Genomic DNA, 230,686 nt, shown 5'->3' with positions numbered 1-230,686 from the left:
GGGGCAAGTGTTTACCAGCCTCGGAACAGATAGAGCTACTCTTAAGTTTATGGGGATAGCAACCTCTAATGGTAATAAAGAAGAGATAAAGTGGATTTATCAGCGCTCAATGTTCGTTAATATTTTAGTAGGCTGCTTGTTTTCAATTTTACTCTGGTTTTTTTCCCCTGCGATTGCTCAAGTACTATTCTCTTCAGTTGAGAGTGGTGTTGAAAGTTTGAAAGTAACGGCTATCATATCTCCGCTTTATAGCGTTATTTATTTATGTAATTTTCTTATGAAAGGTTGGGGAAGGGCAAATATTTCATGTTTTTTTGAGATAGGCTGTATTTCAATTATACTGAGTATTCTCGTAATGCTTGGTAGCCTATTTGATTATAAATTTAATGCTCTTGAGCTTGTTTTGGCGTTAGGGTATATCTTGTTTTTTTATTTACTATTGGCTGTATGGTATGTGTTGAAAATATACAAGGACTGCCGCTTCGTATCGCTAGAAAAAGTGAGCTTTTCAAGAGGCTTTTACAAAAGTCTCCCCGATTTTTTACTTGTAGGCATCATTTTTTACTATACACAGTGGGGAGCTGGAATCGTACTAGGCTTTTTTCACGATGAACGCGATGTTGCGATATTTAGCCTAGGGCTGAGGCTGGCAATGATTATTGGTTTCATTTTAACGGTCTACGATAGTATTCTTGGGCCAAGATTTGCCAGACTGCAGCATGAGAATGATCAAAAAAATCTAAGAGAGTTAGCTCAGAAAAGTGCTTTTCAAATGACGTGTGCCGCATTCATACCTGCGGCAGTATTTCTTGTGTGGCCAGAAGCCGTGCTGGGGCTATTTGGATCGGATTACAGCGGTGCAAGTAGCGTACTAAGGATCTTGGTGGTTGCTCAATTGATAAATGTTATGACCGGGTCTATCATATTACTGCTGCTAATGGCGGGTGAACAAAAATCCGCAAGGAATATTCTCATTTGGTCTGTAGTGATTGGCGGGCTAGCATCGCTGTTGCTCATTCCCATGTATAATGCTAATGGTGCTGCGCTGTCATTACTACTATGCTTGTTGATACAAAATGTGGTGGCATTGTATGTTGTCAATAAGAAATTCGGCTTTTTAGTCATCGACTGGAGAGAGGCTGTTAAGTTTAATAGTTAACATCTTTAGTTTCTAAAATACATGCGGTGAAGAATGATGGTTAAGTTAGAAAGGGAGTTTCAACAAGAGAAGGGGGTTGATTGTAGTTTTATCAATCCTTTTTCTTTGGGAGTGGTTGCTCAGGAGTTGAGTAGCGAAGAGTGCGCAAAGATAAAGTTTTACGCGGATGGAATCGCAATTGTTATTTATGCGCGTCTCTTCAAAAATAAAAAAATAACGCGCACTAGCTTTGATGATACGTCACTTGCTCCTGTTGTGTTCAATCATGCGTTGCAGCAGAACTCCACGGTAACATTAGTGGGTGGCACTGAAGATAATATCCAGAAAGCCAAAATGCTTTTAGAAATCAAGTATCCAGGTTTGCAGGTAGTGCTAGCTCGATCAGGTTATTTTAATAGCGACGATGAATATAAATTATTTCTTAAGCAATCAAATTCTACTGATATCCTAATTGTTGGTATGGGGGCTGGTAAGCAGGAACGGGTGCTTCTTGATATGAGGGAGAGTGGCTGGAAAGGTACTGGCTTTACGTGTGGCGGTTACTTAGATCAACTTGTAGAAGCGAAGGGGCTGGATTATTACCCGGAACTTGTGAATACGCTGCACTTAAGGTGGCTTTACAGAATATTTAAGGAGCCCCGTCGGTTATCAAAACGGTATTTTAAAGACTATCCATATTATTTAATTAAATTTGGTAACAAAATTCGGTGAGTTATGATTCCTAAAAAAATACATTTTTGTTGGTTTGGTGGGAATGAAATGACTTTCCTATACAAAGAGTGTCTGAAAAGCTGGCGAGTACATATGCCGGACTTTGAAGTGATTGAATGGAATGAGCAAAATATTGATACAAATAATACATATATTAAATACTGTATTGATAAGAAGCGATGGGCTTTCTTATCTGATTACGTACGCATGATTGTATTGCGAGACCATGGTGGTATCTATCTAGATGTCGATATGGAGGTGGTAAAGTCACTCGAGCCCCTGCTCGATAATCAATGCTTTTTGGGTTATGAAGACAAAGATAGGCTTAATACTGCTGTTGTAGGCGGTATTGCAGGGCATCATTTTTTTAATAATGCTATCGAATTGATAGAGCAGCGTCATAACGATAATAAACCCTTTCTAATAGCGCCAGAAGTAGCAAATACGTGTGTCAAGAAAAATGCAGAAGGAATTAACCAGCTGCCATGGCAGTATTTTTATCCGTATAACCCTTATGCTAAGTCGCACGATAGAAAACAGTTAATGTACTCTTATATAGAGGAGGAAACTTATCTAATTCATCATTGGGGGAAGGGGTGGGAGATGGGCTTCATCGAGAAATTAAAAAGAAGACTGTTGAAGTAATTGCTGTTGAATAACAAGTGTTGATAAATAATCGTCTATTGCGCTGGAACTGTAAATCGTGGCTAACCCAGGAAGGTTGAGATGAAAGCTTTCAATGTTATCCTAATTTTTTTAGGATGTTGGTTTTTTCTAAGCGGAGGTAATTTGGATGATAGAGTGCTAAGCTCTATCCAGCTATACTCGGCCATGTTAGTAATTCTGTTGTTTTTTGCAATATGTGTTTTCTTTAGTGGCATTAGCTTTCATATTGGAATGCTGCTTTTTCCTGCTTTTTTCTTATATATTTATTTAGTAAATCTCTTCTTTGGTGGCGGGGGCGGCAGTGTCGTAAAGGTGGTGGTTTTTACTCTTGTCGTAATGATGGCTTGTTTTATAGCTAATAAGCTTACTGTAATTGAATTTGTTGAAACACTAGTTATTGCGCTGTTCTTGTTGCTTATTGCTAATATCGTTGTTTCGTCATTTTTTCCAGGGATAGGCTTGGAGCTAGGTAAGTTTAGGGGTGATTGGAAAGGTATTTTTGATCAGAAAAATGCCTTGGGTCGGCTTTCCTCTTTGTTAATTGCGTCGTCAATACTGCTCATGCTATGCAGTAAAGATAAAAGCGTTCGAATCTATACTGGATTAGTGTTGATATCGGCTGTTATGGTGGCTATTAATGCTGGTTCTCGCACAGGCTTGGCAACAGGTGTGCTTGTGGCGCTGCTGTCGATTTTATTCTATCTCGTCTATTATGTTCTCAACGATAATTTTGTTCATAAAAAAGTTTTTGTAATGCTTCTCTTTTTAGAGATGCTGTTATGCTTTTATTTGGTTATTTCCAACATGGAGGTTGTCGATTTATATACCAATGAGGATGGTGTAAGTATTTTTGGAAATTTCTTTTCTCTAACTGGTCGCCTAACGATTTGGGATTTTGTAATAGAGCATGCCAAGGGCGTGCATTTCTGGTTTGGTTATGGGCTTGACAATTTCTGGACTTTTGAAAGATTTTCTTTGATTGGACCTATGGAAGGCATGGGCGATTTTTATCCTGAGGATAGCCATAACGGTTATATAGATGTATTGGTTCAGGGTGGGGGTATTGGTATTGCCCTATATTTGTCTATTTTCATTCTCCTGATAAAAAGTTTATTCGGCTCTAAGTTGAGCTTTGCAGAGTATGCCACTGCGTTTACGTTTATCATGCTTTTCTTGTTTTCGAACCTGACAGAGTCTTATACGACGAAATCCACTAATATTGTTAATTTCCTTTTCGTATACTCTGTTGCTGTTCTTCTTCTGCGTTCCGCGCCCTTGCATGCGAAAGGAGTAATTACGATCCAACCATTTGCCTATGCTAAAAAGTTATATATAAGCGGAGTAGCGCGAAAATGACTTTTAAGAAGAGTTACGTCAAAAAGGGGATCATTTTTTCAGAACGATATCCTCCCCAGATAATTTTCCCTATCCTGGATATACTTATCGTTATCCTATCAGGCTCAGTTGCTTACGTTTCAAGATTTGGCACCTTTGAACTGCACGAGCGATATGTATTAGCACTCGCCTGCATATCGTTGATGATTGTCGTGATCAATAGCTCGACCGGTAGCTATAAAAGATGGCGTGTATCGTCTACGTTTCACATTGTTAGCAAATTGTTAATGGTTTGGTTAGTGGTAGGTGTTATTTCCGCTTCTCTGATTTATTTTGCACATGCGGCTGACCGCTATTCAAGGTTGTGGGTAGGGCTCACGCTCGTTCTTTCTTTCTTATTGGCGGCTGGCGCGCGCTCGCTCGTGCAGTATGGGCTGCGTAGAATTCGCATTAGAGGTGGTGCCCGTCGTCCCATTTTTTTGATTGGCCCCGGCAGCAATGTACTTCATGTTGCTAAAGGAATGCGTTCGGCCTCTTGGGAGGGGCATTCCATCGCCGGCGTTGAGCGCTTACACGGTATACCGACTATGGCGCAGCTTGAAAAGATAGCTGAACGAATCAGTGCTTCTAGCGCTTCTGAAGTTTGGATCTGTGCACCTTTGGAAATGGGCGAGATGGTGCATAATATCTTTTATGTGTTAAGGAATCACACCGAGGAGATTCGCTTAATTCCTGACTTTAAAGATATGCGGCTGCTTAATCATCGTACCAGCGAAGTGGCTGGTCACTTGGCGATTGACTTGAGCGTTTCGCCCATTAACGGTGTGGCGCGAGTCGTCAAGCGTACGGAGGATATTCTTTTCGGTGCTGCGATTACGCTGATGATTTTACCTATCTGCTTACTTATTGTCTTGATGATAAAAGTTACCTCGCCAGGTCCCGTACTCTTTAAGCAGTATAGAACAGGCTCAAATGGTAATGTGTTTAAAGTCTATAAATTCAGGTCTATGAAAGTGCATCAAGAGGAGGGCGGGTCGGTTACTCAGGCTCGAAAGAGCGATGATCGTATAACGCCGATTGGTGCTTTTTTGCGAAGGACATCTCTAGATGAGCTTCCTCAGTTTTATAATGTTTTACAAGGTCGTATGTCTATTGTAGGCCCCCGGCCTCACGCGCTAGCGCACAATGAATATTATAAGGAGCTTGTTGAGTCCTATATGCGTAGACATAAAGTCAAACCTGGTATCACAGGCTGGGCGCAAGTAAATGGGTTGCGAGGTGAGACCGAGACCCTAGAAAAAATGCAGCGTCGAGTTGAATATGATCTGTGGTATATCGATAACTGGTCGCTATGGTTTGATGTAAGAATTATTTTTATGACTGTTTTCAAAGGCTTTAAGCATTCAAATGCTTACTGACGAGCGGGTTATATGATTTTATTAACAGGCGGTACCGGTTATATCGGTTCGCACATAGCAGTAGAGCTGCTTCAGGCTGGTCATGAAGTGGTGATTTTGGACGACCTGTCTAACAGCGACGAATCTGTGATTGGTCGCATTAAGAATATCACGCAGCGCGATGTCCTTTTCTATCATGGTGATATACGTGATGTTTCTCTGTTAGATTCTATATTTCAAAATCACCTTATTGAATCAGTGATTCATTGTGCAGGATTAAAAGCAGTTGGCGAGAGTGTTAAAAATCCTTTAGCTTACTATGACGTAAATGTTTACGGCAGTATTTGTTTATGTTCCGCTATGCAGAATGCAGGAGTTAAGCGGCTCTTATTTAGTTCTTCTGCGACTGTTTATGGTGTAGATGCTGAGCCGCCTTATATCGAAACAATGGCAAGGGGCGTTTCGAGTAGCCCCTATGGCACCTCCAAGGGCATGGTGGAACAGTTGCTGGAAGATCTTTACGCGAGTGACCCTCAGTGGTCGGTGGGTCTGTTGCGCTATTTCAATCCTATTGGGGCGCACCCTTCAGGCTATATCGGTGAGCTTCCCCAGGGTACTCCTAATAATTTAATGCCCTATATTAGCCAGGTCGCGGCGGGAACATTGCCGGAACTCTTAATCTATGGTGATGACTATGCCACTGATGATGGTACCTGTGTGCGTGACTATTTACATGTAGTCGATTTAGCCATAGGGCATAGAGTGGCTTTAAAGGTGCTAGATAGCCCAGGCATTCATTATTACAACCTCGGCGCGGGAAGCGGTATATCGGTTAAGCAAATGGTGGATGCCTTTGTAGCCTCAACAGGCGTTGAAGTCCCTCATCGCTACGCTCCTCGGCGAGAAGGCGATTTAGCAGCTTTTTGGGCTAGTGCCAGCAAAGCCGAGCGTGATTTAGGATGGCGACCCGTTAAAACGCTCGAGGATATGATGATCGATACGTGGCGTTGGCAGCAATTCTCTAATAAGGCATAGCAAGGCAGCTAAGTTTGGGCTGTGATTGCTTGTTGGTATGTACCGAAAGGAATTTTGATGAGAGACCATCCATGAGTGCCTCTACGATGAGTGTACAAGCGCGTTTTCCTGAGTTTTACACTAGCGTTGCCGTTTTCCTGTTCGGTGCGATCGCGCTGGTCATTCCTAGCGGTTATTCAGTGGGAGCAGTGTTGCTGCTGTTAGGCGGGCTTGGTCTGCTGTTTACCATGCGCGTTCCGCGTTTCTCAAAGGGAGATGCTTGGATAGTGGGCGCTGTTTTGGCCTATGCGCTCGTTGCGTTAGCAGAGGTTTGGTGGGATGGCCAGGGTAGTCGAGGGCTAGATAAGCCAAGTCGTTTTATTTTAGCGATACCTGCGCTTTGGTGGGTGCTGCGCTTCCCACCTAGGCGAGCTTTTCTATGGAGTGGTCTTGCTGTTGGTGCCATTGCCGCGGGTAGCTGGGCAGGATGGCAAAAGTTATTTGAAGGCGTGGATCGGGCCCAGGGATACACGTATGTAATTCAATTTGGCAACCTTAGCATGCTGCTTGGCGTCATGTGCTTAGCAGGACTTGGGTGGGCCACTGTGCAGCGACATCGCCACGTATGGGTGTGCTTTTTAATGCTAGGGGCGCTAGCAGGCATTCTTGGATCTTTGTTCTCAGGTAGCCGAGGCGGCTGGGTGGGTTTCCCTATTGTTTTATTAGTGCTTTACCGCGCCTATGGCAGAAATCTGTCCGTCAGGCTAAAAACGGCGGTGGTAGCGGCTGTTATTGTAGGCGCTATCGTTGTGTATGCCGTGCCGCAAATAGGTGTGCAAGGGCGTGTTCACGAAGCATTTAATGATGTCAGTCTTTATATTTCCGGTGAGAACCGCACTACATCAGTAGGCGCGCGTTTTGAAATGTGGCGTGGGGCGGCGCATCTTATCCAAGAAAAGCCGCTACTTGGTTGGGGATACAACGGCTACAAGAGCGAGATGCTAGCATTATCCGATCAAGGCTTCATATCACGTGAAATAGGTGAGTATGGCCATGCACACAATGAGTTCATTGATGCTTTTGCTAAGCGTGGCCTGCTAGGGCTGGCAGTCCTGATTGCGCTTTATTTAATCCCGTTAAGGCTGTTTTCAAAAGGGCTCACTGCGAATGATTTATCAGACCGAGCGTTAGCAACGGCGGGTGTATTATTGCCCGTAACATATATCGATTTTGGTTTGTCGCAGGTGTTTATGACCCATAATAGCGGCGTCATGATATATGCCTTTTTGTTGGCAGTTTTGTGGGGTATTCATTCAGGAAGGCTAAGGCGCTTACCAATGAAAGAGAACCATTCGTAAAGAAAGCGTTCCTATTCAGCAGGCCATAGACAGCCGATCATTGAAAAATGGTCGGTTTTTCTTTCTCTGAAGGGTTAGTGTTTTCATAATTTAAATGAGTGTCAGTACAACTGCTGTCAATGTGGAGGCGGTGGCAGTAATCCTCTACAATGGTAAGCTGGTGTGAATTTAGAGCACCACCCCATTCAGCCGCACAGATAGAGTAGGGCAAGGGAATATGCCCGTTTCAATCCCTGGGCGGTAGCGTGCCTTTCATCTGGAATCCATTATGCCAATATCCCAACGTTCATTTGTGTCGCCAGCGCGCATGCTGCTGACAGCACTGAGTGTGGTCGCTATAAGTGGCTGTGCTACAAGCTACCCTTCTGGTAGTAATCAGCAAGAAGCGCGTTACGTCCTGAATAATGATGCGGCGACGTTGTTAGAAAACGAAAGCCTCAATAATTTTCTCTCGCAAGCACCCGCCAGTGGGGTTCTTAACGTGGCGCGCAGCCCATGGGGTGATAACGTCGAAATTATTGCTGATGAATCTTACTTAGCTGCCAGCGGGCGTGAATGCCGTAAGCTTCGCGTAGTTGCAGCAGGAGGCAGTGCTAACAGCGCTCTTGTCTGTGCAACGCCCAACGGCTGGGTAAATCAACGCGTAGTGACGCAGACAGGCATGCAAACAGTTGAAGGGCGCTATTAATGTTCAAGCAAACCGCAGCAATCGTGTCTATTACTCTGTTAAGCGCGGTCATGGGCGGCGCAGCCTGGGCGCAGTCTCTTAGCCTGTCCGATACTATTTTACCGTCTGAGAGTAGTCAGCAAGGGGGGGCACAGCAGCAAGACGAAGTGAACGATACGCCTCGTGCAGATTGGCGCAGCGGTACTTATGGCCCTGTGACGTTGCCGCTGCAAGATACCGATACTTTGCCGCCATTTGGCGCTAATCTATTTACTGGCGGCTTTCGTGGCGCCATGGGCGATGGCCTTAACCCAGACTACCGCATTAAACCCGGCGACCAAGTCACCGTCCGTGCCTGGGGGGCGTTTGAGTTTGACCGCGTGCTACCGGTAGATGCTCAGGGCAATATCTTTATTCCTGGTTCTGGCCCGATAAATGTAGAAGGGCAAAGCAGCCAGGAAGTGGATAACAGCGTCCGCAGTGCTATTACCTCCGTCTATCCGGATAACGTAGAGGTCTATACAAATCTGCAAGGCGTGCAGCCAGTTGCGGTATACGTAACGGGCTATGTAGAAAATCCTGGCCGCTATGCAGGTACGCCCAACGACTCGTTGCTGTATTTCCTTGATCAGTCCGGGGGGATTGACCAAGACCTTGGTAGCTATCGCCAAGTGAGGGTGGTGCGTGATGACCGCACCGTTTCAACCGTTGACCTATATGACTTTCTGATCGATGGCATCATTGCCCGCCCGCAGTTCCAAGATGGCGACACCATTGTGGTAGAAGAGCGTGGCCCCGCGATTGCAGTAGGCGGTGACGTGCATCGTGCCCACCGTTATGAGTTGGTCGGCAATCAGCTAAGCGGTGCTGAGCTAATTAATTTGGCACGACTTAAAAGCGGCGTTTCCCACGTGCTACTCCGCGGCGACCGTGAAGACGGGCCCATTGCTCAGTACTTCCCCATTGACATGTTCTACGGCCAAATGATTCGTAGTGGCGATGAAGTTCTATTCAGCGCAGACCAACGTAGCGAGACTATCGTTGTGGAAGTGGAAGGCAGCTACTACGGCCCATCACGCTATGCACTGCCACGCAATGCGCGTTTAAGTGAGTTACTGGACGCTATAGCTGTGCCGGAAAACATGACCGCAGTAGAAAGTGTTTCTCTACAGCGTGAAAGTGTGCGCCAGCAGCAAGCCGAGGCCCTTGAAGACAGCTTACGGCGCTTAGAAACTACCTACTTGGGCGCAGAGTCGCGGACCGATGAAGAGGCGAAAATCCGCCTGCAAGAAGCCGAATTGATCGAGCGTTTTATCTCAAGGGCTCGCGACCTAGAGCCCAGCGGCCGACTGGTTGTAGCTAACAGTGACGGTATCTCTGATATACGCCTGCAGGATGGTGATGTCATTACCATTCCTGAAATAAGTGATTCCGTACTTATCAGTGGTGAAATCCTGGTGCCCCAAGCCGTTGTTTACCGTCCCGGCATGAGCGTGATCGATTACGTCCAAGGCGCTGGCGGCTTTACTGTGCGCGCTGATGAAGACCAAATTTTATTGGTCCGCCAGAACGGTGCAGTCGAGCATGCCAGCAATTCACCGCTACGGCCGGGTGATGAGATTTTGGTGATGCCTGCCGCACCCATACATAATCTGCAGCTAGCGGCTACGCTAACCCGAATACTTTTCCAAATCGCTGTGACAACTCGAGTCGCTTTAGATCTGTAAAAAAGGAAATAGTGAGGTGTGAGGGAGTCAATACCTCACACCTCACATCTCACTCCTCACTCCTTTACAAAGTAGCGCTATGGAAAATATAAGCAGTGAGCCACGGCGTGCCCGCACACCGTGGCAAGTAACCCGTAGTGTGTGGTATGCCATGTTCGTGCGTGAAGCCCTTTCCAGAACGATGGGTGACCGCATGGGATGGTTTTGGATGATTTTTGAGCCAGTCGCATTCGTCGGTATTATGATTGCTGTACGAAGTTTTATACGTGGTGACCGGCTTGTTGTTAATGCTGAGTTTATACCCTGGCTAATTGCTGGCCTGCTTGGGTTTGGGTTGGTACGTGAGGGCATGATGCGTGGTATGGGCGCGATAGATGGCAACAAATCATTATTTGCTTATCGTCAAGTACAGCCCATCGATCCAGTCCTGGTACGTGGCTTTCTTGAAGGGACGTTACGAAGTTTTGTATTCCTCATTTTTATTGGCGGTGGGCTAATGTTGGGGTTGGATATGTATCCCGATAATGCCATAAGAGTCTTGGCAGCTTGGTTATCACTTTGGAGTTTAGGTTTGGGTTTGGGGCTAGTCACTTCTGTTGCAGCAACTCTAGTGCCAGAAGTGGGTAAAGTAATTCGCATGCTCTCGTTGCCGCTGATGATGTTGTCTGGGGTTATTTTGCCACTCAATAGGCTTCCTCACTGGTTGTTGGAATACCTTATGCTAAATCCAATTCCTCATGGCTTGGAGACTCTGCGCCTTGGTTTTTTTGAGGGCTATCAAGTGGTTCACGGAACTAGCATGCTCTATTTCTGGCTGTTTACATTCACCCTTATTGCCCTGGGGCTGTTAATGCACCTGCGCTTTATTGATCGCTTAAAGGCCAAATAATCCATGCAACGTTCTATAGGTAGTTTTGTAAAAAAGTCGCCGCACTGGGCCGTGGCTGCTATCGCCATTATTTTAGTTTCGTTTTACTGGTTTGTATGGGCAGAGGAGCGTTATGTTTCGCGTGCCACGGTGGTGCTGGAAAGCCCGCAAGTGGCGGCCCCTGAAATTAGCCTGTCATCAATAATGGGAGGCGGCGCTGGTAATACTAAAGATCTCTTGTTGCTGCGTGAGCACTTATTGTCAGTGGATATGCTGCGCCTCCTAGACGAAGACCTAAACATCCGAGAGCACTACACCGAACACGGCGATATTTTCGCAAGGCTATATGATCGAGACGCGCCGATTGAAGACCTGCATAAATACTATCTACGCCGCGTAAATATAGAGCTCGATGAGTACGCCGGCGTTCTTAATATTTCTGTGCAGGGTTATACACCAGAGTTTGCCCATCAAATGACCACGCTGCTACTGCAAGCTGGCGAAGACCATATGAATGAAATGGGTCATCGTCTAGCCGAAGAGCAGGTCCACTTTTTAGAGCAGCAAATGGTGCGACTCGATGAGCGCTTTAAAGAAACCCGTGCCGCCTTGCTGGCGTATCAAAATGAGTTTGGTCTAGTATCGCCCACTGATACCGTGGCAAGTATTAATCAGGTGGTGTCAACTCTTGAAGCTGACTTGGCACGCTTCCAGGCGCAGCGTAACGCACTCGCCAGTTTCCAAAGCGAGCAATCACCTGAGTTGCGCCAAGTTGAGCGTAATATCACCGCGCTACGCGACCAAATTATTGAACAACGTGATCGTATAGCGCAGGCATCGGGTGGCTCGCTGAACAGTGTTTCTGCTGAATATGAAACGCTAGAGTTGCAAGCGCAGTTCGCTCAGGAAACCTACTCCAGCGCACTTGCTGCGCTGGAAAATACTCGCTTAGAGGCCGCTCGCCAGCTTAAGCAGGTAAGCGTACTGCAAAGCCCACTGCTGCCGGAATATCCCACAGAACCAAACCGGCTCTACAACAGCAGCGTCTTCGCCATCATTGCCATCTTCCTTGCCTTTATCTTCAGTATGCTGCTCATGATTATTAAAGATCACCGAGACTAAAAGGAGCGATCTTTCGTAGCCTCATGCTCGATATTCTTCATCATGGTGGCGCTATCGGTGTGACCGGTAGCTGCCACCAGTTAATACTGAATAACGAACACTCTCTCCTTGTTGATTGTGGTCTCTTTCAGGGAAAAGATGCCGCTAAAGATAGCTTCGAACAGCTAAAAATTGAATTCGATATCTCAACGGTTAAAGCCCTGATCATCACCCATGTGCATATTGATCATGTAGGGCGACTGCCCTATTTACTAGCGGCTGGTTTCACAGGTCCGATTATTTGCTCAGAGCCTTCTGCCACGCTATTGCCCCTTGTTATTGAAGATGCGCTAAAAATAGGCTTTACCCGCGATGCCAAGCTGATCAATCGCTTTCAGGAACAGTTAAGGCAGCAGGTTGTTAGCGTGCCCTATGGCAAGTGGCACAGTGTTGCCTCTGACAATGTAGGAATAACGCGCGTAAAACTGAAGCGGGCAGGGCACATTTTAGGCTCTTGTTACGCTGAAGTGGCTTATCAGGATGCCGTTACCGGTGAAAAAGAGCGCGTTGTATTCTCTGGTGATTTGGGTGCGCCTCATGCGCCATTGTTGCCTGCGCCACAATCGCCTTACGGTTGTGATCAGCTGGTGCTAGAAAGCACCTACGGTAACCGCACTCACCCTGATCGTCGCCAGCGCCAGGCGGTATTAAAGAATGCGATAGAAACCGCGCTCGTTAACGGCGGTACCGTGATGGTGCCAGCTTTCAGCATAGGCCGCACGCAAGAGCTTCTCTATGAGTTAGAAACCATTATTCATCATGCGCACTCATCGCGCTGGGCTTCACTAGAAATCATTGTGGACTCGCCGCTAGCTGCACGCTTTACCAAGGTATATCGTGAGCTAAAACCTTACTGGGATAAAGAAGCCCAACGCCGCCTGCGCAGTGGTCGTCACCCGCTTAACTTTGCGAACCTCTACACCGTTAATAGTCACGCTGAGCATGAGCAAACTGTCGAGTACTTAGCCAAAACAGGCCGGCCAGCAGTGGTGGTTGCTGCCAGTGGTATGTGTGCAGGTGGGCGCATTATGAATTACCTGAAAGCCATGCTAGGTGATGTACGCCACCAAGTGTTGTTTGTTGGATATCAAGGCACAGGTACTCCAGGGCGCGATATTCAGAAATACGGCCCGCAAGGCGGGTGGGTCGATATCGATGGGCAACGCATTGATATAAGAGCCGGCGTTGCCTCGGTCAGTGGTTATTCCGCCCATGCAGACCAAAAGAATCTGCTCAACTTCGTAAAGCGTATGCGCCGTTGGCCCCACACTATCCGCCTAGTACACGGTGAACAAACCGCCCGCGCAGCACTCAAAGAAGAGCTCGAAAGCCTCTATCAGCGAAAAGGCAGAAGTGTGACGGTGAGGTGTTAAGTGTTAGAAATGAAGGTCACTCCTAACAGGCGCAGCGTTCATCCCTTAGCCATCACTAAGAATGCAAATGATTGAAATTCGCAGTCTCTACAAGCGCTACCATAACCATCACGGTAGCGACTGGGTATTGAAAGATATCAATCTCACCATCCCACCCAAGGTGAGCGTTGGCCTGATAGGTGCAAACGGTGCAGGCAAGTCGACCTTGCTGCGCTTAATAGCAGGTATGGATAAGCCTGAAAGAGGTGAGGTGATTCGCCATACCAAAGTTTCTTGGCCAGTTGGGCTTTCAGGAGGCATGCAGCAAAACATGACTGCCAGGCAAAACGTAAAGTTTGTGGCCCGTGTTCATGGCAGCTCCAGTGAAGATGTAAAACGCGTTATCAAATACGTTGAAGACTTCGCTGAAATAGGCAAAGCCTTTGATGAGCCAGTAAGAACATTTTCATCGGGGATGCGCGCTCGTATCTCATTTGGACTATCGCTAGCGTTTGATTTTGATGTTTACATCTCAGATGAAGCCACTGCGGTGGGCGATAAAAACTTTAAAGCCAAAGCAAAAGCCGCCTTTCGAGAAAAGACCGGAAAAGCCAGTCTGATTATGGTCTCGCATAGCGAGGGAATACTTAGGGAGCTATGCCAGGCAGGCATCTTTATCAACAAAGGCGAAGCCACCTGGTTTGACAAAATCGACGATGCAATTGAAGCCTACCACCAAGCGTATGGCTTGGTGGAGTCTGCAAAACTTAACCAAACGCGACAAGACGTGCTCGCCTCTAGAAAAATCTACAGGGAAGCCAGGGCAATTTATAAAGAAGCCAGTGATAGCAACAGCGTGCCACCCAAAGAGCTAACTGAATTAAAACGCGATATGAATGCCAAGCTTAAAACATTACGTACCCACAAGGCCGCGCTTAAGGCTCTTCAAGAAGCCAACGACGATGAATAAATTATTTACAGGTGGCTATTAAACACTATGTTCTCAACACATAAAGACAGCATCGCGCAAGCCGACGACATCGCCTCCCTACACGCTTGGAAAGACTTCACACTCAGGTTCTGGGAAGAAAATGCGCCAATTCCCAAAGAAGAGCAAAGCCGCCAGCTGTTTCATAACGGGTTCTACAGCAGCCGAGCAGCCTTATACGATTTAACGGAAAATGATCTTAACGCCTACTTAAGCGATTACCAAATACATAGGCTTCAATCGATAAATCAAAAATATCAAACAGTTTTGTCAAATCGAATTTTATGTAGCCATGTAATGGCGAATTACTTTGAAGTTGAAAAGAACTACTGCCTTATCACAAGCAATGGGGCCCAGTGGTTAGCGGCGCCATGGTGGAAAGATGAAACGGCAGTTTTAGATACAGTACAAATACACTCTTTAAACCCAGGTAGCTACGCGCACTATAGAACCGTTAAATTAGGCAAGCATAGTAGCTCCCCAGAATTCCAAAAAACATTCATTAAACAGTTAACTAATGAAGCGCAAGAAACTGGCGAGACATTAATTATCTCCACGGCACCCATGCAGCATCGCTGGTTAACCGCGGTAAGCCCTCACGGCTATCATCTACTTCATGTACTACTGGTACGCGAACCGAGCGATGGTCTTCCCGAGATAGCTGCTGCCAGCTTGACGATAGGAAATAGTGCACATCACGCCAGCTCTCCGGCGAAAGTGGAAGATGGTGCGCTTAGTGCCAGCATTAACCCTCAAACAGGGCTTATAACGGCATGCCTGACACTTTTGCAACAAGGTAACGTAGAAAGCTGTTCACTGCATCCAGAGACAGGCCAGCCCCTTGTCGGTGAACACCTACCCCATTGGGAAGCGATTAAAGCAGCGCTACTGAAATTTTTTGATGAATCATCCTATTTGCACATTTGCAGTTTAAGCTTTGTAGTCACGGAGACAGGCTTGTCTTTTTTTGGAACCAACACGGATGTAATGGCGGCACACCAAATGCACCAACCACTACTTGAGCACCCCGGCATTGCTAATCACTTGAACAAGATGAGTGGCTAAATATGTCAATGCAATTTATGCCAACGCTATTCAAGACGCTTGAATGGCGCCTGAAAAGGCAGCTAGGCTACCAAGATGCCCTTGTTCGCTCAGAAATAGAGCAAAGCGGCTATTTTCATTCAGAATGGTATCTAGCTAATTACCCTGAGCTGCTTAACGAACCAAAAGCAGTCAAGGATCCGTTAGGCTACTTCTTAGCGGTTGGTATAGCGCAAATGCACAACCCAGGGCCTGGGTTTCATACCCAGTGGTACCTGGAAGAGTACGACGATGTGCGGGAAGCCTTAATTAACCCTCTGCTGCATTATTTACGCTTTGGCCGCCATGAAGACCGCCGATCGACTCCCTTTTTAGGGGGAGTACAAAGCACGCTGTACAATCAGGGCAGTGCTAAGCACCACCGTGTTATTTACAAAACACGCAGAAGCGCAGATCTAAGTCACATTGGCCGTATTAAAAGGCTGGATAACCAACATAGTGTCCAGGTATGGCGGGAATTTAGCCTTGCTTTTAGAGAGCAGCAAGGAAAGCTCACCCAGCAAGAGGCCGAATACCTACATAATCGTGGTTTTCTACCTAGTCGAAAAAGGCTCTATAAGTTGCCTGATACACGAGTGGATGCCTATATTAGCGATTTGCAGGTTAACCTCTTAGCCCAGACGAATGGCCCTATGCAGTCTGTGCTGGAAGACACAGAACTGCAGTGGCAGCTTTACAACCACCGCCTGCCTATGATGGCAAAACAAGAGCAACCCACTGGCGCAATACTTAAAGTCATTTTAATGCTAGACCCTGCAGGTGCCGGATTGGTACCGCTTTCAGTGGTAGCTACCAGAAAACCCACTGCCGCGACGATGGGCATGGCCTTAAGTATGGAGCTGTCGCCCAATAGTGGCCGCACCCGAAGTGTGGTTCGCTTTAACACAAGCGGTGTTGTTGTGGGCCCTAGCAAGCCTATTCCCTGGAAGCGGTATGACTATAAAGCGGCATGGCAGCAAGCGCATAAGAAAATTATTTTTCCTATTCAAAAAGAATCGCTTTACTCATTTGTGCAAGTAGATATCGATATCTCTACACCGCAGCCAAGGCTGATTCATTTAACTGCCACTCCTACGGTAGAAGACTTCCAAGTACATGGCCCGCTAATGCAAACCCAAACAGCCATCGATTTCATGCGGGAGTTTGGAATATGAACCCTAACACCACCTTCTGGGCCCCCAAGCATACGTCCAAGATCCTTTCAACTGATGAGGTAACGGTAGCTGCTAGCGACACCATGCTACCGAAAGACCACCACAAACGGTTGATGGAAAGTCTTAAGGAAACGGAACAGCTAGCGCTACTAAAACGCTTTACGCTCGACTTCCATGCCGACCCAGATCTGGAAAAACTAAGCCCGGAAGAAGCTCAGTTTTTTTATGAGCGTGGTTTTCTGCCTGAAAAAGCAAGGTTATATGGGCTTAACCGCGACAATGTCGATACTTACCTAAGCGATGTTCAGCGTTGGCTTACCCGCCTTGTTAATGGCCCTTATAGCGTTGTTTTTAACAACAAAATACTGTTTGACCAGGTATTTGGCCAATATTGCAATGTGCCACGTACGGTGGCGGTATGCCGGCAGGGCCGAGTGATTCCCCATACGGACCTATGGCAAGAGATAGAAGCCGGACGGGCAGGCCCGCTAATGTTGGTAGCCAAGCCTTTAGGTGGCGGCGGTGGTGGCAGCGTGTACTTCATACGTATCGATAAACGCCATGCCGTAGTGGAGACTAATGATGCCATTACTCCACGCTTCAATGTTAAAACGGAAGCGCTAGGCGAAGTATTCAGCCGCCAGCGGGTGCCCTTTATTATTAATGAATATGTACAACAAGGAGATTTTTCGAAGCGTCTTTATCCACTTACTGTTAATACCGTGCGTGCACTAGTGGTTCGTGATCCAACGAATGGTGAGCCATGTTTAGTACGTGCTGTATTAAGAGTAGGTAATAGTGAATCTTACCCCATTGATAACTTTTCATTGGGTGGGTTAAGTATAGAAGTTAATAAAGAAAGTGGGGAGTTAGGCCATGCGGTCGCGGCAGCAGGCCGGTTTACCGGCAAGCGATGGGCGACGCACCCTGATACTGGTGAAAAAATCACGGGTGCTTATATTCCTAATTGGCGAACACATAAAAATAAGCTACTGGCCTTGTTTAATAAGTTGCCGTACTTAAAGTACTGCGGCTTTGATCTAATACTTCAAGATGATGAATTTGTTGTGTTAGAAGGGAATAGTTATAGCCAAGTAAGACTTTTTCAGATGCATGAACCATTGTTCAGTGATTATCAAGTTGCTGAGCTATACGCTAAACATAATATCATTCAATAGGTGTGGTGTTGATTGATGTTATTAGCTTCTGATTAAGTATTAACTCCTATTTTATTAAAGGTGGTAGTATGAAAATTTGCAATACAGAAGTAGTTCTTTTAAAGAATACGCCTCTAAAACGTTCTGAGCGCGAAGTAACTGCAAAAGAAGAGCGAGCTAAAAAGCCTGGTGAACACTCAATTTTTATCAGAGTGACTGGAGAGTATGATGGGGCTCCTTTGATAGGTTTAGGCGAAGCGAGACCCACCAATGGCAGTGGAGAAGCATTGAAAAGCACCTTGCGCTATGCCCGCAAAATGGCAAAGCGCCTTATTGGTAAACAATTGGATTTGACATCGGAAATGCCCACTGAGCATGTCAATGATATTGTCCAAGAGATTATTAGCGAAATTTTTGGTATAGAGGGTAATGTAGAAAGCGAACGACGTCCAAGTCCTTCCGTCTGCTTTGCAACAGAGTGCGCTTTACTCGATTTAATGGCCAAAAACCGTAGCGTTAGTGTTGCGCAATTAGCCAGCTCTGATGCGCTAGCGAATGTTGAACGTAATGTTTTCAATGAGCCGCTTAAAAATCCTGAGCGCCTGCAGCGCGCGATCGCTAACGGCAAGCAAGTAAGTGGTTGGCTTCGCCTTGGTAAACGCACCAGTAGTCAAGAGGCCAGTGCACTGGTGAATTCACTGCTGTTTTCCATTTCGGATCGGCCTCATGACATCAAAGGTATCATTCTTAACGCAGGCCAGCGTTGGTCTCTAGAGGAGTGGAACAATTTCTGCGACGGAATAGTCCTCACTGGGTTAGCGGACAAACAAAAAATCAGAATTATCGTTGAAGACCCTTTCCATGAAAATTCGGATGCTTTTTACCAGCAAGCATTTGCCAAAATGGAAGGCACTCCAGTAGGTATTATGCTTTCTAAGCCAGTTTGGGGGCGTGAATCTATTAGCCGTTTGGCGGTCTACTTACCCTATGTGGACCTTAAAATAGTTCCACAAAAAGCCGGTGGCTACCATCAAGTGTTGGAAGCTGAAAAAGAGGCAGAGCGTTTAGGCTTTAAAGGCGGGGTCTATCTTGCAGGCGTTGCAGGTACTACCAATTTCAATAGTATTGCGATGGTATCGCTAGCCAGTACCATGCGTTTTAACCGCTATTTCTCGACCTCGTTCAAAAAAGAGGGCAAAACGCGGTTAGTGTATCCCTACGTTACGCTTGAAAATAACCAGCTACAGGTCCCAGAAGGTCCTGGCTTTGCAACTAATCTATGCCGCTCAGGGGTGCGTAAGCGTTCAATCGAGCTGTACGCGTTTAGCGCCGAAGGGCGCACCAATAAGCGCGAGGTACGTAAAGCACTGCTCGAAAGTACTTATGATGATCGGTTCATTGACCGGGAACTAGCCGAACAACAGCGTTACAGTTACTCTGACACAGCGCTAGAAGCCACCCTCAACTCGACTCGATAATGGTGTTGTAAATGTCGCCAGACCTCTTCTCTGTTACACGCATTGAGCTAATTGCCTATGACAAGCCATATAATGAGCCTGTTGCACATAATGTCCTGACAAATGGTGACACACAGGTCAACTTCTACCTTAAAGTGGCCGTTACTGGTGCGGGTGAGGAGCGCGTAGTGGCTATTGAAGGGGGGCTGGGGCAGCGTAACGGTAAACCGATGGCTGCCCGTTACTGGGATTACCTGGAAACAGTAGCGTCACGTTTAATGGGCAGCCAGTTAACGGCGGAAGTATTTCAGAGCGGTAGCTTGCCCAGCGCGGCAATCAAATGGGTGGAAGCTACCGATGGCCTGATTGATAACGCTGGAATCAGCGATAAGCGTCAGTGGGGCAAAATACAGTCTGCGGTTACTGGTACTTACAAGCTGTTAGAAAAGGTGTTTGAAGCGCTAGCACAACAAAAGGCAGCTGAAAAAGCTGCCTCCGATACTGCGCTGGTTGAGGCTCTGTTTCATAGGGCAGAAAATGTTCTATACCTGCCCGAGGCAGAGCCGCCAACATACACCTATCAGCCCACGATCAAAGGTACGCCTCAAACCCCTTCAGAGCCACTGCCACCTAATAGCTCTAACGACACCGTACTTATGCTTCCATTAGGAACGATGGATGCCAAAAGCCATTTGATGGAACGCGAGTGCGTACGCCAGGGATACAATATTCTGCGTACAGGAAAAGGTGTTTTTACGGCTGATAACAACGAGCAACGGTTCTATTTCAAACTAAGCCGTTCACCGTTGGTTAGCATTGATGCTATTTCGCTATGTACCCATAAAGAAGCCACCCGTGAATTTCTAGCACCGTTAGGCTTTCCGGTTCCTCGTGGGAGAATGTTTCCTCCCGGTGACTACGCAAATGCCACAAAATTTGCCAATCTGATTGGCTACCCTGTCGTTGTTAAGCCAGCAACAGGTGTACGTGGTATTGGCGTAGTGCCAAATATCACCAGCGACACCGAACTAAAAAGCGCTTTCCATGTGCTTGAAAGCAGTAAGCTAGGCCATGATGACTTTATCGTAGAAAAGCACATATTCGGTGAAGACTACCGCATTATGGTGATTGGTGGCACGGTGCGCGCCGCAACCCTCAGGGCGCCTGCCAATGTAACCGGCGATGGAAAGCATAATATTGCCGAATTGATACTCATCAAAAACCGTTATCGCCAAAACATTCCGCACCTGAAATCACGTCCCATTGTGTTCAGCGAGGCCACTCGTTATCAGTTGGACAAACAGGAGCTTACGCTGCATAGCGTACCAGCGGCGGGTAAGCAGGTCATACTTTCGGGCTCGTGTAACCTCTCCCAAGGGGGCGACAGCGTCAATATTCTTCATGAGATGCACCCGAGCATAATCAAGGTCGCGGAAGACGCTGTAAAAGCAGTGCCAGGGCTTGATTATTGCGGTATTGATTTCTTGATTGAAGACCACCGCAAACCCGTTGGCGAGACCGATATCGGTATCTGTGAACTGAATGCTCACGCGGCGATTGGCACGGCGTGTTACACCATGTTTGGTGAACCGGTAAATGTGCCAAGAGACGCGATTGAAGAAGTGCTGATCAAGAATAAGCTGCCGCTCATGCCATTGCCGGAAGATAACATTGCTGTAAAAGTAAGTATTCGCGGCAAAGTCACTGGTGTTGGTTACCGCAAGTGGCTTGCACGTCACGCACAGCGCAGCGGCCTAACCGGTTACGTGAAAAACGTAGGGCCAAGAGAGGTGGAAACAGTGCTGCAAGGATCGCTAGTCGGGATTACCGCGCTAACCACCGCGTGTATTCGTGGGCCATCCGAAGCGCTGCCAACCTCGGTTCGCACAACGCATCTCGATGTGACCCACCTCGATGAATTCACTCTTATTCCCTGAAGGCTAACCCGTGATGGATGCAAGTCTCGATAACTTCACAAATTTGCTTGAAAAGCTGCCCAGCATTACGAAAGAAGGGTTGTTAGTGCATGCATTGCGTATGCCCAACAGTGCGCAATCATTACTGCTTCCCCGTCAGTTGGCTTACTACTACCAGCAAATACCCACGCCAGAAGCCGGAGCGGAAAACGTTAAGCCCAGTGGTTATGTGTGTGGTGTTAGTGGCCGCAACCTGTTGCCCGAAGTTAACTTTTGCCAGGACATTCGCGCATGGCGTGCCAGGTTAGAGCGGGCAGGGATTAAAGTCGTTAAAGCCGCCTCGTTTTCGGGCCGCTCAATACGTGACCATATTCGTTACGCGCGAAAAGTTGGTTACCCCGTCGTGCTAAAGCCCGTTATACGCAATACGCTATTTGAAGAGTACATCAAAGACATTAAAAACGATGCCGAACTGGAGTTTCTGTTCAGGCAATCTCGTGAGCTGAAAAAGCAAAAAGCCAGTGATTTATCGGCATCACCCTATGCCATGACACGGCTTTCTGAAGACCATATCGACGAGCATGGCCGCAAATTCCTGCCGTTAAGTGTGCGCTATATGGTCGAAAAGCAGCAGGAAGGCCAGCAGTTACGGCTGATAGTGGCCTTTGGCAGTGTCGTGGCGGCACTTACCAAGCCAGTAGGCGCCAAGCAATGGCAGCAAAGCGCTGATATTCATGAAAGCTATAAAGCCGTTGGCCACAAAGTCGCAAAGGTACTTCAGGGAATGGACTTCCTGCGGGTTGACTTAATCGTCGACAACCCAGCAACGCCTGCAAGCGACGACAACCATGTGGTCATCGCACTTTCTGAACATCTTAAATGCTACAAACTCATCACTGATCATTTTGATACCACGCAAGCCATTTTAGAGCAGGTAGCAGAATGCAAAATGCCAGACTTATCAAAGGAAGCCACCATACAGGTAGAGCTTTCAGGGGTGAGTAACGGGCAACGGTTAAAGCAGGAACTAGCCGATGTTGCCAACGTGCTAGCGCTAACGTTAAAACTAGATGAGTTGGATGAAGTGATCGGGCGGGTTCACTTCGAGCTAAGTGGCCCCTCCTGGGCGCTAGCCAGCTTAACGTGGATTTATGCAAATGGGTTGGGCATAAACGAAGTGCCAACTAGTGTAAAAGTTTCATGATATTTTAATTAGGAATTACTATGTATAATATGATGACCAAAAAGATATTTGTTAGTGGTAAGGTTCAAGGTGTTGGTTTTAGAAAGTATTTAAAGAGTGAAGCTAGTAAGTTAAATGTATCTGGTTGGGTTAGGAACCTAGACGATGGTCGAGTGGAAGTTCTTGTTAGTGGCAATGAAGAGAGCCTAGCAAGTTTTTATATTGCAATTATGAAAGAAACAAGTGGGTTTAAAGTTGATTCTTTTGAGAAACATAAGTCGAATATTAAGGTGGCGGACGGCTTTAAGATTCGCAAGACGCGGGCTGTTGGTGAAGTCGGTGAGATTAAGAAATCATTGTTTCTAAAATATATTGACGAACTTTTTGAAAGCCCGCGTGCAGCAGGTTTACGTTTAGACTTGCCTAAAGTCGTGTCAGACATAATTGAAGAGAAAAGCCAACAGTTCTACAAGTACCGAATAACACGGGAAAACTTAGATAAAGAACGAGGCTACAATAGAAAACAGCTCAATACACTCGTTTCTTTAGCGCACCCCCGCCAGATTAGCCATATCATGCTTAGGCATATTGAAAGAAGGAAGCTTTCAGTTAAAAGAGCATTGTCGTTTCATACAATAATGATGCAAGAGTCTGAAGAGAGGCGTATAGGTTCACCAGTGCTGGGGTGGCAGCTTGATGAAAAAACCAAGGCCTATAATTTTGCTGATTCAATAGGCTTAAGACGGCCTGACTGTAATAATCAGACTTATACATTTGATGAGATTGAGAAGCCTACAAAGCCAATGGTTTTAAAGCCTGTTAAATCTACAGGCGCTAGAGGTGTAGCTTTTTTCTATTCAGATAATGATATTGTATTGCTAAGAGATAAAAAGAAATTTTCTTCTTGGGAAGACTTTTGTGGATATACTAAAAAGTATGTTTTGAAAAATGATGAAAATTTTCAAGGTATACGTGATAAATGGATGCTTGAGGAGTTGATTTTAGAAAGTAAAGAAAATAAAACTCCTGGGCGAGATCTCAAATTTTATACTTTCTATGGCAAAGTAGTTTTTGTTTTAGAGATAGTAAGGGGTGAAAAGGTCAGGCACTGTTTTTGGTCAAGAGATGGAGAACGCTTGGCTGACACTGGTAAATATATTGGCGATGATTGGGTTGGTGAAGGCATCGCGCTGAGTCAAATAGAAAGTGTAGAAGAAGTAAGTCTAAAAATACCCGTTCCATTTATGCGTATCGACATGCTCAAGAGTGAAGGTGAGATGGTTCTTGGAGAGTTTACGCCAAGGCCTGGGCAGTGGGATGAGTTTACAGAAGATTATGATCGTTGGCTGGGCGAAGAGCACACTAAGGCTCGTAGTAGAATTTTGCAAGATTTAATCCAAGGTAAAAAATTTACTGAATTTGCAGAACTAATGGAAGGCAATAAATAACATGGGTATTAAAACAATTGCTTTTGGTGGAGATACAAGTCTCGGCTATCGTTACTTTCAAAGCCCTAAATGGGAGAATGTGCTTGATAGAGTCAAAAATAACCCAACTTCCTTTTTTTGCGGGATTAAGCCTTCATTACAAAATATTGATCATTTGGTACTCAACCTTGAGACTGTTCTCTCAGAGACTGAGGGCGAGCCAGCCCTAGGTAAGCTCTATTGCGGTATCGATGATCCTGAAAATACACTAAAATGTCTTGATTTTGTTGGCGCCAAAACCGTCTCATTAGCAAACAATCATGCTATGGATTTTGGAGTTGAAAAGCTTTTAGAAACCATAGTTTATTTAAAGAGTGCAGGGATAGAGGTTGTTGGTGCTGGGACGAGTCGAAAAAATTCCTTAAAGCCTGCAGTCGTAAAAGTGAATGAGGGATCTGAAAGAAGTAGAAATGTTTACATTTTAGGAGCTTTGCGAGCATCTAGAAGGTATTCTGAATATGGGTTTTTTGCTAAAAATAATAAGCCTGGCCTGGCAAAATCAACGGCTTTTAGGGTTGACGAAGAAATAAAGTCAATAAAGTTAAAAGATCCAAAAGCATTTGTTGTTTTATATCCTCATTGGCAAGGGAAAGATTACGGTGAAGTTGGCGATATTATTAAGCGTTACTGCAGAGAAAGAATCGATGCAGGTGCTGATCTGATTATTGGCCATGGCACACATTCGCTTGGTAGTGCTGAGAAATATAACGGATGCTGGATTTTTCATTCAATAGGCAATTTTGTCTTTAACTCACAAGGCCAATTTTCAAAAACAGGAGCGCCTCCGTTAAGTGCTATCATTAAATTGGATTTTTCCGAAAATGGTATGAATTATCCGAGATTAAAACTGCTTCCTGTGTTGGTAGATAATAAGTTGACAGAGTTTAATACTCACGCTGTTAGCACAGATACTTTGAAAGAGATGTTTTTTGATACTTTAGGTTTGAGTGTTGATGATTTGGCTGAATGTAGCTTCGAACCTGATTGGTTTGTGCTTTTAAATAAGAACTAATAGGGCTTTATATGGCTTCCAGCAATGAGTTAGTAAGGGTCGCAGCCCAAAAAAGGGGGCTGTTTGTTAAAGATCTGCCAAAAGGCAAGATCTGTATGACCGATGTGAATGGTTTAAGTTATACGTTCAATAATGGTTATGTCAATACAATAAGAAAATCAACAAACTGTGTTCTTAGAAATAAAATGGCGACAAAAGTAATTTTAGGCGCTGAGAAAATACCTGTACCTACAGGCTTTATGTTGCCAGTGGCATCGAAAGCAGCTATTAAATGTTTCGTGCAGGATATGGGTTATCCCGTATGCATTAAGCCTGTTAGCGGCAAAGGAGGGAAGGGTGTTTTCCCTTCGTTAAATTCTGAAGTCAGTGTCGATAAAGCCCTTAATTTTCTTGAAAACAAAACAAAGTATATATTACTTGAGGAAAGCCTGACGGGTTTTGATGCGAGAGTAATTACTGTTGCTGGAAAAGTTGTTGCTGCTTCATTGAGACTGCCTGCCAATGTTTTAGGAGACGGTACTAATTCAATTGCGCAGCTAATAGAAGATAAGGTTAAGCTTCGCCTTGAGAATAAAATCCAACGTGCTAGATCACTTAAGATTGATCACGAAGTTATCCATAGCTTGGATATGCAGGGTTTAACGCCTGAATCAATTGTTGAAGCGGGGGGTTTTGTTAAGTTAAGGAATAATTCAAATTTATCTACTGGTGGTGAATCAGTTAATATAACAGATAAACTAAGTAAGAGTACGATAGAGGCGGTTGAAAAGGCAGTGTCAGTGTTTCCTGACTTAGTATTGTGCGGTGTCGATGTAATGTTTGAAAAAGACCCCAGGTATGAATCAAGTGATTTTAAAGTCATTGAGTTAAATAGAGCTCCTGGAATACGAGGGCATTACTATCCGAACGAGGGTGACAGTATTGATGTAGCATTACTACTGGTTGATAGTTTATTTGGAGTTAAATAAACATTAATGCTCTATTTTTATTGTCTTCTAAGGTTGCGTGCCTAAGTTTCTTAAATGATGCTTATTTTGATTCATTTGTTATTCCTTGTATATTAAGTTATCTAGCCTCTAAAAGGAGGGAGTATTGTGAGTGATGCTTTTTGGCCTAAAGGTTTTCGTGTAAGCCAGGTTAAGCCTGCTTTCGGTAACAAGCTTTGTAGCTACACAATAACTTTAGAGGCATGGAGAAGAGGGCTGAATGTAAAGATACTTGATTCAGGATTTGATAGGTTTGAAATATCAGATTCTAATAAAGTCGTTTCATTTAACAGGTCAAGAGCTTCTTTGAATTCGCCAGAGGCGGTTAAAAACGTTATTAATAAGCAAACGGCTAGAGGTTATTTTGAAAAAGCTGGTGTTGCAACTCCATTAGGTAGTAAGTTTTCAGTTAGCGAAGGCTTTTCTCCTATAGAAAAATATGCAAGTCAAATTGGTTATCCAGTGGTTCTTAAACCGGTAAGTGGTTCTCTTGGAAAGGGGGTCATAACAAATATTAAAAACGCTGATAGCCTTTTAGATGATTATAATTATTTGACGAAAGAGTTGAGAAAAAATAATATCGTATTAGAAAGACATGTTGAAGGCGAAGACTATCGAGTATTTGTAATTGGAAAAAAGGCATCGGCAGTTGTTAAAAGAGTTCCTGCTAATGTTGTTGGGGACGGTAAGAGAACTATTAAAGAACTGATAAATGCTAAAAATATTATTAGAAAAAAGAATCCTTTCTTATCCAAAGGACTTATAAAAGTTGACAGAGAAGTTCTTTGGTATATTAGCTATGCAGGCTTTTCTATTGATAGTATTTTGCGTGATGGGGAGTTTCTACAGCTTAGAGGAAAAGCAAATGCTTCTGCTGGTGGCGATGTTGTTGATGTTACCGATACAATATCTGATGATGTCAAAAAATTAGCTATCTCTGCTATCCATTCTATACCAGGTTTATTTCAGGGTGGCGTTGATGTTTTATATGATAGTGTATCAGGAAGTTGTAACGTCATAGAGATTAACTCAAGAGCTCAGATTGGAGTCAATATGTATCCTACTGATGGCTTTGGGGCGAATGTACCCAAGGATATCATTGATGAAATTTTCCCTGATTCTACTAGACCTAAAAATCAGTTTTATAACCGATTGATTTTTGACATGAAGTCCACTTTGCATTTGATTAAGAATGGTGTTGCTAAAGAAATTACTCTCACGCCACCTAGATACAGAAGAGGTGGCAAGATTAAAAGTGTGATGCTTACGTTTGAATTTGATGACGATGCTCTATTGAAAGGGATTATTTCTAAAGCTCAAGCTTTAGAGCTAAATGGGAAGGTTGAGACTGAAGGTAGTCATGCCTTGATTCTTGTTTCTTCTAGTGCAAGTCGAATTGGAAAATTTATTGCTGTGGTAAATAGTGCCTTACAAGTCGAAGTTTCTGAACGGAAATGGAAAGGCACTGTATGCCAAGGTTTTTTTGTAGATAATCGTTTTCGGAATTGAAATAATTGCTCTTCATCGAGCTTTTAATTGGCTGTAATATATATAGCTTTCAAGTTTTTTTCTAATCTCTAATATAAGTAGCTCACTTAGTAATATCTATTGTGATTATTCTTGCGGTAACTGCCATCACTGTTTGATGGTGGGCTTCAATGAATGAAATATTCAACTCACTTATTATTTTTTTGAAGGCAAAGTGCTTGGCTCAGATATTGATTTCAATCATGAGAACCATCTAGTTTGGAAATTAATAGTAAACATAGCTTTTGCAAAATGATTGCGGTGCCGATATAGATCAACTTCGAGTACTATTTTGTGAATAGCTTTTTTACATATTTTGAAGCCTTACTGAGAAAGTATGGAAGCACTTTATGATGGTTTCCCAGCAGACATTCAAGGAGTTTTCAATGATCAAAGATTTTAAGTTTGATGAAAGTCAAAAGTTTTATAAGCTGCTTGGTTATAAAGCACATGTTTTAAGAAGGGCGCTTCGTCAGAAAAATATTGTAATTGAGTTTTTTAAGGACGAGAAAGGGTCAAGTAGGAAATGGGTAGCGCAAGGAAAGAATAAAACGATTGCTTTTAACCAAACAATGCCAATAAAAACGTTGTCGGGTGCAAGGAGGTTAACAAATGATAAGGAAAATACCAAGCAAATTCTTAATAAATCAGGTATAAGAGTCCCTAAGGGTATAGTTATTGATGCAAGCGATTTTGATAAAGCGCTTGATTGGTTTAATACACTCGAGAATAAGAAAGTGGTTGCTAAGCCAATATCTGGTTCTCATGGCAATGGGATTGTATCTGCAATTAATTCAGCTCACAAGCTTAAGACTACGCTTCAAAACTCGATTTCTCAAAAGCTTGTTTTAGAAGAGCATATTGACGGATTTGACCACCGAATACTTGTGGTTGGTGGGAAAGTAATTGCAGCGATGAAACGATGGCCATCAAATGTAGTTGGTGATGGAAGGTTAACAGTTCATGAGCTTGTGCAGTTAAAAAATAAAACAAGAATAAAAAACCCCTTCGACGGGAGGTTTCCTGTTGTGATTAATGATGAGTCACTGCGACTCCTTTCTGAGCAAGGTATTGACTCTAATGGTATACCTAAAAAGGGGCAGCGAATATACTTAAGAACAGTATCTAATATAGGGTCTGGTGGTGAAGGAGAAGATGTTACAGATATGATTCACCCAGACTTTATAAAAGTAGCAGAAGACTGCTGGCGAGCTTTTGATGATGTCGAATGCTGTGGCGTTGATATGATGCTATCAGATATATCTCAGCCTGCTGATGCACAATCTCATGCAGTTATTGAAATTAACGTAAATTGCGATATACCAATACATCATTGGCCAGCAATAGGTAGGCCTATAGACGTAGCCTCCTATATAGCTGACCACTACTTTCCGGATGATGAGTTAGAGTTGAACCATGCAGCTAAAGTGGTGATCCAGTGTAAGTCTAAGGGTGTCGGTTATACAAAGTGGCTTGCAAGACAAGCTGTGCTTTTTGGACTGACAGGATATTGTAAGAACTTAAATGGGACTGTTGAGGTGTTAATAGAAGGTAGTAAGAACTCTATTGACTCTGTCCTAAGAATGTGTGCTGCTGGCCCGGGTAAGATAACGCCGGTGGATATTCATTACGAATTTGTGCCACACGAACGGAATGAATCTTTTAAAATATTATAATATTAAAAGGCCTGTTGTTTATGGGCTAATTAATTAGCTGGCCTTCTTAGAGCTGTGTGAATTACGGTTACACTTTTGGCCTCTTTACGTAATTTTATTTTGCAGCCAGAATACCTATCTTGGGTACAAACTTCTTATCCTGCCCGTAAAGGTAATCTTCCTGCGCCGCCTTTATTCCGTTCTCCGTTCTGAGGAGGATGCGCTGGTTGCTACCAGCGTGAAGAGTTACAGCCAGGGGTTAGCCGTTTTCCTGAGCTGGCGGGTAATCGTGTTTGATTGGCTGGCCAAATACAGGCGTTGGGGCTCATGGGCGGTTTTTCCTGAATTATCGCTTTGCGCAAGTGGCCCGCTGGCAACGCTTGAATGGCGGCTAGACCTAGCATGATCCTTAATAACCACCTGATGTCCTTTTATTGTTACTTTTATTAACGTTGTTATGAGATAAAATATTCTATCATGCCAATATTCGGCTAGAGTTATACCAATGATACGTTTTTCGGCGTTACTGATAGTGTCATTACTCCAGCTCACCCATGTACATCAGTCACTGTTTTTATTGATACTGATCCAGTGGGGTGGTGATGATAATGAAGGTATGATCTAGGCTTTTTCGGACTCGTTTTGCCAAGTGGCTAATCACAAGTCATCAATAGGCTAAATGTGCGCCTAAAGTGGTGTTTTATACTTACACCAGCCTAAGCGTCTCTTGGGAAATGTCCAAGAACACGAAAATAGTAGTAGTTGGCTTATCTAAACTTGGATATTTATATGCTGTCAAAATTTTTAAATTATTTAGTTGGTAAAGAAGCCACAGAAAAACACGTTCTTTGCAAGATCTCCAAAGCAGAGTGCTACAAAGCTATTGTTCCGTTAATAAAGCCATTTTCGACTTCTCGTTCTACAAGTACTAAGTCAACTAATTATATAATCCGGCTGGAATGTGATGGTTTTGTTGGTGTTGGCGAGGCTGCCGCTCGGGGGACTAAGCTTACAGGCGATCATAAAAAGTATATTTCTATCGTCATTAAAAAAATGGTTGATATTGTCAGTGGTAGTGTTATTGACTTTAGCGATAAGCATTCAGCATTAACATCAATCAAAGCTATCTACGCAGAGCTGGAGGGGTGTGCGGCGAAAAATGCAAACGAGGTTAATAAAAATAAACCATTTAGAGGGATTCTTTCAGGCTTTGATATTGCCTTGTTGGATTTGGCTGCTAAAAAACTTGATATCACTGTGTCGTCTCTATTGGGTGAAAAGAGAGAGCGTGTGTATGTATCTGCCTCCACACTTTCTGCCTCCAAAGGTGCTGCGGAGATCTTAAGTAGATTACATCGGCAAGCAACAAAGTTTGATGCATTCCGTTGCAAAGGTGCGGCAGATCATGCTGAAAACCTTGATAAGTTAAACCATATGCGAAGTGTTAATAAGGAGCTATCAAAAAATACATCTTACTGGTTGGATTTAAATGAAGCGCTTTCTCCTGAAAGCGCCGTCGAGTTTATACACTTGATTATTGACTGGATGAGCAAAGAGCATAATGAAAACCAGTTAATGATTATTGAGCAACCTATTCCTAAGGAATATGTGCAAGAGCTATGCTCGCTACAGCAGTTGTGTGATGACTTGCTGCTGCTGAAACATGGTAAAATCGTCATTATGGCAGATGAGTCATTATGGGATTTGGACGATTTTAAAGTGCTGATGAGTCATGGTGGCTGTAAAGCAATTAATATAAAGATACCTAAAGTTGGTGGTTTGATTAAAGCGTTGGAACTTGGTGAGTTTGTTGAAAAAAACTCTCCGGAAACGATGGTTTATATAGGTGGTATGATTGGCACCAGTGATATCATGGGTAGGGCTATTTATAACCTTTATAAAGCACTTCCAAGGGTTGATCTTTGCACCACATCACCGGCTGGAAATGTTGAAAAAAATCTTGCAGAAAATCCACTTCGCTATGTTTCAGCTTCAACAAATGAAATTCTTCTAGGGAGCGGCCCAGGCCTAGGGTCTGACTTAGATTATAAAGCTTTGGAGGAGTTTAAGGAGGATTTGATTTCAAAAGGTGGAGGTTTATCTTTTGAAATGCCATTGCCTTTTGATAAGTTGTTAAATATTTATAATAACCAAGAATTGCTTCCTCTTTCCCCTAAAGAGCTTGATAACCACTTGATTGAGCGTGAAGCATTGCTTCTTGCACTTAGTACTACTCGCTCTTCTTTAACCAGGTTTTCCGTTTTTTCGTCCAATAATACAGCGACATTCTCTTGGACCTTAGAGTTAAGCCTGCCTAAAGACACAAGGTTGGCGTGTAAAAAGAAAGCGGTTACCAAGGAGTTGTTTAAGTCGGCGGGTGCTCCTGTCGCAGAGGGCAGGTCGTATAGTATTAATGATAATAGAGCTGACATGGTTGCTTATGCAGAAAAGCTGGGCTGGCCTGTTGCGGTTAAACCGGGAGTGGGAACCGGTGGTGTTGGTGTCACTGCAAATATCTCCAATGCTGAAGAATTACTGTGGGCGATTGATCAAATCTCCAATAGTAAGTTGGCCAGCGAAAGGAATGATGGCACCTTAATACTAGAAAAGCACATTGCTGGTAAAGAGCTTCGGATTTTAGTCGCAGGTGGAAAAGCGGTGAGTGCAGTAGAAAGAATTCAGCCTCATGTCACTGGTGATGGTGAGCATAACATTTCGGTACTGGTTGATCATAAGAATTATTTAAGATCCAAAAACCCAAATCTTTCTAATAGCAAGCTAAAGAAAGGCTCCGCTGCTAAGTTTCAATTAGGTCGACAGGGAATGACGTTTGAATCAGTTCCTAACGCTGGTGAGGTCGTAACGCTTAGCCCTGTTTTCTCTATTAGCCAAGGGGCAGATAGTCGCTCAGTAATCGATACCACTCATAGTTCGGTACTAGCTGCAGCAGTTAAAGCTACCAGTGGTGTTGAGGGTTTACATGAGGCTGGTGTAGATTTAATTCTTGAGGACTACACTAAGCCAATTGAAGGACAGCAGGCATGTGTTTGTGAAGTTAATACAAGCCCTGCGATCTCATCTGCTCACTTTCCTATGTACGGGAAGTCTGTCAATGTAGCACGTGAATTTTTATGCTCCGTTTTGCATAGAAAGTGGGGAAAGGACTATTCTCATATTGATACAGCCATTGAAGGCGCTAGTTATACGGGTATTTTTATCGAGGTTGAAGGCGAGTTTGACAAGCGCCTGTATGATGATGTTCTTCAACAGATAGGCGCTGAAGGTGTGGAGTGTGACATTACACAATATCGATTTGTCACTGTCTTGTCTTGTAAAGGAAGCTTGCCTAAACTACTGGTTCTTCCTTCCTTGATTTCCGTGTTAGTCAGTAGTAGCAGTAATACTAGAAGGGTTGTTTCGTTTCTTTTTTAAGCAACGCTATTTTTTGTTCTGGCAGCCTGAGTGATCAAGCGTAGCAGTCGCATTGACGTACATTGCACTACATGTGTTAGTGCTACTGCTTGCTTTATAATAGCCTTTCTTTGCAATCGTATTTTTGTAGAGCCGAAGGTTTGAATGCCGCTTTTCTTCATTTGTATCGCCGTGTCGCCAACCATTTGCTGTGCCGGTGGTGATGTTGCTAACAGCAATCACCCCTGAATGGCTACTGTTTATGCATATGTTGCGCGATTAGGTGGCCTTCTTAGAGTTGTTTAAATGACCTCGTCACTTTTCCCTTCGTTTCATGATTTTCTTTTGCAGCCAGAGCAGCAGGCCTGGGTTCAAGCTTCTCATCCGGCTCGCAAAGGCACGCTACCCGTGCCACCGTCCTTTCGGGTAACGATGGATGCGCTGGTTCGTCGCTATCAGCGTGAAGAGCAGCAGCCAGGGGTTAGCAGCTTTTCAGAGCTGGCGGGGGACCGCGGGTGGGTAGCAGGCCAAATGCAAGCACTGGGTGTGCTGACGGCACAAATCCTTAAGGATGACTTTTCCTTACAGCATTTACGTGATGTGCTGGAAGGTATCGATGCGTGTGTGATTAAACCTAAAGAAGCCCATAGTTCCCGTGGGGTGCTCTCGCTCAAACGGGTAGATGAGGTAACGTTTGATTGTTTGCAGCTACGCTGCCGTTTACGTTTGGTAGATATTCTCGAACAGCTCTATCAGGAAATGCGAGAGCATCAGTTTCCTAACCATTGGCAGCTAGAAGAGCTACTTTTGCCTCCTTCAGGCCTGTTGCGCCCAGTGGATGATTTCAAATTTTATGCATTCCGTGGGCGCATAGGTTTAATTTTGCAGGTAGCTCGCCAGCCCGAGGGGCAGTATTATCGTTGGTATGATCGTGATTGGTATCCCGTTACAACGGGCAAATATGAAGAAGCAATCGATTCGGCGTTACTGCCCCCGCGCAACCCAGATGCATTGCTAAAAATGGCGGAGCGTGTTTCTGCCGCATTGCCTACTCCTTTCTGCCGGGTGGATTTATACGAAGCCCGCCAGGGGCCGGTATTGGGTGAGTTAACGCCGGTACCGGGTACTTACCACTCCTATGGCGAGCAGGCGGATCTTTATTTAGGAGCGATGTTTGAGCTAGATGCGAGTTTGGCTATCCCTTAAGCCGAAGCCAGGCCAGTTAAGCGCATTCGTAATGTGTGCTGTCGTCAGTTGCCGAAGATCATTTCCTTCAGCGTTTTTGTAATTATCCAACGTGTAGTTGAGCTTATTAGTGGCTATTATTTCTTTTTTAAAAGCGCTTTACCCGCTGGCCAATGCAAAAGAGCGCAGCGATATACGTTTGTTAGCCCAGCACGGCGAGTTCGTGCGGGGGTACTATCAGTCGCAAATGCCTGCTTGGCAGCGGTGGCTATGGGTAAGGCCTGAACTGCATTTTCTGCGTTTGGGGTGGCGTGCGGGGTTAACCCCTAGCCCTCGGTTTGACGCCCAGTGGTATACCTCTCGCTATGTGGATATAGGGCGGGCGAAAGTGAACCCGTTGTTGCACTTCCTGCGCTATGGCATTCACGAAGGGCGCTTGCCTGCTGCTGATAGGCATATTAGTGATTTCCCCTTGTTTCAAGGCCACGCTGTTTGGTTGCATCATCAGGCATGGCATGGCCACGCGGGTGTGGCGATTCCTAAATTACAAGCACTGGCAGCTCAAGGGCAGCCCGCGGCGCTGTGGTATTTGGCCGGTTGGTATTATGGTCAATCCCGTTATGAACAGGCGATTACCTATTTACAAACGCTGGCGGAAGGTGATGCTGGTCGGTACCGGCAGTGGGTCTTGCAGGCGTTGCTGAAATGTTATGTACGCTTAGGCAAGCAAGACGAACTAAATGCGCTACGTGACCAACAGCATTTTCCTGGCAATGGGCTGGATGAGGTAATGCTGCAATTGGCGTCGGTTAATTTGCCCTTAGAGCAGCGGTTAGCACCGCTCAATCAGTGGTTCGCTCGCCGCAAACTGGTGCCGTTGTTGCCGTTGGAGTCGAAAAGTGGCTTGGGGCGGTTAAAAACAAGCCGGGTGAGGTCCAAGGTGCGTCGACGTATGCCGTTGGTGTCGGTGGTGGTGCCTGCTTATAACGCAGGGAATACGATTACTGTGGCGTTGAAGTCGTTATTAGCACAAAGCTGGCCCAATCTTGAAATTATCGTCGTGGATGATGCCAGTACCGATGGCACGGCTAGGCGGGTAGAAAAGAGGGCGCGCTTAGAGCCTAAGCTTACGCTGATCCGGCATGAGAAAAACCAAGGGGCTTACAGCGCTAGAAATACCGGTGTTAAGGCGGCCAGAGGGGCATTTGTTACGGTGCATGACAGTGATGACTGGTCGCATCCGCAAAAGATTGAACGCCAGGTGTTGGCGCTGATGCAACGTGCCAGTGTGATGGCTACCCAGTCGTTTTGGGTGCGCGTAGATGAGCACTTACAGCCGCTGGGGCCATGGCATTTATGTGCTGATTGGCTAGAGCCAAACCCTGCTTCTGTGATGGTTCGCCGAGAGGTGTTTGACACCTTGGGGATGTGGGACGAGGTGGCGGTAGCGGCAGATAATGAATTTGTAGAGCGGCTTCAGAAGCATTATGGCGTTGATGCGCTATTTAAAGTGGCGACTGATGTGCCGTTGGCATTTTCACTGGTGCAAGCAGCGTCGTTAACCCAGCGAAAGGCGACCCATGTGCGTACTATCCACGGTGGTGTTCGTCATTTATATCACCAGGCGGCTTCGTGGTGGCGGGAACGGCAAGTGGTGGCGGTGATGTCTAATGAAGGTGCGCGACGGCTTTTCCCCACCCCACTTGGGAATCATCCATGGCCCTGTATGCAGTACGATATAGCTATTGTGGCCGATGTTTCTGCGCGTAACCCAGCACTACTGGAGTTGCTGAATACAATATTACGGTTGCGCCAAGGGGGGTACCGCGTTGTGGTTTGCCCCTGGAGCAGGCCAGATGATTTTAACACCCGTTGGCTGGCGGATGACATGTGGGAGCTATGCCACGAAGAAGGCATTGCCGTTGCCCATGGTGGCATCAAACTGCGCTGTGACGAAGTGCGTGTGCAAACCCTTGCACCTTCGGTTAGCTGGCCAGATAGCGTGCCGCAGCTAATGACGCGTGAAGGGGTGCGCGATCTAACCGGTAAGCCACTACCTGCTGCGCAAGCAGAATTATTAACTGCGTATCTAGCTGGTGGTGGTCGAGTAGTGTTATGACGGTGTGGCAGGCGATGAGAAGCCTGGGATGGGCACACCACAAGAAGGGGTGGCGGCAGCATGGCTGGCGCTACCCTTTTTTGTATTGGGCAGCAGCCGGGCTGTTTGACAAACAATGGTACTTGCAGCGTTACCAGGATGTGGCAGCAGCAGGGGGGAATGCCTTCGCCCATTACTTGCTATACGGCCTCGCTGAGGGCCGTGAACCCTCACCACGTATTAGTATCAGCGGTTATGGTTACCGGTATGCCCGCAATAAGGTGTGGCAGCCTTGCTATGCCATTATGCATTACTGGTGGTGGGGGCGCTGGCAAGGGTTAAGCCCCATCCCCTGTTTGTCAGGTAGTGGTACGCAAGTGGCTACCAAGGGACAGCCTTGCTTAGCCGTATTTTCCCATAGCGTAGGTCCGCGTTTGTATGGCGCGGAACGTAGCTTGTTAGATGTGCTGCGTTCTTTGGAAAAGCTCGGTGTTGCTACCGTAGTGGTGGTGCCCAACGCTAGTAATCCAGGCTACCTGGAGGCGCTGCGGTGCGTTAGCCGGGCGGTGTATGTCATGCCTTATGGCTGGTGGCGTGAGGGAGAAATAGATCACCCCGTTACGCTAGCATCCATCCAAGCACTACTTGAAGCCACCGGCCCCCATGCCGTGTATGTGAACACATTAACGCTGCAAGCGCCCTCGGTTGCCGCTAGGCGGCTGGGCTTGCCCGTGTTGACACATGTTCGTGAGCTACCAATGCATGACCCTGGCCTATGCCAAGCGATGAATAGCTCGGCTGAAGGCGTGGTAGCGCATGCTGTTAAGCATTCTGATGTGGTGATTGTGAACTCTCAATGTACGGCGGAGGCGTTTAAGCACCGGGGCGTGCCAGTAGCCGTTGTGCCAAATGTGGTGGATATGGATGTTTGGCGGGCAGTTCCTTCTTTACAGCCAGTTTCTTCTCTACAGCCAGTTTCTTCTTTACAACCCGCTCCTTCTTTACAGGCTGAGATACAGCAGCCACTTCGTGTTGGTTTGCTGGGAAGTTTGATTCTTAAAAAAGGCCTTGAGGACTTTGCGGCACTTGCGGATGCCTTGGCACATAGGGGCGTCGCGGTAGAGTGTTGCTTATACGGTGCGCCAACCCCTGATGTAGACGCACTGTTTGCTCAGCGTATTGAAATGGGAAATAAGGGGGCGGTGGTCCATAAGGGTTATGTGGAAGACCCTAGGGATGCGCTGGTAAACCTGGACGTTGTGGTGAACCTCTCTCGTTTTCAGGAGTCTTTTGGCCGTACTGTATTAGAGGCGATGGCCGCTGGAAGGCCAGTGGTGGCTTACCACTGGGGGGCATTACCCGAGCTTATTGAGCATGGTGAAACAGGTTTTTTAGCTCCTCTAGGTGATGTGGAGTGCGTAGCCCAGTGGATTGAAGTATTAGCGACGAACCGCCAACTGCTTGCGGCTATGGGGCGTGCTGGGCGCCAGCGCGCTAGTGATTTGTTTGATGTGAAGGCCCATCAGTTGGCGATGGCAGACGCGCTAAGTGACCTTTTTCCTGCCATGACGGTGGAAGCCGGGCCTAGTGGTGTTTAACCGGTTAACGGGTATGACGTGATTAGTGGCTAAACAGAAAGTTAACTAGCGGTATTTCGGTTAGTAGCGATTAGGAGTCAGGGATTATTTCAATGTCGAATACGCTGCCCCGATTAGGTGTTGCAGCAGTCATTAAAAATGAGATCGATACATTACAGGAGTGGATCGCTTTCCATTTGGCGGTAGGTGTCGAGCATTTTATCATTGCTGATTATGGCAGTAGCGATGGCTCATACGCTTATTTACATGAACTCTCACGCCTTGGGCTAGTAACACTAGTGAGGCTTAATGACGGGGAGCGCTCATCAGGTGAACCTTTAGACTACCGCGCTTTATTGGCGGCTTGCCCCCCCACGCTGGATATCGTCGCCTTCATTGATGCGGATGAGTTTTTACTGCCACTGGATGACGACAGCGCTTCGCAAGACAGCACTTCTCAAGGCAGCACTTCGCAAGACAGTTCTTCTCAAGACAGTTCTTCGCAAGAAAGCTCTATCGATACGCTACCGGAAAATGGGTTACGCACCTGGCTTGGCAAGATATTCAGTGACCCAGAGGTGAGCGCACTGGCGCTTAATTCTGCATGCTTTGGCTCTTCCGGGGAGCGCTTTCGTGGCGATGGCTTGGTGATCGAGCGTTTCACCCGGCGTTCTTACAGTAAATTTCGCTATAATCGTCTTTACAAAAGCGTGGTTAGGCCTTCGCGGGTTAGTCACTTTGATAACGAGCGCCATGCGGCGCTAAAAACGGGCCGCTACGTTAATAGCAAAGGTGCACCACTGCAATTGGCCAAGGAGCAGCTTGGCGTAAGTCGCCGGGTGTGTTGGCAGGGCGCTCGCATTAATCATTATGCGGTTAAGTCAGTGGAAGAGTTTGTGCTTGGGCAGGTATTGCATCGCACTGACAGTACGTTGACCAGTACGTTGACCAGTACGTTGACAGCCGCCCAAGGTGAGGCTTATTTCTCGCGTTTTGACCGAAATGGGCGTGAGTGTTATGTCGCTCAGGCATGGGCTGGCCGTGTACACCTGCAGTCACTTTCGTTACCTAGTAGCAGCGCATTTGCTATCCCTTTTAATGCGCCTCGGCAGTCGCGGTGGCGTAAAATACTGGCGTCGTCTTTATCCTGGTGGCAGCGCACACGTTATGTATTTATGCGTTCTCAAACGGCTCCTCTGGAACCGCCCATTACTGCCTGGAAGCGAACATGGCCCCAGCAGTCGCGGTTAATACTCACCCAGCGTGGTGTGTTGCTTCAGGCAAGTGTGAGTGTTGCAGGGGTATCGCTGGCGAAAGATAACGTGAGGCTTGCCTGTACCTGGCAAGAGGGCGTGACGTGTGTGTTTCCTAGCCATCGTGTGGATGAAGGTGGGGAACTGGGTGATACCGTTCATTTCCGTCTTGAGCTGCCGGTTCGTTCAGGAAAGGTAGGGCTGTCGGCCTTGCTGACGACTGAGGCAGGGGAACAGTGCGTTGCGCTTGAGACGTTAACCCTGATGCCTGATGCGTTAGCACAGGAGTCACCGGCAAGCGCACTGGTGGGCAAGCAGGGCTGGTTGTTTTTGGATCAAGATACCAATGCAAGCCTATACCAGCACCTGGGGTATATTTGTTTAGATCATAACGTGATCGCCACCTGGGTGGACTACGCCGAGCAATTGCTGGCGCTGACACATCAGGTGAATGCGAAAGTGTTGATGGTGGTGGCGCCTAGCAAAGAACAAGTGATGAGCGACTATCACCCTTACCCCAAGGGGGGCACTTCGCCGGTAGAGCAAGTGGTGGAAGCCCTCCCAGAAACGTTTTATTTATACCCAGAAAACTTGCTGAAAGCGATGGGAGACGATGCCTACCATGTAACGGATACCCATTGGACTCAGCAAGGTGCTATGCGAGCGACTTGTGAGGTGATCACCCAACTGGGCTTAGCGGCTAAAAACGTCGTGGAGAGCTGGTTTGCTGAGGATCAGTATAAAACGGTACGGGTCAGGGGAGACTTGGGCAGTAAATTAAGCCCTGTTCGTATGGCACCTACCCAGCGTTTGGCGTCATTTGATCATCGCATTTTGCTGCGTTATGACAACGGCCTGCCCAATTTCGGCAGAGTGATGGTGTGGGAAAATAGCGATGCCTTACTTGATCAGTGCTGCTTGGTGATGGGGGCGTCATCCAGTTATATGATGTTTCCGTTTTTAGTGAGAGTTTTTCAGCGTGTGGTCTTTGTACATAGCGCAGGCAACATCGATGTGGCGCTTGTTAACGCTGTCGCTGCACAGGTGGTGTTGGTGCAAACCAACGCACGTTTTATGGTGAGGGCCCCGCAGTTAACGTGGTCTTTACAAGATATCATTCTTGAAAAAATAGAAGGCATAAGCATGGATGATCGCACCTTAGCGCTTGCACGAAGCATTTCGGCTGATCACGCCGAATTAGCCAGCTGGGGGTTAGAAAAATGGAATGACTGCCTTCCTTCAGAATGGTTTAGCGCGTAATGATCACAGCCAATATGCAAGTGGTGCTCGGCACGCTGACATTTCAGCAAGCCCTAGCGCCTAAAGATAATGTTGTATGGGATGCCTATCACCATCGCTGGGAAGCGCTAGACGAGTCCATGGAGTTTACCGCTCAGGGCGGCGTCTATTTACCCGGCTGGTATATGATTGAGCTTATGGTAGACCGCTCGGTAACCTCGGTGGCCGCTAGCTTTCGTTTTGTGGCGGGTCGTAGGACCTTCAATATTGATATGCCTTTGCGGGTTGGCAAACTGAGTAAGCGCCTAGTGCATGTGCCTTGGGGAGTTAAGTCCTTTGCTTTCAGGCCAATGAATGCCAAGGGACATTTTTCATTGCCACACTTTCGCCTTGTGTGGGTCACTGCTTCGTTCGCCCGTGATCGTTTACTGCAGCGGTTGATTAACATTCATCAGGACTATCGCGATATCTCACAGCAAGAGGCTGCCAGAAAAGTTCGCCTGCGTGCGCGCGCGAGCGGTGAGTCATGGCGCCGAACAGCCATTCGAGAGTATGAGTCAACCTACATTAGCTTGTGCTCACGCCGTAATTATAGGCTTTGGGTGCGTGAGTTCGAAAGTAAACCAGATGGGGCTAAAATAAGAACGAAAATTCAAGCGCGGCAACTGGTAGGTGAATACCTTTTTTATATTCCTGTTGCAGGTATTCATGATGCTGATTCTCTTGTAAAAACGATAAAAAGCCTTCAGCTCCAATTGCTAGATAGCTGGAGAGCTGTGCTTTTACCCTCGGTAGGCTGCGCCGCGGATGTGCTCCCGTATCTTGAAAAAATGGTGGCGGAAGACCCACGCATTACGATATCAGATACAAAATCTGAGCCTCGAAAAATGACACTCTCTGCCTCCATGTGGGTGTCTGTTCTTAGCCCTGGCGATAAGCTATCAGCCCATGCGCTTTACATGTTGGCAGGTTATCCTGATGCAGAGTTGCTTTATAGCGATGAGGATCAGTTAGATGCTGAAGGCATGCGACATTCTCCGCTTTTTAAACCCCAATGGAACCCAGACTTGTTGCTTTCGCAGCCCTATATTGGATGTGCGATATGGGTACGTGGCGATAAATTCTCAGAGATAATGCCGGCCGGCGGCTTACCTTGCGCTACATCAATCGGCAGCTGGCAGGCTAAGCTGGCGCTTAACGTGTTAGCCAGTAATGTTAGAAAAATACAAAGTATTGGGCGCATTCTGCTTCATCGTGCAGTTTCGAGCCCGCTTTCGCTTGCTAATGATTATGCGGCTCTAGTGTCTCTCAGCCTCAATGAGATGGGCTGCTCTGCTCAGGTTGTCCCTGGGCGTGTGGTGAATTCAGCGCGGGTTATGTGGCCAGTCCCTTCGCCTCAGCCTCTCGTTAGTTTGTTAGTACCCACTCGTGATGGTGTTGAAATACTGAAGCCATGTGTGGATGCTATCTTGGAGAGAACCGCTTACCGGCATTTTGAATTATTGATTCTAGATAACCAGTCCAGCTGCGCTAAAACACTGGCTTATATGGAAGAAGTGGAACAACGTGATTCGCGGGTAAAAGTCATGCGCTGGAACCACGATTTTAATTATTCTGCAATTAATAATTTTGGTGCCCAGCATTCTAAAGGCGATATCATCGGTCTGATTAACAATGATGTTGAGCCTATCGATGGCGAATGGTTAACAGAAATGGTTAGCCAAGCATCCCGGCCGGAAGTGGGGTGTGTGGGTGCGAAGCTCTATTACCCAAATGGGACCATTCAGCATGGTGGGGTCATATTAGGGATAGGCGGAGTGGCGGGGCATGCGCACCGGTTTTTCCAACACAACGAAGAAGGCTATGCGGGTCGCCTACAGCTTGTTCAAAACCTAACGGCTGTAACGGCAGCATGCTTGCTACTGCGTCGTGAGGTGTTTGAGCAAGTAGGTGGCCTTAACGAACCTGATTTAGCGGTCGCTTACAACGACGTAGATTTGTGCTTAAAGGTGCATAAGCTGGGATTGCGCAATTTGTGGACACCCTTTGCTGAGCTTTACCACCATGAGTCCATTTCCCGTGGCGCTGATGATACGCCTAAAAAGCGTGCCCGTGCTTTGAAAGAAGCTCGCTATATGCGAGAGCAGTGGGGGCCGTTGCTCGATAAGGACCCTGCCTATAATCCTAATTTGACGTTGGCAAATGAGGATTTTTCGTTACGATGATTTTAGGGGGAAGGCGTAGAGAGCGGCCAGATACGCATTGGTTGGTGCTTAGCGATGGCGCGAGGCCAACTGAGGATATCTATTTTTATGAGTCGGCCGCGACTGCCATGCATCATCAGGGCGTGCGAACCGAACGTTTTCCTGTTTCTCGTGCTTTTGGCGCTGCGTGGCTGCATGGGCGTTCATTTATGCGCAACTATGCTGGGGCTAACCTGCTGCTGTGCCGTTCGCTTCCCCTTAGCTGGCTGCGCTGTTTAGAGCGTAACCGTAATGCATTTGGCTATATTGTCTATCTGGTTGATGATGACATTTCCGCTGCCGCTACTGACAACATGCTGCCCGGCAGCTACCGCAAACGCATGGCGCGTATTGCTAGCCTTCAGCCGCGCTTATTGGCGTTGGCCGATGAAGTGGTGGTCTGTAGCGACCAGCTCGCTCGTTACTTTACACCTCGCCATCCTAACGTTTCAGTACTCACACCACCGTTGCTGGCGCCGTTGCCAGGCCTCGAACATTTTGCGGGTTCTCCTTCTGCGCAATTGCCCTGGCAAATAGGCTTTCACGGTACGCGGGCGCATCTTCAAGATTTACTGCACATCATGCCAGCCTTGGAAGCACTCCAGCAGCAGCGTGATGATACCCAGCTTGAGGTGATGTTGGGTCAGCATATCCCGAAACGATTGGCAGCGCTGCCGCGGGTAAGGGCACCGGCGCCGTTGCCCTGGGAAGCGTTCAAACAGTACCAACGCCAGCACCGCTTTCATATTGGTTTGGCGCCGCTATTAGAAACGCCGTTCAACCAAGGAAAATCGTTTATTAAGTTTTTGGATATTGCCGCGATGGGTGGGGTGGGTCTTTACTCCAATCGCTATCCCTATACTGAGGTGGTACGCCATGGTGAAAACGGTCTATTGGTGGAAGACTCACTCACAGCATGGTGCGATAGCCTACAGCAGTTACTGGACAACCCAATAGCGACGGCTCGTATGGCTCAGCAGGCTGCAGTAGATGCTCAGCTCATCGGTGATCCGCTCAAAACAGAGGCATTCTGGATGAGCCGCAGCCGTTCAGTGGACGGCGCTTTCGAGTGATTTATGTCTTTTCTGGGCTAGTTTTTTAGGGGCTATCAGTATGAAAATTGCCGTTGCAGGAACCGGCTATGTAGGGCTTTCCAACGCGATGCTGTTAGCACAACACCACGAGGTGGTCGCAGTGGATATTGTGCCGGAGAAAGTCGAGTTGCTGAATAATCGTCTCTCGCCGGTTGAAGACGCTGAAATATCAGATTTTTTAAGTCGCAACGATCTGCACTTTACGGCTACGTTGGATGCTGAACAGGCCTACGCGGGTGCTCAGTTCGTGATTATCGCAACCCCCACGGACTACGACGCGGACACTCATTATTTTAATACTAAAAGCGTCGAAGCTGTTATTGAGCAAGTCATGCGTATTAACCCTGAGGCAGTGATGGTGATTAAATCCACCGTGCCGGTGGGATACACCAAGGATGCTTCGGAGCGTTTTAGTACCCAAAATCTTATTTTTTCGCCTGAGTTTTTGCGTGAAGGCAAGGCACTTTACGACAACCTTTACCCCTCGCGCATCATTGTCGGTGAGCGCTCTGAGCGGGGCGAGACTTTTGCTGGCCTTCTCAAGCAAGGGGCGCTGGCAGCAGAGGTTGAGGTGCTGCTGACTAATAGCACCGAGGCCGAGGCAATTAAGCTATTTGCGAACACGTATCTGGCAATGCGGGTGGCTTATTTCAATGAATTAGACACTTATGCGGAAACTCACGGCTTAGATGCCAAGCAGATTATTCAAGGTGTTGGTCTCGACCCGCGAATTGGTAAGCATTACAACAACCCAAGCTTTGGATATGGCGGTTATTGCTTGCCGAAGGATACTAAGCAGCTGCTCGCCAATTATGCGGATGTGCCGAGTAATATGGTACAAGCGATTGTGGATGCTAATCGCACGCGCAAAGATTTTATTGCTGAATCAGTGCTGCGCCGCAATCCGGCCGTGGTAGGCGTTTATCGGCTTATCATGAAAACAGGCTCGGATAATTTTCGTGCCAGCGCTATGCAGGGTGTTATGAAGCGTATTAAGGCAAAAGGTGTAGAGGTGGTTGTTTATGAACCGGTATTGCAAGACGACAAGTTCTTCGGCTCAACCGTGATGCGTGATTTAGCCGCCTTTAAAGACAAGTGTGACGTCATCTTGACTAACCGAATGGTGGCTGAGCTTAGTGACGTAGAAGCGAAAGTATATACCCGCGACCTGTTTGGCAGTGATTGAAAAACAGGCAGCGTTGAAATGGCAGCATTAATGATGGTATGGCCCCTTGTTCAGGGGCTTTAGTTATTATGGTTCTCGTTATTATAGACTTGACACTTGTGGTCATCGCTTGCGGGTCTTGTTGTTAAAAGGAGTTTACACATGGAAGCCATTTTAAAGGCGTTTTACGAACAACGGCCCGATGCTAGCGTGGCTAAAGAGCTAGTCTCGTTTGGCACATCCGGTCACCGTGGCCGCTCACTTGAGCGAACGTTTAATGCATCACATATTTATGCGATCACCCAAGCGGTCGTTGACTATCGACGTGAAGAGGGCTATCAAGGGCCGCTGTTTTTAGGCTTTGATACTCATGCGCTTTCCCGCCCGGCATGGGAGTGCGTGCTCCAGGTGCTGGCCGCTAACAAGGTGGCGGTCTTTGTGGAGAAAGCTCACGGCTACACCGCGACACCCTTAGTTAGCCACGCCATTTTGCAACATAATCGTCCTCAAGGTCAGATTGAGCCTAGTACCGCATTGGCCGATGGCTTGATCATTACCCCATCACATAATCCTCCTGAAGATGGTGGCATTAAGTACAATCCCTACCATGGCGGCCCCGCTGATACGGATGCGACGGGCTGGATAGAGCAACGCGCAAATGAATATCTGCTTCGCCAGTTAGACGATGTTCTCACCGTCTCTATCGAAGAGGCAATTGCCCACGCTCAAGAGTACGATTACACCGCGCATTATGTGGCTCAGCTTGGCACCGTGGTGGATATGAGCGCGATTCAGAAGGCGAACCTAACGCTGGGTGCTGACCCGATGGGCGGCACGGCGCTGCCGGTATGGCAGGCGGTCGCGGCGCATTACCAATTGAATCTTGAGGTGGTGAATACCACCATTGATCCTGATTTTGCGTTTATGCCGCCGGATCACGACGGTAAGATCCGTATGGATTGCTCAAGCCCCGCTGCCATGGCCAATCTATTAAAGGTTAAAGACCGCTTCGATATCGCCTTTGGTAATGATCCTGATGCGGATCGTCACGGCATTGTCGATGCTAGCGGACTGATGAACCCCAACCACTTTTTAGCCGTGTGTATTGATTATCTGATCATGCATCGCCCAGAGTGGGCAGCCACCTTGAAAATAGGTAAAACGCTGGTCTCATCTTCCATGATTGATCGCGTGGTGGCTTCCCATCAGCGCGAGCTTTATGAAGTGCCGGTAGGTTTTAAGTGGTTTGTGGAAGGCCTGCATGAAGGTTGGTTGGCCTTTGGTGGCGAAGAAAGTGCTGGTGCCAGCTTGCTGACTTGCGATGGAAGTGCATGGTCTACTGATAAAGACGGCATTGTGTTGTGTCTTTTAGCGGCTGAGATCATGGCGGTAACGGGCAAAACGCCTAGTGAGTATTACCGTGCGCTCACTGAGCGTTTTGGCGAGCCTTTCTACAAGCGTGTTGACACTACTTGCTCGCCTGAAGAGAAAGCTGCGTTTAAAAAGTTAAGCGCAAAGAGCGTGAACGCAAAAAATCTGGCAGGTGATGCTATTACTGCTGTGCTAAGTGCTGCACCGGGTAACGGCGCTTCTATTGGCGGTATTAAGGTCACGACTGAAAGCGGCTGGTTTGCCGCACGCCCCAGTGGCACTGAGTCACTTTACAAAGTTTATGCAGAAAGCTTTAAAGGCGAGCAGCACTTAGATGAGCTGATTGAGAGTGCCCTGGTGTTATTGTCGAGTGTGTTGAGATCCGTTGATGAGTAAAATGTTTTTAATTACCGGCGGCGCTGGATTTATTGGTTCTGCAGTTATACGCGAGCTTATTCAGAATACAAATCACCGTGTAGTGAACGTAGACAAACTCACTTATGCTGGTAATTTAGAATCGCTGGCGAACGTTGAGGCCAGTGGACATTATGCTTTTGTTCAGGCTGATATTTGCGATGCTAATATCATGCAGCAACTGTTTGAGCAGTATCAGCCTGATGTGGTGATGCACCTTGCCGCAGAGAGTCATGTCGATCGTTCTATTGATGGCCCGTCAGAATTTATTCAAACCAATGTGATTGGCACCGCTGTTCTACTGGAAGCTGCGCGGAGCTACTGGAACGGCTTGCAGCAACAAGATGCTGTCAAAGCTAACGCCTTCCGTTTTCATCATATCTCGACCGATGAAGTGTATGGTGATTTAGACGGTACCGATGACCTCTTCACGGAAGATACTTCCTACGCGCCGAGCTCGCCCTATTCGGCTAGTAAAGCCAGCTCCGATCATTTAGTACGTGCTTGGCAGCGCACTTACAGCCTGCCAACGTTAGTCACTAACTGCTCGAACAATTACGGCCCGTTTCATTTTCCAGAAAAGCTTATTCCTCTGATGATTCTTAACGCCTTAGCCGGTAAGCCAATGCCGATATACGGTGATGGGCAGCAGATTCGTGATTGGCTTTTTGTTGAAGACCATGCACGCGCGTTGATTAAAGTAGCTAACGAAGGTCAGGTAGGCGAAACCTATAACATTGGAGGTCACAACGAGAAAGCCAATCTTACCGTAGTGGAAACACTGTGTGACCTGCTGCAAGAGCTTGTGCCGCGCAAAAGCTCATACCGTGACTTGATCACGTTCGTCACTGACCGACCAGGCCATGATGTCCGATATGCCATTGATGCTAGTAAAGTTGAGCGTGAGCTAGGCTGGGTGCCAAATGAAACGTTCGAAACCGGCCTGCGCAAAACGGTGCAATGGTATTTAGCGAATGAGACTTGGTGGAAGCGCGTCCAAGATGGCAGCTATCAAGGTCAACGACTAGGCAGCCTTTAACACTTGTATGTGGCTACCTCATGCCCTGTAGGTAAATTAACTTAGCTGCTCTGCTAGTACATTCGTGGAGAAGATACATAGCGGCTTCCCAGGAAGCTTGCTTAGCAAGACGCCCTCACATTTAGCAATAAGGTTTCTATGGCTATCTTAATAACCGGCGGCAGCGGCCAGGTCGGCTTTGAACTTCAGCGTGAGTTCTCGCTCTTCGGTCCTATTCTGGCACCGACACGACATGAGCTTGATTTAACTAATGCCCATGCAGTGGATGCCTACTTAAATGAGCACAGACCCGAGCTAATTCTTAACGCTGCTGCTTACACAGCGGTCGATAAAGCCGAAAGTGAACCTGCGCTCGCCAAATGTCTTAATGCTAAGCTACCGAAACAGCTTGCTGGATATGCTGCTAAACACGATATCCCGTTAGTGCATTACTCAACCGACTACGTCTATCCAGGGGATGGTGTTATTCCTTGGCGGGAAGATAGTTCTACCGCACCGTTAAGCGTTTATGGCCAAACCAAGCTAGAAGGTGACCAAGCGGTTAGTCAAAGTGGTGCAAGCTGCTTGATTTTTCGCACTAGCTGGGTTTACGCTGCCCGCGGTAACAATTTTATGAAAACAATGCTGCGCCTGGGTTGCGAGCGCGAGGGCCTGACCATCGTCAATGATCAAGTCGGTGCACCGACTCCTGCGCGCCTTATTGCTCAGATAACGCGTCTTGCCTTAATTACTCACCACTCGCCACCCATTATTGGCATCCCAACCGGCATTTACCATCTGTCTCCGCAAGGCGAGACAAGCTGGCATGGATTTGCATGCGAAATTTTTGAGCATGCTCTTTTATTAGGTAAAAAGCTGGCTATTAAGTCTGAGCGCGTAGCGAGTATAGCCACGGCAGCTTATCCTACACCAGCACAGCGCCCGCTCAATTCACGCATGGCGCTTGGTAAACTCGAAGCTGCACTGGGCATCACCATGCCCACTTGGCAAAGCCAGCTATCGCTAACGCTTAAAGAGCTTTATGAGAAGTGAATAGTGAGCATCAGAAGCAACTTACTTCAACTTCATCAGTCCCGCTTTATCTTTCACACCTTAATACTGACGGATAATTAGCCCATGAACACCTCTCCCATTAATCATAACGCTGCATATAGGAAGGGCATTATTCTTGCGGGTGGCTCTGGTACACGGCTACATCCTATTACACGGGGTGTTTCCAAACAGCTGCTGCCAATTTATGACAAACCGATGATTTACTACCCGATATCGGTGCTGATGCTGGCTGGCATCAGAGAAATTCTGGTTATTTCCACGCCTGAAGACCTTCCTCAGTATAAAAATTTACTGGGTAGCGGTGAAGATTTTGGGTTGAGCATTGAGTACCTTGAGCAGCCTAGCCCCGATGGATTGGCCCAAGCATTTATTCTTGGTGAGGAATTTATCGGTGATAGCTCTGTTTGCTTAGTGCTTGGCGATAATATTTTTCACGGCCAGCACTTCTCTGATCAGTTAAGGCGTGCCAGTGGTCATGCGAAGGGAGCGACAGTATTTGGCTATTTGGTGAAAGATCCTGAACGCTTCGGGGTCGTTGAATTTGATGAGACGGGTAAAGCCATATCCATTGAAGAGAAGCCTCAAAAGCCAAAATCGACCTATGCTGTTACCGGGCTCTACTTTTACGATAATGACGTTGTGGAAATTGCCAAGGCTGTGAAGCCCTCCGAGCGCGGTGAACTAGAAATTACCAGTGTTAATAATGCCTATTTAAAGCAGGGCCGTCTTCGCGTAGAACGCTTAGGGCGTGGCTTTGCTTGGTTAGATACAGGCACTCATGACAGTCTTCTTGAGGCCAGCCAGTACGTTCAGACGATTGAGCATCGGCAAGGGCTTAAAATTGCATGCCTGGAAGAGATCGCTTGGCAGCAGGGCTGGATTGACGACGACCACCTAGGTTTGCTCGCAGCACCCCTTGCCAAAACCCAGTATGGTCAATATCTCCAGCGCCTTTTGAAAAGTAAAAAGCACACAGTGACGGGCGAGAAGTAAGTCAATGGCTACCATCCCTCGACACTCATAACTCACTATTCACCATTGACGGTTTAATAATGAAGTACGAGAAGCTCGCCATCTCTGATGTGGTTCTGCTCACGCCGCAAGTTTTCGGCGACGAGCGCGGTTTCTTTATGGAAACCTTTCGCCAAAGTGAATTTGAAACTAACTGTGGCAACTATCAGTTTGTGCAAGACAATCATAGTAAATCTGTGCAGGGTATATTACGGGGTTTGCACTACCAATATCAGAAGCCCCAGGGAAAATTGGTGCGCGTTATTAGTGGCGAAGTGTTTGATGTTGCAGTCGATATGCGCACAAACTCATCTACATTTGGCCAATGGGTAGGAGTGCTGCTAAGCGCAGAAAACAAACATATGCTGTGGGTTCCTCCTGGCTTTGCGCATGGCTTCTACGTCACCAGCAATGAAGCTGAGTTTCAGTACAAGTGTACGGATTATTACGCGCCGGGTGATGAGGTATCCGTGCATTGGCAAGATGCTGACTTAGCGATTAATTGGCCGCTAGCGGATGGTAAGCTGCCAACACTATCAGGTAAGGATGCTGACGGGCTGGCATTTTCTGACGCTCCTTGCTTTTCGCATGGTTGAATAGCGTGTTATCGCTGGGTAACCCAATAAATGGTATCAGCAAGGCATTCGACTAGTTCACGAATCAAGTAACTTGTAATTTAATCAAGGAGGCTATAAATGACGCAGGTGCGTAAAGCGATTATTCCCGTGGCAGGTTTTGGTACCCGTTTATTGCCGATCAGTAAGGCAATTCCCAAAGAGATGGTGCCGGTAGTCGACCGCCCCTTGATTCAGCATGTGGTGGAAGAGGCGCTGGCGGCGGGTATTAATGAGATTATCCTGGTAACGCGATCCGGAAAGTCCGCCATTGAAGATCACTTCGATGCGCATGCCGAGCTTGAAGACTCACTGGCTAGCAAAGGTAAAGATGCGTTGCTGGAAGTATTGGCAGCCATCGCGCCACCGCAGTTAAAAATCACCAGCGTGCGTCAGCCTAATGCAAAAGGCCTTGGGCATGCGGTGTTTTGCGCAGCTCATTTATTAAGCCAGAACGAGCCTTTCGCTGTGATTCTGCCCGATGTGCTGGTCAAGCCACAGGCGGGTGATGCTCGCTGTGATCTTGGTGACATGGTGATGCGTTGGGATGCGAACAGCGCCGCGCAAATCATGGTGGAAGCCGTGCCGGAGAATGAAGTGTATCGCTACGGCATTGTGGACTGTGGCGGCAGCGAACCGAATGCTGGTGAAAGCGCTGATATGCGTGGCGTGGTTGAAAAGCCTAAGCCAGAAGAAGCGCCTTCGCGCCTGTCTGTCATTGGGCGCTACGTGTTGCCTTTCCGTGTGATGGAGCTATTGAGTGACCAGTCACCCGGTGCCGGTAACGAGATCCAACTGACCGATGCGATTGACCGTTTAATGCAGGAGGGGCATTCAGTGCAGGCTTTCCGCATGACCGGCCGCACCTTTGATTGCGGTCACATTGAGGGCTGGTTGAAAGCGAATACTGTTCTCGCTCGAGAAGCAGGTTACGACGTATAGGCCTCTTGCCACACACATTGGCGCTGCCTTTTAGGCAGCGCCAAAGACTAACAGAAGATTATTGAAAGCCTTTAATTTCACTGCTCTTCGTTTAAAAAAGGTTTATTTGATTTATCCTGCGCACCAGCTTTGTGCAAAATATTATAGACTTTGGTCTTAATTTTGCGCATAAACACGTTATACCAAACCGGCATAGGGTATGCAGGAAGACGCGCCCGCAGTTAAATACGACAACGCTCTGGCCAGCCCACTGATTTTTGAAACTGCAAGGGTATGTCGCTCTATGCCTTACGTTCACGACACGCTTACTCGGCTTGCCAAAAGCAGCCCTGCCCAATCAGAATTTTATCAAGCCACAGAAGAAGTGCTTGAGTGCCTGCGGCCGCTGTTTGAACGCTCTCCGCACTATCTTGATCACAGTATTATCGAGCGAATAGTTGAGCCGGAACGCCAGGTGATGTTTCGCGTAAGCTGGTTAAACGATGCTGGTCAGGTCAAGGTTAATAAAGGCTACCGCGTCCAGTTCAACTCTGCGCTTGGGCCCTATAAAGGCGGCTTGCGCTTTCACCCTAGCGTTACTTCGGGCACCATCAAATTTTTGGGGTTTGAGCAAATCTTCAAGAACGCTCTGACGGGTTTGCCCATCGGTGGGGGAAAAGGGGGCTCCGATTTTGACCCCAAAGGTAAGTCCGATAATGAGATTATGCGGTTTTGTCAGTCTTTCATGTCGGAGCTGTATCGGCATATAGGTCCTAATAGCGATGTTCCTGCTGGTGATATCGGCGTGGGAACACGTGAGATAGGTTACCTTTTTGGCCAATACAAACGCCTGACAGGCCGTTATGAAGGCGTGCTAACGGGTAAAGGGCTTAGCTGGGGCGGCTCGCTTGGCCGCAAAGAAGCGACGGGCTATGGCGCCGTCTACTTTGCCCAGAATATGCTGGCGGCGCGAGATGAAACGCTAAGTGGCAAAACCTGCTTGGTGTCTGGGGCAGGCAATGTCGCTATCTATACCATCGAGAAACTCTACGAGCTAGGCGCCAAGCCAATCACGTGCAGCGACTCTCAGGGGACTATTCATGACCCCGACGGTATTGACCTTGATTTGCTGAAGGAGCTTAAAGAAGTTAAGCGGGTTTCTTTAGAAGCGTATGTCAATGAGCGGCCTGATGCGCACTATATTTCCGTGCGTGATTATCCTAAGGGTGGCCATGCTGTATGGCATCTGCAAGGTGATGTGGCTTTCCCTTCCGCCACGCAAAATGAGCTAACGGAAATCGATGCGCGGGTAATGCTAGCCAACGGCGTGCGCTGTGTGAGTGAAGGGGCCAACATGCCCTCTACTACAGAGGCGGTAGACCTCTTCTTGGAAGCAAAGATTGACTATGGCCCGGGTAAGGCGGCTAATGCCGGGGGTGTCGCGACGAGCCAGCTGGAAATGGCGCAGAATAGCAGCATGGAGCGTTGGCCGATGGAAAAAGTCGATCAAAAGCTCAAGCAAATCATGAGTGATATTTATCAGCAGTGCGCTACTACGGCGGAAGAGTTTGGTGAGCCGACCAATTTAGTCCTAGGGGCTAATATAGCCGGCTTCCGAAAAGTCGCTGATGCCATGATTGAGCAAGGCGTCACCTAATCGCCTTTCTCATGTGAATCGCCTATACTGGTGGCAGACAGTCCTTCCCTTCTGGGGGAGGGCTGTTTTTGTTGGTAGCTTTTCATACCGTTAATTCATCTTCAAAACAAATTAAGTTTTTGATTTTGTTGCTTTCTAAGGAGAGTAAGCATGGGGCAGCGTCCTCCTATTACCATTAACCGTCTTGATGCCGAGCGCCTTCAGCGCCTGATTGATAATGCATCTGACAAGGACTTGATGGTGGCGGAACTACTCGAAGAAGAGTTGTCTCGTGGGGAAGTTATCGATCCTCAAGAAATTCCTGACGATGTTGTCAGTATGAATAGCCAGGTGCGTTTTACCGATTTGTCTAGGGAGCGCAGCATGGTTCGCACCTTAGTGTACCCACACTTGCTGGACAGTGTGGCTGATGGAATTTCAGTGATGGCCCCCATCGGTGCAGCGTTGATTGGCCTCAAGGTCGGCAGTGTCATCGAGTGGCCATTACCTAATAACACCGAAGTGCGCCTGCGTATCGATGCTATCGTTTGGCAGCCAGAGCGCGAAAAGCAGTTTCATCGCTAGGCGACGCTAGGATTTCACCAAGTTATCCACAGGCAGTTCGATGTGCTGAGGGCGCTGCAAAACATTGAGTAAAACGATAGCGCGCTCTTCGCCTTTGCAGCGTGAAAAGATAGCTTCTAAGTCTTTAAATGGGCCGTCGGTAATGGTGACTTTCTCTCCGGCGCAGAAGTGGCTATGAATGCCTTCCTGGCGATGTGGCTGTGCACGTAACGTTTCGACCAGCGATGCGGGCACAGACACTGGCCTGTCGCCGAAAGTTAGCAACCGAAGGACACCACGGGTGGAGCGAATGGGTCGCCAGTTGCTGACTATCTGGTCTAAACAGATAAACAGGTAATAAGGAAACAGGGGCTCAACGACAGTGGTTAGCTTGCCTTGACGTTTGCGTTGGGCATTCAGTACCGGGTGGAACACCTCATAACCTTGGTTAGCGAGGTGCTCCGCAGCGCGAAATGACTCGCCTCCTTTACACTGAATAACATACCAGGAGGAGACTGGGTTTTTGGAGACCAGGTTTTCAGAGGCTATGTTTTCAGAGACTATGTTGTCAGAGCTTTCGTCGACGTCCATACGATCATCCTTAGCCTTAACGTGCTGATTTATTAAGGCAGCAGCTTGGCGAGTGCATCTAGCGTTTGATCAACCTGCGACCGAGTGTGATCACACGAAAGGAAAAAACGTAGCCGTGCGCTTTTTTCAGGAACCGCCGGGTGCAAAATCGGTTGTACGTTAATGTGCTCGGCTAGTAGCCCGTGGGAAAGCCGGGCGGCGGCGGCAGAGCTGCCAATAATCACCGGTACGACCGCCGCACCGATGCTTTTACCCGTATCCAGCCCGCGTGCTTTTGCCTGTTCAAGGAAGTAGCGCGAAATGCTGTGAAGTCGCTGTACGCGTTCCGGCTCCTGCTGAAGGAGCTCCAAGGCCATCAATGAAGGCGCTGCCACCTGGGCAGGCATCCCAACGCTGTAGAGAAAACCTGGCGCGAGGTAGCGAAGCATTTCGACCAGCGGTTTGCTGCCGGCAATATAGCCTCCGCAGCCTGCCATGGATTTACTCATGGTGCCCATCCAGATATCCACGTCCTGCGAGTCGATATCAAAGTATTCGCGTAACCCCAGGCCGGTGTCCCCCATCACGCCAAAAGAATGTGCTTCATCAACCATTAGCCATGCCTGGTAGCGCTGCTTAAGCTCGATAAAACGGGGTAGCTCAGGGACATCGCCATCCATGCTGTAAAGCCCTTCAATCACCACCAGAACACGTTCAAACTGATGCCGATGACGGGCTAGCAGAGCTTCCAGCGCTGCTGGGTCGTTATGGCTAAACGACATGCGTTTGGCGCCTGATAGCTGCGCACCGACTAACGAGCTGTTGTGAATATATTCATCGTGAAGTACCAGGTCTTTCGGGCCAAGCAGGTAGCCAAGCGTTGACACATTGGTCGCGTGGCCGCTAACAAAGGCAACGGCATCTTCAACGTCATACGCCTTAGCAATAGCCTGTTCCAATTCCTGATGAATGGGCCGCTCACCGGAAACCACGCGACTGGCAGAAACCGATGTGCCATAGCGTGCTACGGCATCACAGGCGGCCTGGTTAATCCGCGGATCGCCGGAGAAGCCAAGGTAGTTGTAGCTGGCAAAATTAATGCAGGTTTGTCCATTGATGACGCTGGTCGCTCCTGCGGTGCCTTCATGCACTTTAAAGAACGGATCGATCAGGCCCAACTGCTCTGCAGCTTGACGCATCATGGCAATTTGCTGATAGCCAGGCTGGGCATCAAAGCGTGTGAAACGCTCGGGCACCGAGCGCTGCTCGGCCCCTTCAGATGAAGGGGCATTGCTAGCACGCGACGTGGAACGTCTGCGTGCTTGTTCTAGAAGCTGTTGTTTCAGGTCAGAGCGCTTAGCGGTCATGATGTCTCGGTTGTCGATGATGATGTCGCGGGCACCGGCTCGGCGGCCAATTCTTCACTGCCGAAACCCTCCGTGCCGTGCTGTGCAGCCAGCGAAGCAATCGCATTCTGCGAGTCGTCGTCAACGTCGTCGTGCTGATGCATTTTTTGAATCAACACACCCGCCAATTTATCCAATGTCGATGCTTCACTGAGCACCATGACTGACACCTGGACGCCCAAACGGTTCTCAATGGCCGTCATTAGCTCAACACCCATCAGCGAGTCAAAGCCCATGTCGTAAACCGAGCGATGAATATCGAGCTTCTCTTCATCAATCAGCAAAATGCTGGCCAATTCGGTGCGCAGTAGCTCCGTTACCGTGCTGTGCAGCTCCTCAGGGGAAAGGTCGGCCAGCAGGGCACTGATGTCATCGTCTGCGTCCACGCTGCTATCGTCGTCGCTGGCGCGGGCAATTTCGTTAAAGCGAGGCGCGTCAGCTGTTGGCAGGAAGCGAGCAAGCGCACCCCACTCAAGCTCTAGCACGCCCAGGCTTGGCCCTGGCGTTAACAGCATTTGTTCGAGCACGTTAAGAGCGTCATCTGAATGCAGCGCCGAACCGCCTAGACGTTCTTGCAGCGCGTCCCGAGTGCGGGTGTTGCGGGCCAAAAAGCCGACATCGTCAATCGCGCCCCAGCGGACACAGGTTGCTGGCAATCCAGCCGCACGGCGGTTAGCGGCAAAGCCTTCTAGCCAGTGGTTAGCAGCCACGTAGTTGGCTTGGCCCGGGTTGCCGAACAGCGTAGTGGCAGAAGAATAGAGAATGAAGAAGTCCAGCGCCGCCTCGCGAGTTAGCGCATCTAAATGACGGGCGCCGTCGATTTTGGGTGCCAATACCTTCTGGATCCGTTCGGCATCTAAGTTGCGAATCAAGCCATCGTCAATCACCGTGGCGGCGTGAACAATGCCACGCAGAGGCGCGAGCTCGCTTTTCGCCCGCTCAAGTACCGCTGCCAGTGCGGAGCGGTCGGTAATGTCGCAGGCCAAGGCGAGTACCTTAATGCCTTGCTGCTCAAACGCCGCGATAGCTGCTTGAGCCTCTTCTGTGGCGGGGCCGCTGCGGCTAAGCAGAATCAGCTGCCGCGCGCCTTTTGCTACCAGCCACTGAGCCGTTTTTAAGCCAAAGCCACCGAGGCCGCCCGTCACTAAGTAGCTGGCCTGTTCAGGGAGCGCCATTGTCGCCGTGCCTAATAAGTCGTGCTTGGGCGGTGCAATGGGCTGTTCGTAAGTCACAACCACTTTGCCAATCTGACGCGCCTGCTGCATATAGCGGAAGGCATCGATCACCTGGCTGTGGCTGAACGAGGTAAACGGCAGAGGGCTCAGAGTGCCGTCATTGAACAGTGCCATCATTTCGCCAAACAGGCGCTGGGTGAGCGCAGGTTGTACCTTCATGAGCTGGTCCGAATCGATGCCGAAGTAGCTCAGGTTGTTGCGGAAAGGGCGCAGGCCAATGTGAGTATTTTCATAGAAGTCGCGCTTACCTAGTTCTAGAAAGCGACCAAACGGGCGCAGCGCGCGTAGGTTCTGATTGATTGCTTCCCCGGCTAGCGAGTTAAGCACTACGTCAACACCTTCGCCCTGGGTATCTTCGAGAATCTCTTCTGCGAAGGTGAGCGAGCGTGAATCGTAAAGCCGCTCGATGCCCATCAGGCGCAGAAAATCACGTTTTTCGTCAGAGCCGACCGTAGCGTAAATTTCCGCTCCCAGCCACTGAGCGATTTGTATAGCCGCGATGCCCACACCGCCTGCTGCGCCGTGAATCAGTACCTTTTCGCCTGGCTCTACCCGGGCCAAATGCTTGAGCGCGTAATAGACAGTGAAGAAAGTGGTGGGAATGGTGGCCGCGGCGGCAAAGCTAATGCCTTCCGGTAATGGCGCAACGGCATGCTGGCTAGCGATGACGCAGTCACTGAAACTGGCCGGGCCGAAGCCCACTACGGCTTGCCCCGGTGTCACGTGCGTCACGTTGCTGCCCACGGCTTCAACCACGCCCGAAAACTCAAGGCCTAGCGTTGGCCCGGCAAAGCCGTTTTCAATCGCTTCATCAGAAAGCAGGCCCAGGGTATACATGACATCGCGAAAGTTCAGCCCAGTGGCTTTAACGCGAATTTCCACTTCGTCAGCACTGGCTGCCGGCAGAGGGCGCGGGCGCCATGCTAGCTGGCGTAGCTGGCCGGGCATAGCAAAGCCCAGCGTCATCGCCTGGCGGGGCTGCTCGCTTGAGGTTGCCGTTTCAGGCTGCGGCGCAGGTAGCGTACGTAGCCGTGTGGCAAAGCGGTGGCCTTGGCTGTCGATCAGCGCTTCGTTTTCGCTATCGGGCTGGCTGAGTAGCTTCGCCCATGTATCAAGAGCCGGCACGCTAATGGCCGCCGGTATATCCAGCAGATAAACGCTGTGCCCTACGGCTTCATTGGCAAGCGAGCGGCCAAAGCCCCATAGCACAGCATCACCGGGCGCATCGTGATCATCTGGTGTGTGGCTAGCGCTTTGCCAAAGCGAGCTAAGGCCTCGGGTGACCAGCCATAGCGAGGCCGCGAGCGACTGCTGCTCTAATGCCAGCGTCCACTGCAAGGCGTGCTCGCAGCGTGCAGTTTGCTCGGCTGTGCTGCTAGCGCCTAGCCCACGTAAGTCGATCACATTAAGCGTTAGGTCACTATGATTCGCTAACATTGGTTCGGACAGCGCATCGGCCAATAGCGCAGCAGGCACTTTTTGGCTGATGCTGAGCAGGGCAGACGCGCCCAGTTGCTGTAGTGTTTCAACCAAGCTTGCAGCGACTGTTTTGCTAGCTGAATCAGCGACCACTAAGTGGCGACGTGAGAGTGCACTGGAAATTGTTTCAACTGATTTTTCGGGATAATGCGCATGCAGAAGATAAGCACCGCTGCCGCTTTCTTCTAGTGCCATAGGCGCAGAAACGACAAAGCCTTGATCGTTTAGCCAGCCGATCAACGTATCTTGTTCCAGCGCGGTTTGATCAATATCCGGTGTGGCCAGCAGATCATCAAGCCAGCGGCTGGGAACAATGCCAATAAGCATTAATTGAGCGCCAGGGGCGAGCTGCGTGGGTAGCGCTTCAATTAACTGGCGCGTGGCTGTGGGCTGAGTGACATTGACGCTGGCGAATGCCAGCTGTGCTTTTTCAGCGCAAGCGGGCTCAGTAAGCGAGGAAAAACCTTCTTGACTCAGGTGCTGTACGTCCATCAGCGGGAAGCGTTCTTGCAACTGCTCTGCCTGATGACGGGCGGTGTCGTGGGTGGTAATCACACGATAATGGCTGAGGTCGCTATTGGCCGCGTGCCTGCTGCGTTCCAGCAAACGCTCGCCCAGCGCGGGCGCACTAGGGCCGGCTTCCAGAAGCTGCAGACGCTGCCCGGCGGGTAGGGACGCTAACAGTGCATCTACCAGCTGCCCCAGCTCGCCCGCGATGGCTTGCCAACCGCTTTCACCCACTAGAACACGATTTAAGCGCGCTAAGTGGTCATGGCTAATGCCTAAAGAGTCTAAGTCGCTAGTGCCGCTGCGCAGTGCATTTTGATGTAGTCCTAAACGGCCTACGAGGTGAATCGGGGCAAAGTAGTCCGGGTAGTCTTGCACCAGCAGTTGCCAGATAACGTCTGGCGAATGCTGTGCTTGATCTGCTTCTTGCGACGTTTCTTGACCTGTTTCTTGAGCCAGGCTTTGCTGGGCAAACGCATCGCTCAGGCTATCAAGCAACGGCGCTACTTCATTGCCATAGCGCTGGCCGGTTCGTTCAGTGTAAATACTGACGATATTGGCCAGTTGCGCCAGTGCTTCGGCTGGTAATGTCAGCGGTTTGGCCTGAAGTGGCGCTGGCGTAAGCTCAATATCAAGATAGCTAAAGTGCTGATGATGGGCGCGGTTGAGGCGAATTGCTTTAAAGCGAGTTTTGCTCAGTACGGCAACAGCGTTCCCGGCCGCGTCATACAGCTCAAAATCAGCGGTAAACGAGTGCGGTGCACGCTTGCCCATCACCGCACGGGCTAATACGGGCGCGCCTGCCTGGGTATTTACCTGAATGCGCCCAACGCGTACCGGCACAAAGGCCAGCTGTGCGGCAAACTCGCTGTGCTGCGCGAGCAGCGGTATAAACATTTGAAAGGCGCTGTCCAGAATACCGGGGTGTACGTGCAGCGTGGTGAGCTGCGCTTGAACCGCCTCCGACAGGGCAATTTCGCCGATGACCGCATCGCCTTCAATCCATCCGCGTGAAATGGCTTGAAAAGAAGGGCCGTAGTGAAGGCCAATGCGCTCGGCCATTTGCAGATGATCGTTTAGCGTGTAGTCCGGCGCGCGACTGGGGAGCGCAGGTGCTTTGCGATTAAGCAGGAAGCCACGGCTCTCACGCATTGTGCGTGCCACGGCATTCAACTGCCATTCACTGCTGGTAGCTGGTTCGCGCGAGTGAATTTCTAGGCGACCGTCTTCGGGCAGATAGGCAAGGCGCATGGTGCGACCATGAGTGCCGTCTAGCAGCAGCGGGGCGCGAATTTCTAGCTCTTCTATATCCAGCAGCGGAGTATCTTTTAGCTGCAGCGCTGCCGCGAGCATGAGCTCGACAAACCCGGCGCCGGGGAAGACTGCCCCTTCGCCAACGACGTGGTCTGCAAGCCAGGGCTGGCGCTGGGTGTCGAGCTGGCTTTCCCACGTGTGTTCATGCTGAGACAGCGAGTAGCCCAGCAGTGGGTGCTGATAATAACGGCCGAGCAGGCCTTGGCTGTCGCTGGTGCTTTGCACCCAGTGATGCTCACGTTGCCAGGCATAGCGCGGTAACGGTACGCGCTTACCCTCAACGGGGAAAAAGTTGCTGTCTAGAGCAAGGCCGCTCAGCAGCAGCTGGCTTAAGCAGCGCTGTAATCCGTCAAGCCCTGACTTATGGCGCTCAATGGTGCCAAGAACGAGGCCCGGGCATTCTAACTGGCGCAGAGAGTCGTTGAGATAACGCCGCAAGATAGGATGTGCGCCGATCTCGATAAACACGTTATGGCCTTGCTGAATCAATGCGCTGGCAGCATCGTCAAACAGCACCGGTTCACGGATATTTTTCCACCAGTAGGTGGCATCTAGATCACGACCATCAATCAGTGTGCCGGTCACGGTGGAATAGTAGGGAATTTGCGTGGCCTGGGGGGCTATGTCGGCCAGTGCATGAATGACGCCAGCCTCAATGCTATCCATCGCCGGGCTATGGAAGGCGTAATCCAGTGGCAAACGCTTAGCGAAGATGCTCTTGTCGCTCAGGGCCGCTTCCAATGCGCCTAGCTGTGCGCTGTCGCCTGCCAACGTAATGCCTTTCGGGCTATTAATGCCGGCCAAGCAAACGTTATCGAATGCCGGCTTTGCCAGCCATTCAGCAATGTCGTCGGCGCTGATAGCGACGGCGGTCATGACGCCTTGGCCGCGAGTTTTACCTTGATAGTCGCTACGGAAGTAAATGACTTTGACCGCATCTTCCAGACTTAGCGCGCCGCTGGCCCAGGCGGCGGCAACTTCACCGACGCTATGGCCGAAAACCGCGGTGGGCGTAATGCCTTGATGGCGAAGCCACTCTGTGAGCGCTACCTGCAGCGCAAATAGGGCAGGTTGGGCTATCTCAGTCAGCGCAAAACGGTCTTGTTCAGCCGGGGCTTGGGCCTGCGGGTTTTCAGTATTGCGACCTTCAAGCTCGGCGCGTAAAGAGAAATCACCGTACTGCTGAAATAATGCATCAACACGGTCTATCGCCTCAGCGAAGACCTGTGAATCCTGTAGCAGGTCACGCCCCATGGTTTCCCACTGACAGCCGTTGCCGTCGTAAACAAAAACTGGCCCCGCCGCGTTGGATAAGCGCGTAAGTAGGGTGGTGCTTTTGGTTTCACCCGCTGCAAATTTACTCAGAGCGATAGCCGCTTCTTCTGACGTCTGAGCAAAAAACAGGGCGCCATGGCTATGCTGGTCGCGGCGGTTAAACAGGGTATGGGCGATATCGTACAGCGGCGTAGTGCCGTTTTCGCGCAAATAGCTGGCCAGCGCATCGGCGCTTTGTATGAGCGCGGCTTCGCTACGCGCGCTAAGGCGAATGGGTAGTCGTGCGCCGGGTGTTTGTGGCGTTGGCTGAGTTCGCTCAGGTGGGCTTTCTAAAATAACGTGGGCATTGGCCCCGCCAAAACCGAAAGAGTTAATGCCAATAACCAGGCGGCCCTGTTTTTTTAGCGCTTGGCCCTTGGTAACCACCGACAGATTCCACTCATCAAATTTGATGCGCGAATTGAGTTTGCGAATCCCAATGGTGGCCGGTACTTCACGGTGCTGAATGCTATAAAGCGCTTTTGCTAACCCAGCAACGCCAGAGGCGGTTTCCAGGTGGCCAAGGTTGCTTTTAACCGAGCCAATCAGTAGCGGTGTTTTACGGTACTGACCGAGCGCCTCGCCAATGGCGCGAGCTTCAATCGGATCGCCCACCGCGGTGCCTGTGCCATGAGCTTCTAAGTAGTCGATCTCATCGGGTGCTATGCCCGCCTGCTGATAGGCGCGCTTCATCAAGTCAATCTGGGCGTTGGGGTTAGGGACGGTCAGGCCGGATTTGTGACCGTCGGTGTTAACCGCAGAACCTGCCACAACGGCTATAATATTGTCGCCATCGGCAACCGCTTGATCATACTCTTTGAGCAGGAAAATGCCGGCGCCTTCCGAGCGCACATAGCCATTTCCGGAGTCATCGAATACCTGACAGCGGCCCGTCGGCGAGAGCATGCTGGCTTTGGAGAAAATAATAAAACCGTAAGGGTGCAGGTGCAGGCTAATGCCGCCTGCCAGCGCCATATTAGTTTCACCACTGCGAATCGATTGGCAGGCCTGGTGAAAGGCCACCATGGAAGACGAGCAGGCGGTATCCAGCGACATGCTGGGACCATGTAAATCGAACACATATGATAGACGGTTCGATGCAATGCTCGACGTATTGCCAGTGGCGGTTGAGGCATCAATCGCCGCCATATCGTCTGCGATGCGATAGGAATAGTCTAAGCTTGCGACGCCTAAAAATACCCCGCACTGGCTACCGCGCAGGGAGCTGGGTGTAATGCTGGCATCTTCCATGGCCTCCCAGGCGAGCTCTAACAGCATGCGCTGCTGAGGATCCATATTGGCCGCTTCGCGAGGCGAAATGCCAAAAAACTCAGCGTCAAACCCGCTGATATCACCCAAGCTACCGGCGGCAAACGTCACGCTGGTGCCGGGGTGGCGTTTGTCAGGGTGCTGGAAAGCTTCATGGCTCCAGCGGTCGGCTGCCACTTCAGTGACTAAATCTTTTTCGGCTTGCAGGTCCTGCCAGAACGTTTCAGGGGTGGTGCCGGGGAAACGATGGGCGGCGCCGATAATGGCAACGCGTTTAGTCATTCTTGCTCCTGAGGTTCTGGTTCTGCCTTGATCATAACGCTACTTATATCGTGTCCAAACACTTGTTTGAATAACTGGACGCCAAGTTCGTTTGCGGCTAATTCGTAAGGTTCGTTGGCGCTTGCCAACCGTTCGCCTGCTGCTAACAAGTGCTGTGCTTCCGGGCCCTGCGTTGACCATATCATGTAGGGGGTGCGGCTATCCGGCGGCGTAAAATATTCATAGGCCTCCGGTAGAATGGGCACATGGTCACCATACCAGCCTAGCAGCCCCTGCCTATTTGCTGTATTTAATGCATTCTTAACGCTCGCTAGCATCTTGTCCGATTCACCAAGATGGTGCAAATAGACAGCAAGATCGCGTAAATGATCCGGTAATGGCCAAGGCGCGCCGGGCATAGTCGAGGCTAGCGTGTCTTGACTGGGCGTTTCTAGATGCAGCGGGCCGTGATTCTCCATGGTGATCACAAAAACAAATAGCGGCCTATTATCGTCATCTTCAAGCAGGCGTCCAATCTTTCGTGCCACCGCTTGGTCACTGATATATTGACCTGCTTTGTCATTGCTCTCAAATGCACTGATATCAATGAACTGGTCAAAGCCCATTTGCGGTATCACTTTGTGGCGAAAATAGAAACTTGCCAGGTAGGGATGCACGCAGACCGTACGGTAACCTGCTGCTTTAAAAGAACTTGCCAAGCTGGGAAGCGTGTGACGTGATAACGTACGGTAAGGATTGAATTGGCGCGCGCCCCATTCCTCAGGTGCGATGCCCGTTAGCACAGCGCATTCAGTGCGAACAGTATTGGCGCCCCAGGCAGGCACGTTTAGCGGGCCGTGAAGCGTAGCGTTTGCGCGGGTGGTATCAAAATGATGCAGAAGACCGCTGTCAACGTCGTCACACCACGAACGTGGGTCAAAGAATGACTCGCTCTGAATTAATACCACATTGGGTAGTGATTGCTCAGTTGGGTGCGCTTTCGCTACCTCTGTTAATGCATGAAAGGGCGATTGCTCAGGCTTAGGCACGGGGGCGCGCATAAGCGCCACGCCGTAGGCCCAGAGGCTAGCAAATAGTCCTAGCTGGTGCATGTCGTGTACGGGTTGCAACGTGATGGCAGGCTGCTTGGGCAGGCTAAATGACAGGAGCAGCACGCCTATCGCAATGATCTCAAACGCACCGATTAAAAAGCGGCTCGCGCCTTCGCTTGTGACAAGCGACGTTTCCCAATAGAAAAAAGCGCCAATAGCCACAGCCCCTGCGCTGCTGGCGGCAATCGCTAGCCCAACGCCAAAGAAAGGGACGTATAAGCGTGGGTGCAACATGGCGTCCCAAAAGTATTCAAAATCGTGGCAGATAAACGGCTCGTTGAGCGTGCGTGATTTGCTATTGCTCGACTGAATAACAACCAACTGCAGCGAAAGCACCACCACTACCGCAAACCAGGGGCGCTGTAGGAGCAATGCCAGCAGCCCAAAGAGCAGCAGCCAAGAGCCGATATGGGTGACATTAACCGCTATGCTGCGCTGCCAAAATGGGCGCGGTCGCGGGTTAAGCAAGGCTTCAAAGGCGCTGCAAATTATCAGGCCCACAAGGAGTGGCCACATAAGTGCACTAATCATGAGGTGTCTCCCCGTGATCATTAAAGCCCAGACGTTGAATTAGCCACTGAGAAATGCCAGCGGGCAGTACGGCAAGCCACCAGGTGCCAAAGTTGAGCGGGAATGGAAAGCTGATGCGCGAGCGATTAGCCGTGATGCCGTGCTTAATCACCTTAGCGGCGCGCTCGGGTGGCCACTCCCAAGGTTTGGGCCCAGGCATGGCGTCACACATGGGGGAGGTAACATAGCCGGGCATCACCACTGTCACGCCAATGCCGTGAGGGGCAAGCCGCCCGCGAAGGCCTTCGCCGTAGGCTTTTATGCCTGCTTTGCTAGCGCTGTAGCTCGGCGTAGTGGGCAAGCCGTGCCATGCGGCAAGCGAGCTAATAAAGACCAGCTGGCCGCTGCCGCGGCTTTGCATAGCCGGTACTAAATGCTGTGCCATCGCGATAGGCGTCTTGAGGTTAAGGTCTAGCAGCGCTTGTACTTCTCCCCAGGGCTCTAACATGTCCGCTCCTTGGGGGTGGGTGTTTTTGCCCGCATTAGCGATGACGATATCCGGAACTTGCTTGGCGCATAGTTCGTCCAGCCACGCCTTTAGAGCATGATCATCGGTTAGATTGATGGTCGAAAGCGTGACCTTTGCACCCTGATGGCGGCAAATCTCGGCCAGGGCCTCTAGTTTATCCTGCTGTCGCCCGTGCAGAATTAGCTGCGTATTCGGAGCTGCGTAGGCACGCGCCAGGGCGCCGCCAATGGCACCGGTCGCGCCGGTGATCAGGACGCACCGGTGGTGGTTTGCAGCCGTTTTCTGAAGGGTGGTCATAGCAGTTCCTCCAGCGGCGACGGGCAGGCTTCGAGCACCCGCGCGGCGTTGTCGACGGCTAAATCGATGCTAGGCTGGCAGTAATAGCCGCCATTGATTTGAACCGCATGCATCACCGTTTTCTGAAAATAGCCAAACAGCTCTGCGCTAGGCGGCTGTGGCTGCTGCCAGAAATCTTCAAGGATGCCTTGGTCGGTGAGCCCCGCGAGATTGTAGATGGGGTCGCTTAGTGCGAACGTTGGGCAATGTTTTTCAAGCGAAACGATACCCACCGTACTATTAACGGTTACGTTGCCTTTGGCGTGCTTGAGCAGCGCGTTAAGGTCGCCAGATTCCAGGTACACAATGCGCCCTTGCAAGCCGTAATGATCAGCGAGCCGGCTGATGATTTTAGGGTAGTTGGCAAGGCCCATATCCAGTGGGTGATTCTTAATGCACAGCATCGCATCGCTGGGTGCGTACTTCGCAAATGAGCCCATGACATGCTCCATCACTTCCTGCATATCGGCGTAGGGAGAGTGGTGGCGGATCTGGGCATCGCTGTTTAATTGCAGTGGCAGCATAAAGTAGGGGCGGCCGCTCTCAATCAGTTGTTTGATACGCTGGGCGTCGCGTTTTTTCCAGAATTTTAGCTGGGTGAAGCGCTTAACGTAGCCTGCATACTCAACGGGGGCGTTAATCGGCGCGTGATTGCGGTAGCGGGGCGCGACTAGCGGGTTCGCCAGGCCAGCCAAATGATAGCTAACGTCATGCATCGCGCGAATCTTAAAGGAGGATCGAAAGCGTACCGGGGCGGGCAGCTCGGGCAACGCTTTGCCTGTCTCGTAAAACCAGCGTGGATCACGGGGCAGCAGCGAATGACCATTAACGCCGTCACGCTCTAAGGTAATCCAAAAGGGGCGAAAGTAGCCTTCCTCAAAGACATGAGTGCGTACGCCAGCTGCCTCCGCATTATCGACCGCGGGGCGGTGAATAGGCCGACGATCACCAAACATCACTTGATCAGTAATGGCATATTTTTGCCAAAGTGCTTTGATGTAACCGGGTAGCTCGTCTTCAGCGCCGCGAAAGAGGTGGTTTTCTCCATGGGTGCGCTGCCAGTAGGCGATATCGCCCGCATTGAAGTTGACCTTTACAACGCGATGCCCGTCATTCACCAAGCGCTTGGCTAAGCGAGGATAAAACGGTGAGCAAACGCCCTGCAAAAATAAGAATGCACGCTTCGGATGCTTCAACTCAATGCCTTTTAATCAACAAGTTACGATAACAGCGGTAAAGATGCTGTTTCCATGTAAGGGTAGAATGTTGTGCTCTTGCCTGTTCCAACAGGCTAATGACCGTTTCAGCATTGCATAGCTGCCCGGACGCTGGGTCCACATAGCCGGGATACAAAATCAGCGTGCCTGCAACCAGCGCGTTTAACGAGAGTGAACGCGTGCGGCGTGGGCAGCTAAGCGAATCCTGTGTTAACCCCCAGCCAGCATAAAATGGCAAGCCATACGTGCACACTTCACGCTTGCGCAGCAGTGCTTCAAACCCTGTTAAGGAACTCATCGTGTGAACGGCGTCAACACGCTCTAATAACGCCGCGATATCGATATCACTGGCCTCTAGATCATACAGGCGTTTGGCATTGGTATCGAGTTTACCGATGCGCGCTCCGCTCAATACGTCAGGGTGAGCTTTATAAATGATAAAGGCATCTGGATGGGCGCTACGCACGGCACTTAATAACCCGCTATTGGTGGTGATATGGGGCGAGCCTGTAGCAATAGAGGCGTCACTTTCCACCTGGCCGGGTACCAGGATCGTATAACGATCCTGAGGTAGATCAATGTCTGTTTGGCCACGCACGTTGTATTTAGAGAGCTTGAGCGCCACGAGCCGCTCACGCAGCTGCTGGGCGCGAAGCAGCAGGTCATCGCTAAACGTGGTGCTGTTGAGCAGTGTTTCTAAGTCACTGGATTGGCCGGGGTCGTAGTAGATGCCCTGGGAATCAATGACGAGTGACAGCGGCTGAGTTAAGTCGACCCCCAGGCCCACCGAGCGAATAAAGCCATCTTCCATCCGCCATAATGTTTCCATGTGCTGGGCATATTGGCGTTTAAAATTCGCATCAATGCGGCTTGACCAGACCAGTAGCCGCTTTGAACCAGGCTCAGCATTTAGTGCACAAGGTAGCTTTGGCTGATATTCGATCTGAGCGGCGGCACCTAGAAAATTGCCAATAAAGCGACGCTTCCAAGATGAAAAGCCACAGGCTAACCATGTGCCTCGGTAGCGTTCCTGCTGGCGCTTTTGATCGGTGATCAGAGCGATAGTTTCTTCCAGCGTGGCGGGCTGCTGGGTGTAAGGGTTAGCGTAGCGGCAGTAGCGCAAATAGGCTGCGGCAAACACTTCTGTGAGCGTACGCGCTTGGCGGCGTCGATGGCAGGGAATTTGATCCTGTGTTAATCCCCAGCCTGCGTAAAATGGTATGCCGAAACAGTTGACCTGCTTGCCCGCTAGCAGGGCTTCAAAGCCGAGTTGGCTGGTCACCACATAGACGTGATCCACGTGATCAAAAAGCGCCCAAGGATTGAGGTCTTCACTGATAACATGACAACGAGGATGCTCAGCGGCTTTTAGCAGGTGGCCTTGTTTTTTACCCGCGATGACGTCCGGATGAATTTTAACCAAAATGTCAGCATCGGGATGCTCGCTTAAGGCCGCTTCAAGCATCTGCTCAAAGCTTTCAGCACTTGCGCCGCCATAATGAATGGACGCATCGCCAGCGGTTTGATCAACAACTAATACACGTGCCTGGTGTGATGCCTGAAGAGGGTGGTCCGCGGCGTGGTTATATTTGGATAGCCGATAGCGGGCAATCAACGCCATACAGCGCGTTGCTTGGTCTAGCTCTTCATCATCAAATGTATCGGTGTTGAGCCAGTTTTCTAAGTCAGAGGGGCGCGAGGCATCGTAATAAATGCCGGTATGGTCGACGACGAGACTATGCGGCTGAAAGCCATTAACACCCAGGCCTAGCGAACGCAGGAAGCCATCCTCCAAGGCGATATAGGGCAATTGGTGGCGTTGGGCATACCCCCGAGCACGCACGCTGGTGGGCTTTAATCCCCAGCCGACCACCGCGTCAGGTTTGCGTTTCACGGGATGGATACGTTCAAAACGATCAAATTCGGTCAGCAGTGCAGGCAGGGCGCTAACCTTAAGGATACCTGATGACGTGTAGCCTGCTGTTCGTTTCGCCATAAATAAGGCCGCGGTGAGGTGACAAAAGAGTAGGCGGGCGAACATACGTGAAATAACGGTAGGTATCAATTCAGCACTGCTGATTGTGAATGCTGCTGACAAAAACCTGCAATGCGATGCTGAACGCGATTATTTAATAGTAGTAAATGTCCGTGTAGCTTGCAGGTTTTAACGCGCGCGCAATGCTCTTTTTTGATAACCTCATGATGTGAATATAATTAATAATACTGAGGCTTTAGTTGCAGCGAATGAATGTGATCTATAGCAAGGTAGTCCGGTGCCATTAGCGCAACGTTTAACATTAAAGCGATTTCCTCGCTTTCATTCTTTAAAAGGTCGGCTCCTGCTGGGCCTGGCTTTTACCTGGCTGTTAGTCGTGACGTTGGTGCTTGGCATGGCTTGGCAAGCAGGCAAAGTTATGGTGCAGGAGACCAATATGGTTCATCTGCGCTACGAAGCAACATTATTAGCCGATGAAGTTACCCAACAAATAGAGACGCGCTTTCAAGCGCTTAACCGTTTAGACACCATTATTGGTAATAATGACGATACGCAATGGTTAAGCGAACAGCTGCGAGTGAATGATGCTTTAATCGCATGGTTTGAGGGTGTAATAGTGGTAAATGCTACTGGGCGGGTGGTGGCTGATTGGCCTGCCATTGGCGGGCGTGTTGGACTTGAAACCTCGGGCCGTGAGCACTTTGGTATGCTGCGTGGTACCCGTCAGCCTTACGTCAGCGAACCCTTTGTGGGGGCTGTGAGTGGCATGCAAATGGTGCTGGTGAGCGTTCCTCGCCTCAACGAAGAGGGTGAATTCATCGGTTTGATTGGCGGCATTGTGAGCCTCAGCTCTGGTGGCTTGTTTGACCGGTTGTCAAAGGTTCGGTTAGGCGAGAAAGGCTATGCGGCTGTCGCTACGGCTTCGGGCAAAGTTTTATATCACCCAAATAAATCGCTGATTAATTCTTTTGTACCCAGTGCGACATTTAACCCTTGGTTGGACTTGGCACTGGATGGATGGGAAGGCGATAGCACTGGAATGCTGCGAGATGGTCAAATGGCGCTGCAATCATACGCCCAGGTATGGCCGGCCAGTTGGGTAGTGGGGCTCTATCTGCCTATCGATCAGGCCCAGCTTCCGCTATCAGAATTTATTTATCGGCTGTGGTGGACGTGGTTGACGCTTGCCATCTTAATGATGCCGTTAATGTGGTGGGTGCTTGCGCGCGTTTTAACGCCGTTGAAGCATTTAGAGATCCAAATTGGTGAGGTGGGGGTAGGCCAGCGTGAGCAGGTTGCTTTAGCTACGACCATGGAAGAGCTGCAGAAGGTTGCTACCACCTTTAATAGGGTCGAAAGCGAGCGTCAACTACTCGTCGAACATTTACAAGAGCGCCAAGCCTTTTTAGATTCTGTGCTCAATGCTACGCCTCAAGGAATGTTTATTACCAATTGTGGTGGAGCTATCACCTACATGAACCCGACGTTGCTGGAAATGCTCGGAATTGATAGCGCCTTCCAAGTAGAGGAGTTGCTGCAGCATATCCATCATGAGGATCGTGCTGGCGCTAAAGACATGTGGCGGCATAGCTTGAAGAATGGCAGTGATTTCGTTAGGCAATTGCGCTTTATGCGCAGTGATAGCGAAACGTATTGGCTGGATTTTCATGCGCGAGCGGTTGTGCTTAAGCGGGGTGGGCAGGCGCTAGGTTGGGTGGGTGTTGTGAAGAACATCACTGAGCGTCGCGAAAGAGAAGCGATTCAGCGCTGGGAAGCCGAGCACGATCCACTGACCGGTCTATTGAACCGGCGAGGCTTTGAACGACGTCTCGAAGAGGCGTTTGCTGAATTTAAAAAAACCAATACCTCTTCGGCATTGCTACTGTTTGATTTAGACCACTTTAAGCCTATTAATGATCAAGGTGGCCATGCTCTGGGCGATGAAATGTTACGACGAGTCGCCCAAGTGGTGGTCTTGAAAGTTCGTCGTAGCGACCATGTGGCGCGCCAGGGCGGTGATGAATTTGGTGTGCTGCTCTCAAGATGCACTCTATCGCAAGCAGAAAAAATTGCAGACACGTTGCGCCGCGCTGTTAGCGCTGTTTCGGTTATTCATGAAAGTAAGGAGCACAGAGTGACAATGAGTATTGGCGTCACGACGTTTAATGAAAGCGATACCAATGTGGCTGACGTACTTGTGCGTGCTGATGTAGCCAGTTATGAAGCTAAAAACCTTGGCCGGGATAATATCGTAGTGAATGTTTCTTCTAACGATCGTGATTCGTCAGCGTTATTCGATTAACGGTGATTACTGCGCAAAAAAAACGTAGCGAAATGACGTTTTATGTTAGCTCTCAGCCCTCTACTATCGATCATTCGTGGCTTAGCCAGTCGACAAATCACGTTTGGCAGTAGAGTATAAGCAGGTGCTTAACTGACCGAGATCTTGTTGTGAACCTACTTGAACTGTTTGCCCGCACGCTTGATATCACGCTGCCTGTGTTTGCGATGGTATTTGTTGGTCTAGTGCTAAAACGGTTGAAGTGGATCGATAGTACGTTTGTGTCAACCGCTTCTGCGCTTGTGTTTAGAGCTACGCTGCCTACCCTGATTTTCCTCAGTTTGATAAAAGCCGACTTAAGCGTTGCGCTGGACGTATCGCTCATGGTGTTCTTTGCTGCTGCCACGCTGGGCCAGTTTCTACTCAGCTGGCTGTGGGCGCATTTTCGTGTACCACGTAAAGATCGCGGCATTTATGTGCAAGGGGCGTTTCGAGGCAATTGCGGCGTGGTGGGGCTGGCGCTGGCAGCCGGCATGTACGGTAACTATGGCATTTCAGCGGGTAGCCTGCTGCTAGGCGTGGTGATTGTGATGTACAACGCATTTTCGGTCGTCGTACTGGCATTCTATCAGCCGGGCCAGTCGACCGACTGGCGCAGTCTGTTAAAACACATAGCCACCAATCCGCTGATTATTTCCGTATTTGCGGCACTGCCTTTTACCGTATTTGCGATCCCGTTACCTAGCTGGCTGATTACCTCAGGCGATTACTTTGCGTCTTTAACACTGCCTCTAGCATTGATTTGTATCGGTGCAACGCTCTCAGTATCGAGTATGCGTGCCGGTAGCCAGGTAGCCCTAGGCGCAAGCTGGATGAAGATGGTGACATTGCCGGTGCTCTCCACCTTAGCGGCGTGGATGGTGGGCTTTTCGGGCGAGCAGCTAGGTTTATTGTTCCTATTCTTTGCCAGCCCAACCGCTGCGGCAAGTTTCGTAATGGTTAAAGCGATTGGGGGTAATGTGGCATTAGCGGCCAATATCATCGCGATTACCACACTCATGGCGAGCATTACCGTGACGGTCGGCGTTTTTGTCCTACGCTTGCTGGGTTGGATTTAGCCTCCTCGGTGGCCCTACCTGGGCTGACGCGTTATACTGCCGCCCGCTTATTTTAGAAAGCTTAAGTCCCTGTAGCTCAGTAGGATAGAGCAGCCGCCTCCTAAGCGGCAGGTCGCAGGTTCGACTCCTGCCAGGGACGCCATATCACTTGTTTTAGTCTTCACTGCCACTTTTTTAATCCCCGCCATTATGGTCTTTAGGCCGCATCCAGATTGGAATCCCTCCTAAGCTCGAAGCTTAAATGGCTGATCAGCGTCAGCCTGGGTATTAAGAAATCCCTATTTAATCCGTTCCCGCTTATACTCCGCTGCCAAAAAAATAAACGAAGGGAACGCAGGTGACTATCCGAGCAATAATATTAGTACTGGCGCTATGCTTCGCCGGGGCGGTGAGTGCTGAGTGGCCAGCAGTCGATTCAGAAACATGGATAACCCAAGCTGAGCTGCAAGTGAGTGAGGAGAGCGCAGAGTGCGGTCTGGTTTTTGATACTCTGCCCACAGAGCTGGCCTTAGCCCAAGGCGGTTGCTGTAAAGTTTGCCGGAAGGGTAAAGCGTGCGGCAACTCCTGCATCAGTCGCAGCTATACCTGCCATCAGCCAAGTGGCTGTGCTTGCGATGGATAGACACAGCACTGTGGTGTTTATAGGGACGCCATATCTCCACCAACACCGTTTTTCTTCTTTTGCGTCTTCGTTTTGCTTTGTGATTTTCAGCGGCTGCCGTTTAAATGGTAGGCGTTAGCCATGCTCTGCGTCTAACGCTTACTCCGCTACTTACGGAAAGGACACTCCCCATGTTTTTCTCTAAACGCATTGCTCTAAACACACTTGCCATGATGTTTGCGCTACTACCGCCCACGCTATTTGCTCAGGATGCTCATATTGGCAGCGTGCGTACCGAGTTCCGTATGCTTGGGCCCAATAACACCATTGAAGTAGAGCGTTTTGATGACCCGAAGGTGCAGGGTATTTCCTGTTACATTTCCTACTCGCAGGTCGGCGGCATTTCCGGAGCGGTTGGGCTGGCTGAAGAGGCAAGTGAGGCCAGCGTGGTATGCCGGCAAACGGGAGAGATAGTGTTTACCCCGGCTGATGTGGAGGAGCAAGAGGTGATTTTTACCCAGCGCCGCTCAGCATTGTTCAAAAATCTGCGTGTTGTGCGTATGCACGACACCGAAACGCAAACCTTTGTTTATCTTACCTACAGCACTCGGCTAGTGGATGGGTCGCCTAAAAATGCTATTACGGCCGTTCATTACGGTGATTGATAGTCAACGCTTCTAGCCTTGACGCGATTCAGGTCGGCTATGCGATATAAGAATGTAGATGTAACGGCGTAGCGGAATAAGCGCCCCGTAGTAGGGCGCTTGGGTATGACGTTAACCGCCGAACTTTTCGTTTTCACCGAGGTTCGGCGTAGCGTCTTTTTTCAGGTTAGCTTTCGCAATTTCGTAAAGCTGGAAGGCTTTGCTCTCTTTTGATTTCCAGTGCTCGCCCATCTCTACTTTAATTTCCAGCAGCGCAACATCCGGGTCGTCTTTGCCTTCAGGAAACCAGGCTGCAATGAAAGAGTTCCAGTATTTCTCGATCAGATCGCGATCATTGGTAAGGTTAGCTTTTCCGGAAAGCGAAACGTACACGCCATCTTCTTGATCAGAAAAACTAAGGCATACATCATGATCTCGTTTGGCTTCAAACACCTTTTCGGCGCTGCGCCGAGTAAAAAACCACAGGGTGCCGTCATACTCTTCTTGCACTAAGTGCATTGGCCGGGCGCGCGGGGTGTCGTTGTCTAACGTCACCAGCATGCCAACTTTGATATCTTTGATCATCTTCCAGATCTTTTGCTTATGTTCAGGGCTGGACATAGCTTCACTCTCCTTATGAATTCGATATTGGCCGTCTGAATTCGCTCTTGGCCTTATGATCAGGGTACTGCCCGCAGATACAGCTCATGCCTATCTACAAGAGCTATACATCTGCGAGGCTGATTACAGCTTAGCTACCATTTTTGATAACAGCAAATGGTGGCATCAATAAGATAGCCATTGATAGCGTGCGGCGCTAAGGTAATGAATGAGTGTTCGAAACATAAAGGAGGCCGCCATGCGGATGATTTCAACGCCGGTAGAGGCAGGGTGTAACGTTAAAAGGCTGATGCGTGAGGGCCGTCAGGTTTTTTTAATGAGCGCTTTGCTGTTGCTGGCAGGTTGTGCAAGCGAGGGTGGGGGCGATAACACGCAAAACTATATGACCCAGCGCGCAGCTCAATACTGCGAAAGTATTGGCGGTGAGACGGAGGTTCAAGAAACCAGCCTGGGCACCGGAAGATACTGCCGCTTACCCGATGGGCGAGTAGAAAATCAGGGGCAGCTCTATCGTAACGAGCGGATGGAGAATGACTGATCAGTGTTCGGTGCTGCCAGTTTAAGCGTGTTTAAACTCAGAGGTCAGGAGCCAGAGTTCAGAAGCTGTAAACATGGCTATTTGAGCGCGCTGCTTTTTCTACGCCAAACGCTAATGGCAGTGGCTAGTACGGCACAGGCTGCTGCTGGTAGCAGTACGTCGAGCGCTGAGTCGAGGGTCCAGCCGCGCCAAACGCCCTCGAACATGCCGACCGGTAATGTTTCACCCCATTCCCAGCCGCGTTGAATACCTAGCCGATATTCGTGCTGTGCAATCTCTCTTCCCAGTAGCAGCGCAATGGCGATACTGCCTCCCACCCTCGCCGAGACTAGCCACAGCAAGGCGCACTGAATCATCAACGCAATAATGACGTGCTCTAAATGTGTAATGTTCATGGTTACGTCCCCTATGCGGCACTGTTTTGGCTGGCCGATATTGAATATACGACGCCATTATTTTCGATGGATTTCCGATCTTGAGAGCCGAACACGCTATGGTAGAGCCGCTTTTCTATAAAACGTTTCAATTCTAGGCAATGCTATGCGTCTTGATTACCAAGGCCCTTTACCTGAAATGGTGGGGTTTTTATTGTTACCGCAGTTTTCCATGATGGCCTTCTTCGCAGCGGTTGAGCCGTTACGGATCGCGAATCGTATTTCTGATCGCCCACTGTTTGATTGGACGCTGATTAGCGCTGACGGTGGGCCGGTAACGGCGTCGAACGGCATGACGCTAATGGCGGATCAATCAACTGGCCAGGTGCACCATTTGCCCTCACTGGCAGTGTGCAGCGGTTTCACGCCAGAAGCCCATCTTACTCGGCACTTAATGGCATGGCTGCATCAGTTAGACCAGGCGGGCTGCTGTTTAGGCGGTATTGATACTGGGGCATTCTTGCTCGCGTCCACCGGGTTGCTAACGCATGAACGGGTGGCGCTGCACTGGGAGAGCCTGCCTGCGTTTCGCGAACGCTTCCCGGGTATCGAGACAACCGACGAACTGTACGAACTAGGCGAGCGGCGTTTTTCCTGCGCGGGTGGGGCGGCAGCCATGGATATGGCGCTAGAGGTGATTGCGCGACGCCATGGAGTGAAGCTGGCGATTGATGTCTCTGAGCAGCTAATTCACGACCGTATTAGAACGCGCAGCGACCAGCAGCGCACGGCGTTGGTAAAGCGGCTAAGCACTCATAACCGGCACGTGGTAGAAGCGGTTGCGCTAATGGAGCAGAACATTGAAGAGCCGCTCAGCCTGGAAGAAGTGGCAAGCCGCGTTGAGGTGTCGGTTCGCCAGTTGCAGCGCTTGTTTGAGCAAGAGCTAAGCATGACGCCTCGCCAGTGGTACTTGCAGCTACGCGTTAAACGCGCCAAGCGGCTGCTGGTCGAGACCGATTTAGCAGTGCTGGCGGTGGGGCTGGCCTGTGGGTTTAGTTCGTCATCAAGCTTTGCGCGCACGTTTCGTGCCCATTACGGCTACTCGCCAAGAGCCGTTCGCTACCGATGATTTCCAGCGGTCATAGAAAAGCCCTTTAAATAAGAAGTGGCGCCTTGTGGTTGGTAAGTGTCGCTTCATGCTTAGTGACCTGCAGGTAGCGGCGCATACTGGTTTAATCCAGTTAATAACATAATCCAGTTAATAAAAGGTTTAGCCTCATGTCTGACACTACCAAGTCATTGTCACTTACAGCGGGTTTTTTACTTTCTGCGTTCGCTGCCGCCCCAGCGATGGCGGAGCTTGATGAACTTCGTTTTGGCGTGCCGCCGTGGCCTGGCGTTACCGTGAAATCGGAAGTGGCTGCTCAACTACTTGAGACAATGGGGTATAAAACGCGCCAGCAAGATTTAGCCGTGAGCATTATTCTGGGCGGCTTATCGCGTAACGATCTGGATATTTACTTAGGCGGCTGGTATCCCGTCCAGACTGACATGATCGAGCCTCTGGTGGCTGACGGAAAAGTAGAAAAAGTGGTTTCCAATATCAAAGGCGCCAATTCAGGGCTCGTCGTGCCGCAGTATGTTTATGATGCAGGGGTGACCACCGTGGCTGAGTTGGCCGAACATCGTGATCAATTCGGTGGAGAAATCCAAGGCATTGAAGCGGGCACCGGTATTAACGAGGCGATCCTTAACGCCATTGATAACGACATTGCAGGCCTGGGGGATTGGCAACTGAGTGAAAGCTCAACCTCGGCCATGCTGGCCCAAGCTGAACAAAAAATAGCCGATGAAGAGTGGGTGACGTTTGTCGGCTGGGAGCCTCACTGGATGAACGTGAGCTTTGATTTGGCGTATTTAGCCGATAGTGATGATGCAGGCGTAGCCTCAATTGAAAGCACCGTGTGGACGGTCACACCTGCCAGCCTAGCTGAGGAAGCCCCCGAGGTTCACCGCTTTTTGTCACAATACGTGATCGATATTGAAGACCAAAATGACTGGGTGCACGAGTATAGCTATGAAGAGCGTGCGGCGGATGATGTCGCGCAGGAGTGGATTAGTAATAACTTAGACACTGTAGCCCAATGGCTAGACGGCGTTAAAACCCGCGATGGCGAACTCGCCATTGATCAGGTGCGTGCGCAGTTCGGCTCTTAACGTATCGGTTGATCTTAAAACGGCTGATCTTAAAACGATTGCTCTTAAAACAGCGCCTTATTCAGTAAGGCGCTGTTTTAGTTTAAGGCAAAAGTCCTGCCATGCCGCGCCCATTGCGGGAAGTTGCGATTGGGCGTGAAGAGCGGCGTGCACCATTTGCGGTGCACATCGATAGCCAACCGAAACCCCCGCTTTACGCCAGCCAGTAACGGCAGCTTCCATTGGCAGCGTTAGCGGGTCGTGCGCTACCGTCAATACTTCAATGCACGTGCTAGGAGGGCGTCGATCAAACTGATGTGCATTGATTTCTGGGCAGTATTTTTGAATGCCGAGTACGTCACTACGTGACAGCAGCGGTGCATCTTCACCGAGAGATTCCAGCAACAGTTCGCCAACCGGCGGGTAAATCAACCCTAACGGCGGCGCCTCGATAAGTGAATGTGCAAGGTCGATAGCTAACCGCCCACCGGCGCTGTCACCCACTAATGCGATAGGTTGAACGGCTGTTAGCACCGTTTGGCAGTCTGCCAACATAGCCGCGTAATCTACCTCTGGCGCCAGCCGATAGTTGACGCTGACCACTTCATGCCCTAACGCTTGAGCCAAGCTGGCGGCGGGGCCGTGATGGCTCTCCACTGAGCCGATGGTAAATCCGCCGCCATGGATAAACAGCACACAGCCCGGCGTTAGCTGCTGGGGAATAAAGCGGCGCACGCTAACGCCGCTCAAAACAGTATTTTCAATTCTCATTCCCGGCGGGTCAGGTGGAGCAAACGTGCGGCAAAGCCTATTGTAGGCGCTGCGCGCTTGTGGCAAGGGCAGCTCATCCATCGCCGCCAGTCCTGCGCTAAAGTGCTGAATAAAGGCCTCTACGTTCATCTTTCCTGTACCTATTAGCGTCGAATGCCTATGGTGCGGCCAGCAAGTTCCGGCCAGGCATCGCTGCTTGCTCGTGGCAGTGCTGCTACAAGATGTGCAACTGCTTCGGGAAACGGGCTTGGTCGCCCAGAGTCCTGTGCCATGCCCATCAGCATTTGTTCGCTGGTCGCTAATAGGTTGCCTTCATCGTCGAACATGGCGAAAAACACGTGCAGGCGTTTTGCATCGCTATCAAGCAGCGTTAGGTCAATATTGAGCGGTTGGCCTTGCTGCGCTTCGCGGCGATAACACAGGTGGGTTTCCAGGGTATAAATCGTATAGCCATAGTGCTCACGGCCCGCTTCATCTAAACCTATGTGGTCAATCAACGATTCACAGGCTTGGGAAAAGACGCGGGCGTACTCCGCGTCGTTCATGTGCCCGTTGTAGTCGACCCACTCGGGTGCGACGTGGGTTTCATGGATGATCATTAAATGCGTCCCTTTAGCCCTTCGGCTTCCGGCCAGTATTTTTGTACTACCTCCAACAGTTCGACTAAAAAGTCATCCCGACGCCGGTCCAGCGTGGCTACTGAGCGCCCGGCGGCTTGGTGCTCACAGCCCTCGACCACTTTGTCGATTAGCTCATCGGTGAGTTCTGGGGCCTCCAGTTTGGTCCAGGGGAGTTTTAGCGCGGGGCCGAATTGTTCCAGCATATGGCGCATGCCAGGCTCGCCACCGGCTAAGTGGAAAGTGAGGAACGTGCCCATCAGCGGCCAGCGCAGACCACAGCCATAAACCACGGCGGCATCGATTTCTTCAGTGGTGGCCACACCATCGTTGATTAAGTGTAAGGCTTCGCGCCACAGCGCTTCCATTAAGCGGTCGGCGATGTGGCCCTCAATTTCACGACGAACCACCAGTGGTCGCATGGCGAGCGACTGATAAAGCGCTTGGGCGCTAGCAATCTGCGCGGGCTGTGTGGCTTCGCCCCCGACAAGCTCAACCAGCGGCAATAAATATACCGGGTTGAAGGGGTGGGCGACGATGACACGCCCCGGCGCTTGCTGGCAGTTTTGCTGCAGGTCGGTAGGTTTGAAGCCCGAGGTGGACGAGCCAATGATGACGTCGGGTGTCGCGGCGGCGTCAATGGCGGCCAGGATTTCTTGCTTAAGCTTTAGTCGCTCAGGAACGTTTTCCTGAATCAGGTCCGCGCCGTTAATAGCCTCTTCAATCGTCGCTGCAAACGTTAGTCGCTCCGGGCTGGCGTTGGGTGCCAGACCAAGCTGTGTTAGTGAGGGCCAAGCGTTGTCAATAAACGCTTGGGTGCGCGCTGGTGCGTTCGGATCAGGATCAAAGGCAACCACATTCCAACCCTGTGCGAGTGCGCGGGCAATCCAGCCGTTGCCAATCACGCCGGTACCGATAATGGCTAAGCGATTCATAGGCCACCTCCGGCTGGGTCACGTAATTTAAGATGGGCGCGGGTTTCAGCAGGTGTCATCACCCGGGCGCCAAGATTCTCAATGATGGTCGCGGCTTTCTCGACCAGTTGGCCGTTATTGGCCAGCACGCCTTTTTCCAGAAACAGGTTATCTTCCAAGCCAACCCGTGCGTGGCCACCCAGCAGCACCGCTTGAGCAACCATCGGCATTTGATGGCGGCCTATGCCAAAGGCTGCCCAGTTAGCGTTTTTCGGAAGTTTGTTGCGCATCGTTAACATGGTTTCGGTGTCCGCTTCGGCGCCCCAAGGAATGCCCAAGCAGAGCTGGTAAAGCGGGTCGCCGTCGATCAAGCCTTCTTGCTGAAGCTGGCGGGCAAACCAGACGTGGCCTAGGTCAAAGCATTCTAGTTCCGGCTTAACGCCAGCGGCTTGAACGAGACGAGCATGTTCACGCAGCCAATCGGCAGGGTTTACGTACACCATGTCGCCAAAGTTGAGGCTGCCGCAGTCTAGAGTACAAAGCTCAGGAAGTAGCTCGCCCACCGGTGCATGGCGTTCTGCCGGTGTTTGAATATCAGTGCCCGGGCCGCCGCGAGAGGGGTCTTGCACATCCGGTATCCAGTCACCGCCACCGCCCGCTGTGATGTTCATGACGATATCCACATCGGCCTCGCGTACGCGCTCCATCACTTCACGAAACTGCTCTGTAGAGTGGCTAATGCCGCCGGTTTCCAAATCGCGAACGTGGATGTGCGCGATGCTGGCCCCAGCATGGGCAGCCTCAATACAAGAGGCTGCGATGGCCTTGGGCGTAATGGGAACATTGGGATTTTTAGCGGTGGTATCACCTGCGCCAGTGACGGCACAGGTAAGGATGACATTGCGATTCATAGCGTGCTCTCTAATAAGCAGTTTGTTCGCCTACTAGTGTGTCGTCGTGAGCAGCAAAAAAGTTGTCGTAAAGCGCCGTTCAATATACATAACGTGCAGCTTGGTCAGAAAAAGACAGCGCGCTACGCTAGTGTCGAGCGACTAAAGTATAAGCGGTGGGGGCTTTCTCTATCTCATCCATACTACCATACTAGTCATATCAGAAGGTGCCGCCACGGCCGGCAAGCTTTCATATCCGGATTCAGGTTTATGCAGACGACATTACAAACGCTATGGCAGGAAACCCGTGACAGCGATTCAGTTCGCCAGCGGCTATTTCAAGTATTAAGGCAGTCGATCATTCAAATGGTGCTGGCCCCTGGCCAAGCGCTGTCGGAAAAAGAAATCGCTGACACGTTCTCTGTCAGCCGCCAGCCAGTGCGGGAAGCCTTTATAAGGCTGTCTGAGGCTGGCTTGGTGGAAGTGAAGCCTCAGCGCGGCACCTACGTGGTTAAGATATCGCAGCGAGCGGTGTTAGAAGCGCGCTTTGTTCGCGAATCGGTGGAAGTGGCGGTCGTGAAGTTGGCAGCAGAAAGAGGCATTGATGCAGCCATTTTAACGGAGCTGCATGATTTGTTAGCGCGGCAACGGCGCTGTGTGGAGCCGCATGATCACGACCGTTTTTATCGGCTGGATGAAGCCTTTCATCGCACGCTTTCACTGGGCGTAAAACAGCAGACTGCCTGGAAGGTCATTGAAGAAGTTAAGGCGCAGCTTGACCGCGTACGCTACCTGAGTGTGCCGCACAGCACTCCGCTGGAACGGCTGGTGGATCAACATACCAACATCGTTGCGGCTATTGAAGCGCGTAATGTCGAGCAAGCAGAGCAGGCAATGTGCCTTCATTTACGCGAAATACTAGTGTCTATGCCTGATTTAGTACGCCGTTTCCCCGCCATGTTTGAAGGTCGAGAAGCGTTCGACGCACAACCACCCCAACCCTGATGCAGGAGGCGATCCAATGAAGATCGAGCATGCTTACACCATTGTGACCTCGCCGGGACGTAACTTCGTCACCTTGAAAATAGTAACGGATCAAGGTACTTACGGCATTGGTGATGCCACCTTGAACGGCCGGGAAATGGCCGTCGTTGCGTATCTTGATGAGCATGTCATTCCTGCTTTGATAGGGCGCGATCCTCAGCGAATTGAAGATATCTGGCACTACCTTTATCGCGGTGCTTACTGGCGTCGTGGTCCCGTCACGATGAGCGCGATTGCCGCCGTGGACATGGCACTTTGGGACATTAAATCCAAGCTTGCAGGCATGCCGCTGTATCAACTGCTGGGTGGCAAGAGCCGTGATCGCGTCATGGTGTATGGCCACGCGACGGGGCGCGATATTGAAGCGTGCCTGGAAGAAGTCGCTCGTCATGTGGATGAAGGCTATAAAGCGGTACGCGTCCAGGCTGGCGTGCCCGGTATTGCCAGCATCTATGGCGTCGCTAAAAAAGATGGCGAGCCTTACGAGCCCGCCGATGCTGATTTGCCCGCAGAGCACGTGTGGAGCACCAGCAAATATCTAAACCATGTGCCTAAGCTGTTTGCCGCCGTGCGCGAGCGTTTTGGCGAAGATTTGCACGTGCTTCACGATGTGCACCATCGCCTGACACCGATTGAGGCAGCAAGGCTAGGTAAAGAAGTAGAGCCTTATCATCTGTTTTGGCTTGAAGACTGCGTACCGGCTGAAAATCAGGAAGCCTTTGGGCTTATCCGTCAGCACACCACCACGCCGCTGGCGGTAGGTGAGGTGTTTAACAGCATTTATGACGCTAAAGCGCTGATTGAAAACCAGTGGATTGACTATATTCGCGCCACGCTCACCCATGCGGGCGGCATTACTCACGTGCGTCGCATCGCTGATCTGGCGGGTCTTTATCACGTACGCACCGGTTTTCACGGGCCAACGGATCTTTCGCCGGTATGCCTGGGCGCGGCGATTCATTTTGATACCTGGGTGCCCAACTTTGGTATCCAGGAATATATGCCGCACACCACCGCCACTGATCAGGTATTTCCACACGATTACCGGTTCGAAGACGGTCACTTTATCGTGGGTGAAACGCCAGGGCATGGCGTCGATATCGACGAAGAGTTAGCCAAACAATACCCCTATAAGCGCGCAAGCTTACCGGTTAATCGGTTGGAAGACGGCACCCTATGGCATTGGTAAATTCGTGGCATTGGTGACTTTGAGAACGGGTAAGGAGATTCGGTAAATGAAAGCATTTCAAGTTAAGGCGCCGCACGATTACCAGGTTGCCGATATTGATACGCCCAAGGCGCACGCGGGAGAAGTCCTGGTGCGGGTGGCGTTTGCCGGTATCTGCGGCTCTGACATGCACATCATCCATGGCGATAATGCCTTTGTCCGCTTTCCGCGTATTACCGGTCATGAATTTGCTGGCGTCGTCGAATCCCTAGGCGACAACGTCGAGGGTGTGGCTGTTGGAGATCGCGTATGCGTTGATCCGGTGATCAGCTGCGGTAAGTGTTATCCCTGCAGAATTGGCCGCCCTAATGTGTGCAGCTCGCTGGAAGTCATCGGTGTGCATCGTGACGGCGGTTTTGAAGAGTTGGTGGCCGTTCCCGCGGCTAATGTGCACCGTTTGCCGGATCACATCGGGCTCGATGCCGCTGCTTTGGTTGAGCCTTACACCATCGCGGCCAACGTGCTTGATCGCATGCAGCCGCATCCTGGCGATCGCCTGATGATCCTTGGTGCAGGCGTTATTGGCATGACGATTCTACAAATGGCCTTAGCGAAGGGGATTAAAGACGTCATCGTCACGGACGTGATTAACGAGCGCTTGGCAGCGGCTAAAGAACTGGGCGCCACGTACGTATTTAATAGCCGCGAGCACGATGTTGAAAAAGAAGTGCTCGCCTTGACGCAAGGCGAGGGCGTACCGCTGATTGCCGATGCGGCCTGTGTTCCCGCGCTTTTACCTCAAATGCTGCGCCTAGCATCAGCTGCCGGGCGTATTGGCCTGCTCGGCTTTAGCGTTCAGCCAAGCGACCTTGTGCAACTAGAGGTTATTAAGAAAGAGCTGACCCTCGTGGGGTCGCGTCTTAATAACCGCAAGTTTCCAGAAGTGCTTGGGCTAATGGCCAGTGGCCAGCTCGATCCACTGGCGCTGGTAAGCCATCGACTACCGCTTAGCGACATGCCAAGTGCCATCGATATGCTTGACCACCGCCCTGAAGAAGTCCGGAAGGTACTGATTCAAATTAGTGCCTAACGGTGCATGCCAACTCACGTTCCACTAACAATAAACAATGCAAATGTGCAGGAGTAGAAAATGATTAAACAGCTATTAACAACGGCGGTACTTGGAACGATGCTGCTGAGTAGCCAAGCGGCATTAGCGGCAGACTACACGCTGCGTTTTGGTCACTTAGCCAACGAGCAAAATATTTGGCACCAGGCGGCGGAGAAGTTTAAGGAAGAGGTTGAGGCCAATTCCGACGGTCGTATCGAAGTTCGTCTTTATCCCAGTGAACAGCTGGGGAGCGAACTGGACGTGATTAACAGTATCCAGCTGGGAACAGCGGATATGACGATTACCGGCGAGAGCCTGCAAAACTGGGCGCCTAAGGCCGCCATGATGGCCGTTCCTTATGCCTTCAGGGACTCTGAGCATATGCAGGCCGCCATTAACGGCGATGTAGGCGCTCAGATTGAAGAGCAGATCACTGAGCGGACAAACCTGGTTCCGCTGGCGTGGTTTGAGCGCGGCCCGCGTGAACTGACGTCTAACCGTCCTATCCGCACGCCGGATGAACTGGATGGCCTGCGCCTGCGTGTGCCTAACGTGCCGCTGTTCGTTGATACCTGGCAGGCAATGGGCGCTCGTCCTACCCCCATGGCATTTAGTGAAGTGTTTACCGCACTTCAGCAAAACACGCTGGAAGGCCAGGAAAATCCGCTTAGTTTGATTGAAAGTGCCAGCTTCAATGAGGTGCAGGACTACGTCAACATGACCGGGCACGTGCGTAGCTGGATCTACGTTGTAATCGGACGTAATCAGCTTGAAGACATGCCTGACGAGCTTCAGCAGGTAGTGCGCGATGCGGCGCAAACCATGCAGACGTATGAATCTGAGCTGTTCATCGAGGACCAGGCTCGTCTGGAGCAGGCCCTGCAGGAACGCGGTATGGAATTTGTGGAAGTCGATCTTGATGCGTTCGCCGAAAAAGCGCGCCCAGCGGTACTTGAGGCGTTAAACGAAGAGCAGCGTGAGCTTTTCGACGCTATCCAAGACCTGTAAGGCCGTTGGTAATGAATTTGTAGTGAATTGGTAATGCGGGTGGGCTGGTTTCGTGCCAGCTCATCGGCCATCTGCAAGAACAGCTTGCCCATGAGGATACGTTTATGAGCTCGGATCAAAAAGCGCTTGAACAGGAAGCGTTAGACAGTCTGGATTCGATGTCGTCGGTGCCAAAGATCCAAGGCCCCATTGGGCGCATGATTGGCTGGGTGGATACCTGTTTTCTGACTCTGTCGGTTCTGGCATTAATTGCCATTGCTGCCACGGTGCTGCTGCAAGTTTGTTCACGGCTGTTTCTACCGTTTTCCATTGCCTGGACCGAAGAGCTCTCGCGCTATTTGTTTATTTATATGGTGGCTTTGTCGGCAGGCGTTGTACTGCGTCAGAACCGAAATATCAGCGTTGAGCTTTTTCATCACATGCTGGGCCCACGCGCCAAGGCTGGGTTTCAGGCACTGATTTACCTAATGATTGGTTTATTTGCTTTTCTAGTACTGCCGTACGCTTGGCAGTATGCACAAAACGGCGCATGGCAGACCTCGCCAACGCTGCGTGTACCTATGCTGTATATCTTTTTCTCAACGGTAGTCACCTTTGCGCTGCTCCTGGTTTACAGCTTGCTAGGATGCCTTGAAGGAATTATCGCAATGTGTCGCTCCTCTGCCTCGCTTGATCAGGAGTTGTAAGCATGGAAGTTATTATCCTCTTTAGCGTCTTTTTAGTCTTACTGGTAGTGGGAATGCCCATCGCGTTTGCGCTCGGCATCGCGTCACTGTCTTATCTACTGTTGGAAGGTATTTCGTTAACGATTGTGCCGCAACGTATGTATGCAGGCATAGACACCTTTGTATTGCTGTGTATTCCCGGCTTTGTGCTGGCAGGCAATTTGATGAATGTAGGCAATATCACCGAGCATATTGTGCGCTTTGCGAATGCGTTACTAGGCCATATTCGTGGTGGTTTGGGGCTTGCCAACGTAGGCGGGTCAATGATTTTTGGCGGTATTTCCGGCACGGCTGTCGCGGACTCAGCGAGCATTGGCGCGGTAATGATTCCGGGCATGGCGCGCTCAGGCTATGACAAGCCGTTTGCGGCGGCGGTCACCGCTGCATCGTCTACCGTAGGGCCGATTATTCCCCCCAGCGTGCCAATGATTATTGCGGGCTCTCTGAGTGGCATTTCAGTGGGCCGCATGTTCCTCGCAGGTGCCATTCCAGGCCTGCTGATGGGGCTTGCCATGATGATCACGGTTTACGTTCTGGCCGTGCGTCGCGGCTATCCAAAAGAGAAGCGCGTACCGGTAATGCAGCTGCTTAAAGAAGCCAAAACGGCGTTCTGGGCACTCTTGATGACCGTGATTATTCTTTACGGCATTATCGGCGGTTTTTTCACGCCGACCGAAGCATCGATTGTCGCCTGCCTTTATGCGCTGGTAGTCGGGATGTACGTTTATAAAGGACTGACGTGGAGAAAGCTTCCCTCGATCTTAGCCGACACCGTTTTAACCTCGTCGGCGCTGCTGCTAATGGTGGGGTTGGCAAACTTGTTTGGCTGGATACTGACCAGCGAGCAAATTCCTCAGATGATTGCGAGCCTGATTCTATCCATCAGCGATAATCCACTGATTGTACTTTTGATTTTGAATTTAATTTTGCTGTTTGTGGGTGCCTTTATGGAAACCATTGCAGCACTGATCATTCTGTTCCCCGCGCTGGTCGGCGTGGCGACGGGCGTTGGCGTCGATCCGGTGCACTTTGCGGTGATCGCCGTTATGAACCTGATGATAGGACTGACAACGCCGCCGGTGGGCGTCTGCCTATTTGTCGTCGCCGGGATTGGCAAGCTGCCGATGCTAACTGTCGCCAGAGCGATCGTACCGTTTCTGCTGTGCAATTTAGCTGTGCTGTTCCTGGTGACCTACGTGCCTGCCATTTCGCTTTGGCTGCCTAATCTATTGATGGGGAGTAATTAACAATGGCGACACAGCGCATAGACGCGATGCCTAAAACGGGCCAGATTGGGATTGTGCATTTAGGTTTAGGTGCCTTTCATCGTGCGCATCAGGCGGTTTACCTTGAGCGCTATCGACGGCGTAGCGGCGACGGTGAGTGGGGCGTATGCAGCGCAAACTTACGCTCAAGTATTGCATTAGTTGATAGCTTGCGCGGGGCCGATTATCGCTACCATGTGGCTGAATATGCCGATGCACAAACGCTAACGCTACGCGAAATCGGAGTTATCGAAGAAACGCTATTTTCTGGCTGTGATGCCGCAGGTAACTGGGGGCGTGATCGAGAAGCGCTGCTTACTCGGCTAGCCGCGCCGACGACCCGTATTGTGACGTTAACCGTTACGGAAAAAGGCTACTTCCTTAATCCGGCTACCGGCGAGCTGCGCATTGATGACCCGATGGTGGCGGGCGACATTGCCTCGCCTCAGCAGCCCCGCACGGCGCCAGGGCTGTTGGTAGAAGCGTTAGCACGACGCTATAGCGCGGGCACTGAGCCGTTCACAGTGCTTTCTTGTGACAACATGCCCCATAACGGCCAGCGTACGCGAATGGCCGTTTTGCGGCTTGCCGAACAGCGTAGCGCTGAGCTGGCTCGCTGGATTGATCAGCGAGTCGCGTTCCCCAGCAGCATGGTTGACCGTATTGTGCCCGCCATGACCGACGCGGATTTCGAGCGCCTTGCGGCATTAGATGTTAACGACCCTAACGCCGTCGTGGGCGAGGCATTTTCGCAGTGGGTCGTAGAGGATAACTTCCCCTCAGGCCGACCCCGCTGGGAAACCGAAGGGGTTGAGATGGTGCGTGACGTCGCGCCGTTTGAAACCATGAAGCTGCGCATGTTGAACGGCAGCCACTCACTGCTGGCTTACCTTGGCGCATTAGCGGGTATCGAAACGGTGGTTGAGGGCGTAGGCCATCCAGCGCTGCGTGCGCTGTTGCGTCGCTATATGCTCGAAGAGGCAGCCCCTACGCTCGATATGCCGGAAGGGGCTGACCTTGTCGTCTATGCGGATTCGCTGCTGGCGCGATTTACTAATGACAGCCTGCGTCATCGCCTACAGCAAATTGCTATGGATGCCAGTCAAAAGCTGCCTCAGCGCTGGTTAACCGGTGCCTTGACTCGCGCTAATGCGGGGCAGGCTTCGCCGTGTGTGGCGCTGGGGGTGGCGGCATGGATCCACTATACCGCGGGCTATGATTTAAACGGGCAGGCATATTCTGTCGATGACCCGATGGCTATACTTTTTGCTGAGCTGCATCACATTCACGGTGATCATCCGGATGCGCTGGTTGGCGCGTTTTTGGCAATCGATGAAATAGTGCCTGCACAGCTTGCCGCGAATCAGCCATTTGTTGACGCGGTAGTGTCAGCGTATCGCGTGCTGAAACAAGGCGGGCTGAACGGGGCGCTAGCCGCGCTAAACAGCGAACAATAGGGAGAAAGTAATGGAGCATACGTGGCGCTGGTTTGGCCCTAATGATGCAATCCGGCTTGAGGAAGTACGCCAAACAGGTGCGACCGGCATTGTCACGGCATTGCATGAGATACCCAATGATCAGGTGTGGCCGGTAGCGGCCATTCAAGCGCGCAAGGCTATGATTGAAGCCGCCGGGCTGCGCTGGTCGGTGGTTGAAAGCGTGCCGGTAAATGAAGCTATCAAAAAAGGCCTGCCCGAGCGCGATGCGCTGATAGCAACGTATTGCCAAACGCTGCGCAACCTGGCGGCCTGCGGAATCGATACCGTTTGCTACAACTTTATGCCGGTGCTCGACTGGACGCGTACGGACCTTACCTATGCATTGCCGGATGGTGCGCTGGCGTTGCGCTTTGATCAGGTGGCCTTTGCGGCGTTTGATCTGTATCTGCTTCAGCGCCCAGGTGCCGAACAAGAGTACAGCGATGAAGATAAGGCTCAGGCGAGCCGCTATCTTGAAGGATTGGATAGCGGTGGCCGCGACAAGCTCGTCAATACATTGATTGCAGGGCTGCCCGGTGCTGAAGAGCACTATACGCTGGAGCAGTTTCGAGGCGTGCTGGCCGAGTACGCTGAGATTGATGCGACGCGACTGCGGGATAATCTAGGCTATTTTCTGCAGGCCATTATCCCTGTGGCTGAAGAAGTGGGTATTCGTATGGCGATTCATCCGGATGATCCGCCTCGGCCGCTGCTGGGGCTACCTCGGGTTGTCTCAACTCGTGACGATGCCCAGTGGATCATTGATCGCCTGCCAAGCCCGGCCAATGGTTTGACGCTGTGTACGGGTTCTTACGGCGTTCGTGAAGACAATGATTTGATTGCCATGACGCGCCACTTTGCCCCGCATATTCACTTTATCCACCTGCGCGCCACGCAGCGCGAAGAAGATGCGCGCTCGTTTCACGAGGCGCCGCATCTCAATGGCGACGTGGATATGGTCGGCGTCATAAAGGCGCTGGTGGAAGAGGAGTCCCGCCGTGAAAAAGAGGGTGGCGGGCGTTTGCCGCTCCGCCCCGATCACGGCCATCACATTCTGGATGATCAGCAGCGTAATACGGCACCCGGTTACCCGCTTTACGGGCGCATGCGTGGCCTAGCCGAGCTTCGCGGTGTAGAGCTTGCCGTGCGGCAGTTAGCCCTAAGTTAGTCGCTTAATGCGCAATGCAAAAAGCCCCGCTGATGTTTGTCACCAGCGGGGCTTTTTTACTCGGTTAGCCGCTAACTATTCGCGGATGTTTCCGTATTCGTCAAGGTTGGCTCAGGCACTTGCTCCATACGTTGGCGCTCCTGGTCTAGAATCGCCAGCGCCTGCTCTGAAGTGACGCGTGAGGCGGGTGTGATGAGAGTAACGATCACCCCAGCGGCCAAGGCGGCTAGCACTGCGGGAATGCTCGGATTACCCCAGGAAGCCGTCCATTCGCTGTTAGCAATAATGATTAGTGAGGTTGCTGAAGCGAAAATTAGCGTAGCGATCGCGCCTTGCCAGTTATAGCGTGGCCAAAAACGACCCAGCATGGCTGTCACAAACAGGCCTGACAGTATCGTTGAGATCATGCGGGTGATGTAGGTGATCACATTGTCTGAGGCAAGCGCGAAGAGTAGCGCCAGGCCAATAGTGGCGACGAGCGCAATACGTGAAAAACGCACGACGTTGCGTGCTGAAGGTGTGCGTCCCGCTACGAGCACATATAAATCACGAATCAGCGTGGAAACACCGGCAAGGGCATCTGAGCTTGCACTCGACATGGTCGCAGAAAGGCCGGCGACTAATAACAATAACCCTAGCCCGAGTGGCATGATTTCAGTCGCCAGAAAGGGGAACGCGTAGTTACTATTATCAAGCCCAGGATTAAGGGCGTGAGTGGCCATGCCAATGATCGCGGGGATGATAGAAAAGCCTAGGTAGAGCACCCCGGTAATCAAGAACGAGCGACGGACTGACTTCACTGACTCGCCAGAATAAATACGCTGGCGGAAAGACGGTGTTGCCAACACGCCAATAGCAATAACGGCCGCTAACGAAAGGGCGGGGAGCGCGCCTATTTTATCAATGCCTAGAAAGCTTGTGGCACTGACCTCCATGCCTGCCGTTAACCCTGAGAAACCGCCGACTTCGATCAAGGCAAGCACCGCCATTAAAATGAAGCCCGCGAAGAGCACAACGGCTTGAATGGTGTCGGTCCAGATAACCGCAAAATATCCTCCCACAACGCAATAAATGCCGAAGCCTAAGGCGACGAGAATGCGGGCAGTGGTTAGATCAATCCCTGCCATCCAGGAAAGATACAGACCGCCCCCCAGAATATGCGCGCCCAGCCAGCCGATGCAGGCGATATAGATCAGCAGGGCAACGACGTTGCGTACTAGACGGTTAGCGCCAACGTAGTAGGCCAATTCTTCACTCATGGTCATAAACCGAAACTTACGAACCGGCGCAAAACAAACGGCTAGCAATAGGATGCCCACAGCGCCGCCGAGCCCGTATAGCGCACCGGCCCATCCATTGGCGTAGCCGAAACCGACGGCACCCATACTGGAACCGGTACCCACCATAGTGGCCACCGTCGTGCCCACCGTCAGAAAGAGGGGAACGCTGCGCCCGCCAAGTAAAAAGTCGTCGCCACTGCCGCGTTTGTGTCTTGAAACCCACCATCCAAATACCACCATCGCGACAATGTAGAGCACAAAGGTGGTGAGGAATATTTGACTGTTCATGGTAACCTCTTATCGTTGTTTATCCGGCCGTTGCCGCGGCCGTCAGTAGGCAATGGAAGCGACTATCGCGAGGCTTTTTCTCCTAATCACGCGGTAATCTGGCGCCGCACCCTTGCCGGGGTGCGGCGTTTTCTTTATGGCGTTTAGGCGCGGTCAGCGCGGTAACATTTCACGTCTACTTCCACTTTGCAGTCCACCACTAAGTCCTGAACGCTACAGATGCGCGCCGGCGGGTTATCGCCAAATATCTCCTTAAAGACTTTATTGAAAGAGCTAAAATAGCGTGCATCCGTTAGCACGGTGGTGACATGAACGACATCTTCGACGCCATATCCGGCTTCTTGCATGATGGCGATGCAGTTATCGAACGCGAGGCGGGTCTGCTCAACGATGCTGCCTTCAACGACTTCACCGTCGGTCATAGGCGTTTGGCCAGATACATATAGCCAGCCGCCTGCTTCTACGGCGCGTGCAAAGGGTAGCTTTTGTCCGCCGGTGCCTACGCCGCCTTCAGTGCCGTATCGAGTAATGCTCATGGTGTTTGCTCCTGGTTGGGTTGAACGATGAAATTGTTTTGAGGAATACGCTCAGTGCGGCGTAACATTCGCCCGTGGCGCTGGTCGGTAATAGCGCCTTGGTAATAAGCGATCCTGCCATTGACCACGACCATATCGATGCCTTTGGCCGCCGCGATGGGGGTTTCGTAATTGGCGGTATCTTCTAATGCGTCGAGATCAAAGAGAGTGAGATCGGCGTAGGCGCCGATGCGCACAGTGCCGCGATCCGTTAAGCCAAAGTTGGCCGCTGAAAGACTGGTCATCTTGCGCACCGCTTCTGCCAGTGGCATTAGGTTTAAATCACGGCTGTAATGGGCAAGAACGCGCGGGAAGGCGCCCCATAGCCGTGGATGCGGGTGCGGGTCGTTGGGCAGGCCATCGGAGCCCACCATGGAGAGCGGATGCGCGAGCACTTGCTGCATATCCGCCTCACTCATGTTGTGGTAAACCGCCCCTGCAGGCTGCAGCTGCTTTGCAGCGTCCAGTAATGACAAGTTCCACTCGGCAGCGATGTCTTTCAGCGGGCGCCGCGCCTGTTCTTGGTGGGGGTGTGACCAGGTAATCGTAATCTCAATTTCATCGGTCACTTGGCCCAGGTCGAGAGTAGAAGAACCTGCCGTGTAGGGGTAGCAGTCACAGTGAACATGTTGATGCTGTGCGGCGATTTCAAGTTTATTAAGTGCTTTCCCAGCACCGCCCCAGTTGCCTGCACCGGCGCATTTTAGATGTGAGATCACTAGTGGCACTTTGCCATTGCGAGCAGTGCTAAAGGCCTCGTCCATCGCATCCAGTAAGCCGGCAAACTCATCGCGAAGGTGAGTGGTGTAAACGCCACCCGATTCCCCGACGACCGCTACTAGCGGGGCCATCTCTGCGCTCGGCGCGTGGATCGCATTACGATAAGCAAGTCCTGAACTTAGCCCAAGCGCGCCCTCATCAAGCGCTTGACGCAGACGTGAAGCCATCGAATGGATCTCGTCTTCGCTGGCAGGTCGCGAGAAACTATCCATGACCTGGCTACGCAAACTGGTGTGTCCCACTAATGCCGCCACGTTAATACTGGGCATCGCGGCGTCTACCGCGTTGGCATAGGCTGCAAAGCTTGAATAGCGGAAGTCTTCTAAATCGCCCAATAGGTTCATCGGGTCGGGAACGTCATGGGTTAGTGTGACGGGGCTGGCACTAATGCCGCAGTTACCCACGACCACGGTGGTTATTCCCTGGGTTAGTTTTGGCAGCATTGCTGGAGTACGCACGACATTCGTATCGTCGTGGGTATGAACGTCGATAAAACCCGGCGCTAGGTAGCGCTCTTGCGCATCAATAATGGTGGTGGCCGTTGCATCGGGCATATTGCCGATGGCGCAGATGCGTTCGCCTTGAATAGCAACATCAGCACGAAAATGTGGGGCGCCAGAGCCATCGAGCACATTGGCATTACGAATTAGCAGGTCATAGACCATTTTAGTCTCCTAATGGCTGGCGATTATCACCACCGCGATGGTCATCTAGGCTCAGCTTGAGCCGGCGCAGCTTAGTGCGCGAGCGCTCGCGATGGCGCATAGCAAGCTCAAGTGCCAAGACATCGATGACGGCAAGCATGGCGTAGCGTGATGCCGAAGGATGATAGATAAAGTCGGTTTCACGCGAGGTCACCGGCAGCACAATGTCGGCAGTGTTGGCGAGTGGCGAGTTCATCGCCGTAATAGCGATAACGGTGGCGCCGTACTGCTTGGCAATTTGCGCAGACTCCACCATTTCAGGGGTGTAGCCGGTGGCGGACAGCACGACCACCACATCGTCCGGTTCAAGCGTCGATGCCACCATGCGAGGCAACAGCGCTTGAGGGTAGGCGCACACTGCATAGCCAAGGCGCACTAGGCGAAACTGAAGCTCCTGCGAGAGAATGCTAGAGCCACCTCCCGCGCCAAAAACGAGGATCTGTCGCGCTTTATCCAGCTGCTCAACGGCTCCGGGTATATCCGCCTGAGCTAGAAGATCTCGGTTAAACGCCAGCGTCTGCATAGCAATGTCATACACCACGCTTGAGCTATCGTCAGGGGTCGCTTCTTGAATAAAGCGTCGGCCTGCTGCCAACGCTCGATTTAAGCGTGTTTTTAAGTCGCGTACGTTGGTGCAGCCGACGGCGCGTGCAAAGCGAGTCACACTTGCATCGCTAACCCCGGCGCGCTGGGCAATCTCACCGATACTTGCTTCGGTGACAAAATCGATATCGGCGAAGATAAGCTCAGCCACTTTTTTTTCCGCATCGCGAAGCGCGCTAACGTCAGTCGTAATACGGGATAAAATATCTATTTCTTGGCTCACCGTGGGCTCCTGAAGGTTGCCTTGCCTTAAAAGTATGTTAGTTTCTAACTTGAAGTCAATAAGTGTGAAAGTATCTAACATTGCCGCTTTGTCATTCATGATGATGAGGCGCAGGCAAAGAGCGAGGAGATGGGCGCATGGAAGTAGTGACGTTAGCAATGGAAAAAGGCAGCGTGGAACTGGGTCCCAATCTTTTGTCCGGTGTCAGCCTGCCCGCCGCCGTAGTGCATGAAGGGCCGCTTAACCATAACCTGGCTTGGATGCAACGGTTTGCAGAGGCCCACGGTGCTCGCTTAGCGCCCCACGGCAAGACCACCATGACGCCAGCACTGTTTCGTCGCCAGCTTCAGGCGGGGGCGTGGGGCATAACCCTGGCGACCGCGCCACAGTGTCGTGCCGCTTTCACTCACGGCGCCACGCGATTATTAATGGCCAACCAGTTAGTTGGGCAGGCGAATATGGCGATTGTCGCGGGCCTGATCGGGCAGGGGGCTACGTTTTACTGTGTGGTTGATAATCATGACAACGTGCGCGAATTAGGGCGCTTCTTTGCCGAACGTGGCTTGACGTTATCGGTTCTCATTGAAGTGGGCGTAGCGGGGGGGCGCTGTGGTTGCCGCAATCAGCAGGAAATTCTCTCGCTGGCGGAAGCCATCGCCGGTGAGCCGGCTCTGTCATTAGCGGGTTTAGAAGGCTATGAAGGCGTTGTTCACGGTGATAATCCAGAGGCGGGCATTCGTGCCTATGCCAAGTATTTAGTGGATGTTGCTCTAGAGCTTGAGGCTGAACAGCGCTTTTCAGAGCCCAACCCCATTGTGACGGCGTCGGGTTCTGCCTGGTACGACGTTATTGCTGAAGCCTTTCAAACATCCCTGCTTCAGGAGAAGTTTACCCCCGTACTGCGCCCCGGTTGTTACGTCGTACACGATCACGGGCTATACCGTGAAGCGCAGTCTGCGGTGCTAGAACGCCGCCCTGATTTGCATCAAGGACTGGAGCCAGCGCTGGAAGTCTTTGCCCAGGTACAGTCGCTTCCTGAGCAGGGGCTTGCCATCGTTGCGCTAGGAAAACGCGATATTGGCTATGACCCGTTACCGGTGGTCTTACGCCGCTATCGGGAAGGCGGTGACCCAGCGCAGCTTTTGTCAGTGGCCGGCTGGGAGGTGACGAACATTATGGATCAGCACACCTTTATAAAGCTTCCCGAAGGGGTATCGGATATCAAGGTGGGGGACATTCTCGCTTTTGGCGCCTCCCATCCTTGCTTAACGTTCGATAAATGGCGCCAACTGATGCTGATAGATGCCGACCTCAACGTTAAGGAACGCTTGGCTACCTGCTTTTAGCGAGCGAGCCAACCACCGTCAATGGCTAGACGGTTGCTTGCAGAGATAAGCGCGCGATAGCGGCGGGCAATTCACTGGCATGATGAATGCCCACCGCGCCTTCAGGCGTGCGCTCTTCTTCTGGAAAGTGATTGAGATGCACTACGTGCATACCTGCTTTTAGTCCCGCTTCTACGCCCACGGCCGCGTCATCAATAACGATGCACGCCTGGGGGGCGTAGCCCATGGCAGCGGCCGCTTGGCGATACAGCTCAGGGTCGGGCTTCCACACATTAAGGGTATAGGCGCTGAATAGGCGGTCGCCAAAATGATGGCCAAGCTCAGTGCTTTCTAGCGCACAGCGGATTTTGGGTTCAGGGCCATTGGAAACCACCGCTTTAGGGTGGGCTCCTAGCTTTTCCAGCGCGGCGGGCATGCCGGGAATAGCTTCAAGTTCTGAGCGCATGCGTGTCTCCATGCGTGCGCGCATGCCTGCTTCAAGCGCCGAAAACTCGCTGTCAGTGAGTGCTTGAAAGCGGCTTTCCAGCGTTTGAACGATGGTCTGGAAACGCACCCCCCGAAATTCCTCCATGTACTGCTGGGCGGAAAACGGCAAACCGAATTCGGGAAGAATCGTCCCCATGACATCGGCGAGCAGCACCTCGCTATCAACCAGCGTGCCGTCGCAGTCAAAAAGCAGGCAGAAAGGCGCCGCTGCTGGCGTCGCGCTGCTCATCGCCATGTTTCTTCGTTGACCAGGCTAATGGGCCGCTCGCCCTGCAGCGCCAGGCGAATATTATCCACCGCACGTTGGGCCATCGCATCGCGCGTTTCATGAGTGGCAGAGCCAATATGAGGCAAGGCCACGACATTGGCCATCGTGGCCAGCGGTGATGAAGCTGGCAGCGGTTCTTGCTCAAACACATCCAGGCCGGCCGCTTTAATCACGCCGTTTTCGAGTGCCTGGATCAGCGCATTTTCATCGACCACTTTGCCGCGGGCGATATTGATGAAGATGCCAGACGGCTTCATCAGTGCAAACTCTTGGGCGCCGATCAGACGCTCGGTTTCAGCGGTAAGAGGAACCGTCACGCAGACAAAATCGGATTCAGCCAGCAGCTCGCTAAGTTCGCGGTGCTGGGCACCCAGCTCACGGTCTAATTCAGGCTTGGCAGAGGCTTTAGCGTAAAGCACCTTCATGCCAAATCCCAGGGCACCGCGCCGAGCGACGGCCTGGCCAATGCGTCCAAAGCCGACCATGCCCAGCGTTTTGCCGTGCACATCGCTACCGAACTGTTCAGGGCCAACGCCAGCCTGCCAGTGGCCATCTTTGACCCATTGGGCTAATTCAACCACGCGGCGTGCGGTGGCCATAATAAGCGTAAAGCCCGTATCAGCGGTGGTCTCGGTGAGTACGTCAGGCGTATTACACAGCATAATGCCGCGCTTAGTGAGCTCATCAACGGGGATGCTGTCATAGCCAACAGAGATGGTCGCGATGACGGCAAGATTGGGCGCAGCATCCAAAATCTTTGCCGTAATCGGCAGGCCAGAACCCACAATGCCATGGGCCTGGGCTAATAATGCGCGGCTCTCTGGGGCATCAAGCTTGGCTGATTTAGGCAGTACGTCTACCTCAAACAAGCCGCTAAGTTCTGATAGCTGAGCATCGTTAAGACGTCCTTGAACCACTAAGCGTTTTTTCACTGATACTTCCTTATTAAAATTGTGTCGAGTTAAGCAGTTGGCTGGTCGGCTTCAAGCGTGCTTAGCCGCTCGCGATCAGGCAGGCCTTCCATATCGCCAATGACCTGAATCGCTTGAGCGCCGATCAGATTGCCGCGCATGGCCGCTTGGCGTGCCGAGCGGCCGTCTAACAAGGCGCTGACAACACCCACTGCGAAGCCATCGCCGGCACCTACGGTATCCACAACCTCGTCTACTTGGCAACCGTCTACAGTAAAGCTCTCTTCTTGACCGTCTAAATGGCCGCGATAATAGCTGCCTTCCGGCCCCAGCTTGATAATGACGGCGCTGGCGCCTTGGTCAAGATAGTAACCTGCTACGTCATAGGGCGTCTTCTGACCGGTGAGTAGCTGGCCTTCTGAAAGCCCTGGCAATACCCAGTCAGACAAGGCGGCAAGGGCATTGAGCGTCTCGCGCATGTCAGATTCACTGGCCCACAGGCTGGGGCGTAAATTGGGATCAAAGGAGATGCTGGCACCGCCCGCGCGTGCCTCTTTGAGCATGTGATAGGAAAGCTCGCGGGCGCTGGCAGACAGCGCCGGGGGAATGCCGGTGGCGTGTATATGGCGAAGCGCCGCGAAATCGACATTGCTAGCGTCTTGCGGGGTTAGGTGGCTGGCGGCGCTGCCGCGACGAAAATACTCAACGCTAGGGTCGGCACCTTCCAGCGCACGCTCTTTGAAAAGCAGCCCTGTAGGGTGCTCGCTATCGTTATGCAGATAGCGGCAGTCGAGCCCTTCATGCTCTAGCGTTTGGCGAATAAAGTCGCCAAAACTGTCACTGCCCACCCGGCTCAACCAGCCAACATGAAACCCTAGACGCGCCAAGCCGATCGCGACATTAGTGTCTGCTCCTGCAATGCGGCGCTGAAAATGTTCTATTTCCGAAAGTTTGCCCGGCGACTGCGCCACAAACATGGTCATGGCCTCGCCAAAGGTGAGAATTTCCGGATGATTTGAAAATGAAGGAGGCATAAGTCATCTCGTAATGTTGTGATTAGCCCGATATGGGAACGATACCATTTGTGACCGCAATGATTAATTCGTGATACCTGTGATTGATTTGTACTGCAAAAATATTAGCGCTGCGTAGAGCCGCGTGCCATCAGTTTGGGTGGAAAGCTGAGCTGCTTGGGCATGGCCACTTTGGTAGGCGTAATGCGGTGCATTAAACAGTGCACCGCAGTTTTGCCGATCGTATTGGTGGGCTGCGCTAGTGTTGTGATGCCCGGGGCGACGAGTGCACACCAGTCGAGTTCATCAATGCCCATTAGGCCTACCTCGCCCAGGCGTAACCCGAGTTTTTGAAACAGCCGTGCGACGTCTAACGTCACGTTGCCGTTAGCGCATAGAACTGCGCAGCATAGCGAACTGTGCTCGCTGAGAAAGCGGCGAAGCGTCTCAAGCGCAGCGGTATCGCCATCGGCTGGCAGCAGCAGCGTGGCGTGCGTCAATTCGCGCTGTGTGGCGTCGTGGATAAAGTGGGTTAATCGCTGCTGTCGGCTACTCGACCGCTCAGGCGCTTCGCTGACATACAGCAGGGCTTGATATCCTTGGGCAGTGAGATGGTCGAGCGCCAGCGCTATGGCTCGCTGATTGTCGAGGCCCACCACCTCTGTATCGACGTGATTTACTTCACGGTCGAGCAAGACAACAGGTGTTCCCTGGCTGATAAATCGATGCAGCTGGCGCTCGGGACTACCGGCGGCATTAACCACCAAGCCTGCCACCTGATAAGCACCCAGCAATGCTAGGTGCTGACGTTCCTGCTCGGGGTCATTATCGGTGTTACACATCAGCAGCGAATAGCCATGCTGGCGGCATGCTTGTTCAACGCCATGCGTAATCGCGACCGAAAAAGGGTTGCGTATATCCGCTACCAGCATACCGATTAGCTTGGAGTGGCCGCCTTTTAAGCCGCGTGCCATTTGGTTGGGCTGATAGCCCAGCCGCTCTGCCGCTTCGGCAATACGTGCCTGTAGTGACGGAGACAGCCGTTCGCGCTCATCGCCGAAGTAACGTGAAACGCTGGTTTTAGACGCGCCGGCTAAGCGAGCGACTTCAAGAAGGGTGGAGCGGCGAGCGGCGGTAGACATAGCGATCGACTGCGAAATGGGAACGTTCCCACGATAAAAGGTTTAGCGCGTGGGAGCAACCGATTTACAAGCAAGCGTTTGACGGCTAAGGAAGGTAAACTACGGGCCCCTTTATGCCTAAAGCGACGCCTGCGGTATGCACCCCAACGATATGTCGAAGAACAACCTCATAAATAGTTATGAATTAACGCAGGCTGGCGATCGCTATTTTGACGGTTTAGCCGACAAATTTTCCCGCTCTCTTTATCAAGCGCCCCGAGGCGAGCTGCGCTTAGCCATGCTCGACTATTTGCTACCCACCATGCTGCAGCTAAACGGCCAAAAGGTGCTAGATGTGGGCGGGGGATTAGGTCAGCAAGCGGCGTGGTTTGCTGAGCGAGGGCACGCGGTGACCATGTCTGAGCCTTCAGAGGATATGCTGAATTACGCTAAGCATTGGCATCGTGACGCGAAATCGCTACCGGAAGAGGCCGTTACCTATGTGCAGGCGCCGCTGCAGTCATTAGTCGATCAGGCACCCGGACCATGGGCGCTGATTACCTGTCATGCGGTGCTGGAGTGGCTGGGCGATCCGCGGGCGGCAGTCGCTGCTTTGAGCACTTTATTAGCGCCCGGCGGGCAGCTGAGTTTGATGGTATTCAATCGCGACGCGCTGCGTTTTTCGAACGCGGTCAAAGGTAATCTAGAAAAGGCCTTGAGCGATCGCTTAGCGGGCAAAGGTAAGCGCCAACGATTGACGCCCATTTCACCCGTGACCCACGCTGATATTGAGCAGTGGAGCGCTGAGAACGGGCTGCGAATAGAGGCCGTCGCCGGTATTCGTGTGTTCCAAGATTATTTGCGCCAGCCGCCTACGACACCCGTTGAGCGTGAAACGCTGCTGGCGTTGGAAAAACAGTACTGTCGCCAAGATCCGCATTGGCGCCTAGGCCGCTATCTACTTTACACATTAAGCAAACCGGAGATCACTGAATGAGCGCAAGAGTGCCCGCGTGTCAGTTACTAGAACGTCAGCAGGATAATTATGCCGCGCTGTGGGTCATCGACCCTCCCATGGATAGCTGGCTGGCTGACCAGTCAGAGGGCGTGGTCAGTGGCAATCAGGGCGTGCTGAACGAGTGGGCCGCCAAAGGCAAGCAAGCCCACAATCCCTTTGAAAGAGCTGTCGGTGAGCCGTTGGGCAAAGAGGTCGTATTATTTTGGCCCAAAGCGCACCAGCTGGGTATCTGGTGGCTTAAGTGGCTATGCGAGCAGCTACCCACCGGTACATCCATTGAAATAGTGGGTGAGCATCAGGGGGGCATTAAGCGAGTTCCTAAAATATTGGCTGAGCTGGGTATGCCGTGCGATAAGCGAGATAATGCGCGGCGCTGCTCGCTTTTTGTCACTCGCACTGCGGCGCTAGACTTAGCCAGTGGGAATGGAGCCAGCAATAGCGCTTGGCAACGTTTTGAGGCCGTCGGAGTAACGCTGGAGAGCCATCCAGGCGTGTTTGGTCATGGCAAAGTGGACGAGGGCACGCTGCTGATGCTGGAAAGTATCGACAGTTGTTTGCCAAACAAGCCGCTTAAAGTGCTCGATATGGGCTGTGGTGACGGCATTGTGAGCGCTTGGCTGGCGCAGCGTGGCCATCATGTGACCGCTGTCGACGTCAGCGCTTTTGCAATAGAGGCCTGTAAGCGTACGTTGGCCGCTAATGGGCTAGCAGGGCGTGTGCTGCATAGTGATGTCTTTAGTGCATTGGAAGGCGAGCAGTTTGACTGGATTATCAGCAATCCACCGTTTCACAAAGAGCGTGATATTAGCTATGGACCCAGCCAGCGCTTAATAAACGGAGCGCCAGAGCATCTAAGCGCAGGCGGTCGTTTAGTGATTGTCGCCAATGGCTTTTTGCCTTATCCAGAGCACTTGCAGCGTGCGTTTCAAGACTTTCAAACCCTAGCGGATAACCGTCGCTTCAAAGTGTATTCAGCGATCAAGCCATCACGCTAGTGCGATGGCTTAAGCACGGCGGTTCACTCTGCAAAGAAAACGTTGAGCACGTGGTCGAGATGTACTTCCATCGCATGGCGAGCCGCATCGGGGTCACGTGCTTCAATGGCCTCAACGATTCGTTCGTGGTCGTCCTGAGAGCGCTGCGGCATGTCCGTTTCCATAAATAAGTCTTGGAGGCGGCGGAACATGGGACCGTATTTATGCCCGAGTAGGTGCTTGATCAACAGCGCATAGGCCGCATTGCCCGATGCTTCGGCAATGCGGATATGCAGCAGGCGATCCCCCGCGCAGTTGCGCCCGCCGTTGGCGTTGTCGGACACGTTGCGCTTATACGCTAAGCGCATCGCTTTCAGATCTTCTTCAGATGCATTCTGGGCTGCCAAGGCGGCAATTTCTGGCTCCAGATAGCGGCGCGTCTGAAGGAGAGAAAAGGGCGGAATTTCTTCATTTAAATTAAGTTCGATTTCGCTCTCGAACTCAGGGTCCAGCGCCCAGGGTTCGGTGCGTGCGGCTGCGCGCATCACCGGTTCGATAGGCGTATAGCGAGCGTCGAGCACCACCACACCATAGCCAACACGCACGGCCACTTGGCCTACTACTTCCAGGGCAATCAAAGCCTCTCTAACGGATGCACGACTAACGCCAAGTGATAGGGCAAGCTCGCGCTCAGGAGGGAGCAATGTTCCCGGAGGGAATTCTCCTTCGCTGATAAGCTGCTGAAGCTGATCAGCAATCTGACGATAGAGGCGCTGTGAGCGGATGGCTTGAATCGGCATTCGTGGTGCTTCCCGTCCATGTTATCGATGGTTTGCGGCTACAAGGCGTAGCGGCTAAAAAGAGGTAACGGCTAAGTTTAAAAATACCAAAGCCTATAAAGGCCACAGCTTATAAAGACTAAAGTTTATAGCGACTAAAGTTCATCTTAAAAAACCGTTATTTGGTCTTTTTGTGGCTTGCCAGGATGAAAGAAGTTCGCTCATACTCGATTCATTGGTCAGGCCATTGGATGTCCGGATGATTTGGCCTTATGTATGTTCCCACGATTTTCAGAGACGTGCCATCGCTATTAAAGGTGTGATATAGCATGAGACTCAAGAATAAAACTGCACTGATCACCGCCGCTGCGAACGGTATTGGGCGTGCCAGCGTTGAACGCTTTGTTGCCGAAGGCGCGCGGGTATTCGCCACAGATATCGACATTAGCAGCCTAGAAAATATGCCGGGCGTTGAGGCGTATCGCCTAGACGTAACGGACAGCCAGGCAATTCATGAGCTGGCTAGCTCGCTGCCAGCATTGGACATACTGTTTAACTGCGCAGGCATGGTTGCCGGTGGCAACATTCTGGAGTGCGATGAAGCTTCGTGGCAGCGCTCCATGGACCTGAACGTCACCTCGATGTTTCATACCCTGCAGGCTTTCCTGCCCGGTATGCTAAACAACGGTGGCGGCAGTATTATCAACATGGCGTCACTGGCGTCTAGTATTAAAGGTGTGCCCAATCGCTGCGCCTATGGCACCTCTAAGGCGGCGGTGATTGGGCTAACCAAGTCGGTAGCCGCCGACTTTATGACCCAAGGTATTCGCTGTAACGCGATTTGTCCTGGTACCGTTGAGTCGCCTTCGTTGAAGCAGCGTATCGCTGAACAGGCCCGACAAGAAGGGCGCAGCGATGCCGACGTGCTTGAGGCGTTTAAGGCGCGGCAGCCGATGGGCAGGCTAGGGCGCGTTGAAGAAGTGGCAGCGCTAGCGACATTTCTGGCCTGCGATGAGTCGCAGTTCATTACGGGCACCACTCAGTTAATTGATGGTGGCTGGGCCAACTGATTATTATAGGAGTCATAATAATATGAAACTCGTACGTTTTGGACAGCCGGGCCAAGAGAAACCGGGCATTATCGACAGCCAGGGCGCTGTGCGTGACCTTTCCGCCATCGTTGATGATATTGCCGGCGATGTGCTTAGCGATGAAGGGCTACAGGCACTGCGCGACCTGGATCTTTCATCATTGCCAGAAGTCGCGGCGGATACTCGTCTAGGGCCCTGCGTTGGCCGCATTGGTAAGTTTATTTGCATTGGCCTTAACTATTCCGATCACGCTGCGGAAACCGGTGCTGAAGTGCCGCCAGAGCCGGTCATTTTTAACAAATGGACCAGCGCGGTGTGTGGACCCAACGACAACGTGGAAATTCCCCGCGGCTCTAAGAAGACCGATTGGGAAGTAGAGCTTGGCGTGATTGTCGGTAAGGGCGGGCGTTACATTGATGAAGCCGATGCCATGTCTCACGTGGCGGGTTTTTGTGTGGTTAACGATGTCTCTGAGCGTGCGTATCAGCTGGAGCGAAGCGGCACCTGGGACAAAGGTAAAGGCTGCGATACGTTTGGCCCCTTGGGCCCCTGGCTTGTATCACGCGATGACGTTGCTGACCCTCATCAGCTCAATATGTGGCTTGAGGTCGATGGCCACCGCTATCAAAACGGCAACACCCGCACGATGGTGTATCAGGTGCCTTTTCTGATTAGCTACCTGAGCCAGTTCATGAGCCTACAGCCCGGTGACGTTATTTCCACCGGAACACCCCCAGGTGTGGGCATGGGCCAGCAGCCAGCGATTTATCTTCGCGATGGGCAGCAAATGCGCTTAGGCATCGATGGCCTGGGTGAGCAGCTCCAGCGCGTTGTTCAAGCATAAGATGAAAAAGGTCAGTTAAATCTAACGTCGGCGCTAGCGGCTTAATTTGCCGCTGGCGCTTCACTCAATGAGATTGTCAGACCACTAGATGGCGGGATATTGCGCCGCCAAAGGTCTGACCACTGGATCAATGTACCTATTCATTTAACGTACCTATCAGGCTGTGTGGCACACGGTCTGTGCTTGGTGACCAGTGCTACGCGAAAAGGAATGCACTAATGCAAGTTCTCGTCTGTTCAAAACCGCATCACCTCGAACTAAGCCAGGCCAGCCGCCCAGCGTGTACCCCTGGCCACGCGGTTGTTCGTATTCGCCGTATTGGTATTTGCGGTACGGATATTCACGCCTACGGTGGCAACCAGCCCTATTTTGAATATCCACGGGTGCTAGGCCACGAACTGGCGGGGGAGGTGGTCGAGGCCGAGGACGAGCAATCGCAGCATTGGGTCGGTAAGAATGTTTACGTGATTCCTTATCTACATTGCGGTGAATGCCGCGCTTGCCTGCAGGGAAAAACCAACTGCTGCCAGCACATGCAGGTCATTGGTGTGCACCGAGACGGCGGAATGGCGGAGTACTTAGCCGTTCCAATCAGCCACCTTGTGGTCTCAGAAACGTTGAGCCTTGATCAGCTAGCGTTAGTGGAATGTATGGCTATTGGCGCGCATGCGGTACGACGTAGTCAGCTGCAGGTGGATGAGCTGGCCGTCGTCGTTGGCGCCGGTCCTATTGGAATGGGCGTGCTGCAGGTAGCTAAGAGCCATGGCGCACGTACGCTGATGGTAGACACTAATGCCTCACGGTTAGCTTTTTGCCGCGATGTGCTGGGCGCCGATGCCGTTGCGAATCCCCTGGAAGATGATGTTGCTGAACGCATCAGCCAATTGAACGGTGGGGCGCTGGCAGAGGTTGTTTTCGATGCAACCGGCAATCCTCGCGCGATGGAGGCAGGTTTCGATCTTGCCGGCCATGGCGGCCGCTATGTGCTGGTCAGTATCGTCAAAGCCGACATTGCATTTAACGATCCTGATTTCCATAAGAAAGAACTGACGCTGATGGGCAGCCGCAATGCGACGCCTGAGGACTTTGCCTGTGTCGTGTCGCTCATGGAAAGTGGCGCTATCAATGCCGATGCGATGATTACGCATCGTGCACCGCTCACGGATGTGCCCGCCAAAATGCCGCAGTGGTGTGATCCTGCCAATCACGTCATTAAAGCCATGATCACCATCGATACTGACGAGGCGCACTCATGAGTGACCTGATTGCGACGCAAACGCCCCATCTCACCCTGCGGGTCCACGCGCTGGATAATGTCCGAGTGGCACTCACCGACCTGCCTGCAGGCACGGTGATTGAAGATCAAGATACGCAGATTACTCTCCCTGGCCCCGTGCGCCATAAGCACAAGTTCGTACTGGGTGACATGGCGGTTGGTGATTTGGTTGTCATGTACGGCGTCACGGTGGGTAAAGTGACTCAGCCTATTGCCGCAGGCGGCGCTATTACCACCGAAAACCTAGTGCATTCGACGGATGATTTGTCTGCGAATAGCCAACAAACTGCGTGGCAGCCGCCCGCGGTCACCGCATTCGAGACGACCACGTTCGACGGCTATCACCGCCCCGATGGTCGAGTTGGAACGGCCAATGTTTGGCTCGTAGTGCCGTTGGTGTTTTGTGAAAACCGTAATATTGAGGTGCTTCGCCAGTGTGTCGCTGACGCGCTGGGTGACGACCCTTTTCAAGACTACAAGCGCATGGCGCGCCAGTTATTGCATGGCGACAGTGCGGCTGAGTCTACGATGTCTTCAAATGAGCGTTTATTTCCTAACGTTGATGGCGTGCGTTTTCTGGTTCATCAACTGGGCTGTGGCGGTACGGACGGCGATGCCGAAGCTCTCTGTCAGCTGCTGGCAGGCTATATTTGTCACCCCAACGTAGCGGGAGCAACGGTGCTGAGCCTGGGCTGTCAGAAAGCGCAGATCACCATGCTACAAAATGCTATCGCAGAGCGTGATCCAGCGGGCTACAAAACCGTTAGCTATTTCGAACAGCAGCGCTCTGAGAGTGAAGAAGTGTTAATTCGTGATGCGTTAACGGCTATTTTTGATGGCCTCAAGCAGGCCAATCAAGTCACCCGGCAGCCCGCACCGCTTTCTGAGCTCACGCTAGGCGTTGAGTGCGGCGGTTCAGATGGTTTTTCCGGGCTTTCTGCCAATCCGCTAGTGGGCGCAGTTGTTGATCGTTTAGTGGCACTGGGTGGCAGCGGTATTTTGAGTGAGTTTCCTGAGCTGTGCGGTGTCGAGCATGAGCTGCTTGCGCGCTGTAGTGATCCAAACGTTGCCGAGCGGTTTAGCTCGCTGATGGCAGCCTATCAGCGTCATGCTCATGCGGTCGGCGCCGATTTCTCTATGAACCCTTCGCCGGGCAACGTTCGTGATGGCTTGATCACCGATGCGATGAAGTCAGCCGGGGCTGCCAAAAAGGGCGGCGATAGCCCTGTGGTTGACGTACTTGATTATACCGAGCCCATGACGCGTAAGGGGCTTAATCTACTGTGCACCCCTGGCAATGACGTGGAGTCGACGACAGGCTTAGTGGGCTCCGGCGCCAACCTTGTACTGTTTACGACCGGATTGGGTACGCCGACCGGGAACCCCGTTGCACCGGTGCTGAAAATTGCCAGCAACAGCGAACTCGCCAGCCGTATGAGCGACGTGATCGATTTTGATGCCGGTCCTATTATTCGCGGTGAAACCGATATCGCGACACTGGCTGATGAGTTGCTGACGATGTGTATCGACACCGCATCGGGGCGCTATGTCACCAAAGCAGTGCGGCTGTCACAGCTGGACTTTATTCCCTGGAAGCGAGGCGTCTCGCTGTGAGTCTCCCGCTGCATCAAGCAAGCATCATTCAGTTTGGCACCAGCCGGTTTCTGCTGGGCCACGTGGCCGCCTTTGCTGGCGAGGCCATAGTTCAAGGCGTTAGCCAAGAGGCTGTACTGGTAGTGCAGACCTCTGATCGTCCGGAAGGCAAAGCCAAAGCCTCGGCCTTGGCGCAGCAGGCTAGCTACCCTTTACATGTTAAAGGCTTGCGCGACGGCTTACCTGTCGATGATCAGTATGCGGTTGGCAGTGTGGCTGGCTGTATGGTGGCTGCACAAGAGTGGGCGTCATTAGCGCGCCACTTTATCGATACGGCCCGCTGGGTGGTGTCCAATACGGGCGATAGCGGCTATCAGGTCGCCAATGATTCCAGCTTGGCGGATGTGCCTTCAAGTTTCCCAGGCAAACTTACCAAGCTGCTTTATGCGCGTTTTCAGGCAGGGCGGCCGGGACTGACGCTGCTTCCTTGCGAGTTGATTAGCCGCAACGGTGACGTGCTAAAAGAGCTTGTCGCTACCTTGGCTCGACTGGACTATCAAGATGCCGACTTTGACGCTTGGCTGGTATCCCAGTGCTGCTGGGTCAATACGCTGGTGGATCGCATCGTTTCAGCACCGCTTGAACCCATCGGCGCCGTTGCCGAACCCTATGCGCTTTGGGCCGTGCAACAAACGCCAGGCCTAGTCATGCCGTTTGAACATTCTGCCGTGCAAGTGGTGCACTCACTGCAGCCTTATGAATTACGCAAACTGCATATTCTCAATCTGGCGCACAGTTACCTGATAGATCAGTGGCGCTATCTGGGGTTGAGTGAATCAATAACCTACGTAAGAGAAGCCATGCAGGAGCCGCGGCTGCGTACGGCGCTTAATGAGGTGATAGCAGAGGAGGTGCTGCCCACATTATCCCGTGAGCTGCCCGACATGGACTTAGAAAGCTACTGGCAGAGCACGCTGGAGCGATTCGATAATCCGTATCTGGATCACCGCTTAGCAGATATCGCGAACTATCACCACGACAAGCTGGAACGTCGTTTGAAACCCGTAGTGAGCATGGCTAAACAACACAACATTCTAACGCCTCGGCTTGAAAAGGCGCTTGAGCGATAAGCATAGGCAACCGCGGCTTACCATGTGTTTGGCCGTCACTATTACTGCAGTTAAACAAAAAAAGTGGAGTACTACATGCGCCTTAATAAACTCACTCTTGCTATTACGCTTGCGACCGCAACCAGTATTGGCATTGTTAGCACCGCGAATGCCAGCACGGTGATTCGCGTGGCTTATGGCAACCAGCCAGGCGAGCCGGTGGACGTTGCTGTCAACCAGTGGGCCGAATGGGTGAACGAGGCTAGTAACGGTGAGCTGGAACTGAAAGCGTTCCCCGCAAGCCAGCTAGGCTCGGAAACCGACGTAATGGAGCAGGCGCGGTTTGGCTCAGCCATTATTTCGATTACCGCCTACAGTAATTTTCTTGACTCGGTGCCTGATCTAGCCGTTTTAGATGCGCCGTATTTAAGCGAAGACTTCGACTCTAAGCTCAAGGTTTTTGACTCCGAGTGGTTCGCTGAGCAAATGACCCTGCTGCAGTCGTCCGGTTATCACATTGTCATCCCTAATGCGGTGTATGGCGTTCGCCATTTGCTCACGCGTGAGCCGGTTAATACGCCGGAAGACCTCGACGGTGTAGGCGTGCGCGTACAGAACTCGCAGATGTATGTTGAAGCGATTCGCGCCATGGGCGCAACGCCGACGCCTATGTCGCTGGGTGATGTCTATCCCGCCTTGGCTCAGGGAATGGTCGACGGTGTCGAAAACCCGGCTGCCGTGCTTTACGGCGGAAAATTTTATGAAGTGGTCAAGCACCTGAGCTTAACGGCGCATATGCATACCGTCGCGCCTTTCGTTACCGGCCAGGCCTTCTGGGAACAGCTTGATGAAGAGCAGCAGCAAATTCTGACCGATACAGGCCAGCAAATGGCTGAATACCTGGCTGAGCTTGTTGCTGAAGATAGTGAGCAGGCGCTGGAGAAACTGCGTAGCGAAGGCGTGGAGATTCACGAAATAGATACCGCTCCTTTCCGTGAGCGGGCAGCCGAGCAAATTCCCTCCGCTTTTCCGCAGTGGACTGACGGTCTTTACGACAACGTCTACAAGATTATCAACGGCTGATTAGCGTGTGATTTTATGGTTCCCCGGCGTGCCGGGGAGCCTAATCGAGGAGGCTGGTATGAAGCGTATTTTTACGTGGCTGGATCGGGTCATGCGCCTTGATGAGGTTATCGCCACCGCCGCTGTTTTTGCTCTTTTCCTGGTGGCTATTAGCAACATATTTATGCGCTATCTATTTGGTTCGCCGCTGGCATGGACAGAAGAGATACTCCAATTGCTGCTGGTCTGGGCCACCTTTTTAGGCGCCAGTGCGCTGGTAAGGCGCCGTGAGCATGTGTTTATCAGCTTCGTTACTGACAAGCTTCCACCTCGCTTAGCACATTGGAATGAGCAGGTGTTCAGCGTTGGCATCATTTTGATCAGTGCCTTGGTCATGTTGTATTGGGGAACTCAGCTGCTCAGCTTCTCAGCGTTTCGCAGCACGCCGATGCTGCAAATTCCCTATTACTGGATTCACGTAGCTATCCCTGTCAGTGCGGTGGTGATGATTTATCACTGTGTGGTCCGGCTGATTCAGCGACATACACCATAGGAGCTCAATCAAATGGCTGTGAGTATTGCTATTGGCGCACTGTTTTTACTGTTTCTTGTAGGGACGCCCGTCGCCTTCGCGCTGTTTTTTTCTACGTTTCTGTACTTCATTGTCGGGGCCGATCAGCCGACGATGTTGCTGATTCAACGTCTGGCAGGGGGCTTGGAATCCGTATCGTTATTAGCGATACCGTTTTTCATTATGGCCGGCGTGTTCATGAACTATTCCGGCATTACGGACCGGCTGCTTAAATTAGCAGAGCTGCTGACACGGCGTATGCACGGTGGTTTGGCGCAGGCCAACGTTCTGTTAAGCACCTTTATGGGCGGGCTGTCTGGCTCTAACATTGCCGATGCCGCGATGAACTCAAAACTGCTGGTGCCTAGCATGACCGCCAAAGGCTATCCCAAGCCTTTTTCCAGTGCAGTAACGGCAGCTTCATCGTTAATTACCTCTACAATCCCCCCCGGTATTGCATTGATTGTCTATGGCTACGTCAATAACGTATCGATTGGGCGGCTATTTCTGGCAGGGGTTGTGCCCGGCGTGTTAATGGCCATCAGCTTAATGGTCTTGGTATCTTATTTATGCCGTCGGAATAACTATCAGCCGCCTGAGCGCAGCAAAGTGACGCGCCATGAATGGGTTAGCGTCACGCGGGCTGGCATCATCGCCTTAATGCTGCCACTGGTTGTGATCGGGGGTATTCGTATTGGTGTCTTCACGCCAACTGAAGCTGGCGCTATTGCGGTGCTCTATGCGCTGATTGTGGGTGTCTTCGTTTACAAGCAGATGTCGGTCAAGAGCATTGCACTGGCCACCAATGAGTCACTGTTGGCATCGGTCAATGTGCTCTTTATCATCGCTGTCGCTTCGGGCTTTGCGCGTTTTCTTACCTGGGAGCAGATCCCTCAAGAAATCGCTATGCTGCTGTCTTCAGAGGTCGGTAGTGCCATTGTCTTCCTGCTGTTGGCCAACTTGCTGTTGCTGGTACTGGGAATGTTTTTGGAGGGCAATGCGATATTGATTGTGCTGTCTCCGTTATTAGCCCCTGTGGCTGCTCAGTTCGGCATCGATCCGGTTCACTTTGGTATCATTTTTATCATTAATGCCACGATTGGAACCATAACGCCGCCTTTAGGCACGGTCATGTTCACTACCTGCAGCATCACTGGCGTCAAGGTTGCGGACTTTATACGTGCGGTCATGCCATTCTGGATGGTGATGGTAGGCATACTGCTACTGACAACCTTTGTGCCAGCGATCTCTCTTGCCCTGCCCGCGTTAGTTTTCTAACCGCTCTGTGTATATCCCCCGCTTGTTTAAATAGATAAAGGCGCAGAAGATTCTTCTGCGCCTTTATCCTTGAAATTGCCACATTCAACCACCGACGAAACAACCGTTCGGGTCTATGATGTGTCATACGCATTGGACGATTTAACAGACGTGAGTCGAGGTGGCCGTTATGACAGGAAACGTTCGAAATACTGCGGTTCTGGGCAGTGCTGTTTTGCTAGGCGGCCTTCTCGCGTTAGGGCTAGTATGGAGCGGCAGCTACATCAAAGGTGCCGCTGAGGTATGGCAGCAGTCGTCGCGTAGCGTCACCGTGCGAGGGTTGGCCGAGCGAGACGTCGAGGCCGACTTGGTATTGTGGCCGTTTAACTACACGGTGAGCGCCAATAGTTTAAGCGATCTAGAGCAGCAGCTAAGCAGCGGCGAGGGGGCGATTCGAGATTTTCTTCAGGCTCAAGGCTTTGCCCCAGAGCATGTGAGCTCGACACCGCCGAGAATTACCGATCAATTCAGCAATCAGTATGGTGCTCAGCGCCCGGATGAACGCTATCGCGCAGAAGCGACGCTGCTGCTGCGCTCGCCCGACGTTGAGGGCGTGATTGAAGCGATTCCTAACGCGACCTCGTTAGTGCGAGAAGGCGTACTGCTTTCACCTAGCTACGAATACCGCACGGAGTTTCTGTTTACGGGCCTGGATGCCATTAAGCCAGAAATGATTGCGGCCGCAACGGCAGATGCGCGTAACGCTGCACAGCAGTTTGCTGAAGATTCGGGTAGCCAAGTGGGTCAGATACGCCAAGCGACCCAAGGCTACTTTTCGATTGACGATCTAGATAGCTACACGCCGCAAACCAAGCGCGTGCGCGTTGTGACTACGGTCGACTACTCGCTTCAGGATTGAGCCTTACAGCGTTGCTATTAGCCGGTGTAATCGATGACGGTGATGGTATAAAACGTATAGCCGTTAGGCGTAAGCACCTTCGCTTCTTCACCGACCTGCTTACCTAGTAGTGCTTTGGCCATGGGGGCATCGATACTAATCCAGCGCTTTTTGGTATCGATCTCATCGTGGCCAACAATTCTAAGATGTACCTGCTCACCTTTTTCATCTTCCAGGCTCACGTAGGCACCAAAAAATACTTTGCTGGTGTCGGCGGGCAGGCGGTCGACAATTTGCAGCTCATCCAAACGTGTCGTCAGGTAGCTAATACGCGCAATCACGCGATTTAGCTCTTTCTTATTGTAGGTGTAATCAGCGTTTTCACTGCGATCGCCCTGAGCGGCAGCTTCGCCGACTTTGGCAGAAATTTCCGGGCGTTTAACGCGTGAAAGGTGATCTAAAATAGCGCGTAAGCGTGAAGCGCCCTCGCTGGTAATCAGGTTGCTCTTAGGGGCTTGACGCGGATCTTTTGCTGGATCGCGCCAGCGGGTCATGTTGCGGCCTTTCATTACCGGTTCCCTATTATGTATCGAGCTATCTACCTTACGTTAATTGCGGGAAGCATACCAAGCAACATGCGACTGGCGAATCATTCAAACGTTCGTTACATTGTTGGAGAGGCCCGCCGTTGTTAGGTCTCCACGGGACAACAATAATTTAGGAGCATGTATGCGAACTCTGTCTTTTGCACGTCTACCTTTAAAGCGTTCATTAATGGCCATCCTCATTGGCAGCGCGCTTACGCTGTCACCTCTTGCCGCCAAGGCCTTTGAAGGCGAGCTGTTCTCGCTGAAGAATCGCTGGGAACATACCGTTACCGACATGCCCGCGAATGAGCGGGAAAGCACGCTGAAGGCGCTGGCGGCAGAGGCGGGGCAGTTGGCGGAGCAACAGCGCGATAACGCCGACGTGCTGGTTTGGCAGGGCATTATATTGGCGTCTTATGCCCGTGAACGGGGCGGTTTAGGTGCACTGGGCACCGCGGGCGATGCTCGTGATGTGCTTGAACGGGCAATTGAGATTGATCCCCAGGGTAGCAACGGCTCGGCTTATGTCACCCTAGGTGCTTTATACGACCGTGCACCGGGGCGCCCCATCGGTTTTGGTAATAGCGATACCGCCGAGCGGATGTTCCAACGTGCTTTAGAGATTCGCCCAGACGGCATTGATGTTAATTATTACTACGCTGCTTTTCTAAAAGAAGAGGGCAATGAACAGGCCGCGCGGGAGCATGCACAGCGCGCGGTGGAAGGTACCGCCCGCGATAGCCGACAAGCGTCTGATGAAGCCTTGCGCCGTGATGCGCAGGCAATGCTAAGCGAGCTTTAACCTATCGCCTGAATTGGCATTCCCAGTGGCAAGCATTGATAATAGCGTCATTATCATCACTGGGAGTGCCTCATGGCGACCCGCTCTAAGAACGTATCTTCTCCAGGCTCCGCGCAGCCAGCCGCTCCTTTTAAGAACACCACGCTTAGCGTTGCGCTGTTAAATAGCGACGACGTTGAGCTGTTCAAGCGTGAAACGCTGCACCAGGGGTTTTTTCGCCTCGATGGGCTAGAGCTTCGTCACCGCCTATTTGAAGGCGGTTGGAGCGAGCCTATGCGCAGAGAAGTGCATAGCCGCTTTGATGCGGTAGGGGTGCTACTCTACGACCCAGAGCGCGATTCACTGGTGTTAATCGAGCAGTTTCGTGCGGGCGCCATTGACGATGCTTTATCGCCATGGAAGTTAGAATTTGTGGCCGGCTTAGTGGAAAAAGGCGAGTCGCTGGAAGACGTTGCCCGCCGAGAGGCGTGGGAAGAGGCAGGCTGTAAAGTGACGGAGCTAACCAAGCTGCACACTTATTACCCCAGTCCCGGTGCCTGCAACGAGCAAGTGACATTATTTTGTGGTTTGGTAGATACCCAAGGATTAGGCGGCATCCATGGGTTAGATGAAGAGCATGAAGATATTCGTGTCCACGTGGTGCCCTTTGCTAATGCTTGGGAACTCTTGGGCCTGGGAAGACTCGACAACGCCATGTGTTTGATTGGGCTACATTGGTTAAATAGCCAACGAGCGTCGCTGCGAGCCGCGTCACAGCGGGCGTCGACCTAACGTAAAATACATGCAAAAGCGAAAAAACGAGGAGTGAACATGGCGAGAACGGCCTATGTCACCGATTTAAAATCGCTCCAGGGGGAGTGCAGCGCCAACTACTTACGCTTGGTGCGCCTGGTCGGCGATATGGAGGCCGGCCAGCGACGTGATATCGCCCTGCGGGGAGATAAGCAGCATTTTGGTGACTTACATCTTTATATTCATGAGCAGGCGCCTTACACCACGATGGTGGATGTTTTTCAAAGCGGGCCGCTAGATACCGTCATGGAAAGCCCGCGTATGCGCGTGCATCTTTATCACGATGTACGCATGGCTGAAGTGACCGATTTTCAACGCGAGCGCCATTTCAACGGCCGCTATCGGTATCCCAATGCCCGCATGCATCAACCGGATGAAAAGCTTCAGCTAAATCGCTTTTTAGGTGAATGGTTGGCCCATGGCCTTGCCCACGGCCACAGCATTGACGTGCCGGAGATTCCCTAATGCGCCTTGTGCAAATTACCGATGCCCACCTTTACGCTGATATCAATGCGCGTTCTCGGGCGGGCGTGCCCTGGCGGCAGTTTCAGCAGGTACTAAGCGCGGTGGCGGATGAGCAGCCTGATATCGTGCTATTCAGTGGCGATATCAGCCAAGACGAGTCCGCCGCTTCTTATGCCTTAGCGGTTCAGGCCATGGACACTCTGCCGTGCCCCTGGTATTGGCTGCCCGGCAATCATGATCAGCTGGCGCTAATGACCGCCGAGCGCCCGCTGATTGAGGACGTAGCATGTGGTGCATGGCGTTTGCTGCTGCTTAATACGCGCGTGGAGGGCAAGCCTTTTGGGGAGCTGGGCAACGAGCGGCTAGCGGCATTAGACGAGCAGCTAAAAGCAGATGATCGGCCGACGCTGATTGTGATGCACCACCCGCCGGTGGACGTTGGCGCCGCGTGGATGGACGCCATTGGCCTGCAAGATAGAGAAGCTTTTTGGCAGCTGTTGAGCGCGTATCCTCAGGTTAGGATCATCCTGTTTGGCCATGTACACCAAGCCTATGCTCGGCGTCATGAAATAAGTAGCCATGAAGTGGGCCACCATGAAATAGGCGTATACGGCTGCCCGGCAATGGCCGATCAGTTTTTACCGGGGGCTGAGCATTTTGCGATTGATGAAGCGTCGCGGCCCGGCTATCGGGTGATCGACCTAGACGGAAGTGAGTGGCAGACCTGGGTCGAGCGAGTCGCGGTATAGCTAATTTATGGCTATGAATATCTCGATAGGCGATAAAGATATAAAAAGATAGTTATTAATTCTTTTGGGTTATTATGGGCTCGGCGTTACCCTACCTGCATTCGAACGTACATTTTAAGAACGTACACTGTATTTTATAGCTTGTACGACGAGCTAGTTCTTGCGAGGTATGGGCCATGACCCAATTTTCTACACTGTCCTCAGAGATACCGTCTTCCAAGACGGTATCTTCAGCGTCGCTGCGCGAGGTTTCTGTTACACCTGACGCCGCGCGCTTGACCCACCTTAAGCAATTAGAAGCTGAGTCTATCCATATCATTCGCGAAGTGGCGGCTGAGTTTTCCAACCCGGTCATGATGTACTCGATCGGCAAAGATTCTTCGGTCATGCTGCATCTAGCGCGCAAAGCTTTTTATCCCGGTACGCCGCCATTTCCGCTGATGCACGTGGACACCACGTGGAAATTTCGCGAGATGATCGAGTTTCGTAACCGCATGGCGGCAGAAGCGGGTATGGAGCTGATCGTGCATACCAATGAAGAGGGGCGGGCCGCTAATATCAACCCGTTCGATCACGGCAGCGCTAAATACACCGACATCATGAAAACTCAGGCGCTCAAGCAGGCGCTAGACAAGCATGGATTTGATGCCGCTTTTGGCGGCGCGCGCCGCGATGAAGAGGCGTCGAGGGCCAAAGAGCGCGTTTACTCATTTCGCGACAAATATCATCGCTGGGATCCTAAAAATCAGCGCCCTGAGCTGTGGAATGTGTATAACGCCAAGGTCAATAAAGGCGAGTCAATCCGTGTGTTTCCGCTTTCCAACTGGACCGAGCTGGATATCTGGCAGTACATCTACCTAGAGTCGATCCCTATTGTGCCGCTGTACTACTCGGCCAAGCGCCCGGTGGTCGAGCGCGACGGTATGCAGGTGATGGTTGACGATGATCGCCTGCCGCTGGCGCCAGGTGAAGTGCCGGAACAAAAGTCCGTGCGGTTTAGAACGCTTGGCTGTTATCCGCTGACCGGTGCCGTCGAATCCGAAGCCGCGACGCTTCCAGAAATTATTCAAGAGATGCTGCTGACCCGAACGAGCGAGCGAAGTGGCCGTGCTATTGACCGCGATCAAGTCGGTTCGATGGAGAAGAAAAAGCGCGAAGGCTATTTCTAAAGGCTATTTCTAAAGGAGTAGGGCTAATGTCACATCAATCGACTTTAATCGCTGACAATATCGAGCAGTATCTGCACGAGCACGAAAACAAAGACCTGCTGCGTTTCATCACCTGCGGCAGCGTCGACGACGGAAAATCTACCCTGATTGGGCGTTTGCTACACGATTCGAAAATGATCTTCGAAGATCAGCTGGCTGCCATTACCCAAGCCTCTAAAATCAATGGCACCACCGGTGATACCGTCGATTTGGCGTTGTTAGTGGATGGCTTGCAGTCAGAGCGCGAGCAGGGCATCACGATCGATGTGGCGTACCGTTTTTTCTCCACCGATAAACGCAAGTTTATTATCGCCGATACGCCGGGGCACGAGCAGTACACGCGCAACATGGCCACCGGTGCCTCAACGGCGAGTCTGGCGATTATTTTAATCGATGCCCGCTACGGCGTGCAGACGCAAACTCGTCGCCATAGCTTTATTGCCGACCTGCTGGGTATCCAGCATTTGGTGATTGCGGTCAATAAAATGGATTTGGTGGGTTTTTCCGAGCAGCGTTTTAACGAAATAGTGGCTGAATACCGCGCGTTTGCCACGAACCTTCAGGCGCCGGACATTCGCTTTGTGCCTATGTCCGCGCTTAATGGCGATAACGTAGTTAATCGCAGCGAGCAAACGCCCTGGTACTTCACCGCCGACTACCAAGGGAAAACGCTGATTGAACTACTTGAAAGCGTTGAAATTAGCCGCGATCAGAATCTCAGTGATCTGCGCTTGCCAGTCCAGTACGTGAACCGTCCAAATCTTGATTTTCGCGGCTACTGCGGCACCTTAGCGGCGGGCGTATTGCACTCTGGGCAAGCTATTAAAGTGCTGCCTTCGGGTAAAGTGTCCACGGTGGCAAGAATCGTGACCTTTGATGGTGATCTCGCGGCGGCTTATCCAGGCCAGGCAATTACCGTTACCTTGGAAGATGAGATCGATATTTCACGCGGCGACTGGATCGTGGCCGCGGAAAGCGAGCTGCCGCTCTCAAATACCTTTAAAGCCGATATTGTCTGGATGCAGGAAGAGGCATTAACCCCCGGCAAGCTTTACGATTTCAAACTAGCAACGCGCGATCTTTCCGGCCAAGTCAGTACCATTGATTATCAAATCGATGTGAATACGCTAGAAAAGCATGCCACGGACTCGCTCGGGCTCAATGCTATCGCTCGTTGTGATGTTGAATTGACCGCCGCTATTCCAGTTGATGATTATCGCACCAGCCCTGGTACCGGCAGCTTTATCATCATTGATCGGCTGACCAACGTGACTGTCGGTGCTGGAATGATTAGGGGAGCCGCCGGTGAACCTAGCGTTGCGGCCAATGCAACCGACTGGGCGGCCTTTGAACACGACCTCAATGCGCTGGTTCGAAAGCATTTTCCCCATTGGGAAGCTAACGATATTAGTAAGCTGTTAACGCGATAAACCGCCATGGGCTATTAATAAATAGCTCTAAAGTGCAGTTTTTAAAAGCGGCATACAGCAAAACGGCACGCCCTGAGGGCGTGCCGTTTTGTTTAGGCGGGAAAGGGTTACTCAGCGTTAGGGAAAAACAGTTGCTGCCCATCGACTTCGAAATCGGCAATCGCTTGCTGACCTTCTTTAGAGACTAGCCATTCGTGCCACTGCGCGGCGAGATCATGCTTCAAGTGCGGGTGACGTTCTGCTGAAAGCAGCAGGCTACCGTATTGGTTGAACAGCGCCTCGTCACCTTCAAACAGCAGCGTTAAGTCCTGCGGGTTTTCAAACGCAACCCAGGTAGCGCGGTCGGTGAAGGTGTAAGCATCCATTCCCGCGGCGGTGTTTAGCGTGGGCCCCATGCCGCTGCCCAGCTCACGATACCACTCACCTTGCGGTGTTATTCCAGCGTCTTCCCACAACCGTAGCTCTGCGCGGTTGGTTCCGCTATCGTCACCGCGCGAGGCGAAAGGAGATTCGCTTTCAGCGATTTGCTGCATGGCATCGACAACCGTTTCGCTGTCACTAATGCCGGCGGGGTCATCACTGGGGCCCACAATCACGAAATCGTTGTACATCACATTCAGGCGTTCCGTGGCGTAACCGTCGGCCACAAACTGCTCTTCACCTGCCGTGTCGTGAACCAACAGGCTATCGGCATCGCCACGACGACCTATTTCGAATGCTTGACCGGTGCCTACGGCCACGACGCGTACGTCAATTCCGGTTTTTTCAGTAAACGCGGGAATAATGGCGCCAAACAGGCCCGAGTTTTCAGTAGAGGTCGTCGAGGCCAGCGTAATGTAGTCATCGTCTGCTAGCAGCGTGCCGCTCCACGTTAGGCTTAGAGCGCCAGCGGTTATCAGTGCGGTAGTCTTATTCATTGTAGTGCTCCTTGAGCGCTGCTCATCATTGCCAGGATTTATCCATGCTGTATTTCATCAATGCTATGGTTCATCAGTGCTAATGTGAAGCAAAGCCAGCGTTACCAGACCAGCTCGCCGCGAATAAACGCGCTTGCTTCGCGGGAGGCGGGTGCGGAAAAAAACTGCTTGGCGGGGGTGTGTTCAAGCAAATGCCCATTATGCAGAAACACGACGTCATCGGCTAAGCGGCGTGCTTGGTGCAGGTCATGGGTGGACATCACGATGCGTGTGCCTCGGCGATGAAACTCGAGCACTGCATCTTCAACGGCCTTGATGGCCGCGGGGTCTAGTGCGGAGGTAGGCTCATCGAGAAACAGTACCTGCGGATTCAGCAGCCAGGCCCGCGCTAGCGCTAGTCGTTGCTGCTCCCCGCCAGATAGTACCCGCGCAGGGCGCTGCGCTAAATGCGCTAAACCAAACGTATCCAGTGCCTGCATGGCCTGGGCTTTGCGAGAAATACTGTGACCTGCTGTGCGGTTGAGCGCTGGCCGCAACGTTTTGTTAATGGCGAGGACATAGGTGAGATTATCAAGCGCTGAGCGACGCAGCAGCACTGGGCGCTGAAATACCATGGCCTGAGTAGGGGCTGTGCCTTGCCAACCCACAGCACCGCTGGTGGGGGGCAGTAAGCCATGAGCTAGGCGCATTAGCAGGCTTTTTCCTGCACCGTTAGGGCCCATGATCAGCGTACGCTGGCAGCCCGATAGGCGAAGCGTGGTGGGCTTTAGTAACGTATGGCCACGATGCGTGAACGCAGCGCCGTCAAATGCAAGCGTCGCCACCGGAGGCGGTTGGCTTGCATTCATCCCAACCTCTTTTTGGCCGTTTCGCCGATCATGTGCGCGATAGCGTTAATCATCGTCACCAGGATGAGTAAAATAATCCCTAAGCCGAGCGCCATGGGCAGATTGCCCTTGCTGGTTTCTAAGACAATGCTGGTAGTCATCACGCGAGTGACTCCATCGATATTGCCACCTACAATCATGACCGCGCCTACCTCTGCGCTGGCGCGGCCAAAGCCCGCCAGAATGACTGTTAGAAGCCCAAAGCGCGCATCCCACAGCAGCGTTGGAATCATGCGTGGGCGGGTCAGTCCTAATGATTGCAGCTGCTCGGCATACTCGCCATGCAGCGTTTCAATCTGCTGGCGGGTCAGTGCGGCGATGATGGGCAGTACTAAAATGACCTGGGCGATGACCATGGCGGTGGGCGTAAATAGCAGCCCCCAGCTGCCTAATGGGCCGGCGCGTGAAAGCAGTAGATACACGCACAGCCCTGCTACGACGGGTGGCAGTCCCATTAATGCATTGAGAACGATGATAACGGCATTACGCCCTGGGAACCGCCAAAGGGCGAGAGCCGCACCTAAGGGCAGCGCTAATAGGCCGGCGATCACTACCGCCATGAGTGATACCTGCAGTGACAGCATCACGATGGAAATGAGCGCGCTGTCCATACTCAGAATGAGAGCGAGGGCAGTGCTAAAGGCATTGTCACTGGTTAGCATAGTGGCTGGTTGGCATGGAACGTAGGCATCATTCTTATGTGTAATTAAGCATGATGTACTGAACAGCCCATAATTGCACACCCGACGGGCATTAATTGTGCATCGTTATTCATCAGCGTTAAGCGATTAGCAGGAGTGCTTGACGCTGTTACTATATACGCCAAACTGATATTGGACGGCTGCCGTCTATCATCACGAAAAGGAATGCATGATGAATCAATCATTGAATGGCCCCGTTTACGCTGGTCAACACGCTTGATGGGCTTAATGCGCCGGTGGGCAAGCTTTGTAAAAAGGGTAGTGCACATTATTGCCAAGCCTATTAAGGGCGACAGTGGCCGTGGTGGCATGGTGGTTCACCCCTATCGAGGTTATGGCTCGCAGAATGAAGTGTTTGTCATGGGGCGAGTCTTTCGTCAGGCTGCCTTAGGCCGCGCTATCCCTCGGCATGGAATGCTGCGTGATACTGCCGACGTTGCACGCCGGATTTTTCGTCGCGGCCTGGCCCATGCCCAGGTTGAAATTCATCTTGGCGAAAATCAACTCTGTGTCGGCACCGATCGGGATGGCTACTTCGACATGCATCTGCCGATCAGTCATACCCTGCCTATTGATGTATCGTGGCATCGTGCCGATATTCTGGTCCATTGCCAGGGCGAGACGCCGGTACGTACTCACGTTGAAGTCTACGTACCACCGCCTGAAGCGGACTTACTGGTGATCAGTGATATCGACGACACCGTCATGTTCACAGGCGTGGCGGAAAAGCTTAAAATGCTTTATCGCCTGTTTGTAAAAAAACCCCACCGCCGTACCGCGTTTCCCGGCGTAGCAGCGCTTTATCAAGCGCTTCATCGTGGCGCTAGTGAACGCATCGAAAGGCCCATTTTGTATGTCTCCCGCGGCCCTTGGGCAATTTACGAAATGCTTGAAATCTTTTTTCAGATTAATCGTATTCCCGTCGGCCCTATTCTGTTTCTTCGCGAGTGGGGGATCTCTTGGCGCCGCCCCTGGCCGCGTCGTGCAGAAGACCATAAGCGTGATCTGATCGACCGAATGCTTACCCTTTACAATGATATGCCGTGTATTTTAATCGGCGACAGTGGGCAGCACGATCCAGAGGTTTATATCGAGATCGTGAAAGCCTACCCGCATCGTATTAAGGCTATTTACATCCGGCGAGTTGATAAAGACCCTGAGCGTGAAAAAGCTATTCAGCGGCTGCGTGATGAGCTGGCCGGTACCGAGTGTGATTTGGTGCTAGCTGCCGACAGCGTGCTGATCGCGGAGCATGCTTACGCTCAGGGCGATATCTCAGCCCATGGCCTAGCGGCGGTGAAGCGCGATGTTGAAGAACATCGCAACGATCCTGATCCTACCTAAACAGCTTGGGGCACTGAGTCTGCCCCTTCATTTGCGGTGAATTGCCATGGTCGTTGTGTTAATCGTGCTGGCGCTGGCTATTTTTGTGCTCCCCAATGTATGGGCTAAGTGGGTGCTCAAACGACATACGCGTGGCCGGGATGACTACCCTGGAACGGGGGCTGAACTTGCTGAACACTTGCTGCGTCGACTAGGCGTTCAGGGCGTTAACGTGGAACGCACTGAATATGGGGATCATTACGACCCAGAAGCGCGCTGTGTGCGTCTTTCGCCTGATCATTATGATGGCCGATCGCTAACGGCGGTGACGGTGGCTGCCCATGAGGTTGGTCATGCCATTCAGCATCATCAAGGCTATTCACCGCTGCTGGCACGCAGCCGTTTAGTTGGGGTCGCCCAAAAGGCTGAGAAGCTTGGCGCTATTTTAATGATGGCCGCGCCTTTTCTATTCCTATTAACGCGGCTGCCTGGCGGGCTGGCAATCGTGGTTGTATTGGCGGTGATCAGTTTCGGTACCGCCGCGCTGGTGCATCTAGTGACGCTTCCCGTGGAGTTTGACGCAAGCTTTAACCGGGCGCTGCCGCTGCTGAAGGAATACGTGCCGCCTAATGACATGGCCGGCGCGCGGCACGTGCTTACCGCCTGCGCTTTTACCTATGTGGCGGCATCGCTCGCCAGCGTCATAAACCTAGGCCGCTGGCTGGTGATTTTACGGCGCTGAGCCTAACCGTGTTTCCTGACAATAGTTTATTGAAAATGGCGTGTCTAAAAGGCCTTATTAGCCAAAATGACTGCCCGGCGCGGCGCCAGGCGCCAAAGCCTATTTGAGCTGCTGAAGATGTTCAAGCGGTGCGGGGCGGTGATAGAGCACGCCCATAGAGAATGTCGTGTCGAAAAAGCCCAGATTCTTGGGTACATCTTCAATACCAACACTGATGGTCAGTGCTGCATTATCCAGCAGGTACGCAACGTTTTTTTGCATGTCGCTAAAGCTACTGAGTGTGTTAAAGCGCCTATCAATAGCTATTTTAGGGATACTGCTGCATTAATTAGATCGGTATTCAAATAATTTATACCCCCCTTAAAAAAACCAATTTGTTGAGCCGCGCTCTTCTATGACATTTTGTAGTACTTATTATGTGCTTAACTATGTCAATAGGATTGGACGATGGACGCATGCCTGCCGATTAATACTGTTTGTTTGTTAAATGATCTAAAGTTTGTGAGAGAGCTTTTGTCTTTTGCATAATCTCTTTGGCTAATAAATTTTTTATTTATTAAATTATATTCAGAGTTTTTGAATACTCTCTTCTCTATCTTTAGAGGAAGTTTGCGATGATGTTTTCAAGGGAATTATCAAAATTAATTATATCTTTATGTGATGAAGATCTTACATTAAGTGCTCTGGATAATGCGAAGACGGTTATATTGGATACATTAGGCTGCGCTTTAGCTGGTGCGAATGAGCCAGCCGTCGAAATGTTAGTTACCACTCCTGGTATTGCTACGAAAGGAAACGTTAGGTTAATTGGCCGAACTGAACGATTAGATGTACTCAATGCGGCGCTGGTTAATGGCACGGCGGCGCATGCTTTGGATTTTGACGATGTAAATACAGCCATGGGGGGGCATCCTTCCGCCCCTGTACTTTCTGCATTAATGGCTTGCTGCGAACTTGCACCATATTCTGGAAGAGAGCTGCTGTTAGCATTTATAACGGGATTTGAAACAGAGACTCGTTTGGCGCGTGCGGTTAACTTTCATCACTATCAACTAGGATGGCACCCTACCGCCACGCTGGGAGTATTTGGTGCTGCTGCTGCCTGCGCTAAGTTAATGAAACTGAATGAGGAGCAAGTAGCAACTTCGCTCGCATTTAGTGCAAGCCTAGCCAGTGGGTTGAAAGCTAATTTTGGCACTATGACAAAGCCCTTTCATGTGGGCCATGCCGCGCGTCATGGGCTAATGGCTACATTAATGGCACGCCAAGGATGGACCGCTAGTGCAGATGCATTCGAACACGAACAGGGGTTCTTTAATGTGTTTAATGGTAAAGGTAACTATAACTTTTATCGTGCGTTTGAAGAGTGGGCAGCTCCTCTAGACATAGTATCCCCTGGTATTGGCATCAAGCTTTATCCATGTTGTGATAGTACCCATACTAGTATCGATGCCGTAAGTCTTTTACACGCTGAGCATCAGTTCAATGAGGTTGATATTGAGCGAATTGAGGTAATGATCCATCCTCTTAGGTTAACCCATATCAATCGTCCTAATCTTCGTAGCGCAACAGATGCAAAGTTTAGTGTTCAGTACTGCATTGCATGCATGTTAATTGATAAAAAGATTGATTTTAATAGCTTTTCGCCTTTGGCATACGAAAACTCTAAGGTGCAGGCTTTAATGTCAAAAATTCAAGTGTTTCCACATCCCACCCCTGAACAATCTTCGGTTGGAAACTATCTAACGGATTTGCGTATACAAATGAAGGACGGTATTTGGCTCGAAAAACGAATGGAACAACCGCTAGGTCGACATATTGACGAGCCTGCTCCATTAGAGTTGATCCTAGAAAAATTTGAAAGCTGTGCTTCTTTGGTATTGAAGGCTAGTGCTGTAAAGAAACTCTCCAACGCGGTCATGAGTATAGAGAATTTTTCGGATGCTTCTGAACTTGTAAAGCTCTCCTCGCTAGATACTTGAAACGATCGTTAAATAAAGTCAACTCATTGTCTTGTCGCTAAGCTAATGATTATACTCTAGCTGTATGCATATACTCTGTATCGTCCTCTGGGTAGATTGTAAAGAAGTCAATAGTGTAGAAAGAAACGAAAGCTTCAGTAGCAGTAGCAGCAACACAAAAAGTTCAAAAGCGATAAGTTATTCTAAAAAGCGATGGGTTTTATATTGTTTATTTTAATTATTTTAATTATTTTTTTATGCGTTATATGATTGGCTTTTGTAGTTCCTAAAGATAGCACCATGCGCTAGGAATCAAATTTAGCAGCATGCTGTGAGTGGAGCCGTGTATATGATTAATTGAAAAGATGTTAATAATTAGTCTAATAGACTTTTGTTGTAGATTGTTTTTTTAAATTATTATTTTTTAAACTATTGTTTTTTAAGTTTTTTTTAATTATATTTTTAATTTTTGTCGGGTATAGGTCGAGGCTATATCTTTTGACAAAAAACGCATTCGATTGCCCTTGGCCTTTTATTTAAAGTGTTATTTCTAACGGAGGGGTTTTAATGAAAATATTTTTAAGGCGAGTCACGCCAACAGGTTGTGCATGTATAGGGTTACTAGGAGCCGCATTGTTCTTTGTAGTGATAGGGAGTCGTTTGGATTTTGATGCTGCTTTTTTTCCTGTCACTATTTTAGTAGCAATCTCTGCCCTTAGTATCATTCTTTTTTTCCAAGAGGGCCTTTTTAAGGCATCAGATAGTGCTGTTAAAGACTTATCAGTTCCTATTGGTAAGGTTTTGCTAGGGATTTTATTTACAGCTATATATGTATTAGCTGTTCATTTTATAGGTTTTTTCTTCTCTACCTTTATAATGATTCCTATTGTGAGCAAGGTGTTTGGTTATCAATGCTGGTCGCGAAGCATCATTTGTTCATCTGTATTTACAATAATGCTTTATCTTCTATTTGAAATTGCTATGGGAAGAAGTTTGCCCCACGGCCTATTGATCTGAGGTTGACATATGTTTCATGCATTATGGGAAGCATTGCCAGGTATTTTGGACTTAAGTAGTCTATTGGCAATTGCAGTGGGTGTTGTCGCCGGTATATTTCTTGGGGCTCTTCCTGGCCTTAGCGCTACACTAGGTATTTCTGTATTACTGCCTTTTACTTTTGGGTTAAGTCCCCAAGTTGCTTTAGGTATGATGGCAGGGATTTATAATGGATCAATGTATGGTGGAGCTATTCCGGCTATTCTGCTTAATATTCCTGGGACGCCTTCTGCAGTAGCGACGACATTTGATGGCTACCCGATGGCGCAGCAGGGGCGCGCAAATGAAGCTTTACGGGTTGCATTAGTTTCTTCCGCTATTGGTGGTATTGCCAGTGGCTTAGCGTTAATGCTTTTAGCACCTCCACTAGGCAGTGCAACACTCATGTTTGGGCCTATTGAGATATTCTGGGTTTCAGTTTTTGGTATTTTGAGTATTGCGTTGTTAATTAAGGGAAATGCAATAAAAGGCCTCATTAGTGCAGGCATAGGCATTTTTGTGGCTACTGTTGGCATTGATCCCGTAAGTGCAAGTGAGCGTTTTACATTTGGTTCTATATATCTTGGTGATGGTATAAGTGTCATTGTACTTCTTATCGGTCTATACGCTCTTCCTCCAGTAATTGATACGCTAACTAATCCTTCATCTAATAATAAACAACACCAAAATAACTATAGTGCTGGAGGTGTTGCATCTTTTATCTCAATGTTAAGATTTTGGAAAACTTGGATAAGATCTTCATTGATCGGTATTGCAGTAGGTATTTTGCCAGGAGCAGGTGGATCATTTGGAACCTTCATTAGCTATAATGAAGCAAAACGCAATGCTCGTAATCCGGATGACTGGGGTAAGGGGGAACCAGAAGGCGTGGCTGCTGCAGAAACTTGCAACAATGCTGATACTGCTGCTTCAATGATTCCTGCGTTGACACTTGGTATACCTGGTACTTCGGTAGCCGCCGTTATGCTTGGTGGTTTTTTAATTCACGGTCTTCAGCCGGGTCCCAATTTGTTCCGAGAGCATCCAGATGCTGTTTTTGGCTTTATGTGGCAGTTCTTAATTGCCTCAGTAATGTTGATTTTTCTTGGTGGATCGGTAGCAACGAGAATTTTTTCGAAAGTTCTTTACTTGCCTAAGCAATTGCTCGCAAGCACCATTTTATCATTGATGGTTGTGGGGGCTTATTCTATTCATGAATCTATGTTCGATGTTTATTTAATGCTTGGTTTTGGCGTTATTGGATATATTCTTGATAAATTGAAATTCCCTATGGCTCCAGTAGTCCTTGGTGTTATTTTAGGTGGCTTTATGGAGTATAACTTTCGGCTATCTATGCTTATGAGTGGTAATGATATTAGCGTCTTGTGGGGGTCTATAACATCTGTAGTTTTGATAGTATTAGTCTTCGGGCTAATAGCTTTAACTCTGCTGAAAGATAAGGTTTCGGCAATGATCGGCAAAAAATACCAACCTAAGTGAGGGCTTGAAATGAATTACAATAAAACTTTATTAGCAACGATGTTTGCATTGTTAGCGCCAGTGGTAGCCCAGGCTGATTTTCCTCAAAAAAATATTACGATTATTGTTGGATATGGTCCCGGAGGAGGGTCTGACATAACCGCACGCGTGGTTTCTCAGTATCTTGAGAAATACCTAGATGGGAATGTCAGTGTTGTGGTGAGAAACGTTCAAGGTGCTGGCGGAGTCATTGCATTAACTCAAGTTTCTCGAGCCGAGCCTGATGGCTATACCATCGGTGCATTTAATGTGCCTGCATCTAACGGTAGGATGAAAGATCGCTCTGTTTCATATGGACTGGATAGTTTTGATTTTCTGGCAGGTGTAGCATCAGACCCGAATACGTTAGTCGCATTGAAAGGAAGCGGTATAGAGACCCTTGATGAGCTAGCAGAAGCATGTGCTAGTGAAGAGCGTCTGACATTGGGTGTTGCTGGGTTCGGTGGTGAAGACCATTTTGCCGCCCGGCAAATTGAAGATAAACTAGGGTGTAGCTTCACCTATGTTCCGTTGGGTGGGGATGGCCCAGCCCGAACAGCCGTAATGGGGGGGCATGTTAACTTGGCCGTCGTGAATGTCAGCGCGGCTTATAATTACCAGGAGGCGCTCAGTTTCCTTGGTGTGATGGATCAATCTCGTTCTCAATATGTAGAAGAAGTGCCAACTTTTATAGAGCAAGGTTATGATATTGAGATGGCTTCTACTCGAGGCTATGTGTTGCCTGCCGGAACACCGCAGGAGATTGTAGAACAGTATCTTTCTGCATTTACAGAGATGTTTAATGATCCTCAGTTTATTCAGGATATGGGACGTGAGGCGGTGCCTGCGATTTATTTCGATGCAGTGGAATGGACAACGTTAGCTGAAGCTCAGGATAAAATAGTCACAGAGCTTTGGGAAAACTCTCCATGGAAGTAGTCCGAGAGGTCTTAAGGTTTAAGTGAGGATGCTGTGGGTATGGTGCGGTCGGCTCTAATGAGGATCGGCCGAAAGAGAAGGAGGAAATATGAAAGCCAGTATTCGCAGTCTTGAAGTATTTCGTTCAGTGATGCATACGGGGTCTGTCAGTAAAACAGCCATTGAATTAAATGTATCTCAGCCAACAGCCAGCGGGATTATTAAACGCTTGGAAGACATTATCGGCGTACCGCTTTTTAACAGGTTAAATTTCGGTCTATCTCCGACGCCAGAAGCTGTTCAGTTGCTGCCAGAGGTAGAGAGAATATTTGACCACTTTGCACACATGCAGGCCAAAATTGATAATATCGTCCAGGGTGGCGACGCCTTTTTAGCGGTTCAGTCGATTCACTCAATGTCCAAGCGTTTTGTTGCACCAACGATTAAAATATTCACTGAATTGCACCCCCGTGCTCGTATATCAATTCACGCAGGGCAGTCTTCCCAAGTTATTAGTAATGTGGAAGTAGGCTCATTTGATGTTGGGTTTATTTATGGCACTAAAGAGAGTGAAGTGCTTGAAGCGTTGCCGCTGAAAAAAATACAGTATCGTTGCATCGTACGTGAAGGCAGCCCCTTGGCGTCAAAATTAATGTTAGATATTGATGATATCCTTACTGAAAAGCTAATACTTAACCGGAGTGGTACTTATTTGCGCCAAGCAGTAGAGCGTACATTTCAAGCGCAAGGGATTACTTTAACACCACAAATTGAAGCAGGTACGATACAAGCCTATGAGTTGATCAGTAATGGTGTTGGTATAGGTATTCTTGATGATTCACTCATTTCAGAGGGATATTACAAGGGGTTGGTGTCCTTGCCCACAGCGTTTGATATTAGCGTTCAGGCATCGCTAATCTATAATAAGAATACCTCGCTATCCTTTTTTGCTAAACAGTATATTGAGTTGGTTTGTAATTATTTTCATGATGATGAGGGGGTTGAGGTAAGTGCATTAAAAAATGTGCTGAATAGCTCACCTTAATATGAAGTACGATGAGTTGAATAAATTGTCGAGTAATTTGCTCTTGCTATGTTTGGGGACCACGTTTGAGTGCAATAATGAGCCCTATCATCGGTGAAAATGTGGTCATTAACTACATAGAACAGACGATTAAAAAACGTGCCATCATCCAGCCCTGTCTAATAGCGCGATTGATTGAAAATAGCTTATCGACAATGGTATGCCTAGAAAGGCTTATTGGCCAAAATGACTGCCCGGCGCGGCGCGGGGTAGCCTTCTATGGTTCGGGTGCGGTCGTCAGGGTCAAGAAAATCAGCCAGCGACTGATAGGTCATCCATTCGGTTGAACGCTGCTCTTCGAGCGTGGTGACGGCTTCATCGACCACTCGCACGTTGGTGAAGCCGCAGCGCTCCAGCCAGTGGCAAAGCGCTTTTGATGAAGGTAGAAAGTAGACGTTGGGCATCGCAGCGTAACGCTCGCCGGGAACAAACACCGTTTGCTCATCGCCTTCCACGATCAGTGTTTCCAGCACCAGTTCGCCGCCAGGCGCCAAGGCTGCTTTAAGCTGCTGAAGATGTTCAAGCGGGGCGGGGCGGTGATAGAGCACGCCCATAGAGAATACCGTGTCGAAAAAGCCTAGGTTCTCGGGCACATCTTCTATGCCGACGGGTAAAAACTGCGTTCTCCCGCTGTCGGCATCGCCTACAAAGTGGCGAACCGCCTGAAACTGCCAATAAAAACGCGGCGATGGATCGATAACGAGTACGAACGCTGCGCCGGCACCGGCCATCCGCCACGCGTGATAACCGCTACCCCCTCCGACATCCAGCACCTTGCGATACTTTAGCGGCGCCAAATGCGGTAAGACTCTTTGCCACTTCCAGTCTGAACGCCACTCTGTATCAATATGAATCCCGCCCAGCTGAAAAGGGCCTTTGCGCCATGGCGCGAGCTTTTTAAGTAGATTAAAGCATTGGCGCTGTTGGCTATCATTGAGTGCGAGCTCAACGCTGACGGTATCGCTGTTGAGATCAACGTTACGCTCGCGAGGCAGCGCGGGCAGTTTGGCAACGGCCTTCTCCCAGGCGGGAAGATCGCCGTGGCGGTTGCGGTCAAGCCCCTGGGCAAGCTGCTCGGGCAGTTTGGCGAGCCAGGCGGTGAGCGACGGGTCTATGACCGCTTGATCCAAAAAAGCTTGGTAAAGGGCGCGATGATGCTCGGGTAAATCCACCTCAGCCCTCCTTAAACGCGATCAGCGAGGCAAAGTTCAGGTACTGAAACCACGTTACCGAGCGGGGAAATCCTGCGTTTGCTAAACGCCCGTGAAGCGCATCCAGCGTATCGGGTACCAGCACGTTCTCAAGCGCGGTGCGCTTCTGGCTGATTTCTAAGTCGCTGTAACCGTTGGCACGTTTAAAGTCGTGGTAGCGTTCAACGCGCCAGGCGTTGTCGCGTTCGTCTGCGTCCACGGTTTTTTCTGAAAGAATTAGCACGCCGCCGGGCTCAAGCGCTGCGTACAGTTTAGCCAACAGGGCATCGCGATCAGCCGCAGGAAGAAACTGCAGCGTAAAGTTGAGAATGATCAACCCAGATGGCGCATACTCAAGCGTGCGAATATCGGCCTCTTCCACCTGCATGGCGTGATCAGAGCACTCTGCAAGGAAGGTTTGGCGTGCCTGGCTTACCATGGCGGGTGAAAGATCGACCCCGGTATAGCGAAAAGCGTCTGGTTCCAGCGTGCCTGCCAGGGCAAGCCCTGAAGCGCCAAGTGAGCAGCCTAAGTCATAAACGTGGGCGCCATGGCGCAAATGGCGCTGGGCAATCAGACTCAGCATGCCCAGAATTTGCCCGTAGCCAGGCACCGATCGACGAATCATGTCAGGAAAGCACGCGACCACCTTTTCATCGAATGAAAACCGCGCTACTCGGTCAAGGGGTGTCGAAAAGATAGCGTCACGGTAAGATGCATCACTCATGGGCAAGCCGGGATCATGGATGGGGCGTCATAGTTTACCCGCCCTGATATGTCTATAACAGACCCTGCTGCATGGATCGACGCCACTGGAGATATCACATGGCCTCAGCATCAAGCGCTACTCCCGATACGTTACCCGCTTGGCAGACGTTGAAGCATCATGCGCAAGCGCTGCAGAACGTTCACTTGAAAACGCTGTTTGGCACCGAGCCTTCGCGGTGGGAAAGCTTCACTCGCCAAGTGGCGGGCTTAACGCTGGATCTTTCCAAGCAGCGTTGGGATGACGATACCCTAGAGCATCTCTTTACGCTGGCCACTGAAGCGGGCGTGCCTTCGGCGATAGAGGCATTGCTTAGCGGCAAGCGTGTGAACGTCAGTGAAAATCGGCCCGCTTTGCATACGGCGTTGCGCTTGCCCGCCGATGCAACGCTGGACGTAGAAGGGGATGATATCGTTGCCGCGGTGCAGGAAAGCCTTGCCCAAATGGAAAGCCTGGTCAGCCGTTTGCACGCCGGGCAGTGGCGTGGCGCGACCGGCAAGCCGATTCGCGATGTCGTCAATCTAGGTGTGGGCGGCTCTGACTTAGGCCCATTGATGGTAACCCACGCTCTGGCTGACTTTCGCCCCAAAGGTATTCATCCCGTAGAAGTGCACTTTGCTTCCACGATGGATGGCTCGCAGCTTGCCGACTGCTTAAGCCGCTTAAATCCTGAAACGACCATTTTTGTTTTGTCCTCTAAGTCGTTTACGACGATCGACACACTGTCTAACGCCAATACTGCCCGTGAGTGGCTCTTGGGTCGGTTAACGCAGCATGGTTCGACGCCTATTAGTGCTGAGATGGTTGTGCGCCAACACTTTATTGGCGTTTCGGCGAGCCCGGATAAAATGACCGAATGGGGCATTACGCCAGACCATCAGCTAACCTTCTGGGAGTGGGTCGGCGGCCGCTATTCGCTGTGGGGCACCATTGGACTGCCGATTGCACTCGTAGTGGGGATGGATAATTTTCGCGAACTCCTAGCCGGTGCCCATGCCATGGATCGGCATTTTGCCGAAGCGCCTATGGAAGATAACTTGCCCATACTGCTTGGGCTGGCCGGCATCTGGAATGTCAATTTTCTGGACATTCGCGCGCACTCTATTTTGCCCTACGACGGGCGGCTGGAATATTTCGCGGCCTATCTCGAACAGTTAGAAATGGAATCCAACGGTAAGTCGGTGACCCGCCAAGGCCAGCCAGTTAACTACTCCACCTGCCCAGTGCTCTGGGGTCAGCTAGGTCCTAATGCTCAGCATGCGTTTTATCAATTGCTACATCAGGGCACTCAGCCCGTCGTATGCGACTTCATTGCGCCGCTTAAGCGCTATGATGAAGTAGAAGACCCGGATACCCGTCGTGACCTTAAAACCCAGCACCGTTTATCGCTGGCTAACTGCTTTGCTCAGTCGCGTGTGCTGATGCTGGGTGATGACGCTTTAGAAGACGACGGGCCACGTCCGGAGCACAAACGCTATCGTGGCAACCAGCCTTCGACTACGGTGCTGCTTGACCAGCTAACACCATTCACGCTGGGGGCGCTCATCGCGCTCTACGAGCACAAAGTATTTGTTCAAGCGGTGATTTGGGATATCAACCCCTTTGACCAGTGGGGCGTAGAATTAGGTAAGAAAATTGCCACGGATACGCAAAAAATTATTGATCATCAAGGTGATATTTCACTCATGGATGCTTCTAGCCGCGGCCTGATTGAGGCGTTTTGGGCCGCTGAGCAAGAATAAGTAATGGCCCTGCCACCGTGCGGCAGGGCTACTCTGACGCTTTGCCAATAAGCATGGCTAGATATACAGCTTTTTGCTTTTCAGCTATCCTGTGTTTCTTTGCCAGCTGCCAGCACTTTTTTCAGGAATCGACGTTACATGACCCAGTTTGATGCCTCTCAGTACGGTGCGAGTTCCATCGAAGTCCTGTCCGGGCTCGAACCGGTACGTAAGCGTCCCGGTATGTATACCGACACCTCACGCCCCAACCATCTTGTTCAGGAAGTCATTGATAATAGCGTCGACGAAGCGCTGGCAGGTCACGCCTCAATCATCAACGTTGTGCTGCAAAGCGATGGCGGGATTGAAGTGCAGGATAACGGCCGAGGTATGCCTATCGACCTGCATCCAGAACACGGCGTATCGGGCGTTGAACTGATATTTACCAAGCTTCACTCAGGGGGTAAGTTTTCCTCCACAAGCTATCGCTTCTCGGGTGGCCTGCACGGCGTTGGGGTGTCGGTGGTTAACGCGCTCTCTCGTCGATTAGACGTAGAAGTGACCCGTAATGGCGCGCGCCACGCCATGGCCTTTGAGTTTGGTGAGAAGGTCGAAGAGCTGCATGAAATTGGCAAAGCGCCAAAGAGGGCGAGCGGCACTCTGGTGCGTTTCTGGCCAGATGAAAGCTATTTCGATAGCCCCAAATTAGCCCTAACGCGGCTGAAACATTTGCTGCGTGCCAAAGCGGTGCTTTGCCCAGGGCTAAAAGTTACGCTAGTAGAGCCGGATGGCACGTCCTCCGAGTGGGAGTTTGCTGACGGCCTGCGTGATTATTTGGTAGAAGCAACGGACGGTTATGAAGTGCTGCCCCGCGAGCCTTTTGTTGGCCACTTCAATGATGATGAGCACGGCGTTGACTGGGCAATTCAGTGGCTACCCGAAGGCGGGGAGGCGCTGTTGGAAAGCTACGTGAACTTGATACCCACGCCCCAAGGCGGCACCCACGTAAACGGGTTTCGTTCCGGCCTGCTGGACGCGCTGCGCGAGTTTTGCGAATACCGCAGCCTGCTGCCTCGTGGCATCAAACTTACCGCTGATGATTTGTGGGAACGCACCTCGTTTGTGCTCTCGGTGAAAATGCTCGACCCGCAGTTTGCCGGACAAACCAAAGAGCGGCTGTCTTCGCGAACCATTGCAGGCTTTGTGTCGGGCGTTGTCAAAGACGCTTTCTCACTGTGGCTAAACCACCACGTCGATCAAGCCGAAGCGATTGCCGAAATGGTGATTAGCGCAGCGCAAAATCGCCAGAAAAAAGCCAAAAAAGTGCTGCGTAAAAAGGTCACGTCCGGCCCCGCACTGCCCGGTAAGCTGGCCGACTGTTCCGGGCAAGACCCCGCGCAAAGCGAGCTGTTTTTAGTGGAAGGCGACTCTGCCGGCGGTAGTGCCAAACAGGCGCGCAACCGTGAAACTCAGGCAATCCTGCCGCTGCGCGGTAAAATTCTGAATACCTGGGAAGTCGAGACTCATGACATCTACAGCTCTCAGGAAGTCCACGATATTGCGGTCGCCATTGGTGCTGACCCCGGCAGCGACGGCCTGGATAAACTTCGCTACCACAAAATTTGTATTCTCGCCGATGCCGACTCCGACGGCCTGCACATTGCCACGCTGCTGTGTGCGCTTTTTGTTCGTCATTTCCCAAGCCTGGTAGACGCCGGGCACGTTTATGTCGCGATGCCGCCGCTTTACCGCATCGATCTAGGTAAAGAAGTGCATTACGCGCTAGATGAAAGCGAAAAAGCCGCGATTCTTAAACAGCTGGCCAGTAAGCGCGGTACGCCTAACGTGCAGCGTTTTAAAGGCCTGGGTGAAATGAACCCGTTACAGCTACGTGAAACGACGATGGCGGTGGAAACCCGTCGACTGGTTCAGCTCACGTTGACCGAAGGTGACGGCACCATGGAAATTATGGATATGCTGCTGGCCAAAAAGCGTGCCGGTGACCGCAAAAAGTGGCTGGAAGATTACGGCAACCTCGCAGACATTGAGGTATAACCCCCGATGACCATGGATATTCAAGTAGCAGAGGGCGACGTCGAACGTTTGTCCCTGCGCGACTATACCGAAAAAGCCTACCTCGATTATTCGATGTACGTGATTCTCGACCGTGCGTTGCCCAATGTGGGCGACGGCATGAAACCCGTGCAGCGGCGCATTATTTACGCCATGCGCGAGCTGGCGCTGCACGCTAGTGCTAAGTATAAAAAGTCGGCGCGTACCGTCGGCGACGTGCTGGGTAAGTTTCACCCTCATGGCGACAGCGCTTGCTATGAAGCCATGGTGCTCATGGCACAGTCGTTTAGCTATCGCTATCCGCTGGTAGATGGTCAAGGCAACTGGGGCAGCCCCGATGACCCTAAGTCGTTTGCCGCCATGCGTTACACCGAAGCGAAGCTTTCCAAGTTTGCCGAAGTGCTGTTAGGCGAGCTAGGCCAAGGCACCGTTGATTGGGCGCCCAACTTTGATGGCACCATGCAGGAGCCGCTGGTCCTGCCCGCCAAATTGCCGCACGTATTGCTAAACGGCGGTACGGGCATTGCGGTGGGTATGGCCACCGATATTCCGCCGCATAACGTAGCTGAAATTGTCGAGGCGACCTGTCATCTGCTGCGTAATCCAAAGGCGACCACCGCTGATTTAATGGCATTCGTGCCCGCGCCTGACTTTCCTACTGACGCGGAAATTATCACCCCGCCTGCGGACCTGCGTAAGCTCTATGAATCAGGCCGTGGCTCGGTGAAACTGCGCGCGCGCTATATTCGTGAAGAAGCCAATATCGTTATTACCTCGGTGCCTTATCAGGTTAGTGGCGCCAAGGTGCTTGAGCAGATTGCCGCTCAAATGCAGGCTAAAAAGCTGCCCATGGTGGCCGACCTGCGCGATGAATCGACCCATGAAGAGCCAACGCGCTTGGTGATTGAACCGCGCTCCAGCCGCATTGACGTTGAGTCGCTGATGGCGCACCTGTTCGCCACGACCGATTTAGAAAAGAATGTACGCGTGAATATGAACGTGATCGGCCTGGATGGTCGGCCACGGGTGATGCCGCTGCCTGAAATGCTCGGCGAATGGCTGCAGTTTCGTCGCAGCACCGTACGTCGGCGTTTAGAGCATCGATTAGGTAAAGTCGAAGACCGCCTGCACATCTTGGAAGGCCTGCTGACTGCCTATCTGGATCTCGATGAAGTAATCCGCATCATTCGTGAGGAGGATGATCCCAAGGCTTCGCTAATTTCCACGTTTAGTCTTTCTGATCGACAAGCAGAAGCCATTTTAGAGCTGCGCCTGCGTCATCTGGCCAAGCTCGAAGAGATGAAAATTCGTGGCGAGCAGGATGAGCTGGAAAAAGAGCGTAAGTACTTGCAGGGTTTGCTGGGCAGCGAAGCTAAGCTCACCACGCTAATTGAAAAAGAAATTCGCGCCGCCGGTAAAGAGCACGGCGATGCGCGCCGCTCACCGCTCGTTGAGCGTGAAGAATCCAGGGCGCTTTCGGAAGTAGAGCTGCTGGGCGCTGATCCCATTACCGTGGTGTTATCAGACAAAGGCTGGATTCGAGCAGCCAAAGGGCATGATATCGATCCCGAGGGGCTTTCCTATAAAGCGGGTGATAGTTTCCAGCTTGCGGCGCGGGGCAAAACCAATCAACCGCTGGTCTTGCTGGATGATACCGGCCGTGCCTATACGCTGTCAGCGCATAATCTTCCCAGTGCTCGGGGCCAGGGTGAGCCGGTGACTGGGCGCGCCAATGTGGCGGCTGGGGCGAAAATGGCGGGGTTGATGTTTGCACCGCCCGAGCGGCGTTTCGTGCTGGCCACTGACGGCGGCTATGGTTTTGTCGCTAGGCTCGATACGCTCACCGGTAAAAACAAAGCCGGTAAAGCGGTACTGAGCCTGCCCAAGGGCTGTAACGTGATGGCGCCGATTGAGGTGCCGGAAGGTGAGGAGCTGTGGGTTGCTTCGGTATCAAATGAAGGACGTTTACTGCTCTTCCCCTTGGCTCAATTGCCCGAGATGTCCAAAGGCAAAGGCAATAAAATGCTCGATATACCTGGCCCTAGAGCGGCACGCCGGGAAGAGTTTGTATGTGGGATTGTGGTATTAGCTGCCAGAGATGCACTGATGCTGCATGCCGGTAAGCGCAAACTGACGCTTAAAGCCGATGACTTGGCCTATTACCGCGGTGAGCGCGGACGGCGTGGCAGTAAACTACCGCGCGGTTTCCAAAAAGTAGATCGTTTAGAGGCAGGGGAATAAGTAATGGCACGCGGTAATTTTATTCTAACCGCCTTAGGGTCGCGTTTGACTGTGGATATTCAAGCGCAGGTAGACGCCTTAGTGGCACAATTTGGCCTTGAGCAGAAAAGTACCCAGCGGCTTGCCGATGCCTCACTGCTACAGAGCGACATAATTGATTGCATCGAGTACCGCCTGGTCGGTGACAGCGTTGATATTGAGGCGGTACGTAAAGCGGCATTAGCACTGGGTGAGACTCTAGGCGTGGATGTCGTTATCCAGGATGATCTGCGTGGCCAGGTTCAACCACGCTTGATCTGCTTTGACATGGACTCCACGCTTATCAAAGCCGAAGTGATTGACGAGCTTGCGCGTCGTCACGGGGTAGGAGACGAAGTCGCTGCGATTACCGAGCGCGCCATGCGTGGTGAGCTAGATTTTCAGCAGAGCTTTCGCGAGCGCATGAGTAAGCTAGCCGGTTTGGATGAGTCGGTGCTGGCGGATATCGCTAAAGAACTGCCGCTGATGGATGGCGTTGTACGTTTGATGGCCAACCTAAAGCGCTTGGGTTACCGCACGGCGATTCTTTCCGGCGGCTTTACCTACTTTGCTCGCTACTTGCAGGAGACGTTAGGCTTCGACGAAATCCATGCTAACGAACTGGTGATTGAGAAAGGTAAGGTGACCGGTGACGTTCGCGAGCCTATTGTCGATGCCGAGCGCAAAGCGGAGCTATTAGCCGCCATTGCGGAGCGTGAAGGCTTTACCTTGAATCAAACCATTGCGGTGGGCGATGGTGCGAACGATCTAAAAATGCTCGCTAGTGCTGGCTTGGGCGTCGCGTTTCATGCCAAACCCGTGGTGCGTGCCCAGGCACGTCAGGCAATCTCAACGCTAGGCATTGATGCGTTGCTGTACGTGATGGGCTATCGTCAGCAGGATTTAACGCCTTAAAATGCATATAAGACGGTGCTTTTCAGCACCGCCTTATGTCGTTGGTGCGAGACGCTATGGGATTGCTTTTAACCATGGCCCTTGTCGGGATGTGGCACCGGTTTTTCGCCGACTTCTTCGGTCTTCAGTTCCAACGGTTTGCCCTGGGTTTTATCGGTATGTTTTAAGCGCATGTGCAGGCCGGATTTAGCCAGCAGGTGGGCGCTCACGGGGGCAGTGATAAACAAAAATAGCGTAATGAGCATCTCTTGAATATCCGGCTTACCGTCCACGCTCCAGAAATGCAGCATCGAAGCAATCAGCATGCAGCCGATACCTAGCGTGGTGGCTTTGGTAGGGCCGTGCAGGCGCATATAAAAATCGTGTAGGTGAGCCATGCCCAGCGAGCCGATAAACACAAACACACCACCCGCGATCAACAGCAGTGAAATAATCCCTTCCACTATTATCGACATAGCCACTGCTCCCTGTTGTCGGCGTCCATTATGTGCGTCATTCGATAATATCTCCGCGCAAAATATATTTACACACTGCCACAGTACTGATGAACCCTAGCATGGCGATCAATAGCGCTGACTCGAAATACGTTTTGCTGTTAAGCCATAGCCCCAAGAGCACAATGAGCGCAATTGAGTTTACGTACATGGTATCCAGCGCTAATACCCGATCAGGCAGGCTAGGACCGATGGTGAGCCGATAAAGGTTCAGCAGTAGTGCCATCACGACCAGGGTTAAGGTGATGTAGAGTGCAATACTTAACATTCGTAAATCTCCTTAAGGGGGCGTTCATAGCGCTCGCGTATTTGCTCGATCAGCACCTCTTCATCATCCACGTCTAAGGCGTGAATCAGCAGTGATTTACCGTCCAGGCGTAAGTTAGCCGAGACGGTGCCCGGCGTCAGGCTAATAGTGCTGGCCAGTAGGGTGATGGTGAATCGTTCTTCAAGTATCAGCGGGTATTCAATAAAGTGGGGGCGAAGCTTGCGCCAAGGATTGGTAATTAAGTAAGCCACTTCAAAGTTGGCGATGACGATATCGCCGAGCACTCGAAAGAAAAAGCGCAGTAGAGCGAAAGGCTTGGCGATCCTTGGGCGTGCATCCCAAAAGCGGTGGGTCAGCAGGGGAATCAAAATGGCTAAGGAGCCGCCTAACACAAACTGACCAATGGCGTAGCTGCGCACTAACAGCAGCCAAACTACCAATAGTAATAGGGATAAAACAGGCGTGGGCAGCCAGGCGCGTGGAGCAATCATTGTGCTTCTCCTGCATCAGTAGCTTGATCAGGCAGTAGCGTGCGGATAAGCACCTGCGGATTAGCGAGTTGCTCAGCCGTGGCCTGTGTATAGCTACTCACTGGCCCAGCCAATGCCACTAACAGGGGAGCCGCGCTAAGTAGCCAGATAACGCCAAACCACTGGCGATACGGTAGCGGACTGCCGCTAATGTTGCCGCGGTAGCTGCGCCAAAACAACGTAGACCCCGCGCGCGCCAGGGCGACCATGGAACACAGCCCCGCGACCAGTAACAGCGGCCATAGCCATAGCCGCTGAGTGCCTTCTGCTGAATTGAGCATCAGAGCTTTGCCAATGGCGCCTGACAGTGGCGGCATGCCCGCTACGGCGATCGCGCCTGCAAAAAAAAGAATCCCTAGCGCGGTACCTTGCACCATGGGGCGGCCCTTAACTAGTCGGGTACCGGCTTTGCCACGCTGCAGGCCGATCATTTCTGCTAACAGAAACAGTCCGCCGGTAATCAGCGTCGTATGTATCAAGTAGTACAAGAGTGCCGAGATCGCTTGAGGCGTGCCTATGCCGATGCCGGCCAGCAGCGTACCTACTGATACCAGCACTAAATACGCAACCAATAGGCGTAAGTCGCGTGCGGCCATTACGCCAGCGCCTGCGGCTGCAATAGTGGCCAGCGACAGCCACCAAACCCAGGGCTGCTCCAGTGCTTCCAAATCGCCCGCACTATCACCAAAAATTAACGAATAGACACGTAGGATGGCGTAAACACCCACCTTCGTCATAATGGCGAAAAGGGCGGCGACCGGTGCCGGCGCTGACGCATAGGCTTTGGGCAGCCAAAAATACAGCGGCAGCATAGCGGATTTTAAAGCAAAAACGACCAGTAGCATTAGTGCGCCAGCGGTGACTAAGCCTTCGCGCTCAACCGGCAGGTCAGCCACCCGAATCGCCATATCGGCCATATTGAGGGTGCCCGTTGCGCCATAGAGTATGCCCACTGCGATTAAAAACAGCGAAGAACCCGCTAGGTTGAGCACCACATAGTGCACGCTGGCTTGAATGCGCGCTTTGCCACCGCCGTGCAGCAGCAGCGCGTAAGACGCCAGCAGCAGTACTTCGAAAAAGACGAAAAGATTGAATAGGTCGCCGGTTAAAAAGGCGCCGTTTATCCCCAGCAGCTGCCATTGAAAAAGACCATGGAAATTGCTGCCTTTTTCGTCGTCACCCGCGCAGGCAAACACCACGGCACCCACTGCTAGGGTGGCGGTTAACAGCACCATTAACGCAGAGAGGCGATCCAGCACCAGCACGATACCAAAGGGTGCCTGCCAATCGCCCAGCGCGTAGTAAGTCACGTCGCCGCTGGCGGCTTGGCGTACTAAGCCTATTGCCACCAGTAGTAACAGCAGCGTAGCCGCCACGCTAACCGTGCGCTTATAGCGCACTAATCCTTGGCGCTGATAGAGCATTAAGATGCCCGCAATCAGTGGCAGGACAACAGGAAAAACAATCAGGTGCTGCATCATTCTCGGTCTTCCTTATTGCCGTCGACGTGGTCGTTGCCCACTTCGCTGCGTGCCCGCATTGCCAGGATCACCACAAAAGCCGTCATTGCAAAGCCGATAACGATGGCGGTAAGCACCAGCGCTTGAGGAAGAGGATCGGCAACGTTTCCGCCCTCGGACACAATCGCGGCGCCGTCAGTGGTCAGTCCGCCCATCGAAAACAGAAACAGGTTTACCGCGTAAGAGAGCAGCGTAAGGCCCACCACGACGGGAAAGGTACGGCCTCTTAACGTGAGATAGAGACCAGAAGCGGTCAATACACCGGTGGTCATCGCGTAAAGCAATTCCATTAACGGGGCTCCTGAGTAGCTGAAGAGGCTGGGGGGGCGTCGATATCTTTTTCCGTCGCTTCGGTCACCGGGCGGTGCGCGGTGGTGACTTTACCAAGGTTGGCAAGAATCATCAGCGTGGCCCCGACGACGGCCAAGTACACGCCCAGATCAAACAGCAGTGCGGTGGCCAGCTCAAACGTGCCGATCAGTGGAAGACTAAAATAGCCGAAAGCGGAGGTTAAGAACGGATGCCCAAACAGCCAGCTACCTAGTCCGGTGAGCGTAGCCACGGCCACCCCGATAACCGCCACTGGTTGGAATGGGAAATCCAAACGTTCTTGTGCCCACGCCACGCCACGCGCCATATACAGCAGAATAAGCGCCACGGCGGTAATTAAGCCGGCAATAAACCCGCCGCCTGGCTGGTTGTGGCCGCGCAAGAAAATAAACGCAGAGACCAGCAGCGCCAACGGAAGCAGCGTCATTGAAATGGAGGTAAGCACCGCAGGGTAACGGTCAGGAGACCATACACGGCCTTCGCCGTCGCTGTGCGGCATAAACAGACGCAGTCGATTCAATAGCTTAAATATCGCTAAGCCCGCGATGGCCAGCACGGTAATTTCACCCAGGGTATCGAAGCCACGGAAGTCGACCAATATAACGTTGACTACGTTATAGCCACCGCCGCCAGGCTTACTGTTTTCTAAAAAGAAGCTAGAAATTGACTGGGTATCATGGGTCATGACCGCATAGTTAAGGCTAGCAACGACTAACCCTAGCGACCCCGCCAGCAACATATCGCGAATATTACGCAGCGGGCTGGATTCTCTAGGGGTTTTCTGCGGTAAGAAAAATAGCGCCAGCATCAGCAGAATCATGGTCACAACTTCGACCGAAAGCTGTGTCAGGGCAAGGTCGGGCGCTGAGAAACGGGCAAAGGTGAGAGCAACAAACAGGCCCACCACCGATAGCATTAGCAGCGAAATAAGCCGATAGCGGTGAGTGGCAGCGGTCGCTATGCCACCGAACATCAGCATTCCCGCGCCTAAAATCAGCACGCCGTCTAAGGGTTGATTGCCCGCCGCGCCGGTTAAATCGGGTATTTGAACGAGGCCTATGCCGCCCATTAATAGCGCCGCTAACCATAGCCAGCCTACATAGCGCTGTAAGGAATTACCGTCGAGCGTAGTAATAAGCTGTTCGGCGCGAAAGCTAATGGCAATAAGAATACGTTCAAATATGCGGCGAGCATCCACGCCCACAAACTGCTGAGTAAAACGTTGAACGTTGCCGTAGCGCCAATAAAGCGCAATGCCGGCTACAAAAGCGAGCACACTCATCATCAGCGGCAGGTTGACGCCATGCCAGATCGCCAGGTGGATATCCAGAGGGCTACCAATCACGGCCAGGCTAGCAAGTTCTAAGATGTTGGTGGCCATCACTGCGGGAAATAACCCGACCACCACGCACAAGGCAACCAGTATTTCCATCGGCAGGCGCATCAGGCGAGGCGGCTCGTGAGGCGTCTTAGGCGGTGCTTCGCGAGCGGGCTTGAAGAAGACTGCGTGGACCAAGCGCAGCGAGTAGGCTACCGACAGAACGCCGCCGATCGTTGCTAGCGCGGGCAATAGCCAGCTTATTCCGCCGAACACGGGGGTTGCCAGCGTCTCGGTAAAGAACATTTCTTTAGATAAGAAACCGTTTAACAGTGGGACACCCGCCATGGACGCTGCCGCCAACGTGGTTAGCAGCGCCGTGACAGGCATCGCTTTTCTCAGGCCACCCAACTGCTTAAGTTCGCGGGAACCGGCTTCGTGATCAATGATGCCCGCACTCATAAATAGCGCGGCTTTGAAAGTGGCGTGATTGAGAATATGAAAAAGGGCCGCCAAAATTGCCATTGGGCTGCCAATGCCCAGTAGCACGGTAATCAAGCCGAGATGGCTAACCGTGGAAAACGCTAATATGCCTTTCAGGTCGCTCTTGATCAGTGCAAACCACGCGCCATACAGCATCGTTATAATGCCGACCAGCGAGACAACCACGCTCCATAGCTCGCTGCCGGCAATCGCAGGATGCAGTCGCGCCATCAGGAAAATGCCCGCTTTAACCATGGTGGCAGAGTGTAGGTAGGCCGACACCGGCGTGGGAGCGGCCATTGCGTGGGGCAGCCAAAAATGAAAAGGAAACTGCGCTGATTTGGTAAACGCGCCGAGTAATACTAAGCACAGCATCAGTGGGTAGCGCGGGTCGGCAAGAATTGCGTCGCCGCTTGCTAATACGTCGCCCATGCTGAAACTGCCCGCCATGTTGCCAAGCAGTAGCAAGCCCGCTAACAGGGCAAGCCCACCGGCCCCAGTGATCGTTAGCGCCATTCGGGCGCCCTTACGAGCATCTGATTGATGTGACCAATAACCAATAAGTAAGAATGACGAGAGGCTGGTTAACTCCCAGAAAAACCAGAGCAGAATCAAATTGTCCGACATTGAAATGCCCACCATTGATGCCATAAATAGCATCAAGGAGGCGTAAAATCGGCCAAACGGCTCATCTTTTGCGAGATAGTAATGGGCATAAAGTATAATCAGTAGCCCAATGCCCAGTATCAGCAGGTTAAAAAGCAGCGATAACCCGTCCAGCCGAAACGCTAAGTTTAGCGCTAGTTCCGGCATCCAGGTGACTGAAAAACGCAGCTGCTCGCCATCTTGTAGCGCCGGCACGTTGAGTAGCATCATTGCTAGCGCGGTCGCTGGTAGCACGGCGGTTGTCAGTGAACAGACACTGCGACCAAATCGTGCGGTGAGTAGCGGCACCAGTACGCCTAGCAAAGGCAACAAGGCTATCCAAAGCAATGTCATGGGTGTCATCCAGCGGCTAAGTTAAAAAAGTCAAAAGAACACCTCCTGAGCGCCTGGAGAGGGTTCTGGTGGTGCAGGATACATCAAGTGGAACAAGAGGATATCACTTGTGCAGTAGCTGTGTAATTTTAGTATAAAGTGTGCCGGTCAACCGATGAGAGATTTTTTGTTCCATGAGTGAACCCTTTAATACCTGGCAAGCCCGTTTTGAAAAGCTGCGATCAAACAAGCTTTTCGAAGCCGTAGTGATTGCCATTATCGTTATTTCGGCCTTAGTGATAGGGGCCAAAACCTATGAAGAAACCTCTCGGATTGAGCAGTGGCTGCTGTATTTAGATGTCGCCGTCACTATCTTCTTTTTGATAGAAATTTTAATCAGGATGGCCGCTGAGCGCACTCTTCTGAGCTTCTTCAAAAAGGGCTGGAACGTTTTTGATTTTCTGATTGTGACCGCCAGTTTAATCCCTATGGATGACTCTGAAATGGTCCTGTTGGCGCGGCTGCTGCGTATTTTCAGAGTGCTGCGATTGGTGTCGATGATTCCTGAACTGCAGATGCTGCTCAATGCCCTGGTGAAGTCGGTGCCGCGGATGGGCTATGTCGTTCTGCTGATGTTTATCATTTTCTATATTTATGCCGCCATTGGCAGCTTTCTATTTCATACCGTTGATGAGGGGCTGTGGGGCAATATTTCGCTGGCGATGCTAACGCTGTTCCAGGTGGCGACCTTTGAAAGCTGGGCGACGGCCGTGCTTTATCCCACCATGGAAGTTTATCCCTATGCCTGGATCTTCTTTTTAACGTTTATCTTTCTGAATGCCTTTATTTTTCTCAACATGATGATTGGCATTGTGTTGGACGTGATGCAGAAGGAGAGTGCGCTACTCGATTTAGAGAATGATGACGGTGATGCTGCCCAAATGAAGGGGCTGCGTAGCGATGTGCGGGATTTACGCGCACAGCTTGACCGAATGGAATCAGCGCTGGCTCAGCGCGACGGGCACTCGCCACAGAAGGATTCAGTTAGTAACCATACTGACCATTGATGATATTTTTTTGCCGTTTGAAAGCAAAGCGGGATGGCCCATTGCAATGCAAAGGGCCACCCCGTCAGGCTACGCTACTTTAACGTAGGTTTTACTGGCGTTACTCAGGTAGTGCGTAGACCGCGATTTGATCGCCGACCTGATCCTTGAGAATGGAGTTACCGCCGGCGATAAAGGCAACGTATTGACGGCCTTCATATTCGTAGACGGCAGGAATGGACACAGACGGCGCCTGTGCTTGATCAGACCACAGCTCTTCACCTGTTTCCAGAGAGTAGGCACGCACCTTGGCATCCATCGATGCGCCGATGAAGATAATGCCGCCAGCCGTTATCGCAGGGCCGCCAATAGTAGGTGAGCCCCAGCTCTCTGGCATGAAGAAGCCATACTGTTGCGATACGCCTACTGGCCGACGCCATTTGACGTCGCCGGTGGTCATATCCAGCGCCACAAGTTCACCGAAAGGCGGTTCCCAGCAAGGCATGCCAAGCCAGTTGCGGGCTACCTCAAGACGCATGCCATAGGGCGCGCCAGCTTGAGGTGAAAAACCACTCTCGTTGCCTGAACCGCTATCCGCTTTATCGTAATCTTCCCGGCTGTAAAGTTTCACGTATTGCACGATGTGAGACGTGTTGACCACCGCAATCTGGTTCTCAGGGTCAAAGGCAACGCCTCCCCACTGAACGCCGCCGGAGCTGTCTGGGTAAGTGAGTGCACCTTCGCCTTGGGTGGTTGGCGGGGTGTACATGCCTTCATACCAAAGATCTTCCCACAGCGCTGAACATTGGCCAAAGCTCACCGCGTCGGCAAGTGCCCACACCTTAGGCTTCTCTGATTGGTCTAGTAGTGGTGCGGGCTTCGTTGGGAAGGGTTGAGTCGGGGCGTAAACCTCGCCTTCAACCGAGCCATCGCCGCCTGGCACCGGGCGTTCCTCAATAGGCCAAACGTCTTCGCCGGTTTCACGGTTTACGACGAACAGGAAGCCCATTTTGGTTGCTTGGATCAGAGCCGGAATCTCTTCGCCGTCCACGGTAATATCCATCAGCGTGGGGGCCGAGTTAATATCGTAATCCCAGATGTCGTGATGTACCCATTGGCGCGACCACACTACCTCGCCAGTTTCGATATCGAGTGCCGTCGTCGACGTCGCTAGTGGGGCGCTCTCGGTACGGTTGCCGCCCCAGTAGTTGGGTGACGGCGAGGAGACGGGCAGATAGACCAATCCAAGCTCTTCGTCCGCTGACATGTGCGTCCAGACGTTTGCTGTGCCGCTTTGCTCACGCATTTCTTCGGGCAGTACCTCAAACGTCCACTCACGCTCGCCGGTACGCGCGTTGATCGAGAACACGTTGCCTGGAGGCGCCTGCTCAAACGCCCAGTCTTTGCCTGCCCAGCCGAGTATTAGATGATCACCGACCACGGTCGGCGGCTGCAGCAGCGAAAGCGGCCACTCAGCGTTGGTGTTATTCCACTGGTTCACATCCAGTACGCCATTGTCGGCAAAGCTGGCACACGGCTGGCCGCTATCGGCATCGACTGCGAACAGCTGCGCATCCATGGTGCCTAGATAGACGATCTTCTGGCAGGCTTCCCCAGCATCAGGCTCATCGGCTTCCCAGTAAGCGACGCCACGATTTTTTAAGGCGGGCTGGGTCAAGGCTTCGAGAGTGGACTGTGTGTCAAAGCTCCACTTTTCTTCGCCAGTACCCGGGTCAAGCGCCAGAATGCGGTAGAACGGCGTGCCGATATAGAGCGTATCGTTGGCGAATACCGGCGTTGCGGACCAGACGGTCGGCGGCAGATCGCCGTGCCCATCTGAAACATCGCCGGTATGCACTTCCCAGACCTTCTCTAGGTCACCCACGTTGTCGGTATTAATCTGCTCAAGCGGACTGTACTTTTGCGCATTGAGCTGGCCGTGAAAGCTATTCCAGATCGGCTCGCCGGGTACTAGTGGAATCGGGTCAGCGTCAGCCTGCTGTCCTTGTGGCTGGGAGCGAGTCTCTGGCGAGCCTGGCTGATCTTGTGCTAGCAGCGTGAGCGGCGTTAGACAAGCGGCTATAACGGTAGCTGTGCCCAACCCAGATGTAACTGCTTTGAAGCGGGTATTGATAACAGGTAAAAAAATCGGCATGGACGGCTCCTCAGGCGTGGGTGGGGCGGGCATGGGATGATGGACGAGCCATATCAATAATAAGACCAATCAGACCGACCACCATGGCAGCGTCGACCCACCACTGGTGCAGGAGAAATCCAGCGAAGAAAGTGCCGGCAAGTCCAATAAGGATCAGCAGTCGCAATACGATAGTGGCGCCTCGCCCGGTGGCCACCATAAGAAGCAGCGCCATCACCGCAAGTGCAAAACAAGCCGCGCTAGCGACTAGCACACCGAGTGTGCCGGTGACCCCGGTCAGCGGTGTGAAGTAGGCATAGAGGGCGATGGCTAGCCCGAAGAGCGAAGCTATCAATAGCACGATAGCGCCCATTTTAGCCCTGAGTGGTTGCGACATGGCGTTCTGGTCTCCAGGTGGGAATGCCCTAACACGAACTAAATATTGAGAATAAAGTTAGCCTGGTAACTTTATCATAGGGCTATGTTTGTTCGCATCTAATTTGCCCGTAGATGCTGGTTGTTTCTTTTGAAGTGTTAAAAACCCCGACGAGGCGGGGTGGGTATATACAGAGTATAGAAAGAAAATAAAGTATTGCTCGGTTTGGGTCGCCAGAAATGATAGGTAATGCTAAAAACGCTGCTTAATAGTTAACTTTGTGGATGAGCGAGCGCGCTACAATGGCAATCTCTGCCCAATAAGAAGAGCGAAGTATGCGTATCTTTTTGACAATGCTTGCGATAGCGACCGTATTGGCGGGCGGGCTATCGGCGCTAGCCTCCAGTGAGGCCTTTGAACCACGACTAGTACGGCTTGAAGCGCAGCGCACACTACCTTCCATTGAAGATTCGCTGGCCCAAGAGTCGGCCGATCTCAACGCAGTTTTTCTTCACTGCGCAAGCGATCAGGCGCTCTGGATGAACGCCCAGATGGCCATCATGCGTTATGGCGATATCGCCCGTGTTGCGTTACTTGAGTATGCCGCACTGCCTGAGTTTCAGCAGGTGCTGGTACGTTTCGGTCCCGATGCCGTACTGCCAATTACCTATTATCGCGATAATGATATCGCCACGCTGCGTGCTCAGCATTGGGTGGGTGAGCACTACCAACAGTTGAGCCGCTGGTGGAATGAGGATGCTGAACAGGCGCAGCGACAGGGCGAGGTAACAGAAGCCTCCGTTTGGAGCTCATACCGGCGAGGCCAAATGGGCATTGCCTTACTGGAAGCTGAAGGTCATGGCTTGCTCAATCAGTTTGTGGTGGATAGCGCGGGCGATGTGCACTGGCTCCAAGGTGAGCGGGTCGTGGCGGGTCTCAGCGATTTTTTTACCAGCGGCCTACGTAATCTGGAAAATCAATGGCGTCGTGATGAAGCGATTGGTGTCGCGGACATAGGTTGGGCGGGCGTAGACCTGTTATTGATGGCGAGCACCGTTAAGGTTCTGCGGGCAGGGGGTGTTGCGCGAGGCGCACGTCTAAGCAGTGTTGAGGCACAGGGAGCTCGCTCTGGATTACGCTCAGGTTTAGCGGCAGGTGGTGGGCGCTTTGCCAGCCTGCCACGTATGGCCAAAGTGGCGGCGGTTGCTGGCACTGCTTATGTGGTGGTTCGCCATCCGTCGCTGGTAAGTGCACTGGGAGCCAATGTGGCGAAATGGCTCAGCTTGCCAGTATGGCTGGGGCAGTTTGTCATCTGGCTGTTGGTGCTGCTGCCGGTTCTTCTGATGGTGCGCTTTGTTTGGCGCTGGATACTGGTACCTGTTTTATGGCTTCTCATGCCGCTGTTGCGATTTTGCTTTTCAAGGTTTGTGGCCACGACCAATATCAGTGCGCGAAAAAGCAAAGAGATCATCACGCCAGCTTCATAGGCCATGGGCTGACTCCCGATACCCGAGGCATGTTAATCGAAGGCGTGATGGACATGGTGATCACCCAGAGCCCGCCCCGACGGCAATGGAGATCTGTTTTTCAGAAAATCTTCCCGCTGTGAGTGGGTAGTAATGCGCTAAAAGTCGATCCGGCAGATGAGTGCCGCGATATTAAAGCGGCGTTTTGCTCCCTTTGCCGGGGATTTCCCGCACTAGGCGTGGCATCAAAAAACCGGGCAAGTGATCACGAAGCTCGGCGATCAGCTCCTTTGCTTCGTTATCCGCCACATCAAAATGCGCCGCGCCCTGCACCGGATCCAATACGTGCAGGTAGTAAGGCAGTATGCCTGCTTCAAACAGGCGCTCGGAGAGAGTGGCCAGCGTCGTCACATTGTCGTTCACGCCGCGCAGCAGCACGCTCTGGTTAAGTAGCGTCACGCCTGTTTGCTTCAAGCGCGTGCAGGCATCTATCACGGCTTGGTCAATTTCGTTGGCATGGTTGATGTGCAAGACGATCACTTTCTGTAGCCGCGTATTGCTTAGCCATGCCAATAAGGCGTCGTCAACTCGGTCAGGTATCACCACCGGCAGGCGGGTGTGAACGCGTAGCCGTTTAATGTGCGGGATGCCCTCAAGTTGATCAACCAGCCATGCTAGCTGGCGGTCATTGGCAGCCAGCGGGTCGCCCCCGGAAAGAATCGCCTCATGGATCGACGTATCTGCTCGCAGATAGTCGAGCGCTTCTTGCCACTGCGCCCGCGAAGGGGCGTTGTCGCTATAGGGAAAGTGACGGCGAAAGCAGTAGCGGCAGTTGATCGCGCAGGTCGGGCTGGCAATTAACAGTACACGGCTAGCGTATTTGTGGATTAACCCTTTTGCCGGTTGATGGTCGCTCTCTTCCAGCGGGTCAGCCACATAGCCTGGGGGCGTAAGCGCCTCTTTATCGACGGGCAGAACCTGGCGTAGCAGCGGATCGTTTAGATCGGCATACGCTATTCTGTTGAGATAAGCATCGGGCACGCACACGTCAAACAGCGCATGCCCCGTCTGTGCGCCTGCTAGCCACTGGCTGCTTAATCCTAGCCGGTCGCACAGCACCTGCGGGTCGCGAATGGCCATAGAAAGTTGCTGTTGCCAAGTCAGGGGCGTCTTAGACGCGGCAATAATGATGTTCTCCTGCAAAAAAGCCCTCCTTCGGGTTATCATGCGACGCACTGATCATAAGCGTGAAGCCGCGGCTTCGCAGACCACGTAGCTAAGAATAGGTAATTGAGAGGCGATATGGCGAACTATTCTACCAATGAATTCAAAGCCGGTTTGAAAGTAATGCTCGACGGCGACCCTTGTTCGATTGTCGAGAACGAGCTGGTCAAGCCAGGTAAAGGGCAGGCGTTTAACCGCGTTAAAATGCGTAACCTGATGACTGGCCGTGTGGGTGAGAAGACGTTCAAATCCGGTGACTCGCTGGAAGGCGCCGATGTCATGGATTTAGAGATGGAATATCTCTACACCGACGGTGACATGTGGCACTTCATGAAGACCGATGGCTCATTCGAGCAGTATGCCGTGGAAAAGAAAGCCCTAGGCGATACCTCAAAATGGCTTAAGGAGCAGGTGCCTTATACCATTACGTTGTGGGACGACAAGGCTATTTCTGTTACGCCGCCCAACTTCATTGAGCTGGAAGTCGTCGAAACAGACCCTGGCTTGAAGGGCGATACGGCCCAGGGCGGCTCTAAGCCTGCAACGCTTACCTCGGGTGCCGTGGTACGCGTGCCGCTGTTTATCAACCGTGGTGAAGTGCTAAAAATTGATACGCGCAGCGGCGATTACGTCTCGCGCGCTTAATCAGTTTTGCTGCCGATGATATGATTTAAAGGCCACGCAACGAGCGTGGCTTTTTTTCGTGCCTTGCCCTAGGAGTCGTAATGGCCATTGATTGGCACCCCACAGCGTCTATCGAAACATTGCGCGAGCGTGCGCGTTTAATGGCCAGCGTGCGGGCATTTTTTGCTGTGCGTAATGTGCTAGAAGTCGAAACGCCGGTGTTAGGGCAGGGCGGCAGCACGGATGTGCATCTGGTCTCACTGAATACCCTGGCACGGACTGACCGAGGGCAGCGCCGTCTTTGGCTGCAAACCTCGCCTGAGTTTCATATGAAGCGACTGCTGGCTGCCGGCAGTGGGCCGATTTTTCAACTAGCCAGAAGTTTTCGCGATGGTGAAGTGGGTGCGCGGCATAATATCGAGTTCACCATGCTTGAGTGGTATCGGCCTCAGTTCTCGCTCAATGAGATGATTGCAGAAACGGCGGCGCTGGTTATGGCTCTGCTGCCAGCAGTTCCTGAAGGCATCGTGCATTATCGTTACCGCGAGCTGTTTCATACCCACCTGGCGGTCGACCCCTTTACATCGTCGCTGGAAAAACTGCGGGCGTTGGCCTCAGAGCGGGGGCAAATGTCTGCTCATGCCTTGGCCGATGAAGGGCGTGATACCTGTTTGGACTTATTGATGAGCATGGTCATTGAGCCTCAGCTTGGCCAGCAGGAGCTTAGCGTGGTCACCGATTACCCTACCAGCCAAGCGGCGCTGGCTCGCCGCCATCAGGATGCGGATGGCGAGTGGGTGGCGTCTCGTTTTGAGCTTTATGTTAAGGGTATTGAACTGGCCAATGGCTACGATGAGCTAACCGATGCAGAAGAGCAGCGCCGGCGCTTTAATGATGATAACGCCGAGCGGCGTCGTTTAAGCTTGCCGGAAGTGGATATTGACGAGAACCTGCTGGCCGCGCTTGAGCACGGTATGCCCGAGGGGGCTGGCGTGGCGCTGGGCATCGACCGTCTTATTCAGTTGGCGCTGGGAAAGGCACGCCTGGAAGACGTGCTCGCATTTTCAACACCCAATTGTTAGGGCGGCATACGTCTTATGCCTTGATGCGTTTGAGTAGAAACACCAGCGGCACCGTGGCGATATAGATCAGGCCCATCCACGTAAAAATATCGTTAAAGGCCAGCACCTGGGCCTGCTGTGAGACCCGCTGCGCGAGCAAGCCAACGGCCGCGTGGTAGGCATCAGGTACCGATCCGCTGAGCATGGCTTCATACTTGGCGATTTCCGTCACCACCACCTCTCGGCCGGTATCGATGGCCGGAATTAGCTGATTCCAGTGAAAGTCCTCGCGGATATCGCGCACCGTATCAAGCAGTGCAAGCCCCATGGCGCCGCCTAAATTGCGCATCACGTTGAAGAGCCCGCTGGCGTTGCCCACTTCGCTGGGTGGAAGGGTGCCTAGCGCGATTCGCGAGGCCGGAATGATGCACATGATCAGCCCCATGCCGCGCACAATCTGCGGCAAGCAGAACTGCCAGAACCCCGACTCCACGGTGAGATTGCTGTTCATCATGGTGCCCACGCCTACCAGCAGTAAACCGAAAAATAGCATCACGCGCAGGTCTAGATGATTAGTCGCTTGGCCGACGATCGGGGCACACAGGAACATCGTTACCCCGGTGACAAACATGACTTGGCCGATCTGTAGACTTGAGTAGCCGCGTACGTAGCCAAAGAACAGCGGCATGATATAAACCAGCCCATACAGTGCAATGCCGATAATAAAGCCCATTCCCGCGCCGATCGCGAAGTTGCGGTTGGCGAAAGCGCGCAAGTCGACAATCGGGTGATCGCTTCGCAATGTACGAGTAAAAAACCACACGCCCGCCAGTAGGCACACCACGCTGAAGATAGCGATACGATCACTGGCGAACCAGTCGTCGCCCGGGCCCTCTTCAAGGACGAACTCAAGTGATCCTAGAAACACCGCTATCAGGGCCAGGCCGATAAGATCAAGCTTGCGGGCCAGCGCGTGATTAGGCTTGTCGATATCTAGAAACTTCCATGAAGCCCAGCACACCAGTATTCCCGGAATGATATTGGCTAAGAATAGCCAGTGCCAGCTCTGGGCTTCAGTGATGTAGCCGCCCACCGTGGGGCCAATTGAAGGCGCCATGGTCACCACCATGCCAATGACTGCCTGTACGCTGCCCATCACCCGGCGAGGAAAGATCGAGAAGCTGACCGCTTGCGTAATGGGAATCATCGCGCCGCCCATGAAGCCCTGAATGGCACGCAGTACGATAAGTTGTTCAATTGAAGTAGCCATGGCGCAGCCAAGGCTTGCCAAGGTGAAGCCCGCGCAGGAAAGGGTGAAGACGACGCGCGTTGAAAGAATCCGCATCAGCATACCCGATAGCGGAATCATCACTATCTCTGCAATCAGATAAGAGGTTTGCACCCAGGATATCTGGTCTGCACTAGCCGAAAGACCTGACTGGATCTCGTTTAGCGAGCTGGCGACGATCTGAATATCCAAAATCGCCATAAACATGCCAAACACCGCGGCAATAAAACCGACTCGCTGGCGCCAGGATGGCATGTCGCTAACGCCTGTGGACGGGCTTCCTGCTGCCTCGCTCATAAGTCGCGGCGTTCCTGGGTGCTACCCGGGGTATTTACGTGGGCAACCCCTGTGTCGTTGCCTGGCTCAAGGTTGCGAGTATCGATTTCCGGCACCGCCGAAAGCCCTGCACGCAGTAGATTTAACGCATCTTGTGGGCCGGTAAAGCGAATCTTGACGGGCACGCGCTGCACGATTTTATTGAAGTTGCCGGTAGCATTATCCTGAGGCAACAGACTGAACTCAGTGCCCGTGGCCGGGGATAGGCTGTCGACCACGCCCTGATATGTGATGTTCGGGTAGGCATCTAAATGAATATTGACCGGCTGACCGACGCGTATCCGCTCAAGTTGGGTTTCCTTAAAATTAGCCGCTACGTAGGCTGATTCAATGGGCACCAGTTGCAGCAGGGTTAGGGATGGCTGCGCCAGCGCGCCGGCCTTCACCTGAAGATTGCCGATGATGCCCGCCCGCGGCGCGACGATACGCGTTTTGTCGAGCTGGTGTTGGGCATAGTCGAAATCAGCGCCTGCAGCATCCAGATTGGCTTCGGCGCGGGTCACGTCGCTTTCGGCCACCTCCAGCTGACGCCTGGCCGAGATAACCGCGGCGCGGGTCTGAGCCAGGTTGGCCTCAGCAATCCTGAGCGTGGTTTGATCGTCCTCGTTTTGCTGGCGAGAGCCATAGTTGCTGGCGGCAAGAGAAGACGAGCGCTCAAGGTGCTGGCGAGCTTGGCCGACATCGGCTTCGGCGGCATCTACCTGGGCATTGGCCTGGTCGATAGATGCCTGCTGTAAGGCTATCTGACGCTGTGACTGAACGATTGATGCGGCGGCCACCGCTTGTTGTGCTCTAGCTTGAGCCAACTGGTCGCGATAGCTGGCATCGTCCAGACGTATGAGTAGATCGCCTTGGCTCACCGTTTGGTTGTCATGCACAGCCACTTGCGCGACGCGTGCTGACAGCTCTGCACGCACGGCGACACTATCGGTGCGCACGTAGGCGTTGTCGGTTTCTGCCATGAAACGCCCGGTCTGCCACCAGCCGACGCCCCACCAAATCAGCGCTCCTAGCGCGATTAAGACGATGATGACAGCTAGTATCTTGCCCTTAGATTTTTTACCGGTATGAGCTTCTTGCTTGCCATTTTCCGACATGGACACTCCTTAACGATGTCATCCCTAAGAAACGCTATCACCCCGAAAAGACTGCTCAATGGCGAGAAGTGACATGCTGAACGCAGGCGGGAAAGGTTGTGAGGATATATAGTGTAATGAATGCTACATTACATGACTAGCGTAAAAAATAACTGTTTAGCGCAGCGTCTGTATAATTAATGCTCTTTTAGCATGCCTCTATATTGGAGTGTGGATGCCTCTCTCAATTATGAAAGACTCGGCCGATGATGCTAACAAAAGCGATGTGATGCTGACGTCGCGCGGGGTGGCGCGTCGTGAACGCTTGCTAGACGCGGCGCGAGATGTGTTTCTCGAGCAGGGCTATGCGGGCGCCAGTGTTAATGAAGTGGTTGCTCGTGCAGGTGGCTCATTGGCAACGCTCTACAAGCAGTTTGGTAATAAAGAGGGGCTGTTTACGGCGGCGATGGAGCGGCATATCGCCACTGCTTGGGCCGTGCTAGAAGAGGGGCGTCGGGATCAGCAGGCCCCCGAGCAGGTGCTTTACGAGCTGGGGCGTCGCATGCTGATGCTGGTATTTGATGCAGGCGTGATTCGTTTGGTGCGAGGGCTAGCATTTGAGGCCGAGCGAGCCCCTGAACTTGGCGAGATGTTCCTGGCCCGCGGCCCTGATCACACACGCCAAGCGCTCGCCTGCTACCTGCGTGATCAGGTTGAAGGTGGCCGCCTAGCGCTTGAAGAGCCCCGTGAGGCTGCCGGTATTTTCATGGGCATGTTGCTTGGCGAGTGGCATATCGACGCCTTACTAGGCCGCGACCTGCAGCTTGACGAGGCAAAGTGTAATGCCCGTGCCCAGCGCTGCGTGGACATATTTCTCGCTGGTGTTGCCCGCCCGCAGGCCTAATGTCGATGGCTATTTCTTGAGGCCTTCAGTAGTGCCCAAGGATTGGCCCATCTGAACCGCCGTGGTTTGAACCGATTCGTCAAAGCTTACGGGCTTGGCAAAGCACATCACCACCGTAGAGCCGAGTTTGAAGCGTCCCATCTCAGCACCTTTGGCTAACGTAATAGGTTGGCCAAATTGCATGCGCTGGGGCTGGCCCGACAGCGGCGTGACCTGCCCGGACCAAACGGTTTCAATCGCCGCAACAATCATCGCGCCGACTAAAACCATCGCGAGCGGCCCGTACTCGGTGTCAAAAATACACACCAAGCGTTCATTACGCGCGAATAACCCCGGCACGTAAGTGGCCGTCGCTTGATTCACGGAGAACAGCCTTCCAGGGACATAAATCATTTCCCGCAGCGTGCCGGTTACCGGCATATGTACGCGATGGTAGTCCCGTGGTGAAAGGTAAACGGTGGCAAAGCTGCCGCCGAGAAACTCTTCAGCCAGGGCGGTATCGCCACCCAGCAGCGTCTGAGCCGAGTAAGTGTGGCCCTTGGCCTGGACTAGCTGACCCGCCTGCAGGCGCCCGTATTGCGACAGCGTGCCATCGGCCGGGCTTAGTATGCCTTCGCCCAGCGGGCGTGCATCTGTCTTTAAGGCGCGGGTGAAGAAGTCGTTAAAGGTTGCGTAGGCGCTAGGATCGGGCTCTAAGGCTTGGCTCATATCCACATTAAAGCGTTTGATGAACGCTTTAATCAGGTGATTTTTCACCCAGGGGTTGTCGCATTGAGCGAAATGCCCCGTCAGGCGCGAAAGCGCGTGGTGTGGCAGCGGGTATTGAAGTAGCGAAAAAGCTTTTTGGGAAACGGTCACGGTGGTCGGTTCACTTCTCAATCGGTGTGTCGTCGCGGTTGCCCCACTCGCCCCAAGAGCCAGCGTAGCCGCGCATATTAAAGCCCAGTGCTTTGCCTACCAGCCACGTAAAGCTGCTGCGATGATGGCTTTGACAGTGGGTCGCCACTTCCATATCCGGCGTTAGGCCCAGAGCGCCCAGCTCAGTGATGAGTTCGGCATAATCACGAATACGCAAAGCGCGATGGCGATCCATGGCCTGCAGCCAATCCATGTTCACCGCTCCCGGTATATGACCCAGGTGCTTGTTGTTGCCCCGCTTGCCGTCATATTCACCTTGCGAGCGAGCATCCCATACGGCGAACTGCCTATCGCCCAGCTTTGACTTGATCTCTTCACACGTAATCAGGGCGTGCGGATTAAGAATGTCAGCCTGGTAGTCGCTGGGCGTTGGCGATTTCGATTCGGTGCTTTCTTCAAGCCCCGCGTCGCGCCAGGCATGAATGCCGCCATTTAGATAGGAGTAGCGGGTATGGCCGATCAGGTCTAGCGTCCAAAGAAGGCGTGCTGCCCAGCCACCACCTTCATCATCGCAAGCCACAACGTGGGTATCGCGTGTTAGGCCTAGGGCACTAAACAGGCGGGACAGTGCTTCAACGCTGGGAACGTCGTTGGGTACCGGTCCTTCGCCGCGCATTAAATAGCGAAAATCGAGAAAAACAGCCCCTGGCACGTGGCCCTGACGATAGCTATCGCCATTAACAGGCACGTCGATAATCAGCAGTTGAGGATCGTTTAAGTGTTCCTGAAGCTGTTCGGGCTCTACGATCAGCGAAAAAAGATTGGCTTCTGACGATGGGCTTTCAGTGCTCATGGGTAACTCCTGTAAACGTTAGCCATCCAGGCTATCAAGGATGCGTCGATAGCTGGCGAAACGGGCGGGATGGATCTTGCCGGCCTCAACGGCTTCGAGTAGCGCGCAGCCGGGCTCGGCGCGGTGACGACAGTCACGAAAGCGGCAATGGCCAATAAAGGCGTGAAACTCAATAAAGCCGTCGGTAACTTCCTGCTCGTTGAGGTGAATCAGGCCAAACTCGCGAATGCCCGGTGAGTCGATTAAATCACCGTCGGCCACTTCTTCACGGCTCATCGTATAAAGGCGCGCTGTCGTGGTGGTATGTGTGCCTTTGCGGGAGTCTTCCGAGAGCGCGCCAATGCGCAGGGTTTCATCTGGCAACAGCAGGTCGATGAGCGATGATTTGCCCACACCACTCTGACCAACAAATACCGATGTGCGTCCCTCAAGCTGGCTGCGCAGCTCATTAAGCCCCGAGTCTGTGGCAGTGGTGGTGCGCACGACCGGATAGCCCAAAGCGCTGTAGCGCTCCAAAAGTTTACCCAGTTCGCCGCCATCCTCGGGCAGTAAGTCCGTTTTGTTGAGGACCAAAACTGGCGCAATGCCGGTAGCTTCGGCAGCGACGAGATAGCGGTCGATTAAATTAGCGTGGGGCGCGGGCTCCACGGCAAACACAATCAGCAGTTGATCAATATTAGCTGCCACCGGTTTCAGCAGGCCTCGGGCATCGGGGCGCTTGAGTACGCTGTCGCGTTCTTCTCGCGCCACCACGACGCCAGAGCCTTCTTGCCCGGCACGCCAGATCACGCGGTCACCGGTGACCAGGCCGTCTAGGTTGGCGCGTAAGTGGCAGCGCACCGGTTCATTATCGCTATTGCGCACCTCTAGGGTACGCCCAAAGTGAGCAACGACTCGGCCCGGTTGTTCGGCACCGTATTCGCCAGCAGAGAGCTTTTCAGCGTCTTGCACATCGCGCTTCTCAGCACGTTGGGCGCGTTCTGCCTGAACCTTGTCGACTCGCCACTGCTGCTGGCGACTTAATTTGCGTTTGCTCATGTCCACCTGATGCTGAGTACAATAGCGGCCATTGTACCTATCAAGTAGCCAAGCTGTCCTGCATGGGCTGCTTGGCAATGCGATTTAAGGCACTATTCTGATTTTAAACTGACTTTACGCCATAATTGCACGCTGATAACGGCTATTTTGGCAAAGGGATGAACCCAATGAGTAATGATACGACTGAGACCGCCGTGCCCCGCGATGACCTATTGATATGGATTGACCTGGAAATGACCGGTTTAGATCCTAACAAAGAGCGCATTATTGAAGTGGCTACGCTGATTACCGATGCGGATTTGAACGTAGTGGCAGAAGGGCCTGTTGTGGCCGTAAAGCAGCCCGACAGCCTGCTAGCGAAAATGGATGATTGGAATCAGAAGACTCACGGTGCATCGGGTTTGGTCGCTCGGGTGAAAGCCAGTCAAGTGGCAACTGCAGACGCTGAGCAGCAAACTTTGGCATTTTTAAAACACTACGCCGTGGCGGGGTCGTCACCGATGTGTGGCAATAGTATCCATCAGGATCGGCGTTTTTTAGAGCGTGAAATGCCTGAGCTGCTCAACTTTTTTCACTATCGCAATCTGGATGTATCGACGTTGAAAGAAGTGGCTAAACGCTGGAATCCAGGCGCCTTGGCGGGCTTTAGTAAGCGCAACGTGCACCTGGCAATGGACGATATTAAAGAGTCTATTGCTGAACTGGCCCACTATCGCACGACCTTCTTACGCGTTGATCAGCGCCGCGACGAAAAAGAGTAGCCATTTAGGCGGTGGCGATCAGCTCGCCACGCTTGATGTGCTGTTCCTCCAGTGCCCAGGCAACGTGCTCGCGCACGAGCGCACTGGGAAAGCCACGCCGCGCCCATAAGGCTGTCTCAACGGCGTCACTCCAGGGTGCGTTGCCTAAGCCAATAGCGACATTACGCAGCCAGCGTTCGTAGCCAATGCGCCGGATGGGGCTGCCCGCGGTTTTGTCCAGGAACTCCGCTTCGCCCCAGGCGAACAGGCTGATCAGCGTTGCGCGGTCTAAATCATGGCGCGGTGCAAAGTCATCTTCTTGGGTAATGCGAGTGAAGCGAGTAAAAGGGCAGACTAGCTGGCAATCGTCACAGCCATAAATCCGGTTGCCCATGGCGCGGCGAAACTCCACTGGAATCGCGTCATGCAGTTCAATAGTGAGATATGAGATGCACTTGCGTGAGTCGACCACTTTGTCGTCAACGATGGCGCCGGTGGGGCAGGCGGTACGACAGGTGCTGCAACTGCCGCAGTGCTCATGCTCAAAGGGGGCGTCAATAGGCAGCGGTAGATCGGTATACAGTTCGCCAAGAAAGAACAGCGAGCCTGCTTTGGGATTGAGCAGCATGGCATTTTTGCCAAACCAGCCCAGTCCGGCTTTTTGGGCCAAAGCGCGCTCCATGACTGGCGCTGAATCAACAAACGCGCGGTAGCCGAACGCGCCGACTTCCTGCTCAATTTTTTTTGCTAATAGGGCTAACCGTTTACGGATTAGCTTGTGATAATCACGCCCCAGCGCGTAACGCGATACGTAGGCTTTGCTGGGCTGGCCAAGCACCTTGGTGGTTTCTACCTCAGGGGGTAGGTAATCCATTCGGACGCAGATAATGCGCTGGGTGCCAGGTTCTAGCTGTGCAGGTCGCGTGCGTTTGGTGCCGTGTTTGGCCATAAAGCCCATGTCGCCGTGATAGCCTTTTTCTAGCCATGCGTCGAGATGCGCCTCGTGGGCAGACAGTTCAGTATCGGTGATGCCGACTTGCTGAAAGCCGAGCTCCTGCCCCCAGGTCTTTATCAGGTCGGCAAGGCGAGCAAGCTTTTCGTCAGTCAGTGCATCGCTAGAACGTTTAACGGCAGTGGAATCCGGCATAGTTAGTCAATAAATAGTGAATCAAATAGAGAGTGAGTTAAATAATATAGTCAGGTCGTCGTCAGTCTAGTAACGCAAGTTAAGCAGTCGCCAGCAAAGCGGCCGTCAGTCTACGGCAAGGCTATAAGCGCGCTATGCTAACGCATTGGCAGCCATCAAAATACGTGAAAGGAGAGATCGTGACGGTCCCGAATACTTCCATGCTACGCCCTCTATATAAAGCCGCCCAGGTGCGCGAGCTTGATCGACGTACGATTGCCGGCGGTATTGATGGCTTTGCATTAATGCAGCGCGCTGCATCCAGTGCTTGGCATTGTTTCCGCTCACGCTGGCCGCAAGCGCGCAGTTTAACGGTGGTGTGTGGCCATGGTAATAACGGCGGCGATGGTCACGTGCTCGCGGCGCTGGGCATGCAGTCCGGCTTAAAGGTTCAGCGGATAACGCTTAAGCCTCTTGATGAACTGAGCGGTAGCGCGGCCCGCGCGGCAGAGCTGGCAACTTCGGCGGGTGTTGGCTGCGAAGAGTGGCATGCGGGCATTGCGTTAACGGGCGAAGTGATCATTGATGCGCTGCTGGGGACCGGTTTGAATGGCGCAGTAGAAGGGCGTTTCAAGCGTGTCATTGAAATGATCAATGCGGCTGGTCGACCGGTACTGGCGATTGATATTCCCTCTGGGCTGGTAGCCGATACCGGTGCTATGCCCGGTGTCGCTGTTAACGCTGCCTGCACGGTGACTTTTATCGGCGATAAGGTCGGTTTACACACGGGCGATGCGCCGGCCTGCACCGGCGAGATTGATTTTCGCTCACTGGGTGTTAAAGCCCAGGCATATTTTGATATTCCCCCCACCGCTTGGCGGCTGGATGAATCCCTTTTAGCAGGCGCTTTTACACCGCGCCTGCGCACTAGTCATAAAGGCACAATGGGCCACGTGCTGGTGATGGGGGGCGCGCCAGGGTTTGGTGGGGCCGCTTTGTTGGCGTGTCAGGCGGCTGCGCGCATGGGGGCGGGGAAAGTAAGTTTGGCAACGGCGCCCGAACATATCTCTGCCAGCCTGGTGCGCTGCCCTGAAGTGATGGCGCATGGGGTGCGCGGTGGTGCTGAGGCCGGCGAGTTGCCCCACAATGCAGATGTTGTCGTTGTGGGGCCCGGGCTTGGGCAGGCGGCCTGGGGACAGGCCGTGCTACAAAGCGCGTTGCAAGCGGATGCGCCGCTGGTCATCGATGCCGACGCTTTGAATCTTTTGGCGCGCCAGTGGCCTGATGTGCGTAGGGATAACTGGATTTTGACGCCGCATCCCGGCGAAGCCGCAAGGCTGCTGGGATGTACAGTGGCCGATATCCAGGCTGATCGGCCCGCCGCTGTTCAGGCGCTGCAGCGAGCACGCGGCGGCGTGGTGATATTAAAAGGCGCAGGCAGCTTAATCGCTGGCCCTGCGGGGCTAGTCGTTTGCCCGTATGGCAATCCAGGCATGGCCAGCGGTGGAATGGGCGATGTGCTAAGCGGCATGCTGGGCGGGCTGATTGCCCAGCGTGGCGAGGTTGAGTTCAGCGCTTGGCTTGGCACGATGGTGCATGCGTTAGCCGCTGATCGTGCGGCTGAGCAAGAAGGTGAGCGTGGCCTGCTGGCCAGCGATCTGGCATCCTATGCGCGAAAATTGATTAATCCTTGAAGGCAGCCCACATGCAGGTGCAATTAGACAATGAAGATGCCCAGGTTTCTTTTGGCGAAGCGCTAGGGCATGCTTTGCAAGGCCGCGGGCTGGTATATCTTGAAGGTGAGTTAGGCGCCGGTAAAACGACGCTATCACGCGGCATTTTGCGTGCTTATGGTTATCTAGGGGCCGTAAAAAGCCCTACCTATACGCTTGTAGAGCCTTACGAGATAGGATCTCAGCGGGTGTATCATCTGGATTTGTATAGACTGTCTGATCCAGAGGAGCTTGAATTTATCGGTGGTCGCGATGTGCTGGCCGACGATGCCCTTAGTATTGTCGAGTGGCCCAGTCGTGGCGAGGGGTGGTTGCCTGCACCTGATCTTCGCTTAGCGCTAGAGGTAGCTGCTCACGGGCGTTTGGCCGCATTAACGGCGTGCAGTGATAAAGGTAGGCTTGTGCTGGCATTATTACAAAGCCAAGTGAGTGAAATAAGTCAGGTTCGTTCCGACCAGCTGGAGAATGGTGTGATTCAATGGAAATGAAGGGCGCAGTAGCGCGCGCATGCCGTCTGCTGGCCACGGGGCTTTTTACCTTAGTGGCTGTCAATGTCCAGGCGGCCACCGTGGAGAGTATGCGTTTATGGGCGGCACCTGATCATGCGCGCCTAGTGTTTGATTTGTCGGCTGCTGCGAATGCCAATGTCTTCTCGTTGGAAAATCCCGCGCGGTTAGTGATCGATTTAGACGATACGCAAATGGATACTGATCCCAGTACGCTGCCGCTTCATGACAGTGCCATCACATCAGTGCGTTCAGGGCTGCGCGACGGTGGTGGCTTGCGGGTAGTGCTTGAGCTTAATCGCGAGATAGAGCCGCGCCACTTCACTCTAACGCCGAACGATCAATACGGACATCGTCTTGTTGTTGACCTTGAGTATCCTGGTGAGAGTGCCGTTGAAAACCCCATTGACCCGATTGAAGCAATGATTCGGGATCAGGAAATTCAGTCTTCTCAGCGTGCGATCGCTCAGCAGCAGGTGCCGGGTGTCGTATCGCCGCCTGTGCCAAGCCCGCCGACCGAAGTGCAGGAAGCCAGGCCGCATCCGCGTCGAGATATTATTATTGCAGTCGATGCAGGGCACGGCGGCGAAGACCCAGGCGCCATTGGTCCTTCAGGTACCCGTGAAAAAGACGTCGTGCTTGAAATTGCCCGGCGCTTAGCCGCTGAAGTGAACAGCACCGAAGGGTTCAAGGCGGTACTGACACGCGACGGTGATTACTACATAGGCCTGCGTCAGCGTACAGCGCTGGCTCGCGAGCAAAAAGCCGATTTCTTTGTTTCCGTGCATGCCGATGCCTTCACCAGTCCGCGTCCTCAAGGCAGCTCGGTGTATGCGCTTTCTCAACGCGGGGCAACCTCGGAAACCGCGCAGTGGCTGGCCGATAGCGAAAACCGTTCTGATCTTATCGGCGGCGTTGATGGCAGTCTTTCGTTGCGTGATAAGGACCAAGTGCTGCGTGGCGTACTGCTAGATTTGACCATGACGGCCACGTTGAACGATTCGTTATCTATCGGTGGACAGGTGCTGGAACAGCTTGGCCGAGTCAATCAACTGCATAAAACACGCGTCGAGCAGGCCGGGTTTATGGTGCTCAAATCGCCGGATATTCCGTCACTATTGATTGAAGTTGGCTTTATTTCCAACCCTGATGAAGAGCGTCGCTTACGTGACCCAGTGCATCAAACGGGGCTGTCACAGGCTATTTTTGGCGGCTTGCGCGAGCATTTTGAGCGCTACCCGCCGCCCGCCAGCTTGCTTTCTTGGCAGCGTGATAACCAGCGCCGGCCTTCAGGTAATGAGTACCGCATTCAGTCTGGCGATACGCTGTCGGCGATTGCCGTACGCCACGGAGTGCCAGTGGGCCAGCTTCGCCAAGCCAATGACTTAAACGGTGACGCCATTCGCGTTGGCCAAGTACTACAGATTCCCAGCTCATGAGGTGCTGTTTATGAGGTGCTGTGTTGACTGATATAACCGCTACCGCATCGCGTATTCATGTGCTCGATCCGCGCTTGGCCAACCAGATTGCGGCTGGCGAGGTCGTTGAGCGCCCTGCATCGGTAACCAAAGAGCTGATAGAAAACGCCATTGATGCCGGCAGCCAGCGTATTGATGTCGATATTGAGCAAGGGGGTACGCGGCTCATCAAGGTGCGTGACGATGGTATCGGCATCGGTGAGCAGGATTTGCCGCTGGCCTTGGCGCGCCACGCGACCAGTAAAATCGGTAGCCTGGAAGACTTGGAAGGCGTTAGCTCGTTAGGTTTTCGGGGTGAGGCGTTGGCGTCTATCAGCTCGGTTTCACGCTTAGAGCTGATCTCTAACGCTGAGGATGACCCTCGCCATGGCTGGCGAGTGGTGGCAGAGGGACGTGGGATGGAGGCTAGAGTTACTCCAGCGCCGCATCCCCGTGGCACTAGTGTTGGTGTGCGCGATTTGTTTTTTAACACGCCTGCCAGGCGTAAATTCTTGCGTACCGAAAAGACAGAATTTGCTCACGTAGAAGAGGCGTTTCGCCGACAGGCGCTGTCGCGTTACGACATCACGTGGGTGCTGCGGCACAATCAGAAAGTCATTCATCAGTTGCCTTCGGGGCACTCTGTCGCAGCCCGGGAGCGTCGAATTGCGTCGCTGCTAGGTAAGAACTTTATTGAGCATGCTCGTTATATTGAACGCGAGGCGGGCGGCCTGCGGTTAAGTGGCTGGGTGGGGCTGCCTACTCATTCACGCTCGCAGGCCGATCAGCAATACTTTTTTGTGAATGGGCGTGTGGTCCGCGACCGGCTAGTCGCACATGCGGTGCGCCAAGCTTACCGTGATGTGCTGTTTAATGGCCGTCACCCGGTGTTTGTACTCTATCTTGAGCTTGATCCTGACGTTGTCGATGTCAACGTTCATCCGACCAAGCATGAAGTACGCTTTCGTGATGGCCGTATGGTGCACGATTTTCTGTATTCGAGTCTGCACCATTGCCTGGCGTTTTCTAAGCCCGCGGCTGATCATGATGCCGACGGCAATGAGGCGAATGAGAGCGATGGCGGTCATCAGCAAGAGGGCATAGCGGAAAACGCTGAGCAGCCGCGCTGGCAGCAGCAGGGGATTGCGCTTACCCACTCGCCGGATCGTCATCCGGGCGCTGAGCGCGTGCGCCGCTTTATGCAGGGCTATCAGGCCCTTCACCCCAATCATGAAGAAACGCTGTTGACCCCGCAGTCCGGCGGCCCGACTGATCTAAGCGCTAGCGCAATGGGCGGCAGTCATGGTGCTAGCGAAGTGCGAGAAGTGCCGCTGGCAATGCCGGCTGACGATCCGACAGCGCCGCCGCCGCTTGGTTTTGCGCTAGGCCAGCTGCACGGTATTTATATTTTGGCGCAGAATGCGCAGGGGCTCGTGCTGGTGGATATGCACGCTGCTCATGAGCGCATTGTTTACGAGCGCATGAAAACACAGCTGGCAGCCGCGAAAGGCTTAGATGCTCAGCCGCTGCTGGTACCTGTTTCTATTGCTGCCAGTGGGGCGGAGGTGGCGACGGCCGAGAGCGAGCAGGAGGCGATTGCCAAGCTGGGTATTGAGCTTGATATTGCCGGGCCAGAGACGCTGCTGGTTCGTCAGATGCCAGCGCTACTGGCGCAGGCTGATCCTGAAACGCTGGTGCGTCAGATGCTGGAGGAGCTCGCCCGCTATGGCCGTACTCACCAGGTTGAGGCACGGCTGCATGAGCTGCTTTCCACGATGGCCTGTCACGGTAGCGTGCGCGCCAATCGGCGGCTTACTCTTGATGAAATGAATGGATTGCTGCGCGATATGGAGCGCACCGAGCGCAGCGACCAGTGTAACCACGGCCGCCCCACCTGGACGCAAATGGGCCTAAAGGCGCTTGATCGTTTATTTCTACGTGGTCAGTAGCCGCTACTCGCTTGGCCAGTGATGGTTTGTTCAACAGGCGCTAAGGCGCCTTTTTTAATCGGGAGTTTCAACTGCGCATGGCTGATACGCGCCCTTGGGCGATTTTTTTGATGGGCCCTACGGCTGCGGGTAAAACCGATGCCGCTATAGCGTTGCATGAGCGCTTAGGGCACGAGCTCATTAGCGTTGATTCAGCCATGGTTTACCGCGGCATGGATGTTGGCAGCGCAAAGCCGAGTGCTGCAGAGCTCGCCCGTGCGCCCCATCGCTTGATTGATATTCGTGACCCCGCAGAGCCTTATTCGGCCGCTGATTTTCGTGAAGATGCGCTGGCGCACATGCGACAAATTAGCGCGGCTGGCAAGGTGCCTCTGCTGGTGGGCGGCACCATGCTGTATTTCAAGCGACTGATTGAGGGCGTTGCCAATCTTCCCTCAGCGGATTCGTTGATCCGTCAGCAGCTTGAGGATCAGTGCCAGGCGGAGGGGCTTTTGGCGCTCCATAAGCGCTTATCACAGGTTGATGCGCTATCCGCTGAGCGCATTCATCCTAATGATCCTCAGCGCATCATGCGTGCCCTGGAGGTTTATTACGCCAGCGGACGGCCTATGAGTGAGCTTTGGGCCGAGCAGCAGTCGGAAACCTTTCCATGGCGGGTGCTGTCGATAGCATTAGCGCCTAACGATCGCAGCTTCTTGCACCGGCGTATCGAGCAGCGCTTTGAACTAATGTTGGGTGAAGGCTTGATAAATGAAGTCGCCGCCCTCAAAAAGCGTAATGACTTACATTCAGGCCTGCCTGCAATGAAAAGCGTTGGCTATCGCCAAGTCTGGGAATATCTGGATGGCGAGTACGATTATGCCACTCTCGTTGAGCGGGGTGTCATAGCAACGCGCCAGCTTGCTAAGCGTCAATTGACGTGGCTAAGAAGCTGGCCAGAGTTAACGTGGATAGATTCGCAGCGTGATGACTTGATGGATAAGGTGCTGAAAATCGTGCGTGAAAGCAGTGCTTAGCGTAAGATGGTGATCTAGTGAATGTGTGTTTTCGAGCGGCCAGTTGGCTTGGCCTTTCGGGCAACAAGATTGCGGCGTAGCACCAGTAGGGCGCGCCATTGATAATTAACCCCAACGACAGTTTTAGGGAGAGCAACATGTCCAAAGGGCAGTCCCTTCAAGACCCTTACTTGAACATTTTGCGCAAGGAGCGCATTCCGGTCTCAATCTTTTTGGTCAACGGCATTAAGCTGCAGGGCCAGATTGAATCGTTTGACCAGTTTGTTATCTTATTGCGTAATACCGTCAGCCAGATGGTTTATAAACACGCTATTTCCACGGTTGTGCCTTCTCGCAATGTACGTTTGCCTGCGCAAGATCCGGCAGAGCAGGATGCAGAGATTTAACACCGCTGGATAAGCAAGAGAGTCCACGAGGTATTGATTGTTTTTCGAACGCCCAGACGCCGGTGAAACGGCAGTTCTTGTTCACGTTGATTTCCATGATGAACAAAAACGTGAAGACCCGGGTGAGTTTTTAGAGCTCGTGCGCTCTGCTGGTGCAGAGCCTGCGACTCTACTCACTGCTAGCCGACATCGCCCAGATTCACGCACGTTTATTGGATCCGGTAAGTTGGAAGAGTTGCGGGCATTGCTTGCGGCTCATGAAGCAGAACTGGTTATCTTCAACCATAGCTTAAGCCCCTCTCAAGAGCGCAATGTTGAGCAAGAGCTCAAATGCCGAGTGTTAGACCGTACCGGTCTTATTCTCGATATCTTTGCGCAGCGGGCACGAACTCATGAAGGTAAGCTGCAGGTAGAGCTTGCCCAGCTTGAATATATGTCCACTCGCTTAGTGCGAGGCTGGACACACCTAGAGCGCCAAAAAGGCGGTATTGGGCTGCGTGGCCCGGGTGAAACTCAGCTTGAAACTGACCGACGCCTTTTGCGTGGTCGGATTAAATCGATTCATAAACGGCTTGATAAGGTGCGTAGTCAGCGCGATCAGAATCGCCGCGCCCGTGCTCGCGCTGAAATCCACAGCGTCTCGTTAGTGGGTTATACCAACGCTGGTAAGTCAACGTTGTTTAACGCGTTAACCAATGCCGATGTGTATGCCGCGGATCAGCTGTTTGCCACGCTGGATCCGACGCTACGGCGCCTTGAGATTGCAGACGTAGGCCCTGTGGTTATGGCGGATACCGTTGGTTTTATTCGCCATTTGCCACATAAGTTGGTTGAGGCGTTTCAGGCAACGCTGCAGGAGGCGTCTGAAGCGTCACTGCTGGTGCATGTCATTGACGCTGCCGACCCTGACCGCGAACTCAACGTTAAGCAGGTAGAGTTAGTGTTAAAAGAGATCGGTGCTGATGATGTGCCGGTGCTCAAGGTTATGAATAAAATAGATAGGCTGGGCAGCGCGCCGCGCATAGAACGTGATGGCCAAGGCGTGCCGGAAGTCGTTTGGCTCTCGGCGCAGGAAGGGCAAGGCCTTGATTTTCTGCATGAGGCGCTCAGCGAGCGATTGGCAAACGATGTCATTGGCTTTTCGCTGACACTCAGTCCTGAGCAAGGTAAGCTGCGTGCAGGGTTGCATGAGCTTAATGCCGTTCGCACAGAGTCTTTTGACGAACAGGGTCATTCTGTATTGGGTGTGCGTCTGCCTCGGCGTGATTTTAATCAGCTGATGGCGCAATTGGGCGAGCGCGCTAATACGTATTTACCTAAAGCACTACGTGAAACCGATGAGTGGTAGTCTTGCTATTAAGATGTTCAGTGCACTGCCGATTTTCTGTTTCGCATAAGAATGAGACAAGATTTATATAGCAATAATATCAAAACGCGACGGCTTCTCTTACCGATGGAGTCACGTCCGTTAGTGAATTTCTTAGTGGAGACGATGTATGGCCTGGAATGAGCCTGGTGGTGGGGACAAGCACGACCCGTGGAGCAGCGGTGGCCGACGAGGTGGAAACGACGGCGACAGAAGCCAAGATGGCAGTAACGGTGGCAATAATGGCGGCAATAACGGTGGCGGCAACAACAATGGTAATAAAGGGGGCAATAACCAAGGCCCGCCTGACCTTGATGAAGCGCTGAAGAAATTCCAGGAAAAGCTGAGCGGCATCTTTGGCGGTGGCAAGAAGAGCGGCGGTAAAAAAAGTGATGGGGGCGGTGGCGGTAAAAACCGTAATCCTCTTGCTTTACCCGGCCTACTGATTGTTGTTGCGTTGGCTATCTGGGCTGCCATGGGTTTCTACCTAGTTGACCAATCTGAGCGTGGCGTTGTGCTGCGCTTCGGTGAGTTCCAGGGTATCGTCGATCCAGGCCTTCAGTGGAACCCACCGCTGATAGATGAAGTGCGCATGGTTAACGTGACGCGAGTGCGCTCATTGACACAAATGCAGTCGATGCTGACGCGCGATGAAAACATTGTAGAAGTGGAAATTTCGGCGCAGTACCAAGTCGCTAATCCTCGCGATTTTGTACTAAACGTTCGTGATCCCGCCATTTCGATTGAGAACGCGCTGGACTCTGCGCTGCGTCACGTGGTCGGCGGTACCGATATGATCGATATTCTTACCTCTGGGCGTGAGATTTTGGGCAGCTCTGTCTCTAGTCGTCTGCAGTCTTACCTCGACAACTATGGTGCCGGTATTCGTCTGCAAACCATTAACATTGAGTCTACCACTGCGCCTGAGCCCGTTATCGATGCCTTTGATGATGTTATCCGCGCTCGTGAGGATCGCCAGCGTACGATTAACGAAGGGATGGCTTATGCGAACGCTATCATTCCTGCGGCCCAAGGTCAGGCGCAGCGTGTGGTAGAGCAGGGTCAAGGTTATCGCGAATCGGTTGTTGCCGAGGCGCAAGGTCAGGCCAACCGATTTAACTCGCTGTTGACCGAGTACCGTAACTCGCCTGAGACCATGCGTGAGCGCATGTACTTAGACACAATCGAAGACGTGTTCAGCAGTACGCCGAAAGTGCTCTTAGACGTCAGTGAGAACGCGCCTTTGATGTATCTTCCGCTAGATCAGATGCGTGGCGGTAGCGGTGGTGGTAATCGAACCGGCTCATCGTCTAATAGCAATAGTGATAGCAGCCAAGAGCAGTTAGACCCTGACGTGATTGAGCGTTTACGCAGCACTCAGAGCAGCTCTTCAGGCAATAGCAATAGTAGCTCCATCCGCAGGGAGGGCCGGTAAATGATTAATAATCGATCCTTGCTAGTGGTGGGTGTTTTAGCCGCAGTCGCATGGCTTGCGAGCAACACTTTGTACGTCGTTGACGAAACCGAACGCGCTGTTAAATTGCGTTTTGGTGAGGTCATTGAAGAAAATATTCAGCCTGGTTTGCACGCAAAAGTGCCCATTGCCCAGACGATCCGTAAGTTTGACACTCGCTTACTGACATTGGACACCGATACCAGTCGCTATCTGACGCTTGAGCAGAAAGCGGTCATCGTAGATTCCTATGTGAAATGGCAGGTCATTAATCCCACCCGTTACTACGAAGCAACGGCTGGCGATGAATTGATGGCCGTTCGCTTGATTCAGCCTCGCGTTGATGAAAGCCTGCGTAACGAGTTCGGCCGCCTTAATCTTCAAGAGATTATCGCTGAACGCCGTGATGACTTGATGGTTGGGCCAACCGCTGAGCTTGATGAGCTGATGCGTGAAGAGCTGGGCGTGGCCATTCGGGATATTCGTATTAAGCGAATCGACTTGCCTGACGACGTTTCCGCTGCTGTTTTTGAGCGTATGCGTTCTGAGCGTGAGCGTGAGGCGCGCGAGTGGCGTGCACAGGGTCAAGAAGAGGCCGAGCGTATTCGCGCTAATGCGGATCGTCGTCGTCAGGTCTTGCTTGCCCAGGCTAACGAACGTTCTGAAACGTTACGTGGTGAGGGTGATGCGCAGGCCGCTGCGATCTTCTCCGAAGCCTATGGTCAAGATCAGGAGTTCTTTTCTTTCTGGCGTAGCCTGAATGCTTATCGTGAAAGCTTCGCTGGCGATGGCAATTTGATGGTTTTAGAACCTAATAGTGACTTCTTCCGCTATTTGCGCAGCGCTGAGCCGGAAAGTGGTGACGACAGCGGCGAATAATTCGCCGATGGTTGTGGTGCTCCTCGTCTTGGCTGGTTGACGTCCAGGCGGGGTTCACCTAGCCAATAAACGTGATAGAATTTGTTAACCGGGCGTCGCCCGGTTTTTTTGTGGCCCTCATTTAATGCGAGCGGCATTAACGGTCTTGAGCCGTTACTGCTTGAATTTGTTGGGCCTTCATCGTCTGTAGGATTGTTTACATGACCATCGCTGACCGCTGGCTACTGCCCGACGGCATGGATGAGGTGCTTCCGCCTCAGGCAAGCCGTATGGAAGAACTGCGCCGTGCGCTGCTTGATCTTTACCATTGCTGGGGCTATGAACAAGTAATGCCACCACCGGTAGAGTTTTTAGACTCTTTGCTCACCGGTACCGGTACGGACCTTGATCTACAGACCTTTAAGCTGACCGATCAGCTAACGGGCCGTATGATGGGGGTTTCGGCGGATGTTACGCCGCAAGTCGCACGTATGGATGCCCACTCATTAAGACGCCAGGGCCCGGTGAGGCTATGCTATTGTACTAATGTGCTGCGCGCTAAGGCTGATCAGCATCAGGGCGGGCGAAGCCCAGTGCAGGTAGGTGCAGAGCTTTTTGGTCATGCGGGTCTCGATGCCGACAGTGAAATTATTTATCTCGCCTTGGCCAGCTTAAAGGCTGCTGGCGCTGAAGAAATTCATCTAGCGTTGGGGCATATCGGTATTTATCGTAGCCTTGTTGAGGCGGCGGCGCTGAGTAATGAGCAAGAAAGAGCGCTCTTTGATGCGCTGGCACTAAAGTCTCCCGGCCAACTGGCGGACGTTGTGCAGGCGAGTGTCTCAGAGCCGGCATTGGCCGAGATGCTGCTGGCACTTGGCGAGCTGCACGGCGGGGCGGATGTATTAAATCAGGCGCGCGATCGCTTTGCGGGCGCGCCCGCCACGGTAACGGCGGCATTGGATCAGCTGGATGCTCTTTATCAAGGGGTGCTCGCACGCTTTGACGTGTCGCTGTACTTTGATCTGGCTGAGCTGCGTGGCTATCAATACCATACTGGTATGATGTTCGCCGCCTACGTGCCTGGCTATGGGCATGCGCTCGCCAAAGGCGGACGCTATGACGATACTGGTCGGGCCTTTGGCCGTGCGCGCCCGGCCACGGGTTTCTCTATGGATCTGAAACAGCTAGCCTCGCTGGCGTTAGCATCGCCTAGTCGCGGTAGCATTTGGGCGCCTGCTAATCAGGATGAGTCGCTCAACGCTGCCATTGTCGCGCTGCGTGAGCAGGGCGAACGCGTGATTCAAGCGCTGCCTGGGCAGCGTACTGGGCCGGCGGAGCACGACTGTGACCGCTGTCTTGAGCTTATCGATGGTCGTTGGCAGCCAGCGACCCTGACACAAGAGACGAGTGCATCATAATGGGTAAGAATGTCGTAGTGCTGGGCACCCAGTGGGGTGACGAGGGCAAAGGTAAGATCGTTGATCTGCTAACCGAGTCCGCATCTGCCGTGGTACGTTTTCAGGGTGGCCACAATGCTGGCCATACGCTGGTCATCGACGGTGAAAAAACCGTCCTTCACCTGATCCCTTCAGGTGTTCTACGCCCAAGCACAAAGTGTGTGATCGGCAATGGCGTGGTGCTTTCACCAGAAGCGCTGATCAAAGAGATCCGTGAGCTGGAAGCCAAGGGCGTGCCAGTGCGTGAGCGACTGCGCCTTTCGCCGGCCTGCCCGCTAATTTTGCCGTACCACGTACGTTTGGATCAGGCGCGTGAAAAAGCCCGTGGTATCGCTAAGATTGGCACCACCGGCCGCGGCATTGGCCCCGCCTATGAAGACAAGGTGGCGCGCCGTAGCCTGCGTTTAGGCGATATGCTGCACCGCGAGCGTTTCGCTTCTAAGCTGGGAGAAGTGCTCGACTACCACAACTTTGTGCTAGTTAATTACCACGGCGAACCGGCAGTCGATTTTCAAGAAGTACTCGACTCGGCCATGCAGATGGCTGAAGAGCTGCGCCCGATGGTATGCGATACGGTCAGCATGGTGCACGACCTGCGTAAGGCCGGTGAGAACATTCTGTTTGAAGGTGCCCAGGGTTCACTGCTGGATATCGATCACGGTACTTACCCTTACGTTACTAGCTCCAATACGACCGCTGGTGGGGTTGCAACCGGTTCTGGCGTTGGCCCGCTGTATTTGGATTACGTGCTTGGTATCACTAAGGCATACACCACGCGCGTGGGCTCTGGTCCATTCCCGACTGAGCTTTTTGACGTAGACGGGCGCCACCTTGCCGAGCGCGGTCATGAGTTTGGCGCTACCACTGGGCGTGCACGTCGCTGTGGTTGGTTTGACGCTGTGGCGCTACGCCACGCGGTGCAAATTAACTCCGTCTCCGGTATCTGCTTGACCAAGCTTGATGTATTAGACGGGTTGGAAAATATCCGTGTATGCGTTGGTTACCGCAGCAAAGATGGCGATGTGATGGATAACCCGGTGGATTCAGAGGGCTTTGAAGCCATCGAACCGCTTTATGAAGACTTACCGGGCTGGAAGGAGTCGACCCTGGGTGCTAAGCGAGTAGAAGATTTGCCCGCCAATGCACGTGCTTACATTAGCTATCTTGAGCAGCAGGTAGGCACCAGCATCGATATCATTTCCACCGGCCCGGACCGCATGGAAACGATCGTATTGCGTAATCCCTTCACAAGCTAATGGTGGGTAGCGCCGGCTGAGCGTAAGCTGGAGGATGCGAAAAGGGGCAATTAAATTGCCCCTTTTTTATATTTAAAACAGCGGACTAAACGTCGCGTATTTAAAATCGATTTGTGTAGAAGGCTAGTAATCGATACCTCTACGCGCCTGAAGTCCGTTGTTGAAAGCATGGCGGATTTCCTGCATTTCGGTTACCGTGTCGGCCATGGCGATCAGCTCACGATGGGCGTTGCGACCGGTAATAATGACCGTCTGTTCCGGCGGGCGATTCTCCAATGCCTGTTTCACCGCTTCAATCTCTAAGTAGCCAAACTTAAGCATGTAAGTAATTTCATCCAGCACCACCAGGTACATCTCTGGGTCGGCCAGCATGCGCTCCGCCTCTTTCCACACCGCGTGACAGGCCTCGGTATCTGCCTGTCGGTTTTGCGTATCCCAAGTAAAGCCTGTGGCCATAATCGCCACCTCTAGGTGGCTATCTTCTTCTAAACGATTGCGCTCACCACATTCCCATAATCCTTTAATAAACTGCACAACCGCCACGTTGTAACCATAGCCTAAGGCGCGGGTCACCGTTCCCCAGGCAGCAGTCGTTTTACCTTTCCCATTGCCCGTGTTGACGATAATGAGGCCGCGTTGCTCATTGGCGCTGGCGACTTTCTCATCTACGCGTGCTTTGAGCTTCTGCATCGATGCTTTGTGGCGGGTGTCGCGATCACTCATGGTGTCTCCTGGAAAGCACTTAATCATAACGATGGTCAAGGTAGCGCGTTAGCGTAAGCCATCCACTTTGCGTTGAACATTTTTTTGAGTCTTCTTTAGAATAACTTGTGTACAACTAATTATGAACCTGCGTTAAGAGCTGTTTAATGAATGGGCGCTTAAAACACACAGAAAGCGAAGAGAATTGGCCGGTAGGGGGCTGCCTGCTCTAGAATGGTGGGCCATGTCTTGTCAGGAATTGAATCATGCCCTCATTTGATATTGTCTCAGAGTTTGATCAGCACGAAGGTGCTAACGCCGTTGATCAGGCAAATCGCGAAGTACAGTCTCGTTTTGACTTTAAAGGCGTCAATGCCAGCTTCACACTTGAAGCCGATAAAGTGCAGCTAGAGGCAGACGTTGATTTCCAGCTCAAGCAAATGCTGGACGTACTGCGCGGGCGATTAATTGCTCGCGGCATTGATGCCCGCTGCATGGATATTCAAGACCCCGTACTTTCCGGCGTTAAGGCGCGCCAAGAAGTTGCGCTCAAGCAGGGACTTGATGCAGCAGAGGCAAAAGATGTGGTCAAGCGCATCAAAGCCAGCAAGATAAAAGTACAGGCGCAAATTCAAGGTGAGAAAGTGCGCGTCACGGGTAAAAAGCGCGATGATTTACAAGGCGTCATGGCGTTACTACGCGCTGAAGAAGGGCCCGACTTGCCGCTGCAGTTTGATAATTTTCGCGACTAGTCCAGGGCTTTAACGCAGCCCACCGTCATCGCCCTCATTTAATCATGTGAATGATTGTTTTATACAGGAGTCAAGCACTATGTCTGATCCGCAGCCGGTTTTTTTAAGCGACTACCAGCCACCCGCCTACCGGGTTACTCATGCCGAGCTGACGTTTGATCTTGACCCCGCCGCGACCCGTGTGAAAGCGCGCCTGTCGATTGAGCGTCATTCCGACGCTGACGCCGACACGCCGCTAATATTAAACGGCGAGCACTTAAAACTGATTTCCCTCGCCATTGATGAAAAGGCGCTGGATGCATCGTCGTATCAGCTTGATGAAAAGGGCCTGCATATTGCCCAGGTACCTGAACGGTTTGTGCTGGAAAGCGACGTTGAAATTGCTCCGCAGGAGAACACGGCGTTAGAAGGCCTTTATCAATCTAACGGCATGTACTGTACTCAGTGCGAAGCTGAAGGTTTTAGGCGCATTACGTTTTATCCTGATCGTCCGGATGTAATGGCGACGTTCAAGGTGACCGTTATTGGTGACCAGCAGCGTGAGCCGGTGCTGCTCGCCAACGGTAATCCTATTGAGCGCGGCAACTTGGAAGGCGGTCGCCATTTTGCCACGTGGGAAGACCCACATCCCAAGCCCTGTTACCTGTTTGCTCTAGTGGCAGGCAATCTGCATTGCGTCGAAGACCACTTCACCACCATGAGCGGGCGTGAGGTCACGCTGCAGATCTGGGTGGAAAAAGACAATGTCGATAAAACTGAGCATGCGATGTCGTCGCTAAAGCGAGCGATGGCATGGGATGAGCAGGCCTACGGCCGTGAGTATGATCTTGACCTGTTTATGATCGTCGCCGTCAATGATTTCAATATGGGGGCGATGGAAAATAAAGGCCTCAATATTTTCAACTCTGCTGCCGTATTAACGCATCCTCATACCGCCACCGATGCTGCGTTTCAGAATGTAGAGGGCATTGTTGCTCACGAGTATTTCCACAACTGGTCCGGCAATCGGGTGACGTGCCGAGACTGGTTTCAGCTCTCGCTGAAAGAAGGTTTTACGGTCTTTCGTGATCAGTGTTTTTCGGCGGATACGAACTCTGCGCCGGTTAAGCGCATCCAAGACGTGTCTTTTTTCCGTACCGCGCAGTTTGCCGAAGATGCTGGCCCCACGGCGCACCCGATTCGCCCCGACCGCTTTATTGAAATTACCAACTTCTACACCCTGACGATTTACGAGAAGGGGGCCGAAGTCGTACGCATGCTGCGCAACTTGGTTGGCGAAGAGCGTTTTCGTCAGGGCTCTGATCTTTACTTTGAGCGTTTCGACGGTCAAGCGGTGACGATTGAAGACTTTGTCGGCTGTATGGCGGAGGTTTCCGGCCAGGATTTTAGCCAATTCATGCGCTGGTATTCTCAGGCAGGAACCCCGGATATTGATGCTCATGGCGAATATGACTACGTTCACGGCGAATATCACCTAACGTTACGCCAGCGCACGCCGGCAACGCCAGGGCAGCCAAACAAGCTGCCGTTGCATATCCCTGTGCGTATGGGGCTAGTTGGCACTAAGTCTGGGCAAGATCTCACGCTGACATTAAACGGTGAAGAATTAGGCAAAGATGCGGTCATTCATCTGCGTGATGATGAGAATACGTTTATCTTTACCGATGTGGCTGAAGCGCCCGTACCGTCACTGCTGCGTGAATTCTCTGCGCCGGTGAAGCTGCATTATCCCTACTCGCGAGAAGATCTGGCGTTTTTGTTGACCCATGATAGCGATGGCTTCAACCGTTGGGATGCAGGTCAGCGCCTCGCTTTATTAGCATTAGATGACTTGATTGCGGCCCATCGCAACGGCGTGGAAAAGGTCATGGATAGCCGGGTGACAGAAGCCTTTAAGACGCTTTTGACCGGATCAATGAGTGATAAGGCGGTACTGGCAGAAATGCTGACGCTACCCTCTGAAGCGTATATCGCCGAGCAGCAGCCAATCGTTGATGTCGATGCAATTCATGCTGCCCGTGAGTTCGTACGCCAGTCGCTGGCGGTTGCTCTGCGCAACGAGTTTATCGCTGTTTACGAAGCCAATATGACTGAGCAGCCATACGCGCCGACACCAGAGCAAATTGCCCAGCGCAGTCTGAAGAACATTGCACTTTGCTACTTGATGTCGATTGAAGATGAGCAGGGCTTGGCACTGTGCGAAGCGCAGTTCAGCGCCGACCATAACATGACCGATGTCCGTCAAGCGCTGACGCTGATGGTGCATAGTGATCGTGATGACCTTGCATCGCCGGCGTTAAAAGCATTCGGGGAAAAATGGGCGCACGACCCGTTGGTGATGGACCAGTGGTTCACCATTCAGGTATCGCGTCCTCAGGCGGATGTGCTGGAGAGAGTTAAGTATTTAATGCAGCACCCTGCGTTTTCACTTAAAAATCCCAATAAGGTTCGCGCACTGATCGGGGCGTTTGCTCAGAACCGGGTAAATTTCCACCGTTTAGATGGCCAGGGTTACCAATTGCTGACCGATGTGGTGATTGAGCTCAACCGACTTAACCCCGAAATTGCAGCCCGTCTGATTACGCCGTTAACGCGCTGGCAGCGCTTCGATGAAACCCGTCAGGGATTAATGCGGTCTCAACTTGAGCGTATTCAAAAAGAACCGCTATCTTCCAATGTATATGAGGTGGTTGAGAAGGCGTTGGCATGACGGTCAGCAACGGTGGTTAACCAAGGAAAGGAAAAATAACGGTGACAGACTCTCAGCAGCATTATTTACTGATTATTAATGGTAAATCTGCCGGTAATCCGGCATTGCGTGAAGCCGTTGATGAGCAACGCCAAGCAGGGATGCTAATCACCGTTCGCGCTACTTGGGAGGGCGGCGATGCTGCTGATATTGCCGAGCAGTCAAAGGCGATGGGTATCACGCATGTGATCGCCTGTGGAGGTGATGGCACTGTCAGCGAAGTTATGAATGGTCTAATGCGACTGCCCCACGATCACCGTCCCGCACTGGGTATTGTGCCACTGGGCAGCGCGAATGACTTTGCTACCTCGTTAGGCTTGCCTTTGGAGCCCGGCCAGGCGTTAGCGGCAGCGATGACGCTAAGCTCACACCCCATTGACGTTATACGGGTGACGGCAGGAAAGGAGGGCGAAGCGACGACCAGCTATTATATCAACATGACTACCGGCGGGTTTGGCGCTGAAATTACCTCCTCCACGCCCAAAACGCTCAAGCGTATGTTGGGCGGTGGAGCCTATTCGCTGATGGGCGCACTAAAGGCTTGGCGCCATCGCAGCTATCGCGGCACGCTTCACTGGGATGGCAAGGAGGAGAGGGCATCGCTGCTGCTACTGGCATTGGGCAATGGCCGCCAGTCAGGCGGCGGGCAAGTGTTAGCCCCTCGCGCTAAGCTTGATGACGGGCGTTTAGATGTGCTGCTGGTGAAAGACTTTAGCTCCGTCACTGAGCTGACCAAGCTGATTGGTGAGCTGCAAGATTTTCCTTATGACGGAAAGTTTGTTCGCTATTTCACGACTAGCCAACTGACAGTGACCACTCAGGCAGATGATCCTCCTTGGCCGCTTACCCTAGACGGCGAGGCGCGCTGGTACGATCATTTCTGTGCTGAAGCGGTGCCGCTTGCGCTGCGCGTGCTGATACCCGAGGATTGCCCGTTGCTATCTTCCGCCCATCAGCATTAATGGGTGGACTCAGAATTTTATTGTTATGAAGGAGACGTATCAAATGGCAAATCGCGTGTGGATACCTGCACTTGCCGTCGTGGCATTAATGCTAAGCGCCTGTGGAGACTCTCAAGAAGATCCTGCCGTGGCACCCGCTGATAATGCTGAAGTGGCGGATGACGAAATGGTACGCGAGGATGAAGGGCCCGCTGCGGCTGAAAATGCGGCAGAGATGGCAACGCCTGAAGAAGTAGAAAATGACATCGAGGCGCGTCAGGCCGAGGAGCAGCTTGAGCGCGCCGATGCCCTGCGTGATGACGAAACAGAGGAAAGCAATACTGAGGGGGCCACACAGAGTGAAACGTTAGAGGCAGGTGAAGAGACTTTGGCCGCTGACCCTGACGATGCGCTTAATGAAGATAGTGCAATGCCCGGTGAGGCAACGCGTTCCGATGTGGACGAGATGATTGCAGAAACCGAGCGTCGCTTTGAGGAAGCCGAAAAGCGTCTTGAGGAACAGTTTCAGGAGGTTGAGCAGCAGGCTCCCGCGTTTGAACCGATGGAAAGTGAAGATATCCCGCCTAGCTGGGAAACCAACAGCAGTATTCCAGAGCGCACGCCGTTAGACGACGGTCTTGAATCTACCGATGTAGACGCTTTAATTGAAGATACTGAGCGCCGCTTTGAAGAAGCCGAGCAGCGTCTTGAGGAGCAGTTTAAAGAGATGGAGAGTGAGGAGGCTCAGAGCGGGCCAGCGTTACCATCGGAACGCCAGAATTAATAACTAGCAATAAAAAAGGCCCGCATTAGCGGGCCTTTGTCCATCCGTTCGCAATTAAGCGGGTTGGATGTTGGAAGCCTGAAGGCCTTTTTTACCCTGAGTCACTTCAAAGCTGACTTTTTGACCATCCTGAAGGGTCTTGAAGCCTTCAGCTTGAATTTCGGAGAAGTGGGCGAACAGATCGTCTCCGCCGTCATCAGGAGAGATGAAGCCGAAGCCTTTAGTATCGTTGAACCACTTAACTGTGCCAGTTGCCATTTTCTAATTTCCTTAACTTGCTTAGTAATCAAACGGGCAACTCAATTGTCCACCCGCTACAATTACTCTAGATGTAAATTAGGCTGTCGTCCAGCCAGACTCCTAAGATTTTTTCATTTCGTTATGAGCACACAATCATGATGCAGTTTGGCTTTATTGACCCGCAGTTTCTGTCTTTTTTGGTGGCGATCACGCTATTAACCATTAGCCCTGGGGTGGATACGCTGCTGGTGATTCGTAATACCGCGCGTGGCGGTATTCGTGATGGAGTCACTACCAGCGTTGCTATTTGCTGCGGGCTATTTGCTCATGCAACTATTTCTGCGTTGGGAATCTCACTGATTCTACTGCAGTCAGCATGGGCGTTTCATCTGCTTAAACTGGTCGGGGCGGGCTATCTGATTTGGCTGGGCGTGACGAGCCTTTTGGCGGCACGCCGTGGGCAGCCGCTGCCCGTTAACGGAGTGTTGCAAGGGGGCGCTGCCGTCTCTCGCTGGCAACCCGTTAAAGAGGGGTTCTTGTCTAATGTGTTGAATCCCAAGACGGTGGTGTTCTATATGGCCTTTTTGCCTCAGTTTATTGCACCAAGCGACCCTGTTTTACTGAAGTCACTGTGGCTAGCGAGCGTGCATTTTATGATTGCCAACGTTTGGCAAATTGGCGTCGTGCTGATGGTAGGCAGTGCGAGTAAGTGGTTGGCCAGTGCGCGGGTTGCACAAATCTTAAATGCTGTGACCGGCACCGTTTTGATTGCCTTTGGTATCCGGCTTGCGCTAACGCAGCGCCCCCTATAGAGGGGGCGCTGAGCAATGCATGGTTTTGTGAATGGCAATTTCACGCTAAGCGGCTTCGCCCGTTGGCTTAGATTCAGCGGCGGGCAAGTAGCGCGCGATCATAGCGTACCTGCTGTTCAGCGTCGCTAAGCAGAGAAACGCCTTCACTATTACCGCCGTTTGCGAGGCTCTCGAAAATCACTCGATAGCTGAGCACCGCTTGCACGTAGTCGCGAGTTTCACGAAAAGGAATGCTTTCCACGAACAGATCAAACTCTTCTACGCTATTGCCGAGCCACTGGTCAACGCGCCCCGGACCTGCATTGTAAGCCGCGGTCGCTGCAAGACGATTGCCTTGATAGCGCTGTAGCTTATCGCGCAGATAGGTGCTGCCTAAACGGATGTTTAGCTCAGGGTCCAGCACGCCATAAGGCCCAGGATCGCTAATCCCCAGTTCGCGGCTGACCTGGCTGGCAGTGCCCGGCATCAGCTGCATTAATCCGCGTGCGCCTGCAGGTGAAAGGGCATTGGGGTTATAGGCGCTTTCACGGCGTGTAATGGCCATGAGCAGGTAAGGATCTACGCCGGTTAACCTGCCCCAGTGTAGGAAGCTGTCGTGATAGGCCTGGGGGAAGCGCCAGTCGAGGGCGTCCCATAGCTCCCCTGCAATGGTGGTTTGCACCAAACGTGCGTGCCACTGCTGGCTGGCGGCATAGTCTGCCAACGCCCTGGCCTGTTGGGGTGTGCCGCTCTGAACGGCGTGTAGCCACTCGCTGTTAGCTAGCCCATCTTCACCAATGCGCAGTAATGCTTCAGTACGCTGGACGGCCGGTAGCTGGGCGATGCGCTGCCGCGATGCTGCGTCAAAATGATTGCGTTCAAGATTCAACTGGTAAGGCTGGCCGAGTTTTTCTGCAGCGGCAAAGCCATAAAAACTGCGATCCGTGGCGGCCTGCTGATAGCGCGATTCGGCGGCTACCTGATTGCCAAGCTGGCCGTTTGCACGTCCCAACCAATATTGCCAGCGGCTGTTTTCTTGCTGGCCGGCCGGCATTTCGGCAATCCAATGGACGACATCATCCCAGCGGCGTTCTGCCAGTGCACGGCGCACGCGCAGTTCTAGTACGCGCTCGCTATCCAGTGATGGAAGTACGCTGTCGACCCAGGTAAGCGTACCCGGAACCTCGCGCACCAACGCATAAAAAGCCAGCTCTTCCTCAATGGCCTGCTGGTCACTGGGCAGTAGGCTTAGGCGCGGTGCTATTTCTTGCCACGCGGCAAAGGCGGCGGGGGTGTCTTCGCGGGTGAAGCGTTGCATCGCCGCTCGATAGAAGCTTGCGGTTGCTGCGCACTCAGGGCCCAAACATAGCGGGGCCTGGGTAATGGCCCGGCTGCGTGCTGAAACGTCATCAACGGTGTCTAGAGCGGTTTGCCACTGTCCGCTTAAAAGCCCGCCCAGGTAGCTTGAGAGATTGTTTTCTCCTGCCTGCCACGCCAGCATCTTGCGCTCCCAGATCGCCGTGGCGTCAATCGTGCCGTTGGCGCGAAGACGCTCAAAAAGCGTATTGCAAGCGTCAGGCTGAGAGCCGCCAGTCAGCCACAGGTCAAGACCCGCTTGATTGGCCTGCTGCGGCTGGGCGTTGAGTAGCGCAGTGTAGTAGTAACATTGGCGCGCGGTGCCGGCCGGTTCGCCATCAGCCACACTAAGTAAGTCGCTATAGCGGCCCGCATGGCCATAGTTAGCAATGGCTTGACCACGGATCCAACCGGCCAGTGGCGAATCCGCATACTGATCCATAAATTGCAGGACCCTTTCAGGGGACACGTTCGGCAGCTGTCCTCTTATGCGATGATAATCAACGTAGCCGCGCAGCTGGTGGTCTTCAATCAAGCGCTCGTCGACGCGCTGCCACTGCTGCTCCCTGGCTGCGCTGAGGGCGTCACGGAGGTCGCTATCTGAAGCGGCCCAGGACAGCGTGGGAATTCCAGCCAGCAGTGCCGTACACAGCACACGAGCGGTATGGCGAAATGGCGAAACCAACATGGTGCTCTCTCTCTATTGATTGACGTCTATTTAGGTCTGAGGGATTGCTGAGCAACCGCTAAAATGAACCAATGTTTACAATGATGATCCGACAACTTAGAGACTAGGAGGATTCAATTACGATGGCTCCATTATCCACTTGGTGGTTCTTGCGTCGACTCAAATCACGCGTTTGGGTCACAAAACGCATTCTGCGGGCTTTAAAATTGTTTTTACCCATGACCCGGGACGTCTTGCGAGGCGATTTTCGGCCTGTTCCTTGGTCGGCATTCGCCATGATGGCATTGGCACTGGCGTATTTAGTCATGCCGTTCGACCTGATTCCCGATTTTTTGATGCTGATTGGCATTATTGATGATGTGCTAATTGTGGGATGGCTGTTAAACCGTATTGATCAGCGCTTAGAAGGCTATCGTGCCTGGAAATACACCAACCCCGATATGACGCCGTCTTAATACTTGTCCGCTAGTTATCACCTACCTGCTTGAAAAAACGTTGCTTAACACCATATAAGGCTCACGAAACTAGATTATGCCTCTGGGCGCATGGCGCAGAGGCGCATGACTCAACCTGATCCTAAAACGTGATCCATAAATAAGGGGCTAAGCGCATGACTACTGCTACCCATGAAGAAACTCTTGGCTTTCAAACGGAAGTTAAGCAGCTCCTGAATCTGATGATTCACTCCCTGTATTCTAATCGCGAAATATTCTTGCGCGAGCTTATCTCGAATTCAGCAGATGCCTGCGACAAGCTTCGCTATGCCGCGCTGGATAACGATGCGCTGTATGAAGGCGACAGTGAGCTGCGCATCGAAATTGAGCATGACCGCGATGCCAATACTATTACCCTGCGCGATAACGGTGTGGGTATGAATCGCGAAGATGTCATCGCCAACCTGGGCACGATTGCGCGCTCTGGTACTGCTGAGTTTCTTAAGCAGCTTTCCGGCGAGCAGCAAAAAGATGCCAAGCTGATCGGCCAGTTCGGTGTGGGGTTCTACTCAGGCTTTATTGTTGCCGATGAAATTGCGGTACGTACCCGTAAAGCAGGCACCGATGCGGCTCAAGGCGTTGAGTGGCGTTCAAAAGGCGAGGGCGAGTTTACCGTTGCCGATATCGAGCGCGCGCAGCACGGTACCGAAATTACTCTGCACTTAAAAGAAGATGCAAAAGAGTTCGCCGACGACTATCGCCTGCAAGGCTTAGTGCGTAAGTACTCGGATCATATCGAAGTGCCGGTCCGCATGCCGAAAACTGAAACGGCTAAAGATGACGAAGGCAACAGCATTGAAGGTAGTGAAGTAACGACGTGGGAAACAGTTAACGAAGCGACAGCGCTATGGGCGCGTCCGAAGAGTGATGTTTCCGAGGACGAGTACAAAGCGTTCTATAAGCACGTGGCGCACGATTTTTCTGATCCGCTGGCCTGGAGTCACAATAAGGTTGAAGGCAAGCTTGAATACACTAGCCTGCTGTATGTGCCCGGCCGTGCGCCGTTCGATATGTTCGATCGTGATGGTTCACGCGGCGTTAAGCTCTATGTTCAGCGCGTCTTTATTATGGATGATGCCGAACAGTTCCTGCCGCTATACCTGCGCTTTGTCAAAGGCGTGTTGGACACCCGCGAGCTGTCGCTAAACGTATCTCGCGAGCTGCTCCAGCAAGATCCTAAGGTCGACAAGATCAAGGCAGCGCTCACCAAGCGCGGCTTGGACATGTTGAAAAAACTTGCCAACGACAAAGAGCAGTATCAAACCTTCTGGAATACCTTCGGCAGCGTGTTAAAAGAAGGTCCTGGAGAAGATTCAGCCAATCGTGAAAAAATTGCCAGCCTGCTGCGTTTTGCCTCAACGCATACCGATACTGCTGCCCAAGAACACGCCTTAGTCGATTACGTTGAGCGCATGAAAGAAGGTCAGCAGAAGATTTATTATGTGGTCGCTGACAGCCTCAATGCGGCAAAAAATAGCCCGCACTTGGAGATCTTTCGTAAAAAAGGTATCGAAGTACTGCTGCTTTCTGACCGTATCGATGATTGGCTGATGAGTCATTTAACCGAGTTTGATGGCAAAACCTTTGCCGATGTGGCCAAAGGCGAACTCGATCTTGGCGATGTCGAGGACGAAGAGGAAAAGAAAGCCCAGGAAGAAACGGCTAAAGCCAAAGAAGATCTGGTCAAGCGTGTCAAAGAAGCGCTGGGTGACGGTGTTCAAGACGTTAAAGTGACCCACCGCCTGACCGATTCGCCGGCGTGCGTCGTGTTGCCCGAGCATGAAATGGGCTATCAAATGCGCCGTATTATGGAAGCTGCGGGACAGCCGCTGCCTGAAGTGAAGCCGATTCTTGAGCTTAATCCGGATCATGCGTTAGTGACACGCCTTGAAAGCGCTGAGGGCGAACTGTTCACCCAGCTTTCCTACATATTGCTAGATCAGGCGATTATTGCCGAAGGCGGACATCTGGATGACCCCGCCGCTTACGTGAAGCGTCTTAATAGCGTGCTGACCGCCTAATTTAGGCGCTGTTTTACGCACGCCCTTAGGCAATGTCGGTAATGTAGCGTTGCTATGCCGTCGGCCCGTTTGGTTATCCAAGCGGGCCGTCTGCTTTAATAAATCGATTTTGATACAGTAGCTATACGTTCCGCGAGACTTATTAGGACATCATCATGGCTGAGCAGCAAATCAACGGCGCGGTGCCCATCAATGTTGCGGTGCTTGGAGGCGGTAGTTTCGGTACGGCGCTGGCAAGCATTGCCGCGGATAATAACGCCCGCGTTCGCCAGTGGATGCGTGACGAAGAGCTGGTGGCGCAGATTAACCAGGAACATCGTAACGGGCGTTATCTGCCCCATTACGCTATCAACCCTGCCGTGCAGGCCTCAACCGATCTTAAAGCCGTGTTGGCCGATGCCTCGCTGGTGCTGATCGCGATTCCCTCAAAGGCTTTTCGCAGCGTAGTGCAAGCGGCCAAAGTATGGTTAACGCCTGAGCAGATTTTGGTTAGCACTACGAAAGGGATCGAGCCAGATAGCTTTTTATTAATGAGCCAAGTGCTTGAGCAAGAAACCGGCTTTGAGCATATTGGTGTGATTGCAGGCCCCAATTTGGCCTCGGAAATTGCCGATAAGCAGCTCACTGCTACCGTGATTGCAAGCGCCGATCCATTAACGCGAACTCGAGTTCAGCAAGCATTAGGCTGTCGCTACTTTCGAGTTTACGCCAGCGATGACCGCCATGGCGTCGAGCTGGGCGGTGCGTTGAAAAATATTTATGCGATAGCCGCAGGAATGGCAGCGGCGCTGGGCATGGGTGAAAACACCCGCAGTATGCTGATGACGCGTGCCTTGGCAGAGATGAGCCGCTTTGCCGTCGCTGAAGGCGCTAATCCGATGACGTTTCTGGGGCTGGCGGGGGTCGGAGATTTAATCGTTACCTGTTCGTCTAACTTGTCGCGCAACTATCGAGTCGGGCATGCCATGGGTGAGGGGCGCACGCTGGAAGAGGCCGTCAGTTCGCTTGGCCAGGTCGCAGAAGGGGTCAATACCGTCAAATTGGTGTGTGCTAAAGCGCGTGAAATGGGTGTTTATATGCCCTTAGCTGAGGGACTTTCTCGCGTATTATTTGATGGCGTGCCGGCACAGGATATGGCGCGCACATTAATGATGGGGGAGCAGAGCAGTGATGTAGAGTTTATCTTGCCTCGCGAGTCCGTACTGCAGGCCCATCGTGATCAGCCTAATCAGCATGCTTCTTCTCAAACCCCGTCACCGCTTAAGAAAGGGGATTAGCATGCAGCGTATGCTGATTATGCGTCATGGTGAGGCCGCGCCGGGATCTCCCGATCATGCACGCCAGTTGACTCCACGTGGCGTGCAGGAAGCTGAAACAATGGCGAGCTGGCTGGCGCAGCGTGTTGCCCAGGGCGAGCTGCCCATGCCAAGGCTTTACGCTAGCCCCTATGTGCGCGCGCAGCAGACGGCACAGGCGCTGTGTGATGCGCTGGGCATTGGGCTGGAAACGCTGGATTTTATTACTCCCGATGACGCGCCCTCGGCCGTTGGCGATTGGCTGCTTGAGCAGGCAGAAGGTGCGCCGATAATGTTGGTCAGCCATATGCCCTTGGTGGGGGATCTGGCGGGTTGGCTGGTGGGGGGTAGCCGCGCTCAGGGCGTTGGTTTTCCTACGGCGGCTATTGCCGAGCTGACAGGCGAGATATGGGCTGCAGGCTGCGCGCAATTAGTGAGTTTTACCCAGCCTAGCCAACTGGCGAGTGGCTAACAGGCCATAAAAAAGCGGCTGCCGAGGCAGCCACTAACGTCTAAGAATGTTCAAACGAGATTAAAGCAGCGCATCCAATTTCTGCTTCAATATACCGTTTACCTGCTGTGGGTTAGCGGTGCCACGTGACGCTTTCATCGCCTGGCCAACAAAGTAGCCAATCATTTTACCGCGCTTGTCGGGCTCTGAGTCGCGATACTGGGCCACCTGAGCAGGGCTGTCTGCGATCACTTGATCAATCATGGCTTCAATAGCAACGGTATCAGTGACTTGCTTGAGGCCTTTAGCGTCAATGATCTCATCGGCTGTTTCGCCCTGACCGTTCCAAAGCGCCTGGAAAACATCTTTAGCCGCCTTGCCACTAATCGTATCGTCGAGTACACGGCTAATCAGCTCGCCTAACTGGCGTGCGGAAATGGGGCTATTGGCAATGCTCAGGTTTTCACGATTAAGCGCACCGGAAAACTCTCCCTGCACCCAGTTGGCCGACTGCTTGGCATCGCCACATACGTTATGCACTGCTTCAAAGAACTCGGCCATATCCCGGCTAGCAGAGATGACATTGGCATCATAAGCCGACAGGCCCAGCTCGCTTTGGAAGCGCTCGCGCTTATCGGCAGGCAGCTCGGGCAACTGGCCGCGCAGGTGGTCCAGATAGGCCTGATCAAGCACTATCGGCAATAGGTCCGGGCAGGGGAAGTAGCGGTAGTCGTTGGCTTCTTCCTTGGTACGCATGCTGCGCGTTTCATCGCGGTCCGGATCAAACAGACGTGTTTCTTGAACGACTTTGCCACCGTCTTCGATGAGCTCAATTTGGCGCTCAACCTCAAAGGCAATCGCGCGCTCGACAAAGCGGAACGAGTTAACGTTTTTGATTTCAGCCCGAGTGCCTAACGTTGCTTGGCCTTTCGGACGCACCGAGACATTCACATCGCAACGCATAGAGCCTTCCGCCATGTTGCCATCGGAAATGCCCAGGTAAGTAACGATTGAGTGAATCGCCTTAAGATACGCAGCGGCCTCTTTGGCATTGCTCATGTCTGGCTCAGACACGATCTCTAACAGCGGTGTTCCCGCGCGGTTGAGATCAATGCCCGTCATGCCTTGGAAGTCTTCATGCAGCGACTTGCCTGCATCCTCTTCAAGATGCGCATGATGAATGCGAATGCGTTTGGTGCTGCCATCTTCCAAAGTGACCTCAACATCACCAGGGCCCACAATCGGGTGATACATCTGGCTAGTCTGATAGCCCTTAGGCAGGTCAGGGTAGAAGTAGTTCTTGCGGTCAAATATTGATACTTCAGCAATATCGGCATGCACCGCCAGGCCAAACTGAACGGCCATGGCGACGGCCTGTTCGTTGAGCACTGGCAGCACGCCCGGCAGACCCAAGTCGACCGCGCAGGCCTGGGTATTTGGCTCAGCGCCAAACGCCGTTGAGGCGCCGGAAAAGATTTTTGAACGCGTAGCGAGCTGAACGTGGACTTCAAGCCCAATCACGGTTTCCCATTGCATTAGGCGTTCTCCTCGGCAAAGGCAGGACGTTGTAGGTGCCAGTCGGTCGCTTGCTGAAATTGGTGGGCGACGTTAAGCAGCTGCGCCTCAGCAAAGTGGGTGCCTAGAATCTGCAGGCCAACGGGACGCTTGCCGACAAAACCGGCGGGTACGCTGATACCGGGAATGCCCGCTAGGTTAACGGCGATGGTGTAAATATCCTGCAGGTACATCGACACCGGGTCTTTTTTAGCACCCAGGTCGAAAGCTGGCGTAGGCGAGGCTGGCCCCATCAGTACATCCACGTCTTGAAAAGCGTCTAAGAAGTCCTGACGGATCAGGCGGCGCACTTTTTGTGCCTTGGTGTAGTAGGCGTCAAAGAAGCCTTCTGAGAGCGTATGAGTGCCGATCAGAATGCGCCGCTTGACCTCTTCACCGAAACCCTCTGCGCGTGAGCGGGTATATAAATCAATTAAGTCGCTGGGGTTTTCGCAGCGGTGACCAAAGCGCACGCCGTCGTAGCGTGACAGGTTTGAAGATGCTTCGGCGGGAGCGATAACGTAGTAAGCCGGAATGGCGTAGTGCGTATGCGGCAAGCTGACTTCACGCACCGTGGCACCCAGCGACTCGTAAACGCTGACCGCTTCACGCACGGCTTTTTCAACCGCGGGGTCTAATCCGTCGCCAAAATATTCTTTAGGTAACCCGATTTTGAGCCCTGAAAGCGGGGCGTTAAGCCCTTCTACATAGTCCGGTACGCCACGCGCAACGCTGGTGGAGTCGCGGCCATCGTGGCCTGCAATTACCCCTAGCAGGTGCGCGCAGTCTTCAGCGCTGCGTGCCATGGGGCCTGCCTGATCAAGGCTTGAAGCGTAGGCGATGATGCCGTAACGCGACACTCGGCCGTAAGTAGGCTTTAAACCGGTAATCCCACAAAACGCCGCCGGTTGGCGAATGGAGCCGCCAGTATCGGTGCCCATCGCCGCGGGTACTAAGCCTGCTGCCACTGCTGCCGCGCTGCCGCCGGAGCTGCCGCCGGGTACTGCACTCAGATCCCAGGGGTTTTTTACCGGGCCGTAAAAGCTATTTTCATTGGAAGAGCCCATAGCGAACTCATCCATATTAGTTTTACCCACGCTGACCGTGCCCGCAGCGTTGAGCTTTTCAACCACGGTGGCATTGTAGGGCGCAATAAAATTATCCAGCATTTTGGAGCCACAGCTGGTTTTTACATCGCGAGTACAAAAAATATCTTTGAGCGCTAGAGGAATGCCCGTGAGCGCTCCTGCTTTGCCAGCGGCGCGCGTGCTGTCGGCTGCGTCAGCCTGCGCCAACGCTTGCTCTGCGGTTACGCTGATGAAGCTGTTGAGCTTGCTATCAGCCTTTTCGATACGCTGTAAATAATGTGTGGTCAGTTCGCGGCTCGAAAACTCGCCTTTTTTTAAGGCGACAGCGAGTTGCGTTAATGTTTTCTCATACATGACCCAGAAGCTCCGTTCAGGGGCGAAAAAAATAGCGGCGAAAGTGGCGGCTCAGTAATCTCGAACGCGTTTCTGTTCAACAAATTTATTCAACAACGCGGGGGACGAGATACAGGCCGTTTTCCACTGCCGGAGCACAGCGCTGAAAAGTATCGCGCTGGTTGGTTTCAGTGACTTCGTCGGCGCGCAGCCGCTGGGTCGCATCTAGCGGATGAGATAGCGGTAAAACACCTTCGGTATCAACGCTTTGTAGTTGGTCGACCATGTCCAGAATCCGGCTTAGATCATCTACAAAGCCGCTGGCTTGGTCATCGCTGACGGCGAGTCGGGCTAGGTGGGCAGCCCGGCGCACATGAGATTCTTCAAGCGCCATGATCGGAATTTCCTCATAAACGTAAGGGAACATAATCCGCTTTAAGCGGTATACATACCGATATCAAAAAAACGTCTTGTGTCGCAGACGTGGAAAATAGCCGCAAAAGGTACCACATCTTGGCCTTAACGGGCAGTATTAGGCACGACTCGTGCTTGCTGCCAGGGGGTTGCGGTGATACCGTTTGCATCCGCACAGGGTTCCCGGTCTGCACTAGGTAACGACATCCATGTTTAAACGTTTGAGGGGGCTGTTTTCCAGCGATCTGTCGATCGACTTGGGTACGGCCAATACACTGATTTATGTACGCGGTCGCGGTATCGTGCTTGATGAGCCGTCCGTGGTCGCTATTCGCCAGTCTGGCACTATGCGCAGCGTTGCGGCAGTCGGTACTGATGCCAAGCGAATGTTGGGTCGTACGCCTGGCAATATCACTGCGATCCGTCCGATGAAAGATGGCGTTATCGCCGATTTCACCGTGACCGAGCAAATGCTTCAGCATTTTATCCGCAAAGTGCACCAAAGCACCTTTTTAACCCCTAGCCCGCGTGTGCTGGTGTGCGTTCCTTGCATGTCAACGCAAGTTGAGCGACGGGCGATTCGTGAGTCGGCGGAAGGTGCCGGCGCCCGCGAGGTGTTCTTGATTGAAGAGCCCATGGCGGCAGCGATTGGCGCAGGCCTTCCGGTTGATGAAGCCCAGGGTTCAATGGTGGTGGATATCGGTGGTGGTACCACTGAAATTGCGATTATCTCACTCAACGGCGTGGTCTATTCCGAATCTATTCGGGTGGGTGGCGACCGCTTTGATGAAGCCATTACCGCCTATGTTCGTCGTCACTATGGCAGCTTGATTGGTGAGGCGACGGCCGAGCGCATTAAAGAAGAGATTGGCTGTGCTTATCCGGGTGGCGAACTGCGCGAAATAGACGTGCGCGGACGTAACCTGGCTGAAGGTATTCCACGCAGCTTTACGCTAAATTCTCACGAAACGCTTGAAGCCCTGCAAGAAACCCTTGGCTCCATTGTTTCCGCGGTCAAAAGCGCTCTTGAGCAGTCGCCGCCAGAATTGGCCTCTGATATCGCCGAGCGTGGCTTGGTGTTGACCGGTGGCGGTGCCTTGCTTCGCGATCTGGATAAGCTGATTGCTGAAGAAACAGGGCTGCCGGTGATTGTGGCTGAAGACCCGCTGACGTGCGTTGCGCGCGGTGGTGGTAAAGCGCTGGAAATGATTGATCAGCATACCTTTGAGTTGCTGTCGAGCGACTGATCTCAGCGGTTAATGCGGGGGGATTGCCTATTAAACCGCTGTTTTCGCACGGGCCATTGCCGGGCTACCGGCTGTTTTTTTGCGCGTTGGCCGCCAGTGCTTTGATGTTTGTCGACCATCATTTCACGCGTATGGAGCAGGTGCGCGCGCAAATGTCGATGGTTGTGGCGCCTGTTCAATGGATCGTTAGTGTGCCTAGCGATCTATTGAACTGGGGCTCGCTTGCGCTCTCCGATCAGCAGGCGCTGGTGGACGAAAACCGTCGTCTGCGCGAGCAAATCCTAACGCTTTCCCATCGCGGTCAGCGTATGGCTAACCTGACGGCAGAAAATAGCGAATTACGTGATTTGCTCAATGCCGCCGAGCGACGTGACATTCCCTATATCACCGCCGAGTTGTTGTCGTTGGATAACGATCCCTTCAGCCATCAAATGGTGGTTAATCGCGGGCACCGCAACGGTGCCTACGTGGGACAGCCTGTCATCGATGCATCGGGTTTAGTCGGCCAAATTACGGCGGTTTCGGCTTACTCTAGCCGCGTACTGCTATTGGCCGATGCCAGCCATGCTTTGCCTGTGCAGCTAAATCGCAACGGTCTGCGCTTTATTGTGCAGGGTGCCGGGCGCTACAGCAGCGTCAATGTAATGCACGTGCCGGATACTGCAGACATTCGTGAGGGTGATCTGCTAACCACGTCAGGCCTGGCCGGGCGCTTTCCTCCCGGGTATCCCGTAGCCCGAGTGACCGAGGTCTATCATGATCCGGGTCAACCTTTTGCACGCGTAACGGCTGAGCCAATGGCGCAGTTGCAGCGCTCGCGCCACTTCTTGCTACTTTTTCCACCTCCCCAGCAAGAGATTGACGAACATGCATGGGATGAGACGTTGGATATTTCCGCAGCAGCGCTGCGCTCTTCGCTTCAACTATCCAATCCCGATCAAAATGTATCATCCCAAGAGGTGCCCTGATGGCCCGCGCACCGATTGTTCCGCTGTTGTTTGTTTGGCTAAGCCTGTTATTAGCATTGTGCCTTCAGGTAATGCCGCTGGCCGATGGCTGGCAGGTATATCGCCCTGAATGGCTGGGCCTGATGCTGGTCTACTGGTGTATGCGCACGCCCGATAGAGTCGGCGTTTTTCACGGCTTTGTGCTGGGCATCCTGATGGATTTAATAGAAGGCACTGCGCTAGGCCAGCATGCGATGGTTTATGCGCTGCTGGCTTTTTTATGTGCCTTGGTATACCCCCGATTCCGCGCCTATTCGCTGGTGCAGCAGTCGGCGCTCGTGCTGGTGCTCATTGGTTTAGTGCAGCTTGTTGCGCAGTGGTTGCGTACTATCGTGGGCGATTTTTCGATCCATTTGGCCTTTTTGATTCCTTCCTTGATTAGCGCTCTGCTGTGGCCTTGGCTATCCACGATGTTCCAAGCATTGGAACGCCGGTTAGCCGCTTCATGAGCGCTTCAGTGCCGGTCTTGTGCCTGGCCTCCGCTTCGCCGCGTCGGCGTGCTTTGCTGGCCTCCATCGGGGTGCCGGTAACGGTTCATCCCTGTGATATTGATGAAACGCCGCTAACTGGGGAGTCGGCGACGACCTATGTGAGTCGCTTAGCGATTGCCAAAGCAGAGGCGGCTATGTCGCTTACTGACTTGCCAACCTTAGGTTCCGATACCGCTATTGCTGTTGATGGGCGTATTCTAGGTAAGCCGGCGGATGCTCAAGATGGAGCCTCGATGCTGCGCCTATTGTCAGGTCGCTCGCATCAAGTGCTCACGGCAGTAGCCGTGACCGGGCCGGAGGGTATGCTCTCTTGCTGCGTCACCACTCAAGTAACGATGCGCGTAATTAACGAGCAGGAAATCTCTGCCTATTGGCAGACCGGTGAGCCGGCTGATAAAGCGGGAGGCTATGCCATCCAAGGTTTAGCATCGATATTTGTAAAAGAGATTCAAGGCAGCCATTCTGCAGTAGTGGGGCTGCCGCTATTTGAGACGACGAGCTTGCTGCGCCGACAGGGAGTTCCTATTTGGCAGTGCATTTAACGCGCTAAGCATGGATAGATCGGCGCATGTATCGCTAGCAAGGAATACGTCAACCTATAAGGATTTGTGCATGAGCGGTGAAGTTCTCATCAATTTAACGCCAATGGAAACCCGCGTTGCGCTGGTGGAAAATGGCGTTTTGCAAGAGGCACTGATCGAGCGCTCCCGACGGCGTGGCATCGTGGGCAATATCTACAAAGGCAAAGTGGTACGCGTGCTGCCTGGTATGCAGGCTGCTTTTGTCGATATTGGCCTTGAGCGCGCAGCCTTCATTCATGTGCATGAAGTGATGCCGCCCGGCACGCCTCAGGATGAGCAGCAAACGATCGCTCAACTGCTACATGAAGGTCAGGCGCTCGTCGTGCAGGCGACCAAAGATCCTATTGGCAGTAAAGGTGCGCGCTTAACTACACATCTTTCGATCCCTTCGCGCTACTTGGTTTATATGCCTGATTCGCCACACCACGGTGTTTCTCAGCGCATTGAAGATGAGCATGAGCGTGAGCGCTTAAAGGCGCTATTGGATGCCAGTATTAGCGAGCAAACGCTAGAAGTGACGGGTGGATTTATTGTTCGTACGGCGGCCGAAGGTGTGGGCGACGAAGAACTTAAAGGCGATATGAATTTTCTGCTGCGACTATGGCGTAACGTCAGCGAGCGGAAAGTCAGTGCGGCCCCACAAACCGTTATTTATGATGACCTGCCGCTATTCATGCGCACGCTGCGTGATGTGATGCGTGATGACATCGAAAAAGTGCGTATCGATTCGCGTGAAAATTTTGTCAAGCTAGTGGAATTCGCTGAAGAGTTCATGCCCAATGCCGTTGATCGCATTGAATATTATCCTGGCGAGCGGCCCATTTTTGATCTCTATAGCGTCGAAGATGAGATCCAAAAGGCATTGGGTCGTAGGGTGCAGCTGAAGTCTGGTGGTTATCTCGTGATTGACCCGACCGAGGCAATGACCACCATCGATGTTAATACCGGTGGCTATGTCGGCCACCGCAATCTTGAAGAGACTATCTTTAAAACCAACCTGGAGGCGGCAACAGCGATTGCTCGCCAGCTTCGGCTACGCAATTTAGGTGGCATCATCATTATCGACTTTATCGATATGATTGACGTTGAACACCAGCGCCAGGTCTTGCGCGTTTTAGAAAAAGCTTTAGAGCGCGATCATGCTAAAACCAAGTGCACGGGCGTCACAGAGCTTGGGCTTGTTCAGCTTACCCGCAAGCGTACCCGCGAAAGCTTGGAGCAAACGCTCTGTGAAGCTTGCACCACCTGCAGTGGCAGGGGAACGCTGAGAACGCCAGAAACCGTTTGCTACGAAATCTTTCGGGAGATTCTGCGCGAAGAGCGCGCCTACAGTGCTGAAACCTACATGGTGCTTGCCTCGCAGTCAGTCGTTGACCGGTTACTGGATGAGGAGTCAGCGGCGGTGGCAGACCTGGAAACCTTTATCAACAAAACGATTCGCTTTCAGGTTGAACAGCACTATTCCCAAGAGCAGTACGATATCGTGCTGATGTAAATCATGCAGACTCGTTTACTGGTGCATTGGAGCTTGGCGGCCACGGCATGGGTATTGGGCAGCATCGCCGTGCTGCTGCTGTTACTCCGCCTGGTGATGAGCCAGTCCGATGCCTTAACCCCGCGTATTGAAGCGCTGCTTGAAGCGCGTATCGGCGTGCCTGTCACTATCGAGCGCATGTCGCTATCTCTTTCTCGTAATGATCTGCTGTTAAGTCTTGACGGCGTTAATGCGGAGACGCCGGATGGTCAGGCGCTGTTTTCGCTGGACCATGCGGGCTTGCAGCTGGATACATGGGCGTCACTTGCCAATTTAGCGCCGATCTTTAGCGACGCTCGCATTACCGGCACGCAGTTTCATCTTTATCAGGGCGCCGGCGCAGCGTGGCAGTGGCCTGAGCCTGCTAAGCTCCCGCTATTGGCACCTGACCCCGATATGGATCTAGCCACTGTCGACGACTGGACCGGCTTAATTTTGCGCCAACGGCTGTGGGTCGATGACACGCGTGTCGTGTTGCATGGCCGGGAAGATACCGTGCTGCTGCACGCCCAGACCCTGCTGCTGACCGGTGATGAGCGGCGTACTCGGCTTGAAGGTGCTATCAATATTGCACAGTCACTGCAGCAGGCACACGAGATTGCTTTGCCTGCGGCTGAAATAAAGGTCGAAATGCAGCCTGGCCAGCATGGCTTTAGCGACTTTTCGGCTGCTTTGCAGTTGGATATTCAGTTAGATCAATTGGTCGTGCTAGCTGCTATGTTTCGCCCCGATCATATGCCTTATTTAGAGCAGGCGGGTGGCAGTGCGCGGCTGTGGGGACGTTGGAGCGCCGGGCGTCTTGAAGAGGCGAGGGTTTCTGTCAAAGTTCCTGAACTGACGCTGCGCCATGACGTTCAGTACGCGGTATTAAGGGATATTAAAACCAGCGGTTTGTGGCAGCGCGACGGTGATGGCGGTGAGGCATGGCTAAGTGGCGATGCGGACAGGGTCGAGTGGGCGCAGCCGCCTGGTGCTAGCGTTGGACCCGCCTTACCGAGACATTGGCATGCCACGCATCAGCCAGGTCGGTGGGAAGTGCGCACCAGTGCCTTTGAACTCGCATCGCTTACTGCTTGGCGTGACTATGTCTTGCTGCCCGAATCGTTGACGCGCGTTTTGCAAACGCTTTCGCCGCGCGGTCAGGTGCAGGGGCTGCAGGTGGGGCAGCAGGATGGTCGTTGGGGAGTAGACGCCGCCCTTAGCGATGTCGAAGTATCGCCTTGGGAGCAGGTGCCCGGCGGCGGCCCGCTTGATGCCTGGGTTCAAGCGCGTGACTTTCGCGGTCGTGTGCAGTTTAGTAGTGACGGCGACAGCACCCTTTATTTCCCCGAGTTTTTTGCCGCTCCCATGCAGTTGCAAAGCGCCGAAGGAGAGGTTGAGTGGGTATACGACGGCCCTAACACGATGGTTAGCGGCAAGCAGCTAAACGTTGAGTGGGATGGGGCTCAGGTGTCGGGTGGCTTCGGATTGGTCAGCGGTAATCAGCGCGGCCATTTTGGTTTAGACCTTGATTTTAGCGATGTGGATGCCCTTGAACGCCCGTTGGCTCAATGGCTGCCGCTAAGTGTTATGGATAATGAGCTTCAGGACTGGCTGCTTGATGATATTGGCGGCTACGTGACCGAAGGATCATTACAGCTGAGTTTGCCGATTGGTGAAACCGTCGGCGCTGATGACTTTACCGCGACGCTAGCGCTGGCCGTTACCCAAGGACATTTGCCCATTGCGCCCGGCTGGCCGCGCCTTGACGATATTGAGGGCCGCCTCAAGTGGCAGGATAAAGTGCTAAAAGCGGAGATAGAGCGTGCCCAGAGCCATGGCGTGGCAGCTTCCAAGGGCGAGCTGGTAATGGAAGATGAGACGCTTAAGCTCTCCGGGGAATTACAGTCGGAAGGCTCGGCGCTTATGTCGTTTCTTCAGGCCATGCCTGATATTGATCTTTCGCAGCTGAGTGATTTGCGGATAACCGGTGACGTTGATGGCGATATTGCGCTTTCGCTGCCGCTGAAAACGCCCGAGACACTTCAGCTAGAAATCAATGCGCAGCCACGCTTCTCTGAGATTGTTTATCTACCGCTGGGGGTGCGCCTCCGGTCGGCCGAAGGGGATCTACGCTGGTTACAAAATGGCGAAAACGGAGGGCTGGTTGGCACGGCGAGTGGCCAAGTCTTGGGCGGTGAAATAAACGCCGATATTGATACGCTGGGCGACGGGATTCAACTGCAAGGTAGCGTTGCGACGGCGGCACTTTTCGGTTTGGCTGGGTTAGACGATAGCCAGGGGCGCTTGCCGCTAGAGGGACAGCTACAGTGGCAGGGCCACGTTGGCCTGTTGCCCACACCGACCGTGAGAGTGGAAAGTCGTTTAGTCGGCGTTACTAGCCACCTACCTGAACCCTTTGCAAAAACGTCACAGCAGCCCTGGCCATGGGTGTTGACCGCGGATATCGATTCCGGACGCATTGAAAGCCGCTTAGCTGATATTTTCTCTGCGCGAGGGCTGTTCGGTCATCAAGCGCTGGCCGGCACGATGCATCTGGGCAGTGCCGCAGAGCAAGTGCCTGCTTGGCCAGCTCAGCCTGGGATAAATCTCGTTGCGAATGTGCCGCGTATTGATCCACTGGCGTGGCAGCAGGCTATTAAGCCAATGATGGCGCTAAGCGCACCTCAACCGAGTGGCGCAGATAGCCAAATGCCGCTGAATATCTCGCTAACAACGTCCTGTGTGGTTTATCAGGCGGAATGTTTAGGCAATGTCAACGCGTCAGGTAGTGTCAGCGGCGGCCAGGTCGATCTTGATGTGGGCGGTAATCTAGTCACCGGGCATTTGCTGTACAATGGTGATTCGCCGCAGCCGCTGGATATTGCGATTGATGGCATTGCGCTAGACCGTTTGTTGAAACTCGCTAATGTCGAGCATGACAGCGAGACGCCAGCACCCGATTCCTGGTGGCAGGCGGTTGAGACCCAGCGCAAGCCGCCGACGGTGATTCCCGAGTGGCTGGCCGATGTGCCGAATGGCCGTTTACGCTTAGCAGAGATTGCCATGGGCACGCGTCGCTTTGGTCCGTTGACCGCGTATTGGCAAACCGACGGGCAGCGGTTTTCGCTGACCCCAGTCGGTCTCACCATGGGGCAGCTTTCCGCTCGTGGCGAGCTTCACTGGGAAGGAGATTCAACCACCAGCCACACTTGGGCGGATATCTCTATTCAAGGTGGAGACATCGGCACGGCGCTTGAGCGGCTTGATCAGCCTGTGGTGATGCGTAGCCGCAGTACCGACGTAAAAGCATCGCTGAACTGGCCGGGAGCGCCTTGGCAGCTCGATTTGCGCAATGCCGATGGCTCCCTAAGCACGGATATGCGTGATGGCCGTTTTGCCACCCTAGAATCTGCGCCTGCGCGTTTAATCGGACTGCTCAATTTCGATAATATTTTACGCCGCATACGCTTAGATTTTTCTGACGTTACCGGCCAAGGCACGGCGTTTGACAGTGTCAGTGGTACTGCCGATGTCACCGGTGGACTGCTAACGCTGCGAGGGCCATTGGAAATTGATGCCCCGGCTACCACCTTAACGCTTACCGGCAATGTCGACCTGGTTACGCGTGAACTTGATCAGCGGCTTGGCGTCACACTGCCAGTGACACAAAGTTTACCTATCGCGGCAATTGCTGTCGGTGCGCCCATTGTTGGCGGTGCGCTATTTATCGCAGACAAGCTTTTTGGTGACGCGCTAGATCGGGTCACGACACTTCATTATCGCGTGCGAGGCCCTTGGACTTCGCCGCAGGTTACTTTAGAGGGCCCCCTATGACCGTATATAAAAGTGATATAGACACGGCTGCCGCCATTTTGTTGACACCCGGGGGGCTGGATTTAGATGCTCTGGAAACCGGGCTTGGCTACGCGATGGGCGCGGGCATAGACTACGCTGATCTGTATTTTCAGCGTACTTGGCAAGAAGGCTGGGTATTAGAAGATGGCGAAGTAAAAGAAGCCAGCTACAGCATTGATGGTGGGGTTGGCGTGCGCTCATTGGCGGGTGAAAAAACCGGCTTTGCCTACTCAAATCAAATTACCGCCGATGCGCTAATGGATACTGGCCGCACCGCGGCAGGCATTGTGCGCAGCGGTAAGCGCCTGCCTGGGCAACTGGTCCGCCCGGTGTCTGCTATGTCACGCTATGTCGGGATTGATCCATTGGCAGGTCTGAGCGCGGAAGATAAGGTGGCCATGCTCAAGCAGGCCGATTGCGTGGCGCGTGCAGCGGACCCGAGCATTAGCCAAGTGAGTGCCTCTCTCTCCGGTACCTATGAAGTCGTATTGGTGCGTGCCAGCGATGGCACTCTGGCGGCGGATATTCGCCCGTTGGTTCGCTTTAACGTTAGCGTTATTGCCGTTAAAAACGGTCGTCGTGAGCGCGGCAGCGCGGGCGGCGGTGGCCGTTATTCAATGGCAAAGCTGCGTGATGAGCAGGTGGCGGAGCGCTATGCTAAAGAAGCTGTGCGTCAGGCGCTGGTGAACCTCGAAGCCGTTGATGCGCCCGCGGGTCAAATGCCCGTGGTTTTGGCGTCAGGATGGCCGGGCATTTTGCTGCATGAAGCCGTGGGCCACGGTCTTGAAGGGGATTTTAACCGTAAGGGAAGCTCCGCTTTTTCAGGGCAGATGGGCAAGCGGGTCGCCGCGAAGGGCGTCAATATTGTAGATGATGCGACGCTAACCGATTGTCGTGGCTCAATGAGTATCGATGATGAGGGTACGCCTGGCCAATACACGCCGCTTATCGAAGACGGTATTTTGACCGGTTACATGCAGGACAAGCTCAATGCTCGCTTGATGGGAATGGCGCCGACAGGAAATGCGCGGCGCGAGTCATTTGCTCACATGCCGATGCCGCGAATGACCAATACCGTCATGCTGGCTGGTCAGGATGAGCCTAGTGATATTATAAAAAGCGTAAAACGTGGCATTTACGCAGTAAGTTTTGCGGGTGGCCAGGTTGATATAACGTCGGGTAAGTTCGTATTTTCCGCCAGTGAAGCTTACTTAATTGAAGATGGCAAAGTGACTGTGCCGGTCAAAGGCGCAACGCTTATTGGCAATGGCCCTGAGGCGATGGGGCGCGTTTCGATGATCGGTCACGATATGGCCCTTGATACCGGGATTGGTGTGTGCGGTAAAGAAGGCCAAGGGGTGCCGGTCGGTGTTGGTCAGCCCACCCTCAAGTTGGATGAGCTGACGGTCGGCGGTACTCATTCGTAAGCGCTGTCTTACGCTCGGGCTTAAAGTGCCAGGGTTTCGCGCAGGTGTTTGAAGAGCTTGCGCGAGCTCGTTGGCGGCTTGCCCTCTTCGCGTTCTCGCTGGGCATTGCGAATGAGCTGACGCAGCGTTTGACGATCGGCGTCGGGGTGTTCAGTCATGAACAGATCGACAGCCTCATCGCCCTCGTCAATTAAGCGTTCGCGCCATTTTTCGAGGCGATGAAAGGCGTGATCGCGCTGCTCTTGTTCCTGATCAATGGAATCGAATACGCCTTGAATGGCAGTGAGATCTTCTTTACGAATTAATTTGCCAACGTACTGCATATGACGTCGGCGACCTTCATGAGAACGAATGCGTGCGGTTTCTTCAATTGCGCGCAGCATATCGTCAGAGAGGGGGAAACGGGCGCGTTCTGCTGGTCGCATAGCGATCAATGTTTCCCCAAGTGCCTGTAAGGCATGCATTTCGCGTTTGAGTTGCGACTTGCTAGGGCGTTCTTCCTGTTCTTCTACTTCAACTGGATCGGGACGTTGCTTACGCATAATGTGACTCACAGACAAGATTCGTTGCGGCATTATACCAGCTGCGAGTACAACATTGATTCGCCGAAGACATTCTATTGAGAGAGATTCGGCGAAAAAGGAGGCCATATGGCACAGGCATTTGATGCATCCGCGCAGCAGTCGCTACTCACCGCGCGGGCCGAAGAGGCGCTAGCGTTGGCAAAACGTATGGGCGCAGATGCCGCCGAAGTGGGCGCAAGCGTGGATCAGGGTATAGGCGTGAGCGTGCGTCTGGGCGAAGTTGAGACGGTTGAGCTATCCCGAGACCAGGGTATTGCCGTGACGCTTTACGTAGGACAGCGTAAGGGTAGCGCTTCATCTACAGATGCCAGCAGCGCGTCGATTCAGGCCGCCGTAGAGAAAGCGTTGGCGATTGCTCGATATACTGGTGAAGATCCCGCCGCAGGGCTAGCCGATGCGGCGCTGATGGCAAGCGAGCTGCCCGATTTGAAAGTGCACTATCCTTGGGCGCTTACCACGGATGAAGCGATTGAATTAGCGCTTGCCTGCGAGCAGGCGGGGCGTGACGTGGAAGGTATTTCTCAGTCGGATGGTGCCTCGCTGTCCAGCGGTGAAGGGGTGCGCGTTTATGCCAATAGCCATGGTTTTTTAGGCACTCAAAAAGGCAGTAGCCATTCACTATCATGCATGCTGATTGCTCAAGATGACGGCGGCATGCAGCGTGACTACGACTATACCTCTGCGCGTGATCCCAGAGCACTGCGTGACCCCGCTGACGTGGGGCGTGAAGCCGCCGCACGTACGCTGCGTAGGCTGGGTGCTCAGCGTCCGCCCACGGGGACCTTTCCAGTGCTGTTTGATCCGTCGTTATCCGGTGGTTTGATCGGGCATTTGTTGGGCGGTATCGCCGGTGGAGCGTTGTATCGCCAGTCATCTTTTTTATGTGATCGGCTTGGTACTGTGCTCTTTCCTGACTGGTTTAGCCTTGAAGAGCGACCCATGGAAGTGGGCGCTACCGCGAGCTCACCGTTTGATGGCGAAGGGGTGCAAACGCGCAATAATCGCTTTATCGATGAGGGGCGTATCGAAAGCTATATGCTGTCTTCCTACAGCGCTAGGCGGATGGGTATGCAGACCACGGGCAATGCTGGTGGGGCGCGCAATGTACGCCTGACAGCACCGCTGAAGCCTCGCGAAGCACTGCTGCAAGAGATGGGGAAAGGTATTTGGGTGACGGAGCTGATGGGCCAGGGCGTTAATGGCGTTACCGGCGATTACTCCCGTGGGGCGGCCGGCTTTTGGGTCGAGAACGGTAAGGTTCAATACCCGATCGAAGAGTTTACGATCGCTGGTAATCTGGAGCGGATGTTCGCGGGCCTAGTGGGCATTGGTGATGATACCGATACCCGTGGCAGCGTGCACACGGGTAGCTGGTTGATTGATGCGATGACAGTAGCCGGTAACTAATCGGCGTAAATGGCTACTGATCTTCCTCAAAGCGAGCCTCGAACAGCGCTTGAATCGCATCAAGCGCCTGTTCTGCGTCGTCGCCCTCGGCGTGTATAGCTAGCTCAGTACCGCACGGGGCGGCGAGCATTAATAGCGACATAATATTAGCGGCATCGGCAGCCTGCTGCTGCTTATAGACACGTATATTAGCCGTGAACTGTTGGCCGCATTTAACTAGTTTCGTCGCCGCGCGGGCATGTAGTCCGCGTTGATTGGTGAGTGTGAGTGTTCTTTCTGGCACCCTGGTTCCTTTTCGCCGAGTGGTGTCATTAATCAATAGACGTGCTTAAGTCGTTGGTAATTGATCGCTGGTCGAGGAGAGACTGGTCAACGGCGTTGGGGGCTGTTCGCTCAGCGTATATTGCAGGCCTAGCTCGCGGTGGCGCAATTGAACTTCGCCCACACGAGCCGCTAAGCTTTTTGCTAGCTGCTCCACCATATAGACAGAGCGATGTTGACCACCGGTGCAGCCAATAGCAACGGTCATGTAGCTACGTTGGCTATTCTGATAAGCCGGTAACCAGCGCTCAAGCCATGCCTGGATATCGTTACTCATGGCATCCACAACGGGATAGCCTTTTAAGAAGGCAACGATGTTGGCGTCACGGCCTGTCGATTGTCGCAGCGTTGGGTCCCAGTAAGGATTGGGCAGGCAGCGCACGTCGAAGACGAGGTCAGCATCCAAGGGTACCCCACGCTTATAACCGAACGATTCAAACGTCAACGTCAACTGGTCGCACTGCTGGTGAGCCACCTGGTCAGTAATCCGGCGGCGTAGGTCGTGTACTGACAGTCGCGATGTGTCGATCAATAGATCGGCTAGATCACGTATGTCATGCAGGGTCTCTTCTTCTTTATTGATAGCCTCTTCAAGGGTCATTTCACTATTGCGCGTCAACGGATGTCGGCGGCGTGTGGCGGAGTAACGCTCTAGAAGAATTCGGGCATCAGTGGTTAGGTAGATAACTTGGAAATCAATGGTGCGCTGGCGCAACTCTTGTAATAGCGAGGGCAGGCGTTCAAGAGCCCCCGGTAAGTTGCGTGCATCAATGCTGACCGCCAGATGGGTACGATCACTCTGGTCGCGTAATTCGTCGACCAGTGACCCCAGCAGCATGACGGGAAGGTTATCAATCGCGTAGTAGCCTAGGTCTTCCAACGCCTGTAAGGCGATAGATTTGCCAGACCCAGAACGACCGCTAATGATGACCAGTTGCATAGAGTTTCTCTTCGCGTTAATCCAACGGCTTAAATAGGGACTTGATGGTCATTGATTGTCGCTTAATCCGCTGAATGCTCACGAATTTTAGCTGTAATGAGGTCGAGTAGTTCGCGCTGACTGCCTGCTTTGCGTAGCCGCTGGCGAGTATCCGCATCATTCATGATGGTGGCTACTTGGCCTAGCAAAGAGAGGTGTGTGTCATCCGCTTGTTCCGGTACGAGCAGCACAAACACTAGATCAACGGGGTCGCCGTCGATAGCATCAAAATCAATCGCTTCTGAGAGTTTTAAAAAACCAGCAATAGGCGTAGAGCAGTGAGGGCTGCGGGCATGTGGAATAGCCACGCCGTTACCAATCCCTGTGCTACCTAAGCGTTCTCGGCCGATTAAGCGACTGAACACTTCTTGGCTATCTAAACTGGGCGTATTTTGGGCGATAAAGGTGCTGAAAAATTCCAGCACCCTTTTTTTGCTGCCCCCAGGGACGTCGAAAAGAACGCGCTCTGGGGGGAGTATGGTTTCCAACGTCATTGAATTAACGCACACCTGCGCCTTGGGCGCGAGCTTGTGCTTTTTCCTTATGTTTAACGAGTTGACGATCAATTTTGTCCGCTAGCGCATCGATAGCGGCATACATATCACTGTCTAGGGCTTCTGCATGTAAGTCAGCGCCTGCTGCATGCAGTGTGCAGGCTGCCTGTTGGCGTTCTTTCTCCACCGATAGGGTGACCTGCACAGTGGTTATATTGTCGTAATGACGCTCAACACGTTCAAGCTTTTCATTAACATAGTCACGCAAGGCGTCAGTCAGTTCTACGTGATGACCAGTGATATTTACTTGCATTGACGTACTCCTTATCTATCGGACTGTACTTAGGAACCGTGCTTAGGAACCGTACTTAGGGACTGTACTTAGTACTTAGATATGTAGCCCTTTTGATTGTAACCCTTTTTGCCCCGTTGCAAAGCCCTTGTCGAGAGTTTCGCTGCAACCTGGCAGATCCTAGCGCAAACGGCGCCGCTCACTGGAAGAGGGAATGCCCATGGCTTCACGATATTTGGCTACCGTACGCCTTGCAACTTGAATGCCACCTTCTTCTAATAATGTCACTAAGCGGCTATCAGAAAGCGGTTTGCTGGGCGCTTCTTCGTGAACCAGCTTTTTCAGGCGGGCGCGGATCGCGGTACTGGAGTGGCTGTCGCCATCCTGGCCACTCACTTGGCTAGAGAAAAAGTATTTCAGCTCGAACACGCCACGCGGCGTATGAATATATTTCTGCGTTGTCACCCGTGAAATCGTTGATTCATGCATTTCAACGGCTGCGGCTATATCGGCCAAAATCAGCGGTTTCATGGATTCTTCGCCATGTTCGAGAAAGCCGATTTGACGGGTAATGATTTCACGGCCCACTCGCAGCAGCGTGTCGTTACGACTCGAAAGGCTTTTAATTAACCAGCGCGCTTCCTGCAGGTGTTCTTTCAAAAACTGATTATCCTGACTTTTGTCCGCACGCTTTATCAGGCTGGCGTAATCAGGTTGGATTCTTAACCGAGGCAGGGCGTCCTGATTGAGCTCTAAATGCCAGCCTTCATTATCATGACGCACCACCAGGTCGGGCGTGATGTAGCTGTCGTTGGTCACGCCATAAGCGCTGCCTGGGCGTGGATCTAGGCTGCGAATTAGCTGGATGACATCGGCTAGCTGCTCGTCATCGAGTCCTAAGCGTCGCTTGAGTAAGCGCATGTCATCTTTGCTGAGCGCTTCAAGAAACTGACGCACTAGCCTACGAGCAGGCACTAGCAGTGGCGTATCATCTGGCAGGGCGGCGAGCTGCAGCATCAAGCATTCACGCAGGTCGCGGGCAAAAATACCGGTGGGCTCGAATTGCTGCAGTTTTAATAATGTCGTTTCGACTTCGCGCTGGCTAAGGCTATCAATGCCCTGGGCGCGTAGCCCTTCACGAATATCATTAAGCGGCTGGGTCAAATAGCCGTTGGCATCTAGTGCATCAATGAGGCTCTCGGAAACCAGCTGTTCACGCACACTAAAATCGGTCATGGCGAGTTGCCACAATAGGTGGCCATGAAGGCTCTGTTCGGCAGCCTGGCGCTCAAAATCAGGGCCCTCGCTGCTGCTGCCAGTGCCGCCAATGTCTTGATAGGTGTCCGACCAGTCGCTATCAACGGAAAGCTCGGTGGGAATGCTCTCTGACCACTCCTCCTCTTTAGGCTCGCTTACGGCCTCTTCACCGAACTCATCTTCCTGTTCCAGCATGGGGTTGGCATCTAAGGCCTGCTGAATTTCCTGACGAAGATCCAGAGTCGATAGCTGCAGCAGGGCGATAGCCTGCTGCAGCTGAGGTGTCATGGTCAGCTGTGTCCCAATGCGCAGTTGAAGAGAAGCTTTCATGACCATTTGAGAACCACTCGTTAATCGGAATGCTTTACCCTAGTGCGAGTGGGAGCTGGGTGCAAGTGCAATAAGCATGCCATTGGTAGTTAAAGCGTTATAAGGCGGGATTTATGGGCAAAAATAAGCCTACAGACGAAAATCTGCGCCCAGATAAACATCCCTGACTTGCTGGTTAGTGAGGATAGATGCCGGGGGGCCGCTGGCGATGATATGGCCATCGCCGACAATATAAGCGATATCGCAAATGTCCAGCGTTTCACGGACGTTATGGTCGGTAATCAGAACGCCAATGTGGCGCTGTTTCAGCGCGCGAATGATGGTTTTAATCTCGCCCACTGAAATGGGGTCAACCCCGGCAAAGGGCTCATCTAGCAAGATGAAGGCGGGTTCGGTCGCTAGCGAGCGGGCAATTTCTACACGGCGACGCTCTCCCCCTGAGAGGCTCATGCCTAGGTTGTCGCGAATATGGGTGATATGGAAATCTTCAAGCAGAGCCTCCAGGCGCTCTTCGCGACCTGGGCGGTCGAGCTCTTTGCGCGTTTCTAATATCGCCATAATGTTATCGGCAACCGATAATTTGCGAAAAATAGACGCTTCTTGGGGCAGGTAGCCAATGCCTGCCGCTGCGCGCTCATGCATCGGAGCACGAGTTAAATCTAAGTCGTCAATACCCACTTTGCCGGCGTCAGATTTGACCAGCCCGACAATCATATAAAACGACGTGGTTTTGCCCGCGCCGTTAGGGCCGAGTAAGCCAACGACGCTGCCTTGGGAGATTTCCAAGTTAATATCTTTAACCACTCGGCGGCGTTTGTAACTTTTTGCCAAGTGGTGGGCATATAGTGTTTTTATCGGCGCATTGTCAGCAGTTGCCATCGATAGACTCTCTATTGTTCAGGCTGAATAGTCATGCGTATACGCTGCGGCTCGCTACCTTCAACGTCTGAGCGCGCTTGAATCACTTCACGGTCGATGAAATATTCAAGCCGACCTCCGGTAAATTTGTCGTCCTGCTGTGTCAATTCAGCTTGATCAACGAGCTCCACTCGGCGTTCGGCGACGTGATAAATAATCCGCCGAGCCCAGCCTTCCGTCGGGCCTTCTTGCCCTTCGGCCTGATGGCGCAAATAAGCACGCTCACCGGTCGACGTTGCCCGTGAAAGCTCGCCCGCCTCATTGCGTTGAATTTCCACTCGTTCGCCGCGCAGCTGCATTTCGCCCTGGCGAATATTGACATCCCCGGTGTAGACGGCGGTGCCCGCGCGCTGATCAAGATCTAGGCGGTCGGCTTCGACCTCCACGGGGGCCTGTTGTGAAGACGAGCTGGTTTGGGCTGCCGCGGATAGCGGCACGGCAAGCGCAAAAAGGGCGGTGTAGATAAGTGCTTTCATGGCGACTCCTGTTAGCGTTGTGTGGCCGGTGGATGAGTGCCGCGCACACCGTCAGATAAGCGGACCTGGCTATCGTTTAACCATACATCCATATGTGAAGCATTCATTTGCTGGGGCGGCTGTTGCAGTAATACCGGTGCCTCGCTCCATGCATGTTGAGTGAGGCCATCATAGTGCAGTTCTTCAGTATCCAGCTGCCATCCTTCGTCTGGCGCAATAAGTCGCGCGGAGCCGGACATAACGAGGGACTGCGTATTGGTATTAAGCGTGCCCACATCGGCACTGGCTAGCCACTGGCGCTCATCGCTGTCATACAGGGTGGCCTGAGGGCTCTCAGACCAGGTTTCCCCGCTTTGCGGCGTATGGATGAGGCGCGGTGTTTTTAATGACTGCAAGACGTTACCGTTGTCGCCAAACAGAGTGATTTCAGCATCCTCCAGGACGTGCCCTGGCTCTTGGGCCTGCGCTTCTGGGTCGATAGCGGTTTTTTGAGGCCCGCCTGGGCCAAGCCACACCAATAGCACGCCCAAGGCGATAAAAAGCCCTGTTAATCCTAGGCGTGTTTTAAGATGCTTAAGCATTTATGTGCGGCCGTGCAAGTAAGTGTCGAGCACTGCGCTCCAGTGCCCTTGGGCTTCAAGCAGAGTATCGCAAATTTCGCGTACCGCGCCGTGCCCGCCAAGCCGTTCCGTTGTCCAGTCGGCATGAGTGTGCATATAGTCCGGCGCATTGGGGACGGTAATGCCGACACCACAGCGCTTGATAACCGATAGGTCGGGGAGATCATCGCCGCAATAGGCGACTTGCTCTAGCTCTATATCCAAACGCTGGCACAGGCCGCGCAAGGTGGCGAGCTTATCCTCGCAGCCTTGAAAGACATGGTCGATACCCAGCGCTGCGGCACGTTGACTAACCATGGGCGAATCGCGGCCAGTAATCAGCGCGACGTGGATGCCGACTCGCTTAAGCAGCTTTAGACCATGGCCATCCTGAGTATGAAAGGCTTTAATTTCGATGCCGTCAGCCTGAAAGTAAAGTCGACCATCGGTGAGTACGCCATCAACATCTAACGCCAATAGACGAACGCGGCGAAGTCGATCAAGTAGGGCTGCAGATAGGGTCATAAAGCCTCCATTCTTTTAAGAAGTCGCTAAATCTTGCGATAAATACGTTAAATAACGCCGCTAACAAGCAAGTCATGCATATGTAAGGCACCAACCGGGCGCTGTTGTTCATCAACCACCGCGAGTGCGGTAATTCGGCCCTCTTCCATAATGCGTACCGCCTCTGCTGCCAGTATGTCGGGGCCGATACGTTTACCTGGCCGAGTCATGACATCATCGACTAAGACGTCGCGTAAGTTGTGGTATTGATCCAGCGTGCGCCGCAGGTCGCCATCGGTATATACCCCGGCTAAACGACCGTCACTATCAACCACGCAGGTAAAGCCCAGCCCTTGGCGGGTAATTTCCAATAAAGCGTCGCGCAGCGGGCTGCCTAGCGGAATTTGCGGCAAGCGTGCGCCATCGTGCATAAGGTCTCTCACGCGCAGCAACAAGCGCTTGCCTAAGCTGCCACCCGGATGGGAAAGAGCGAAATCTTCTGCCGTAAAGCCTCGGGCTTCCAGCAGTGCTACGGCGAGCGCATCACCCAGCGCTAGGGCGGCAGTGGTCGAGCTAGTGGGAGCGAGATCCAGCGGGCATGCCTCGCGCTCAACGCCGCTATTTAGATGCGCATCAGCATGCTTAGCGAGCGTGGAGCCAGGCCGCCCTGTCATGCTGACCAGCGGCGTACCTAAACGTTTCAGTAGCGGCAGAAGGGCGGTCACTTCGGCCGTTTCGCCTGAGTTAGACAGGGCCAACACAACGTCGGCGCGAGTAATCATGCCCAGGTCGCCGTGACTGGCTTCACCTGGGTGAACAAAGAAGGCGGGTGTGCCGGTGCTGGCTAGGGTGGCGGCAAGCTTGCCGGCTATATGGCCAGATTTACCCATGCCAGTGACCACGACGCGCCCCTGGCAGGCGAGTATAAGCTCGCAGGCGCGGTCAAAGTTTTCATCTAACTTGGCCTGCAGGCCACCAATAGCTGCCTGCTCAATTTGCAGCGTACGTAAGGCACTTTCGCGCAGTAAGCTGAGGGAGGCGAGAGGCTGGCGCATAGCGATATCTCTTGGCGATTGAAAATATAAAAGGCGACAAGCGCTAAGAATAACATCTTGGCAGTGCTAGTAGGCAGTACTTCAGCTGCTATTGGGGCAGATGTGCTGAGATATGCTGTGCTTAATAATCGCAACATCGGTTAGCGTGATAGCGCTTAGTAGAGTTATAGTACGTTGTTCGATAATGTATTAGAACGCTGTTTTTTTAAATGCGGCAGCGGCAAGTGGCGTATAATAGTTAGCCCTAGCCGCGTCGCGCTAAGAGTCAACTGAGCTATGACAGAGACACCCTTCATAGAAATTGAAGATCTTTATTTTTCTCGTGGCGATCACGAGATTTTTCGTGGCGTCAATATGACGATTCCGCGGGGTAAAGTCACTGCTATCATGGGGCCCAGTGGCACCGGCAAGACAACGCTGCTTAAGCTCATAGGTGGCCAGTTGGCGCCGGACCGAGGACGAGTCTTAATTGATGGTCAGGACGTTCATCGCCTCTCACGCAAAGCGCTGTTCACGCTACGTAAACGCATGGGTATGCTGTTTCAAAGTGGTGCGTTATTTTCAGATTTAGACGTGTTTGAAAATGTCGCCTTTCCGCTGCGCGTGCACACCGACTTGCCCGACACGATGGTGCGTGATCTGGTGCTGCTGAAGCTGCAGGCGGTAGGTTTGCGTGGAGCGCGTGAATTAACTCCCGCAGAGCTTTCAGGCGGAATGGCGCGGCGAGTCGCCTTGGCGCGAGCCGTAGCACTAGACCCCGAGCTGGTTTTGTACGATGAGCCTTTCGTTGGTCAGGACCCTATTTCAATGGGCGTTTTGGTTCAGCTGATTAAGCGCCTCAGTCAAGCGCTACAGCTGACCTCTGTCGTGGTCTCGCACGATATTAAAGAAACCTTGAGTATTGCGGACTACCTCTATTTGATCGCTGATGGGCAGGTAGTGGCGCATGGCACGCCGCAAACGCTGGATATCAACCAGGATCCACGGGTTAGTCAATTTGTTCATGGCGAGCCCGACGGTCCCGTGCCGTTTCACTACCCCGCTGAGGCGTTTTATCGCGATATTCTGGGGCAAGCCGCGCTACTACAATAGGCAAAATGTACAAAGGCAGGGTCAATGCAGTCAAAATTCTCAAACGGCACCGCGCGTATTACCCGTCTGGGGCGCAAAGGGTGCGATTTAATGGAAGCCTTAGGCCGCGCTGGCGTGTTTCTTGCCCAGTCGGCAGTCGGCGTTCCCTCTCGGGAGGGGTGGCGGTTATGGGTGCATCAAATGCACTTTGTTGGCGTACTCTCGTTGGCTATTGTGCTGGTGTCAGGGTTGTTTATCGGCATGGTGCTGGCGCTGCAGGGGTACACCATTTTGGTCGATTTTGGCGCTGAGCAAGCGCTGGGTCAAATGGTGGCGCTGTCTCTGCTGCGTGAGCTCGCGCCGGTGGTGGCCGCGCTGTTGTTTGCTGGCCGCGCCGGCTCTGCGTTGACCGCAGAAATTGGATTAATGAAAGCCACTGAGCAGTTAACCAGCATGGAGATGATTGGCGTTGATCCATTGCGCAGAGTCGTGGCGCCACGGCTGTGGGCGGGGTTCGTGTCACTGCCTATTCTGACCGTCGGGTTTAGCGTGGTGGGTATTTGGGGTGGTTATTTAGTCGGCGTTGAGTGGCTAGGCGTGTTTGAAGGCTCCTATTGGAGCAATATGCAGGCTAACGTCGCCTTCGTTAACGATGTTGGCAATGGCGTGATCAAAAGCTTGGTCTTTGCCCTGGTAGTGACGTGGATTGCTGTCTTTCAAGGATATGATCTGGTGCCTACCTCTGAAGGTATCTCACGTGCCACCACGCGCACGGTTGTGTATTCGTCGCTTGCAGTTCTGGGGCTTGATTTTGTGATGACGGCCGTTATGTTTGGCGGCCTTTGATGGGTGGAGTCGTTTCATGAGACGTAGTAAAAGCATGGAGTTTGGTGTTGGCCTGTTTATGATTGCCGGCATTTTGGGCTTGGTATTCCTCGGCTTGCGCGTCAGTGGGCTAACGCTTTCAGCGCCCTCGCAGTCGTTTCAGTTGGAAGCTAACTTTGCCAATATCGGCGGGCTAAAGCCGCGTGCGCGGGTCACCATGGCAGGCGTAACGGTAGGACGGGTAGAAAGCATTGAGCTAGACCAGCAGTGGTATGATGCCCGCGTGGTATTGAGCTTGAATAGCGAGCTTGAAGGCCAGCTGTCTAGCGACTCCATTGCCTCTATCCTAACCGCAGGTCTTCTGGGTGAGCAGTATATTGGCCTGAGTGTAGGCGGTGATCCTGACATGCTCGAAGACGGCGACTCGATTCGTGACACCCAGTCTGCGCTGGTGCTAGAAGAACTTATTCAACAATTTGTGTCCAATATGGCAAGTAGTTAATGGCAACAGGACGTTAAACGCCGTTCTCATAGGATAACGAACAGGGAGATTAAAGTGATGAAAAAAGCAAATAACGCCGTTAGCCGTTGGCTTGTCGCAGCCACCATGCTGGTTGCAATGTCGCTACCTTTTCAGGCGCTGGCGCAGTCTCAATCGCCCGAAGATATGATCCGTGACAATATAAGTTCGTTAATGGCGGATCTTGACGGTAGAGAAGACTACTACGCCAATAACTTGAATGAGCTTGAAGCGCTGGTGGATAGCAGCCTCGATCAAGTAGCTGACTTTCGCTATATCGGTGCCAGCGTCATGGGTAACTATTTCCGCAATGCCTCGCCGGAGCAGCGTAGCCGCTTTGCCGATGTGTTTCGTCAAACATTGATTGACACCTATACGCGTGGATTGGTGACCTTTGATTATGACGAGCTGCGAGTGCTGGATTCCCAGCAGGCTCAGCGCTACGACGACCAAGCTAGTGTTGCCATGGAAGTAGTTGCCAACAACGGCCAAGTGTATCCCGTGAGCTATAGCCTGAGACTTTCAGGTGGCGAATGGCGTGTGGTCAATGTAATCGTCAATGGCATTAATTTGGGCCTAACATTCCGTAATCAGTTCGACCAGGCGATGCGTGATAATAACCGCGATTATGATGCGGTCATTAATGGGTGGTCGCCCGAAGTAGGCGTTGAAGAGTTGGAACAAGGAGGCGATGCGTGACAGTGCTGTATTCGCACACTGACGTCTCTATTCACGTAGAAACCACGACTCTAAGGGTCATAGGCGACGTAAACGTAGCACTGGCGGCCGATTTGGCCGCCAGTGGCGTTAAGTGGCTGAAAAGCACTGAGCTAGACGCCGTGACGTTTGATTTTAGCGGCGTTGATAAAGCCAGCAGCGTTGCTATTAGCGTGCTGTTTGAATGGCTGCGTATTTGCCAGCAGCGTGCCATCGGCGTTGATGCGATTGATTTGTCTGAGCCGCTTAAGCGGCTAGCGTCATTGGCTGAGTTGGACGATCTAATTGAGAACCCGTCCACGGCGCTAGCCGTTTAACAGTGCGGCATCGCCAAGTGCACCGCTTTTCTTTATTATGTCGACCCGCTTACGCTCATTAATCACGATGACCCCAAAGGAGTTTTCTGCCCCATGCAACCCAACGAGGTAAAAGCACTGCTTGAGTCCCGTATCGACGGATGCCAGTTTCACATCCAGGGTGAAGGCTGTAATTTTCAGGTGATTGCGGTTGGCGAAGCCTTTGACGGCCTTTCTCCGGTCAAACGTCAGCAGTTAGTTTACTCTGCGCTCAGCGACGAAATCGCTTCGGGTGCTCTCCACGCTATTAGCATCAAAACGTTTACTCCGACGCAGTGGCAAACTGCGTCGGAGAACGTTCAATAACGGCATTCCTATGGATAAATTACTCATTACCGGCAACGGGTCGGTAGACGGTGAAGTGTGGGCAAGCGGCGCTAAAAATGCAGCGCTGCCTATTCTGTGTGCCAGCCTGTTGGCCGATGGCCCCGTGATTATTGGTAATCTTCCGCATCTTCAAGATATTACCACCACGCTAGAGCTGCTAGGCCGTATGGGCGTTGAACCGGTGATGGGCGAAAAGCTGAGCATACAGTTGGATGGTTCGCAGGTTACTCACTGCCACGCGCCTTATGAACTTGTTAAAAAGATGCGTGCGTCCATCCTCGTTTTAGGCCCCTTACTGGCTCACTTTGGCAAGGCCGATGTATCGCTACCCGGCGGCTGTGCGATTGGTTCGCGTCCGGTGGATTTGCACATTCGTGGCTTAGAAGCCATGGGGGCGGAGATACGCGTTGAAGCAGGCTATATCCGTGCGCGTGTCGATGGCCGCCTGAAGGGCGCCACTATATATTTCGATACGGTAACGGTAACCGGCACCGAAAACCTGCTGATGGCTGCCACGTTGGCCGAAGGCAAAACGATTCTCGAAAACGCTGCCCGCGAGCCTGAAATTGTTGATTTGGCGCAGTGCTTGATCAAAATGGGCGCTAAAATCAGCGGCCATGGTACTGATACCATTACTATTGTGGGTGTCGATAAGCTGCACGGCTGTGAGCACGATGTAATGCCTGATCGTATCGAAACCGGTACTTTCCTGGTCGCTGCTGCTATGACCGGTGGGCGGGTAAAGGTTAAACGCACCCGTGCAGACATTCTTGATGCCGTTATTGCTAAGTTAGAAGAAGCCGGTGCCGAGGTTACCAGTGGCGATGACTGGATTGCATTGGATATGCATGGTCAGCGCCCCAAGGCCGTTAATATTCGCACGGCGCCTTATCCTGCTTTCCCTACCGACATGCAGGCACAGTTTGTGGCTATGAATGCGGTGGCCGTAGGCAACTCTCGCGTGGTTGAGACCATTTTTGAAAATCGCTTCATGCACGTTCAAGAGCTTAATCGAATGGGCGCTAAGATCGTACTGGAAGGTAATACGGCCTTGATTGAAGGGGTTGAAAAGCTTTCCGGCGCGCCAGTGATGGCCACCGATCTGCGTGCCTCCGCGTCACTAGTCATCGCGGCGATGATGGCCGAGGGCGAAACGCTGGTAGATCGGATCTACCACATTGATCGTGGCTACGAATGTATCGAAGAGAAAATGCAGCTGCTGGGTGCGCGTATTCGCCGTATTCCAGGTTAAAACCGACGGGCCGACACGATGAGTAAGCAACTGATTTTAGCCCTCTCGAAGGGCCGTATTCTTGAAGAAACGCTGCCACTATTGGCCGATGCGGGTATCACGCCCGCAGAGGATCTAAGCAAAAGCCGCAAGCTGCTATTTGATACCAATCTGCCCGATGTGAAACTGGTAATTCTGCGGGCGACCGACGTGCCAACCTACGTTCAGCTAGGCGCTGCGGACGTGGGTATCGCAGGTAAAGATGTGCTGCTTGAACATGGTGCTGAAGGCCTGTATGAGCCGCTAGATCTAGATATTGCTCGCTGCAAATTGATGACGGCTGGGGTTAAGGGCCAGTTGCCTGCTCGCGCCCGGCGTCGTGTGGCGACTAAGTTTGTCAATATAGCTCGCCGTTACTATGCCGAGCAGGGGATTCAGGCTGAGGTGATCAAGCTTTACGGCGCCATGGAGCTTGCGCCCCTGATGAACCTAGCCGATGAGATTGTCGATATCGTCGATACCGGCAATACTCTGCGGGCGAACGGGATGGAGCCGCGTGAGTTCATTGCCCATATCAGTACGCGATTAGTGGTTAATAAAGCGGCCATGACAATGAAGCATGAGCGTATTCAGCCGCTCTTGGCGCGTTTAGAAAGCGCGGTCAAAAAGCGCCAGATAGCACTTGCCGATTGATCTGAGGTAATCCATGAACGAGCTCACAAGCGAACAAACTGCTGCCACGGTATCACGCCTGTCGACCAGCGCTGCTGACTTCCACCAGCGTCTTGATGCTTTGCTGGACTGGGAGGGCGTATCCGATAAAGCGGTGCAGGCACGGGTTGATGAAATTCTTGCTAGCGTTAAGCAGCATGGCGACGCTGCCGTGATCGATGCCACTAATCGTTTTGATCGCCTTTCCGCTACTTGTATGGACGAGCTGCGGTTAACGCATGAGCAGTTGAAGCACGCGTATGACCACTTGCCCGGCAGCCAGCGCGATGCGCTGACGAAGGCAGCAGAGCGAATTAAGCGCTATCACGAGCGTCAGAAGCCGAATTCTTGGCAGTATGAAGAAGCTGATGGCACGGTGTTAGGGCAAAAAGTGACGCCGCTTGATCGCGCCGGTATTTATGTTCCAGGCGGTAAGGCGGCTTACCCGTCGTCGGTACTGATGAATGCCATTCCCGCTCATGTGGCAGGGGTGCGTGAAATAGTCATGGTAGTGCCCACTCCGGATGGCGTCTTAAACCAGCTGGTGCTAGCCGCGGCGCATTTGGCCGGTGTCGACTATGTATTCACTATCGGCGGTGCGCAGGCGATCGCCGCGCTCGCTTATGGTACTGAAAGCGTGCCTCGGGTCGACAAGATTGTGGGGCCGGGCAATATTTACGTCGCGACGGCTAAACGTGCGGTGTTTGGTCAGGTGGGTATTGATATGATCGCCGGTCCATCGGAGATCATGGTCGTTTCCGATGGGCAAACTGATCCTGACTGGCTGGCGATGGATTTGTTTTCTCAGGCAGAGCACGATGAAGATGCTCAGGCGCTATTAATTAGTTGGGATGCCGAGCATTTGGACGCTGTCGAGGCTGCAATTGAGCGATTACTGCCGAGTTTAGAGCGTGAAGGCATTGTGCGTGAGTCGCTGCGCAACCGCGGTGCCCTCATTCATTGCCAGGATGCCGAAGAGGCCGTGACGATCATCAATCGCGTTGCGCCAGAGCATTTAGAGCTATCGGTCACCGCGCCTGAGGCATGGCTAGACGATATTCGTCACGCCGGTGCGATCTTTATGGGGCGTTACACCGCAGAAGCTTTAGGTGATTACTGTGCCGGTCCGAATCACGTGCTACCCACGTCAGGCACCGCACGTTTCTCTTCTCCACTAGGCGTGTATGATTTTCAGAAACGTTCATCCATCATTCACTGCTCTGCTGTTGGAGCATCTGAGCTGGGCAAGATCGCTTCGGTATTGGCCAGGGGCGAGTCGTTAACGGCTCACGCACGCTCCGCTGAATACCGCATCTGCGATTAAGCTTCTCGTAGCTTTCTTTGTGAATAGTGCTGGGGGCGGATCCGCTACGCCAACGTGACACTATTATGAGTCGCGTTGGCGCGGCACGACTTCGTTAATAGGGATAGCCGGCGGCGGTCGTTCGCCCACCACTAGCGTCATGTCCATACGCTCGCCGCTACGTACGATGGTCAGTGGCAGCGAAGTGCCCGGTGGAATAGAGGCGATGTCACTCATCGCGGTACGCGCATCCAAGATAGCCTGCCCATCAACGGCGAGCAGTACGTCGCCAGGCTCCAGCCCTGCTTCGGCGGCTGGGCCATCACTGACAACCCCGGCGACGATAACGCCCTGCGGTGTTTGCAGGCCAAAAGAGGCGGCAAGCTCGCGAGAAAGTGCCTGTGCCTCGATGCCCAGCCAGCCACGAATGACGCGCCCTTGAGTGACAAGCTCATCGAGTATGCTGTGGGCGAGATTGGCAGGGATTGCAAAGCCAATACCCTGTGAGCCGCCTGAGCGCGAGAAAATAGCCGTATTGATGCCAACTAGCGCACCGTCAGGATTGACTAAAGCCCCCCCCGAGTTGCCTGGGTTGATGGCGGCATCGGTTTGTATGAAATCTTCGTAGGCATTGAGCCCTAAATGATTACGCCCAGTGGCGCTGATAATGCCCATGGTCACCGTTTGGCCCACGCCGAACGGGTTACCGATGGCCAGCGCTACGTCACCAACCGCCACGTCTGCTGAGTCGGTCAGCTCAATCACCGGCAAATCGTCTAGCTCAATACGCAGTACTGCCAGGTCGCTTTCAGGATCAGTCCCAATCACTTCAGCTAGCGTCTCACGTCCATCGCGTAAGGCCACTTGTATCTCATCAGCTCCGTTGATGACATGGTGATTAGTGAGCACATAGCCATCGTCACTCACGATAACGCCAGAGCCCAGGCTCGAAAGCATGCGCTGATGGGTGGTCGTATCATCGCCCTGGTCATCAAAGAACTGCTGGAAAAAAGGATCAGACATCAGCGGATGCTGGTCGCGCTCTACAATGCGCGAAGAGTAAATGTTGACGACGGCGGGGGCAGCTTGATCCACCGCATATGAGTAGCTAGAAGGTCCTTGGTTACGCGCCATCGGTTCTGCTTGGTGTATCTCGGGAGCGGGGCGATTGGGGCTTGGTTCGACAACGGCCGGTACCGTGACCACTGCTGGGGCAGGTGCTTGCGGCGCTGGGCTTTGAAACGGGTTCGATAATAGATCTGGGAGCCCCGGTAAGATCAGCAAAGCGATCAATACGCCAGTGATGACTGGCCATAAATAAGGCAGCACATAGCGTCTCATGCAAAAAATTCCTTAACGAGTCAGTCTTGCCAATCGTGACAAAAGAAGCGAGTTTAACAATGGCCGTATGGTAACACTTTCTTAGCGAGTTCCTCACGGGTGCAATTCAACCATTAACGAAAGGAGTCAGCATGATATATCGCGACCAACTAGTGGCAGCCTGTGATCATCAGCTGCGCGCGGCCCAATTCAAAGACTTTACGATTAATGGGCTGCAGGTCGCAGGCACTGACTGTGTTAAGCGTGTGATGACGGGCGTGACGGCCTGCCAAACGCTGCTGGACGAAGCGGTCGCTTGGAAGGCAGACATGGTGCTGGTGCATCACGGCTACTTTTGGAAAAACGAGCCTGTTGCGATTACCGGTATGAAGCAGAAACGCATCAAAACGCTGCTCGATCATGGGATTAATTTACTCGCTTATCACTTGCCCCTTGATGCGCATGCAGAGTTAGGTAATAACGCCGAGCTGGCTAGGCGTCTGGGTTGGAAAGTTGAGGGGTGCATTGATGGTGAGCTGGGGGAAGGGCTCTTATGGTCTGGGCGTTTAACTCAGCCGAGCTCGATACACGCGTTAGCTGCACAAATCACGCAGTCGTTGCAGCGTGAGCCGCTGGTGGTTGAAGCGCCGCAAGTGGGCGAAATTGAGCGTATTGCTTGGTGCACAGGCGGGGCTCAAGACATGATTGCCTCTGCGTGTGAAGCCGGTGCGCAGGTGTTTGTATCGGGTGAGATATCTGAGCGAACCACGCATCTTGCGCGCGAAATGGGGATTCATTATATCGCCGCGGGCCATCATGCTACCGAGCGTTACGGTATTCAGGCGCTGGGGGAGTGGCTGGCCGATGAGTATGCGATCGAACACCGGTTTGTGGATATTGATAATCCTGCCTAGAGGCCTTCCTAATCAATGGGCCCCGGCGCGTTTTTAGCCATCAGTCGCGAATAACGGCTTTTGACGGCTGTCGGGGCCTGCTATATCGATTAATAGCGTGGTGGCTGGGGAGTGGCTACCTCATGGCTTTTTAAGCCGAAATTTTCGGATAGCGTGCCACCTTTGCCGTCAGCGTAATCACGCGGCATCGCGGGCGTGGTGTTATCTTCTGACGGTTGCTGCTTTGAATTGATGCCGGAAAGATCAAGGCTGTGCTGAATGGTGGCATCCCGAATGTTCCATTCCTCGGCATCCTCTTTGAGCTGAAGCTCCAGCTGGTTAGCTTCATCACGAATATTGCTGAGACGTTCATAGATGCCGGTTAAATGGCTGCCTACGCTGGTCTTCATTTCGGCGATTTGATGTTCGCGTTCAAGTAGCTGCTGGCGCATGGAGGCCGTCTCGCGCTGGCTTTTGCTGAATAGGCGATAGCAGCCCATTCCGATAATAAAACCGACGATAAGACCGATAACAGCAAAGATTAATGGTGAGCTTGCGTCCACAGTGTTCTCCCTGGCGCCTTGTATATAACAGCCGACGTTATTAGCCAGCTGTTGTGAACTAACAGACTGCCATTATAGGCGTCAGTCCGCTAGTCGGGTCAATCCGCTCATGCGTTATGGTGCCTCAGTGGGTATAATCGCAGCCTTTTAAGGCGGGTAGTAACGATTGTGGCTACCGCTTTGCACGCTGTAGGAGGCGATTGCATGTCATCAACATCTGCTGCGGGTAGGTCTGTGCCAAAAGCGCGTCCTGCGACGCCTATAGAGCGCTATCGCGCGGACTTAGAACGCGATGATTTTCAATATGATGCAGCGCAAGAGTTAGCGGTAAAGCACTTGCAGCGACTTTACGATGAGCTTGTCGCGGCGCCAACAACCATGCCCAAGGCGTTGGTTGCCCACAAGGGGCTTAAAGCCAAAATGGCGGGGCTGATGGGAAAGAAGTCTTCTTCTTCGCGTGAGCCCATGTTGCCTCAGGTGAAAGGGCTCTACTTTTGGGGCGGTGTAGGGCGTGGAAAGACCTACTTAGTCGATACATTTTATGAGGCGCTGCCTTTTTCCGACAAAATGCGCACTCACTTTCATCGCTTTATGCAGCGCGTTCACAATGAGCTGACGCACTATAAAGGCGAAAAAAACCCCTTAACACTGATTGCTGGAAAGTTTGCGACCGAGTATCGAGTGATCTGCTTTGATGAGTTTTTTGTCAAAGATATTACCGACGCAATGATTCTTTCCAACCTGCTGGAAGCGCTCTTTGAACGAGGTGTGGTGTTGGTCGCGACCTCTAATATCGTGCCTGACGATTTGTACAAAGAAGGACTGCAGCGGGCGCGTTTCCTACCGGCTATCGAACTTGTTAATCGTCATTGTGACGTGGTGAATGTGGACTCTGGCGTGGACTACCGGTTGCGAGCGCTAGAGCGTGCCGCCATTTTTTACTCGCCGCTGGATGATTTGGCTGAGCGTGAGCTGTCGCGAAGCTTCAGAGAGATAGCAGGGCATGAGGGCGAGTCAGACGCCTCGTTAGAGATAAATGGTCGCGTGCTAAAAGCGCGCCGACTGCATGAAGATATTGCTTGGTTTGAGTTTTTAGAGCTATGTGATGGCCCGCGCAGCCAGAATGACTACATTGAGCTGGCGCGAGAGTTTCATACCGTACTGGTGTCTAACGTTGTGCGTATGGATGCCAAAACGGATGATCAGGCGCGCCGTTTTGTCAATATGGTCGATGAGTTTTATGATCGCGGCGTCAAGCTACTGATGTCGGCAGAGGTGTCCGTCGAGCAGCTGTATAGCGGTGGAAAGCTGACATTTGAGTTCCAGCGTACTCTCTCACGCCTACAAGAAATGCAGTCGCAGGAGTATCTGGCGTTAGCACATAAACCCTAGGCATTGCCGATAGTGTAAAAAAGTGGTGATGCGGCTTAACTTGTCTCGGTCCTTGCTGTAGAATGCCGCCTCGCTACACGTTGCTTGCAATTTGCAATGCAAGCAACCAAGAAAAATAGGGATGGTGCTTCGCCGTGTAAGCGGTGTGAGTCGCCCAATACATTTAATCTGGTGATTTCATCCATGAAGACGTTCAGTGCTAAGCCTGAGTCCGTCCAGCGCGACTGGTATGTTGTCGACGCTAAGGACAAAACGCTCGGTCGTCTGGCAACCGAGATTGCTCGCCGCTTACGTGGCAAGCATAAGCCCGAATTTACCCCTCACGTTGATACTGGCGACTACATTGTCGTGATCAACGCAGAGAAAGTCCACGTGACCGGTAACAAGGCGAAGGCTAAAACCTACTATCGCCACACTGGTTACCCGGGCGGTCTGCGCTCTATGACATTCGACAAAATGCTTGATCATGCCCCTGAGCGCATCATCGAGTCTGCCGTTAAAGGCATGTTGCCGAAAGGTCCTTTGGGCCGCGCCATGTACACTAAATTGAAAGTGTACGCCGGTGCTGAGCATCCGCATGCTGCCCAACAGCCGCTTGAACTGAACATCTGAGGAAATCTTCGCCATGACACAGCAGTATTACGGTACCGGGCGCCGCAAGACTTCCACCGCTCGCGTGTTTATGAAGCCGGGCTCTGGTAAAATTACCGTCAACAATCAAGACCTTGACCTTTATTTTGGTCGTGTAACGGGTCGTATGGTTGTTCGTCAGCCGCTTGAGTTGACTGAAACGGTAAGCCAGTTTGACATCTTTGTGACTGTCGCTGGTGGCGGTGGCTCTTCTCAAGCTGGCGCCATTCGTCACGGCATTACTCGCGCCCTGATGAACTACAACGAAGACCTTCGTCCTTCGCTACGTGCCGCTGGCTACGTAACGCGTGACGCACGTCAAGTTGAGCGTAAGAAGGTTGGTCTACGCAAAGCACGTCGTCGTCCGCAGTTCTCCAAGCGCTAATTTTAACCAGCGCTGCAAAACGCCCAGGTCATCGACCTGGGCGTTTTTTATTGGAATCTCAAAAAGATAGGCTGTCCGAATTGTCATCGTCGTGTACGGTCGGTCATTATTATTCACCGCAAGGCTTTTCAGCATAGCGAGTAGGCTAGGGGGAGGGATCTGAAATGGCAGATAGCGGCATTAACAAAAGCCGACGCCGTTTCCTCGTGGTGGCCACCTCCGTTGTCGGGGCGGTGGGGGCTGTCGGGGTGGCGGTTCCCTTTGTGGCTTCTTGGCAGCCTAGTGCCCGAGCCAAGGCGGCCGGTGCTCCCGTTCGGGCAGATATCTCGCGTCTTGAGCCAGGGCAGAGAGTGACCGTTGAGTGGCGCGGCCGTCCTGTGTGGATTATTAACCGCACGCCCGAAATGATTGCGCGAACGCAGGCAATAGATGTGGCGAGCTTGGCAGACCCAGATTCCAATGTCCCGCAGCAGCCAGCCTATATTGCCGGTGGTTTGCGTTCTATCAAGCCAGAAATTGGCGTGCTTGTGGGTATTTGTACTCACTTGGGGTGTTCACCGCTTTTTCGGCCAGAGCCAGATGCCGCCGGTGTGGGTGTTGATAACTGGCCGGGCGGCTTCTTTTGTCCTTGCCACGCCTCGCGCTTTGATTTGGCGGGCCGCGTGTTCAGTAACGTTCCTGCGCCAACCAATCTTGAGGTGCCGTCTTATCGCTTTGCAAGCAATGACATTATTGTCATTGGCGAAGATGAGGAGGCCTGATGGAAAAACCCAATAAGGCTAAGGCTGAAAAAGGGGCCATGCGCTGGATAGATGACCGCTTCCCTGCCACACAAATGTGGCAAAAGCACCTTTCCCGCTACTACGCACCGAAGAATTTTAACTTTTGGTACTGTTTTGGTTCATTGGCACTGCTGGTTTTGGTTAACCAAATCCTGACAGGCATTTGGCTGGCGATGAGTTTTAATCCCTCTGCTGAGGGGGCTTTTGCATCTATCGAATACATTATGCGCGACGTGGAGTGGGGATGGTTGATCCGCCATATGCACACCACGGGCGCTTCTGCCTTCTTTATCGTTGTTTATCTGCATATGTTTCGGGGGCTTTTATATGGCTCTTATAAGGCACCGCGCGAGCTAGTGTGGATATTTGGCATGAGCATCTATCTCGTATTAATGGCCGAGGCCTTTATGGGTTATCTGCTGCCATGGGGCCAAATGTCTTATTGGGGTGCGCAGGTCATTACCTCGCTATTCTCGGCTATTCCGGGGTTGGGTGCTGATCTAGCTCAGTGGATACGCGGTGACTATCTTATTTCAGGTATTACCCTTAACCGTTTTTTTGCGCTACATGTTATTGCTTTGCCCATCGTTATTCTGGCGCTGGTAGTGCTGCATATTATTGCGCTGCATGAGGTGGGTTCCAATAACCCTGACGGTATTGATATCCAGCAGCGCAAAGATGGGGCAGGTGTGCCGTTAGATGGAATACCTTTTCATCCTTACTACACGGTCAAAGACCTTGTTGGCGTAGCTATATTCTTGTTCGTTTTTTGCGTGGTAGTGTTTTATTTTCCGGAAGGCGGCGGATATTTTATTGAAAATTCCAACTTTGAGCCCGCCAATCCTCTGCAAACGCCTGATCATATTGCGCCCGTTTGGTACTTCACGCCCTTTTACGCCATTCTGCGTGCGATCACCTTCTCAGTGTTTGGCTTAGAGGCTAAGTTCTTGGGCATTGTGTTTATGGGAGGGGCCATTGCGGTGCTTTTCGTTTTGCCTTGGCTTGATCGCAGCCCGGTGCGGTCTATGCGCTATAAGGGATGGATGTCCAAAGCGATGCTGCTTTTGTTCGTTGTTAGTTTTGTGCTCTTAGGGGTTTTAGGTGTTCTGCCGCCAACCGCGGGACGAACCATGTTGGCGCAGGTGTGTACCTTTGTTTATTTTGCTTTCTTCCTGTTAATGCCGATTTATACCAAGCTTGAGAAGACAAAGCCGCTTCCTGACAGGGTGAGCGGCTAATGAGAAAGCGTCGATTGAGAGTGTTAGTCGTTGGGTGTTTTACCGCCATGTTGGCAGCAGCTAGTGCTGGCGCGGCCCATTCGATGGAGCCGGATCTTCACGATCAAGCGTCGCTGCAAAATGGCATGAAGCTCTATGTGAACTATTGCATGGGCTGTCATTCGCTAGAATATCAGCGTTTTTCTCGTGCGGCTGATGATTTAGGGATCCCGCAGGACTTGGTCGAGGCAAATCTAATTTTTTCGTCTGAATTAGCCTATAACGATCAAATGCTTATAGCGCTTGAAAGTGAAGATGCCAAGGGGTGGTTTAGTGCTGTGCCGCCAGACTTGACCCTGCAGGCGCGCCTACGCAGTCCTGATTGGATTTACGCTTTTTTACTTGGTTTCTATCAAGACTCTAGTCGACCGACGGGTGTTAACAATACGCTATCCGATTTAGTGGCCATGCCTAATGTGCTGGAGCCTTTGCAAGGTGTGCAGACGCTGGTCTGCGCTGAAGAAGATGGCCGAGACGCGAATGCGTTGTCGGCTCAAAGCCAACCCTGCGAGGGGCTGAAAGTAACGGAGCCAGGTGAGCTGGCACCCGCTGAGTTTCAGAAGGCGGTTTATGATTTAACTAATTTTCTCGCTTATGTTGGTGAGCCTTCCAGGCTTAAGGCTCAGGCATTGGCGCCTAAAGTGCTGATCTTTATTTTCATTTTTGGGGTGATGGCTTACCTGCTCAAGCGCGAGTATTGGCGAGACATTCACTAATTCGCCGGTTCTGGCGGGCAATGGGATGCGCGACAAAGGTCGCGCGCCTTTTTGACTGTCAGCATGGCAACAAAAGCAAAGCAAGCTAGCTTCCCCTAAGGGAGTGCTGGCGTGTTATTATCCAAGATTGTTTTGATGCGAGGATGCTTTCATGGGTGTTGTGGCCAAGCGGTCGTCGATGATCTTTTACTCGGGTAGTGATGATCATTTCAGTCATCGTGTGCGCATTGTGTTGGCCGAGAAGGGGGTTGCCGTTGATATCGTCGATGTACTCGACGAAAAACCACCGGAAGAGCTGGCAGACCTCAATCCGTACAATAGCGTACCGACGCTATTGGATCGTGACCTGGTGCTTTATGAATCCAAAGTCATGATGGAGTACTTGGATGAGCGTTTCCCACATCCTCCGCTATTGCCTGTTTATCCTGTGGCGCGTGCACAAAGCCGCCTATGGATGCACCGCATTGAGCGCGAGTGGTGCCCAATGGTCGACCAAATTCGCAGCGGTGGAAAAAAAGAAGCGGATAAGGCACGTAAAGAACTACGCGAGAGCCTTATTGGTATCTCGCCGATCTTTGAAGACATGCCTTACTTCATGAGTGAAGAGTTTACGCTGGTGGATTGCTGTTTAGCACCGGTTCTATGGCGTTTGCCTGATCTCAATATTGACCTGCCCGAAAAGCAGGTTAAGCCGCTGTTGGGGTATATGTCGCGAGTATTTGAGCGTGAAGCGTTTAAGGCATCTTTAAGTGAGCGTGAAAAAGAGATGCGCGCTTGAATTCATTCGGCTCCCTTGTTTTGAGTAAAGGCGGGGAGCCTTACTGTTGGAGGAGGGAGTCTAGATGAAGTCGAGTCGCCCCTATCTCGCCCGAGCGCTTTATGAGTGGTTGTTAGATAATGAGTTAACTCCTTACTTGGTGGTGGATGCTACTCAGCCAGGTGTCGAGGTGCCTCGCCAGCTAGTGCAAAATGGCCAGATTGTATTAAACGCGGCGCCGACGGCGGTGCGTGATTTTTTCATGGAAAACGAAGCGATCAGTTTTAATGCTCGCTTTGGTGGCCAGCCGATGCAGGTGATGATTCCTACGCCGGCATTAATTGCCATTTACGCCCGTGAGAACGGCGCGGGGATGGTGTTTGGTCATGAGCCCGAACTTGAAGATGGGGCCGAGTCCTTTGGTGATATTGAGGATGATGCCAGCGCTTCTGATTCGCCAGAGCCCTCAGTTAAGCGTGAGCCTTCAGTCAAGCCAGAACTTTCGATAACCGCACCGGTTTCTGAGGGAGGCGGTAATTCCAAGGCTTCTTCAAAAGCATCGGGTGACGATGCTAAGCCGAAGAAAAAGCCAACGCTAAGGGTCGTTAAGTAATCAGCCCTGCATTGCGCAATAAAAAAGCCTCGCTCTTAGATAAGAGCGAGGCTTTTTAATGGCGGCGCAGTTAATCGATGTATTCAAACACCTTAACAATGCGCTGCACGCCGCCCACGGCGGAAGCGGCGTTGACGATACGGTCTGACTCTTCACGCGTAACAATCCCCATCAGGTAGACGCTAGCGTTTTCGGTGGTCACTTTTATTTTTCCAGAGTCGATATGATCATTGGTCGCTAAATGGCTGACGACATTAGTGGTAAGCCACGTATCGGTCAGCCGTTGGCTGGCGGGAAGGCGTGCCGCAACGGTCAGCTCGTTATGTACTTCATCAACGCCTCGCAAATTGCCGGTCACTTCGCCGGCCATGTCGCGAAGCTCTTCGCTTGGTACTTGACCAACCAGTAAGACAGCGCCATTAAAGCTATTAGCCCGTATACGCGCATCGCCCAGGCGCGCATCGGCTCGTTCTAGCGCGCGCTGAATTTCGCGCTCGATTGTGGCATCAACGGCTTCAACATCGTTACTACGCTGGGAGTAGTTAGATTGATTGGACGCGGAGTTATTGGCGCAGCCGCTGAGCAGCAATACTGCGCAAAGGGTGGCCGCCATTAAGCTGCGGGGAGAGAGGCGCTGGGTCATCGTATAGCTCCATGAGGCAAGTGGTTTACGCATAGTTATATATGAAACATGTTGGTAAGAAAAATACGGATAAAAAATTCGAAGCCAATAGGCGTTTAGGCGCTGCCAAACAGCTGTTCATCAATGAGGTCGCATAGGCAGTGAATAACCAGTAGATGAACTTCCTGAATGCGAGCCGTAGAGGTGGCGGGTACGCGAATCTCGCAGTCATCTTGCCCTAGCAGTGAAGCCATGTCGCCACCGTCACGCCCGGTTAGCGCAACCACGGTCATATCGCGGTCATGGGCGGCTTGGATGGCTTGTACAATGTTGCCGGAATTGCCGCTGGTGGAAATGGCCAATAGTACATCGCCAGGCTGTCCGAGCGCGCGGATCTGCTTGGAAAAGACTTCGTTATAGCTGTAGTCATTCGCAATCGACGTAAGCGTAGATGTGTCGGTGGTGAGCGCCAATGCAGGCAGGCTAGGGCGCTCTCGCTCGAAGCGATTGAGTAGCTCAGATGAGAAGTGCTGGCTGTCTCCTGCGCTACCGCCATTGCCGCAAGAAAGAATTTTTCCTTCGCTGACCAGACACTGCACCATCATTTGGCTCGCCACTTCAATAAACGGTGGAAGTACTTCGCTGGCGTAGGTTTTGGTGTCAATGCTGTCGTTAAAATGGCCAAGTATACGAGTCTGAAAGTCCATCAGGGCTTCCTGGTTAGATAGAGTCAAAAGGCATCAAAAGCAGCTTTCGCCCAGTGAAACTCTAGGTTGGGCGGCTTGCCAATAATTGCCAGGATATCAAACCGGCAGGGCGATGAAAGCCCGCCGCGAGCGAGATATAGCCTTGCAGCGCGTATTAGGCGCTGCTGCTTTTGATGCGTGACGGTTTCCAGCGGGTGCCCGTAGCGCGTGGTGGTGCGATGTTTGACTTCGACAAACACAAGAATATCGCCATCCCGCATCACCAAGTCAAGTTCACCCCCTTTCACGTAATGATTTTGCGTAACGAGGGTGAGGCCTTGCTGGCACAGCCATTGAGCAGCTATTTGCTCTATGGCCGCGCCGCGCGCCCGAGCGGTTTGGGCATTATTCGCCACTGTTATCCAGGTTAGGAATTAAAATAGGTGCGGGAGCGCCGTTTTGAAATTTCGCCCACGGCAGTTCGCGGTAAATGCGTCCGTCGCTTCTCAAGGACAGCGTACCGGTGCTGCCACTTAAACCTTCTAACTCCGCTAGGTTAGAAAAGCGAATAGCCAGCTCGTAAGCATCAACGCCCATCGCCATTAGGCGGAACATCGAGGCATCGGACTCATCGCGAAAGCTGCGGTAAGAGGCTGAGAAGGGCAATGCTTCTTCGCCACCGACGGCCGCGTCCGGAATTTGCCACGGGATATCCATGAACATCACGTCGTTAAGGTCTTGATCCAGGCGAGTCTGTAGGCGCCCTTCGTGTAGATGTGAGGTGGCGTAGATGGGTAAGTCGGGGGCGTAGTAGTAATCCATCGTAGGTGGTACTTGGCGAGCATATTCTGGCAAGGCAAGCAGAAAGAGGGCATCAATGTTGCCTAAGCGCGCACGTTCACCGCTTACGTTGAGTGCGCTTTGGACGGCGGTAGAAACAGAGCTTTCAGGATTGTAGCGAACGGCATTGGTAATTTCGCCACCCTGGCTTTTCCACTCGTTCCAGAAGGCTTCGCCTACGCGGCGCCCCCAGCCATTATCGGGCACCATCATTGACATTTGACGGTGACCATCTTGCCAAGCGCGGCGAGCGGCTTGGCGAGCTTCATCTTCAGCGGAAAGACCATACTGGAACAGGCGTTGTGCCTGGTTGTGGTCACCGCTGCCGTAATTGAGCGCCAGTGTCGGCAGGGGTACGCTGTCGCGCTGTTCTAGCTGAGTGACCTGGTCTTTATCAAGCGGGCCAATCATTAGCTGGGCATTCATTTGCTGAGCCTGCTGGTACAGCTCATCCAGTGAATAGCGTGAGGCATCTAGAAAGCTGAGCTCTGTGTTATCACCTTTAGTGTCATGGTGCTTGCGCATGGCGGTCGCGATGGTGTTGGCAACGCTGCTAAGCGGGCCCGATTCGGGTAGGGCAACCACAATGCGGCGTATTTCTTGGCCTTCAAGCTCGGGTAGCGCAACATTGGCCATGCCCTGCTGGTCTAACGCTTCTCGTGCCCAGCGCTGGCGTTCCTCCAGGGTTTCCTGTTGATTAGCCTGCATCGGCAGTTCGTCGTTGAGTACCTGAGTGGCGCGTAGCACAGCACGTGGGTCATCTAGCGCCCGTGCCAGTTCAGAGAAAAGCAGCGCCCAGCGCACGCGATCGCCTTCCGATAAAAGGCTTTCATCAATGGCATCGGCGGTTTCAAACGCCTTGTCACGCTCGCCTTGACCGGCCAAAATGCTGGCTGCTTCGAGGCGGGTTTTGGCGGCTTGCTCCGGTGCTTGTTGTTCTGCCTGGCTGAGTAATTGGCCGGCGTCCTCGCCGGACGCGCGGTCAACCACGCTGGGCGGCTGCATAGCACAGCCAGCAACCAGAAGTGCCATGAGGGCAGCGGCGAGTAAGCCACGTAATGACTGTTTCATGTATCCTTCCTTAAAATGTCCATTTGCGCTGTCGCAGCTTGCCTGCGATTGACGAGGCCACTGCACAAGCATAGCGCACCGGCAGAGCAAGCCATCAACGAATCGAGAGTCATCAATGACAGATCATAATCCGGGCACATTGTACGTGGTTGCTACGCCAATTGGGAACTTAGAAGACTTAACCTCACGTGCCTCCCGAGTATTAGGGCAAGTATCGCGCATTGCCGCGGAAGATACTCGTCATAGTGCCCGTCTTTTGGCACATTTAGGGCTGAATAAGCCGATGCTCTCATTGCATGAGCATAATGAGGCGCGCCGGGTAGATACGTTAGACAGCTATCTTGCTGCGGGCGAAGACATTGCGCTGATCAGTGATGCAGGTACGCCGCTGATTAGCGACCCAGGTTTTGTACTGGTGCGTGAGCTGCGCGCTCGTAATCGTCATATTGTGCCGATCCCGGGCCCTTGTGCATTAATTACCGCGCTGTCTGGGGCAGGCTTGCCAACAGACCGTTTTGTATTTGGCGGTTTTTTGCCTGCTAAACCAGGCGCTCGCCGTCAGGCGTTAGAGTCTTGGAAAACCCGCGAAGAGACGCTGGTGTTTTATGAGTCTCCTCATCGCATCGTGCATACCCTGGAGGCCTTACAAGAACAGATGGCTGAGCGGGACGTAGTGTTGGCACGTGAATTGACGAAAACCTTTGAGACGTTTCTTCATGGCACTCCCGAGCTGTTATTGGCACAGCTGGCGGAAGATCCGAATCAAGCGCGTGGCGAATTTGTGGTGATCGTGGCCGGTGCGCCGCCCGTTGTGCAAAGTGAACGCCAAGATATTTCAGCGGATGCGCTATTAGAAGCGCTATTGGCGGAGGGTGTTGGAGTGAAGCAGGGAGCCGCAATTGCCGCGCGAATGCTTGGTGGACGCAAGCAAGCTTGGTACGCTCGTTTGCAAGCAATCAAAGGTGAGCATTGAGGCTAGGCGAGGGCGCTGGTATGCTTGCCGCCGGAGTTGGCCAGACAGTCGCCGCTGATACCCCTTAAAAGGTGTCGGGGGAGGAAAGTCCGGGCTCCATAGGGCAGAGTGCCAGGTAACGCCTGGGCGGTGCGAGCCGACGGAAAGTGCAGCAGAGAGTAGACCGCCTAAGCCCCCGGATATAGATGCTGGGGGCCGGTAAGGGTGAAAGGGTGCGGTAAGAGCGCACCGCGCGCCTGGCAACAGTGCGTGGCATGGTAAACCCCACTCGGAGCAAGACCAAATAGGGACCCAATGGCGTGGCCCGCGCTGGGTCCGGGTAGGTTGCTTGAGCGCTGTGGTAACGCAGCGCCTAGAGGAATGGCTGTCCACGACAGAACCCGGCTTATCGGCCGACTCCCCTTTTTTATACCAAGGCGTGCATGCACGCCTTCCCAAATTTTCTGTGAGAGAAACATGCCTTCTCCTGACGCTGAACAGGTTGCTAACCGCTTTCGCCATACCAGCGTATTACTGGAGGGTGCTGTCGATGCCTTGGTCAATGACAACCAAGGTGTTTATCTGGATGGTACTTTCGGGAGAGGTGGTCACTCACGCGTGATCTTGGACCGGCTTGATGAGCATGGCCGGTTGCTGGCGATGGATCGCGACCCTCAGGCCATTGCGGCTGCCGCTGAAATAGACGATTCGCGCTTCCACATTACCCAGCGTGAGTTTGCCCAGCTGGGCGAGTTTGCCCGCGAGCAGGGCGTGTTCGGCAAGCTTTCAGGGATACTGCTAGATGTGGGCGTTTCATCGCCTCAGTTGGATGATCCTGAGCGCGGCTTTAGTTTTATGCGCGACGGCCCTCTGGACATGCGAATGGATCCTACCCAGGGACAAAGCGTTGCTGAGTTTCTGGCGCGGGCGAGCGAAGCCGATATTGCCTACGTGTTCAAAACCTATGGCGAAGAGCGCTATGCCAAACGCCTAGCGCGTGCCGTGGTGACCCGGCGCATTGAAAGGCCGTTCACCCATACGGTGGACTTAGCAGAAGTGCTGAAAGTCGCTCATCCCGCCTGGGAAAAAGGACGGCATCCCGCAACGAAAGCATTCCAAGGGCTGCGCATTTTTGTCAATGGTGAGCTTGAGCAGCTGGACAGCGCGCTAGATGCCGCGTTAGAGGCGCTGGCACCCGGTGGGCATTTGGTTGTGATCAGCTTTCACTCATTGGAAGATCGTCGTGTGAAACGTTTTATTCGTCATCATGTGCGCGGCGATACTCATCTGCCGCGCGGCGTGCCTATCCGCGACGATCAGCTGAATCGCCGCCTTGAAGCGCTGGGCAGAGGCGTGCGGCCAAGCGGAGAGGAAGTGGATGCTAATCCTCGTTCACGCAGCGCCGTGATGCGGGCTGCGCGTAAACGGATGTAATCATGAGCATGGATCGGATTGAGCAGTGGGCAACCACGCTACGCACCGAATGGCCTTTTAAGCTGCGTTTGCGCACTTGGCCCGTCATTATTAGCCTGTTGTTTTTACTCTGCATGGCCTCTGGGTTGGGCGTCGTCGTCACGACTTACATGACGCGGGTTCAATTTGCTCAGTTGCAACAGCTAGAGCAAGAGGAGAGTCAGTTGCAAACTGAATGGGGGCAGCTATTGCTTGAGGAAGGCGCTTGGTCAACACCTGCACGGATTGAGCAAATTGCTACTGATCGCCTGGGTATGCGAATTCCCGATGTCAACGATGTAGAGGTGATTCGACCATGATGCGTGAGCGTCGAGGCGGTACCTCTCGTCAGCAGCCCGTTGCGCCTCCTTTAGGCGGCGGGCGTTTTCTTTTTATTCTTATCGCCGTTGCTTTGGCGTCTACGATCCTCATTGGCCGTATCACTCTTCTGCAGGTTATTGATCGTCCCTTTTTGCAGAGTCAGGGGGATGCCAGAACCCTTCGTCATGAAGCGATACCTGCCCACCGGGGTATGATTACAGAT

The 230,686-nt window shown here is 52.4% G+C and carries 205 protein-coding genes, 1 tRNA gene, 1 other RNA gene and 1 pseudogene (2 of these 208 only partly in view); 141 read left to right on the top strand and 67 right to left on the bottom strand.

Annotated features, from left to right (window positions below):
* The 40 genes from ACT3TR_RS01285 to rnk all read left to right on the top strand — a co-directional run.
* Positions 1-1,159, top strand: the 3' portion of a protein-coding gene (locus ACT3TR_RS01285; protein WP_193062322.1) for an oligosaccharide flippase family protein. Its footprint begins 158 nt before the window's first position; 1,159 of the gene's 1,317 nt are visible here — the last part of the coding sequence; its start codon lies beyond the left edge, outside the window; its stop codon occupies positions 1,157-1,159.
* A 33-nt stretch (positions 1,160-1,192) separates the two neighbouring features.
* A complete protein-coding gene (locus ACT3TR_RS01280; RefSeq protein WP_444624705.1) occupies positions 1,193-1,870 on the top strand; it encodes a WecB/TagA/CpsF family glycosyltransferase in 678 nt (225 codons plus the stop codon).
* A gap of 3 nt (positions 1,871-1,873) precedes the next feature.
* Positions 1,874-2,515, top strand: a complete 642-nt coding sequence (locus ACT3TR_RS01275) for a glycosyltransferase family 32 protein (RefSeq protein ID WP_193062326.1) — start codon at positions 1,874-1,876, stop codon at positions 2,513-2,515.
* An 81-nt stretch (positions 2,516-2,596) separates the two neighbouring features.
* Entirely contained in the window at positions 2,597-3,892 is a 1,296-nt protein-coding gene (locus ACT3TR_RS01270) for an O-antigen ligase family protein (protein WP_444624706.1), read from the top strand.
* Positions 3,889-5,289, top strand: coding sequence for an undecaprenyl-phosphate glucose phosphotransferase (locus ACT3TR_RS01265; RefSeq protein WP_444624707.1), 1,401 nt, complete (start codon positions 3,889-3,891; stop codon positions 5,287-5,289). The genes ACT3TR_RS01270 and ACT3TR_RS01265 overlap by 4 nt, the downstream gene beginning before the upstream one ends.
* 12 nt (positions 5,290-5,301) lie before the next feature.
* The gene (gene galE / locus ACT3TR_RS01260) at positions 5,302-6,303 is read left to right on the top strand and encodes a UDP-glucose 4-epimerase GalE (protein WP_444624708.1); all 1,002 of its coding nucleotides are present in this window, start codon (positions 5,302-5,304) and stop codon (positions 6,301-6,303) included.
* Positions 6,304-6,374: 71 nt separating this feature from the next.
* Positions 6,375-7,640 carry an O-antigen ligase family protein gene (locus ACT3TR_RS01255; protein ID WP_444624709.1) on the top strand — a complete coding sequence of 422 codons (1,266 nt, stop codon included), beginning with the start codon at positions 6,375-6,377 and terminating at the stop codon, positions 7,638-7,640.
* Between the two features lie 268 nt (positions 7,641-7,908).
* The gene (locus ACT3TR_RS01250; RefSeq protein ID WP_096281192.1) at positions 7,909-8,328 is read left to right on the top strand and encodes a DVU3141 family protein; all 420 of its coding nucleotides are present in this window, start codon (positions 7,909-7,911) and stop codon (positions 8,326-8,328) included.
* Positions 8,329-8,378: 50 nt separating this feature from the next.
* Positions 8,379-10,034 (top strand): polysaccharide biosynthesis/export family protein, encoded by a 1,656-nt coding sequence (locus ACT3TR_RS01245; RefSeq protein WP_444624779.1) that lies wholly within the window; start codon positions 8,379-8,381, stop codon positions 10,032-10,034.
* Between the two features lie 79 nt (positions 10,035-10,113).
* A complete protein-coding gene (locus ACT3TR_RS01240; protein ID WP_444624710.1) occupies positions 10,114-10,923 on the top strand; it encodes an ABC transporter permease in 810 nt (269 codons plus the stop codon).
* A gap of 3 nt (positions 10,924-10,926) precedes the next feature.
* Positions 10,927-12,024 carry a chain-length determining protein gene (locus ACT3TR_RS01235; protein WP_193062332.1) on the top strand — a complete coding sequence of 366 codons (1,098 nt, stop codon included), beginning with the start codon at positions 10,927-10,929 and terminating at the stop codon, positions 12,022-12,024.
* A gap of 23 nt (positions 12,025-12,047) precedes the next feature.
* Entirely contained in the window at positions 12,048-13,436 is a 1,389-nt protein-coding gene (locus ACT3TR_RS01230; RefSeq protein WP_444624711.1) for an MBL fold metallo-hydrolase, read from the top strand.
* Positions 13,437-13,563: 127 nt separating this feature from the next.
* Positions 13,564-14,385 (top strand): ABC transporter ATP-binding protein, encoded by an 822-nt coding sequence (locus ACT3TR_RS01225; protein ID WP_444624712.1) that lies wholly within the window; start codon positions 13,564-13,566, stop codon positions 14,383-14,385.
* Positions 14,386-14,412: 27 nt separating this feature from the next.
* The gene (locus ACT3TR_RS01220; RefSeq protein ID WP_444624713.1) at positions 14,413-15,468 is read left to right on the top strand and encodes a sugar-transfer associated ATP-grasp domain-containing protein; all 1,056 of its coding nucleotides are present in this window, start codon (positions 14,413-14,415) and stop codon (positions 15,466-15,468) included.
* 2 nt (positions 15,469-15,470) lie between these two features.
* On the top strand, positions 15,471-16,661 hold the full coding sequence (locus ACT3TR_RS01215; protein WP_444624714.1) for a hypothetical protein: 1,191 nt from the start codon (positions 15,471-15,473) through the stop codon (positions 16,659-16,661).
* Positions 16,658-17,839, top strand: coding sequence for a sugar-transfer associated ATP-grasp domain-containing protein (locus ACT3TR_RS01210; RefSeq protein WP_444624715.1), 1,182 nt, complete (start codon positions 16,658-16,660; stop codon positions 17,837-17,839). The genes ACT3TR_RS01215 and ACT3TR_RS01210 overlap by 4 nt, the downstream gene beginning before the upstream one ends.
* A gap of 68 nt (positions 17,840-17,907) precedes the next feature.
* Complete coding sequence (locus ACT3TR_RS01205; RefSeq protein WP_444624716.1) at positions 17,908-19,296, top strand: hypothetical protein; 1,389 nt, start codon at positions 17,908-17,910, stop codon at positions 19,294-19,296.
* Between the two features lie 11 nt (positions 19,297-19,307).
* Positions 19,308-21,212 carry an acylphosphatase gene (locus ACT3TR_RS01200; protein WP_444624717.1) on the top strand — a complete coding sequence of 635 codons (1,905 nt, stop codon included), beginning with the start codon at positions 19,308-19,310 and terminating at the stop codon, positions 21,210-21,212.
* Between the two features lie 13 nt (positions 21,213-21,225).
* Complete coding sequence (locus ACT3TR_RS01195; RefSeq protein WP_192535872.1) at positions 21,226-22,395, top strand: hypothetical protein; 1,170 nt, start codon at positions 21,226-21,228, stop codon at positions 22,393-22,395.
* 20 nt (positions 22,396-22,415) lie between these two features.
* On the top strand, positions 22,416-23,822 hold the full coding sequence (locus tag ACT3TR_RS01190) for an ATP-grasp fold amidoligase family protein (RefSeq protein WP_192535873.1): 1,407 nt from the start codon (positions 22,416-22,418) through the stop codon (positions 23,820-23,822).
* Between the two features lies 1 nt (position 23,823).
* On the top strand, positions 23,824-24,873 hold the full coding sequence (locus ACT3TR_RS01185; RefSeq protein ID WP_192535874.1) for a CapA family protein: 1,050 nt from the start codon (positions 23,824-23,826) through the stop codon (positions 24,871-24,873).
* Between the two features lie 95 nt (positions 24,874-24,968).
* Complete coding sequence (locus ACT3TR_RS01180) at positions 24,969-25,841, top strand: ATP-binding protein (RefSeq protein ID WP_444624718.1); 873 nt, start codon at positions 24,969-24,971, stop codon at positions 25,839-25,841.
* A gap of 126 nt (positions 25,842-25,967) precedes the next feature.
* Positions 25,968-27,368, top strand: a complete 1,401-nt coding sequence (locus tag ACT3TR_RS01175) for an ATP-grasp domain-containing protein (RefSeq protein ID WP_192535876.1) — start codon at positions 25,968-25,970, stop codon at positions 27,366-27,368.
* A gap of 404 nt (positions 27,369-27,772) precedes the next feature.
* Positions 27,773-29,062 carry an acylphosphatase gene (locus ACT3TR_RS01170; protein ID WP_192535877.1) on the top strand — a complete coding sequence of 430 codons (1,290 nt, stop codon included), beginning with the start codon at positions 27,773-27,775 and terminating at the stop codon, positions 29,060-29,062.
* A gap of 768 nt (positions 29,063-29,830) precedes the next feature.
* The gene (locus ACT3TR_RS01165; RefSeq protein ID WP_444624719.1) at positions 29,831-32,473 is read left to right on the top strand and encodes an enolase C-terminal domain-like protein; all 2,643 of its coding nucleotides are present in this window, start codon (positions 29,831-29,833) and stop codon (positions 32,471-32,473) included.
* A 285-nt stretch (positions 32,474-32,758) separates the two neighbouring features.
* The gene (locus tag ACT3TR_RS01160) at positions 32,759-33,658 is read left to right on the top strand and encodes an ATP-grasp fold amidoligase family protein (protein ID WP_192535879.1); all 900 of its coding nucleotides are present in this window, start codon (positions 32,759-32,761) and stop codon (positions 33,656-33,658) included.
* A 109-nt stretch (positions 33,659-33,767) separates the two neighbouring features.
* Positions 33,768-35,756 carry a glycosyltransferase gene (locus ACT3TR_RS01155; RefSeq protein WP_192535880.1) on the top strand — a complete coding sequence of 663 codons (1,989 nt, stop codon included), beginning with the start codon at positions 33,768-33,770 and terminating at the stop codon, positions 35,754-35,756.
* Entirely contained in the window at positions 35,753-37,333 is a 1,581-nt protein-coding gene (locus ACT3TR_RS01150; RefSeq protein WP_192535881.1) for a glycosyltransferase family 4 protein, read from the top strand. The genes ACT3TR_RS01155 and ACT3TR_RS01150 overlap by 4 nt, the downstream gene beginning before the upstream one ends.
* A gap of 92 nt (positions 37,334-37,425) precedes the next feature.
* Positions 37,426-39,825: a glycosyltransferase family 2 protein gene (locus tag ACT3TR_RS01145; protein WP_192535882.1), complete on the top strand. Its 2,400-nt coding sequence runs from the start codon at positions 37,426-37,428 to the stop codon at positions 39,823-39,825.
* Between the two features lie 581 nt (positions 39,826-40,406).
* Positions 40,407-42,029: a glycosyltransferase family 2 protein gene (locus ACT3TR_RS01140; protein ID WP_192535883.1), complete on the top strand. Its 1,623-nt coding sequence runs from the start codon at positions 40,407-40,409 to the stop codon at positions 42,027-42,029.
* Positions 42,030-42,217: 188 nt separating this feature from the next.
* Positions 42,218-43,120 (top strand): glycosyltransferase family 1 protein, encoded by a 903-nt coding sequence (locus tag ACT3TR_RS01135; protein ID WP_225734258.1) that lies wholly within the window; start codon positions 42,218-42,220, stop codon positions 43,118-43,120.
* A 40-nt stretch (positions 43,121-43,160) separates the two neighbouring features.
* On the top strand, positions 43,161-44,327 hold the full coding sequence (locus ACT3TR_RS01130; RefSeq protein WP_192535885.1) for a nucleotide sugar dehydrogenase: 1,167 nt from the start codon (positions 43,161-43,163) through the stop codon (positions 44,325-44,327).
* A 141-nt stretch (positions 44,328-44,468) separates the two neighbouring features.
* A complete protein-coding gene (gene pgm / locus ACT3TR_RS01125) occupies positions 44,469-46,073 on the top strand; it encodes a phosphoglucomutase (alpha-D-glucose-1,6-bisphosphate-dependent) (RefSeq protein ID WP_096281143.1) in 1,605 nt (534 codons plus the stop codon).
* Complete coding sequence (rfbB, locus tag ACT3TR_RS01120; protein ID WP_192535886.1) at positions 46,066-47,130, top strand: dTDP-glucose 4,6-dehydratase; 1,065 nt, start codon at positions 46,066-46,068, stop codon at positions 47,128-47,130. Before pgm ends, rfbB begins: the two co-directional genes overlap by 8 nt.
* Before the next feature lie 138 nt (positions 47,131-47,268).
* Entirely contained in the window at positions 47,269-48,162 is an 894-nt protein-coding gene (gene rfbD / locus ACT3TR_RS01115) for a dTDP-4-dehydrorhamnose reductase (protein ID WP_192535887.1), read from the top strand.
* An 84-nt stretch (positions 48,163-48,246) separates the two neighbouring features.
* Entirely contained in the window at positions 48,247-49,176 is a 930-nt protein-coding gene (rfbA, locus tag ACT3TR_RS01110) for a glucose-1-phosphate thymidylyltransferase RfbA (protein WP_444624720.1), read from the top strand.
* Between the two features lie 59 nt (positions 49,177-49,235).
* Complete coding sequence (gene rfbC / locus ACT3TR_RS01105; RefSeq protein ID WP_192535888.1) at positions 49,236-49,790, top strand: dTDP-4-dehydrorhamnose 3,5-epimerase; 555 nt, start codon at positions 49,236-49,238, stop codon at positions 49,788-49,790.
* Positions 49,791-49,889: 99 nt separating this feature from the next.
* Positions 49,890-50,750 carry a UTP--glucose-1-phosphate uridylyltransferase gene (locus tag ACT3TR_RS01100; RefSeq protein ID WP_096281133.1) on the top strand — a complete coding sequence of 287 codons (861 nt, stop codon included), beginning with the start codon at positions 49,890-49,892 and terminating at the stop codon, positions 50,748-50,750.
* Positions 50,751-51,033: 283 nt separating this feature from the next.
* Positions 51,034-52,386 carry an NADP-specific glutamate dehydrogenase gene (gene gdhA / locus ACT3TR_RS01095; RefSeq protein WP_442347313.1) on the top strand — a complete coding sequence of 451 codons (1,353 nt, stop codon included), beginning with the start codon at positions 51,034-51,036 and terminating at the stop codon, positions 52,384-52,386.
* Between the two features lie 150 nt (positions 52,387-52,536).
* Positions 52,537-52,950, top strand: a complete 414-nt coding sequence (rnk, locus tag ACT3TR_RS01090; protein WP_096281131.1) for a nucleoside diphosphate kinase regulator — start codon at positions 52,537-52,539, stop codon at positions 52,948-52,950.
* 6 nt (positions 52,951-52,956) lie between these two features.
* Here rnk and rfaH read toward each other — a convergent pair whose 3' ends face one another.
* The 7 genes from rfaH to ACT3TR_RS01055 are packed head-to-tail and all read right to left on the bottom strand — an operon-like array spanning position 52,957 to position 67,984.
* The gene (gene rfaH, locus ACT3TR_RS01085; RefSeq protein WP_444624721.1) at positions 52,957-53,520 is read right to left on the bottom strand and encodes a transcription/translation regulatory transformer protein RfaH; all 564 of its coding nucleotides are present in this window, start codon (positions 53,518-53,520) and stop codon (positions 52,957-52,959) included.
* 32 nt (positions 53,521-53,552) lie between these two features.
* Positions 53,553-54,866 (bottom strand): aminotransferase class I/II-fold pyridoxal phosphate-dependent enzyme, encoded by a 1,314-nt coding sequence (locus ACT3TR_RS01080; protein ID WP_444624722.1) that lies wholly within the window; start codon positions 54,864-54,866, stop codon positions 53,553-53,555.
* Positions 54,863-62,305 (bottom strand): type I polyketide synthase, encoded by a 7,443-nt coding sequence (locus ACT3TR_RS01075; protein ID WP_444624723.1) that lies wholly within the window; start codon positions 62,303-62,305, stop codon positions 54,863-54,865. The genes ACT3TR_RS01080 and ACT3TR_RS01075 overlap by 4 nt, the downstream gene beginning before the upstream one ends.
* The gene (locus ACT3TR_RS01070) at positions 62,302-63,927 is read right to left on the bottom strand and encodes an LTA synthase family protein (protein WP_444624724.1); all 1,626 of its coding nucleotides are present in this window, start codon (positions 63,925-63,927) and stop codon (positions 62,302-62,304) included. Before ACT3TR_RS01070 ends, ACT3TR_RS01075 begins: the two co-directional genes overlap by 4 nt.
* Positions 63,920-64,732 carry an SDR family NAD(P)-dependent oxidoreductase gene (locus tag ACT3TR_RS01065; RefSeq protein ID WP_444624725.1) on the bottom strand — a complete coding sequence of 271 codons (813 nt, stop codon included), beginning with the start codon at positions 64,730-64,732 and terminating at the stop codon, positions 63,920-63,922. Before ACT3TR_RS01065 ends, ACT3TR_RS01070 begins: the two co-directional genes overlap by 8 nt.
* Positions 64,729-65,967: a capsule biosynthesis protein gene (locus tag ACT3TR_RS01060; RefSeq protein ID WP_193062396.1), complete on the bottom strand. Its 1,239-nt coding sequence runs from the start codon at positions 65,965-65,967 to the stop codon at positions 64,729-64,731. Before ACT3TR_RS01060 ends, ACT3TR_RS01065 begins: the two co-directional genes overlap by 4 nt.
* Position 65,968: 1 nt before the next feature.
* Entirely contained in the window at positions 65,969-67,984 is a 2,016-nt protein-coding gene (locus ACT3TR_RS01055; RefSeq protein ID WP_444624726.1) for a capsular polysaccharide biosynthesis protein, read from the bottom strand.
* Between the two features lie 394 nt (positions 67,985-68,378).
* Between ACT3TR_RS01055 and ACT3TR_RS01050 the strand changes: the two genes are divergently transcribed.
* The 4 genes from ACT3TR_RS01050 to ACT3TR_RS01035 all read left to right on the top strand — a co-directional run bounded on the left by ACT3TR_RS01050 (position 68,379) and on the right by ACT3TR_RS01035 (position 72,649).
* Entirely contained in the window at positions 68,379-70,286 is a 1,908-nt protein-coding gene (locus ACT3TR_RS01050; protein ID WP_444624727.1) for a diguanylate cyclase, read from the top strand.
* A 149-nt stretch (positions 70,287-70,435) separates the two neighbouring features.
* Positions 70,436-71,383, top strand: a complete 948-nt coding sequence (locus tag ACT3TR_RS01045) for an AEC family transporter (protein ID WP_444624728.1) — start codon at positions 70,436-70,438, stop codon at positions 71,381-71,383.
* 65 nt (positions 71,384-71,448) lie between these two features.
* Positions 71,449-71,525 (top strand) — tRNA-Arg (locus ACT3TR_RS01040).
* 650 nt (positions 71,526-72,175) lie between these two features.
* Positions 72,176-72,649: a CreA family protein gene (locus tag ACT3TR_RS01035; RefSeq protein WP_444624729.1), complete on the top strand. Its 474-nt coding sequence runs from the start codon at positions 72,176-72,178 to the stop codon at positions 72,647-72,649.
* 111 nt (positions 72,650-72,760) lie between these two features.
* Here the strand turns inward: ACT3TR_RS01035 and ACT3TR_RS01030 are convergent, their stop codons facing one another.
* A complete protein-coding gene (locus ACT3TR_RS01030) occupies positions 72,761-73,249 on the bottom strand; it encodes a pyridoxamine 5'-phosphate oxidase family protein (RefSeq protein WP_441684999.1) in 489 nt (162 codons plus the stop codon).
* Between the two features lie 238 nt (positions 73,250-73,487).
* On the opposite strand from ACT3TR_RS01030, the gene ACT3TR_RS01025 reads away from it, so the two are divergent.
* Positions 73,488-73,787 (top strand): DUF333 domain-containing protein, encoded by a 300-nt coding sequence (locus ACT3TR_RS01025; protein WP_225734260.1) that lies wholly within the window; start codon positions 73,488-73,490, stop codon positions 73,785-73,787.
* Positions 73,788-73,864: 77 nt separating this feature from the next.
* On the opposite strand, the gene ACT3TR_RS01020 is transcribed toward ACT3TR_RS01025, so the two are convergent.
* Complete coding sequence (locus tag ACT3TR_RS01020) at positions 73,865-74,182, bottom strand: hypothetical protein (protein WP_441685002.1); 318 nt, start codon at positions 74,180-74,182, stop codon at positions 73,865-73,867.
* Positions 74,183-74,327: 145 nt separating this feature from the next.
* Here ACT3TR_RS01020 and ACT3TR_RS01015 point away from each other — a divergent pair, with 145 nt between their 5' ends.
* Both ACT3TR_RS01015 and ACT3TR_RS01010 read left to right on the top strand, forming a co-directional pair.
* Positions 74,328-75,290 (top strand): GlxA family transcriptional regulator, encoded by a 963-nt coding sequence (locus tag ACT3TR_RS01015; RefSeq protein ID WP_444624730.1) that lies wholly within the window; start codon positions 74,328-74,330, stop codon positions 75,288-75,290.
* A 149-nt stretch (positions 75,291-75,439) separates the two neighbouring features.
* Entirely contained in the window at positions 75,440-76,378 is a 939-nt protein-coding gene (locus ACT3TR_RS01010; protein ID WP_444624731.1) for an ABC transporter substrate-binding protein, read from the top strand.
* A gap of 57 nt (positions 76,379-76,435) precedes the next feature.
* Here the strand turns inward: ACT3TR_RS01010 and ACT3TR_RS01005 are convergent, their stop codons facing one another.
* Genes ACT3TR_RS01005 through ACT3TR_RS00990 form a run of 4 tightly spaced genes read right to left on the bottom strand, consistent with a single transcriptional unit; the run spans position 76,436 to position 79,570 of the window.
* The gene (locus ACT3TR_RS01005) at positions 76,436-77,257 is read right to left on the bottom strand and encodes an alpha/beta fold hydrolase (RefSeq protein ID WP_444624732.1); all 822 of its coding nucleotides are present in this window, start codon (positions 77,255-77,257) and stop codon (positions 76,436-76,438) included.
* A 14-nt stretch (positions 77,258-77,271) separates the two neighbouring features.
* Positions 77,272-77,727, bottom strand: a complete 456-nt coding sequence (locus tag ACT3TR_RS01000; RefSeq protein WP_096281040.1) for a thioesterase family protein — start codon at positions 77,725-77,727, stop codon at positions 77,272-77,274.
* Positions 77,727-78,680 carry an L-carnitine dehydrogenase gene (locus ACT3TR_RS00995; RefSeq protein WP_444624733.1) on the bottom strand — a complete coding sequence of 318 codons (954 nt, stop codon included), beginning with the start codon at positions 78,678-78,680 and terminating at the stop codon, positions 77,727-77,729. The genes ACT3TR_RS01000 and ACT3TR_RS00995 overlap by 1 nt, the downstream gene beginning before the upstream one ends.
* Positions 78,677-79,570, bottom strand: coding sequence for a 3-keto-5-aminohexanoate cleavage protein (locus ACT3TR_RS00990; RefSeq protein ID WP_444624734.1), 894 nt, complete (start codon positions 79,568-79,570; stop codon positions 78,677-78,679). Before ACT3TR_RS00990 ends, ACT3TR_RS00995 begins: the two co-directional genes overlap by 4 nt.
* Positions 79,571-79,819: 249 nt before the next feature.
* On the opposite strand from ACT3TR_RS00990, the gene ACT3TR_RS00985 reads away from it, so the two are divergent.
* The 8 genes from ACT3TR_RS00985 to uxuA all read left to right on the top strand — a co-directional run bounded on the left by ACT3TR_RS00985 (position 79,820) and on the right by uxuA (position 88,516).
* Positions 79,820-80,554: a GntR family transcriptional regulator gene (locus ACT3TR_RS00985; protein WP_444624735.1), complete on the top strand. Its 735-nt coding sequence runs from the start codon at positions 79,820-79,822 to the stop codon at positions 80,552-80,554.
* Between the two features lie 16 nt (positions 80,555-80,570).
* Complete coding sequence (gene manD / locus ACT3TR_RS00980; protein ID WP_235041892.1) at positions 80,571-81,782, top strand: D-mannonate dehydratase ManD; 1,212 nt, start codon at positions 80,571-80,573, stop codon at positions 81,780-81,782.
* Between the two features lie 46 nt (positions 81,783-81,828).
* Positions 81,829-82,851, top strand: a complete 1,023-nt coding sequence (locus ACT3TR_RS00975) for a Zn-dependent oxidoreductase (RefSeq protein ID WP_444624736.1) — start codon at positions 81,829-81,831, stop codon at positions 82,849-82,851.
* 60 nt (positions 82,852-82,911) lie between these two features.
* Positions 82,912-83,880 (top strand): TRAP transporter substrate-binding protein, encoded by a 969-nt coding sequence (locus tag ACT3TR_RS00970; protein WP_444624737.1) that lies wholly within the window; start codon positions 82,912-82,914, stop codon positions 83,878-83,880.
* Positions 83,881-83,984: 104 nt separating this feature from the next.
* The gene (locus ACT3TR_RS00965) at positions 83,985-84,566 is read left to right on the top strand and encodes a TRAP transporter small permease (RefSeq protein ID WP_301735598.1); all 582 of its coding nucleotides are present in this window, start codon (positions 83,985-83,987) and stop codon (positions 84,564-84,566) included.
* Between the two features lie 2 nt (positions 84,567-84,568).
* Positions 84,569-85,852: a TRAP transporter large permease gene (locus ACT3TR_RS00960; RefSeq protein WP_096281017.1), complete on the top strand. Its 1,284-nt coding sequence runs from the start codon at positions 84,569-84,571 to the stop codon at positions 85,850-85,852.
* A 2-nt stretch (positions 85,853-85,854) separates the two neighbouring features.
* The gene (locus ACT3TR_RS00955) at positions 85,855-87,327 is read left to right on the top strand and encodes a mannitol dehydrogenase family protein (protein ID WP_444624738.1); all 1,473 of its coding nucleotides are present in this window, start codon (positions 85,855-85,857) and stop codon (positions 87,325-87,327) included.
* 10 nt (positions 87,328-87,337) lie between these two features.
* The gene (gene uxuA / locus ACT3TR_RS00950) at positions 87,338-88,516 is read left to right on the top strand and encodes a mannonate dehydratase (protein ID WP_444624739.1); all 1,179 of its coding nucleotides are present in this window, start codon (positions 87,338-87,340) and stop codon (positions 88,514-88,516) included.
* 71 nt (positions 88,517-88,587) lie between these two features.
* Here the strand turns inward: uxuA and ACT3TR_RS00945 are convergent, their stop codons facing one another.
* The 4 genes from ACT3TR_RS00945 to ACT3TR_RS00930 form a co-directional block, all read right to left on the bottom strand.
* On the bottom strand, positions 88,588-90,084 hold the full coding sequence (locus ACT3TR_RS00945) for a sodium:solute symporter family protein (protein ID WP_444624740.1): 1,497 nt from the start codon (positions 90,082-90,084) through the stop codon (positions 88,588-88,590).
* Between the two features lie 143 nt (positions 90,085-90,227).
* Positions 90,228-90,620 (bottom strand): RidA family protein, encoded by a 393-nt coding sequence (locus tag ACT3TR_RS00940; protein ID WP_096281009.1) that lies wholly within the window; start codon positions 90,618-90,620, stop codon positions 90,228-90,230.
* Positions 90,617-92,104, bottom strand: a complete 1,488-nt coding sequence (locus tag ACT3TR_RS00935; protein ID WP_444624741.1) for an N-acyl-D-amino-acid deacylase family protein — start codon at positions 92,102-92,104, stop codon at positions 90,617-90,619. The genes ACT3TR_RS00940 and ACT3TR_RS00935 overlap by 4 nt, the downstream gene beginning before the upstream one ends.
* A gap of 1 nt (position 92,105) precedes the next feature.
* The gene (locus tag ACT3TR_RS00930) at positions 92,106-92,969 is read right to left on the bottom strand and encodes a MurR/RpiR family transcriptional regulator (RefSeq protein WP_096282385.1); all 864 of its coding nucleotides are present in this window, start codon (positions 92,967-92,969) and stop codon (positions 92,106-92,108) included.
* A gap of 137 nt (positions 92,970-93,106) precedes the next feature.
* On the opposite strand from ACT3TR_RS00930, the gene ACT3TR_RS00925 reads away from it, so the two are divergent.
* Positions 93,107-94,315: an amino acid deaminase gene (locus tag ACT3TR_RS00925; RefSeq protein ID WP_441685032.1), complete on the top strand. Its 1,209-nt coding sequence runs from the start codon at positions 93,107-93,109 to the stop codon at positions 94,313-94,315.
* Positions 94,316-94,340: 25 nt separating this feature from the next.
* On the opposite strand, the gene ACT3TR_RS00920 is transcribed toward ACT3TR_RS00925, so the two are convergent.
* From ACT3TR_RS00920 to ACT3TR_RS00905, 4 genes are all read right to left on the bottom strand, one after another.
* Positions 94,341-95,036, bottom strand: a complete 696-nt coding sequence (locus ACT3TR_RS00920; protein WP_441685033.1) for an HAD-IA family hydrolase — start codon at positions 95,034-95,036, stop codon at positions 94,341-94,343.
* The gene (locus ACT3TR_RS00915) at positions 95,027-96,001 is read right to left on the bottom strand and encodes a 2-hydroxyacid dehydrogenase (RefSeq protein WP_441685035.1); all 975 of its coding nucleotides are present in this window, start codon (positions 95,999-96,001) and stop codon (positions 95,027-95,029) included. The genes ACT3TR_RS00920 and ACT3TR_RS00915 overlap by 10 nt, the downstream gene beginning before the upstream one ends.
* Before the next feature lie 29 nt (positions 96,002-96,030).
* The gene (locus ACT3TR_RS00910) at positions 96,031-97,014 is read right to left on the bottom strand and encodes a sugar kinase (RefSeq protein ID WP_444624742.1); all 984 of its coding nucleotides are present in this window, start codon (positions 97,012-97,014) and stop codon (positions 96,031-96,033) included.
* 104 nt (positions 97,015-97,118) lie between these two features.
* Positions 97,119-98,135: a LacI family DNA-binding transcriptional regulator gene (locus ACT3TR_RS00905; RefSeq protein ID WP_444624743.1), complete on the bottom strand. Its 1,017-nt coding sequence runs from the start codon at positions 98,133-98,135 to the stop codon at positions 97,119-97,121.
* 136 nt (positions 98,136-98,271) lie between these two features.
* Here ACT3TR_RS00905 and ACT3TR_RS00900 point away from each other — a divergent pair, with 136 nt between their 5' ends.
* Positions 98,272-99,111, top strand: a complete 840-nt coding sequence (locus ACT3TR_RS00900; protein WP_444624744.1) for a methyltransferase domain-containing protein — start codon at positions 98,272-98,274, stop codon at positions 99,109-99,111.
* Positions 99,108-100,127, top strand: coding sequence for a methyltransferase (locus ACT3TR_RS00895; RefSeq protein ID WP_193062431.1), 1,020 nt, complete (start codon positions 99,108-99,110; stop codon positions 100,125-100,127). Before ACT3TR_RS00900 ends, ACT3TR_RS00895 begins: the two co-directional genes overlap by 4 nt.
* A gap of 23 nt (positions 100,128-100,150) precedes the next feature.
* Here the strand turns inward: ACT3TR_RS00895 and ACT3TR_RS00890 are convergent, their stop codons facing one another.
* Positions 100,151-100,906, bottom strand: coding sequence for a FadR/GntR family transcriptional regulator (locus tag ACT3TR_RS00890; RefSeq protein ID WP_444624745.1), 756 nt, complete (start codon positions 100,904-100,906; stop codon positions 100,151-100,153).
* Between the two features lie 308 nt (positions 100,907-101,214).
* Here ACT3TR_RS00890 and ACT3TR_RS00885 point away from each other — a divergent pair, with 308 nt between their 5' ends.
* From ACT3TR_RS00885 to ACT3TR_RS00845, 9 genes are all read left to right on the top strand, one after another.
* Complete coding sequence (locus tag ACT3TR_RS00885) at positions 101,215-101,955, top strand: SDR family oxidoreductase (protein WP_444624746.1); 741 nt, start codon at positions 101,215-101,217, stop codon at positions 101,953-101,955.
* Between the two features lie 22 nt (positions 101,956-101,977).
* A complete protein-coding gene (locus tag ACT3TR_RS00880) occupies positions 101,978-102,820 on the top strand; it encodes a fumarylacetoacetate hydrolase family protein (protein ID WP_444624747.1) in 843 nt (280 codons plus the stop codon).
* 218 nt (positions 102,821-103,038) lie between these two features.
* Entirely contained in the window at positions 103,039-104,076 is a 1,038-nt protein-coding gene (locus tag ACT3TR_RS00875) for a zinc-binding alcohol dehydrogenase family protein (protein ID WP_444624748.1), read from the top strand.
* Positions 104,073-105,710, top strand: a complete 1,638-nt coding sequence (locus ACT3TR_RS00870) for a UxaA family hydrolase (RefSeq protein ID WP_444624749.1) — start codon at positions 104,073-104,075, stop codon at positions 105,708-105,710. Before ACT3TR_RS00875 ends, ACT3TR_RS00870 begins: the two co-directional genes overlap by 4 nt.
* Entirely contained in the window at positions 105,707-106,819 is a 1,113-nt protein-coding gene (locus ACT3TR_RS00865; protein ID WP_444624750.1) for a mannitol dehydrogenase, read from the top strand. The genes ACT3TR_RS00870 and ACT3TR_RS00865 overlap by 4 nt, the downstream gene beginning before the upstream one ends.
* Positions 106,820-106,894: 75 nt before the next feature.
* Positions 106,895-107,881, top strand: a complete 987-nt coding sequence (locus ACT3TR_RS00860; RefSeq protein WP_444624751.1) for a C4-dicarboxylate TRAP transporter substrate-binding protein — start codon at positions 106,895-106,897, stop codon at positions 107,879-107,881.
* A gap of 58 nt (positions 107,882-107,939) precedes the next feature.
* A complete protein-coding gene (locus tag ACT3TR_RS00855; protein ID WP_096280974.1) occupies positions 107,940-108,413 on the top strand; it encodes a TRAP transporter small permease in 474 nt (157 codons plus the stop codon).
* A gap of 12 nt (positions 108,414-108,425) precedes the next feature.
* Positions 108,426-109,709 carry a TRAP transporter large permease gene (locus tag ACT3TR_RS00850; RefSeq protein ID WP_096280972.1) on the top strand — a complete coding sequence of 428 codons (1,284 nt, stop codon included), beginning with the start codon at positions 108,426-108,428 and terminating at the stop codon, positions 109,707-109,709.
* A 169-nt stretch (positions 109,710-109,878) separates the two neighbouring features.
* A complete protein-coding gene (locus tag ACT3TR_RS00845; protein ID WP_444624752.1) occupies positions 109,879-110,607 on the top strand; it encodes an SIMPL domain-containing protein in 729 nt (242 codons plus the stop codon).
* A gap of 17 nt (positions 110,608-110,624) precedes the next feature.
* Here ACT3TR_RS00845 and greB read toward each other — a convergent pair whose 3' ends face one another.
* Positions 110,625-111,155, bottom strand: coding sequence for a transcription elongation factor GreB (gene greB / locus ACT3TR_RS00840; protein ID WP_096280968.1), 531 nt, complete (start codon positions 111,153-111,155; stop codon positions 110,625-110,627).
* Positions 111,156-111,315: 160 nt separating this feature from the next.
* Between greB and ACT3TR_RS00835 the strand changes: the two genes are divergently transcribed.
* The 6 genes from ACT3TR_RS00835 to cysN all read left to right on the top strand — a co-directional run bounded on the left by ACT3TR_RS00835 (position 111,316) and on the right by cysN (position 116,619).
* Complete coding sequence (locus tag ACT3TR_RS00835) at positions 111,316-111,975, top strand: TRAP transporter TatT component family protein (protein ID WP_444624753.1); 660 nt, start codon at positions 111,316-111,318, stop codon at positions 111,973-111,975.
* Positions 111,976-112,047: 72 nt separating this feature from the next.
* A complete protein-coding gene (locus ACT3TR_RS00830; RefSeq protein ID WP_096280964.1) occupies positions 112,048-112,746 on the top strand; it encodes an NUDIX domain-containing protein in 699 nt (232 codons plus the stop codon).
* A gap of 39 nt (positions 112,747-112,785) precedes the next feature.
* Positions 112,786-113,232 (top strand): DUF1249 domain-containing protein, encoded by a 447-nt coding sequence (locus ACT3TR_RS00825; protein ID WP_096280962.1) that lies wholly within the window; start codon positions 112,786-112,788, stop codon positions 113,230-113,232.
* The gene (locus tag ACT3TR_RS00820) at positions 113,232-113,981 is read left to right on the top strand and encodes a phosphodiesterase (protein WP_444624754.1); all 750 of its coding nucleotides are present in this window, start codon (positions 113,232-113,234) and stop codon (positions 113,979-113,981) included. Before ACT3TR_RS00825 ends, ACT3TR_RS00820 begins: the two co-directional genes overlap by 1 nt.
* 176 nt (positions 113,982-114,157) lie before the next feature.
* Entirely contained in the window at positions 114,158-115,150 is a 993-nt protein-coding gene (gene cysD / locus ACT3TR_RS00815) for a sulfate adenylyltransferase subunit CysD (protein WP_444624755.1), read from the top strand.
* Positions 115,151-115,176: 26 nt separating this feature from the next.
* The gene (cysN, locus tag ACT3TR_RS00810; RefSeq protein ID WP_444624756.1) at positions 115,177-116,619 is read left to right on the top strand and encodes a sulfate adenylyltransferase subunit CysN; all 1,443 of its coding nucleotides are present in this window, start codon (positions 115,177-115,179) and stop codon (positions 116,617-116,619) included.
* 107 nt (positions 116,620-116,726) lie between these two features.
* On the opposite strand, the gene ACT3TR_RS00805 is transcribed toward cysN, so the two are convergent.
* The 3 genes from ACT3TR_RS00805 to ACT3TR_RS00795 form a co-directional block, all read right to left on the bottom strand.
* Positions 116,727-117,536 (bottom strand): substrate-binding domain-containing protein, encoded by an 810-nt coding sequence (locus ACT3TR_RS00805; RefSeq protein WP_441686556.1) that lies wholly within the window; start codon positions 117,534-117,536, stop codon positions 116,727-116,729.
* 101 nt (positions 117,537-117,637) lie between these two features.
* Positions 117,638-118,384 (bottom strand): ATP-binding cassette domain-containing protein, encoded by a 747-nt coding sequence (locus ACT3TR_RS00800; RefSeq protein ID WP_441686557.1) that lies wholly within the window; start codon positions 118,382-118,384, stop codon positions 117,638-117,640.
* A complete protein-coding gene (locus tag ACT3TR_RS00795; protein ID WP_441686558.1) occupies positions 118,381-119,085 on the bottom strand; it encodes an ABC transporter permease in 705 nt (234 codons plus the stop codon). Before ACT3TR_RS00795 ends, ACT3TR_RS00800 begins: the two co-directional genes overlap by 4 nt.
* A gap of 267 nt (positions 119,086-119,352) precedes the next feature.
* Here ACT3TR_RS00795 and ACT3TR_RS00790 point away from each other — a divergent pair, with 267 nt between their 5' ends.
* Both ACT3TR_RS00790 and ACT3TR_RS00785 read left to right on the top strand, forming a co-directional pair.
* Positions 119,353-120,468, top strand: coding sequence for an App1 family protein (locus tag ACT3TR_RS00790; protein ID WP_441686561.1), 1,116 nt, complete (start codon positions 119,353-119,355; stop codon positions 120,466-120,468).
* Between the two features lie 46 nt (positions 120,469-120,514).
* A complete protein-coding gene (locus ACT3TR_RS00785) occupies positions 120,515-121,189 on the top strand; it encodes a zinc metallopeptidase (protein ID WP_444624757.1) in 675 nt (224 codons plus the stop codon).
* Between the two features lie 102 nt (positions 121,190-121,291).
* Here the strand turns inward: ACT3TR_RS00785 and ACT3TR_RS00780 are convergent.
* A pseudogene (locus ACT3TR_RS00780) lies at positions 121,292-121,489 on the bottom strand (DUF1698 domain-containing protein); the annotation flags it as partial.
* 314 nt (positions 121,490-121,803) lie between these two features.
* Here ACT3TR_RS00780 and ACT3TR_RS00775 point away from each other — a divergent pair.
* From ACT3TR_RS00775 to ACT3TR_RS00755, 5 genes are all read left to right on the top strand, one after another.
* A complete protein-coding gene (locus ACT3TR_RS00775; RefSeq protein ID WP_444624758.1) occupies positions 121,804-123,171 on the top strand; it encodes an MmgE/PrpD family protein in 1,368 nt (455 codons plus the stop codon).
* Positions 123,172-123,717: 546 nt separating this feature from the next.
* Positions 123,718-124,167 (top strand): tripartite tricarboxylate transporter TctB family protein, encoded by a 450-nt coding sequence (locus ACT3TR_RS00770; protein WP_444624759.1) that lies wholly within the window; start codon positions 123,718-123,720, stop codon positions 124,165-124,167.
* Positions 124,168-124,176: 9 nt separating this feature from the next.
* Positions 124,177-125,685 (top strand): tripartite tricarboxylate transporter permease, encoded by a 1,509-nt coding sequence (locus ACT3TR_RS00765; protein ID WP_444624760.1) that lies wholly within the window; start codon positions 124,177-124,179, stop codon positions 125,683-125,685.
* A gap of 9 nt (positions 125,686-125,694) precedes the next feature.
* Positions 125,695-126,642 carry a Bug family tripartite tricarboxylate transporter substrate binding protein gene (locus ACT3TR_RS00760; RefSeq protein ID WP_444624761.1) on the top strand — a complete coding sequence of 316 codons (948 nt, stop codon included), beginning with the start codon at positions 125,695-125,697 and terminating at the stop codon, positions 126,640-126,642.
* An 88-nt stretch (positions 126,643-126,730) separates the two neighbouring features.
* Positions 126,731-127,666, top strand: coding sequence for a LysR family transcriptional regulator (locus tag ACT3TR_RS00755; RefSeq protein ID WP_444624762.1), 936 nt, complete (start codon positions 126,731-126,733; stop codon positions 127,664-127,666).
* 203 nt (positions 127,667-127,869) lie between these two features.
* Here the strand turns inward: ACT3TR_RS00755 and cmoB are convergent, their stop codons facing one another.
* Both cmoB and cmoA read right to left on the bottom strand, forming a co-directional pair.
* Entirely contained in the window at positions 127,870-128,877 is a 1,008-nt protein-coding gene (gene cmoB, locus ACT3TR_RS00750) for a tRNA 5-methoxyuridine(34)/uridine 5-oxyacetic acid(34) synthase CmoB (RefSeq protein ID WP_444624763.1), read from the bottom strand.
* Position 128,878: 1 nt separating this feature from the next.
* Positions 128,879-129,622, bottom strand: coding sequence for a carboxy-S-adenosyl-L-methionine synthase CmoA (cmoA, locus tag ACT3TR_RS00745; protein WP_444624764.1), 744 nt, complete (start codon positions 129,620-129,622; stop codon positions 128,879-128,881).
* 98 nt (positions 129,623-129,720) lie between these two features.
* On the opposite strand from cmoA, the gene pgi reads away from it, so the two are divergent.
* From pgi to serB, 4 genes are all read left to right on the top strand, one after another.
* Positions 129,721-131,403 carry a glucose-6-phosphate isomerase gene (gene pgi, locus ACT3TR_RS00740; protein ID WP_444624765.1) on the top strand — a complete coding sequence of 561 codons (1,683 nt, stop codon included), beginning with the start codon at positions 129,721-129,723 and terminating at the stop codon, positions 131,401-131,403.
* 138 nt (positions 131,404-131,541) lie between these two features.
* The gene (gene parE / locus ACT3TR_RS00735; protein ID WP_441685963.1) at positions 131,542-133,437 is read left to right on the top strand and encodes a DNA topoisomerase IV subunit B; all 1,896 of its coding nucleotides are present in this window, start codon (positions 131,542-131,544) and stop codon (positions 133,435-133,437) included.
* 6 nt (positions 133,438-133,443) lie between these two features.
* Positions 133,444-135,696, top strand: coding sequence for a DNA topoisomerase IV subunit A (gene parC / locus ACT3TR_RS00730; RefSeq protein ID WP_444624766.1), 2,253 nt, complete (start codon positions 133,444-133,446; stop codon positions 135,694-135,696).
* Between the two features lie 3 nt (positions 135,697-135,699).
* Complete coding sequence (gene serB, locus ACT3TR_RS00725) at positions 135,700-136,629, top strand: phosphoserine phosphatase SerB (RefSeq protein ID WP_096280937.1); 930 nt, start codon at positions 135,700-135,702, stop codon at positions 136,627-136,629.
* A gap of 68 nt (positions 136,630-136,697) precedes the next feature.
* Here the strand turns inward: serB and ACT3TR_RS00720 are convergent, their stop codons facing one another.
* The 6 genes from ACT3TR_RS00720 to ACT3TR_RS00695 are packed head-to-tail and all read right to left on the bottom strand — an operon-like array spanning position 136,698 to position 142,571.
* Positions 136,698-137,084, bottom strand: coding sequence for a Na+/H+ antiporter subunit G (locus ACT3TR_RS00720; protein ID WP_444624767.1), 387 nt, complete (start codon positions 137,082-137,084; stop codon positions 136,698-136,700).
* A gap of 37 nt (positions 137,085-137,121) precedes the next feature.
* Positions 137,122-137,391 (bottom strand): K+/H+ antiporter subunit F, encoded by a 270-nt coding sequence (locus tag ACT3TR_RS00715; RefSeq protein ID WP_096280932.1) that lies wholly within the window; start codon positions 137,389-137,391, stop codon positions 137,122-137,124.
* Positions 137,385-137,882, bottom strand: a complete 498-nt coding sequence (locus ACT3TR_RS00710; protein WP_096280930.1) for a Na+/H+ antiporter subunit E — start codon at positions 137,880-137,882, stop codon at positions 137,385-137,387. The genes ACT3TR_RS00715 and ACT3TR_RS00710 overlap by 7 nt, the downstream gene beginning before the upstream one ends.
* Entirely contained in the window at positions 137,879-139,402 is a 1,524-nt protein-coding gene (locus tag ACT3TR_RS00705; RefSeq protein WP_096280928.1) for a monovalent cation/H+ antiporter subunit D, read from the bottom strand. The genes ACT3TR_RS00710 and ACT3TR_RS00705 overlap by 4 nt, the downstream gene beginning before the upstream one ends.
* Positions 139,399-139,731, bottom strand: a complete 333-nt coding sequence (locus tag ACT3TR_RS00700; protein WP_096280926.1) for a Na+/H+ antiporter subunit C — start codon at positions 139,729-139,731, stop codon at positions 139,399-139,401. Before ACT3TR_RS00700 ends, ACT3TR_RS00705 begins: the two co-directional genes overlap by 4 nt.
* Positions 139,731-142,571, bottom strand: coding sequence for a monovalent cation/H+ antiporter subunit A (locus tag ACT3TR_RS00695; RefSeq protein ID WP_444624768.1), 2,841 nt, complete (start codon positions 142,569-142,571; stop codon positions 139,731-139,733). Before ACT3TR_RS00695 ends, ACT3TR_RS00700 begins: the two co-directional genes overlap by 1 nt.
* Before the next feature lie 173 nt (positions 142,572-142,744).
* Between ACT3TR_RS00695 and ACT3TR_RS00690 the strand changes: the two genes are divergently transcribed.
* Positions 142,745-143,617: an ion transporter gene (locus ACT3TR_RS00690; protein ID WP_441685974.1), complete on the top strand. Its 873-nt coding sequence runs from the start codon at positions 142,745-142,747 to the stop codon at positions 143,615-143,617.
* A 100-nt stretch (positions 143,618-143,717) separates the two neighbouring features.
* Here the strand turns inward: ACT3TR_RS00690 and ACT3TR_RS00685 are convergent, their stop codons facing one another.
* Together ACT3TR_RS00685 and ACT3TR_RS00680 are read right to left on the bottom strand one after the other, a co-directional pair.
* A complete protein-coding gene (locus ACT3TR_RS00685; RefSeq protein WP_096280918.1) occupies positions 143,718-145,751 on the bottom strand; it encodes a pyrroloquinoline quinone-dependent dehydrogenase in 2,034 nt (677 codons plus the stop codon).
* Positions 145,752-145,761: 10 nt separating this feature from the next.
* The gene (locus ACT3TR_RS00680) at positions 145,762-146,127 is read right to left on the bottom strand and encodes a hypothetical protein (protein ID WP_096280915.1); all 366 of its coding nucleotides are present in this window, start codon (positions 146,125-146,127) and stop codon (positions 145,762-145,764) included.
* Between the two features lie 314 nt (positions 146,128-146,441).
* On the opposite strand from ACT3TR_RS00680, the gene ACT3TR_RS00675 reads away from it, so the two are divergent.
* Positions 146,442-147,593, top strand: coding sequence for a hypothetical protein (locus tag ACT3TR_RS00675; protein ID WP_444625877.1), 1,152 nt, complete (start codon positions 146,442-146,444; stop codon positions 147,591-147,593).
* Positions 147,594-147,764: 171 nt separating this feature from the next.
* Here ACT3TR_RS00675 and epmB read toward each other — a convergent pair whose 3' ends face one another.
* The gene (epmB, locus tag ACT3TR_RS00670; protein WP_444625876.1) at positions 147,765-148,775 is read right to left on the bottom strand and encodes an EF-P beta-lysylation protein EpmB; all 1,011 of its coding nucleotides are present in this window, start codon (positions 148,773-148,775) and stop codon (positions 147,765-147,767) included.
* Positions 148,776-148,874: 99 nt separating this feature from the next.
* On the opposite strand from epmB, the gene efp reads away from it, so the two are divergent.
* Together efp and epmA are read left to right on the top strand one after the other, a co-directional pair.
* Positions 148,875-149,441 (top strand): elongation factor P, encoded by a 567-nt coding sequence (gene efp / locus ACT3TR_RS00665; RefSeq protein ID WP_096280910.1) that lies wholly within the window; start codon positions 148,875-148,877, stop codon positions 149,439-149,441.
* Between the two features lie 80 nt (positions 149,442-149,521).
* Positions 149,522-150,502, top strand: coding sequence for an EF-P lysine aminoacylase EpmA (gene epmA / locus ACT3TR_RS00660; protein ID WP_444625875.1), 981 nt, complete (start codon positions 149,522-149,524; stop codon positions 150,500-150,502).
* Positions 150,503-150,515: 13 nt separating this feature from the next.
* Here the strand turns inward: epmA and ACT3TR_RS00655 are convergent, their stop codons facing one another.
* Both ACT3TR_RS00655 and ACT3TR_RS00650 read right to left on the bottom strand, forming a co-directional pair.
* Entirely contained in the window at positions 150,516-152,024 is a 1,509-nt protein-coding gene (locus tag ACT3TR_RS00655; protein ID WP_444625874.1) for a DHA2 family efflux MFS transporter permease subunit, read from the bottom strand.
* A gap of 38 nt (positions 152,025-152,062) precedes the next feature.
* The gene (locus ACT3TR_RS00650) at positions 152,063-153,202 is read right to left on the bottom strand and encodes an HlyD family secretion protein (RefSeq protein WP_444625873.1); all 1,140 of its coding nucleotides are present in this window, start codon (positions 153,200-153,202) and stop codon (positions 152,063-152,065) included.
* A gap of 214 nt (positions 153,203-153,416) precedes the next feature.
* On the opposite strand from ACT3TR_RS00650, the gene ACT3TR_RS00645 reads away from it, so the two are divergent.
* Positions 153,417-154,085 (top strand): TetR/AcrR family transcriptional regulator, encoded by a 669-nt coding sequence (locus ACT3TR_RS00645; protein ID WP_193062476.1) that lies wholly within the window; start codon positions 153,417-153,419, stop codon positions 154,083-154,085.
* Between the two features lie 9 nt (positions 154,086-154,094).
* Here ACT3TR_RS00645 and asd read toward each other — a convergent pair whose 3' ends face one another.
* The 3 genes from asd to rsgA are packed head-to-tail and all read right to left on the bottom strand — an operon-like array spanning position 154,095 to position 156,834.
* Positions 154,095-154,943 (bottom strand): archaetidylserine decarboxylase, encoded by an 849-nt coding sequence (gene asd, locus ACT3TR_RS00640; protein WP_096280897.1) that lies wholly within the window; start codon positions 154,941-154,943, stop codon positions 154,095-154,097.
* Positions 154,944-154,953: 10 nt separating this feature from the next.
* Positions 154,954-155,796 carry a sulfurtransferase gene (locus ACT3TR_RS00635; protein WP_444625872.1) on the bottom strand — a complete coding sequence of 281 codons (843 nt, stop codon included), beginning with the start codon at positions 155,794-155,796 and terminating at the stop codon, positions 154,954-154,956.
* An 18-nt stretch (positions 155,797-155,814) separates the two neighbouring features.
* Positions 155,815-156,834, bottom strand: coding sequence for a small ribosomal subunit biogenesis GTPase RsgA (gene rsgA, locus ACT3TR_RS00630; protein WP_096280891.1), 1,020 nt, complete (start codon positions 156,832-156,834; stop codon positions 155,815-155,817).
* Positions 156,835-157,001: 167 nt separating this feature from the next.
* Between rsgA and orn the strand changes: the two genes are divergently transcribed.
* On the top strand, positions 157,002-157,595 hold the full coding sequence (gene orn, locus ACT3TR_RS00625) for an oligoribonuclease (RefSeq protein WP_444625871.1): 594 nt from the start codon (positions 157,002-157,004) through the stop codon (positions 157,593-157,595).
* 4 nt (positions 157,596-157,599) lie between these two features.
* On the opposite strand, the gene queG is transcribed toward orn, so the two are convergent.
* Positions 157,600-158,721, bottom strand: coding sequence for a tRNA epoxyqueuosine(34) reductase QueG (queG, locus tag ACT3TR_RS00620; protein WP_444625870.1), 1,122 nt, complete (start codon positions 158,719-158,721; stop codon positions 157,600-157,602).
* 200 nt (positions 158,722-158,921) lie between these two features.
* On the opposite strand from queG, the gene ACT3TR_RS00615 reads away from it, so the two are divergent.
* The 11 genes from ACT3TR_RS00615 (at position 158,922) to ACT3TR_RS00565 (ending at position 172,137) form a co-directional block, all read left to right on the top strand.
* Positions 158,922-160,394 (top strand): NAD(P)H-hydrate dehydratase, encoded by a 1,473-nt coding sequence (locus ACT3TR_RS00615; RefSeq protein WP_444625880.1) that lies wholly within the window; start codon positions 158,922-158,924, stop codon positions 160,392-160,394.
* 11 nt (positions 160,395-160,405) lie between these two features.
* Positions 160,406-160,921 (top strand): tRNA (adenosine(37)-N6)-threonylcarbamoyltransferase complex ATPase subunit type 1 TsaE, encoded by a 516-nt coding sequence (gene tsaE, locus ACT3TR_RS00610; protein ID WP_193062482.1) that lies wholly within the window; start codon positions 160,406-160,408, stop codon positions 160,919-160,921.
* Positions 160,912-162,378, top strand: coding sequence for an N-acetylmuramoyl-L-alanine amidase (locus ACT3TR_RS00605; protein WP_444625869.1), 1,467 nt, complete (start codon positions 160,912-160,914; stop codon positions 162,376-162,378). The genes tsaE and ACT3TR_RS00605 overlap by 10 nt, the downstream gene beginning before the upstream one ends.
* A gap of 32 nt (positions 162,379-162,410) precedes the next feature.
* On the top strand, positions 162,411-164,345 hold the full coding sequence (gene mutL / locus ACT3TR_RS00600; RefSeq protein WP_444625879.1) for a DNA mismatch repair endonuclease MutL: 1,935 nt from the start codon (positions 162,411-162,413) through the stop codon (positions 164,343-164,345).
* A 77-nt stretch (positions 164,346-164,422) separates the two neighbouring features.
* Positions 164,423-165,361: a tRNA (adenosine(37)-N6)-dimethylallyltransferase MiaA gene (gene miaA / locus ACT3TR_RS00595; RefSeq protein WP_444625868.1), complete on the top strand. Its 939-nt coding sequence runs from the start codon at positions 164,423-164,425 to the stop codon at positions 165,359-165,361.
* A 137-nt stretch (positions 165,362-165,498) separates the two neighbouring features.
* On the top strand, positions 165,499-165,747 hold the full coding sequence (gene hfq, locus ACT3TR_RS00590; protein ID WP_007114649.1) for an RNA chaperone Hfq: 249 nt from the start codon (positions 165,499-165,501) through the stop codon (positions 165,745-165,747).
* 37 nt (positions 165,748-165,784) lie between these two features.
* Positions 165,785-167,095 (top strand): ribosome rescue GTPase HflX, encoded by a 1,311-nt coding sequence (gene hflX, locus ACT3TR_RS00585; RefSeq protein WP_444625867.1) that lies wholly within the window; start codon positions 165,785-165,787, stop codon positions 167,093-167,095.
* Positions 167,096-167,243: 148 nt separating this feature from the next.
* Positions 167,244-168,548, top strand: a complete 1,305-nt coding sequence (gene hflK / locus ACT3TR_RS00580) for an FtsH protease activity modulator HflK (protein ID WP_193062490.1) — start codon at positions 167,244-167,246, stop codon at positions 168,546-168,548.
* Positions 168,549-169,445 (top strand): protease modulator HflC, encoded by an 897-nt coding sequence (gene hflC / locus ACT3TR_RS00575; protein ID WP_193062492.1) that lies wholly within the window; start codon positions 168,549-168,551, stop codon positions 169,443-169,445.
* Positions 169,446-169,645: 200 nt separating this feature from the next.
* On the top strand, positions 169,646-170,842 hold the full coding sequence (locus ACT3TR_RS00570; RefSeq protein WP_444625866.1) for an ATP phosphoribosyltransferase regulatory subunit: 1,197 nt from the start codon (positions 169,646-169,648) through the stop codon (positions 170,840-170,842).
* On the top strand, positions 170,842-172,137 hold the full coding sequence (locus ACT3TR_RS00565) for an adenylosuccinate synthase (protein WP_193062496.1): 1,296 nt from the start codon (positions 170,842-170,844) through the stop codon (positions 172,135-172,137). The genes ACT3TR_RS00570 and ACT3TR_RS00565 overlap by 1 nt, the downstream gene beginning before the upstream one ends.
* A gap of 123 nt (positions 172,138-172,260) precedes the next feature.
* On the opposite strand, the gene cobO is transcribed toward ACT3TR_RS00565, so the two are convergent.
* A complete protein-coding gene (gene cobO, locus ACT3TR_RS00560; protein ID WP_193062498.1) occupies positions 172,261-172,860 on the bottom strand; it encodes a cob(I)yrinic acid a,c-diamide adenosyltransferase in 600 nt (199 codons plus the stop codon).
* A gap of 245 nt (positions 172,861-173,105) precedes the next feature.
* Between cobO and ACT3TR_RS00555 the strand changes: the two genes are divergently transcribed.
* The 4 genes from ACT3TR_RS00555 to ACT3TR_RS00540 all read left to right on the top strand — a co-directional run bounded on the left by ACT3TR_RS00555 (position 173,106) and on the right by ACT3TR_RS00540 (position 178,065).
* Positions 173,106-173,591 (top strand): YajQ family cyclic di-GMP-binding protein, encoded by a 486-nt coding sequence (locus ACT3TR_RS00555; RefSeq protein ID WP_193062500.1) that lies wholly within the window; start codon positions 173,106-173,108, stop codon positions 173,589-173,591.
* Between the two features lie 79 nt (positions 173,592-173,670).
* Positions 173,671-176,301: an aminopeptidase N gene (gene pepN / locus ACT3TR_RS00550; protein ID WP_444625865.1), complete on the top strand. Its 2,631-nt coding sequence runs from the start codon at positions 173,671-173,673 to the stop codon at positions 176,299-176,301.
* Positions 176,302-176,342: 41 nt separating this feature from the next.
* Complete coding sequence (gene yegS, locus ACT3TR_RS00545; RefSeq protein WP_444625864.1) at positions 176,343-177,302, top strand: lipid kinase YegS; 960 nt, start codon at positions 176,343-176,345, stop codon at positions 177,300-177,302.
* Positions 177,303-177,345: 43 nt separating this feature from the next.
* Positions 177,346-178,065: a hypothetical protein gene (locus tag ACT3TR_RS00540; protein ID WP_096280845.1), complete on the top strand. Its 720-nt coding sequence runs from the start codon at positions 177,346-177,348 to the stop codon at positions 178,063-178,065.
* Between the two features lie 54 nt (positions 178,066-178,119).
* Here the strand turns inward: ACT3TR_RS00540 and ACT3TR_RS00535 are convergent, their stop codons facing one another.
* On the bottom strand, positions 178,120-178,323 hold the full coding sequence (locus tag ACT3TR_RS00535; RefSeq protein WP_096280842.1) for a cold-shock protein: 204 nt from the start codon (positions 178,321-178,323) through the stop codon (positions 178,120-178,122).
* Positions 178,324-178,460: 137 nt separating this feature from the next.
* Here ACT3TR_RS00535 and ACT3TR_RS00530 point away from each other — a divergent pair, with 137 nt between their 5' ends.
* The gene (locus tag ACT3TR_RS00530) at positions 178,461-179,117 is read left to right on the top strand and encodes a LysE family translocator (protein ID WP_096280839.1); all 657 of its coding nucleotides are present in this window, start codon (positions 178,461-178,463) and stop codon (positions 179,115-179,117) included.
* Positions 179,118-179,190: 73 nt separating this feature from the next.
* On the opposite strand, the gene ACT3TR_RS00525 is transcribed toward ACT3TR_RS00530, so the two are convergent.
* Entirely contained in the window at positions 179,191-181,140 is a 1,950-nt protein-coding gene (locus ACT3TR_RS00525; RefSeq protein ID WP_444625863.1) for a transglycosylase SLT domain-containing protein, read from the bottom strand.
* Positions 181,141-181,358: 218 nt separating this feature from the next.
* Here ACT3TR_RS00525 and ACT3TR_RS00520 point away from each other — a divergent pair, with 218 nt between their 5' ends.
* The 4 genes from ACT3TR_RS00520 to sixA all read left to right on the top strand — a co-directional run bounded on the left by ACT3TR_RS00520 (position 181,359) and on the right by sixA (position 185,422).
* Positions 181,359-181,595 carry a YkvA family protein gene (locus ACT3TR_RS00520; RefSeq protein ID WP_427047023.1) on the top strand — a complete coding sequence of 79 codons (237 nt, stop codon included), beginning with the start codon at positions 181,359-181,361 and terminating at the stop codon, positions 181,593-181,595.
* A gap of 155 nt (positions 181,596-181,750) precedes the next feature.
* A complete protein-coding gene (htpG, locus tag ACT3TR_RS00515) occupies positions 181,751-183,655 on the top strand; it encodes a molecular chaperone HtpG (protein WP_193062510.1) in 1,905 nt (634 codons plus the stop codon).
* A gap of 155 nt (positions 183,656-183,810) precedes the next feature.
* Complete coding sequence (locus ACT3TR_RS00510; protein WP_444625862.1) at positions 183,811-184,932, top strand: NAD(P)H-dependent glycerol-3-phosphate dehydrogenase; 1,122 nt, start codon at positions 183,811-183,813, stop codon at positions 184,930-184,932.
* 1 nt (position 184,933) lies between these two features.
* On the top strand, positions 184,934-185,422 hold the full coding sequence (gene sixA, locus ACT3TR_RS00505; protein WP_096280824.1) for a phosphohistidine phosphatase SixA: 489 nt from the start codon (positions 184,934-184,936) through the stop codon (positions 185,420-185,422).
* A 60-nt stretch (positions 185,423-185,482) separates the two neighbouring features.
* Here the strand turns inward: sixA and gatB are convergent, their stop codons facing one another.
* From gatB to gatC, 3 genes are all read right to left on the bottom strand, one after another.
* Complete coding sequence (gatB, locus tag ACT3TR_RS00500; protein ID WP_096280821.1) at positions 185,483-186,937, bottom strand: Asp-tRNA(Asn)/Glu-tRNA(Gln) amidotransferase subunit GatB; 1,455 nt, start codon at positions 186,935-186,937, stop codon at positions 185,483-185,485.
* Positions 186,937-188,397: an Asp-tRNA(Asn)/Glu-tRNA(Gln) amidotransferase subunit GatA gene (gene gatA / locus ACT3TR_RS00495; protein ID WP_096280818.1), complete on the bottom strand. Its 1,461-nt coding sequence runs from the start codon at positions 188,395-188,397 to the stop codon at positions 186,937-186,939. Before gatA ends, gatB begins: the two co-directional genes overlap by 1 nt.
* An 85-nt stretch (positions 188,398-188,482) precedes the next feature.
* The gene (gene gatC, locus ACT3TR_RS00490) at positions 188,483-188,770 is read right to left on the bottom strand and encodes an Asp-tRNA(Asn)/Glu-tRNA(Gln) amidotransferase subunit GatC (protein WP_444625861.1); all 288 of its coding nucleotides are present in this window, start codon (positions 188,768-188,770) and stop codon (positions 188,483-188,485) included.
* A gap of 229 nt (positions 188,771-188,999) precedes the next feature.
* Between gatC and ACT3TR_RS00485 the strand changes: the two genes are divergently transcribed.
* The 7 genes from ACT3TR_RS00485 to tldD all read left to right on the top strand — a co-directional run bounded on the left by ACT3TR_RS00485 (position 189,000) and on the right by tldD (position 198,914).
* Positions 189,000-190,037 carry a rod shape-determining protein gene (locus ACT3TR_RS00485; RefSeq protein WP_096280814.1) on the top strand — a complete coding sequence of 346 codons (1,038 nt, stop codon included), beginning with the start codon at positions 189,000-189,002 and terminating at the stop codon, positions 190,035-190,037.
* A gap of 23 nt (positions 190,038-190,060) precedes the next feature.
* On the top strand, positions 190,061-191,005 hold the full coding sequence (gene mreC / locus ACT3TR_RS00480; protein WP_096280812.1) for a rod shape-determining protein MreC: 945 nt from the start codon (positions 190,061-190,063) through the stop codon (positions 191,003-191,005).
* Positions 191,005-191,493 carry a rod shape-determining protein MreD gene (gene mreD / locus ACT3TR_RS00475; RefSeq protein ID WP_096280809.1) on the top strand — a complete coding sequence of 163 codons (489 nt, stop codon included), beginning with the start codon at positions 191,005-191,007 and terminating at the stop codon, positions 191,491-191,493. The genes mreC and mreD overlap by 1 nt, the downstream gene beginning before the upstream one ends.
* On the top strand, positions 191,490-192,077 hold the full coding sequence (locus ACT3TR_RS00470) for a Maf family protein (RefSeq protein ID WP_441684032.1): 588 nt from the start codon (positions 191,490-191,492) through the stop codon (positions 192,075-192,077). Before mreD ends, ACT3TR_RS00470 begins: the two co-directional genes overlap by 4 nt.
* Before the next feature lie 70 nt (positions 192,078-192,147).
* Positions 192,148-193,611, top strand: a complete 1,464-nt coding sequence (gene rng, locus ACT3TR_RS00465; RefSeq protein WP_096280804.1) for a ribonuclease G — start codon at positions 192,148-192,150, stop codon at positions 193,609-193,611.
* A gap of 3 nt (positions 193,612-193,614) precedes the next feature.
* A complete protein-coding gene (locus tag ACT3TR_RS00460) occupies positions 193,615-197,466 on the top strand; it encodes a YhdP family phospholipid transporter (RefSeq protein ID WP_444625860.1) in 3,852 nt (1,283 codons plus the stop codon).
* On the top strand, positions 197,463-198,914 hold the full coding sequence (gene tldD / locus ACT3TR_RS00455; protein WP_096280798.1) for a metalloprotease TldD: 1,452 nt from the start codon (positions 197,463-197,465) through the stop codon (positions 198,912-198,914). The genes ACT3TR_RS00460 and tldD overlap by 4 nt, the downstream gene beginning before the upstream one ends.
* Positions 198,915-198,934: 20 nt before the next feature.
* Here the strand turns inward: tldD and yjgA are convergent, their stop codons facing one another.
* Entirely contained in the window at positions 198,935-199,456 is a 522-nt protein-coding gene (yjgA, locus tag ACT3TR_RS00450) for a ribosome biogenesis factor YjgA (protein WP_096280795.1), read from the bottom strand.
* 108 nt (positions 199,457-199,564) lie between these two features.
* On the opposite strand from yjgA, the gene pmbA reads away from it, so the two are divergent.
* The gene (pmbA, locus tag ACT3TR_RS00445; RefSeq protein ID WP_441684038.1) at positions 199,565-200,905 is read left to right on the top strand and encodes a metalloprotease PmbA; all 1,341 of its coding nucleotides are present in this window, start codon (positions 199,565-199,567) and stop codon (positions 200,903-200,905) included.
* A 13-nt stretch (positions 200,906-200,918) separates the two neighbouring features.
* On the opposite strand, the gene ACT3TR_RS00440 is transcribed toward pmbA, so the two are convergent.
* From ACT3TR_RS00440 to ACT3TR_RS00395, 10 genes are all read right to left on the bottom strand, one after another.
* Entirely contained in the window at positions 200,919-201,188 is a 270-nt protein-coding gene (locus ACT3TR_RS00440; RefSeq protein WP_096280790.1) for an HPr family phosphocarrier protein, read from the bottom strand.
* Positions 201,189-201,233: 45 nt separating this feature from the next.
* A complete protein-coding gene (gene rapZ / locus ACT3TR_RS00435; protein WP_096280788.1) occupies positions 201,234-202,166 on the bottom strand; it encodes an RNase adapter RapZ in 933 nt (310 codons plus the stop codon).
* A gap of 62 nt (positions 202,167-202,228) precedes the next feature.
* Entirely contained in the window at positions 202,229-202,699 is a 471-nt protein-coding gene (locus tag ACT3TR_RS00430) for a PTS sugar transporter subunit IIA (RefSeq protein ID WP_096280785.1), read from the bottom strand.
* 4 nt (positions 202,700-202,703) lie between these two features.
* Entirely contained in the window at positions 202,704-203,012 is a 309-nt protein-coding gene (gene hpf, locus ACT3TR_RS00425; RefSeq protein WP_007114683.1) for a ribosome hibernation-promoting factor, HPF/YfiA family, read from the bottom strand.
* A 159-nt stretch (positions 203,013-203,171) separates the two neighbouring features.
* Positions 203,172-204,584: an RNA polymerase factor sigma-54 gene (locus ACT3TR_RS00420; RefSeq protein ID WP_096280782.1), complete on the bottom strand. Its 1,413-nt coding sequence runs from the start codon at positions 204,582-204,584 to the stop codon at positions 203,172-203,174.
* A 123-nt stretch (positions 204,585-204,707) separates the two neighbouring features.
* Complete coding sequence (gene lptB / locus ACT3TR_RS00415; RefSeq protein ID WP_096280778.1) at positions 204,708-205,457, bottom strand: LPS export ABC transporter ATP-binding protein; 750 nt, start codon at positions 205,455-205,457, stop codon at positions 204,708-204,710.
* Positions 205,458-205,468: 11 nt separating this feature from the next.
* The gene (gene lptA / locus ACT3TR_RS00410) at positions 205,469-205,972 is read right to left on the bottom strand and encodes a lipopolysaccharide transport periplasmic protein LptA (protein WP_096280776.1); all 504 of its coding nucleotides are present in this window, start codon (positions 205,970-205,972) and stop codon (positions 205,469-205,471) included.
* Positions 205,973-205,983: 11 nt separating this feature from the next.
* Positions 205,984-206,553, bottom strand: coding sequence for an LPS export ABC transporter periplasmic protein LptC (lptC, locus tag ACT3TR_RS00405; RefSeq protein ID WP_096280773.1), 570 nt, complete (start codon positions 206,551-206,553; stop codon positions 205,984-205,986).
* On the bottom strand, positions 206,554-207,096 hold the full coding sequence (locus tag ACT3TR_RS00400; protein ID WP_096280771.1) for a KdsC family phosphatase: 543 nt from the start codon (positions 207,094-207,096) through the stop codon (positions 206,554-206,556).
* A 47-nt stretch (positions 207,097-207,143) separates the two neighbouring features.
* On the bottom strand, positions 207,144-208,130 hold the full coding sequence (locus tag ACT3TR_RS00395; RefSeq protein WP_096280768.1) for a KpsF/GutQ family sugar-phosphate isomerase: 987 nt from the start codon (positions 208,128-208,130) through the stop codon (positions 207,144-207,146).
* Positions 208,131-208,406: 276 nt separating this feature from the next.
* Between ACT3TR_RS00395 and ACT3TR_RS00390 the strand changes: the two genes are divergently transcribed.
* The 9 genes from ACT3TR_RS00390 to hisD all read left to right on the top strand — a co-directional run bounded on the left by ACT3TR_RS00390 (position 208,407) and on the right by hisD (position 215,212).
* Positions 208,407-209,222, top strand: coding sequence for an ATP-binding cassette domain-containing protein (locus ACT3TR_RS00390; RefSeq protein WP_444625859.1), 816 nt, complete (start codon positions 208,407-208,409; stop codon positions 209,220-209,222).
* Between the two features lie 24 nt (positions 209,223-209,246).
* Positions 209,247-210,047 (top strand): lipid asymmetry maintenance ABC transporter permease subunit MlaE, encoded by an 801-nt coding sequence (mlaE, locus tag ACT3TR_RS00385; protein WP_096280762.1) that lies wholly within the window; start codon positions 209,247-209,249, stop codon positions 210,045-210,047.
* A 16-nt stretch (positions 210,048-210,063) separates the two neighbouring features.
* A complete protein-coding gene (mlaD, locus tag ACT3TR_RS00380) occupies positions 210,064-210,528 on the top strand; it encodes an outer membrane lipid asymmetry maintenance protein MlaD (RefSeq protein ID WP_096280760.1) in 465 nt (154 codons plus the stop codon).
* Positions 210,529-210,585: 57 nt separating this feature from the next.
* On the top strand, positions 210,586-211,245 hold the full coding sequence (locus ACT3TR_RS00375; RefSeq protein ID WP_096280757.1) for an MlaC/ttg2D family ABC transporter substrate-binding protein: 660 nt from the start codon (positions 210,586-210,588) through the stop codon (positions 211,243-211,245).
* Entirely contained in the window at positions 211,242-211,580 is a 339-nt protein-coding gene (locus tag ACT3TR_RS00370) for an STAS domain-containing protein (RefSeq protein WP_441684045.1), read from the top strand. Before ACT3TR_RS00375 ends, ACT3TR_RS00370 begins: the two co-directional genes overlap by 4 nt.
* Positions 211,581-211,673: 93 nt before the next feature.
* Positions 211,674-211,925 (top strand): BolA family protein, encoded by a 252-nt coding sequence (locus tag ACT3TR_RS00365; protein WP_096280750.1) that lies wholly within the window; start codon positions 211,674-211,676, stop codon positions 211,923-211,925.
* Positions 211,926-211,935: 10 nt separating this feature from the next.
* A complete protein-coding gene (gene murA / locus ACT3TR_RS00360) occupies positions 211,936-213,198 on the top strand; it encodes a UDP-N-acetylglucosamine 1-carboxyvinyltransferase (protein WP_444625858.1) in 1,263 nt (420 codons plus the stop codon).
* 18 nt (positions 213,199-213,216) lie between these two features.
* Positions 213,217-213,870: an ATP phosphoribosyltransferase gene (gene hisG, locus ACT3TR_RS00355; RefSeq protein ID WP_096280745.1), complete on the top strand. Its 654-nt coding sequence runs from the start codon at positions 213,217-213,219 to the stop codon at positions 213,868-213,870.
* A 13-nt stretch (positions 213,871-213,883) separates the two neighbouring features.
* On the top strand, positions 213,884-215,212 hold the full coding sequence (gene hisD, locus ACT3TR_RS00350; protein ID WP_444625857.1) for a histidinol dehydrogenase: 1,329 nt from the start codon (positions 213,884-213,886) through the stop codon (positions 215,210-215,212).
* A gap of 63 nt (positions 215,213-215,275) precedes the next feature.
* Here the strand turns inward: hisD and ACT3TR_RS00345 are convergent, their stop codons facing one another.
* Positions 215,276-216,532 (bottom strand): Do family serine endopeptidase, encoded by a 1,257-nt coding sequence (locus ACT3TR_RS00345; RefSeq protein ID WP_441684050.1) that lies wholly within the window; start codon positions 216,530-216,532, stop codon positions 215,276-215,278.
* Between the two features lie 131 nt (positions 216,533-216,663).
* On the opposite strand from ACT3TR_RS00345, the gene ACT3TR_RS00340 reads away from it, so the two are divergent.
* Positions 216,664-217,425, top strand: coding sequence for a Nif3-like dinuclear metal center hexameric protein (locus ACT3TR_RS00340; RefSeq protein ID WP_444625856.1), 762 nt, complete (start codon positions 216,664-216,666; stop codon positions 217,423-217,425).
* A gap of 89 nt (positions 217,426-217,514) precedes the next feature.
* Here the strand turns inward: ACT3TR_RS00340 and ACT3TR_RS00335 are convergent, their stop codons facing one another.
* A complete protein-coding gene (locus tag ACT3TR_RS00335; RefSeq protein WP_441684054.1) occupies positions 217,515-217,967 on the bottom strand; it encodes a YhcB family protein in 453 nt (150 codons plus the stop codon).
* A gap of 204 nt (positions 217,968-218,171) precedes the next feature.
* On the opposite strand from ACT3TR_RS00335, the gene zapE reads away from it, so the two are divergent.
* From zapE to ACT3TR_RS00295, 8 genes are all read left to right on the top strand, one after another.
* Positions 218,172-219,359, top strand: coding sequence for a cell division protein ZapE (zapE, locus tag ACT3TR_RS00330; RefSeq protein WP_444625855.1), 1,188 nt, complete (start codon positions 218,172-218,174; stop codon positions 219,357-219,359).
* Positions 219,360-219,542: 183 nt separating this feature from the next.
* Entirely contained in the window at positions 219,543-219,971 is a 429-nt protein-coding gene (rplM, locus tag ACT3TR_RS00325) for a 50S ribosomal protein L13 (protein WP_096280728.1), read from the top strand.
* 13 nt (positions 219,972-219,984) lie between these two features.
* Complete coding sequence (gene rpsI, locus ACT3TR_RS00320; RefSeq protein ID WP_096280725.1) at positions 219,985-220,374, top strand: 30S ribosomal protein S9; 390 nt, start codon at positions 219,985-219,987, stop codon at positions 220,372-220,374.
* Positions 220,375-220,538: 164 nt separating this feature from the next.
* Complete coding sequence (gene petA / locus ACT3TR_RS00315) at positions 220,539-221,135, top strand: ubiquinol-cytochrome c reductase iron-sulfur subunit (protein WP_444625854.1); 597 nt, start codon at positions 220,539-220,541, stop codon at positions 221,133-221,135.
* A complete protein-coding gene (locus tag ACT3TR_RS00310; protein ID WP_444625853.1) occupies positions 221,135-222,394 on the top strand; it encodes a cytochrome b in 1,260 nt (419 codons plus the stop codon). The genes petA and ACT3TR_RS00310 overlap by 1 nt, the downstream gene beginning before the upstream one ends.
* Positions 222,394-223,149, top strand: coding sequence for a cytochrome c1 (locus ACT3TR_RS00305; RefSeq protein ID WP_444625852.1), 756 nt, complete (start codon positions 222,394-222,396; stop codon positions 223,147-223,149). The genes ACT3TR_RS00310 and ACT3TR_RS00305 overlap by 1 nt, the downstream gene beginning before the upstream one ends.
* A 151-nt stretch (positions 223,150-223,300) precedes the next feature.
* Positions 223,301-223,927: a stringent starvation protein SspA gene (sspA, locus tag ACT3TR_RS00300; RefSeq protein ID WP_441684062.1), complete on the top strand. Its 627-nt coding sequence runs from the start codon at positions 223,301-223,303 to the stop codon at positions 223,925-223,927.
* Positions 223,928-223,991: 64 nt separating this feature from the next.
* A complete protein-coding gene (locus ACT3TR_RS00295) occupies positions 223,992-224,519 on the top strand; it encodes a ClpXP protease specificity-enhancing factor (protein WP_441684064.1) in 528 nt (175 codons plus the stop codon).
* 70 nt (positions 224,520-224,589) lie between these two features.
* Here ACT3TR_RS00295 and ACT3TR_RS00290 read toward each other — a convergent pair whose 3' ends face one another.
* The 4 genes from ACT3TR_RS00290 to ACT3TR_RS00275 form a co-directional block, all read right to left on the bottom strand.
* On the bottom strand, positions 224,590-225,162 hold the full coding sequence (locus ACT3TR_RS00290) for a BON domain-containing protein (RefSeq protein ID WP_444625851.1): 573 nt from the start codon (positions 225,160-225,162) through the stop codon (positions 224,590-224,592).
* Positions 225,163-225,257: 95 nt separating this feature from the next.
* Complete coding sequence (locus ACT3TR_RS00285; RefSeq protein WP_096280705.1) at positions 225,258-225,848, bottom strand: phosphoheptose isomerase; 591 nt, start codon at positions 225,846-225,848, stop codon at positions 225,258-225,260.
* A 23-nt stretch (positions 225,849-225,871) separates the two neighbouring features.
* Positions 225,872-226,243, bottom strand: coding sequence for a YraN family protein (locus ACT3TR_RS00280; protein ID WP_441684068.1), 372 nt, complete (start codon positions 226,241-226,243; stop codon positions 225,872-225,874).
* A complete protein-coding gene (locus tag ACT3TR_RS00275; protein ID WP_441684070.1) occupies positions 226,233-227,738 on the bottom strand; it encodes a penicillin-binding protein activator in 1,506 nt (501 codons plus the stop codon). The genes ACT3TR_RS00280 and ACT3TR_RS00275 overlap by 11 nt, the downstream gene beginning before the upstream one ends.
* 115 nt (positions 227,739-227,853) lie before the next feature.
* Here ACT3TR_RS00275 and rsmI point away from each other — a divergent pair, with 115 nt between their 5' ends.
* The 5 genes from rsmI to ACT3TR_RS00250 all read left to right on the top strand — a co-directional run.
* A complete protein-coding gene (gene rsmI, locus ACT3TR_RS00270) occupies positions 227,854-228,711 on the top strand; it encodes a 16S rRNA (cytidine(1402)-2'-O)-methyltransferase (protein ID WP_444625850.1) in 858 nt (285 codons plus the stop codon).
* A gap of 32 nt (positions 228,712-228,743) precedes the next feature.
* An RNA gene (rnpB, locus tag ACT3TR_RS00265) (RNase P RNA component class A) lies at positions 228,744-229,115 on the top strand.
* Positions 229,116-229,167: 52 nt separating this feature from the next.
* Positions 229,168-230,124 carry a 16S rRNA (cytosine(1402)-N(4))-methyltransferase RsmH gene (gene rsmH, locus ACT3TR_RS00260; protein WP_441684072.1) on the top strand — a complete coding sequence of 319 codons (957 nt, stop codon included), beginning with the start codon at positions 229,168-229,170 and terminating at the stop codon, positions 230,122-230,124.
* Positions 230,125-230,126: 2 nt separating this feature from the next.
* Positions 230,127-230,462, top strand: a complete 336-nt coding sequence (gene ftsL, locus ACT3TR_RS00255; RefSeq protein ID WP_192535905.1) for a cell division protein FtsL — start codon at positions 230,127-230,129, stop codon at positions 230,460-230,462.
* Positions 230,459-230,686, top strand: partial view of a peptidoglycan D,D-transpeptidase FtsI family protein gene (locus ACT3TR_RS00250; RefSeq protein ID WP_441684075.1) — the 5' portion only. The gene runs 1,479 nt beyond the window's last position; only the first 228 of its 1,707 coding nucleotides appear in the window; it begins with the start codon at positions 230,459-230,461; its stop codon lies beyond the right edge, outside the window. The genes ftsL and ACT3TR_RS00250 overlap by 4 nt, the downstream gene beginning before the upstream one ends.

The organism is Halomonas sp. AOP12-B1-6 (assembly GCF_052379225.1).
In the GTDB taxonomy this organism is placed as follows: Bacteria; Pseudomonadota; Gammaproteobacteria; order Pseudomonadales; family Halomonadaceae; genus Vreelandella; species Vreelandella casei.
The sequence above is the reverse complement of the archived record's forward strand: the minus strand, read 5'-3'. Positions and strand labels throughout refer to the sequence as shown.

Excerpts from the sequence above, each read along its gene's own strand:
- ACT3TR_RS01280 (WP_444624705.1), top strand. The coding sequence starts at position 1,193 with ATGATGGTTAAGTTAGAAAGGGAGTTTCAACAAGAGAAGGGGGTTGAT.
- ACT3TR_RS01275 (WP_193062326.1), top strand. The coding sequence starts at position 1,874 with ATGATTCCTAAAAAAATACATTTTTGTTGGTTTGGTGGGAATGAAATG.
- ACT3TR_RS01270 (WP_444624706.1), top strand. The coding sequence starts at position 2,597 with ATGAAAGCTTTCAATGTTATCCTAATTTTTTTAGGATGTTGGTTTTTT.
- ACT3TR_RS01265 (WP_444624707.1), top strand. The coding sequence starts at position 3,889 with ATGACTTTTAAGAAGAGTTACGTCAAAAAGGGGATCATTTTTTCAGAA.
- galE (WP_444624708.1), top strand. The coding sequence starts at position 5,302 with ATGATTTTATTAACAGGCGGTACCGGTTATATCGGTTCGCACATAGCA.
- ACT3TR_RS01255 (WP_444624709.1), top strand. The coding sequence starts at position 6,375 with ATGAGTGCCTCTACGATGAGTGTACAAGCGCGTTTTCCTGAGTTTTAC.
- ACT3TR_RS01250 (WP_096281192.1), top strand. The coding sequence starts at position 7,909 with ATGCCAATATCCCAACGTTCATTTGTGTCGCCAGCGCGCATGCTGCTG.
- ACT3TR_RS01245 (WP_444624779.1), top strand. The coding sequence starts at position 8,379 with ATGGGCGGCGCAGCCTGGGCGCAGTCTCTTAGCCTGTCCGATACTATT.
- ACT3TR_RS01240 (WP_444624710.1), top strand. The coding sequence starts at position 10,114 with ATGGAAAATATAAGCAGTGAGCCACGGCGTGCCCGCACACCGTGGCAA.
- ACT3TR_RS01235 (WP_193062332.1), top strand. The coding sequence starts at position 10,927 with ATGCAACGTTCTATAGGTAGTTTTGTAAAAAAGTCGCCGCACTGGGCC.
- ACT3TR_RS01230 (WP_444624711.1), top strand. The coding sequence starts at position 12,048 with ATGCTCGATATTCTTCATCATGGTGGCGCTATCGGTGTGACCGGTAGC.
- ACT3TR_RS01220 (WP_444624713.1), top strand. The coding sequence starts at position 14,413 with ATGTTCTCAACACATAAAGACAGCATCGCGCAAGCCGACGACATCGCC.
- ACT3TR_RS01215 (WP_444624714.1), top strand. The coding sequence starts at position 15,471 with ATGTCAATGCAATTTATGCCAACGCTATTCAAGACGCTTGAATGGCGC.
- ACT3TR_RS01210 (WP_444624715.1), top strand. The coding sequence starts at position 16,658 with ATGAACCCTAACACCACCTTCTGGGCCCCCAAGCATACGTCCAAGATC.
- ACT3TR_RS01205 (WP_444624716.1), top strand. The coding sequence starts at position 17,908 with ATGAAAATTTGCAATACAGAAGTAGTTCTTTTAAAGAATACGCCTCTA.
- ACT3TR_RS01200 (WP_444624717.1), top strand. The coding sequence starts at position 19,308 with ATGTCGCCAGACCTCTTCTCTGTTACACGCATTGAGCTAATTGCCTAT.
- ACT3TR_RS01195 (WP_192535872.1), top strand. The coding sequence starts at position 21,226 with ATGGATGCAAGTCTCGATAACTTCACAAATTTGCTTGAAAAGCTGCCC.
- ACT3TR_RS01190 (WP_192535873.1), top strand. The coding sequence starts at position 22,416 with ATGTATAATATGATGACCAAAAAGATATTTGTTAGTGGTAAGGTTCAA.
- ACT3TR_RS01185 (WP_192535874.1), top strand. The coding sequence starts at position 23,824 with ATGGGTATTAAAACAATTGCTTTTGGTGGAGATACAAGTCTCGGCTAT.
- ACT3TR_RS01180 (WP_444624718.1), top strand. The coding sequence starts at position 24,969 with ATGACCGATGTGAATGGTTTAAGTTATACGTTCAATAATGGTTATGTC.
- ACT3TR_RS01170 (WP_192535877.1), top strand. The coding sequence starts at position 27,773 with ATGATCAAAGATTTTAAGTTTGATGAAAGTCAAAAGTTTTATAAGCTG.
- ACT3TR_RS01165 (WP_444624719.1), top strand. The coding sequence starts at position 29,831 with ATGCTGTCAAAATTTTTAAATTATTTAGTTGGTAAAGAAGCCACAGAA.
- ACT3TR_RS01160 (WP_192535879.1), top strand. The coding sequence starts at position 32,759 with ATGACCTCGTCACTTTTCCCTTCGTTTCATGATTTTCTTTTGCAGCCA.
- ACT3TR_RS01150 (WP_192535881.1), top strand. The coding sequence starts at position 35,753 with ATGACGGTGTGGCAGGCGATGAGAAGCCTGGGATGGGCACACCACAAG.
- ACT3TR_RS01145 (WP_192535882.1), top strand. The coding sequence starts at position 37,426 with ATGTCGAATACGCTGCCCCGATTAGGTGTTGCAGCAGTCATTAAAAAT.
- ACT3TR_RS01135 (WP_225734258.1), top strand. The coding sequence starts at position 42,218 with ATGCGCAACTATGCTGGGGCTAACCTGCTGCTGTGCCGTTCGCTTCCC.
- ACT3TR_RS01130 (WP_192535885.1), top strand. The coding sequence starts at position 43,161 with ATGAAAATTGCCGTTGCAGGAACCGGCTATGTAGGGCTTTCCAACGCG.
- pgm (WP_096281143.1), top strand. The coding sequence starts at position 44,469 with ATGGAAGCCATTTTAAAGGCGTTTTACGAACAACGGCCCGATGCTAGC.
- rfbB (WP_192535886.1), top strand. The coding sequence starts at position 46,066 with ATGAGTAAAATGTTTTTAATTACCGGCGGCGCTGGATTTATTGGTTCT.
- rfbD (WP_192535887.1), top strand. The coding sequence starts at position 47,269 with ATGGCTATCTTAATAACCGGCGGCAGCGGCCAGGTCGGCTTTGAACTT.
- rfbA (WP_444624720.1), top strand. The coding sequence starts at position 48,247 with ATGAACACCTCTCCCATTAATCATAACGCTGCATATAGGAAGGGCATT.
- rfbC (WP_192535888.1), top strand. The coding sequence starts at position 49,236 with ATGAAGTACGAGAAGCTCGCCATCTCTGATGTGGTTCTGCTCACGCCG.
- ACT3TR_RS01100 (WP_096281133.1), top strand. The coding sequence starts at position 49,890 with ATGACGCAGGTGCGTAAAGCGATTATTCCCGTGGCAGGTTTTGGTACC.
- gdhA (WP_442347313.1), top strand. The coding sequence starts at position 51,034 with ATGCCTTACGTTCACGACACGCTTACTCGGCTTGCCAAAAGCAGCCCT.
- rnk (WP_096281131.1), top strand. The coding sequence starts at position 52,537 with ATGGGGCAGCGTCCTCCTATTACCATTAACCGTCTTGATGCCGAGCGC.
- rfaH (WP_444624721.1), bottom strand. The coding sequence starts at position 53,520 with ATGGACGTCGACGAAAGCTCTGACAACATAGTCTCTGAAAACATAGCC.
- ACT3TR_RS01080 (WP_444624722.1), bottom strand. The coding sequence starts at position 54,866 with ATGACCGCTAAGCGCTCTGACCTGAAACAACAGCTTCTAGAACAAGCA.
- ACT3TR_RS01075 (WP_444624723.1), bottom strand. The coding sequence starts at position 62,305 with ATGACTAAACGCGTTGCCATTATCGGCGCCGCCCATCGTTTCCCCGGC.
- ACT3TR_RS01070 (WP_444624724.1), bottom strand. The coding sequence starts at position 63,927 with ATGATTAGTGCACTTATGTGGCCACTCCTTGTGGGCCTGATAATTTGC.
- ACT3TR_RS01065 (WP_444624725.1), bottom strand. The coding sequence starts at position 64,732 with ATGACCACCCTTCAGAAAACGGCTGCAAACCACCACCGGTGCGTCCTG.
- ACT3TR_RS01055 (WP_444624726.1), bottom strand. The coding sequence starts at position 67,984 with ATGGCGAAACGAACAGCAGGCTACACGTCATCAGGTATCCTTAAGGTT.
- ACT3TR_RS01050 (WP_444624727.1), top strand. The coding sequence starts at position 68,379 with ATGGCTTGGCAAGCAGGCAAAGTTATGGTGCAGGAGACCAATATGGTT.
- ACT3TR_RS01035 (WP_444624729.1), top strand. The coding sequence starts at position 72,176 with ATGTTTTTCTCTAAACGCATTGCTCTAAACACACTTGCCATGATGTTT.
- ACT3TR_RS01030 (WP_441684999.1), bottom strand. The coding sequence starts at position 73,249 with ATGTCCAGCCCTGAACATAAGCAAAAGATCTGGAAGATGATCAAAGAT.
- ACT3TR_RS01025 (WP_225734260.1), top strand. The coding sequence starts at position 73,488 with ATGCGGATGATTTCAACGCCGGTAGAGGCAGGGTGTAACGTTAAAAGG.
- ACT3TR_RS01020 (WP_441685002.1), bottom strand. The coding sequence starts at position 74,182 with ATGAACATTACACATTTAGAGCACGTCATTATTGCGTTGATGATTCAG.
- ACT3TR_RS01015 (WP_444624730.1), top strand. The coding sequence starts at position 74,328 with ATGCGTCTTGATTACCAAGGCCCTTTACCTGAAATGGTGGGGTTTTTA.
- ACT3TR_RS01010 (WP_444624731.1), top strand. The coding sequence starts at position 75,440 with ATGTCTGACACTACCAAGTCATTGTCACTTACAGCGGGTTTTTTACTT.
- ACT3TR_RS01005 (WP_444624732.1), bottom strand. The coding sequence starts at position 77,257 with ATGAACGTAGAGGCCTTTATTCAGCACTTTAGCGCAGGACTGGCGGCG.
- ACT3TR_RS01000 (WP_096281040.1), bottom strand. The coding sequence starts at position 77,727 with ATGATCATCCATGAAACCCACGTCGCACCCGAGTGGGTCGACTACAAC.
- ACT3TR_RS00995 (WP_444624733.1), bottom strand. The coding sequence starts at position 78,680 with ATGAATCGCTTAGCCATTATCGGTACCGGCGTGATTGGCAACGGCTGG.
- ACT3TR_RS00990 (WP_444624734.1), bottom strand. The coding sequence starts at position 79,570 with ATGAATCGCAATGTCATCCTTACCTGTGCCGTCACTGGCGCAGGTGAT.
- ACT3TR_RS00985 (WP_444624735.1), top strand. The coding sequence starts at position 79,820 with ATGCAGACGACATTACAAACGCTATGGCAGGAAACCCGTGACAGCGAT.
- manD (WP_235041892.1), top strand. The coding sequence starts at position 80,571 with ATGAAGATCGAGCATGCTTACACCATTGTGACCTCGCCGGGACGTAAC.
- ACT3TR_RS00975 (WP_444624736.1), top strand. The coding sequence starts at position 81,829 with ATGAAAGCATTTCAAGTTAAGGCGCCGCACGATTACCAGGTTGCCGAT.
- ACT3TR_RS00970 (WP_444624737.1), top strand. The coding sequence starts at position 82,912 with ATGATTAAACAGCTATTAACAACGGCGGTACTTGGAACGATGCTGCTG.
- ACT3TR_RS00965 (WP_301735598.1), top strand. The coding sequence starts at position 83,985 with ATGAGCTCGGATCAAAAAGCGCTTGAACAGGAAGCGTTAGACAGTCTG.
- ACT3TR_RS00960 (WP_096281017.1), top strand. The coding sequence starts at position 84,569 with ATGGAAGTTATTATCCTCTTTAGCGTCTTTTTAGTCTTACTGGTAGTG.
- ACT3TR_RS00955 (WP_444624738.1), top strand. The coding sequence starts at position 85,855 with ATGGCGACACAGCGCATAGACGCGATGCCTAAAACGGGCCAGATTGGG.
- uxuA (WP_444624739.1), top strand. The coding sequence starts at position 87,338 with ATGGAGCATACGTGGCGCTGGTTTGGCCCTAATGATGCAATCCGGCTT.
- ACT3TR_RS00945 (WP_444624740.1), bottom strand. The coding sequence starts at position 90,084 with ATGAACAGTCAAATATTCCTCACCACCTTTGTGCTCTACATTGTCGCG.
- ACT3TR_RS00940 (WP_096281009.1), bottom strand. The coding sequence starts at position 90,620 with ATGAGCATTACTCGATACGGCACTGAAGGCGGCGTAGGCACCGGCGGA.
- ACT3TR_RS00935 (WP_444624741.1), bottom strand. The coding sequence starts at position 92,104 with ATGGTCTATGACCTGCTAATTCGTAATGCCAATGTGCTCGATGGCTCT.
- ACT3TR_RS00925 (WP_441685032.1), top strand. The coding sequence starts at position 93,107 with ATGGAAGTAGTGACGTTAGCAATGGAAAAAGGCAGCGTGGAACTGGGT.
- ACT3TR_RS00920 (WP_441685033.1), bottom strand. The coding sequence starts at position 95,036 with ATGGCGATGAGCAGCGCGACGCCAGCAGCGGCGCCTTTCTGCCTGCTT.
- ACT3TR_RS00910 (WP_444624742.1), bottom strand. The coding sequence starts at position 97,014 with ATGCCTCCTTCATTTTCAAATCATCCGGAAATTCTCACCTTTGGCGAG.
- ACT3TR_RS00905 (WP_444624743.1), bottom strand. The coding sequence starts at position 98,135 with ATGTCTACCGCCGCTCGCCGCTCCACCCTTCTTGAAGTCGCTCGCTTA.
- ACT3TR_RS00900 (WP_444624744.1), top strand. The coding sequence starts at position 98,272 with ATGCACCCCAACGATATGTCGAAGAACAACCTCATAAATAGTTATGAA.
- ACT3TR_RS00895 (WP_193062431.1), top strand. The coding sequence starts at position 99,108 with ATGAGCGCAAGAGTGCCCGCGTGTCAGTTACTAGAACGTCAGCAGGAT.
- ACT3TR_RS00890 (WP_444624745.1), bottom strand. The coding sequence starts at position 100,906 with ATGCCGATTCAAGCCATCCGCTCACAGCGCCTCTATCGTCAGATTGCT.
- ACT3TR_RS00885 (WP_444624746.1), top strand. The coding sequence starts at position 101,215 with ATGAGACTCAAGAATAAAACTGCACTGATCACCGCCGCTGCGAACGGT.
- ACT3TR_RS00880 (WP_444624747.1), top strand. The coding sequence starts at position 101,978 with ATGAAACTCGTACGTTTTGGACAGCCGGGCCAAGAGAAACCGGGCATT.
- ACT3TR_RS00875 (WP_444624748.1), top strand. The coding sequence starts at position 103,039 with ATGCAAGTTCTCGTCTGTTCAAAACCGCATCACCTCGAACTAAGCCAG.
- ACT3TR_RS00870 (WP_444624749.1), top strand. The coding sequence starts at position 104,073 with ATGAGTGACCTGATTGCGACGCAAACGCCCCATCTCACCCTGCGGGTC.
- ACT3TR_RS00860 (WP_444624751.1), top strand. The coding sequence starts at position 106,895 with ATGCGCCTTAATAAACTCACTCTTGCTATTACGCTTGCGACCGCAACC.
- ACT3TR_RS00855 (WP_096280974.1), top strand. The coding sequence starts at position 107,940 with ATGAAGCGTATTTTTACGTGGCTGGATCGGGTCATGCGCCTTGATGAG.
- ACT3TR_RS00850 (WP_096280972.1), top strand. The coding sequence starts at position 108,426 with ATGGCTGTGAGTATTGCTATTGGCGCACTGTTTTTACTGTTTCTTGTA.
- ACT3TR_RS00845 (WP_444624752.1), top strand. The coding sequence starts at position 109,879 with ATGACAGGAAACGTTCGAAATACTGCGGTTCTGGGCAGTGCTGTTTTG.
- greB (WP_096280968.1), bottom strand. The coding sequence starts at position 111,155 with ATGAAAGGCCGCAACATGACCCGCTGGCGCGATCCAGCAAAAGATCCG.
- ACT3TR_RS00835 (WP_444624753.1), top strand. The coding sequence starts at position 111,316 with ATGCGAACTCTGTCTTTTGCACGTCTACCTTTAAAGCGTTCATTAATG.
- ACT3TR_RS00830 (WP_096280964.1), top strand. The coding sequence starts at position 112,048 with ATGGCGACCCGCTCTAAGAACGTATCTTCTCCAGGCTCCGCGCAGCCA.
- ACT3TR_RS00825 (WP_096280962.1), top strand. The coding sequence starts at position 112,786 with ATGGCGAGAACGGCCTATGTCACCGATTTAAAATCGCTCCAGGGGGAG.
- ACT3TR_RS00820 (WP_444624754.1), top strand. The coding sequence starts at position 113,232 with ATGCGCCTTGTGCAAATTACCGATGCCCACCTTTACGCTGATATCAAT.
- cysD (WP_444624755.1), top strand. The coding sequence starts at position 114,158 with ATGACCCAATTTTCTACACTGTCCTCAGAGATACCGTCTTCCAAGACG.
- cysN (WP_444624756.1), top strand. The coding sequence starts at position 115,177 with ATGTCACATCAATCGACTTTAATCGCTGACAATATCGAGCAGTATCTG.
- ACT3TR_RS00805 (WP_441686556.1), bottom strand. The coding sequence starts at position 117,536 with ATGAATAAGACTACCGCACTGATAACCGCTGGCGCTCTAAGCCTAACG.
- ACT3TR_RS00800 (WP_441686557.1), bottom strand. The coding sequence starts at position 118,384 with ATGAATGCAAGCCAACCGCCTCCGGTGGCGACGCTTGCATTTGACGGC.
- ACT3TR_RS00795 (WP_441686558.1), bottom strand. The coding sequence starts at position 119,085 with ATGCTAACCAGTGACAATGCCTTTAGCACTGCCCTCGCTCTCATTCTG.
- ACT3TR_RS00790 (WP_441686561.1), top strand. The coding sequence starts at position 119,353 with ATGCGCCGGTGGGCAAGCTTTGTAAAAAGGGTAGTGCACATTATTGCC.
- ACT3TR_RS00785 (WP_444624757.1), top strand. The coding sequence starts at position 120,515 with ATGGTCGTTGTGTTAATCGTGCTGGCGCTGGCTATTTTTGTGCTCCCC.
- ACT3TR_RS00775 (WP_444624758.1), top strand. The coding sequence starts at position 121,804 with ATGATGTTTTCAAGGGAATTATCAAAATTAATTATATCTTTATGTGAT.
- ACT3TR_RS00770 (WP_444624759.1), top strand. The coding sequence starts at position 123,718 with ATGAAAATATTTTTAAGGCGAGTCACGCCAACAGGTTGTGCATGTATA.
- ACT3TR_RS00765 (WP_444624760.1), top strand. The coding sequence starts at position 124,177 with ATGTTTCATGCATTATGGGAAGCATTGCCAGGTATTTTGGACTTAAGT.
- ACT3TR_RS00760 (WP_444624761.1), top strand. The coding sequence starts at position 125,695 with ATGAATTACAATAAAACTTTATTAGCAACGATGTTTGCATTGTTAGCG.
- ACT3TR_RS00755 (WP_444624762.1), top strand. The coding sequence starts at position 126,731 with ATGAAAGCCAGTATTCGCAGTCTTGAAGTATTTCGTTCAGTGATGCAT.
- cmoA (WP_444624764.1), bottom strand. The coding sequence starts at position 129,622 with ATGAGTGATGCATCTTACCGTGACGCTATCTTTTCGACACCCCTTGAC.
- pgi (WP_444624765.1), top strand. The coding sequence starts at position 129,721 with ATGGCCTCAGCATCAAGCGCTACTCCCGATACGTTACCCGCTTGGCAG.
- parE (WP_441685963.1), top strand. The coding sequence starts at position 131,542 with ATGACCCAGTTTGATGCCTCTCAGTACGGTGCGAGTTCCATCGAAGTC.
- parC (WP_444624766.1), top strand. The coding sequence starts at position 133,444 with ATGACCATGGATATTCAAGTAGCAGAGGGCGACGTCGAACGTTTGTCC.
- serB (WP_096280937.1), top strand. The coding sequence starts at position 135,700 with ATGGCACGCGGTAATTTTATTCTAACCGCCTTAGGGTCGCGTTTGACT.
- ACT3TR_RS00720 (WP_444624767.1), bottom strand. The coding sequence starts at position 137,084 with ATGTCGATAATAGTGGAAGGGATTATTTCACTGCTGTTGATCGCGGGT.
- ACT3TR_RS00715 (WP_096280932.1), bottom strand. The coding sequence starts at position 137,391 with ATGTTAAGTATTGCACTCTACATCACCTTAACCCTGGTCGTGATGGCA.
- ACT3TR_RS00710 (WP_096280930.1), bottom strand. The coding sequence starts at position 137,882 with ATGATTGCTCCACGCGCCTGGCTGCCCACGCCTGTTTTATCCCTATTA.
- ACT3TR_RS00705 (WP_096280928.1), bottom strand. The coding sequence starts at position 139,402 with ATGATGCAGCACCTGATTGTTTTTCCTGTTGTCCTGCCACTGATTGCG.
- ACT3TR_RS00700 (WP_096280926.1), bottom strand. The coding sequence starts at position 139,731 with ATGGAATTGCTTTACGCGATGACCACCGGTGTATTGACCGCTTCTGGT.
- ACT3TR_RS00695 (WP_444624768.1), bottom strand. The coding sequence starts at position 142,571 with ATGACATTGCTTTGGATAGCCTTGTTGCCTTTGCTAGGCGTACTGGTG.
- ACT3TR_RS00690 (WP_441685974.1), top strand. The coding sequence starts at position 142,745 with ATGAGTGAACCCTTTAATACCTGGCAAGCCCGTTTTGAAAAGCTGCGA.
- ACT3TR_RS00685 (WP_096280918.1), bottom strand. The coding sequence starts at position 145,751 with ATGCCGATTTTTTTACCTGTTATCAATACCCGCTTCAAAGCAGTTACA.
- ACT3TR_RS00680 (WP_096280915.1), bottom strand. The coding sequence starts at position 146,127 with ATGTCGCAACCACTCAGGGCTAAAATGGGCGCTATCGTGCTATTGATA.
- ACT3TR_RS00675 (WP_444625877.1), top strand. The coding sequence starts at position 146,442 with ATGCGTATCTTTTTGACAATGCTTGCGATAGCGACCGTATTGGCGGGC.
- efp (WP_096280910.1), top strand. The coding sequence starts at position 148,875 with ATGGCGAACTATTCTACCAATGAATTCAAAGCCGGTTTGAAAGTAATG.
- epmA (WP_444625875.1), top strand. The coding sequence starts at position 149,522 with ATGGCCATTGATTGGCACCCCACAGCGTCTATCGAAACATTGCGCGAG.
- ACT3TR_RS00655 (WP_444625874.1), bottom strand. The coding sequence starts at position 152,024 with ATGCCATCCTGGCGCCAGCGAGTCGGTTTTATTGCCGCGGTGTTTGGC.
- ACT3TR_RS00650 (WP_444625873.1), bottom strand. The coding sequence starts at position 153,202 with ATGTCGGAAAATGGCAAGCAAGAAGCTCATACCGGTAAAAAATCTAAG.
- ACT3TR_RS00645 (WP_193062476.1), top strand. The coding sequence starts at position 153,417 with ATGCCTCTCTCAATTATGAAAGACTCGGCCGATGATGCTAACAAAAGC.
- ACT3TR_RS00635 (WP_444625872.1), bottom strand. The coding sequence starts at position 155,796 with ATGAGCACTGAAAGCCCATCGTCAGAAGCCAATCTTTTTTCGCTGATC.
- rsgA (WP_096280891.1), bottom strand. The coding sequence starts at position 156,834 with ATGAGCAAACGCAAATTAAGTCGCCAGCAGCAGTGGCGAGTCGACAAG.
- orn (WP_444625871.1), top strand. The coding sequence starts at position 157,002 with ATGAGTAATGATACGACTGAGACCGCCGTGCCCCGCGATGACCTATTG.
- queG (WP_444625870.1), bottom strand. The coding sequence starts at position 158,721 with ATGCCGGATTCCACTGCCGTTAAACGTTCTAGCGATGCACTGACTGAC.
- ACT3TR_RS00615 (WP_444625880.1), top strand. The coding sequence starts at position 158,922 with ATGCTACGCCCTCTATATAAAGCCGCCCAGGTGCGCGAGCTTGATCGA.
- tsaE (WP_193062482.1), top strand. The coding sequence starts at position 160,406 with ATGCAGGTGCAATTAGACAATGAAGATGCCCAGGTTTCTTTTGGCGAA.
- ACT3TR_RS00605 (WP_444625869.1), top strand. The coding sequence starts at position 160,912 with ATGGAAATGAAGGGCGCAGTAGCGCGCGCATGCCGTCTGCTGGCCACG.
- miaA (WP_444625868.1), top strand. The coding sequence starts at position 164,423 with ATGGCTGATACGCGCCCTTGGGCGATTTTTTTGATGGGCCCTACGGCT.
- hfq (WP_007114649.1), top strand. The coding sequence starts at position 165,499 with ATGTCCAAAGGGCAGTCCCTTCAAGACCCTTACTTGAACATTTTGCGC.
- hflK (WP_193062490.1), top strand. The coding sequence starts at position 167,244 with ATGGCCTGGAATGAGCCTGGTGGTGGGGACAAGCACGACCCGTGGAGC.
- hflC (WP_193062492.1), top strand. The coding sequence starts at position 168,549 with ATGATTAATAATCGATCCTTGCTAGTGGTGGGTGTTTTAGCCGCAGTC.
- ACT3TR_RS00570 (WP_444625866.1), top strand. The coding sequence starts at position 169,646 with ATGACCATCGCTGACCGCTGGCTACTGCCCGACGGCATGGATGAGGTG.
- ACT3TR_RS00565 (WP_193062496.1), top strand. The coding sequence starts at position 170,842 with ATGGGTAAGAATGTCGTAGTGCTGGGCACCCAGTGGGGTGACGAGGGC.
- cobO (WP_193062498.1), bottom strand. The coding sequence starts at position 172,860 with ATGAGTGATCGCGACACCCGCCACAAAGCATCGATGCAGAAGCTCAAA.
- ACT3TR_RS00555 (WP_193062500.1), top strand. The coding sequence starts at position 173,106 with ATGCCCTCATTTGATATTGTCTCAGAGTTTGATCAGCACGAAGGTGCT.
- pepN (WP_444625865.1), top strand. The coding sequence starts at position 173,671 with ATGTCTGATCCGCAGCCGGTTTTTTTAAGCGACTACCAGCCACCCGCC.
- ACT3TR_RS00540 (WP_096280845.1), top strand. The coding sequence starts at position 177,346 with ATGGCAAATCGCGTGTGGATACCTGCACTTGCCGTCGTGGCATTAATG.
- ACT3TR_RS00535 (WP_096280842.1), bottom strand. The coding sequence starts at position 178,323 with ATGGCAACTGGCACAGTTAAGTGGTTCAACGATACTAAAGGCTTCGGC.
- ACT3TR_RS00530 (WP_096280839.1), top strand. The coding sequence starts at position 178,461 with ATGATGCAGTTTGGCTTTATTGACCCGCAGTTTCTGTCTTTTTTGGTG.
- ACT3TR_RS00525 (WP_444625863.1), bottom strand. The coding sequence starts at position 181,140 with ATGTTGGTTTCGCCATTTCGCCATACCGCTCGTGTGCTGTGTACGGCA.
- ACT3TR_RS00520 (WP_427047023.1), top strand. The coding sequence starts at position 181,359 with ATGACCCGGGACGTCTTGCGAGGCGATTTTCGGCCTGTTCCTTGGTCG.
- htpG (WP_193062510.1), top strand. The coding sequence starts at position 181,751 with ATGACTACTGCTACCCATGAAGAAACTCTTGGCTTTCAAACGGAAGTT.
- ACT3TR_RS00510 (WP_444625862.1), top strand. The coding sequence starts at position 183,811 with ATGGCTGAGCAGCAAATCAACGGCGCGGTGCCCATCAATGTTGCGGTG.
- sixA (WP_096280824.1), top strand. The coding sequence starts at position 184,934 with ATGCAGCGTATGCTGATTATGCGTCATGGTGAGGCCGCGCCGGGATCT.
- gatB (WP_096280821.1), bottom strand. The coding sequence starts at position 186,937 with ATGCAATGGGAAACCGTGATTGGGCTTGAAGTCCACGTTCAGCTCGCT.
- gatA (WP_096280818.1), bottom strand. The coding sequence starts at position 188,397 with ATGTATGAGAAAACATTAACGCAACTCGCTGTCGCCTTAAAAAAAGGC.
- gatC (WP_444625861.1), bottom strand. The coding sequence starts at position 188,770 with ATGGCGCTTGAAGAATCTCATGTGCGCCGGGCTGCCCACCTAGCCCGA.
- ACT3TR_RS00485 (WP_096280814.1), top strand. The coding sequence starts at position 189,000 with ATGTTTAAACGTTTGAGGGGGCTGTTTTCCAGCGATCTGTCGATCGAC.
- mreD (WP_096280809.1), top strand. The coding sequence starts at position 191,005 with ATGGCCCGCGCACCGATTGTTCCGCTGTTGTTTGTTTGGCTAAGCCTG.
- ACT3TR_RS00470 (WP_441684032.1), top strand. The coding sequence starts at position 191,490 with ATGAGCGCTTCAGTGCCGGTCTTGTGCCTGGCCTCCGCTTCGCCGCGT.
- rng (WP_096280804.1), top strand. The coding sequence starts at position 192,148 with ATGAGCGGTGAAGTTCTCATCAATTTAACGCCAATGGAAACCCGCGTT.
- ACT3TR_RS00460 (WP_444625860.1), top strand. The coding sequence starts at position 193,615 with ATGCAGACTCGTTTACTGGTGCATTGGAGCTTGGCGGCCACGGCATGG.
- tldD (WP_096280798.1), top strand. The coding sequence starts at position 197,463 with ATGACCGTATATAAAAGTGATATAGACACGGCTGCCGCCATTTTGTTG.
- yjgA (WP_096280795.1), bottom strand. The coding sequence starts at position 199,456 with ATGCGTAAGCAACGTCCCGATCCAGTTGAAGTAGAAGAACAGGAAGAA.
- pmbA (WP_441684038.1), top strand. The coding sequence starts at position 199,565 with ATGGCACAGGCATTTGATGCATCCGCGCAGCAGTCGCTACTCACCGCG.
- rapZ (WP_096280788.1), bottom strand. The coding sequence starts at position 202,166 with ATGCAACTGGTCATCATTAGCGGTCGTTCTGGGTCTGGCAAATCTATC.
- ACT3TR_RS00430 (WP_096280785.1), bottom strand. The coding sequence starts at position 202,699 with ATGACGTTGGAAACCATACTCCCCCCAGAGCGCGTTCTTTTCGACGTC.
- hpf (WP_007114683.1), bottom strand. The coding sequence starts at position 203,012 with ATGCAAGTAAATATCACTGGTCATCACGTAGAACTGACTGACGCCTTG.
- ACT3TR_RS00420 (WP_096280782.1), bottom strand. The coding sequence starts at position 204,584 with ATGGTCATGAAAGCTTCTCTTCAACTGCGCATTGGGACACAGCTGACC.
- lptB (WP_096280778.1), bottom strand. The coding sequence starts at position 205,457 with ATGGCAACTGCTGACAATGCGCCGATAAAAACACTATATGCCCACCAC.
- lptA (WP_096280776.1), bottom strand. The coding sequence starts at position 205,972 with ATGAAAGCACTTATCTACACCGCCCTTTTTGCGCTTGCCGTGCCGCTA.
- lptC (WP_096280773.1), bottom strand. The coding sequence starts at position 206,553 with ATGCTTAAGCATCTTAAAACACGCCTAGGATTAACAGGGCTTTTTATC.
- ACT3TR_RS00400 (WP_096280771.1), bottom strand. The coding sequence starts at position 207,096 with ATGACCCTATCTGCAGCCCTACTTGATCGACTTCGCCGCGTTCGTCTA.
- ACT3TR_RS00395 (WP_096280768.1), bottom strand. The coding sequence starts at position 208,130 with ATGCGCCAGCCTCTCGCCTCCCTCAGCTTACTGCGCGAAAGTGCCTTA.
- ACT3TR_RS00390 (WP_444625859.1), top strand. The coding sequence starts at position 208,407 with ATGACAGAGACACCCTTCATAGAAATTGAAGATCTTTATTTTTCTCGT.
- mlaE (WP_096280762.1), top strand. The coding sequence starts at position 209,247 with ATGCAGTCAAAATTCTCAAACGGCACCGCGCGTATTACCCGTCTGGGG.
- mlaD (WP_096280760.1), top strand. The coding sequence starts at position 210,064 with ATGAGACGTAGTAAAAGCATGGAGTTTGGTGTTGGCCTGTTTATGATT.
- ACT3TR_RS00375 (WP_096280757.1), top strand. The coding sequence starts at position 210,586 with ATGAAAAAAGCAAATAACGCCGTTAGCCGTTGGCTTGTCGCAGCCACC.
- ACT3TR_RS00365 (WP_096280750.1), top strand. The coding sequence starts at position 211,674 with ATGCAACCCAACGAGGTAAAAGCACTGCTTGAGTCCCGTATCGACGGA.
- murA (WP_444625858.1), top strand. The coding sequence starts at position 211,936 with ATGGATAAATTACTCATTACCGGCAACGGGTCGGTAGACGGTGAAGTG.
- hisG (WP_096280745.1), top strand. The coding sequence starts at position 213,217 with ATGAGTAAGCAACTGATTTTAGCCCTCTCGAAGGGCCGTATTCTTGAA.
- hisD (WP_444625857.1), top strand. The coding sequence starts at position 213,884 with ATGAACGAGCTCACAAGCGAACAAACTGCTGCCACGGTATCACGCCTG.
- ACT3TR_RS00345 (WP_441684050.1), bottom strand. The coding sequence starts at position 216,532 with ATGAGACGCTATGTGCTGCCTTATTTATGGCCAGTCATCACTGGCGTA.
- ACT3TR_RS00340 (WP_444625856.1), top strand. The coding sequence starts at position 216,664 with ATGATATATCGCGACCAACTAGTGGCAGCCTGTGATCATCAGCTGCGC.
- zapE (WP_444625855.1), top strand. The coding sequence starts at position 218,172 with ATGTCATCAACATCTGCTGCGGGTAGGTCTGTGCCAAAAGCGCGTCCT.
- rplM (WP_096280728.1), top strand. The coding sequence starts at position 219,543 with ATGAAGACGTTCAGTGCTAAGCCTGAGTCCGTCCAGCGCGACTGGTAT.
- rpsI (WP_096280725.1), top strand. The coding sequence starts at position 219,985 with ATGACACAGCAGTATTACGGTACCGGGCGCCGCAAGACTTCCACCGCT.
- petA (WP_444625854.1), top strand. The coding sequence starts at position 220,539 with ATGGCAGATAGCGGCATTAACAAAAGCCGACGCCGTTTCCTCGTGGTG.
- ACT3TR_RS00310 (WP_444625853.1), top strand. The coding sequence starts at position 221,135 with ATGGAAAAACCCAATAAGGCTAAGGCTGAAAAAGGGGCCATGCGCTGG.
- ACT3TR_RS00305 (WP_444625852.1), top strand. The coding sequence starts at position 222,394 with ATGAGAAAGCGTCGATTGAGAGTGTTAGTCGTTGGGTGTTTTACCGCC.
- sspA (WP_441684062.1), top strand. The coding sequence starts at position 223,301 with ATGGGTGTTGTGGCCAAGCGGTCGTCGATGATCTTTTACTCGGGTAGT.
- ACT3TR_RS00295 (WP_441684064.1), top strand. The coding sequence starts at position 223,992 with ATGAAGTCGAGTCGCCCCTATCTCGCCCGAGCGCTTTATGAGTGGTTG.
- ACT3TR_RS00290 (WP_444625851.1), bottom strand. The coding sequence starts at position 225,162 with ATGACCCAGCGCCTCTCTCCCCGCAGCTTAATGGCGGCCACCCTTTGC.
- ACT3TR_RS00285 (WP_096280705.1), bottom strand. The coding sequence starts at position 225,848 with ATGGACTTTCAGACTCGTATACTTGGCCATTTTAACGACAGCATTGAC.
- ACT3TR_RS00275 (WP_441684070.1), bottom strand. The coding sequence starts at position 227,738 with ATGAAACAGTCATTACGTGGCTTACTCGCCGCTGCCCTCATGGCACTT.
- rsmI (WP_444625850.1), top strand. The coding sequence starts at position 227,854 with ATGACAGATCATAATCCGGGCACATTGTACGTGGTTGCTACGCCAATT.
- rsmH (WP_441684072.1), top strand. The coding sequence starts at position 229,168 with ATGCCTTCTCCTGACGCTGAACAGGTTGCTAACCGCTTTCGCCATACC.
- ftsL (WP_192535905.1), top strand. The coding sequence starts at position 230,127 with ATGAGCATGGATCGGATTGAGCAGTGGGCAACCACGCTACGCACCGAA.